Below are 214,503 nucleotides of genomic sequence, written 5' to 3' on the forward strand. Positions count from 1 at the left end.
CTTCCCCGGGGCGGGCGGCGGCAACGCCGTGGAGAAGGCCATGCTCGACGGGGTCGAGAAGGCCGGTGGCACCCCCGACCTGTTCACCCCCGACGGGTTCACCGCGGCGCAGATGATCGTGCGGGCCGTCGAGGAGGGAAGCGCCACGGACACCGCCGCCATGGTGAAGGCGCTGGAGGGCTGGAGCTTCGACGGGGTGAAGGGCCGGGAGCAGATCCGCGCCGGTGACCACGCGCTGGTGCAGCCCATGTTCGTGGCCAGGCTCAACGGTGTGGGCGCCGCCGCGAAGCCCGAGCTGGTGAGCACGCAGCCGAGCGGGACGGTGGCTCCGCCCGCGAAGCCCTCGGCGGGCTGACCGGTGACCGCATCCGGGACCGCCACCGCGCGGGACGAGGGAGCACGGGTGGCCGCGCCCGTGCTCCGGCTGGACGGGCTGGGCTGGCGCGTCGGCGGAGCGGCGATCGTCGAGGACGTCACGGTCGATGTCCGGGAGGGCGAGTTCCTCGCCTTCATCGGGCCCAACGGGGCGGGCAAGACCTCCCTCTTCAACCTGATCAGCGGGATCGTGCGGCCCACCGCGGGCTCGCTGGCGCTGGACGGCGCGGACCTCACGGACCTGCCCGTGCACACGCGTGCGCGGCGCGGGATCGGCAGGACGTTCCAGACCTCCAGCCTCTGGCCGCAGATGACCGTGGCCGAGCACGTGCGGCTGGCCGCCCAGGCCCGCCAGGGCGGCTCGCACCGGCTCTGGCGGCGGGCCTCCGCGTACGCCGCCGAGGTGACCGGCGTCCTGGAGCGCACCGGTCTCGGCCACCGCGCCGGGGCGAGTGCGGCCGAGCTCTCGCACGGCGAGAAGCGCAAGCTGGAGCTCGCGGTGCTGCTGGTCGGCGAGCCGCGGATCATGCTGCTGGACGAGCCGATGGCCGGGGTGAGCGCCGAGGAGGTCCCGGCCCTCACCGAGCTGATCCGCACCCTGCACGTCGACGAGGGCCGCACCGTCCTCATGGTCGAGCACCACATGGACGTCCTGCTGGGCCTCGCGGACCGGCTGGCCGTGATGCACCACGGCCGCCTCCTCGCCCTGGACACCCCGGGCGCGGTGACCGCCGACCCCGTCGTCCAGCAGGCCTACCTCGGGGAGGGACTGTGACCGCCCCCGCACTGCTCGCCGTACGGGACCTGCGCGTCCTGATCGGCGGCCGGCACATCCTGCACGGCGTGGACCTGGACGTGGCACGCCACGGTGTGACCGCGCTGCTCGGCCGCAACGGCGCCGGGAAGACGACGACCGTACGCGGTGTGCTCGGCCTGGTGCCGCGCGCCGGGAGCGTGCGCCTGGACGGCGAGGAGACCGTGGGCCTGCCCACGCACGCCCTGGTCCGCCGGGGCATCGGTTACGCCCCCGAGGACCGGGGCGTCTTCGCCGGTCTCACCGTCGCCGAGAACCTGCGCCTGGCCGAGCGCCGGGGCGCGGACGGGCCGGCGTACGGCCTCGTCCATGAACTCTTCCCCGAGCTGAAGCGCCGCGAGCGGCAGTTGGCGGGAACGCTGTCCGGCGGACAGCAGCAGATGGTGGCCATCGGGCGCACCCTGCTCAACGGCAACAGGCTGATCATCGCGGACGAGCCCACCAAGGGCCTGGCCCCCAAGGTGGTCACCGAGGTGGCCCGGGTGCTGGAGCGTGCCGCCGAGGCGGTGCCCGTGCTGCTCGTCGAGCAGAACCTCGCCGTCGTGCGCCGGCTCGCCGAGCACTGCGTGGTGCTCGCCGACGGACGGACGGCCCATCAGGGCGAGGCCGCCGCGTTGCTGGGCGACGCGGAGGCCACCCGCAGGCTGCTCGGCGTGGGCCGGGGCCCGCTCGCCCCTCACACCGCGGAGGCGGATTCCTGATGTCCACCATCGTGCTGCTCACCATGACCGGACTCGGTCTGGGGGCGCTCTACTTCCTCGTCGCGTCGGGGCTCTCGCTGATCTTCGGCCTGATGGACGTGCTCAACTTCGCCCACGGGGCGCTGCTCTCGATCGGCGCGTACGGCACCTGGTGGGCGGCCTCCGGCCATCTGCCCGGCGCGGGCCCGGGCGGCTGGGGCTTCGCGCTGGCGGTCCTCTTCGGTACGGCGGTGGGCACCCTGGCCGCCGTGGTGCTGGAACTGGCCGTCGTACGGCCCCTGTACACCCGGCCCCGCGAACAGGTGCTGGCGACGGTGGGGGTGGGGCTCGCCGTGCCCGCCCTGCTGTCGGGCATCTGGGGCTCGGACGCCCGGACCTTCCCGGGGCCTGAGGCGCTGTCCGGCACCTTCGGGCTGCTGGGCGCCGAGGTCCCGGTCAACCGGCTGGTGCTGGTCGCTGCGGCGGTCGTCGTCCTGGTCGCGCTGCGGCTCTTCCTCGGCCGGACCCGGCACGGCCTGGTCGTGCGGGCCGGTGTCGAGGACCGGGCCATGGTGACGGCGCTGGGCATCGACGTCCGCAAGGCGTTCACGCTGGTCTTCGCGATCGGCGGCTGCGCCGCCGCGCTCGGCGGGGCGCTGGGCGGGCTGTACTTCGGCTCGGTCGACCCCCGGCAGGGCACCTCGCTGCTGATCTTCGCGTTCGTGGTCGTGGTCACGGGCGGCATGGGCTCGGTGACCGGCGCCGCGGTGGCGGCCGTCGTCATCGGCCTGGTCCAGCAGTTCGCCAACTACTACACCGCAGCGGGCCTCGGCGACCTGGCCGTCGTCGTCCTGCTCGCCGCGCTGCTGCTCGTCCGGCCGCGCGGACTGACCGGGAGGCTCGCGTGAGCACCGCCACGACATCCGCACCCGCCGCCGCGAACACGGCTCCGGTCCGTGACAGACGCCGGCCGCTGCGCTGGTGGCCGGCCGCCGCCCTCGTGCTCCTGATCGTCGCGCCGTACAGCGCGCTGCCCCTGCCCGGCCTGCTGGACGGTCCGGTCGGCAGCCCGGGAAGCCTGCAACTGCTGGCCACCTGCCTGCTGTTCGGCGCCCTGGCCACCGGCTACGACCTGCTGCTGGGCCGGACCGGGCTGCTCTCCTTCGGTCACGCCCTGTACTTCGCGGCGGGCAGCTACGCCACGAACATGTTCCTGCTGGAGGCGGGGCTGCCGTTCGCCGTCGCCGCAGTCCTCGGACTGTGTTTCGGCACGGCCCTCGCCCTGGTGCTCGGTTCGGTGAGCCTGCGGGTCACCGGCATCGGGTTCTCCATGGTGACGCTGGCCTTCGCGCAGGCCGGGTCGATCCTGGTCTCCCGCAACCCGGGTGGTCTCACCGGCGGCGAGGAGGGCCGCGCGGCTCCGGCGGAACTCCTGCCGTCCTGGCTCGTCGGCATCGACCACACCGCGAACCTGTACTGGATCACGCTCGCCTATCTCGTCCTCACGCTGGGCGTCGTCCACTGGGCGGTGCGCTCCCCCAACGGCCGGGTCTGGGAGGGCATCAAGGAGAACGAGCGCCGGGTGGAGGTGCTGGGCCTGAAGCCGTACGGGTTCAAGCTGACGGCCTTCGTCCTCGCGGGGGCCCTGGCGGCGGCCGGCGGGCTCGTCCATCTGCTGCTGACCGGCGGCTCGACCCCTCAGACGACGACCTCCGACTTCACCCTGTCGCTGCTGGTGATGGTGGTGCTGGGCGGATCCGGCACCCGCTGGGGCCCGATGGTCGGCGGCATCCTCTACACCTGGGCCGACCACCGGCTCGGCGACCTCGCGGGCTCGGGGGCGGTCGCCGGTCTGCCCGCGGTCCTGCGGGTGCCGCTCTCCCAGCCGCTGTTCCTGCTGGGGGTGCTGTTCGTGGCCGTGGTACACCTGCTGCCCGGCGGCCTGGCCCGGCTGCCGTCCCGACTGCGCCGGACCCGTGAGGAGAAGCGATGACCCCGTACGAGGAGATACGCGTGCCGGTCGCCGGGGGTGAACTGGCCGCGCTGCGCTGGCCGGCCCGCGATCCCGGCGCCCCGGTGGCCGTCGCGCTGCACGGCATCACGGCGAACGCGCTCTCCTGGGGCGCGGTGGCCCGTCTGCTGGACGGCCGGGCCACCCTGGTCGCCCCGGACCTGCGGGGCCGGGGGGCCAGCGCCACGCTGCCCGGCCCGTACGGCATCGCCGCGCACGCGGACGACGCCGCGGCGCTCGCCGAGGCGCTCGGCGGGGAGCGGGTGGCGCTCGCGGGCCATTCGATGGGGGCCTTCGTGGCGGCGCTGGCGGCCGTACGGCATCCCGGGCGGTTCGGGCCGCCGGTGCTCGTCGACGGGGGGTTCGGCTTTCCCGCGCCCACCCATCTGTCGGCGGACGAACTGATCACGGCGGTGATCGGCCCGGCCATGGACCGGCTGTCGATGACCTTCCCCGACCGGGACGCCTACCGGTCGTTCTGGCGGGCCCATCCGGCGTTCGGGGGTGAGGCCTGGACACCCGAGGTCGACGCCTACATCCAGCGCGATCTGACGGGTGAGGAGCCGGCGCTGCGCTCCGGCTGCCTCCTGGAAGCGGTCCGTACGGACGGAGTGGGCCTGTTCCAGGAGGAGGTGCTCGCGGCGGTGCACGAACTCCCCGGACCCGCGACGCTGTTGTGGGCGCAGCGGGGCCTCATGAATGAGGAGCAGGGGCTGTACGACGAGGCCCGGCTGACGGCGGCGGGGCAGCCCGCCACCCGGGTGAGGGCGGTGCGCGTCGACGACGTCAACCACTACACGGTCCTGACGGGCGAGAAGGGTGCCGGCCAGGTCGCCGAGGCGCTGCTGGCGGCGGTCCCGGTCTGAGGGTGCGGGCGGGAGGGCTCAGCCCGCCCGCCCGCCGGACAGCAGGTGCAGGCGCAGGGCGAGTTGCAGTTCCAGGGCGCGGTCCGGCTCGTTCCAGTCGCGGCCGAGCAGCACCTGGATCCGGTCGAGGCGCTGCACGACCGTGTTCACGTGGACGTGCAGCTCGTCCTTGGCCCGGATCAGGCTGCCGCCCGCGCCGAAGTACGCCCGCAGGGTCCGCACCAGCTGGGTGCCGCGCCGCTCGTCGTAGCGCAGCAGCGGTCCCAGCACGTTCGTCACGAAGCCGTCCACGTCCTTGGCGTTGCCCAGGACGACGCCGAGGAAGCCGAGTTCGCCGACGCAGGCGCCCTCGCCCTCGCGTCCCAGCACCCGCATGGCGCGCAGGCAGCGCGCGGCCTCCGCGTAGGCGGCGGCGAGTTCGCGGGTTCCGGCCGCCGGGCCCGTGCCGGCGACCGTGACGGGCGCCTGGACGAGGTGCCCGAGCTGGGCTGCCGCCGCGCGTGCGGCAGCCCCCGCGGGCGTACCCTCGCCGTCGCAGTCGATCAGCAGCACGATCGTGCCCGCGTGTTCGGCGCTCACCCCGTGGATGTCCCCGCCGAACAGGTACCGCATGGCGGCGCCGCCGAGCTTCTCGCGGGCCGCGGCCTCCGCCACCAGCAGCAGGTGCGGCCGGTCCAGGTCGATGCCGAGTCTGCGGCCACGCTCGGCGAGCCCGGCCGGGTCGCGGTCCGGGTCGCCCAGCAGATCACTGATGAGCTCGCCGCGTATCCGGTTCTCCGTCTCGGCGACCGTGCGGCGCAGCAGCAGGAGCAGGCCGGTGACGACGGCAGCGCGTTCGAAGAGCCGGCGGTCGGAGTCGTCGAGCCGGTCCGGCCGGTGCAGGACCAGGCTGGCGAGGAGCTCCTGTCCGGCGAGCACGGCGCAGATCCACCGGCCGTCGCGGTGCACGGCGCGTGCGCCGAGCCGGGACTCGTCGGCGGTACCGGCGAGCCATCCGGCGTCCATGCTGTCGGCGGCGAAGGCGGAGCCGTCGGGCCGTACGGCCGCCAGCGGGCGTCCGCCCGGGTCGTGGATCGTCAGAGGGCTGTCGAGCAGCCCGGCGACGGACACGGCGACGTCCTTCACGTCGCCGCCACGCAGCACCAGGTCGGTGAGCCGGTCGTGCGCCTCCTCGGCACGCTGCATGGCGGCGGAGTGGGCGCGTACGGCGGCGTTCGCCTCGGCCAATTCCTCGTTCGCCCCGGCGAGTTCGGCGAGGGCGGTGCGGGTGTCGTCGAGCGCGCGGGCGGTGTCGATGGCGATCGCGGCGTGCGCGGCGAGCGAGCAGAGCAGGGCGACCTCGTCGGGGCTGAAGACCCGGGCGGCGCGGTCGGCGGCGAAGAGGACCCCGATGACCTTCCCCGTGCCGCCCCGGCTGGAGCCGAGCAGCAGGGGGACGCCCAGGATGGCGACGAGCCCTTCGTCCAGCACACCGGCGTTGATGTTGCGGGTGTGGTGGAAGCGTTCGTCGGTGCGGTAGTCGGGGGTGGCGTACGGGCTGGCGGTCTGCGCCACCAGTCCGCCGAGCCCTTCTCCCAGTTCGAGCCGGAGCCGCTGGAACAGCACGGACACCGATCCGTCGGTCACCCGCATGTAGGTGTCCCCGGCCTCCTCGTCGGGGAGCGTGAGATACGCGGTGTCGGTGCCCAGCAGCATCCTGGCCCGCCGCACGATCGCCTTCAGGACGTCGTCCAGGTCCCGGGAGGCCGCCAGGTCCCCCGCCGTGTCGAAGAGGGCGGTGAGCTGGAGTTCCCGGCGCCGGTGCTGGCGCAGGGCGCCCCGGATGCGCAGCGCGGTGGCGGCCGCCCGCTCCACCTCGGCCAGTTCGGCCGCGGGCACGCCCGCGGCCCTGGCCTGCGAGGTGACGGCGCCCAGGGCCTCGGCGGGGGCGTCGTCGGCCAGCAGGTCGAGGAGGCGTGCCAGGAGGGGCGCGGCAGAGGGGGAGGGAGCAGACATGGGCGGCCGGGTTCTCTTCGAGGGGGCGGACGGTCGGGCGGGTCAGTGGGCGGTCCAGCCGCCGTCCATCGCGACGGAACTGCCCGTGATGTGCGCGGCGCCGGGGCCGCACAGCCACAGGACGGCCCCGGCCACGTCGCCGGGCTCGATCAGCGACTTGATCGCGCTGCGCTCCAGGAAGACCTGGCCGACCACGTCCTGCTCCGAGATGCCGTGGCTGCGGGCCTGGTCGGCGATCTGGTTCTCCACCAGGGGCGTGCGGACGTAGCCGGGGCTGACGCAGTTGCTCGTCACCCCGTGCGGCGCGGCTTCGAGTGCGACCACTTTGCTGAGCCCTTCCAGTGCGTGCTTGGCGGAGACATAGGCCGACTTGTAGGGGCTGGCGCGCAGTCCGTGGACGGACGAGATGTTGACCACGCGGCCCCAGCCGCGTTCGTACATGCCGGGCAGGGTACGGCGCAAGATGCGGAACGGTGCTTCCACCATGACGCGGTGGATCAGCGCGAAGCGGTCCGGCGGGAACTCGTGCACCGGCGCCACGTGCTGGAGCCCCGCGTTGTTGACCACGATGTCCGCGTCGGCCGGCAGTCCGTCCACCGCCTCGGCCACGGAGAGGTCGGCCACCCAGGCCGTGCCGCCGATCCGTTCGGCCAGGCTCTTGGCCGCGTCACCCGCCTTGTCCACCACGTGCACGTGGGCGCCCGCGGCGGCGAGCGCCTCGGCGCAGGCCAGCCCGATGCCGCTGGCCGCGCCGGTGACCAGGGCGGTGAGTCCGGCGAGTGCGGAGGGGGCGAGAGGGTCGTGCTGGGGGGTCCTGGAAGTCTGCATGGGCGTCACCGTAAGGACGTCACCGCCCGCATCACACGGGGTCGGTGCACACACCCTGGGCCGGCCGCATGGTGGCGGCGTACATGGTGGGGACCGGCGGGCCGCGTGGACCGCCGGGGGCCCGGGCGGGGGCGCAAGAGGAGCGCCGCACACAGCGGTGCGCGGCGGGTGGCCTTCTGCCACATGGGCGGTCCGGGCCCCGGCTCATAGGTTCCGGCAGCACCCGCACATCCCTCGAAGGAGGCCCCCCTCGTGTGCCCACCGATCCTGCGCCGCCTGTTCCGGCGCCTCGCCCCCCTCGCCGCCGGGCTGCTCGCCCTGCTCGTCGCGCAGCCCGCCCCCGCCGTCGCCGCCCCGGCCGCCGCCGGTCTGGTGCAGGTCACCGGATTCGGCTCCAACCCCGGCAATCTGCAGATGTTCGCCTACACCCCGGACAATGTGGCGGCCGGTGCGCCGCTCGTCGTCGCCCTGCACGGCTGCACCCAGTCGGCGAACGCGTACTACAGCAGCTCGGGCTGGCCCAAGTACGCCGATCTGTGGGGCTTCGACGTCGTCTTCCCGCAGACCACGTCGGCCAACAACGCGCTCTCCTGCTTCGGCTGGTTCGACCAGGCCGAGAGCACCAGGGGCAGGGGCGAGGCGGCGTCCGTCGTGCAGATGGTCGAGTACGCCAAGCAGACGTACGGCTCCGACGGCCGCCGGGTCTACGTGACCGGGCTCTCCGCGGGCGGCGGGATGACGGCCGATCTGCTGGCCGCCTATCCGGACGTCTTCGCGGGCGGTTCCGTGGCCTCCGGGCTGCCCGCCCAGTGCGCCACCAGCCAGGCCGCCGCCTCGGGCTGCCAGACGGGCCCGCAGAAGCTGTCGCCCGCCCAGTGGGGCGACAAGGTGCGCGCGTCCTACCCGGGCTGGACCGGTCCCTGGCCCCGGGTCGCGATCTGGCAGGGCACCTCGGACTACACGGTGTACCCGGCCAACGCCACGGCGCTGCGCGACCAGTGGACCGACGTCTGGGGCATCGGCCAGACCCCGTCGAGCACCCAGAGCCTGCCCGGCAGCACCACCCGGAGCGTCTACACCGACGCGGCAGGGCGTCCCGCAGTGGAGACGTTCTCGGTGGCGGGCATGGGGCACGGCCTGCCGGTGAGCCCGGGTTCGGGCACCGAGCAGTGCGGGGCGGCGGCCGCGTACTTCCTGAACACCATCTGCTCGGCGTACCACACGGGCCTGTTCTGGGGGCTGGACCAGGACGGCCCGGGAGGTGAGCAGGGACTGCCCGCCCCCGCGGGACTGAAGGTCACCGAGGTCACCGGCAGCGGCGCCTCCCTGGCCTGGAACGCGGTCGGGGGCGCAACCTCCTACGCGGTGTACCGCGACGGCGCGAAGGTGGCCACGACGGCCTCGACGTCCTTCGCGGACACCGGGCTGGCACCCGGGGCCACCTACCGCTGGACGGTGGCGGCGGTCAGCTCCTCGGGCACCGTGGGGGCCACCTCGTCCCCGGTCACGGCGACCACCCCGGGCGGCACGGCTCCGGCGCGGTGCTTCACGGCGTCGAACTACGCCCATGTCACGGCCGGCCGGGCGCACACCTCGGGCGGGCACGCCTACGCGAACGGTTCCGGGCAGGACATGGGGCTGTACAACGTCTTCGTGACCCACACGCTCCGGGAGTCGCCGGCCGGACACTTCGTGATCGCCGACTCGGGCTGCCAGGCCTGAGCCGGGCCCTGTGGCCGCCCCTGACGCCGGGCCTGCCCTGATGAGCCCGCGCCCGGCGTCGGGGCGGGGCAGGGGCCCGCGCCCGGTGTCAGGGGCAGGGTCCCTCGGGCCGCGCCCCGCCCTCGCCCTCGCCGTCGCCCTCGCCCTCGCCCTCGCCGTCGCACCCGCCGTCGCCGTCGCCGTCGCCGTCGCCGTCGCCGTCAGGCAGGGTCCTCGTAGCCGCCCCTGATGTCCTCGGGCAGCTCGCACCCGTCCTCGACGGCGGTCAGCGACACGAGTTGCCCGGGGCCCGAGTCCTTCAGCGTGTAGTGCCGGGCGTACAGCTTCCAGTTCCGCTTGGCCAGGGTGCGGTAGGTGACGTCCTGCTCGGCGTGGCTGGAGACGATCTCCCAGTCCTGCTGGCGCAGCTTGCGCACCGCCGTCTCGAAGGCGCCCTCGGCGTCCGCCGCCGGTGCGTCACCCCACCAGGGCACGACGCACGTGTGCCAGGTGCCCTTCGGCAGTCCGGCCATGGAGGTGTCCCCCGCCGGCAGCCCGCCGTTGCGGGCCACTGCCTCTATTTCCGCCGCCACCGTCTCCTTGGTGAACGGCACGGTGGGCTCCGGGGAGGGCGTCGGAGCGCTCCCGCTCTCGTCCATGAGGCCGCAGCCCGCCGTCACCGTCATGAACCCGGCCACCACGGCGGTCGCCGCCGCCGTACCTCTTCTGCTCCCGCGCACTGGATGCTTCCCACCCGGTCGTTCTCCCCCACGGGCACGCGCCCGTGTGACCCCCGCCGGAGTCTCGCATGGGCTCTGACCTGCTGGGAAGGCCCTTTCGCCACGGGATGGCAGCACTCCGCCCGGAGGGGTTCGCGGGGCCCCCGGTAGAGTGGGCGGGTCGTCATCATGCCCGTACAGGGGGAAGCCGGTGCGAATCCGGCGCCGACCCTTCCCCGCGCGCTCGGCTCCGCTCGAGCCGGGGAAACCCCATTCGAGAGGCCCAGCCCGTCATGTCCGTACGCCGCCGCGCGGCAGCGCTCGCGATCACCGCCGTGCTCTGTGGAACGGCCGCCCCGGCGGCGTTCGCCGCGCCGAGTCCGTCCCCGTCCCCCTCGGCGAAGGCTCTGCCGGCCGGGCTGTACGGCACCGGGGACCCGACGTACGACGGGGTGTGGCGGCAGTCGCTGGCCTTCCTCGCGCAGAAGATCGAGCTGGTCACCCCCGCCACGAAGGCGGTGGACTGGCTGGTGGGCCAGCAGTGCGCGAGCGGGGCCTTCGCCTCCTACCGGGACGCGTCCCGGCCCTGCGACGCGAAGACGGTGGCCGACACCAACGCCACGGCCGCCGCGGTCCAGGCCATGGTCGAGCTGGCCGTGCACCGCGAGGTCGTGGACAACGGGGTCAGCTGGCTGAAGTCGGTGCAGAACGCGGACGGCGGCTGGGGCTACAACCCGGGCAGCCCGAGCGACGCCAACTCCACCGCCGTCGTGACCGGCGCGCTGGGCCGGGCCGGGGTGCCCCTGGCCGACGTCACCACGAAGGACGGGAAGACCCCGTACACCGCGCTGCAGAGCTTCGCGCTCCCCTGCGGGGACGGCGCGGACGCCGGGGCGTTCGCCTACCAGCCGGACAAGGACGGCAAGCTCACCGCCAACGCGGACGCCACCGCGGCCGCCGTGATCGGTGCGATGGGCAAGGGCATGGCCGCGGGCAACTCCAACGCGGTGAAGGCACCGGTGTGCCACACGGGCACCGGCCTCACCGCCGAGCAGTCCGCGCAGAACGGCGCCTACTACCTGGCGAAGACCCTCGCCGCCTCGGGGCACCTGGACCTGCCGCCGATGCCGGGTGCCGAGGAGTCGGACCCGCAGCCGGACTTCGGCAACACGGCGGACGCGGTCGTGGCCCTCGCGGCGTCCGGTCACAAGGACAAGGCGGCCGGTGCGGTCGCCTACCTGGAGAAGCACGCGCAGGGCTGGGCGAAGAAGGGTGGCCCCGCCGCGACCGCGCAGCTGGTGCTCGCCGCCCACGCGACCGGCGCCGACGCCCGCGACTTCGGCGGCACCGACCTGGTCAGGCAGCTGAACGCGACGGGTCCCGCGCCCGCCGCCACCGCCGTGCCCTCGCCGACCTCCTCCGTCCCGGGGAAGCCGGCGGACACGAGCAGCGACGACGGCGGGCTCGGCCTCTGGTGGGTCATCGGCATCGGTCTCGCCTTCGGCGCGGGCATCGGTTTCCTGCTGAGCGGACGCCGGAAGAACCAGCAGCTGTGAGGCGCGCGTCGGGCACGGCGGCGCTGCTGCTCCTCGTCGGCGCCGTCCTGGCCGTGCTCGGGGCGGGGAGCGCGCAGGCGGCCGGTTACCGCTACTGGTCGTTCTGGGAGGGCGACGGCGGGAAGAGCTGGACGTACGCCACCCAAGGGCCCTCCGTGGTCAGGCCGGACGACGGCGCCGTGCAGGGTTTCCGGTTCTCGGTGAGCGAGGACTCGCAGGACTCGGCCCAGCCGCGCCGCGCAGCGGACTTCGGGGCCGTCTGCGCGGACACTCCGGCGAAGGACGGCCGCAAGAGGATCGCGCTGGTCGTCGACCCGGGCACGGCCGCGGACGCCCCGGACGGCGAGAAGCCTCCGGCGCTGCGCACCGCCTGCGCCCAGGTGGCTCCGGACGCGAGCACGGCCGAGGCACTCGCCTCGGTGGCGAAACCGCTGCGGTACGACGACTCCGCGATGCTCTGCGCGATCTCGGGCTATCCGCGGTCGGGATGCGGCGAGCAGACGGACGGCTCGTCCGCCGCGGCCCCGGAGCAGTCGCAGGACCAGGCCGGGAGCGAGGACCAGGACCGGGCCGCCGACGACGGACAGGGCGGTGGCCCCTCGGCCGGTGTGCTCACCGGCGTCGGCGCGGTGCTCGTCCTGGGTGTCGCCGCGGTGCTGAGGGCCCGCCGCCGCCGATGACCCGCTCCGCCGGCCCGTCCCGGCTCCGCCATGCCCTGAGCGCCCCGGCGGCCACCCGCGCCAACGCGCTGCCGGCCGGGGCCTGGTGGGTGTGGGCGCTGGGTCTGGCCACCGCGGCCTCCCGTACGTCCAACCCCCTGCTGCTCGGGCTGCTGGTGGGAGTGGCGGGCTACGTGGTGGCGGCCCGCCGTACGGACGCGCCGTGGGCCCGTTCGTACGGGGCGTTCGTCCGGCTGGGGCTGTTCGTCGTGGCGGTGCGGCTGGTGTTCTCCGTCCTCCTCGGCTCGTCCGTCCCCGGTACGCACACCCTGTTCGCGCTGCCCGAACTGCCGTTGCCCGACTGGGCGCAGGGGATCCGGTTCGGCGGCCGGGTCACCGCCGAGCAGCTCGTGTTCGCGCTCTATCAGGGCGCGAAGCTGGCCGCCCTGCTGATCTGCATCGGCGCGGCGAACTCGCTGGCCAACCCGGCCCGGCTGCTGAAGTCGCTGCCCGGCGCCCTGTACGAGGTGGGGGTGGCCGTGGTCGTGGCGATGACGTTCGCGCCGAACATGGTCGCCGACGTGGCACGGCTGAGGACGGCCCGCCGGCTGCGCGGCCGTCCCACCGGCGGGATCGGTGCGGTGCTCCAGATCGGGCTGCCGGTGCTCGAAGGCGCCCTGGAGCGTTCGGTGGCGGTGGCGGCGTCCATGGACGCACGGGGGTACGGGCGCACGGCGCAGGTTCCGCCTGCCGTGCGCCGCACCACCCATCTCCTCACCCTCGGCGGGTTGCTGGGCGTGTGCGCGGGGACCTACGGGCTGCTGGCCGCGCAGGGCGCCGTGTTCGGACTGCCGCTGCTGCTGGCCGGGCTGCTCGCGGCGGTGGCGGGGCTCAGGCTCGGCGGGCGCCGCTCGGTCCGTACCCGCTACCGGCCGGACCGCTGGGGGGTCCGGGCCTGGCTCGTCGCGGCGTCGGGCGTGGCCGTCGCGGCGGCGATGATCTGGGCGGGAACCGCCGATCCGGAGGCCCTGAGCCCGGGAGTCGTACCGCTCACGGCTCCGGTACTGCCGCTGTGGCCGGCGGTGGCCGTGCTGGTCGGACTGCTGCCCGCCGCCGTGGCACCGCTGCCCCCGTCCCCCTCGCAACCCAAGGAGCGCGCATGATCCGGTTCGAACAGGTCTCGGTGCGCTACGAGGGCCTCGCGCGCCCCACGCTGTCCGGGGTCGACCTCACGGTGCCCGAGGGCGAGTTGGTACTCGTCGTGGGCCCGTCCGGCGTCGGGAAGTCGACCCTGCTGGGTGCCGTGTCCGGTCTCGTACCGCACTTCACCGGCGGGGTCCTCACCGGCCGGGTCACGGTCGGCGGCCGGGACACCCGCACCCACAAGCCTCGTGAATTCGCCGATCTGGTCGGCACGGTGGGCCAGGACCCGCTGGCCCACTTCGTGACGGACACCGTCGAGGACGAGCTCGCCTACGGCATGGAGTCGCTCGGCCTCGCACCCGACGTCATGCGGCGCCGGGTGGAGGAGACCCTCGACCTGCTCGGTCTCGCGGAGCTGCGCGACCGTCCGATCGCCACGCTCTCCGGAGGCCAGCGGCAGCGGGTCGCGATCGGCTCGGTCCTCACCCCGCACCCGAGGGTCCTGGTACTCGACGAACCGACCTCCGCGCTCGATCCCGCGGCGGCCGAGGACGTCCTCGCGGTGCTCCAGCGGCTGGTGCACGACCTGGGGACGACGGTCCTGATGGCCGAACACCGGCTGGAACGCGTGGTGCAGTACGCGGACCAGGTCCTCCTGCTGCCCGCGCCCGGAGCCCCGCCGGTGCTGGGCGCGCCCGCCGACGTCATGGCCCTCTCGCCGGTCCGGCCGCCCGTGGTGGCCCTGGGCCGGCTGATGGGCTGGGACCCGCTGCCGCTGTCGGTGCGCGATGCCCGCCGCAGGGCGGCGGGCCTGCGGGAACGGCTGGCGGATGTGGAGCCGCCGGCGCCCGGGCAGCCGCCGCACGGCACCCCGGCGGGCGGCCCGGGAGCCCCGCTGCCCGGGCCGGGCGGCCGGGAAGCCCCGCTGCCCGCGCCGCCCGCCGCCCGGCCCGGCTTCCTGGACCGCCTGCTCGGCCGGGGCCGTCCGGAGCGCACGGCCCCGGCCGGTCCGCCCACGCCCCTCGACCCGGACGCCCCGGTCGCCTCTGTCCAGGGGCTGGGGGTGCGGCACGGACGCATCGAGGCGCTGCGCGGGGTGACGCTGTCCGTCGCGCCGGGCGAGACCGTGGCGCTGATGGGCCGCAACGGCGCGGGCAAGTCGACCCTGCTGACCACCCTCGTCGGGATGACCGAACCGTCCACGGGCTCCGTCCTCGTCGGCGGGCTCCGCCCCTCCCGTACCCCTCCCCGCGACATGGTGCGCCGCGTCGGACTCGTACCCCAGGAGCCGCGCGATCTGCTGTACGCGGACACGGTCGCCGCCGAGTGCGCGGCCGCGGACTCCGACGCGGGCGCGCCCGGGGGCAGTTGCCGGGCGCTGGTGTCGGAGCTGCTGCCCGGGGTGCCGGACGACGCCCACCCGCGTGACCTGTCCGAGGGGCAGCGGCTCGCGCTGGCGCTGGCCCTGGTGCTCACCGCCCGGCCTCCGCTCCTGCTGCTGGACGAGCCGACGCGTGGCCTGGACTACGCGGCGAAGGCCCGGCTCGTCGGCGTACTGCGGCGGCTGGCCGGTGAGGGGCGTGCCATCGTCCTGGCCACGCACGACGTCGAGCTGGCCGCGGAACTGGCGCACCGGGTGGTGATCCTCGCGGACGGGGAGGTCGTCGCCGACGGCCCGACCCGGCAGGTCGTGGTCTCCTCCCCCGCCTTCGCCCCGCAGACCGCGAAGATCCTGGCGCCGGGGCAGTGGCTGACCGTCGCCCAGGTGCGTACCGCCCTGGAGACCCCCGCATGACGGACAGTGCCGCCCGTCCGGTCCGGCTCGGCCCCCGTGCCGTGGCCGCGCTCGTCCTGATCAGTGTGGTCGGGCTGGTCGGCTTCGGCTGGCCGCTGCTGGCGGGGCCGGACTCCGGCCTCGCCCACGCCGAGGACGCGCCGTGGCTGTTCGCCGTCCTGCTCGTGCTGCTCGTCGGCGTCGTCCTCGCGACGATCGCGGACTCCGGTCTGGACGCCAAGGCCGTGGCGATGCTGGGGGTCCTCGCGGCGGTCGGCGCGGCGTTGCGCCCGCTGGGTGCGGGGACCGCGGGCCTGGAGCCCATGTTCTTCCTGATGGTGCTGAGCGGCCGGGTGCTGGGCCCCGGCTTCGGATTCGTGCTCGGCTCGGTCACGATGTTCGCCTCGGCGCTGCTGACGGGCGGGGTCGGGCCGTGGATGCCGTTCCAGATGCTGTCGATGGGCTGGTTCACCATGGGCGCGGGCCTGCTGCCCGGCCCGGACCGCCTGCGCGGCAGGGGTGAGCTGCTGATGCTGGCCGTGTACGGCTTCGTGGCGGCGTTCGCCTACGGCACGGTGATGAATCTGTACGGCTGGACGATCCTGCGGGATCTCGCTCCCGGCATCTCCTTCGTGGCGGGCGACGCGCTGCACGAGAACCTGGTCCGCTTCCTCGCCTACTGCGCCGCCACCTCGCTCGGCTGGGATCTGGGCCGGGCCGCCCTGACCGTGGCCCTGACCCTGTCCATCGGCCCCACCCTGCTGCGGGCGCTGCGCCGCGCCACCCGCCGCGCGGCCTTCGACGCCAGGGCGGCCTTCGAGGCCCCGAAGGTGTGAGGGCCTGACCGCCGGACCGCCCGGGGCACGCGCGGGCCCGGCCCGTGCGGATCGGTCCGCCGGGCCGCCCGGGACTCCCGGCGGTCCGGCGGCCGGCGCCGGCCGGCGCGTGCGGGGCGGCGGGCCTGACCGCCGCGTCGGCCGATCGGTCATTCGGCCAGCGCGTGCTGGGCGGCGAGCCTGACCGCGGCGTTCCGGGCCCCGTATCCGTCGTACCCGCCGACGCGCTCGACGAGTTCGAAGAAGAGCCGGCCGGTCGTCACCGTGTAGCAGTGCCTGAACTCCCCCTTCTCGTCCCGGTCGTAGAGGATGCCGAGCTCCCGGTAGGTCTCCAGCTCGCCGGGGGCGAACGTGTGGTGTGCGGCGAGGTCGTCGTAGTAGTTGGCGGGTACGGGCAGCAGCCGGGCTCCCGCCGCGCGGGCCCGGCGGACGGTGTCCACGAGGTCCTCGGTGAGGAGCGCGACGTGCTGGGGCCGCCCCCCACGGGCGGGGTCGTCGGTGGGGGAGGCCCCCACGCCGAGCGCGATGCGCACGGTGCCGTCCTCGTTGCTGGCGGCCCGGCTGCGCAGCAGACCGTACGGGTCGGCCAGGTCGACGCTCGCGTGCGGACGCAGACCGAGCACGCCGCGGTGGAAGAGGGTCGCCTCGTCGAAGTGGTGCCAGGGCTGGGTCAGCGCGACATGGTCGACACGGGTGATCCCGACGGTCTCCGGGGCGTGCGCCGCGGGCGCGAAGTCGCCGATCCAGCCGGTCCGCCCCGAGCGGTCGGTGGCGCAGAAGAAGAATTCGGTGCCGTCCGGCGCGGCCACCGCGTCCAGCGGGGCGTCCTGGGGCGCCCGGCGCCTGGGCAGGACCGGGGCGAGCAGCGTCTCGGCGCGCGCGGAGGCCCTCGCGGGGTCCGGGCTCTCCAGGCCCACCGCCGTCAGCGAGGGCTCCGGCCGGTGGCTGCCGGTGTCGGTGTTGACCAGGATGCGGGCCTCGCCCTGCTCCCAGAGGTCCACCGGCTTCCCGGCGTGCCTGGCCGTACGCGAGAAACCGAGCGCGGTCAGCACGGGAGTGATCCTGGCCGTGTCGGCCGTGGCGATCTCGACGAAGGCGAAGCCCGTGGGGACGACCGGCTCCGGGGGCGCGGCCAGCCCGGCCGACTCCTGGAGCAGCGTCAGCGACCGGCAGGCGTCCACCGCGGTCCGGCCGGCGTCCGCCTGGCGGAAGACGTCGTTGAACACCTCCAGGGAGAGGGGGCCTTCGTATCCGGCGCGGACGGCGGCCCGGACCAGCCCGGCGACGTCGAGGTCCCCCTGACCAGGGAAGCAGCGGTGGTGGCGGCTCCACTGGAGGACGTCCAGGGCCATCTGCGGGGCGTCGGCGAGCTGGAGGAAGAAGATCTTCTCACCGGGGATGGCCTCGATCCCCGTCACGTCGGACCCCCGGGCCAGGATGTGGAAGCTGTCCAGGCAGACCCCGAGAGCGGGATGGTCCGCGGCCTCGACGATGCGCCAGGCGTGTTCGTACGTGCTGACATGGCGGCCCCACGCGAGCGCCTCGTAGGCGACCCGGATCCCGTACTCCCCGGCGAGGTCGGCGAGCTGCCGCAACTGCCCGGCGGCGAGGTCGTCGTCGTCGACCGCGTACGGCGACACGCTGGAGCAGACCAGGACGGTGTCGGCGCCGAGCCGTCGCATGAGCCGGAACTTGTGTGCGGCCCGCCGCAGATTGCGGGCGAACTCGTCGGCGGGGACTGCCTCGATGTCGCGCATCGGCTGGTACAGGTCGATCGTCAGGCCGAGGTCGGCCGCCTGGTCCCTGATCTCCTCCGGGGTGAGCGGGCTCCCGATCAGGTCGTTCTCGAAGATCTCGACGCCGTCGAAACCCGCGCGCGCTGCCGCGGTGAGCTTCTCGGTGAGCGTTCCGCTGAGCGAGACGGTGGCGATGGACGTACGCATGTCGGTCCTCCTGCGGGGCTGGGCTTCAGCGCGCGGACGTGAGATCGGCGATGTCCGCGAGCATGCGCGCGGTGTCGGGTTCGCGGCCGGTGAAGAGCCGGAAGGCGTCGGCCGCCTGGTAGGCGGCCATGCCCGCGCCGTCGAGGGTGGGGCAGCCGAGGGCCCGGGCGGTGCGCACGAGCGCGGTCTCCAGCGGCCGGTAGACGATCTCGGCGACCCACAGCGCGGGGTGCAGCAGGTCGGCGGGGAGCGGCAGTCCCGGGTGGGCGGCCATGCCGATGGGCGTGGCGTTGACCAGACCGTCGGCGTCGGCGAGCCGGTCCGCGATGTCCAGGAGGTCGGCGGCGGCGGCACGGCCGGGGCCGAAGTGGTGGTCGAGGGAGGCCACGAGCGCCTCCGCCCGCTCGGGCCGGGCGTCGAGCACGGTGAGCCGGCCGGCGCCCAGCGCGAGGAGGGCGTGGGCCACGGCGGCCCCGGCCCCGCCCGCGCCGAGTTGCACGACCCGGTCCAGTGGCGCGTCGGGCAGCCCTCGGGCGAAGGACGCGGCGAAGCCGGTGGTGTCGGTGTTGTGACCGATCGCCCGGTCCCCCTCGAAGACGACGGTGTTGACCGCGCCGAGGGCTTCGGCCTGCGGCGAGAGTGCGTCGAGGTGGGCGAGGACCTGCTGCTTGCAGGGGTGGGTGACGTTGAGCCCGTCGTAGCCCATGTTCCGTGCGGAGCGTACGAGTTCGCCGGTGTGCTCGGGCGCGATGCCGAGCGCGCCGATGTCGATGAGGCGGTAGAGGTAGCGCAGCCCCTGCCGGTCCGCCTCGCGTTCGTGGAGGGCGGGGGTGAGGGAGGGGCCGATGCCTGTGCCGATGAGGCCGACGAGATACGAGTCCGGGCTCAACGGTTCTCCTCCAGCAGACGGGCGAGATGGGTGAGCGCCATGGCGTAACCGTGGGCACCCGCGCCACAGATGACGGCCTCGGCGACGGACGAGACATAGCTGTGGTGCCGGAAGGCCTCGCGCCGGTGGATGTTCGACAGGTGCACCTCCACGACGGGCAGGTCCACGGCGGCGAGCGCGTCTCGCAGGGCGACCGAGGTGTGGCTGTACCCGGCGGGGTTGATCACGATGCCCCGGTGCGCGGTGCGGGCCTCGTGGACGGCGTCGATGAGCACACCCTCGTGGTTGCTCTGCCGGCAGTCGGCGCGCAGTCCGTGGGCCTGCGCGGTGGTCCGGCAGAGCTCGTCGAGGTCGGCGAGGGTGTCCTTGCCGTAGACCGCGGGCTCGCGCAGGCCGAGCAGATCGAGGTTGGGTCCGTTCAGGACGAGGACGGGGACGCCTGGGGGCGGGACTGGGGGGTTCGGCATCGGTCACTTCCCATGGATGCGCGGGCCGAGGGTCCGGCCGGCACATTCGACTCTAATGTACGGACTGGTTAGTTAGTCATACCGAAAGACAGGCGCACTGGGAAGACCCTGGACGGAATCGGCCGCCGAAGGCGCCGCTCTACAATCGCGTGCACGCACCGACTCCCGCGAAGGATCCGGATGACCAGCACCGAAGGACCCGCCCAGCCCGCTGTGCGCACCCGCGACGCGGCGCGCACCAAGGCCGAGATCCTGACCGTCGCGACGCGGGAGTTCGCCCGCCTCGGTTACGCGGGCGCCCGGGTCGACGAGATCGCCGCCAGCACCGCCACCACGAAGCGGATGATCTATTACTACTTCGGCGGCAAGGAACAGCTGTTCACCGCGGTGCTGGAGCGGGCGTACACCCGGATCAGGGAGGCCGAACAGCTCCTGGACGTCGAGCACCTGGACCCCGTTGCCGCGGTCCGCCGGCTGGCCGAGCTGACCTTCGACCACCACGAGGAACACCCGGACTTCATCCGCCTGGTGAGCATCGAGAACATCCACGAGGCGGAACACATCGCCGCCTCGGCCGAGTTGAGCCGGATCAGCTCACCGGCGATCGAGGTGCTGCGGCGCATCCTCGACACGGGGCGCGCGTCGGGGCTGTTCACGGCGGACGTCGACGCCGTGGACCTGCACGCGATGATCAGCTCGTTCTGCTTCTTCCGCATCGCCAACAGGCACACCTTCGGCGCCCTCTTCGGCCGCGACCTGGTGGAGACCGGCCGGCGCGAGCACTACCGGACCATGCTGGGCGACATGATCATCGCGTACCTCACGGCCGAGCGACACTAGGGCCTTCCGTTCGGGCCGGGCCGGATCGGGGGAACGGGGCCGGGGCACGCGCCCGGCACGGGCCGGACGAGAGGCTTCGGGCCTTTCGGGGAGAAAGGCCCGGATTCCGCACGGCCCGCCGATCGGTTTCCGTGCGGACTCTTGACAGGGGCGACAACTGCTCGCAACATCCGTAGCCATCCGCAACTAACTAACTGGTGCGTTAATTATCCGGGTCCGCTCGCCCCTCCCCCGCACGGACGTCCCCCGAAGGAGCCCGACGTGACCGCTCACGACCCCGCCGCCGGCCCCCCGTCCCCACCGCAGGCCCAGCCCCGCAAGGCCGCGCTGGCCGCCTGGATCGGCAGCGCGCTGGAGTACTACGACTTCTTCATCTACGGCAGCGCGGCGGCGCTGATCTTCCCGAAGGTCTTCTTCGACGAGTCCGACCCCGCGAATGCGACCCTGCTGTCGCTCGCCACCTTCGGCGTCGCGTACGCCGCCCGCCCGGTCGGCGCGCTCTTCCTCGGTCACGTCGGGGACCGGCTCGGCCGCAAGAAGATCATGGTCTTCACGCTGATGCTGATGGGCCTGTCGACGTTCCTCATCGGCTGCCTGCCCACCCGGGACCAGATCGGCGGGGCCGCGCCCGTCCTGCTCGTCGTGCTGCGCATCCTCCAGGGGATATCCGCGGCCGGTGAGCAGGCCAGCGCCAACTCCATGAGTCTGGAGCACTCGCCGCAGCACCGGCGCGGCTACTTCACCAGCTTCACCATCAACGGCACACAGGCGGGCCAGCTGATCGCGACCCTCGCCTTCATCCCCGTCGCCGCTCTCCCCGAGGAGCAGCTCCTGTCCTGGGGCTGGCGCATCCCGTTCTGGCTGAGCGTCGCCGTCGCGGTCACCGGCTGGGTCATCCGGCGCACGCTGGAGGAGACCCCGGTCTTCACCAGGCAGGCGGAGACCGAGGGCGTGGCGAAGATGCCGCTGGCCGTGCTGCTGCGCGACCACTGGGCCGATGTGCTGCGGGTCGTGGCCGCAGCCGTGATCGCCACGGTCAGCACGATCTTCACCGTCTGGGCGCTGTCGTACGCGACGAGCGACGCCGTGGGCCTGAGCCGGACCGGCATGCTGTGGGTCGGCGCGCTGGCGAATCTCGTCGCCCTGTTCACCATCCCGCTCTGGGCCCGGCTCTCCGACCGCATCGGGCGCCGCCCGGTCTTCCTCGTGGGTGCCGTCGGCAGCGCCGTGGTGATGCCGCTGTACCTGTGGGCGATCTCCACCGGCAGCTTCCCGCTGGTACTGATCCTCGGTGTGCTGGTCTTCGGCGTCGTCTACAGCGCGGCGAACGGCATCTGGCCCGCCTTCTACGCCGAGATGTTCCCCACCCGCGTCAGGCTCTCGGGCATGGCGATCGGCACGCAGACCGGTTTCGCCATCGCCGGCTTCGCGGTGGCCTTCGCCTCACAGATCGCCGGTCCCGACGGGGACAACTGGGCCGGTGTCGCGCTCTTCGCCGCCGCGCTCTGTGTGCCGCCCGCCGTCGCCGCTCTCACCGCCCGGGAGACGGCGCACGTGGCCACGGAGCTGCTCGGGGAGCGGCCCGGCACGGCCGAGCAGGCCGGAGTATCGGTCAGGGCCTGATCGCACGGTACGCCGCCGGGCTCGGCGCTGGGCTCGGCGCTGGGCCGTTCGGGTGGCGGAACACCCGCCGCGGGCGGATGCTGGAGGACGCGGCGATCCATGCCGAAGGGGTGCGGGGACGGCTCGGGAGAGCCGCCCCCGCACCCCTTCGGTCCGTACGCGGCGCCAGGTCCTACGCCTTGGTGCCCGCCGGTTCCGCGGACACGACGGGCTGCCCGGCGGCGCCCCTGATGTCGAGGCCCGTCTCCTCGGCCGTGTCGGTACCCGCCCCCGTCGCGGTACCCGCCCCCGTGCCGGCCTCGAGCCGCCGGGGCCCGGCGAGGACGTACGTCAGCCCGAAGCCCGCGGCCACCACGGCCGCACCGCCGACCGCGTCCAGCACCCAGTGGTTGCCGGTGGCGACGATGGCGGAGACCGTGAAGACCGGGTGCAGCAGGCCGAGTGCCTTCATCCAGGCCTTCGGTGCGAGCAGCAGGATCACCACACCGCACCACAGCGACCACCCGAAGTGGAGCGACGGCATCGCCGCGTACTGGTTGGTCACCGCCGTCAGCGCCCCGAAGTCGGGGCTGTCCAGGTCCTGCACACCGTGGACCGTGTCGATGAAGCCGAGCCCCGGCATGAGGCGCGGGGGCGCCAGCGGGTAGAGCCAGAAACCGAACAGGGCGAGAACGGTGGCGAACCCGATGGTGGTGCGGGCCCAGCGGTAGTCCGAGGGTCTGCGTACGTACAGCACGCCGAGGATCGCGAGCGGCACGATGAAGTGGAACGTCGAGTAGTAGTAGTCGAAGAAGTCGCGCAGCCAGGGGATGCCGACGACCGTGTGGTTCGCCCAGTGCTCGATGTCGATGTGCAGCCACTGTTCCGCCGAGTGGATCTGCCTGCCGTGCTCCTCGGCGGCGGAACGGCCCGCGGTCGCCGCCAGCCTGACCTTCGCGTAGGCGGAGTAGACGACCCGGATGAGCAGGAGTTCCAGCAGCAGGTTGGGGCGGCTGAGCACCCGCCGCCAGAAGGGCACCAGCGGCACCCATGTGAAGCGGGACGGCACCGGCCGGGCGTGGCCGGTGGGGATCGGCCGCTGCCAGTGCGGTGAGGTGCGGGACAGGAAGGGCGCCACGCAGGCCGCGCCGAGCGCCGTGACGAGCAGGATGTTGTCGCGTACGGGGATGATCAGCCCGACGTTCGGCAGCAGCATCTTCCCCGGCAGCGTGAGGACCAGCACCACGACCGCCGGCCAGACCAGCCGGTCGGAGGCGCGGGTGCCGACCCGGCCGACGACGGCGAGCAGCACCCAGAGCAACTGGTGCTGCCAGGCGGTGGGCGAGACGGCGACGGCCGCACAGCCGGTGACGGCGACGGCCAGGAGCGGCTGCCCGTCGCGCGCGTAGCGGACCGCGCGGCGCAGGGCGACGAGGACCACCGCGGCGGCCAGGACGAGGAACAGCGCGATCTCCAGCGGTCCCTGGAGCCCGAACCGCAGCAGCGCGCCGTGCAGCGACTGGTTGGCCAGGCTGTCCGGCCGGTCGCCGAGCCCCGATCCGGCCAGGTGGTGCACCCAGTACGCCCATGAGTCGCGCGGCATGGCCGCCCAGGCCAGCGCCGTGCAGGCGGCGAAGGCCGCGCCCCCGGTCACGGCTGCGCGGCGCCTGCCGGTGAGCCAGAACAGGACGGCGAAGAGCAGTACGACCGGCTGGAGGGCGGCGGCGATCCCGGTCAGCACTCCCGGGAGCCGCTCGCCGCGTGCCACGAACCAGGCGAGGAGCACCAGCAGGACCGGCAGGACGCTGGTCTGTCCGAGGAAGAGGGTGTTGCGCACGGGCAGCGACACCATCAGCAGGGTGATCGCGAACGGGGCCGCCAGGAACGCCGTACGCCGGCTCACCGGTGTGGGCAGTGCGCGTACGGCGACGTGGCCGAGCGCCACGACCAGCAACAGGGTGCCGAAGGTCCACACGACACCGAGGGCCTGTTCGGCCGAGGCCGTCAGCGGTTTCAGCACCAGCCCCGCGAACGGTGTGCCGGTGAACCGGCCGGGTTCGTACAGGGAGCCCGCCATGTGCAGCACCCCGGTCGCACCGGTCCAGGTCTCCAGGTCCGTGAGGCGCTCACCGGCCGGCCTGCCCAGCACCACCGCCATCTGCCGCACCGCCAGGACGGCGACGAGCAGCCAGAGGACAACCCTGGCCACCGCTGCCCTCGCCCCCGGGTCCGACGCCACGTTCCCCCGCACACTGCGCTCCGCATCTGCCACGCTGCGCCGACCCTCCCGTTTCACGCACTTGTCCCCTCGGCCCGGGTTTGTGCGGATGTAGCCTCGCATTGCCCTGTGAGGTAGACACAATCAACCCCTACTTCGCCTGAGTGTCACCACTCATTTGCAGAAAGAATGACCGAATCCCGACCTGCTCCTGGGCGGGCCGGCCTTCGTGCACCGTGACGGCCCGCGGCGTCGACGCCCGGGGAGGGCCGGCCTTCGTGCACGACCGTGACGGCCCGTGGCGTCCACGCAGCGCGGGCCGTCCCCCCTGGGCGCCGGAAAGGGTTCGTCACACGATCACACCCCGGACAGAATGACCCGATGACCTGGACCGTGACCCCCGAACACTTCGCGACCCCCGACGCCGCCCTGCTGCGCCGGGACTACTACGACGAGGTGGCGAGCCGCTACTGGGGCCGCCCGGCGACCACGGCCGAGATCGACGAAGGCCTGAGCGACGACGGCGCGGACCGTCTCGCCCCGCCCACCGGGCAGTTCCTGGTGGGACGGTACAACGGCGAGCCGGCGAGCTGCGCGGGCCTGGTGCTGGTCGGCGGGGCGACCGCGGAGCTGACCCGGGTGTTCGTGCGCCCCGGCTTCCGCGGCACGGGCGGCGGCGGTCTGCTGCTCGCGGGCATCGAGGAGTCGGCACGGTCGTACGGGGTGAGCCGGATCCGGCTCGACACCCGCGACGACCTGGTCGAGGCGCGCGGGCTGTACGCCAAGCACGGGTACGGGGCGGTCCCCGCGTTCAACCGGGGGCCGTACGCGGAGCACTGGCTGGCCAAGGAGCTGTGAGCCCCGGCCCCGCGTCAGCCCACCGAGTGGTCGCGGCGCGGGTCCGGCATGTGCGGCCGTTCCTTGCTCGACCCGCTCACCTCGGCCGACAGCTCCGTCACGAGGCGGACGAGGTCGGTGGGCCGGTCGGGGGTCCACCAGTCGCCCAGCAGCTCGGCCAGGGACTCCTCGCGGGCCTGCGACAGCCGCACCACGGCCTCCGCACCCCGCTCGGTGAGGACCAGCTGCATGCCCTCGCGCCGGGCCAGGCCGCGCTCCTCCACCTGACGGGCGGCCGAGGTGATCACCCGCAGCGGCACGGGGGCGACATCGGCGAGCCTGCCCGGCTCGACGGTGCCGTGCCGCTTGATGCGCAGCAGCAGCCAGCTGGCGGCGGGCAGCAGGTCGTAGCCCGCCCTGGCGGTGATCTTCTCGTAGATCTCGCGGCGCCCCTCGCGGGTGGCGAGCACCGAGAGCGCGCGGGCGCACTCGTCGTACGAGGACCGCTGGACCGGGTTGGAGGCCAGGGTCTCGCTGGGGTCGGGGGCCGTGACCGAGCCGCGCAGGGGCTCCTCCTTGAGGAACCAGGCGAGGACGAACGCGATCAGGACGACGGGGGCCGCGTAGAGGAAGACGTCGGTGATCGCCGTCGAGTAGGCGCTGAGGACCGAGGGGCGCAGGTCGGCCGGCAGCCGGCCGATGGCCCGGGGGTCGGCCGCCAGGGCCCCGGCGTCGACGCCGGCCGGCAGTGACCGGCCGCTGAGCGCGTCCTCGAGTTTGCCGGTCAGCCGGTTGGTGAAGATCGTGCCGAAGACGGCCACACCGAACGAGGCGCCGATGGACCGGAAGAAGGTCGCTCCGGAGGTGGCGACGCCGAGGTCCTCGTATCCGACGGAGTTCTGCACGATCAGCACGAGGACCTGCATCACGAGGCCGAGTCCGGCGCCGAAGACGAAGAAGCAGAGGCTCATCGTCCAGGTGGAGCTGTCCTCCGAGAGCAGGTGGAGGAGCAGCAGACCGACGACGGTGAGGGCGGTGCCGGCGATCGGGAAGACCTTCCAGCGGCCCGTACGGCTGACGATCTGGCCGGAGCCGGTCGAGGTGATGAGCAGGCCGAAGACCATCGGCAGCATGTGCACGCCGGACATGGTGGGGGTGATGCCGTGCACGACCTGGAGGAAGGTGGGCAGGTAGGTCATCGCGCCGAACATCGCGAAACCGATGACGAAGCTGATCACGGCGACGAGGCTGAAGGTCCGCATCCGGAACAGCTTCAGCGGCAGCACGGGTTCGGCCGCCCGCTGTTCGGCCGCGACGAAGGCGACGAGCAGCACCACGGCGAGGACCGCGAGCACGACGATCTGCGCGGAGCCCCAGGCCCAGGTGGTGCCCCCGAGGGAGGCGACGAGCACCAGGCAGGTGGCGACGGAGGCGATGAGGAAGGTGCCCAGGTAGTCGATGGTGTGCTTGGTGCGGCGCACGGGGATGTGCAGGGCCGCGGCGATGACGAGCAGCGCGACGACACCGACGGGCAGGTTGATGTAGAAGACCCAGCGCCAGCTGAGGTGCTCGGTGAAGAAGCCGCCGAGCAGGGGGCCCAGGACGCTGGTCACACCGAAGACCGCACCGAACAGGCCCTGGTACTTGCCTCGTTCGCGTGGACTGACGATGTCGCCGACGATCGCCATCGACAGCACCATCAGCCCGCCGCCGCCGAGCCCCTGGAGGGCGCGGAAGCCGATCAGCTGCGGCATGTCCTGGGCCATGCCGCAGAGCGCGGAGCCGATGAGGAAGATGACGATGGCCGTCTGGAAGAGCCTCTTGCGCCCGTACTGGTCACCGAGCTTGCCCCAGAGCGGGGTGGCCGCGGTCGCAGCCAGCATGTAGGCGGTGACCACCCATGACAGATGGTCCAGGCCGCCGAGTTCGCTGACGATCGTGGGCAGCGCGGTGGAGACGATGGTCTGATCGAGTGCGGCGAGCAGCATGCCGAGGAGCAGTGCGCCGATGGACACGAGGACGTTCCGCCTGGACCGCCCCTCCCCCGCTTCAAGGGGTGGCGGGCTCAACTGCTGGGCCATGTGCATCTCCTCGGTCCGCTTCACCCCCATCCTGGCCGGTATGGGCCGTTACGGCCTGCCGAGCAGTTCTGCGGGCGTTGGGCTTCCCCGTGGCGGCCTGCATAATCGCAGCAGTTCAAAGGGGAGGGGAACCCACGATGACCGGACATATGTGCCCGGAGTGCGGTGGCGAGCAGAGCGCGAGACCCGGGGCGGGGTGCGCCTGCGGGGCCGCCGCACCAGGAACACGGGACGGGCAGGGCCGCCCGTCCGGCCCCGGCCGTGAGCCCGGGCGGGCTGCGCGGGACGTGCGCGCGGCCGAGATCGCGGCGGCCGAGGACTTCGACCCGCTGCGCATCCGGCCGTACGTGACGCTGAACAGCGACGACGCCGCCGACACCTACGACGGCGACGGCACGCAGGACCGGGGCGCTCCCGCCGCCGCGACGACCATGCCGCTGTTCCTGGGCGGTGCGCCCGGACCCGTACCGGGCGACCTGCCGGGCCCGCTGCCCGAGGCCGTCGTCGCGGGGGGCCCGGCGCACCGGCGCACCCCCGCCGCCTACGCGGGTGACGGGCCCGACCCCGTGCAGCCACGCCGCCGGCGGCCCTTCGCCGTGGCGGCCGTGGGCGCGGCCGTGGTCGCGGTGGTGGGAACCGCCGCCTTCGCCGGGGGCCTGTTCGACAGCGAGGACAAGCGGGACACGGCGCTTCCCGAGGTCACGAGGACGAGCGTGCCGGATGCCACGGGAGGCCCCGCCGAGTCGGTGTCGGCCTCTCCGTCGCAGTCCGCGTCCGCGACGCCGTCCCGGTCCGCGTCCGCGTCGCCGTCGGCCTCCCCCTCGGCGTCGAGGAGCCCGTCGGCGTCCCGTTCCGCCACCCCCTCGGCGACCCCTTCGCCGACGGCGTCCGCGACGACCGCCCCCGCCACGACGGCGGCGGCGCCCCCGGCCGAGGTGTCCGGGCCCACCCTGCGCCGCGGGGACGAGGGCTCGGAGGTCGTCGAGCTCCAGCGCAGGCTCCAGGAGATCTGGGTCTACCGGGGGCCGGACGACGGCGACTACTCGTCACGCGTGGAGCAGGCGGTCGCAGAGTTCCAGCGGTGGGTGTCGGTCCAGGGCGACCCCTCGGGCGTGTACGGGCCGGAGACCCGCCGGGCCCTTGAGGAGCGGACGAGCGGCTCGGGGCGGCGCTCCTGACCGCTTCCGCGAGGGCTTCCCGACACACGCCGGCTTCCGGGACGTGTTCCGCGTTCCCGGCGCGCGCCCGAGGGCTCCGCGAGGGCCTCCCGGGGCTCACCGAAGGCCGACCGGAGCACACGAGGGCCTGCCGAGGTCTCGTCCGCCATCGGATTGGCGTTTCGGCGCAGCTTTTTGTACCGTGAGGGAACAAAGTAGCCTCCGCCCGTTCTCCCTGACCGGCGGGCGGGGCTGCTTGTCTTCTTCACCGCAGCTGTGAGCTGTCCCCCCGCGCTCTGGAGCATGCCGATGCAGGCCACCGTCCTCGAAGCCCGCGCCCTCCTGCTGGACATGGACGGCACCCTCGTCAACTCCGACGCGGTGGTCGAGCGCTGCTGGCGCCGCTGGGCGATCGCGCAGGGCCTGGACCCCGTGGCGGCGCTCAAGGTGGTCCACGGCCGCCAGGGATACGCCACGATGGCCGCCCTGCTGCCGGACCGGCCCATGGAGCAGAACTACGCCGAGAACCGGATCATGCTCGCCGAGGAGACCGCCGACACCGAGGGCGTCGTCCCCATCGGCGGCGCCCCCGCCTTCATGGCGTCGATCGCCGGCCTCCCGCACGCGCTCGTGACCTCGGCCGACGAGGCACTCGCGCAGGCCCGGATGACGGCGGCGGCCCTGCCGATGCCGGAGACCCGGGTGACCGCGGAGATGGTCGGCGCGAGCAAGCCGGACCCCGAGGGCTTCCTCAAGGGCGCGGCCGAGCTGGGCTTCGACCCCGCGGACTGCGTCGTGTTCGAGGACTCCGAGGCGGGCATCGCGGCCGGCCGGGCGGCAGGCATGCGCGTCGTCGGCGTCGGACCGCGCGCGGCGGCGCTCTCCCCCGACGCCCACGTCGAGGACCTGACGCGGCTCCGGGTCGAGGCGACCGCGGACGGCTCGATCCGCCTGCACATCGACGCCCGCTGACCGCCTGACCTCCGGCCGGCCCCCCACCCGTACGGCGACGCCCGGCACCGGGCCGGTCGACACCCGCGCGGCCGGTACCGGGCCGATCGGCGCCCGCACGGTGACCGCCCGACACCAGGACGGTCCGCACCCGCACGGCCGGCACCGGGCCGGTCCGCACCCGCACCCGCACGACACGGGCCGGCACCGGGCCGGTCCACACCCGCACGGCCGGTACCGCGCCGATCGGCGCCCGCACGGTGACCGCCTGACACCAAGCCGATCCGCACCCGCATCTGCACGGCGTCCGCCCGCCACCCGGGCCGGACCCCGGTCCCGGCCGGCCCACTGGCGCCGCCCCGCACCCGCGCCCGCTCATTCCCGGTGCAGCAGCCCCCGCGCGATCAGTTCGAGCACCAGCGCGACGGCCACGGCCTGCACGGCCAGCAGCGCCACCAGGACGAACAGCTGCACCGCTCCCGCCTCCACCGGTGAGGCGCCCCCCAGCAGCATGCCCACGAAGGCCCCCGGCAGGGTGACGAGCCCCACGGTCCTGGTCTGGTCCAGCCCCGGCAGCAGCGCGTCCGACGCCGCGGGGCGGGCGATCTCCAGCCGGGCGTCCCGGTCGAGCAGGCCGAGCGCCATTCCCGCCTCCACCTCACCCCGCCGGGTGGTGAGTTCGTCCAGCGCGCGCCGCCCGCCCAGCACGGTCGCGGTGAGCGCACCCCCGATGAGGATGCCCGTCACCGGGATCAGCGCGATGCCTCGCGCCGGGAGGAGCCCGGTGAGGAGCAGCGCGACGACCACCGGGACGACCCCGGCGGCGATCGGCAGCGCCGCCCACCACCAGGTCCGGTTACCCGTGATCCGTCGCCCCGCCGTGCGCACCGCGACCGCGAACATGAGCGCGAGGAAGCCGAGCAGGGGCCCCAGGGAGCGCACCACCCAGCCGATGAGCAGCGAGACGGCCGCCAGCTGGACCGCGGCCCGCAGCCCTGCCACGGCGATCTCGCGGGACCGGCCGAGCGAGGCCCATGCCGCTACGGCGGCGGCGAACACCAGCAGTACGGCGAGCACGACGCCGAGCGTCGGAGTGACCGGAAGCAGCACGCGGCCACCCTACGGGCGCACGCACAGAGGCCCCGCCGATCCGTGCGCCCGTCAGTTCGCCCTGTCGAACACCCTTCGGACGGGACGTCAGATCTACTGTCCTGCCTCTTGATGTGACGTGCGCATGTCGTCAGGCTGTTACCTGGTGACCACCCCACCGAAACCCGGCGCCGCAACGATGGCCTGGCTTCACAGGTCGCCAGCCCGACGTCCCCCCACCTCAAGGGAGTTCGAATGTCCGGTATCTACGCGCGTCGCATAGCCGTCGTCGCTGCCTCGGCCGCGCTCGCCGCCACCACCGGGCTGCTCACGGCCCCGACCGCCCAGGCCGCGATGCCCACCCCGGTCTCCGCGTCGACCGCCCGCACCTACCTGGGCCAGCTCGCCGTCTCCACCGAAGGTTCGTCGACCGGCTACAGCCGCGACAAGTTCCCGCACTGGATCACACAGTCGGGCGCCTGCAACACCCGCGAGGTGGTGCTGAAGCGCGACGGCACCGGCGTCGTCCAGGACTCCGCCTGCGCCGCGACCAGCGGGAGTTGGTACTCCCAGTACGACGGCGCGACCTGGACCGCGGCGTCCGACCTGGACATCGACCACATGGTCCCGCTCGCCGAGGCCTGGCGTTCGGGGGCCAGCGGCTGGACCACCGCCCAGCGCCAGTCCTTCGCCAACGACCTGACCCGCCCTCAGCTCATCGCGGTCACGGACAACGTCAACCAGTCCAAGAGCGACCAGGATCCGGGCGAGTGGCTGCCCTCGCGCACGGCCTACCGCTGCACCTACGCGCGCGCCTGGGTGCACGTGAAGCACTACTACGGCCTCAGCGTCGACTCCACCGAGAAGAGTGCCCTGCAGTCCGTCCTGAACGGCTGCTGATCCACCTCCGCCCCCGCCCCTGAGCCCGCGGGCCCGGGACGGAACCGACCCGCCCTCCTCCGTCGTTCCGTACCCTACGGAGCCATCGTGCACGGCGACGCGAGGAGGGCACACATGGCCGGGCTACGCCTGGGACCACTGCTGAGGTACGTCGACTGGGAGACCGGCTCCCGGGCGACGGTCTGGGTGGAGGCGAGCAGACCCTGCACCGCGGAGGTCCGCTGCGAGGACGGGGCGGCGGGCAGCTCACCCACGTTCGCGGTCCAGGGGCACCACTACGCCCTCGTGGTGGTGACCGGCCTGACCCCCGGCTCTACCACGCCCTACGAGGTCCTGCTCGACGGCCGCCGGGTCTGGCCGCCCGAGGACTCACGCTTCCCGCCGAGCACGATCACGACGCCCGCCCTGCCGCAGCCGGAGGAGGCGGGACCGGTCCGGATCGCCTTCGGCTCCTGCCGCTGGGCGGCCCCGCCGGCCCACGGTCACGACGCGATCGGTCCCGACGCGCTCGACGCGCTGGCCACCCGTCTCGCCGCCGACCCCGGTGCCGCACGCCCGGACGTCCTCCTGCTCCTGGGGGACCAGGTGTACGCGGACGAGACCTCCCAGGCCACCCAGCGACACCTGGCGGCCCGCCGGGACCTGAAGGAGGCGCCCGGCGCAGAGGTCGCGGACTACGAGGAGTACACCCACCTCTACGACGAGTCCTGGCGCGACCCGGACGTGCGCTGGCTGCTCTCCACGGTCCCCAGTTGCATGATCTTCGACGACCACGACGTGGTGGACGACTGGAACACCAGCGAGTCATGGGTCCGGGACATGCGCCGCACCCCCTGGTGGCACGAGCGGATCGTCAGCGGACTCATGTCGTACTGGGTCTACCAGCACATCGGGAACCTCTCCCCCGACGCCCTGGAGGCGGACCCGCTCTACGCGGCCGTCCGGGCCGTCCCGGACGGCACCGAGGCCCTGCGCACCCACGCCGCGGCGGCCGACGCCGATCCCACGCTCACCCGGTGGAGCTACCGGCGTGTTTTCGGCCGAGTACGGGTGATGATGGTCGACACCCGCGCGGCCCGTGTACTCGGCGAGCAGGAGCGCTCGATGCTCCGCGACAGCGAGGCGCGGTGGCTGCGCGAGGAGGTGCTCGACGACCCCGGCGCGTACGACCACCTGTTGATCGGCACCTCCCTGCCATGGCTCCTGCCGCCCCTCATACACGACGGGGAGTCGTGGAACGCCTCACTGTGCCGGGGGGAGCGGGGCGAGCGCTGGGCCCGTCTCGGGGAGAAGATCCGACGGGCCGGTGACCTGGAGCATTGGGCCGCGTTCCCGGATTCCTTCCGTCGGCTGACGGAGCTGCTGAGGGAGGCGGGAAGCGGTCCGGACGCACCGGCGACGATATGCGTACTCTCGGGCGATGTGCACCATGCGTACGTCGCCGAGCCCCAGTGGCCCGACGGTGCCACACAGGACGCTCCATCCTCACGCGTCCTGCAGCTGACCTGCTCCCCCGTCCACAACTCCGTCCCCGGATACATGCGTGCGGGCTTCCGGTTCGGCTGGAGCCGGGCAGGCCGGTGGGTAGGGCGCGCGCTGGCGCTCCACGGGCGGACGGAGGCGCCGCCGATGCGCTGGCACAGGACGGGCGGGCCCTGGTTCGGCAACCAGCTGATGACGCTCACACTGCGAGGCCGAAAAGCTTCGCTGACATTGGTTCAGGCCAGAGACAGGCCGGCAGGGGCGCAGTTGGAGACCGTCATGGAGCGCTCACTCACATCGAACGAATGATCGAGTTTCAGCCAATTGGAAGATGTTGAACTTGCAAGCATAAATGAGGTTTCCCTAACCTGAAGGGCCCCGATCGGTTTCACGTCCCCAGACCGAAGGAGCCCCACCCCCCATGTCCATACATCTGAACCGGGCCCAGCCCTACGCACTCGGCCTCTTCAGAGTCGTCATCGGCTTCCTGTTCGCCTGCCACGGCGCCGCCTCGCTCTTCGGAGTCCTCGGCGGCGCCATGGGCGGCGGCACCGTCCCCACCGGCACCTGGCCCGGCTGGTACGCGGCGGTGATCCAGCTCGTCGGCGGCACGCTCGTCGCCCTCGGACTCGGAACCCGCGCCGCCGCGTTCGTCTCCTCCGGCTCCATGGCCTACGCCTACTTCAAGGTGCACCAGCCTGAGTCGCTGTTCCCCCTGCAGAACGGCGGCGAGGCCTCGGCGGTCTTCTGCTGGGCCTTCCTGCTCCTGGTCTTCACCGGCCCCGGCGCCGTGGCCGTGGACCGGCTGTTCTCCTCGCGCTCAGGCTCCGTGGACAAGAAGGACGAGCCCGCCCGCGAACAGTCCCCGGCCGTCTCGGTCTGACCACCCGGTCCTCGTACGCCCCGGTCCCCCTCCCTACAAGGGGGGCCGGGGCGTACGTGACCTCCGCGACATCCCTGCCACGGCGGCGAACACCTGGTGAACCGCAGGCGTACGCTGTACAGCTGGCCCTGCCGCTCCTGCCGCTCCCCTGCGACGTCGCGGCGTTGACACGGAACACGGGAACGGGGAGTAGAAGTGCTGGAGAGTGTGGGTGCGCTGACCGGCAGCCCATGGATCTACGCGGTGGTCGCCCTCTCCGTGCTCCTGGACGTCTTCCTGCCCGTCCTCCCCAGCGGGGTGCTGGTGATCACCGCCGCCACCGCCGCGGCGGCGAGCACGACGACCGTCACCGCGGCGGCCGGAGAGGCCACCCGGCACGTGCCCTCGCTCCTCGTCCTGACGCTCTGCGCCGCCACCGCCTCGGTCCTCGGCGACCTGGTGGCCTACCGCCTCGCGTGGCGCGGCGGCGACCGTCTCGACCGGGCCATCGCCCGTTCCCGCCGCCTCACCTCGGCCCAGGAACGCCTCGGTGCGGCACTGAGCCGTGGCGGAGGCGCTCTCGTCGTCATCGCGCGCTTCGCACCGGCCGGCCGTTCCGTCGTCTCGCTGGGCGCGGGAGCCGCCCACCGCAAGGTGAAGGAGTTCCTTCCCTGGTCGGCCGTGGCAGGCGTGGCCTGGGCGGCGTACAGCGTGGGTCTCGGCTACTTCGGCGGACAGTGGCTGGGCGCGAGCTGGCTGGGCACGGCCGTCTCGGTCCTCGCCCTCTTCCTGGCGGGCGCCCTCGCCGCCTTCGTCGTCCGCCGCCCCGCCCGCCCGGCGGTGGCGGCCCCCGCCGGACACTGAGCGGCCGGCGGTCCGCTCACACCCGGGCCGCGGCGCCCCTCACCTCCAGGCCGTCGAGCAGCCGCTGCGTCGCCTCGGCGATCTCGGCCACGGCTCGGTCGAAGACCTCCTGGTTGTGCGCGGCGGGCGCACGGAAGCCGGACACCTTGCGCACGTACTGCAGGGCGGCGGCTCGCATCTCCTCCTCGGTGGCCTCTTCGGGGATGGCTGGCGGGCGAAGGGTCTTGATACTGCGGCACATGTCTCCAGTGTGCGCCGGGCCACTGACAACGCGCCCGGAGAACGACGCCCCCGTCCGCCGACGGCGCGCCCGCGGAGCGACGGCGGTAGGCCACCGGCAACGCACCGCGGAGCGACGGCGGTAGGCCACCGGCAACGCACCGCGGAGCGACAGCGGTAGGCCACCCGCAACGCACCCGCGGAGCGACGGCCGTCGGCCACCCGCAACGCACCTGCGGAGCGACGCCCGTAGGCCACCCGCAACGCACCCGCGGAGCGAGCCGCAGGCCACTGCCGAAGGCTCCGCGCTCTACGTCTCCAGCCGCTCGACCGGCGGGATGACGAAGCTCCCGTCGAGAACGGCCTGGCCAGGAAGGTGGAGCCGCATCACGGGCCGGTAGCGCCCGGCCGGCACCGGCACCCAGTTCGCTGCGGCGGCGGGGTCCCGGGGCCGCTCCTGGGACAGATGCAGCGTCAGCGAGCCGTCCGCGCCGTACACGAGCCCCGGCGTACGGTCCCCGACGGCGCAACGCTCCCCCGCGTGCGCGACGAGGTGCCCCCCGGGGAGGTCGTACACGGTCACGGACCAGAAGGCCGCGACCGGGGGCGGATGCGGGAGGTGCAGGACGTAGCGGTGGGCTCCGTCGAGCGGCCGTCCCCGGGAGTCGCGCGCCGTGTGGGCGTACACCGCCTCGTACCCGTGCGGGATCCAGCGCCCCCGCCGGGCCGCCACCGCCCTGAGCAGGTAGGACGCCTCCCTGTCCGGGACCCGCCATTCCGGCGAGTCGATCGTGCCGACTCCGGCGTGGTCCAGGTTGTAGTCGCGCAGGTGCGGATCGGTCTGCCAGGCGCCCGGCACCCCGCCGTCGGCCTGGCGGCGGGCCGCCTCCTCCACGCGCAGCCGGCCCAGCGCGAGCCCTCGTGTCAGCGCGCGCACGAGCCCCGGGGCGGCCTGCACGTACGGCGAGATCCCTTCCTCCAGCAGCCCCAGGGGCTGGAAGCGGTCCTGGTAGGCACGATCCGCCGCGGCGGGCGGGAAGTCGGCCATCCACACCCGCAGCTCCTCGAAGAACCGCAGCTCGCCGGGGACCCCGGGTTCGGTCGCGGGCAGCCCGGTCCGGTGGGCCCGGTCGCCCAGATGCGTCAGCGTCAGCTCCTGCTGGAGCGCCCTGACCCTCGGCATGTCCCCGGGCCCGTCGCAGGCGAGGCGGCCGAGGACGGAGATGACGGACGTGGGGGCGTCGATCACTCCCGACACCACGTCGGGCACGGTTCCGGCCCATCCGGGCGGCACGACCATCCAGTCGCCGGCGCATGTTCCGGCGCCCCGGACACCGAGGTCTCCGCCGCTTGTTCCCGCGCCCCGCATACCGAGGTCGCCGCCGCCGGTTCCCGCGCCCCGCATACCGAGATAGGCGAAGGGGTTGCTCCACGCGTCCACGAACTGGAGCACGTAGTAGGCCCCGCCGGTGTCCGGCACGTGCAGCCTGACCGGCCCTCCGGACAGGTCGAGCTGTGCCAGCGCGTCGACGAGGTCTGCCGGGGCGTACGGGACGTGCGTGCCGGGTGTGGCAGGCCCGTCCGCGTGGGCGAAGTCGTTGAAGGGCGCGGGGGCCAGGGTTCCGCAGCCCTCCTGGAGGCAGGCCTGCACGCCTGACAGCCGGCGGACGAGCGGTGACCCGTAGACGTACGCGTCGGCGGCCAGCGCCGTCAGCGCGTCGCGTTCCAGGCCGCCTCGCCCCACCGGCATGTCAGATGACCGGCTTCGCCCGGTGGGCGCAGAGGGCCCAGATCACGAAGGCGTCGAGCGCGATGGAGATGATCGCCCACACCGGCTGGTACGGCAGCCAGACGAAGTTGGCGATCAGGTTCAGCGCGGCGATCCCGACGCCCACACCCCAGGCCCATGCGGAGCCCTTGAGGATGCTCCACCCGACGATCACCAGGATCACTCCGAGGATCAGGTGGATCCATCCCCAGGAGGTGATGTCGAATTTGAACGTGTAGTTGTTGATGCGCGTGTACACGTCGTCGGAAGCGATGCCCGCGATGCCCTTGACGATGGCGAGGATGCCGTCGACGAGGAGCACGACCCCCGCGAACGTCACCCCGCCCGCCGCCCAGGGGTCGCCGCCGGGGGCGGAGGACCGGGGAGAGCCGGGTGCGGGTGCTGACTGAGCCATGGAATTCCTCCGCTCGTCGGACCGCCCGCACTTCTGCGGGCAGATCCGACCTTGTGCGACGACCTCACCGGCCACGACCCGGACGCAGCCGTTCGGGTGCCTGCCGTGTCCTCCTCAGCGCGCCCCCACGGTGACGACCTGCCCCTGGGCGTCGACGGTCAGCACGACCCGTTCGACCTTGTTGGTGAGGGCCAGGACCGCCCACACGGCCCCCCACACACAGCACGAGAAGACCGTGAGGAAGGCGTGCAGCACATGGTCGACCGGCCGGCCGCGCACCAGGACGGCCTGACTCCCCGACCGGGACTCCACGCGCCATCCGGCCGCCACGCGCTGGCTCACCACCCAGTCGAGGATCAGGCCCCGCTGCGTGGCGTCGGGCACCGCCCCGCTCGCCCCGTAGTAGCCGGGGGGAGGTTCGAGCGACGCCTCACGACGGTGTACTGGACGACGCCTCACGGGGGCTCACCTCCAGGTGTCGAGGTCTCCGCCCCGCCATTCGATCAACTCCGGCTGGTCGAGATCGATCTCCTCGGCCCCATCGGCGAGCCCTGCCCGCCGCAGGAAGGAGGCCACTTCCCCGCGCCCGTGCGCGAGCCCGACGATCTGCCCACGGACGGTCACCCGCCGCCCACCGTTCGGTGAGGGCGGATACACGATCACAGGCGGATGTCCGGACATGCCTCCACGGTGCCCCGTGCTCCGCCGCCTCGCATCCCGGAGCCCGCCCCGGCCGCGGCACGGAGCGGGATGGGCGGACGCGACGCCACGGTGATCGCCGCGACCCGTGCCCGACGTCCCTGCCGGCGCCACGGCCACGGCGCCCGCTGCCCGCTGCCCGCCGGGGCTCAGCGGCTCACAGCGGCAGCCCGCCGGTCCCAGCGCCTCACAGCGGCAGCCCGCGGTCCCAGCGCCTCACCGGGTCCGACGTCGCACTCGCTCGTGACCGGCACCCGCTGCCCGCTGCCCGTCGCTCGCCCCCCTGTCCACACGCGCATGACGCCGGTCGTCCCCTCTCCGTGACACCTCTCCCCCGTGGCGCACGTCACACCCTCGCGGCCGTTACACGGGCCGGTGGTCCGGCATCTCGTGTTCGTCAGACGCCACGCGAACGATCCGCGGGGCACACCGCACACGTGAGGACGAAGACATGGAACCCCGTTTCGATCTGATGGCCAACCGGATCGGCGCCCAGGTCGCCAAGCGTTTCTACAGCGCCGGGCTGCCGATCAGGGAGTCGTCGCTGCCCCGGACACTGCAGGAACTGGTGCAGCTCCGCGCCAGCCAGATCAACGGCTGCGGCTGGTGCCTCGACGTGCACACCAAGGAGGCCTCGGCCGCCGGCGAGACCCCGATCCGGATGAACCTGGTCGCCGCCTGGCGCGAGTCCACGGTCTTCACCGAGGCCGAGCGGGCCGCCCTGGCCCTGGCCGAGGAGGGCACCCGGCTCGCCGACGCCCACCAGGGGGTGTCCGACGAGACCTGGAGCCAGGTGCGCAAGCACTTCGACGACGACCGGATCGCCGCACTGGTCACCCTGGTCGCCATGATCAACGCCTCCAACCGGATGGCCATGATCACGCACACGCAGGGGGGTGCCTACGACCCCAGCATGCTCACGGCCCTGTCGAACTGACCGGCGCCGGCACCACGGCCCGGCCCGGGGGAACATCTCCGGGCCGGGCCCGGCGCGTGTGCCCGTGGCCGCAGAATGGGCGACGCGAGGGACATCGACGGCGGCGAGGGGTGGAGAACCATGGGTGCGGGCAGCCGCGGAGTACTGGGAGTCGTGGGTACGGCGGCCGACGGCGTCGAGAAGCTGCGCACCGGCCTGGTCGAACCGGCCGTCGCCCTGGGCTGGCAGGTGGCCGTGACACTCACACCGACCGCCGGCCGGTGGCTCAGGGCCGTGGGCGAGTTCGACCGCCTGGAGTCGCTGACCGGCCTCCCCGTACGCGACACCTCCCGGCTGCCTTCCGAGCCCCGCCCGCACCCTGTCGCCGACTGCTACGTGGTGGCCCCGGCCAGCGCGGACTTCGTCGCCAAGCTCGCGACGGGCATCGCCGACAACCAGGCGCTGACGCAGGTGAGCGAGGCGCTGGGGACGGTCGGCGTGCCGGTGGTGCTGTTCCCCGGGATCAACGCGGCACACGCGCGCCACCCGGCGTGGGAGGGGCACATCGGCGCCCTGCGCGGGGCGGGCGTGCGACTGGTCCACGGCCCCGGCGTGTGGCCCCTGCTCGAACCGCGTGAGGGACCGCCGGACCGTGAACTCCCCTGGCCTGCGGTCCTGGCCGAACTGGCCGCCGCGATGCCCGCCTAGGATGACCCGGCACACGCGGAACCGACGGGCGGGGTGGGGCATGACGGGCCGGATCACAGCGGTGAGCAGCAACGGGACGTACTCGTTCAGCAAACCCAATCGCGCATCCGTCACACTGCTCGCCGGCCTGGGCGTCGAGGGCGACGTCCATGCGGGCGAGACGATCCGCCACCAGTTCCACATGACGTACGAACCCGACCTGCCCAACCTGCGCCAGGTGCACCTGATGCACGAGGAGCTGTTCGACGAACTCGCCCTCAAGGGTTACTCCGTCACCGCGGGCCGGCTCGGCGAGAACATCACCACCCGGGGGGTCGACCTGCTCGGCCTGCCCACGGGCACCCTGCTCCACCTCGGCGAGCAGGCGGTGGTGGAGGTGACGGGCCTGCGCAATCCGTGCGCGAAGATCAACGACTTCCAGCAGGGCCTGCTCGGAGAGGTCTTCGCCCTCGACCCCGACTCGGGTGACTTCACGTTCAAGTCCGGCATCATGGCCGTGGTCCGCCACGGCGGGACGGTCCGCCCGCAGGATCCGGTCGAGATCGAGCTCCCGGCCCCGCCGCACCGCCCGCTGGAGCGCGTATGACGGCGACGGTGGAGGCGGAAGGACGTGACGCGCCTGCCGGCACTCCGGCTCACGGAACAGGAGTGACACCATGAGGCTCGACGACCGCCGCGTGGTCATCACGGCCGCGGGCCGCGACTTCGGGCGCACCCTGGCCATCCGGCTCGCGGACCTCGGCGCCGAGGTGTACCTCTCCGCTCGCCGGCTCGACGCGGCGGAGCGCGTACGCGACGAGATCCGCGGGCGCGGTCATGAGCGGGTGCACGCCTTCGCCTGCGACCTCACGGACGCAGCATCCATCCACGCGTTCGCGTCCGCGGTCGCGCGGCACACCGACCGCGTCGACCTCCTCGTCAACAACGGCTCGCGCTATCTGGACGGCCCGGACCTGCTGTCCGCGACGGACGAGGACATCGCGGACACGATCGCGTCCGGAGCCACCGGCACGGTCCTGACGGTGAAGAACTTCCTGCCGCTGCTGCTCACATCGGCGCAGCCGGACATCGTCACCATGGTCTCCGCCTGCGGAACGGCGGGCCATCAACGGTCGGACGCCCACGACTCGTTCTACGCCGCCAAGAGCGCCCAGGCGGGATTCGCCGAGATCCTCTCCAAGCGCCTGCGCCCACAGGGCGTCCGCGTAATCTCGCTCTACCCGCCCGACTTCGACAACCCAGACCCGCTCTCCGGCGAATGGGAGAGCACCCCGCGCGGCCCCGGGAGCACACTCACAGCGCATTCGCTCGTGGAGTGCGTCCTCTTCGCGGTCTCCCAGCCTCGCGACTGCTTCATCAAGTCGTTCCACTTCGAGCAGGCCTGAGCGAAGCGGGGACGTCATGTCGGCGGGAACCAGGCCTTGCCGACGAGGAGTCGTGCGCGGCCGCCCCCGACCCGGCCGGCCCACCGGTACGGGCCGGCGTGACGCAACCGTCGCGCATGACAAATCCCCCACCCCTGCGGTGCCTTCATCGATCCGCTAAGTTGAACACGTTCAAATTGAACACGTTCAAGATGGGGGCGTCTCATGAAGGAGACGGAAGCTGAATTGCGGGTGCCCCGGCGGCAGAAGGTGCTCGCCGTGGCAGCGGCGGTGGCCATGGTTCCGGGCCTCGGCGTCGGGCTCTCGACCCTCTTGGCCGCACACTTCATCATGACCGCCCTGCCGGCGTTGTACCCCCTCTGCTTGCTGCGCCGGCAGGACAGCTTCGTCCGCGCCTGCCTGGTGATCGGGAGCGGCATGCTGGCCTGGTCCCTGGCCGGTTTCCTCTTGGGCATGTTCCTGTTCATCCCGACCGCCGTACTGCTGCTGGTTGCTGCCTTCGCGGACCGGAGCGCCAGGCTGGGCTTGAGGGACAAGGCCGTGCCCGGCGCCCTCCTGGTGGCAGGTGCCATGTTCGTTCCCTTGCTGACGTACGACGCGGGCGAGCCCGAACCCGACAGTTACCAGGCGGAGCTCGACTCCGGCAGCCGCGTTCACCACCAGGACTTCGCCGCCTGGAGGAACCAGCTCCTGAAGTCCGGGGCGACGCATGTCATCGAGTACGAGAGCTGCGAGCACTTCTACCTCGACGTCGGTTTCGCCGAGGATCTTCCGGATGACCGACGCGCTGAGCTGGTGAATCGGATCATGGAAGTGCCGGGCGTGGTGGAAGTGGAACTGGGCCAGGACGAGGGGTGTTGACCGCGCCGGCCCCTCGGGCAGGTCGTCGTCCGATCGCCACGGAGCGCGGGCTCGGCACTCAGACGATCTGCCAGGGGCGGAGTTTCTCGGGGTTGCGCACCGCCCAGATCCGCTCGATCCGCTCCCCCACGACACTGAACGCGAACACGGTCGCGACGTCGCCGTCCTGCCGGGCCACCAACCCGGGCCGGCCGTTGACCGTGCACTCCGCGTACGTCGTACGGTGGCCCGCCAGGCGCGCGATCCTGACGTAGGCATGTGCGATCCGCTCGCCGCCCACGATCGGGTGCAGGTGGGTGACGGCCAGCCCGCCCCCGTCGGCGGTGGCGGTGGCGGCCGGGTCGAGCAGGCCGATCAGGGCGTCGACGTCCTGGGCCTCCCAGGCCGTCCTGAAGCGTCTGACGACCTCGGCCTGCCCGGCCCCCGGGCCCGCCGGCGTCCGCGCCGTACGGACGCGCCGGCGGGCGGACGAGGCCAGCTGGCGGCACGCCGCCGGAGTGCGGCCGACGATCTCGGCGACCTCGCCGAAGGGGTAGCGGAAGACGTCGTGCAGGACGAACGCGACGCGCTCGGCCGGGGTCATCGTGTCGAGGACGACGAGGAAGGCCATCGTCACCGACTCGTCGAGGGTGACCCGGTCGGCCGGGTCGATCCCGTCGGCGCCGGGGCGCCCGGTGATCCACTCCGTGGGCTCGGGCAGCGGTTCGGGGATCCACTCGCCCACGTACGTCTCCCTCCTGACCCTCGCCGAGCCGAGCAGGTTCAGACAGATGCGGCCGGCGACCGTCATGAGCCAGGCCCCCGGCACCTCGATGGCCCGCTGCTCCTGCGGGGACATGGCGTACCAGCGGGCGTAGGTCTCCTGCACGACGTCCTCGGCGTCCGAGAGGGACCCGAGAAGCCGATAACCGAGATTGATCAGCCGCCGCCGCTCGCCCATGATCGCGCTGAGGCCCGGATCGTTCTGTCCGTCGACGGGCTCGGCTCCGGTGGTCATGGTGTGGCCCTCTTTCCGTCTCGCTTCTGCGCCTCCGCCCCTTACGACAGGACAGCCCCCCGGAATGTGAGGCCGACGCGCCGCCTCACATTCCACAGGGCCGCATTGTCGTAACGGGTGAGAACGACGAGACGAAGGAGAGGGAACTCCGATGAACGACTTCCAGGCCGTCGCGGACCGCGTCGAGATCGAGGCGCTGCGCGGCGAGTTCACCGACTCGGCGATGATGCGCGACCGGCCCCGCCTGGCATCCCTGTTCACACCGGACGGTGTCCTGCGCATGCCCAACATCCCGGTCGAACTGGCCGGCCGCGAGGAGATACGCGCCGGGGGCGAACGGCTGCAGGCGCAGTGGGACTTCTTCGTGCAGACCACGCACCCCGGCACGATCCTGCTCGACGGCGACACCGCGACCGGCCGCGCCTACATCCAGGAACTCGCGCGCACCCTGGACGGGCGGCAGGGCCTGAACTACGCGGTGTACCACGACCGTTACCGGCGCACGGAGGAGGGCTGGAAGTTCGCCGAGCGGGTGTACGAGGTCAGATACCTCGACACCACCCCGCTCACGGGCTCCGCGCCCTCCCCGGACCACAGCGCCGAGACCGCGCCCCGGACTCCGGCCGCACCCTTCACCGCCCCTGCCACGCCCTTGGCAGGCCCTGCCACGCCGTTCACCGCCCCTGCCCCGGCCGAACGGCTGGAGCGGACGGCCGCCGCCCTGCGTGCCAACGGCTTCACGGTCGAGGTCCTCGACGACGCCGCAGCCGCCCGCGCCCGCGTCGAGGACCTGCTCCCCGCGGGCGCCCGCGTCTTCACCGGGGCCAGCGAGACCCTCCGGCTGTCGGGCATCGAGGAGGACATCAACGCGGGCGAACGGTACGACGCCGTCAGGCCGCGCGTCCTGGCCATCGACCGTGCCACGGGCGCCGACGAGATCCGGCGACTGACCGCGAACCCCGACTGGGTCGTCAACAGTGTCGCCGCGGTGACCGAGACCGGCTCGCTCGTTCTCGCCTCGGGCAGCGGCAGCCAGCTCCCGGCCAACGCGGGCGGCGCGGCCCACGCGGTCTGGGTCGTCGGCGCGCAGAAGGTGGTACCCGACCTGAGCACGGCACTGCGCCGCATCGAGGAGCACGCCCTCCCTCTGGAGAACATCCGCGCCCGGGCAGCGTACGGACGGCCCAGCGCCGTCAACCGCGTACTCATCCTCAACGCCGAACCCCACCCCGGGCGCGGCACGGTGCTGCTGCTCCGGGAGGCCATCGGATACTGACCGCTCCGGGGGCAGGGCCCTGCCTGGGGGCGGTACGAGGGACGGGGCCTGCCTCGGGGCGGTACGAGGGACGGGGCCTGCCTCGGGGCGGTACGAGGGACGGGGCCCTGACTCGGGGCGGTACGAGGGACGGGGCCCTGACTCGGGGCGGTACGAGGGACGGGGCCTGCCTCGGGGCGGTACGGGGGGCAAGCCGGCCCCAAGAGGCCGGACTCGGATGGCCGCACCCGTTCCGGCCCCCGCGCGGCGGGCTCGCGCCCGCCACCCCCTCCCCGGCCGAGCCGGCCCCTCGATTTGGTGTTCAATGGCCACACGTCGGACTTCACGCCCACTGGCTGCGTCTCCCCGCCGCGGGTTCGCTGCCACCGGGGCAGCGCGGAGGCACTCGGGCGCAGAAGTGCGGCTACGACACCGCCCGTCACTCGTGGACGAGGCCGACCGGAAGGCACGACGAACATGACCGGGCAACGCGACCGCTGGGCAGAACTGACCGGCGGACAGGCCGGCGAGGACTACGCCCAGCGCTTCGCGCGGCTCGCCGAATCCGGCCACGACGTCCACGGCGAGGCCGCCTTCTGCACCGCGCTGCTGGCGCCGTCCTCCAGGGTCCTCGACGCGGGCTGCGGCACCGGCCGGATCGCGATCCGGCTGACCGAGCTGGGCCACCGCTGCACCGGTGTGGACGTCGACCCCTCGATGCTCGCCGTCGCCCGACGCAGTGCCCCCACCCAGGAGTGGCTGCTCGGTGACCTGGTGCAGCTGGACGCCCTCGGCTTGGACCCCCGCTTCGACCTGGTGCTCGCGGCCGGAAACGTCATCCCCCTGCTGGCCTCCGGCACGGAACCGACGGTCGTACGCCAACTGGCCACCCCCCTGCGCCCCGGTGGCCTGCTGGTCACGGGCATGGGCCTGGACGCGGCACACCTCCCGCTGCCGGAACCGACGGTGACCCTGCCCGAGTTCGACGAGTGGTGCGCCGAGGCCGGACTGACCCTGCGGGAGCGCTACGCCACCTGGAGCGGCGAGCCCTACTACGACGGCTGCGGCTACGCCGTCAGCGTGCACAGCCTGCCCACCACCTGAGCCCGCCGGCCGCAGGACAACGCGGTGGCCCCGTGGACGCGGGCCGCCGTCTCCCGTACAGGTCCCCTGACGCGGCGATCGCAGGGCTGATGCGCGGCCGGGCCCGCCCGCCTCAGCCGTCCTCCCGGCTGAATTCGTGCGTGCACCCGCCGGAGGTCACGTCCCGGGTGAAGCAGGCGACGAAGGAACTCGGGGAGCCGTAGAAGGCCAGTTGCATGTCCTCGCAGTCCACACCGTCGAAGGTGACCTCGCCGTACGTACCGGAGGGTGTCCAGGTTCCGTGCTGCCGGCCGGCGAACCCGGAACAGCCCCAGCCGACGATGTCCTTCGTGTCGAACCCTTCGGCCACGAACGTGCCGTCGTCCTCGAACTCGACCGTCGCCCCGCTGAAGTCCGACCACACGCCCGTCATCTGCTCGGCGGAGTCGACCGCGACCGGGTAGTAGCCGGAACAGGAGGTCAGCAGGAGTGCCACCGCAGGTCCCGACGCGGCACCCACGAACGCACGTCGTATCCGCTGACGCCGGTCGGCACCCATACGGCTCGCCTCTCGTTTCGCGCACATCCCGGTAGCGACGCACAGGGAAGCGACAACATCATCTCGAACGGGTTCAAGTGCAGGCGCCAACGGTACCGGGCGCCCTGCGCGCACCTCTCGCGGAGCACTGCGAGCTACACGGAGAACTTGGATGCGCCTGCATCAGGCATCTGCGAGCATGCGTCGCTGTGGAGACCAACAACCTTGCTGTCCGCCGCGCGGTCGACTCCGATGCCGCTGCGGTCGCCGAAGTGTGGCTTCGCTCCTTCACAGCGGCGCTTCCGAGCGTGCGGCGGGCTCATACGGACGCTCAGGTCCGGGCCTGGATCCGGGAGATGGTCGTGCCCGCCCAGGAAACATGGGTGGCGACGGTCGAAGGCTCGGTCGTCGCGATGATGGTGCTGGACAGCGAGGACCTGGACCAGCTCTATCTCGACCCGGCCTGGCAGGGCCGGGGCATCGGCGGCCGCCTCGTGGACCTGGCGAAGCAGCGCAGCCCGTCCGGGCTGACGCTGTGGACGTTCCAGGTCAACAGGGCGGCACGTCGCTTCTACGAACGCCACGGCTTCGTCGCCGGCGAGTCCACCGACGGCCACCGCAACGAGGAACGCGAGCCGGACATCCAGTACGTGTGGCGCCCTTTCGGTGCGCGAGGGCTCTGAGAAAGTCCACGCCGCCCGAGCGAGCGGCTGCCCTCGGAGCGGGGCTGCTGTCCGAGGACACGCTCCGACCATCTCGCCCGGGACGTCTCCTGAAGGGGCTCATCCTTCTCCGACAGATGCCAAAGGCCCCCAACCATGATCGGCTGGGGGCCTGTGCACCGGTGGGCGCGGACGGTTTCGAACCGCCGACATCTGCTTTGTAAGAGCAGCGCTCTACCCCTGAGCTACGCACCCGTGGATGAAGCAACAGGTTACATGGCCCACGGCCCCTCGCCGCAATCCGGTTGCCCGCTCACCGCGTCCCCGGCCAGGGCGCGTGCCGGAGTAGGGGTACGGGGGATATCCCCACCCCGGAGACGGTAGCCGTCCGGATCGTTCCGGGGGTGGGGCCGTACATACGGTGGAGGCACACCGGCGGCGCTCTCAGGGGGACTCGACATCATGACCATCCGTACTCGACGCACCGACGGGCTCCTCGCCGTCGGCGGGACCGTGCTTCTCGTCGCGGCACTCAGTGGCTGTGGCGGTGCGAACGCGGAGGGTGCGCCCGTCGAGCACAAGTCGTTCGCCTTCGACGGGAAGGCGCTCACCATCGACGCCGACAACTCGTCCCTCGAACTCGTGCCCGCCGATGTCGACCGGATCGAGGTCACCCGCCGGGTCGACGGGTGGGTCGTGATGGGCAGTGGACCGGACCCCGTGTGGAAGCTCGAAGGGGACAAGCTGACGCTCCACGTGAAGTGCCAGGCCATGATCAGCAACTGCGAGGCGCACCACGAGGTCAAGGTGCCCAAAGGGCTGCCCCTGACCGTCCGGGGGGACAACGGGAAGGTGACCGCGGCCGGCTTCGCCGTTCCGCTCAAGATCTCCGCCGACAACGGCGGGGTCGAGGTCCGCGACGTGTCCGGGCCACTGGACCTGCAGAGCGACAACGGGGCGATCGAGGCCCAGCGCGTCTCGGGGACCTCCGTGATCGCGCGTGCGGACAACGGGTCGATCGCGCTCGGATTCACCACCGTGCCGGATCTCGTGGACACGGTCAGTGACAACGGGCGCATCTCTGTCACGCTGCCGGCCGGGAAGAACACGTACGCGGTGTCGGCCCAGGCCGACAACGGTGACGTGCGTGTCGATGTGCCCCGCAGCGCCGGGAGCGGGCACGTGGTGAAGGCGCGCAGCGACAACGGGGAAGTCACCGTCCGAAGTGCGAACTAACCGGCCCGTGTGTTCGTCCTAACTGGTGGGAGAATGAACCGGGCAGGGCGGATCGGCACGGGAGAGGGATGTGACGGCGACACACACGCGGCCGCAGGCGAAAGCGAGTGTTGGTTGTGCCGTCAGGGACGTCCTGGTGCTGATGCTGCTGCCGGTGCCGCTGGTCGCCGCCGTGCTTCCGGCCGCCTTCGCCGGCGGTGGTACGCGCCGTTGGTTCGGGGGCCGTGGGGAGGGTCAGCGGGCCGACGCGCAGGCGGCGAAGGACGCCGCCGCCGAGGCGTTCTACGAGCTGGACACGGCCCAGCGTGATCTTCAGATCTCGATCGAGACGATCACCGCTGTGGACAGTTCGCCCCGTGCCCGCAAGGCGGCGGAGGACTTCGCGGCGCTGGGACGGCGTATCGACGAGGTCAGCCACGCCTACATCACCGCTGTCGACGCGCACGACCTCGACCGGGACGATCTGGAGCCGTCGGCCGCGGCCGGAGCCCGGACCCAGCTGACCCGGGCCAAGGACGATCTCGTACGGGTGAAGGGCGAGCTCGACCGGTTCGCCCAGGGGCTCGGGACGCTGCTCAACAGCGCGGAGACCCAGCTCGCGCGGCTCGCGCCCGCCGTGGAGCGGGCCCGTCAGGCGTTGCTGGCGGCGAGCAATGCCCTGGATGCCGTACGCGCGTCCGGGCTGCGGGCGGACGACCTCGCGGCACGGCTGGCGGCGCTCGCCCCGGAGCTGACCAAGCTCAACCAGGGCGCGGGGCGGCACGGCGTCGCCGAGACGCTGCAGCGCGCCGATCGGGTGCTGCGGGACGCCGAGGCCGTGCGGACGGAAGCGGACCGGCTGCCCGAGCGGGCTTCCGAGATCGACCGCAGGCTGGTCTCGCTGCGCACCCGGGCCCAGGCGCTGACGACACGCGCGGGGCAGGTCGAGCCGGTCCTGAGTGAGCTGCGGAGGCGTTTCTCGGCCGCCTGCTGGCAGGATCTCCAGCCGGTGCCCGAACAGGCGGCCGTCAACATCCGGCAAGCCGAGGCGAAGCTGGCCGAGGCCGCCGAGGCGCGGACCGAGCAGCGCTGGGCCGACGCGACGTCCCGGCTGAGTACGGTCCGGGCGCTGCTCAACGCCACGGACGAGGCGGTGTCCGCCGCCGGAGACCGGCTGCGGCAGCTGGACGCGGTGGCCAGGAATCCACAGGCGGAGATCGACCGCACCCGCTTCGCGATCCGCGATGCCCAGCGCCTCGCCATGGCCGGGCGGAACACACCCGATCCGCGCCACGCCCGCCCCTTGGACGAATCGGTGGCGCGGCTGGACCGGGCGATCGCCGGACTCGAAGGGCGCCATCCCGACTACTGGCACTTCCTCACCGAGACCGAGGCGGTGCGACAGACCGCGACGCGGGTGGTCTCCGCCATCCGGGAAGAGCTCGGCGCCGGCGCCTGACCGCCGCGCCGGAGGCCACCCCCGCCACGCCCCACCGCCACGCCGGAGGCCACCCCCGCCACGCCTGAGGACACATCCCCGCTACGCCTCACCGCCGTGCCTGAGGACACCCCCGCCACGCCCCACCGCCACACCAGGGGACACCCTCGCCACGCCCCACCGCCAGGCTTGAGGACGCCTCCGGCCCCGCGCCTGACCGCCGCGTCGAGGCACCTCCGGGAAGCCTGACCGCCGTCGTACGGTCCCGCTCGGCCCGGTTCATGGCCCCGCCCCATGCGGGCTGATTTGTCCCCGGCCTCCCCCGGGCCGATCCTGGAAGTACGCAGTGGCTTCCCGCCGAGGCGACCCCGGGCCGCACGAGCAGTCCGACCCCCGGGCCGCGCAAGCAGTCCAACCCCGAGCCGCGCGAGCGGTCCGACCCCCGGGCCGCACGAGCAGTCCAGGCCCTGGCCGCGCGAGCAGTCCCACCCCCGGGCCGCACGAGCAGTCCCACCCCCGGGCCGCGCAAGCAGTCCGCCCCCGGGCCGTATCAGCGTCCCGCCCCGGGCCGCACCAGCGGTCCGTCCTGGCCGTACGCGGCCGAAGGAGGCCGTCATGGCCCTACATGTCCTGCATCCCACCGGCCGCCGCCGCAAGACGGGCGAGGCCAAGGTTCCCCGGCTCGACGAGCACCTGCCCGTCGACCACCGGCTCAGCAAGGTCTACCGGGTGGGGGCCGGCCTGATGGGCCTGCTGCTCCTCGCCTTCGGCTTCCTCGGGCTCGTCGACCGTATCGGCTTCTTCGACACCGGCGGCGACACCGTCGCGGGCCTCAACACCAACGGCGCCCTGAGCATCCTGTCCATCTGTGTCGGGTTGCTGCTCTTCGTCGGCATGGTCATCGGCGGGAACTTCGCCTCCACCCTGAACATGGTCCTGGGGGTCGCTTTCATCGTCAGTGGGTTCGTGAATCTGGCCCTGCTGGACAGCGACATGAACTTCCTGGCCTTCCAGATGCAGAACGTGCTGTTCAGCTTCGTGGTCGGGCTGCTGCTGATGATCTTCGGCATGTACGGGAGGGTCAGCGGCGGACTGCCGCACGACAATCCGTACTGGCGTGCCCGCCACCCGGAGCAGGTGGCGAGGGAGGAGCGCCGCCCGCACGCCCCCATGCCCGAGGTGGGGAGAGGTAAGACGCCCTATCCCGCCGAGAAGAGGCTCTAATCTGGGGCCATGCCTCGTTATGAGTACCGCTGCCGCTCCTGCGGCGAGACGTTCGAAGTCAGCCGCCCCATGGCCGAGTCCTCCGCTCCCGCATCCTGCCCCGCAGGGCACGAGGACACCGTGAAGCTGCTTTCCGCCGTGGCTGTGGGCGGTTCGGCCGCCTCCGGCGCTCCCGCCCCGTCGTCCGGCGGCGGAGGCGGCGGGTGCTGCGGAGGCGGCTGCTGCGGCTGACGGCCGCAGCACGGACTTCCGCAGCGCCGACGGGTCAGGTCGTCCGGCGGGAGAGCGTCAGTCCGTCCGCCACGGTCAGCAGGACGCTCTCCATCCGGGGGTCGGCGGCCACGTGTTCGTTGAACGCCTTGACGGCCGCCGGCGCCCCGGTGGCCGACGGGTCGACGACGCTCCCGTGGAAGAGGACGTTGTCGGTGACGACGAGCCCGCCGGGGCGCATGCGGGGAACCAGTTCTTCCCAGTACGGGATGTAGTTCTCCTTGTCCGCGTCCAGGTAGGCCATGTCGATGTGCGGTTCGGCCGGCATCGCGCGCAGGGTGTCCAGCGCGGGTGCGATCCGCAGGTCGATCCGGTCGGCGACCCCCGCCTTCTCCCATGCCTCACGGCCGTACGCCGTCCACTCCTCGGAGATGTCGCAGGCGATCAGCACCCCGTCCGCGGGCAGCGCCTGGGCCATGGAGAGTGCGGAGAAGCCGGTGAAGGTGCCGACCTCCACGATGTGCCGGGCCCCCGTCAGCCGGGCGAGGAAGGCCAGCAGCGGCCCCTGTTCCTCCGCGGACTGCATGCCCGCGCGGTCGGGGAGCCGCGCGTACGTGGTCTCGACGAGCTCGCGCTGCACGGGGTCCAGCGGCGGGTTGTGGGCGAGTACGTACGCGTACAGCTCTTCGGTGATCTTGGTGGTGTTGCCCTTGGTCACTGCGTCTCCTCCGGTCGCGGCGGCCCGCCCAGCCTCTCGAAGTTCGCCCGCCGGCGCTCAGTGACCCGCCGGACGCGCGTCGGCGGCGCGCAGGAAGCGGCGCAGGATCTCCTCGCCGGCGGCGACGCCCCGCTCCCTCAGGACCTCGGTGTTGGGCGCTCCCCAGCCGCTGTCGGCGAGCTCTCCGTGCCCCGGGCGCCAGGCGCGGTCGGCGGCCACCAGCAGGTCGGCGTCCAGGAGCGAGTCTCCGGCGGCGAGCGTCCTGGTGGCGCCCGTGCGGCGGGCCACCTCGGCCGTCGCCGCGCTCTTGGTGAGCGGCTTGGGCACGGCGTAGATCTTCCGGCCCTGGAGTGACACGGTCCAGCCCCTGGGGTCGGCCCAGGCCGCCAGTTCCTTCACCCAGCCCTCGGGCAGGGCGGCACGGTCGACGACGAGATAGGTGAAGAGGTCCTCGGCGACCCGTTCCTTCAGCAGCCAGGCGGGGTCGCCCGTGGCCAGGATGTGGGAACGGACCTGGTCGAGGGAGACGCACTCGTCGGCGATCCGGCGGACCACCCGCGCCTGCCAGTCCGGGTCGGAGACACCGTCGACGAGGATGTGCCCGCCGTTGGCGCAGATGGCGTACCGCGAGGGCGGGCCCGGCAGATGGATGCGGTTGTACTGCTCCCGTGTCCGGGTGGTGGTCGGTACGAACACCGTCGTGCGGGCCAGCTCGCCGAGCAGGGCGGCGGCCGTCTCCGTCATGTAGCAGAGGGGCGCCCGGCCGTAGACCTCGACGCAGAGCAGCCGTGGGGCCTGCTCGTCCGGCATGGTCAGCTGCATGGACGCGGCCGAGTAGATGAGGGTGCGGTCGAGGTCGCTGGCGACCAGGGTCAGGGGGGCGTCCACGGGTGTCGTGCTCGCTGCGTCGCTCACTTCGCCGTCACCGCCGTGCCGTCGGCGCCCGTGGCGCCGCGGGTGTACTTGGGGTGGATCAACCCGACGCAGGTGTACGGGAGTCCCTCGACCTCCTCGACCGGTACACCGCGCTGCTCGGCGAGCAGCCGTACGTGGTCGAGGTCCGCGCCCGCTCCCCGCTTCGCCAGGATCTTCCAGGGGACGCGGCGCAGCAGCACCCGGGTCGTCTCGCCGACGCCGGGCTTGACCAGGTTGACGTCGTGGATGCCGTACTCCTCGCTGATCCGCTCGACGGCGGCCCAGCCCTCCCAGGTGGGGGCGCGGTCCGCGGCGAGGAGTTCCTTGGCCTCGGCGTCCACGGCGTCGGCGACCTCGTCGAAGTGCGCGCCGACGGAGTCGATGAAGAGGCCCGAGACGTCCGATCCGGCCAGTTCGCGGTAGAACTTGGCCCCGTGGAAGTCCTGCGGGCCGACCAGGTCGGAGCGCAGGACCGTACGGGAGATCAGCCCCGACACCGTGGAGTTGAGGCAGGCGGACGGGATGAGGAAGTCCTCGCGCGTCCCGTAGGTCCGTACGCAGCCGCCCGGGTCGGCCAGCACGGCGATCTCCGGGCTGAAGCCTTCGAACTCCTCCAGCGCGGCGGCGAGTTCGCGGGTGATGGCGCCCTTTCCGGTCCAGCCGTCGACGAAGACGACGTCCGCCGGGTCGTGGTGGGCGGCCAGCCAGCGCAGGGCGTTGGCGTCGATGCCGCGGCCGCGGACGATGGAGACGGCGTAGTGCGGCAGGTCGAGTCCGTGCCGGTGCAGCGCCCAGCGGCGCATCAGGACACCCACGGGGGTGCCGGCCCGGGCCAGGGAGACCAGGACGGGCCGGGGTCCCCGCTCCGCGATGATCGTCTCGGTGACCGTGCCGACGGCGCGGGCGATCCGGGCGGCCGAGGTCTCCAGGGCCGCCTTGAAGAGCTCCTGGTACTGCGGGGTGGGCTGGTACTCGACGGGCAGCGACTCGGCGTAGTGCGCGCCGCCGCTCTGGATCGCTTCCTCGCGCTCCTCGGTGGGCGCCTCCAGGGCTGTGTCCGAGAGGTCCTGGAGCAGCCAGCCGACGTCGTCCGCGGTGTAGGAGGAGAAGGCGGGGCCCCGGAGGGGTTCGGGCAGCATGGCGGCTTCCTGCCTGTCGGAGATCGGCGACGGGGCCGTGCGGGTGGCTGATGACGGGGCCGTACGGATGGCCGATGACGGTGCCGTGCGGGTGGCTGATGACGGGGCCGTACGGGTCGCCGGCGGCGGGGCCGCGCCCTCGGCGGCCGGGGGCACGTACGAGGGGACGACCGCGAGCAGGACCCGGTCCGTGTGCCCGGCGAGCCGGGCCAGCAGGCCGTCGGGGGCGTGCAGGGCGGGGGTGTCCGCCGCAGAGTCGACCACGGCGACCACCGCGTCGAAGCCGCCGCCGGCGACGTTGTAGGCGTACCGGTCGCCCGGGCCGTCGGCGGGGTCGTCGTGGGCGGGGAAGACGAGGCGGCTGCGTATCGCGTAGCCGGGGTCGTCGACGGCGAGCACGGGAGAGCGCGTGGTGGTGGAGTAACGCACGTCGGCGGTGGTGGCGTCCTCCAGCGCGGTACCGAGCCGCAGCGGTGCGTACATCAGCTCCTCGAAGCCGAGGACGAGGACCCTGCGGGCGTCGCCCAGGGCCTCGGCGACGCGGGCGGCCATGCCGGGCAGTGCGGCTTCGAGGGCCGCGCGGTGGACGGGCGTGAAGCCGTGGCGTCCGCCGTCGGGCACGCCGGCCGGCCAGTCGAGGGCCACACGGACGGGGGCGCACCTCGGTGCCGGGGGCTCGGGCTCGGTGGCAGACGCCTCGTGGGCGGCCACCAGGCTCCGGCCCTTCTCCAGGACCCCGTCCGGCAGGAGCACGGTGCCCCGGGCACGGGCCACCAGGTCGACGCGGGCGCCGATCTCCTCGGCGAACGCGGCGAGCCGCCCCCGGTCGTCCTCGGACCGCATGTCCACGAGGGCCACGATGACGTACCGGTCCCTGGGATAGCGCGCGTGGAGGGCCCGGACGGTGTTGAGCACGGTGTTGCCGGTGGAGAACTCGTCGTCGACCAGGACCAGCGGCCCGCTCTCCTCGGTGGTCCTCAGCAGGTCCGGGTCCTCGGGCAGCAGCAGATGGGAGGTGGCGTGCGAGTGCGACTCCTCGAAACCTCCCGCCTGGGCCACGCCCTCGACGGGCCGGCGGGTCGAGTGGAGGTACGGGGCCACTCCGAGCCCGTCCGCCACCGCGTGGCCGAGCCCCGTGGCCGTCTCCGCGTATCCGAGGACCACCGCGCGGGCGGCGTCCGCCTCGCCCAGCAGGTGCCGTACCCGCTCGCCGAGCTCGCGGCCCGCCGCGTGGACGACGGAGGGCCGCTGGGGCACGTGCTTGCCCAGGACGTTCGACACGAGCAGATGAGCCCGCTTCGGGTTGCGGCGCAGGGCGAGGCCCAGCAGCTCCCGGATCTCCCCGTCACCGGCGAGCTCGACCCCGAGCCGCTCCGCGACCCAGTTACCCGACCACTCCACGTCCACTGCTTCTTCTTCCCGCTCGGCTTCCGGTATGTGCCCGGCCGGCTGCCCGGCCGTGTTCGCGCTCAGTCGGTCCCGCCCGCGGCCAGCAGCTCCACGAAGCCGACGTCCTCCCGTGCCACGCCGAAGACCTCGGCACGCTGGAGGGTCCGCTCGGCCCAGGCGCGGTGCGGCTTCACCTCGTTCATCTTGTTCGTGTACGCGGAGCGGAGCACCCCGCCGCCGCCCCGTTCCGGCCGCAGGATGTCCTGGGCGTCGCTGTACTCCTCGTGGCTGACGACCGACAGGGCGTGCACGGGAAGGACGTGGGACGGGTGGATGCACGTCTTGCCGAGGAGTCCGTTGGCCCGGTCGAGCTCGATCTCGCGCAGCAGTCCGTCGAGATCGTGCTCGATGAGGGTGGTGCGCAGTTCCTCGGCCTGGCCCATGAAGGGGCTGCGGCGCAGCTGGGGCTTGAACATCCGCTCCTGGAGGCGGAAGTACTCCCAGACGGGTCCGGTGATGGTGAAGCCGGTGCCGTCCGCCCGGCCCAGCACGTTGACGACGTCCCCGATGACCGCGCCGACGATCTGCACGTCGTACGCCGTCATGTCGGGTGCCCGGCGCAGACCGTAGGCGGAGCAGAAGTCGGTGACACCGAGGCGGAGCGCGAGGACCCGCTCGCGGTACTTGTCGACGGTCCGGCCGATCCCCCTGAGCGTCTCGCCCCGGGTCTCCAGGTGCAGCAGCTCGGGGGATTCCAGGACGGGCATCGCGAACAGCCGGTGCCCGCTGTCCGCTTCGGCCGCGGTGAGGGCCTCCAGGAACAGCTCCCCACGCTCTTCGGTGAATTTGGGAAGTACGAATCCGGACAACAATCGGACGGAGCTTCCGAGACGCCGGACGAGGTCGGAAATCTGCTCCGGTTCACGCACCCTGATGAAAAGCAGTGGCACGTCGGCGACCCGCGCCTCCAGTTCGGCGAACTGCCGGACCAGGTTGGCCTCGGCGCCGACCACTTCGGCGTCGTCGATCGAATCCTCCAGGCAGAGCACCATGGAGACGACTCCCCGCCCGGCCTGCTTGATCACGTCGTCCGCCAGCCTGGGCCGCGTCGCGGGGCTGTAGAGGGTGGCGCCGAGCGCCGCCGAAAGAGTCTGGGAGGAGGAGCCCGCGCTGAATTCGCACGGCTCCCTGAAGAACAAGCCGTCCCGGACAGCGGGCGAGATGTGCCCGAAATGACGCATGTGATTCCCCCGTACTGCCTGATGGACCGGACAACGTATGGCCGGTAATAGTACGTTCGGACAGGTGTCGTGAGTTCCCCAGCCACATGAACTTCGGGTAACCCCGGCGTATCTCACCTACCGCGCGGCGCGCCTGCGCACCCCGCGAGAACACGTCCTGGCCTACTGGTTCGTACCCCCGCGTTGTCCGGGTGCCCCACCAGCAGGCAGGATGACCGCCATGACGCACGCGATGCTGAAGGGCTCGAACGTCCCCCTCGACGCCATGGCCGTACGGGCCGTGCTGCGCTGGACCCCGGGCGCCGGGGTCCCGGATGTGGACGCCTCCGCCCTGCTGATCGGCACCTCCGGACGGGTGCGTTCGGACGAGGACTTCGTCTTCTACAACCAGCCCCGCCATCCCTCGGGTCTCGTGCGCCGACTGCCCAAGCGCAGCGCACCGGAGGGCCTCACGGACACGATCGAGGCGGATCTCGCCGCGCTCGACCCGTCCGTGGACCAGGTGGTCATCGCCGCGTCCTGCGACGAAGAGGCGTTCGAGCGGGTGCGGGACCTGCGGATATCGCTGTACGACGCCGCGTCGGCGGACGGTGAGCCGCTCGCGGTCTTCGACGTGCGGGCGGAGACCGGCGAGGAGACGGCGATCATCTGCGGCGAGCTGTACCGGCGCGGCGACGGCTGGAAGTTCCGCGCGGTCGGCCAGGGCTACCCGACGGGCCTCGTCGGCCTGGCCACCGCCTTCGGCATCTCGGTGGACGAGGCGGAGGCGGCCTCCGAGCCCGGCCCGCCGGCCGTGCCCGCGCCGGACCCCCAGCCGTCCTTCCCGCCCGCGCCCGACAGCCAGGCCACGGTCCAGCACCAGCAGCCCGCGTACGGCTACCCGCAGCCGTCTGCGGCTCCCGCACCCGCCTACGGCTACCCACAGCCCACCGGGGCCGCGCAGCCCGCCTACGGCTACCCACAGCCCGCCGCGGACCGGCCCGCCTACGGCTACCCGCAGCCCGCCGCCGCCGCGGCGCCGGCCGCAGACCCGAATTTCGTGCTCCCCCCGCAGGGCCCGCAGTTCCTCCGGCCCTGAACCGGAGGCACGGCGGGCCTTCACGGCACGCACTCAGGCCCGCGTCTTGTAGCCGCGTCCCCACTGCATGCCGAAGCCGTACATCCGGTCCAGCTCCGACTGGAAGCCGTACACGAACTTCACCTCGCGCCGTACGACCAGCTCGCCCTTGGTGTTGTCCACCGTGAACACCGCGCAGGAGCGGGCCTGCGGGGCTCGCTCGTCCAGCTCGATCTCGATGCGCGGGCCGTTGCCCGGATAGAGCGTCACCTTGGCGTGCGTACGGTCGAAGGCCGGGGTCTGGTCGTAGATGTAGACGAAGAAGAGCAGGCGCTTGATCTCGTCCCGGTGGTCGAGGTTCACGTAGACCGTCTCGCCGGACGGCGCCCCGAACCGGTCGTCGCCGCTCAGCCGGATGTACGGCGGCCCCTGGAGGTCGCCGATCAGGTTGCCCAGCGGCTGCACGACACCCTTGGTGCCGTCCTTCAGCTCGTACATGCAGCCCAGGTCGAGGTCGACGTTGACCATGCCCTGGGTGTGCGCCTGCACGACGTCGGGCTGGAAGAGCTTCAGCGGACGCAACAGCCTGCCGCTCTGCCGCGACCTGCCCCCGATGTCCGACGTGCGCATCCGCCACGACAGGTTGACGCGCAGGTTGCCCGACAGCGCGCCCTGTTTGTTCAGCGAGACCGTCGCGTTGCGGCGGGAGAGCACGATGGAGTTCGTCGCGGAGTTACCCGACTCGAACTGTGCCGCCCGCCCCGCGAACAGGCCGTCCCAGAAGGCCATCCCAACCCCCACATGTATCCGTTAGTACCGCCCGGCCCCACCTGCGGCTCACATGCCACGCACGTCACTGCGGGGCGGCCACCGGGCCGGGTCCGGGTGTTCCCGGAGAACCGCCGCCGTGGGCCGCCCCGCAGAGAGAGCGTTCCTCAATCCCTACCGGGTCACACCCCGGAGGAGACTTCCGCCTTGGAATCGGAGCCGCCGGCCGCCGCGATCGCCTTGTTGCGGCGGACCGAGGACCAGAAGGACCAGCCGATGAGGATGACCCCGACGGAACCGGTGATGAGCTCGTTGATCTCGTACTGGATGGTGACGAGCAGGATGACCGCGAGGGCGCCGATCGCGTAGTGGGCGCCGTGCTCCAGGTAGACGTAGTCGTCCAGGGTTCCCTGGCGGACCAGGTACACGGTGAGCGAACGGACGTACATGGCACCGATACCGAGACCGAGGGCCATCAGGACGATCTCGTTGGTGATGGCGAAGGCACCGATGACACCGTCGAACGAGAAGGACGCGTCGAGGACCTCGAGGTAGAGGAACATGAAGAACGCGGCCTTGCCCGCGAGGAGCACCCCGGAGACCGGCTTGCCGGCCTTCTTGGCCTCTTCCTCGGCCTCCTGCTCCCGCTCCTCCTCCTCCTCGAGCTTGTTCTCGAAGAAGCCGGAGAGACCGCCGACCACCAGGTAGGTGATCAGACCCGCGATGCCGGAGAGCATGACGGTCGACGCCTTGTCGGCGTGCCCGCCGCCGTGCTGGTGGGCGTGGGTCGCGAAGGTCATGGCCGAGATCAGCAGGACGATCAGGGCGACGCAGACCGACAGCATGTCGACCTTGCCGAGCTTGGCGAGCGGGCGCTCGATCCAGTGCAGCCACTGGATGTCCCGGTCCTCGAAGATGAAGTCGAGGAAGATCATGAGCAGGAACATGCCACCGAAGGCGGCGATCGACGGATGGGCGTCCGTCACGAGTTCCTTGTACCTGTCAGGGTCGTTGAACGAGAGGTCGATGGCCTCGATCGGCCCCAGTTGAGCACTCACGGCCACGATGACGACGGGGAACACCAGTCGCATACCGAAGACCGCGATGAGCACACCGACGGTGAGGAAGATCTTCTGCCAGAAGGCATTCATCTTCTTCAGGATTCCGGCGTTGATCACCGCGTTGTCGAAGGACAGCGAGATCTCGAGGACCGACAGGATCGCGACGATGCCGAATGCCTGCCACCCCCCGTAGAACACCGCTGCGACCAGGCCGATCGCGGTGACCGCGAACGACCAGCCGAAGGTTTTCAGAACCACTGGCTACCCCATCATGTAAGTAACGGGTCTCCCCCGTCGAGTACGGGGCTCCCCCGCGCCGTGCGCGGCTTTACGAAACGTTGACCCCGAAGTCTAGAGCGATGCCCCGGAGCCCTGACGCGTACCCCTGCCCCACTGCACGGAATTTCCACTCCCCGCCGTAGCGGTACAGCTCACCGAAGATCATCGCCGTCTCCGTCGACGCGTCCTCGCTGAGGTCGTAGCGCGCCAGCTCCTGGCCGTCCGCCTGGTTGACCACGCGGATGAAGGCATTGCTGACCTGACCGAATGTCTGCCCACGATTGTCGGCTTCATGGATCGAGACGGGGAAAAGAATCTTGTCGCAGTGCGCGGGCACCTGCGTGAGGTTCACGATGACGGACTCGTCGTCGCCGTCCCCCTCACCCGTGAGGTTGTCGCCGGTGTGCTCGACGGAACCGTCGGGGCTGGTGAGGTTGTTGTAGAACACGAACCACTCGTCGCCGAGGACCCGGCCCGACTGGCACAGCAGCGCGCTGGCGTCGAGGTCGAAATCGGCTCCCGTCGTGGATCGTGCGTCCCAGCCGAGCCCGACCAGCACCTGCGTGAGATTGGGTGCGGCCTTGGAGAGGGAGACATTGCCTCCCTTGGCGAGCGTGACGCCCATGGTGTGTCCTCCCCGAGTCTGTGGACGGTCTTTCCTGCCGGCACGGCGCCTTCCGGACGCGGTGGTACTGCGGTTGTCCGGAGGTTCCCCCCGAACCGGCTCAGACGTTGACGCCGAAGTCCTGCGCGATGCCGCGCAGACCCGAGGCGTACCCCTGGCCGATGGCACGGAACTTCCACTCCGCGCCGTTGCGGTACAGCTCGCCGAAGACCATGGCGGTCTCCGTCGAGGCGTCCTCGCTCAGGTCGTAGCGCGCGAGCTCGCTGTTGTCCGCCTGGTTGACCACGCGGATGTACGCGTTGCGCACCTGGCCGAAGCTCTGCTGACGGCTCTCGGCCTCGTAGATCGAGACCGGGAAGACGATCTTGTCGACGTCGGCCGGGACACCGGCGAGGTTCACCTTGATGACCTCGTCGTCGCCCTCGCCCTCACCGGTGAGGTTGTCACCGGTGTGCTCGACCGAGCCGTCGGGGCTCTTGAGGTTGTTGAAGAAGACGAAATTCCCGTCGCTTCCGACCTTGCCCTCGGCGTTCGTCAGCAGCGCGCTGGCGTCGAGGTCGAAGTCACCGCCGGTGGTCGTACGGGCATCCCAGCCCAGACCGACGATGACCGCCGTCAGGTTCGGCGCGGCCTTGGTCAGCGAGACGTTGCCGCCCTTGCTGAGGCTGACTCCCACGAGTCCTCCAAAAGTTTTGAGAGGGCCGGCAGACACCAGCGCCCCCGTCGTGCGATGGCATCGGATCAACGATTGGATCCTAGTGACCGGTTCCCTGCCAAAACAGGCTTTTGGCAGGCAACCGCCGGGGGGATCCCCGGATCCGGTGGCCCACAAACCCCGGAATCGCCGGTTCACCGGCCTGCGGGGCCCTGGACCGGTCCACGGTCCGCCGAGCCCGGGGCCCGGACCGGTCCGGGCCCCGTGGGCGGGCGGTGTCCGGATCAGATCGAGCTGAGCGCCTTGACGTAGTCGTTCAGGTCACGCGCGTCCGGCAGACCGTTGACGACGGTCCAGCGGACGACGCCCTCCTTGTCGATGATGAAGGTGCCGCGCACCGCGCAGCCCTTGTCCTCGTCGAAGACGCCGTACGCCCGCGAGGTCGCGCCGTGCGGCCAGAAGTCCGAGAGGAGCGGGTACTCGAGGCCCTCCTGCTCGGCGAAGACGCGCAGGCTGTGGATCGAGTCGTTGGACACCGCGAGCAGCTGCGTGTCGTCGTTCTCGAACTGCGGCAGCTCGTCGCGGAGCGCGCAGAGCTCCCCCGTGCAGACGCCGGTGAAGGCGAAGGGGTAGAAGAGCAGCACGACGTTCTTCTCGCCGCGGAAGTCGGACAGCTTCACGGTCCGCCCGTGGTTGTCCTTCAGCTCGAAATCCGGAGCCTTCGTGCCGGCCTCGATCGCCATGTGGAACGCGTCCCTTCGCAGACTTCATCACTTCCCGGCCTGGGCCGTCCGGGTGACACCCACCCTACGCAGCGCCCTGCGGAAAGCCCGGGCAGGCCCGTCCCGGCGCGCACGAAGGCCCCCGGACGGCGCGATGCCGTCCGGGGGCCCCGGTGGTGTCGGAAGTGCTCAGCGCTTGGACTTGGCTCCCTTGGGAGTGACCAGACGACTGCCCGTCCAGTCCTTGCCCGCGCTGATGCTCTTGGTCTGGGCAAGACCCGCTGTCTGGGCGGCCTCGTTGATGTCGCTCGGCTCGACGTATCCGTCCCGGCCGGTCTTGGGCGTCAGCAGCCAGACGGCGCCACCGTCCTCGATCAGACCAATGGCATCCACCAGCGCGTCCGTAAGGTCGCCGTCCTCGTCCCGGAACCAGAGCAGGACGACGTCAGCGACGTCGTCGTAGTCCTCGTCGACGAGATCCTGGCCGATTGTGGCCTCAATGCCCTCACGGAGCTCCTGCTCGACGTCGTCGTCGTAGCCGATCTCCTGGACCACCTGTCCGGGTTCGAACCCAAGCCTCGCGGCCGTGTTGGTCCGTTCCTCCGCGTGGTCCGCGGTCGCGCTCACGGGTTGCCTCCTGATCATGTTTCGGAAAATGCTTCAGCCACGCGCGTGCGCGGGGCATTGGCCGTAGTCCACACGGGCTCGGCGAATCGCGCAAGTACCCGGCGTGCGAGACCGCCTAAACGGTGACGTTCCCTGCCACGTCGCCGCAACTTCCGGCATGTCTCTTGCGGGGCCGGGAATGGTGTCCGGACCCTTTACGTCCTTCCTCAGCTTATGCCGTTTCGCTCCGCCATTCGGATTCGAACGGCCTTTGGGAATGCTTGGCCGGGTTGGGCGTATGGTTGCGGTTTGGGCAGGACCGCCCTCGCACCGTCGATACTCGTGCCCGGACACGTCGTCCGGGAACCTTGTGTTACCCCACAGTAGAGATGACGTTTAGGTCCTCGCGGTACACGATGGTGGCGGCGTACATGCGGCCACCCGGGGGTACGTTCCCCGCAACCAGGCCCCGAAGAGCACCACCGAACAGCGAAGGAACAGCGTGGCTTCCGGATCCGATCGCAACCCGATCATCATTGGCGGCCTTCCGAGCCAGGTCCCGGACTTCGATCCTGAAGAGACCCAGGAATGGCTCGACTCCCTCGACGCCGCCGTCGACGAGCGTGGCCGTGAGCGGGCCCGCTACCTGATGCTCCGGCTCATCGAGCGTGCGCGCGAGAAGCGCGTGGCCGTGCCCGAGATGCGCAGCACCGACTACGTGAACACGATCGCCACGAAGGACGAGCCGTTCTTCCCCGGCGACGAGGAGATCGAGCGCAAGGTCCTCAACGCGACCCGGTGGAACGCCGCGGTGATGGTCTCCCGCGCCCAGCGCCCCGGGATCGGGGTCGGCGGCCACATCGCCACCTTCGCCTCCTCCGCCTCGCTGTACGACGTGGGCTTCAACCACTTCTTCCGGGGCAAGGACGACGGCCGGGGCGGCGACCAGATCTTCTTCCAGGGACACGCCTCCCCGGGCATCTACGCCCGCGCCTTCCTGCTCGACCGGCTGAGCGAGGCCCAGCTGGACGGCTTCCGCCAGGAGAAGTCGAAGGCGGGGCACGCGCTGTCCAGCTACCCGCACCCGCGGTCGATGCCGGACTTCTGGGAGTTCCCGACGGTCTCGATGGGCCTCGGCCCGCTCGGCGCGATCTACCAGGCGCGGATGAACCGCTACATGGAGGCGCGCGGCATCGCGGACACCTCCGACTCGCACGTCTGGGCCTATCTCGGCGACGGCGAGATGGACGAGCCCGAGTCGCTCGGCCAGCTCTCCATCGCCGCCCGTGAGGGGCTGGACAACCTCACCTTCGTGGTCAACTGCAACCTCCAGCGCCTGGACGGGCCGGTCCGCGGCAACGGCAAGATCATCCAGGAGCTGGAGTCGCAGTTCCGGGGCGCCGGCTGGAACGTCATCAAGCTGGTCTGGGACCGCACCTGGGACCCGCTGCTCGCGCAGGACCGCACGGGCATCCTGGTGAACAAGCTGAACACCACCCCGGACGGCCAGTTCCAGACGTACGCCACCGAGACCGGTGCGTACATCCGCGAGCACTTCTTCGGTGACGACCCGCGGCTGCGCGACATGGTCAAGGACATGTCCGACGACCAGATCCTGCACCTGGGGCGCGGCGGCCACGACCACCGCAAGGTCTACGCGGCGTACGCGGCGGCCAAGGCCCACAAGGGCCAGCCGACGGTGATCCTGGCGCAGACGGTCAAGGGCTGGACGCTGGGGCCGAACTTCGAGGGCCGCAACGCGACCCACCAGATGAAGAAGCTCACGGCCGACGACCTGAAGCGCTTCCGGGACCGGCTGCACATCCCGATCGCGGACAAGGAGCTGGAGGACGGCAACCCGCCGTACTACCACCCGGGCCGCGACTCGGAGGAGATCCAGTACATGCACGACCGCCGCAAGGGTCTGGGCGGTTACGTCCCGACGCGTGTGGTGCGGGCGAAGGCGCTGCCCCTTCCTGACGACAAGGCCTACGCGACCGCGAAGAAGGGTTCGGGACAGCAGTCGATCGCCACGACCATGGCGTTCGTCCGCATCCTCAAGGACCTCATGCGGGACAAGGAGATCGGCAAGCGTTTCGTGCTGATCGCCCCCGACGAGTACCGCACCTTCGGCATGGATGCCTTCTTCCCGAGTGCGAAGATCTACAACCCGCTCGGCCAGCAGTACGAGTCGGTGGACCGCGAGCTCCTGCTCGCCTACAAGGAGTCGCCGACCGGTCAGATGCTGCACGACGGCATCTCCGAGGCCGGGTGCACGGCTTCACTGATCGCGGCGGGCTCGGCGTACGCCACGCACGGCGAGCCGCTGATCCCGGTCTACGTCTTCTACTCGATGTTCGGGTTCCAGCGCACCGGTGACCAGTTCTGGCAGATGGCCGACCAGCTCTCGCGCGGTTTCGTGCTGGGTGCGACCGCCGGTCGCACGACTCTGACCGGTGAGGGTCTCCAGCACGCGGACGGGCACTCGCAGCTGCTCGCGTCGACGAACCCGGCCTGCGTCTCCTACGACCCGGCGTTCGGGTACGAGATCGCGCACATCGTCAAGGACGGTCTGCGCCGGATGTACGGCGGCGGCCCCGAGGAGAACGAGGACGTCTTCTACTACCTCACCGTCTACAACGAGCCGATCCAGCATCCGGCCGAGCCGGCCGACGTGGACGTCGAGGGCATCCTCAAGGGCGTGCACCGCTACCGCGCGGGCGAGAAGGGCCAGATCCCGGCCCAGATCCTGGCCTCCGGCGTGGCGGTCCCGTGGGCGGTCGAGGCCCAGCAGATCCTCGCCGACGAGTGGAACGTGAAGGCGGACGTCTGGTCGGCGACCTCCTGGAACGAGCTGCGCCGTGAGGCCGTGGAGGTGGAGCGCCACAACCTGCTCCACCCGGAGGAGGAGCAGCGCGTCCCGTACGTGACGCAGAAGCTCTCCCATTCCGAGGGCCCGTTCGTGGCGGTCTCGGACTGGATGCGTTCCGTTCCGGACCAGATCGCGCGCTGGGTACCCGGTGCCTACCAGTCGCTGGGTGCGGACGGCTTCGGTTTCGCCGACACCCGGGGCGCGGCGCGCCGCTACTTCCACATCGACGCGCAGTCGATCGTGCTGGCGGTGCTGACCGAGCTGGCCAAGGAGGGCAGGATCGACCGGTCCGCGCTGAAGACGGCGCTCGACCGCTACGAGCTGCTGGACGTGACCGCGGCGGGCCCCGGCCCGGCCGGCGGTGACGCGTAAGGGACGCACGGTCCCGGAAGAAGGGCGGCGGGGCACCTGCCCCGCCGCCCTTCGGCGTGCAGCGCCCCGGCGGGACGGAAGCACGCCGGCGGGTGCCCCGGCTCAGCTCTCCCAGATCTTGAAGGCCCGCACCGTGTACGGCGAGCGGGGCACCCAGGTGCCGCCTCCCGGGTAGGTCTCGAACTCTCCGGTCTCCGCGCACTCGGCCGACTGGAAGGTGGTGACGGGCCGGCCGGTGCGGTTCACGAGCGCCTGGGCGTGCCGTCCCGCGGGCAGCGGAACGCAGCTCTCGATGTCGACGGTGGACAGCTCGTGGACCTGGGGTGCCCCGGCGAAGTCGGGCTTCGCCCAGAGGCAGAGCTGCCCCGCCCCGCACGGGGCCAGCCCCGCGGGTGCGGCTTGCGGGGCGCTGCGGGAGCGCTCGGTGACGGACACCTGGTGGGTGGCGGGTTCGGCACCTGAGGCCAGGGCCGCGGCCGGGACGAGTGCGGTGGCCGCCAGGGCGGCGGCGAGGACGGTCGTACGCATGGTGGATCAACCCCCGTGGTCGAGCGAGCCGGACGACTCGCATGTCGGCACTCTGACCTGCGCCGGAGCGCCTCGGGAAGGGGCCGGGGTGTGGACCACCCTGATAGGCGACAGCCCCGCCGGTAGCTTCCGGCAGGGCTGTCGGGTGTGCTGGGTTGACGCCCCGTACCCGGCGGGACGCCGGGACACCACGGGGGTCACCGAGGGGTCAGATGTGGCCTGCGCCCATGCCCGCCTCGGCGTTCGCCCCCCGCTTGGTGAGCGTGGCGACCAGGGCGGCGACCACGGCGACGATGCCCGCGACCATGAAGGCCGCGCTCATCCCCGACACGAACGTGTCATGGGCGACGTCCGTGATCTTGACCGCGAGTTCCGGCGGGGTGCCGGGGGCGACCGGCGGCATGCCGACCTTGACGGCGGCCGACGCCTGCTCGAACTGCGCCGGGTCGGGAGTCGGGATCTCCGCGGCCTTCCAGTTGTCGTCGAGCTTCGCGTCGACCCGCGCGGCCATGACGGCGCCCAGAACGGCCGTACCGAGGCTTCCACCGACCTGCATGGCGGCCTGCTGGAGCCCGCCCGCGACACCGGAGAGCTCCATCGGGGCGTTGCCGACGATGACCTCGGTGGCGCCGACCATGACCGGCGCGAGGCCGAACCCGAGCAGGGCGAACCAGAGCGACATGGTCAGCGTGCCGGTGCCGATGCTCAGCTGCGACATGCCGAACATGGCGATCGCGACGGACACCATGCCGCCGACCAGCGGCACACGCGGGCCGAACCTGGTGATCGCGGCACCGGCGAGCGGCGAGCCGACGATCATCATGCCGGTCAGCGGCAGCAGGTGCAGGCCGCTGTCGACGGGGCTCATGCCGTGGACGTTCTGCAGGTAGAAGGTGACGAAGAACAGACCGCCCATGAAGGCGAACGCCATCAGCACCATGAGGACCACGCCGGCCGACAGCGGCACGGAGCGGAACATGGCGAGCGGGATCAGCGGCTCGCGGACGTTCTTCTGGGAGAGCGCGAACACGAAGAACAGGGCGAGGGCGGCGCCCAGGAAGCCGAGCGTCTTCCAGTCTCCCCAGCCCCACTCCGAGCCCTTGATCAGCGCCCAGATCAGACAGAACATCGCCTGCGACAGCAGCACGATGCCGCCGATGTCGAAGGACTTCGGCGCGTTCTCGGCACGGTGGTCCCGGAGGATCACCAGGCCGAACAGGAGCGCGAGCACGCCGACGGGCACGTTGATGAAGAAGACCGACTGCCAGCTGACGTGCTCCACGAGCACACCGCCGAGGATGGGCCCGCCCGCGGTGGAGGCGCCGATCACCATGCCCCAGATACCGATCGCCATGTTCAGCTTCTCGGCGGGGAAGGTGGCGCGCAGCAGCCCGAGCGCCGCCGGCATCAGCAGGGCGCCGAAGAGGCCCTGCAGCACACGGAAGACGATCACCAGGGTCACGCTGTCGGAGAGGCCGATGGCCGCCGAGGAGGCGGCGAAGCCCGCGATGCCTATCAGGAAGGTCTGGCGGTGGCCGAAGCGGTCACCGAGCTTGCCGGCCGTGATCAGGGAGACCGCGAGGGCGAGCATGTAGCCGTTGGTGATCCACTGGACGTCGGCGAGCGAGGCGCCGAGGTCCTGCTGGATGGCGGGGTTGGCGATCGCGACGATCGTGCCGTCGAGCGCCACCATCATCACGCCGATGGCCACGGCGAAGAGCGTCAGCCAGGGGTGGCCGCGCAGTCCCTTCGCCGGTGCGGGAACGAGGGTGTCTTCAGGCTCCCGCGGCGCCTTTTCGACAGTGGTCTGACTAGTCATGCGCAGGACATTATGTCAGCGGCTGACAGTTGACAAACCATTTCACGAGACAGTAACTGACACGTAGCCCGCAGGTAGGCTGAGCAGGCAAAAACGGCGGAAAGAGGTCCGGCACGTGACACGCAGGCAGACATCGGGTGCTCTTGTCGCCGGAGCTCCGGCCGGATTGCGTGAGCGCAAGAAGCAGCGCACCCGCGAGGCCCTGCTGCACGCCGCCCTCGAACTCTTCACCACGCAGGGCTACGACCGGACCACGGTCGACGAGATCGTCGAGGCGGTCGACGTCTCCCAGCGCACGTTCTTCCGCTACTTCGCGAACAAGGAGGCCACCGCTTTCGCCGTCCAGGACGCGGTGGACGCGCGCTTCCTCACGGAGCTGCGCCGACGTCCCGCCGCGGAGGCCCCTTTCGAGGCAATGCGCAGGGCCGTCGGCAACGCCTGGGACAGCGTCGCGCAGGACACGGAGAACGACGCCATGCTCGAACTCCAGATCCGCACCTACCGGATGATCGAGTCCACCCCCGCACTGCTCGCCGCACACATCCGCCGCAACATCGGACTGGAGCAGCAGGCCGCCGCGCTGATCGCGGAGCGTGAGGGGATCGACGTCGAGTCGGACCCCCGCCCCCGGGTGGCCGTGGCCGCCTTCTCCGGGGTGATGCGGCTGAGCGGGCAACTGTGGGGCCGCCGCCAGGACGCGGGCGTGGAAGCCCTGCGGGAGATGACCGAACGCCACCTGGACCACCTCGGACCTGCGCTCTCCGCCAACTGGCGCGCCGCGTAGGCACGCCCTTACGCGAACCGCACAGGTGTGCCGCACTCCTCACGCCTCCCCCATGGGCGAAGTCACAAGGCCCGCGCCCATACGGGCATTTCGGGCCCGCGCCGGACCTTCCGCGCGCCGGAGCGTGAATCCGGCGCGCACGGAGCGTGAGGGAATCGCGGTCAATTCCCTGCGGTCGAGTGATCCGTGTCACCCCTACGACGACGGCAAGTGCGCGTCTCCTAGGGTGGGGCGCAGTGACTTCCTTCGACTCCTCCCCCACGCTCACCGCATGGCGCGCGCTGCTCGCCGTGGCGGTCGTGTTCGTGATGCTGGCGACCACCGGGTGGACCGCCGTGCGCAACCAGCACTCCGTCGCGCCGCGCGAGATCGCGCTGGCCTCCTGGGCGAAGGACCGGATAGCCGGTCACTCACTCCCGGACGTGAGCTCGCCGGCCTTCCGGCTGGCCCACTTCTTCGCGACGCTCACGGCGGGCCAGCAGGTCGCGCTCGCCGACAAGTACCCGCTGGTGGTGGGGAATCTGAACGGGGCGCCGGTCGGCCTGCGGTACCGGGCGAACCGGCACGCGCTCGCGCAGGCCGAGGCGTCCGAGGAGCAGCGGACCCTGGACACCCGTCTGTCACCGGACGGGCGCCATCAGGCGGCTCTCCGTCTCGCACGCTTCCGCTCCCTGCTCGCCGGTGACCGGCAGATCCTCACGTTCGATCCGTCGGGCCGCGGCCGGGCGGCCGAGGTCTTCGGCGATCTCGACCGGGCGGACCGGATCTCGGTGGTCGTGCCGGGGGTCGACACGAATCTGCTGACCCTGGAGCGCACCGGCGTCAAGGAGAACGCGGCGCCGGTCGGGATGGCCCGGTCGCTGTACGCCGCGGAGCGCTCGGCGCGCCCCGGTTCGCACACGGCGGTCATCGCGTGGGCCGACTACACCGCGCCCGTGGGCATCGGAATGGACGCCGCGCTGGGCGGTCTGGCCTCGGAGGGCGCGGTACGGCTGAACGCGCTGGTCAAGGCGCTGCCCGGCACCTCGGACGTCTCCCTGTTCTGCCACAGCTACGGCTCCGTGCTGTGCGGTGTGGCCGCGCACACCCTGCCGTCCCGGGTGTCCGACATCGCGGTGGCGGGCAGTCCCGGCATGCGTGTGGACAACGCGGGTGCCCTGCACACCGGGGCCCGGGTGTGGGCCATGCGGGACGGCGACGACTGGATCGCGGAGGTGCCGAACATGGCGGTAGGAGGGCTCGGCCACGGCGCCGATCCGGTCGATCCGTCGTTCGGGGCCCGGATCGTGTCGGCGAGCGGCGCGATCGGGCACAGCGGTTATTTCGAGCCGGGCACCGAAAGCCTCGACAACTTCGCCGCGATCGGTGTGGGCGCCTACGACTCGGTCACGTGCGCGAGCAGCGACCACGCGTGCCGACGTGAGATCTCCGGCGAGCCGGAGACCTGACGCGCGTAGAAGGACGCCCGACGCGCGTAGAGAGTGGCGAACGGCCTGCCTGCCTGGCAGCGATTCTGCCTGTACCGGAGGGGGACGTGTGGGCCCGTGCCGCATACGATGAGGCACATGGGTGATGTGCTGGCCGGAATTCATGCCACCTGGGAGTTCGACACCGACTCCGTGCTCATCCGCTTCGAACGGGGGATCCGCGCGCCGAGGCTCTTCCAGAGCCTGCGTGAACGCCGCATTCCGTATGCGGCGTTGTCGTCGGTGACGTTGACCCCGGGCAAGCGGGGCACGGTGGTCCTGCACGCGGTGCCGAGACCGGGGGCCGATCCGCTGCTGGAGGCCGCGGCCGGGCAGCTGAAGGAGAGCGGCGACCCCTACCGCCTGGTGCTGCCCGCCGAGAGCGAGAAGCTCGCCGAGTACTACGCCGACGAGATGCGCGCCGTCCTCGGGGACGAGGCCTCGCTGCCCGCCGACCGCTTCATGGTCACGGCCCCCGAGCCTCCGATGCACTTCAAGGCGTACGACGGCCGGGCCGCCTTCGACGGGAAGCTGGTCTCCTTCCGGTGGTTCTGGACGGGTGCTTCCAGCGCCAAGTGGAAGGCGGGCGACCAGTCCTTCCCCGTCGCGGAACTGGCCGGAATCGAGTGGCGTTCGCCGGAGGCCTTCGAGGGATATCTCAGACTGCTGCCCCGCGGCGCAGGGGCTGAGTCCGGCGAGGACGGCCCGGAACCCGACCCGCAGGTCGTCGCCGCCCGGGTCCAGCCGGACCAGGACCCGGCAGCGGTGACGTTCGGCCTGGGGTACGGGCCGGTGCACGAGTCGCTGCCGTTCGCCGCGGCCGTCCTGGAGTCCGTCCGCCGGACCCAGTCCGTGCCCGTCGCGACCGTTCCCGGCCCGGTGGGCGGCGCGCGGCGCGATCCCGCGGACATCGCGGAGCGCATACGGCACCTCGGGGACCTGCATCAGGCCGGGCTGGTCACCGACGCGGAGTACAGCGCGAAGAAGGCGGAACTCCTGGCCGAGCTGTAGGGGTCGGGGGCTCGGGAGCTCCGCCCTCGATGGCGCTCGGCCGGGGCTCGGGAGCTCCGCCCTCGATGGCGCTCGGCGGGGGCTCGTGCCCGACGCCGTGGTGCTGCCCGCCGGTGAGCCGGGCCGGCGAGGCCGTCCCCTACCCAGGTACGGGGCCGGCGCTCCGTGTTCCACCCCCCGGTATGACGCCGTCCGGCGTGCTCGCTGCCTACCCTGACCCGATCATGACCACATCCTCCTCCGGGCCTCCGCCGCCCGCCGACGGCCTGCTGAGCGCCGCCCGCCGCAATCTGCGCGAGCTCGCCCAGGGGCTGTCCCACCCGTCCCATCCGCCGACCCCGCTGCTCGCCGGGTCCCCGAGGCTGTGGCTGCGGTTGCTGCCGTACGCGGTCGTGCTGGCCCTCGTCGCCGTCTTCGTCCCCGTGACGATCCAGGTGCTCACCGGCGACTACGGCGTGCCCGGCGGGATCGCCGGGGCCCTGGCCGTCGGGCAGGCCGCGCCGCTGCTGATGCTGGCGCACCGGCCGCTGCAGGCCTGGTGGATCGTCTTCACCGCCGACCTCGTGGGCGCCCTGGTGCTGCTGGGGCAGGGGGTGCCCCAGGGTGCCCTCTGGCCGTGGCCCGCGCCGGTCGTCATCGGCGGTCTCTTCGTGCTGCTGGCTCTCGGGCTGCGGGAGAGCCGGCGGACCGTGACCGGCGTCTGGCTGGCGACGGGCGCGGCCGGGCTCGCGTTCCACCTGGTCGCGCCCTCGCGGAGCACCGACAGCGCGCTGCTGCTGTTCGTCCTCGGCGGGGTGGTGCTGGTGATCGGGGCCGCCGTACGGGAACGGAGCGAGGCCCAGCGCCGGCTCGTCGAGCAGGAGACGATCAGCGAGGCCGAGCGGGCGCAGCGGACGCTGTTGGAGGAACGCACCCGGATCGCGCGTGAACTCCACGACGTGGTCGCGCACCACATGTCGGTGATCACGGTGCAGGCCGACTCGGCCCCGTACCGGATCGGCGGGCTGTCCGACGAGGCGCGGGCGGAGTTCGCGTCGATCGCGGCGGGGGCCCGGGAGTCGCTGACCGAGATGCGGCGGCTGCTGTCGGTGCTGCGCAGTGACGGCAGCCGGGGTGAGCTCGCCCCGCAGCCCGGACTCGACCGGGTGCAGCAGTTGGTGGAGGCGACGGTCCGGGCGGGGCTCCCGGCCGAGCTCTCGCTGGCGTCGGAGGTGCGGGAGGCGGTGGAGCGGGGTGACGTACCGCAGGCGGTGGACCTGTCGGCGTACCGCATCGTGCAGGAGGCGCTGGCCAACGTGGTGCGGCACGCACCGGGCGCGCGGACCCAGGTGTCGGTCACGGCGCGCGACGGTCATCTGACGGTACTGGTCGTCAACGCCCCGCCCCGGGAGCCCGGTTCGCCCCTGGAGGTGTCGGGAACGGGACACGGGCTGGTGGGCATGCGCGAGCGCGTACGGTTGACCGGCGGCACGCTCGACACCGGCCCGCTGCCGGACGGGGGCTTCCGGGTGGCGGCCCGGCTGCCGTTGCCGCCGTCCGAGCCGCCCCCGGCACCCCTGACCCCGGAGGAACCGTGACCATCCGCGTGATCATCGTCGACGACCAGGCCATGGTGCGTGCCGGGTTCGCCGCGCTGCTGGCCGCGCAGAGCGACATCGACGTGGTGGGAGAGGCACCGGACGGACGCCGGGGTGTCGAGGTCAGCAGGACCGTCCATCCGGACGTGGTCCTGATGGACGTCCGGATGCCGGAGATGGACGGACTGGCCGCCGCCCGCGAGCTGTTGAGCCCGCCGGTGGGGGTGGTGCACCGGCCGAAGGTCCTGATGCTCACGACCTTCGACGTCGACGACTACGTCTACGAGGCCCTGCGCGCGGGGGCGTCCGGATTCCTGCTCAAGGACGCCCCTCCGGCGGATCTGATCTCCGCGGTGCGGATCGTGGCGGCGGGCGACGCGCTGCTGGCGCCGTCCGTGACCCGGCGCCTCATCGCGGACTTCGCCCGTCAGCGGCCGACGGCGCCCACCGGCGGCCCGGCGCTGCGCCTGAACGCGCTGACGCCCCGTGAGACGGAGGTGCTGGAGCTCATCGCCCGCGGCCTGTCGAACCAGGAGATCGCGGCACGGCTGGTCCTGGCGGAGCAGACCGTGAAGACGCACATCGGCCGGGTACTGGCCAAGCTCGGCCTGCGGGACCGGGCCCAGGCGGTGATCTTCGCGTACGAGTCGGGCCTGGTGGCACCCGGCGAGGCGTAGCCCCGTACAGGGGTGGCGGGACCACACGCTTCGGGCGTAGGCCCGTACGGGGGGACGCGGGATCGCACCTCACGTGCACCCCGCCTCGGGCGCGAGCCCGTACGAGATCGCGGGACCACACCTCACGTGCACCCCGCCTCGGGCGTAGGCCCGTACGGGAGGCGCGAAACCACATCTCGCCTCGGGCGCGGGCTCGTGAACGTCCCGCAGGCCCTCGGCGCGGCGTAGGGCTGTCCCCCCGTACACCCCCTACCCCGGTACCACCCGGCAGTTGGCTCCGCGGGGTGACGCCCGGTCACCGGCCGTCCTCCTACCTTCCTCCCCGGCACACCGACCGGTGTGCGCACGCCGTACGGGGAGGACACGATGCGCCGATACGCGAGGACGCTGGCCGCGGTCGCACTGGCGACCGCAGTGGTGACGGGAACCGCCGGCTGGGCGTCGGGAAACACACAGCGGGCCGTGACGGGGCCCCCGCCCGGCAGCGCCGCCTGGCGCGCCGACGGCGTCCTGGGGCGGGAGCTGCCCGACCCGGCCCGTGCGACCCCGCAGCAAGTGGCGTCCTTCTTCGCGAGGTTGAGCGCGGAAGAGCAGCAGGAGCTGCTGGAGCGCCACCCGTCGGTCGTCGGCAATCTGGACGGGGCGCCGCTGGAACTCCGCTACCGGGCCAACTCCCGTGCGCTGCGCTCATCGTCCGCCCCCCGGTACGTCCGGCTGGCCGCACCCGGCCGGCAGATCCTCGCGTTCGACCCCCGGGGGCGCGGACAGGTCGCCGAGGTGTTCGGGGATCTGCGCTCCGCCCGTCACGTGTCCGTCGTCGTGCCCGGGTCGGACATCGACGCCGGGACCTTCGACCGGCGTGGCGATGTGTACGGCACCCCCTCGGGCATGGCGAAGTCGCTGTACGCCGAGACGGGCGGGGGCAGCGCGGTCATCGCGTGGGCCGGTTACACCACACCCGTCGGACTGGGCCTGGACGCGGCGACGGGAACGCTGGCCGAGGCGGGCGCGGAGCGGCTGACCCGCTTCACGGCGGGGCTCGCGGCCGACGGCCTGCCCGCGCCCGTCGTGTTCTGCCACAGCTACGGCTCGGTGGTGTGCGGGCTCGCGGCGTCCCGGCTCGGTGCCACGGATCTGGTGGTGCTCGGCTCCCCCGGGATGCGCGCCGACGACGTGGCCGGCCTGCGCACCGGTGCCCGGGTCTGGGCGGCCAAGGACGACACCGACTGGATCGACGACGTGCCGCATGTGGAGGTGGCCGGGCTGGGGCACGGCCCCGACCCGGCCGGCGCGGAGTTCGGGGCGAGGCGGGTGCCCGCCGAGGACGCGGAGGGCCACACCGGCTACTTCGCTCCCGGCACGGATTCGCTGCGCGCCTTCGCCGCGATCGCCGAAGGGGCCTCCCGATGAGCGTGCGGCAGCTGGTCTCCCGGATCGACGAACGGACTCCGGACCGTCGCGACCGCGCGGTCGACGGGCTGCGCGCCCTCGCCCTGCTGGCCGTGCCCACCGGTCACTGGCTGCTGGGCGGCTTCACCCTGGACGGCGAGGGCGCGCTGCACAACGCCAGCCCGCTCTCCACCTTCGCGGTGTTCGCCCCGGTGAGCTGGGTGCTCCAGATGCTGGGCGTCTTCTTCCTGGTCGGCGGCTACGCCTCGGTGCTCTCCTACGGGCGCAGGCCGTCCACCACCCGCGCCTGGCTGCGCGGCCGGATGGTCAGGCTGGGCCGGCCGGTGCTCGGGGTGACCGCCGTCTGGGCGCTGATGATCCCGGTGCTGTACGCGGCCGGAGTGCCCGAGGCCACGCTGCGTACGGGCGCGAAACTGGTCATCCAGCCGCTCTGGTTCGTCGGGGTCTACGCCGTCGTCACGGCGCTCACGCCGTACTGCGTGCGCCTGGCCGGAAGGCTCGGCGGCTGGGCGGCGGCTCCGCTGATCGGCTCGGTCGCGGCGGTCGACCTCCTGCGCTACGGGCCGTACGCGGACGCCGTGCCGTCCTGGCTGAGCGTGCTGAACATCCTGCCGGGGTGGCTCTTCGCCTATCAGCTCGGCGTCTCGTGGGGGCTGGGCCGCCTCACCCGGCGCGGGGCCCGGGTGCTGCTCCTGGGCGGCGCGGTGCTGTTCGCCGTGCTGCTCGTCGTCTTCCACTACCCGGCCTCGATGGTCGGCGTACCGGGCGAGGCGCGGACCAATTCGCATCCGCCGTCGCTGCTGGTCCTCGCGCTGGCCTCGGCCCAGAGCGGGGCGGCCCTCCTGCTGCACGGCCGCATCGGCAGGGCGCTGCGCCGTCCCGTGCTGTGGGCTCCGGTCGTGGTGATCAACCTGTCCGCGATGACGATCCTGTGCTGGCACCAGACCGCGATGCTGGCCGCGGCCGTCCCCGCGTCGTTCGCCGGCGCGGTGCCGGGGCTGACGACGAGCCCGGACTCGGCCGGCTGGCTCCTCGCCCGCCCGGCCTGGATGCCGCTGTTCGCCGCCCTCCTCGTCCTGATCGCCCGCTACGCCCGCCGGTTCGAGGAGCCCTGGGAGGCGGGTACGCACGGCGGGAGAGCCCGAGGGGCCGCGGCGGGGCTGCTCGCGGCGGGCTTCGCGGTCTTCGCGCTCCGGCTGGCCTGACGAAGCCGAACCGCCCCGGCCGGACTGACGGATCGGGGCCGCCCCGGCCGGACTGGCGGCCCGGCCGCTCCCGCCGGCCTCACGGTCGCCGCCGCGCGTGAGGCGGGACGCGTGGACTCGGCTTGCCCCCACGCGGCGGGATGCGTGGACTCGGCTTGCCTCCCACGCGGCGGGACGCGTGGACGACACGGCTTGACCCTCACGCGGCGTGAGGCCGGAGGGTGGAGCGCATGAGCGACTACTACAACGCCTTCGAGATCAGCCCCGTGCCCACTCCCGGCCCCGACGCGGTTCCGCCCGAGCCGTTCCACGGCATCTACGGCATGCCCGCGTTCGTGACGATCCCCACGAGCGATCTGGCGGCGTCGGTGGACTTCTGGGTGCGCGGACTCGGGTTCTTCGAGCTGTTCAGCAGCCCGGGCGCGATCGTGCATCTGCGCCGGTGGGCCTTCCAGGACGTCCTGCTCGTCCCGGCGCCGGTCGTCCCGGAGCAGGCACCCGCGATCAGCTTCAGTTTCGCGTGCGTGCTGAGCGAGGTCGACTCGCTGGTCGACGCGTGCCGTGCACTGCGTCCGGACTCGGTCGACGGCCCGCGGGATACTTTCTGGAACACCCGCGACGTCACGGTCATCACCCCTGAGAACGCACGGATCGTCTTCACCGCGGCGAAACCGTACGACCCCGCGAGCCAGGAGGCCCGGAACCTTGAATCCATCGGGATCACCGCACCGGACGTCGGCGGGGACACCCAGGGCGAGCAGCTCCGGCCCCTCTGACGCCGACGGCCTGACCGTCGGTCAGGTCGCGGCGCGTCTGGGCGTGACGGTCCGCGCGCTGCACCACTGGGACGAGATCGGTCTGGCGCGGCCGTCGCTGCGCACGGTGTCCGGTTACCGGCTCTACACCGCCGATGACCTGGAACGGCTGCACCGCATCGTCGTCTACCGCGAGACCGGTCTCGGCCTGGACAGGATCCGGGCCGTCCTGGACGACTCGGCCGTGGACGTGCCCGGCGCGCTGCGCGCGCAGCGCGTCCAGGTCGCCGAACGGATCGAACGCCTCCAGCGGCTCAGTGCCGGACTGGACCGGATGATCGAGGCGCACGAGCGCGGTCTGCTGCTGACGGCAGAGCAGCAGACCGCGGTCTTCGGCCCCGAGTGGGACCCGGACTGGTCCGCGCGTGCCAGGGAGGCTTACGGGGACACGACGCAGTGGCAGCAGTACGCCGAACGCTCGGCCTCCCGCGATGTGGAGGACTGGCAGACCGTCGCCGACGCCGTCACCGAGCTCGACCGCGCCCTCGCCAACGCGATGGACGCCGGCGTCGCGCCCGGTGACCCGGAAGCGGACCGGCTCGTCGAGCGGCACCGCGAGGTCTTCTCCTCGTTCTTTCCGCTCACCCGGCAGATGCAGGTCTGCCTCGCCCGGAAGTACGAGGCCGATCCGGCGTTCGCCGCCCACTACGACGGCATCCGGACCGGCCTCGCCACGTGGTTCCGCCGCGTCGTCGACGCCGCCGCACGCGCCCACGGCATCGACCCCGAGACCGCGACCTGGGAGTAGCGCGCGGGCAGCCGGATCGCTCGACCGCTACTCGCGCACGGTGGCCGTGCTGCTCATGTCCGGGTAGCGGTCGCCCGCGACCTGGCCCGCGATGGGCTCCAGCAGCTCCAGCTCCTGCTCGGACAGGACCAGCCGGGTCGCCCCGAGGTTCTCCAGGAGCCGGCTGCGCTTGCGGGTGCCCGGGATCGGCACCACAGGCAGACCGTGCACCTGCGCCCGCTGGTGCACCCAGGCCAGCGCGACCTGCGCGGCCGTCGCCCCATGGGCCGCCGCGATCTTGTGCACGGGTTCGAGCAGGGCGGCGTTCGTCTTCGCGTTCTCGCCGGTGAAGCGCGGCTGGTGCTTGCGGAAGTCGTCGGACGCCAGGTCCTTGGCGGCGTCCGCGAACGCCCCGGTCAGGAATCCCCGGCCGAGCGGCGAGTACGGCACTACGGTCACCCCGAGCTCGACGGCCGCGGGCACGGCGCTGAGCTCCACGTCCCGGCTGAAGAGCGACCACTCGGACTGGAGAGCGGCGATCGGGTGCACGGCGTGCGCCTCGCGGAGCTCCGCCCCGGTCACCTCGCTCAGCCCCAGCTGCCTGACCTTGCCCTCGCGCACCAGCTCGGCCATGGCGCCCACCGACTCGGCGAACGGCACGAGCGGGTCGCGGCGGTGCATGTAGTACAGGTCGATGACGTCGGTGTTCAGCCGGCGCAGGCTGCCTTCGACGGCCTCGCGGATGTACGCGGGGTCGTTGCGCACGCCCCGGTAGTGCGGGTCGTCGGTCCGCTCGATGGCGAACTTCGTGGCCAGCGTGATCTCGTCACGGTGCGCCCCGACGAACGGCGCGAGGAACGTCTCGTTCGCCCCGCGCCCGTAGATGTCCGCCGTGTCGAAGAGGGTGACGCCCGCTTCGAGCGCCGCCTCCAGGGTGTCCCGGGCCGCCGCCTCGTCGGTGTCGCCGTAGAACTCGCTGATGCCCATGCAGCCGAGGCCCTGCACACCGACCTGCGGGCCTCCGCCGCCGAGCTGTGCGGTCGCGATCTTGGCTGTGTCGCTCATGTGGTCAGACCCTTTCCGATTCCGGCGCCGTGCGGGCGCCGCCATAGAAATCGATCTTGAAGTCGAGTACGGCGAGGGTCCCCTGGAGTTCCGCGATCCGGGTCTTCACGTCGCGCCGCGTCGACTCCAGCAGCCCCTGCCGTTCGGCGAAGGTGTGGTCGCCCTCGCGGACCAGCTCCGCGTAGCGGACCATGTCGGCGACCGGCATCCCGGTCAGCCTGAGCTTGCCGATGAAGGCCAGCCAGTCCAGGTCCCGGTTGCTGAAACGGCGCTGCCCGGTGTGCGAGCGGTCGATGTGGGGCATGAGCCCGATCCGTTCGTACCACCGCAGCGTGTGGGCGGTGAGCCCGCTGAAGGCGACGACCTCGCTGATGGTGTAGCGGTCCTGGCCCTCGGGGCGCGGGTGCGCCTCCGGGGCCGAAGCGCAGGTGTCCGTGCGTGCGGAAATGCTCTCCATCACCGTCATGTCCTCCACGCTAGAACGTTGGAGTGCACTCCAAGCAAGCAATATGAGGGGCGATCTCGCTTTCGGGTTCCCGTTAGGCTCGTACGCATGCAGAGCCTGGCGATGATAGAGAACTGGCCCGTCCCCACCGCGGCAGCCGCCGTCGTCACCTCGGACGGCACGCTCCTGGCTACCCATGGTCCCACCGCGCACCGCTTCCCGCTGGCCTCCGTCACCAAGCCGCTCGCGGCCTACGCGGCGCTGGTGGCCTACGAGGAGGGCGCCGTCGAGCTGGACGAACCGGCAGGCCCCGAGGGCTCGACCGTCCGCCACCTCCTCGCCCACACCAGCGGACTGGCCTTCGACGAGCACCGGGTGACCGCACCCCCCGGCACCCGCAGGCTGTACTCGAACGCGGGCTTCGAGGTGCTCGGGCACCACATCGCGAAGGCCACGGAGATCCCCTTCCCCGAGTACGTGCGCCAGGCGGTCCTGGAGCCCCTGGGCATGACCTCGACGACGCTGGAGGGCTCCCCGGCCAAGGACGGCGTCTCGACCGTGGACGACCTGGTCCGCTTCGCCGCCGAGGTGCAGGCCCCCCGCCTCCTGGACCCGCGTACGGTGCTGGAGGCGCAGACCGTCGTGCACCCCGGCCTCAAGGGCGTGCTCCCCGGCTACGGCCATCAGAACCCCAACGACTGGGGACTCGGTTTCGAGATCCGCGACTCCAAGTCACCGCACTGGACGGGGCTCTCCTCCTCCCCGGCCACCTTCGGCCACTTCGGCCAGTCCGGCACGTTCCTGTGGATCGACCCCGTGGCGGGCGCGGCCTGCGTCGCGCTGACGGACCGGGCGTTCGGCCCGTGGGCCGCCGAGGTCTGGACGCCCTTCACCGACGCCGTCCTCTCGGAGCTCGGCGCCTCCCGCTGAGCCGCCCTGGGTCCGAAGCATTCGAACCACACGGTTTTCCCGCACCCGTCGCGCCGCTCCTCGACGCCCCAGGCGTCGGTGACGGCGTCGACCAGCAGCAGCCCCCGCCCGCCCTCGTCCAGCGGGGCCCCGGCGACGGCGCGGGGCAGCAGGGGCGACGCGTCCGCGACCTCCACCCGCACGCCTCCTTCTTCCTGAAGGTGATGGATCAGGGTCTGGCAGCGACGCCCCGGGACGTGCCGCACGACGTTGGCGATGAGCTCGGTGAGCGCGAGCTCCGCCGCGTCCGCCACCTCGGCCAGGCGCCAGACGGTGAGGTACAGCCGCAGGATGCGGCGGAGATGACGAGCGGAGTGCTCGCCCATCGCGAGGTCGGCACGGTAGACCGCGGACTCCGGGTCACCGGTCCGGGTATCGGATACGTGATTCATGTCACCAGCGTGCAGCGGGTTGATTACTCTCGGCTACGACCTGAAACGAACGCCGTCAGGCGTTGAAGCGAGAGGCATCCCGCCGTGGCCAACGTGCAGTCGCTCGACCCGAGCGCGTCCCCTCTGGACTACTACGGCTGGGAGCTGCGCCGTCAGCGCGAAGCCCACGGGCTGCGACAGGGCCAGCTCGGCGAGATCATCTTCTGTACGGGCTCGCTGATCGGCCAGATCGAGACGACGAGGAAGGTCCCGACCCGCGACTTCTCCGAACGCCTTGACGCCGCGCTCGGCACGGACGGGGTGTTCTCGCGCCTGGTCGGCCTGGTCCTGCGAAGCCAACTGCCGACCTGGTTCCAGCCGTACGCGGAGATGGAGGCGCGGGCGACGTACATCTCCACGTATCAGGCGCAGTTGGTGTACGGGCTGTTGCAGACGGAGGAGTACGCGCGGGCGGTGCTGGCCACGGGCATGCCGGACGACTTGAGCGGGCAGGTAGCCGCCCGGATGGAGCGTCAGCGCATCCTGGAGCGTGAACAGCCACCTCTGGCCTGGACGGTTCTGGACGAGGCCGTGCTGCACCGGCCGATCGGTGGCCGCGAGGTCATGCGGAACCAACTGGCCCGCTTGTTGGAGTTCACCGGGCACCGGTGGATGAGGATTCAGGTGCTGCCCTTCGCGGCGGGGGAACACTCAAGTCTGGCAGGTTCGTTCACAGCGATGCGCTTCGACGACGACCCGGACATTATCTACACGGAGGACCTCATCTCCGGCCACATGACCGCCAGCCCCGAGGCCGTGAGAGAGGCCGCGCGCCGTTACGCTCACTTGCAGGCCGCAGCCCTCTCCATCGAGGACTCAGCGGCACTGATCAAGCGTGTGATGGAGGAGCGTTATGGCAACCGGCCCGAACCCGAAGAGCGCGCCGTGGCGTAAGTCCAGCTACAGCGGAAACACGGGCGGCGAATGCGTCGAGTGCACCGTCACCGGCGGCGCCGCCTGGCGGAAGTCCTCGTACAGCGGCACCAACGGCGGCGACTGCGTCGAGGTGGCCGACGGTTGCGCCGCCTCCGTCCCCGTCCGGGACAGCAAGAACCCGGCCGGCCCCGTCCTCGTCATGGGCGCCGAAGCCTGGCAGGCCTTCGTGGACGGGCTCCGCTGAACCGACGGTCCATTGAGGACAGGAACAGACCTGTATCGGCGGCACTCTCTTCTCGACGGCACCGATCGACACGAGGAGAACCGATGCTGCGAGGTCTCACCACCGCCAGGTTTCACGCCACGGACTTTGCGGCGGCCAAGCGGTGGTACAGCGAACTGCTGCGCGTAGAGCCGTACTTCGAGCGGCCCGGCTATGCGGAGTTCCGCATCGGGGACTACCAGCACGAGCTGGGGCTGGTGGACAGCGCCTACGTCCACGGGCTCGGGAAGCACGGCGACTCGGCCGCCGGTCCCGCCGGCGCCGTCGTCTACTGGCACGTCGACGACGTGCACGCCGCACTCGCCCGGGTGCTGGAGCTGGGGGGCGAAGTACACGAACCGGTGAGGCAGTTCGGTGACGGCTTCGTCGGGGGCTCGGTCGTCGACCCCTTCGGCAACGTCCTCGGCCTCATGCAGAACCAGCACTACCTGGAAATCCTCGAAGGCCACGGGATGGCCGCCTGACCCCACAGCGCTTCGCCCGGCGGGCAGGACTGAGCACCGCTACCGTGCAGGCGTGACCCGCACCAGGCTGCCTCTCCTCTTCCTCGACGTCGACGGCCCGCTCATCCCGTTCGGAGCGACCCGGGCTCAGCTCCCGGACGGCTATCCAATCTTCGACGCGGGGCGCGGCCTCGGGGAAGCCGCCGCGAATCCGCTGGTCAACAGGGTCGATCCGGGCCAGGGCTCCCGGCTGCTGGCCCTGCCCTGCGAGCTGGTGTGGGCCACGACATGGATGTCGGACGCGAACACCTACCTCACGCCGTGGCTCGGGCTGCCGGAACTGCCCGTGGTGAACTGGCCGGACCCACCCCTCGACGAAGGGCTGGACGGGCTGCACTGGAAGACTCCGGGGCTCGTGGGGTGGGCATGCGGGCGCCCCTTCGTCTGGGTGGACGACGAGATCACGGACGTCGACCGGTCCTGGGTGAAGGCGCACCACCCGGGCCAGGCACTCCTGCACCGGGTCGAGGCATGGCGGGGCCTGACCGACGCGGACTTCGCGACCCTGGACGAATGGCTGCGGAACCGCGCGAGCTGATGGCTTTCCCGCCATGGACGACTGGCTGCGGAGCCGCGCGAGCCGATCGCTTTCCCGTCATGCCCGCGAGCCGCTCGTGGACGGGCTCCGCTAGATTCGGCCGCTATGCGATCACGTGAGTTCGACCTCGACTTCCGCGACCGGGCCGGAAGGATACGCACGTGGGGACTGGTCCTGCTGTCCCTGGCCGCGGTCCTGTGGGTCTGGGTGGGCGTCCTGCTGCTGACGCCGTACACGGCGGACCGGAAGCCCGACGACAAGTATCCCGATGAGTGCGAGTCCCGGCTCTTCACCGAGTGGGGCACTGCCAACGAGGGCAAGGGGCACGGGGACTACTGCCAGCAGGAGCGCGACTGGCCGGAGGTCCTGGGCGTGCTCGGGCTGTCCGTACCGGTCTCGGTGGCCGGCGGGTCCCTGTTCACCATCGGCACCGTGAGCCGCCGGATGAGCGCGCACGCCCAGGCGATGCGCGAGCTGGACAAGCTCGCGGACACCGCGCGGGGCTGAGACAGGAGAGCTGGACGCCCGTGCGCTCCAGTTCGCCACGCTCCGCGCATCCCCGGGTTGAGCGGGGGAAGGAGGTGCGAACTCCGGCTCCCTCAGAGCTTGCCTCCCATGAGAACCATGCGATGCCCCCCGAGCGCGCGGGAGAGACCTTCGAGGAACCCGGGGCTGAAGTCGGGCCAGTCCCAGAACTCGAAACCGAGATACCCGAAGGCGAAGTAGCCATCCGACCAGGTCCACGCAGTCAGGTCACCGGAGCGTCGGCAATGCGGGCAGGCGACTGCCGCGCTGCCTGTGTCGCTCCAGGCTTCGATGGCCTCACCGAAGGGTTCCCACGCACCCTCGATCTCCTCCAGCCGGTCGGTGCAGAAATCCGCCCGCCCGGCACAATGGGGGCACACCGCGAACCTGGGTTCGCCCTGACCGCAGTTGAACACGGTGCGGCCGGTCTCGATCCTGAGTCCGTCGCTGGGCTCCCAGTCCTCCTGACCGACCGCCTTGGCCCAGGAGGGACCGGGCGGATGCCCCGACGGCGCCCCGAGAACACAGTCGGTGAGCTCGGCCCGGACTATCCCCTCCCTGACCAGCCAGTCGAGTCCGCTGTCTGCCAGGGTGCGGGCGTCCGCATGTGTGGCGTCGAGGTCGACGACGGTCTGAAAGTAGTTCCCCATGAGGCAACAGTAGAAGCAGCCACCGACAACACGTCGCTGAACCCGAACCGCCTTCGGGAAGCTGCTGGTCAGCGCCGGGTGATGGGCGTCTGACACATCCTGACCATGCCGTTCTTGACGGCGGTCGAGGGTGAGGGCGTCCTTGAGGGCGCCGATGACGCCATGGGCGCCGGCGCCCTTGATGTCGTGGACCACGCCCGGCAAGGCCGGCAAAACCGACCGTGATCAATGACGGGCACCGCTCAGTGCGCCGCGAGCCGCTCCACCAGCCCGATGGCCCGCGCCAGCAACTCCCGTTCCTCTTCGGTCAGTTCCGCGTCGATCGCCCGCGCGAGCCAGTCCGCCCTGCGCCCCCGCTCCTCCTCCAGGAGCGCGTGCCCCGCGGAGGAGAGCTCGACCAGGCTCTTGCGGCCGTCGGTCGGATGCGCACGGCGCGTGATCAGGCCCTGATCCATGAGCAGCCCGACGGCTCGGGCCATCGACTGGGGGCGCACCCGCTGGTCGGCCGCCAGATCGCTGGTCGTCATCGCACCACTGCGGTCCAGCGCACCGAGGACGGCCACCTGCCCCAGCGGCATCTGGTCCTCGAGCTTCACGCGCCGCGTGAGCTTTCCCATCGCGGTACGCAGCTCGGCCGCGACGGCGGTGGATTCCGGAAGGGGCATACCGAACTTTAACGCAGCGCAGTTACCCAGCAGAACTGCGCAGCATGACTGAACAGCACAACTGAACAGCCAAACTGAACAGCATTGCTGTAGAGTTTTGGGTGCCGGGTTCAGCGCCACCGTCGTCGCAGCCGGACCCCGGCACGCATGCGAACGGGAAGGTCTCCCATGACCGCCATCACTTCCGTCACCGGCCGCCGCATCCTCGACAGCAGGGGCAACCCCACCGTCGAAGTGGACGTGGAGCTCGCGGACGGATCCATCGGCCGGGCCGCAGTCCCCTCCGGCGCTTCGACCGGCGCCCGCGAGGCCGTCGAACTCCGCGACGGCGACCCGGCCCGCTGGCACGGCAAGGGCGTCGACCAGGCGGTACGCCACGTCGGCACGGAGCTCGCGGCAGCCGTCGTCGGCCGCGAGGCCGAGGACCAGGCCGGCCTCGACGCCGCCCTCGTCACGACGGACGGCACCCCCACCAAGTCCAGGCTCGGCGCCAACGCGATCCTCGGGGTCTCCCTGGCCTCCGCCAAGGCCGCGGCGGCCGCCCACCGCCTGCCGCTCTACCGCTACCTCGGCGGCTCCGGCGCGCGGCTGCTGCCCGTGCCGATGATGAACATCGTCAACGGGGGTGCGCACGCCGACAATCCCCTGGACTTCCAGGAGTTCATGATCGCTCCGATCGGCGCGGAGACCTTCGCCGAGGCCGTGCGCATGGGCTCCGAGATCTTCCACACCCTGCGCCGCGACCTCCTGGCCGCCGGGCACTCCACGGGCGTGGGTGACGAGGGCGGCTTCGCGCCCGCCCTCCGCACCGCCGAGGAGGCCCTCGACTTCGTCATGGCCGCCGTCGAACGTACGGGGTACCGGCCGGGCACGGACATCGGCCTGGTCATGGACCCGGCCACGTCCGAGTTCTTCCGCGACGGCGTCTACGACTACACCGGAGAGGGCGTCCGGCGTACGTCCGCCGAACAGGCCGACTACCTGGTCAAGTTGATCGACGCCTACCCGATCGTGTCGATCGAGGACCCGATGGCCGAGGACGATCTCGACGGGTGGCGGGACCTGACCGCGCGGGTCGGTCCGCGCTGCCAGCTCACCGGCGACGACGTGTTCTGCACGAACGAGACCATCCTGCGCGAGGGCATCCGCTCGGACGTCGCCAACTCGGTCCTGGTGAAGGTCAATCAGATCGGCACCCTGACGGAGGCGCTGGCCACCGTGGACGCTGCCCACCGTGCGGGCTGGACCGTGGTCATGTCGCACCGCTCGGGAGAGACCGAGGACACGACGATCGCGGACCTGGCCGTGGCCACGGGCTGCGGCCAGATCAAGACCGGATCGCTGTCGCGCTCCGACCGCACCGCGAAGTACAACCAGCTCATCCGCATCGAGGAGGAACTGGGCGACAGCGCCCGGTACGCGGGTTCGGAGGCGCTGCGCCGCCGGCCCTGACACCACGCTCCTGCCCCCCGTCACCTCCGCCGCTCCCCGCCCCGGATGACGGCACGTCACCGGAATCCGACCCGTGCTCGTACGTCAGCCGCCGGGTCCTGGGCGGCGGCCCGCAGTCCCCTCATGTGCGGTGTCCGGCCGGGAAGGCCGTCGCCGGGCGGCCTTCCCGGCAGGGGCAGCCCGGCCCCCGTTGTCCACCGGTCGGTGGACAAGAGGTTCAACCGGCCGGGCGTGCCGCCCAAGTGCCCTCTCCGGCCAGGCTTTCGGGCATGAGACAACTCCACGTACGGATGGCCCGATGGAGCGCCCGGCACGCCGGGCGCGCGATAGCCGGATGGTTCGCGTTCGTCGTCCTGTGCCTCGCGGCCGGCATCACGGTCGGCACCCGGGAAGCCACCACCGGGGACTTCTGGGTCGGTGAGGCGGGACGCGCCGAGGCGATGGCGACCGAAGGAGGCCTGCAACGGGAACCCACCGAAAGGATCCTGATACGCGCCCGATCGGGTCAGCTGGACGTGGCCGAGGCCGAGAAGGCGGCCCAGGACGTGACCGGACGGATGCGCGCCCTGCCCGAGGTGAAGAGCGTCGCGGCTCCCGTCCGCTCCAAGGACGGCAAGGTCCTCCTGGTGTCGGTGGTGATGAACGGCCCGGAGCTGAAGGGCAAGCAGAACGTCGTACCGCTCCTGGAACAGACCGCCGAGGTGGGCAGGAGTCACCCGGGCGTGATCGTGGAGGAGACCGGCTCCCCGGCGATCAGCAAGGGTGTCAACGACCAGCGGGGGGAGGACCTGGCACTCTCCGAACGCATCAGTCTGCCCGTCACCGTGATCACACTGCTGGTCGTCTTCGGTTCGGTGATCATGGCGGGTGTTCCGCTGCTCCTGGCGCTCTCCTCGATCGCCGCGGCGATGGGGCTGTCCATGGTCGCCTCGCACGTGATGCCCGACTCCGGGGTCGGGATGAACCTCATCCTGCTGATCGGTCTGGCGGTGGGCGTCGACTACACGCTCTTCTACCTGAAGCGTGAACGCGAGGAGCGGGCCCGGGCGGGAGGCCGGCTCAGCCCGGAGGCCCTCGTCGAGCTGGCGGCGGCGACCGCGGGCCGGGCCATCGTCGTCTCCGGTCTCGCCGTCATCGTGTCCACGGCCACGCTGTACCTGGCCACCGACGTCATCTTCTCCTCGCTGGCGACCGGCACCATACTCGTCGTGGCCGTCGCCGTGGCCAGCTCGCTCACCGTGCTCCCCGCACTGCTGGTGAAGATCGGACGCCGGAGCGAGCGGCTGGCACCCCGCAGGGCCGCACGCCGGGCCGCGCGCGGCAAGCCGGTACGGGCCCCGAAGCCGGAGACCGGACGCGTGTTCACCGCCCTCCTGAAGCCCGCGCGGACCCGGCCCGTCCTCACCCTGTGCCTGTCGGTCCTCGTCATGCTCGGACTGGCCGCGCCCGCCCTCGGCCTGAAGCTCATCGACCCGGGCAAGGACACCTTCTCCCGCGACATCCCCGCCATGCGGGTCTACGACCGGCTGACCGGCAGCTTCCCCGAACTGCTCGTCAAGCACGAGGTCGTGACCCGCTCCGGCCCGGAGCACGCCGCCCGGGTGAGGCAGGCTCTGGAGGACCTCGGACATCGTGCCCAGGCCGATCCGCTGTTCGCCGAGGGGCCGGAACCTGCGGTGCGCACGTCGGCCGACGGCCGGATCAGTGTGCTGGAGCTCGCGGTCCCGCACCCCGCACCCTCCGCCGAGGCGATCGAGTCGCTGGCCCACCTCCGCCAGGACCACATCCCCGCGACGGTCGGCCGTCTGGGCGGCGTGGAGACGGGGGTGAGCGGAGACGTGGCGCGGGGCCGCGACTACGTGGCCCACGAGAGCGACAAACTGCCGCTGGTCATCGGGTTCCTGCTGCTGATGACCTTCCTGATGACCGTGTGGGCGTTCCGCTCGGTGGTCCTGGGTGTCATCGGCGTCGTACTCAACCTGCTGTCCGCCGGCGCCTCGCTCGGCCTGCTCGTCCTGGTCTTCCAGGGGACGTGGGCACAGGACCTGCTGGCCTTCGACAGCCTGGGCGCGATCGCGTCCCGGGTGCCTCTGTTCCTCGTGGTGATCCTGTTCGGGCTGTCCATGGACTACCAGGTGTTCGTCGTCAGCCGCATCCAGGAGGCCAGGCAGAACGGGATGTCCTCCAGGGAGGCGGTGCTGGAGGGTCTCAACCGGTCGGCCAAGGTGGTGACCAGCGCGGCGATCGTGATGGTGACGGTGTTCGGCGGGTTCGTGGCACTGCACCTCACCGAGATGAAGCAGATGGGCTTCTGCCTGGCGGCGGCCGTCCTGCTCGACGCCGTGATCATCCGGCTCATGGTCCTGCCGTCGGTCCTGCTGCTCCTCGGCGAGCGGGCGTGGTGGCCGCTCCGCCCCGCGCGGGGCAATCCGGGGCGGAGCGAGAGGCCTGCCACGGGGACCCTGACGGAAGTAGGCTGACGCGGTGTATCAACGGCCGCAGCCCGACATCGAGTTGACCGTACCCTCGCTGCACCGGTGGAACGCCGTCTTCTGGGTGCTGCTGGGCGTCGTACCGCCGGCCATCGCGGTCGCGGACGCACCGGGCGCGACCCGGTATCCGGTGCTGGCGCTGCTGGCCGTGCTCGCCCTGTCCTACGGCGCGGTGGGGCTGTTCCCCGGCAATCCCGTCCTGCGGCCCCGCCCGTACCTGTACGTCCTGGTCGCGGGCCTCGGCGCGATGTCGTACCTGCTCGACGGCAGCGCGGCCCTGTTCGTGGTGACGTTGCCCCACTTCTGGATCTACACCCCGAGCGCGCGTGCCGCGATCGCCCTCAGCGGCCTCGCCGCCGGTGCGGTGGTGGCCGGGAACCTCGTACGGCAGGGCTGGAGCGGTGAGTTCCTCACCGGCAACGTCGTCTTCACCCTGGTCGGTTACGCGGTGGGGCTGCTGGCCGGTCTGCTGATGCGCCGCATCGCGGGGGACGGCGAGGAGCGCGCCCGCCGGCTGCGGGCCGAACTGGAGGACGCCCGCGTCCGGTTGGCCGAGGCGCACCACCGTCAGGGGGTGGCGGACGAGCGGGAACGGCTCGCCCGGGAGATCCACGACACGCTCGCCCAGGGCTTCGCCTCCATCGTGGCGCTGGCGGAGGCGGCTCGGTCCGGCCTGGCCACCGAGCCCGCCAGGAGCGCGAAGCACCTGCTGGCGATCGAGAACACCGCCCGCGAGAACCTCGCGGAGGCACGTGTCCTCGTCGGTGCCGCCTCGGCCGGCGGCGTCACCCCCGGCTCGGTGGCGGCGGCCCTGCGCCGGACCCTGGACCGCTTCACCGAGGACACCGGGATCGACGTCACGGCCGAACTGCCGGACGTCACCTGCGACCAGCAGACCCGGATCGCCCTCCTGCGCTGCACCCAGGAGTCGCTCGCCAACGTACGCAAACACGCGGCGGCCTCCACCGTGGAGGTGGTCCTCACCGAGCGTCCGTACGCGGTGGAACTGGAGATCACCGATGACGGCCGCGGTTTCGTGACCGAGGACTCGCACGGCTTCGGGCTGAACGGCATGCGCAAGCGCCTCGCCGAGCTCGGCGGCGAGCTCGACGTCACCAGTTCGGTCGGCGACGGCACCCGCGTCCTGGCCATGATTCCCACCGGCGGACAGGTCTGACATGACGAACGGCAGCACGGCACGGAACAGACTGCGCGTCGTCGTGGCGGACGACCACACGGTGATGCGCGCCGGGGTCGTCGCCCTGCTGGCCGACGAACCCACCATCGAGATCGTCGGCGAGGCGGAGGACGGCCGGGCGGCGGTCGGGCTCGTCGAACGGCTGGAGCCCGACGTGGCACTGATGGACCTGCGGATGCCCGTCCTCGACGGGACGAGTGCCACCGCGGAGATCGTCGGCGGGCCCGCACGGACCCGGGTGCTGATCCTGACCACGTACGAGACCGACGCGGAGATCGAGCGTGCCGTCGAGGCCGGGGCCATCGGCTACCTGCTCAAGGACGCCACCCGCGAGCAGCTGGTGGACGCCGTCCACTCCGCGTCCCGCGGCGAGACCGTCCTGGCCCCGCGTGTCGCGGCCCGGCTGGTGGCCCGGATGCGCAGGCCCGCCCCGGTGGCCCTGACGAGGCGGGAGGTGGACGTGCTGGGCGCGGTCGCGGACGGGCTGTCGAACGTGGAGATCGGCCGGCGGCTGGTCATCACCGAGGCCACGGTGAAGACGCACCTGCTGCGCGTGTTCGCCAAGCTCGACGTCAGCGACCGCACGCACGCCGTGGTCAAGGCGCTCGAACTGGGTCTGCTGGAGAGGCGGCGGTGAACCGTGCCACCGGCCGCCGCCTCACATCGCGCCCAGCTCCCACATCAGCACCTCGGTGTCCCGCAGCGCCATCAGCTCCAGGCCGCCGGCCTCCGTGATCCGCGCCGAGTCCCCCGCCCCCAGCACTTCCCCCTCGAGGCGCACCTCGCCCCGCACGACGTGGACGTAGACGCCCGCCGCGTCCGGCACGCCGATGCGCTCGCCCCCGGTCCCCCGGCGCACGTGCAGCATCGCGGCGGCCTCGGGCAGGGCGTAAGGGGCGGAGCCGGCTGTCCCGGCGACGTGGGTGTACGAGGGTTCCCCGCCGGGCTCCAGCGGGGCCAGCCACATCTGGACGAAGGTGAGCGGCCGGTCCCCGTCGTTGCGCTCGGCGTGCCGCACCCCGGCCGCCGAACTGAGGTGCTGGAGGTCACCTGCGCGTACGACGGTGGCGTGGCCGGCCGAGTCGCGGTGGGTGAGCTCGCCCTCCACCACCCAGGTGACGATCTCCGTGTGGCTGTGTGGATGCTCGTCGAAGCCGGCGCCGGGGGCGAGGCGCTCCTCGTTGCAGGCGAGGATCGGCCCGAAGCGCAGATTGTCCGGGTCGTAGAACCGCCCGAAGGAGAATGCGTGCAGCGTCTCGATGCCCGCGGAGTCACCCGTGGCCGGGTCCCCGCCGCGGAAGCGGTCGCCGGAGCGGCGTACGTCCATCACGCCCACACGGTATCTCCGTCGGGCGACCTGCCGCCCCACCCCTCCGGGCACCTGCCCGGATAAGGCAGTCTTGTGTCCGTGCCCCGACCCGATCCTGAGCAGCCCGCCACGCATGCCGCCCACCTCCACGCCGCGACCCTGAAACGGCTGGAGCAGTCCTCCGGCCGGCTGGCCGCCAACGCCATCGCACGTATGGACGAGACGCTGCCGTGGTACCGGGCCATGCCACCGGAGAACCGGTCCTGGATCGGCCTGGTCGCCCAGGCCGGTATCGCCGCGTTCACCGAGTGGTTCCGCTACCCGGAGACACCGCAGGCGATCTCCACCGACGTGTTCGGCACGGCTCCGCGCGAGCTGACGAGGGCGATCACCCTGCGGCAGACCGTCGAGATGGTGCGTACGACGATCGAGGTCATGGAAGCCGCGATCGAGGAGGTCGCGGCGCCGGGCGACGAGTCGGTGCTGCGCGAGGCGCTGCTCGTCTACGCGCGCGAGATCGCCTTCGCGACCGCGCAGGTCTACGCGCAGGCCGCCGAGGCCCGGGGCGCGTGGGACGCCCGCCTGGAGTCGCTCGTGGTGAACGCGGTGCTCTCGGGCGAGGCCGACGAGGGCGCCGTCTCCCGGGCCGCCGCGCTCGGCTGGAACTCCCCCGAACATGTGTGCGTCGTGCTCGGCACGGCTCCCGACGGGGACAGCGAGCTCACCGTGGAGGCCATCCGGCGGGCAGCCAGACACGCAAAACTCCAGGTGCTGACCGGGGTCCTCGGCCACCGTCTGGTGGTGATCGCAGGGGGCAGCGACAACCCCCTGAACGTCGCGAAGTCGCTGATCGGACCGTATGCGGCCGGCCCCGTCGTCGCCGGCCCCGTGGTCCCGGACCTGCTGGCTGCCACCCGGTCCGCGCAGGCCGCCGCGGCCGGTCTCAGAGCTTGCTCGGCGTGGCAGGACGCTCCGCGCCCCGTACTGTCGGACGATCTCCTTCCTGAGCGCGCGATGGCCGGCGACCCTGCCGCGCGCGATCAGCTGGTGGAGGAGATCTACAGACCGCTCGAAGAAGCGGGTTCGGCACTTCTGGAGACGCTGAGTGTGTATCTGGAGCAGGCGAGCAGCCTCGAGGGCGCGGCCCGGATGCTTTTCGTGCACCCCAATACCGTGCGCTACCGGCTGCGACGTGTGACCGACGTCACCGGATGGTCACCTTCCGACGTCCGTTCCGCGTTCACGCTGCGGATCGCCCTCATCCTGGGGCGCTTGGCCGCGGGTGACACCCAGTCCTAGACTTTTGTCGAACTTCAACAATTCCCCTGACGGTTCTTCGTCCCTGTCCCCACGGGCGTTCAGGGCCGTCCACAAGAGAGAGTGTGAGGGTGCTCGTACTCGTCGCTCCCGGCCAAGGCGCTCAGACGCCCGGCTTCCTGACTCCCTGGCTCGAACTCCCCGGTGCCGCAGACCGCGTCGCGGGATGGTCCGACGCCATCGGGCTCGACCTTGCCCACTACGGCACGAAGGCCGACGCGGACGAGATCCGCGACACGGCGGTGGCGCAGCCGCTGCTGGTCGCCGCGGGTCTCCTCTCGGCCACCGCCCTGGACGCCTCACCCGCCGTCGTCGCGGGCCACAGCGTCGGTGAGATCACCGCTGCCGCCCTCGCCGGCGTCATCGGTCACGAGGCCGCGCTGCGCTTCGTCCGTACCCGGGGGCTCGGCATGGCCGAGGCCGCCGCGGTCACGGAGACGGGCATGGCCGCGCTCCTCGGCGGGGACCCCGAGGTCACCGTCCCGCACCTGGAGAAACTGGGGCTCACCCCGGCCAACGTCAACGGGGGCGGCCAGATCGTCGCCGCCGGCACCGCGGCACAGATCGCCGCGCTGACCGAGGACATGCCGGAGGGCGTGCGCCGCGTGGTGGCGCTCAAGGTCGCAGGCGCCTTCCACACGCACCACATGGCCCCGGCCGTGGAGAAGCTGCGTGCCGCCGCCACCGAGCTGACCGTCACCGACCCGAAGGTGACGTACGTGTCGAACGCCGACGGCAGAACGGTCGCCGACGGCGACGAGGTCATCTCGCGGCTCGTCGGCCAGGTCGCCAACCCGGTCCGCTGGGACCTGTGCATGGAGACCTTCAAGGAGCTCGGCGTCACGGCCCTCATCGAGGCCGCGCCCGGTGGCACCCTCGTCGGGCTCGCCAAGCGCGCGCTGCCCGGTGTGCGGACCCTCGCGCTCAAGACCCCCGACGACCTAGACGCGGCCCGCGCGCTCATCTCCGAGCACGCAGGCGCCTGAGGAGCCCGAGAGCATGTCGAAGATCAAGCCCAGCAAGGGCGCCCCGTACGCACGGATCATCGGTGTCGGCGGTTACCGCCCGACCCGTATCGTGCCCAACGAGGTGATCCTCGAGACGATCGACTCGTCCGACGAGTGGATCCGCTCCCGTTCCGGCATCGCCACCCGCCACTGGGCCTCCGACGAGGAGACCGTGTCGATGATGTCGGTGGAGGCCTCCGGCAAGGCGATCGCGGACGCCGGGATCACCCCTGAGCAGATCGGCGGAGTCATCGTCTCCACCGTCTCGCACTTCAAGCAGACCCCCGCCGTCGCGACGGACATCGCGCACCGGATCGGCGCGGGCAAGCCCGCCGCCTTCGACATCTCCGCCGGCTGCGCGGGCTTCGGCTACGGCCTCACGCTCGCCAAGGGCATGATCGTCGAGGGCTCGGCGGAGTACGTACTTGTCATCGGTGTCGAGCGGCTCAGCGACCTCACCGACCTGGAGGACCGCGCGACGGCCTTCCTGTTCGGTGACGGCGCGGGCGCCGTCGTCGTCGGCCCGTCGCAGGAGCCGAACATCGGCCCCACGGTCTGGGGCTCCGAGGGCGACAAGTCGGAGACGATCAAGCAGACCGTCGCGTGGAACGACTTCCACATCGGCGACGTCGCGAATCTGCCGCTCAACGAGCGGGGCGAGGTCAAGTTCCCGGCCATCACGCAGGAGGGCCAGGCGGTCTTCCGCTGGGCCGTCTTCGAGATGGCGAAGGTCGCCCAGCAGGCGCTGGAAGCGGCCGGGATCGCCCCGGAAGACCTGGATGTCTTCATTCCGCACCAGGCCAACATGCGGATCATCGACTCGATGGTGAAGACGCTCAAGCTGCCGGAGCACGTCACGGTCGCGCGTGACGTGGAAACCACCGGCAACACGTCGGCCGCCTCGATTCCGCTCGCGATGGAGCGGCTCCTGGCGACCGGCCAGGCCAAGAGCGGCGACACGGCGCTCATCATCGGCTTCGGGGCGGGTCTCGTCTACGCCGCGACGGTCGTTACCCTCCCCTAGGCACACCGGACCTTTCGGTCCGGACGCCCGAACCCCTGCAGAAACACATCGAAGGAGCGCCAACATGGCCGCCACTCAGGAAGAGATCGTCACCGGTCTCGCCGAGATCGTCAACGAGATCGCCGGTATCCCGGTCGAGGACGTCCAGCTGGACAAGTCCTTCACCGACGACCTGGACGTCGACTCGCTGTCCATGGTCGAGGTCGTCGTCGCCGCCGAGGAGCGCTTCGACGTCAAGATCCCCGACGAGGACGTCAAGAACCTCAAGACGGTCGGCGACGCCGCCGACTACATCCTGAAGCACCAGGGCTGATCCCAGCCCGTCCCGTGTGTCGCCACCCGGCGGTGGCGCCGCTGATTCACGACCCTCTACACGTGGAGAAGATTTTCCAGTGAGCCCGACCAATCGCACCGTGGTCGTCACCGGTATCGGCGCAACCACTCCGCTGGGTGGCGACTCCGCATCGACCTGGGAAGGTCTGATGGCCGGCCGTTCCGGCGTCAAGCCTCTCGAGGGCGAACGTTTCGCCGAACTGCCCGTCCGGATCGCCGCCCTCGCGGCCGTCGACCCCGGCGAGGTTCTCCCCCGTCCGCTCGCCCGCAAGCTGGACCGCTCGGCGCAGTTCGCGCTGATCGCCGCTCGCGAGGCGTGGGCCGACGCGGGCTTCACCGGCAAGGCCGGTGAGGACGACAAGATCCAGCCCGAGCGTCTGGGTTCGGTCATCGCCTCCGGCATCGGCGGCGTGATCACCCTGCTCGACCAGTACGACGTGCTCAAGGAGAAGGGCGTACGCCGCGTCTCCCCGCACACCGTTCCCATGCTCATGCCCAACGGCCCGGCGGCCAACGTCGGCCTGGAGGTCAACGCCCAGGCCGGTGTCCACACCCCGGTCTCCGCCTGCGCGTCGGGTGCCGAGGCCATCGGTTACGCCGTCGAGATGATCCGCACCGGCCGTGCCGACGTGGTCGTCGCCGGTGGCACCGAGGCGGCCATCCACCCGCTCCCGATCGCCGCCTTCGCCAACATGATGGCGATGTCCAAGAGCAACGACGAGCCCGAGAAGGCCTCGCGTCCGTACGACACGGGCCGCGACGGCTTCGTCCTCGGTGAGGGCGCGGGCGTCGTCATCCTGGAGTCGGCCGAGCACGCCGCCGCCCGGGGCGCCAGGGTCTACTGCGAGGTGCTGGGCCAGGGTCTGTCCGCCGACGCCCACCACATCGCGCAGCCCGAGCCCACGGGGCGCGGCATCGCCGCCGCGATGCAGAACCTGCTGGACTCCACGGATCTCAAGCCGTCGGAGGTCGTGCACCTGAACGCGCACGCCACGTCCACCCCGCAGGGTGACATCGCCGAGATCAAGGCGCTGCGTGCCGTGCTCGGCGACGACCTGGACCACGTCGCGATCTCTGCCACGAAGTCCATGACGGGTCACCTCCTCGGTGGCGCGGGCGGTATCGAGACCGTGGCGACCGTGCTGGCCCTGCACCACCGGACGGCCCCGCCGACCATCAACGTCGACGACCTCGACGAGGCGATCGAGGCCGACGTCGTGCGCGGTGAGCCGCGTGCGCTGCCGGAGGGTTCGATCGCCGCGATCAACAACTCGTTCGGCTTCGGCGGTCACAACGTCGTGCTGGCGTTCCGTTCGGTCTGACCCGAGCCCTTCGCAGAGGCCCGCTTCCCGTACCGGGAGGCGGGCCTCCCGCATGCGGGCGTACCGCTCCCGGGGGGCGACGGCACGACGGCGCCGCCGCGTAGGGGAAGCTGACGGGCGGTCACCCGGGGCGCGCCTGGCGGCCTCGCCGCCTCCGCGCCCCTCGGCCCGTTCGTCCGACGAGGGAGAGAGATGCACACGACGATCAGCCCGTTCACGCTCACCTACGTGAAGGCCGGACGGCAGGCCGCGCCCGAGCAGTCGGGCTGGCAGGGGACCTCCCCCGAGTTCGGCGAGATCCGGGTGGTGCACCCCGCCGACCGGGAGACGCACGCGTTGGTCGCGGAGGTGCGCGGGGGCCTGATACCCACGGCCGTGTACGAGACGCGCGGGCTGCACACGGACGTCGTCTCGCTGCCGACCGTGAACGGTTCGACGCTCCGTGTCGGTGACGGGCTCGTGCGGATGAGCCGGAACCGGTGGGCGCTCACCCACCGGGGCCGGTCCCTTCGCCTGACGTATCTGGGTGACCGTTACAGGCTGAAGGCGATCAACCGCCGGGCGTACGAGTTGTCGCGGCGGGCGGATTCCGAGGACCCCGGGGCCGTCGTCACGGTGCGGCGGTCGGGCATCGGGAGCGGCCGGAAGGTCACCGTGCGAGCGGCGGGCCGGGTCCTGCCGGCCGACATCACCCTCGCGGTCCTCTTCACCGCGGTCGACCGATCCGTGCTGACGCGGCGTGGAGCCGTGCGGGCAGGGTTCGCGAGGCTCTTCGGCTTCTGGGCCGAGGTCCAGGCCTGACGTCCGCGAGGCTCTTCGGCTTCCGGGCCGAGGTCCAGGCCTGACGTCCGCGAGGCTCTTCGGCTTCCGGGCCGAGGTCCAGGCCTGACCTCCCCGCCGCGGGGGCGGGGGCAGTGTCTCGTGTGGCGCTCACGGCTCCGGGTGGGCGGTGCGGCGGCCGGAGACGCAGAGCCGTCACCCGGCAGCACGTCCCGCCACCCAGGGAGGGGAACGTTTCTGCTCAAGCGGGGCAGGCGGTCGAGCCGTACCGTGCCTCTCAGACCACCTGGTGCAGCCACCGCACGGGCGCACCCTCGCCGGCGTGGCGGAAGGACTCCAGCTCGTCGTCCCACGGCTTGCCCAGGAGCTTGGCCACCTCGGCCTCCAGGTCCGTCTCGCCGCGCAGCGACCGTGCCAGCGCCGCCCTCAGCCGGTCCTCCGGCACGAGGATGTCGCCGTGCATGCCGGTCACGGCGTGGAAGATACCCAGGCCGGGCGTCGAGCTGTACCGCTCGCCCTCCGCCGTGGGGCACGGCTCGGCGGTCACCTCGAAGCGCAGCAGGTCCCAGCCGCGGAGGGCCGAGGCCAGCTCCGAGGCCGTGCCTGCCCGGCCTTTCCAGGAGAATTCGGACCGCCAGGTGCTGGGCGCGGCCGGCTGTCTGATCCAGTCGAGCTGGACCCGCACACCGAGTACACCCGCCACCGCCCATTCGACATGCGGGCAGAGCGCGCGCGGTGCGGAGTGAACGTACAGAACTCCACGTGTCGTCACCGGGACCTCCAGTGTGGGACGAGGTTCGCCTTCCCCAGCGGCCTCGCGCCCGTACCGTCTCTTCCCGGACGGCTCCCGAGGTCGTCATCAGTAAACAGCATCGGGAGTGAATCTCCTGAAAAGGGACAGTATGTGACGTGAGAGAACTTACCGGACCCGCTGTTTCGTCGCGGACCGGCCGGGCGCCACTGGTTCGACGGGGAAAAGCTACCGTGCGCCGGGGCCGGTTGTGTGACGTACGGTCGGTCCTGGGCCCATGATTCGCACACCATTCACCCGCGAGGGCGCCAAGGCCCGCCACCTGGGGCTGTCCGGTTGTGCCAGAGGCACAATCACCCGTGTGACCGGAGGGGAATCAGGGATGCCTGAGAGTTCGTCACGCCGTCGCGCCCGGGGCGCGGCAACCACTCTGACGGCGGTCGTGTCCGTCGCCGCCGTCGCACTCACGGGCTGCGGCGCGGGCCAGGACGGGACCGCGCGGAGCACCGCGTCCCCCCGGAGCCCTTCCCCGTCCCCGACACCCTCGTGGGATGCGAGCCCGGCCTCGCTGGCCGCCGTCGGGGACTCCATCACCCGGGGCTTCGACGCCTGCTCGATCCTGGCGGACTGTCCCGAGGTGTCCTGGGCGACGGGCTCCGACGCGAGCGTGCGGAGCCTCGCCGTGCGCCTCCTCGGGGCGTCGAAAGCCGCCACGCACAGCTCGAACCACGCCGTGTCGGGCGCCAGGATGGCCCAGCTGCCCGAGCAGATGGCCCTGGCGGCGAAGGAGAAGCCGGAACTGGTCACGGTGATGATCGGCGCGAACGACGCCTGCCGGGACTCGGTGGACCTGATGACTCCGGTGTCCGGCTTCCGGTCCTCCTTCGAGGCGTCGATGCGGCAGCTGCGCGCCGGTGCCCCGAAGGCGCAGGTGTACGTGTCGAGCGTGCCGGACCTCAAGCGGCTCTGGTCGACGGGGCGCGAGAACCCGCTGGGCAAGCAGATCTGGAAGCTGGGCATCTGCCGGTCGATGCTGGGGGACGCGGACGACATGGGAGCGGCGGCCGTCGCCCGGCGCGAGGCGGTGCGGGAGCGTGTCGTCGCGTACAACGAGGTGCTGCGGGACGTCTGCGCGGAGGACGAGCGCTGCCGCTACGACGGCGGGGCGGTCTTCGACTACCGCTTCACCGGGGCGCAGCTCAGCGAGTGGGACTGGTTCCATCCGGGGCGCGACGGCCAGGCCAGGCTGGCGGAGATCGCTCACCGCAATGTCACCGCGGCCGGCCCACCGGCGTAAAGTCCTTGATCGTGACGACGGGTACAGCGGTACGCAGCGAAGACTTCTCCACCCTCACGGACGGCACTCCGGTCCGCCGCTGGACCCTGGAGCGCGGGGGCACGCGGGTGCGGGTGCTGACGTACGGCGCCGTGGTGCAGTCGGTGGAGGTGCCCGGCAGGGACGGTTCCCGCGCCGAGGTGGCCCTGGGGCTGCCGGACGTGAAGGGCTACGAGACGCACACGGGCCCCTACTTCGGCGCCGTGGTCGGCCGGTACGCCAACCGGATCGGGGGCGGCTCCTTCGTCCTGGACGGCCGCAGGCACGAGGTGACGCGCAACGAGGGCCGCAACACGCTGCACGGCGGGGAGCGCGGCTTCGACAAGCGCGTGTGGGACGCCGAGGAGCTGCCGGACGGCGTACTGCTCTCCCTGGTCGCTGAGGACGGCGAGGAGGGCTTCCCGGGGCGGCTGGAGGTCTCGGTGGCGTACACCCTGGACGAGGACGGGGCGCTGCGCATCGGCTACCGGGCCACCACGGACGCGCCGACCGTGGTGAACCTGACGAACCACACGTACTGGAACCTGGCCGGGGCGGACAGCGGGAGCGCGCTCGGGCACGAACTGCGGCTCGCGGCCGGGCGGATCACCCCGTCGGACGAGGAGGCGATCCCGACGGGCGTGTTCGCACCCGTGGAGGGGACCCGGTTCGACTTCCGGGAGGCGAAGCCGGTGGGCCCGGGCTACGACGCCAACTACGTCCTGGACGAGACGGGCGGCGAGCCGGTGGCCGAGCTCCACGACCCGGCATCGGGGCGGGTACTGACGGTCCGTACGACGGAGCCGGGTCTGCAGCTGTACACCGCGGACCATCTCGGCGGGGGCCCGTTCGAGCCGTGCGCGGGGATCGCGCTGGAGACGCAGCACTTCCCGGACTCCCCGAACCGTCCGGAGTTCCCGAACACGGCGCTGCGTCCGGGCGAGGAGTTCACCTCGACGACGGTGTACGGCTTCTCCGTGCGCTGAGGCCCTGCCAGGGGCGGCGTCAACAGGGGTGGACCAAGGTCGCCACCGGGTGAGTCAGGGTGGTGGGAGCACGTCCCCGAGGGGCGGGACCGGCGCCTGACGGGCCCGCCGTTCAGCGGGCGAGGCCCAGGGTGACACCGAGGCCCACGAGGACCGAGCCGATCCCCCGGTTCAGCGCCTTCTGCCGGCGGAGCAGCGCGGTGCGCAGCGTCGCGTGGGAGAAGAACAGCGCCACCAGGCCGAACCATCCGAGGTGGGCCAGGGACATGAAGAGCCCGTAACCGGCCTGCTGCCACAGGGCCGTGTCCGGCCCGACGACCTGGGTGAACGTGGACACGACGAACAGGGTGGTCTTGGGGTTCAGCACATTGGTGAGGAAGCCGGTGCGCAGGGCCCCGAGGCCGCTCAGGCCGCTCTTCGCGCCCAGGTCGACGGTGAGGTCACCGCGGTCGAGGAAGGTCCGGACGCCGATGTACACGAGGTAGGCGGCGCCCGCCAGCTTGATCACGGTGAACAGCGTCGTGGACGAGGCGATCAGCAGCCCGACGCCGAGCATGGTGTACGTGACATGGACCAGGACGCCCGCGGCGACGCCCACGGCTCCCAGCAGGCCGGTCCTGCGCCCGTACAGACAGCTGTTGCGGACGACCATGGCGAAGTCGGCACCGGGGCTGATCACGGCGAGCACGGTGATCAGGGCGACGGCGAGTATCTCGGTCACGCACTTCCCTCTCGGTCTGCCGCGGCCCTCTCGGCCTGCGGCGGTTCGGGTCGTGAGGCCCACACGGCCTGCCGCGGCGCACTCGGTCTGCTGCGGCCCTCCATGCCTGCCGCGGTTCGGGGCGCGGGCCCGGCGCCCTGTCCTGGGCGTCGTACGGACAGGGGCTCCGCCCGGGCGCTTCCGGCTCAGTCCTTGTGCAGGGTGTACGGCGACGCAGGCTCCGGCTCGGGGGCCTCCGGGGCCGCCGTGAGGTCGCGCACCAGGAGCGTGGCCCCGGCGACGGCGCCCGGCATCAGCAGGACGGCGACGAAGGGCACGAGGAACGCGAGCGTGAGCGGGACGCCGAAGCCGAGCACCATCGCGCGCCGTCCGCGCAGCAGCGCGAGCCGGTCCTTGAGGACCACGCCCCGGCGCTGGAGTGCCACTGAGGTCAGCTCCTCGGCCAGGAAGTAGCCGGAGACGCAGAAGCCGAGGACGGGGATCACGGTCTGCCCGACCACGGGGATGAACCCGAGGGCGAAGAGCAGCACCCCGTACACCGCGACGCGCAGCAGGATGCGGACGGAGTCCCGGGCGGAGATCCACAGTTCACGCCAGAGCGGCAGGTCCGACTCGGGGACCTCACCGCCCTCGCTGCGGTCGACCTCCTCGGACAGCGACTCGTAGAAGGGCTGGCCGATCAGCAGGGTGACCGCGGTGAAGGTGATGACCGCGAGGAATATCCCGATGATGAAGACCAGGACGACGAGGGTGTTGCGCAGGAGCCCCAGCCAGGGCGAGGACCAGTCGTCGGCGAACGGGGTGGCCCAGGCGACGAAGTCGTCCGCGCCGTAACCGAGTCCGGTCAGCGCGCCCGCGTAGACGACGAGGGTGATCAAAGCCGGCAGCAGGCCGAATCCGAACCAGCGCCCGTGCCCGAAGGCCCAGCGCTGGCCCTTGATCAAGTAACCGAGACCCGCCCCGAGATCGCTCATGACGTCAGCGTACCTAGACCGGTCTTACGCGAACCATTGACACCTGCCCTGGCCCGTCATTACCGTCACGCCAGCATTTCGAACGAGCGACGAAATACCGAACACGTTGAGAGGCAACACACGTGCGCATCACCGGAATCAGCACGCATGTCGTCGGCACGCCGTGGCGCAACCTCACCTACGTCCAGGTCCACACCGACGAGGGCCTCACCGGGGTCGGCGAGACCCGCATGCTGGGCCGTACGGACGCGCTGCTCGGCTATCTGCGCGAGGCGTCGGCCAACCACATCGTCGGGAGCGACCCGTTCGCGGTCGAGGACCTCGTCAAGCGCATGAAGTACGGCGACTACGGGCGGGCCGGGGAGATCGTGATGTCCGGCATCGCGGTCGTCGAGATGGCCTGTTGGGACATCAAGGGCAAGGCGCTCGGCGTCCCCGTCTGGCAGCTGCTCGGTGGAAAGGTCACCGACCGGGTCAAGGCGTACGCCAACGGCTGGTACACCACCGAGCGCACCCCTGAGGCCTACCACAAGGCGGCGCAGGGAGTCGTCGAGCGGGGTTACCGGGCGCTCAAGATCGACCCCTTCGGCACGGGCCACTTCGAACTGGGCCAGGAGGAGACCCGCTACGCCGTCTCCCTCATCGAGGCCGTGCGGGACGCCATCGGCCCCGACACCGAGCTGATGCTGGAGATGCACGGCCGCTTCAGCCCGTCGACGGCGGTGCGGATCGCCCGCGAGATGGCGCCGTTCAGGCCCGCGTGGCTGGAGGAGCCGGTGCCGCCGGAGAACCTCAAGGCGCTGAGCAAGGTCGCGGACAAGGTCGACATGCCGATCGCGACGGGTGAGCGCATCCACGACCGGATCGAGTTCCGCGAGCTCTTCGAGTCGCAGGCCGTCGACATCATCCAGCCGGACGTCGGCCACATCGGCGGCATCCTGGAGACGCGCAAGCTCGCGGCGACCGCGGAGACGCACTACACGCTGATCGCCCCGCACAACGTGGGTGGTTCGGTACTGACCGCGGCCAGCCTCCAGGTCGCCGGCTGCACCCCCAACTTCAAGATCCTGGAACACTTCAACGACTTCGCGGACGCCGACATCAAGAAGGTCGTCAAGGGCGCCCCGACCGTCGACCCCGAGACCGGCTGCTTCGAGCTCTCCGACGCTCCCGGACTCGGCGTGGAGCTGGACGTGGACGCGGCGGCCGAATTCCCGCAGCAGCAAGCCAGGTTCGACCTCTGGGCCGACGGCTGGGAGAAGAGGCAGCCCAAGTGACGTCCCTCTCGCGCTCGTTGCTCGTCGAGCGGCCCGGCAGCCACGTGCTGGCCGAAGGGCCGCTCCCCCAGCCGGGCCCCGGCGAGGTCAGGGTGCGCGTCGCCGCCGCGGGGATCTGCATGAGCGACCGCGAGGTGTACGACGGCCACCGTGACGCGGCCTACGTGCGCTACCCCGTGGTCCCCGGCCACGAGTGGTCCGGGACCGTCGACGCCGTCGGCGAGGGGGTCGATCCGGCCCTCGTCGGCCGGCGCACGGTCGCGGAGGGCTTCCGGGCGTGCGGGCGGTGCGAGCGGTGCCGGGACGGGGAGACCTCCCTGTGCACGACGGGCTACGACGAGACCGGCTTCACCCGGCCCGGCGCGTTCGCCGACCACGTGGTGGTCCCCGCGCGGCTGCTGCACCCGCTGGCCGACGACGCCGACCTGCGTGCCGCGGCCCTGCTGGAACCGGCGGCGGTGATCGCGGCAGCGGTACGGGCCGGGGCGCCCGAGCCGGGTGAGCGCATCGCCGTACTGGGAGCGGGCACGCTCGGGCTGCTCGCGGTGCAACTGCTGGCAGCGGTGTCGCCCGCGGAACTCACCGTGATCGACCCGAGGCGGGAACGGGCCTCCCTGGCACTGGACTTCGGGGCGGGCCAGGCGCTGACCCCCGAGGAGGCCGAGGAGGTGCGCGGCCGCTACGACCTGGTCGTGGAGACGGCCGGAGCGCCGTCCACCGCGGCCGACGCGTGCCTGCTGGCGCGGCGCGGCGGGCGCGTCGTGCTCACCGGGATGTTCACGCCGGGCGCCGTGGGGATCGACCCGGTCCATCTGTCACTGAGCCAGCTCACCGTGCGCAGCGTGTTCGGGGCACCTTCCTCGGCCTGGTCGTACGCGGTGCGGGCGTTCACGGCCGGACTGCTCGACCCGGCGCCCCTGATCACCCACGAATTCCCGCTGGAGCGGTTCGCCGAGGCCGTCGCACTGGTGGGATCCGGGGACCCGGAGACCGGGAAGGTGCTGCTGCGGCCGTGACGGGCCCGCCCTGATCCGTACGCCGGTACGGGGGCGTCCTGACCGCCTCCGGACCGGCGTACACCCAAAGATCCGAATGTCGTCCGAAATACCGAACGTGAAGGACCTGTCGTGAAAGACGCCCCTGTCTCTTCCCCCGGTGCGCCCGGCCCCCGCCGCCCCGGCGATGCCGCGCTCACCGCGCTCGGCCTCGGCCCGGCCCCCCTGTCACCGGCCGACGCCTCCCCGCACTCCTTCCCGGGGGGCGGGAGCTGGCGCACCGAGGTGCCGTCCGTGGAAGGTCCGGAGGCCCTCGGCGTCGTACTGAAGGAGTCCGCCAGGCTCGACGTCCCCGTCCACCGCATCAGCCAGGGCAGCGGCATCTGGATGCTGACCGACGCGGAGATCACCGAGATGGTGGAGGGCTGCGCCGAACGCGACATCGAGCTCTGCCTGTTCACCGGCCCGCGCGGCACCTGGGACACCGGCGCGTCGGTCCGTACGGACTCCGGTGGCGCGGGCCTGCGCTCCCGGGGCCACGACGCGCTGGCCGGCTGCGTCGAGGACGCGCTGCGGGCCACGGAGCTGGGCGTGAAGTGCCTGCTCGTGGCCGACGAGGGCGTGCTGTGGACGCTGCACCGGCTGCGCGAGCAGGGCGTCCTGCCCGCGGACACCACCTTCAAGGTGTCGGCGCTCATCGGGCCGGTCAACCCGGCTTCCTTCGCCGTGTTCGAGCAGCTCGGCGCCGACTCGATCAACATCCCGTCGGACCTGACGCTCGCCCAGTTCACGGAGATCCGACGGGTGTCGAGGGCCCCGATGGACCTCTACATCGAGGCTCCGGACGACCTCGGCGGCTACGTACGGATGTACGAGGTCGCCGAGCTGATCCGGCGGGGCGCACCGCTCTACCTGAAGTTCGGCCTCTCCAAGTCCCCCGGTATCTACCCCTACGGCCAGCACCTGCGAGAGCTCGCGCTGGCCACCGCCAAGGAGCGGGTGCGGCGCGGCCGGCTCGCACTGGACCTGCTCGCCCGGCACGGGGCGGACGGGGACATGGCGGCCCTGGGGAGCCGACTGCCGGGCCCGCTCAACCGGTTCGCGATCCCGTCATAACGTTCCGGAAACTTTCCTCCCCAAAAGAAGACAGAGCCGCGCACAATCCCACACACCTGTTTCTCGGTCGATCAGTTACCGGCGTTTCGCAGCACCCGACCGAGCCCTGACTCACATCAAGGATGATGATGATGCGCAACCGCAGAGCCGCATGTGCCGCCATAGCCACCGCCGCCTCCCTCGCCCTGACGCTGACCGCCTGCGGCCAGAGCGGCGAGGGTGGCAGCGAGGAGAAGAAGGGCGGTTCCGACAGCGCCACCATCGGCGTCGCGATGCCGACCAAGTCCTCGGAGCGCTGGATCTCCGACGGCGCCAACGTCGTGAAGGAACTGAAGGCCAAGGGCTACGAGACCAAGCTCGTCTACGGTGAGGACGACCCGGACCAGCAGGTCTCGCAGATCGAGAACATGATCACGCAGGGTGTGGACGCCCTGATCGTGGCCGCGATCGACAACAAGTCCCTCGACAACGTGCTGCAGCAGGCCAAGGACGCCGACATCCCGGTGATCTCCTACGACCGGCTGATCCTCGGCACGGAGAACGTCGACTACTACGCCTCGTTCGACAACGAGAAGGTCGGCGAGCTGCAGGGCACGTACATCGTGGACAAGCTCGGCCTGGAGGACGGCAAGAAGGGCCCCTTCAGCATCGAGCTGTTCGCCGGCTCCAACGACGACAACAACACGAAGTACTTCTTCCAGGGCGCGATGAACGTCCTGCAGCCCTACGTGGACAAGGGCGACCTGGTCGTCAGGTCCAAGCAGACCGCCCTCAACCAGGTCACCACCCTGCGCTGGGACGGCGGCACCGCGCAGAAGCGCATGGACGACCTGCTGACCTCCAGCTACCGCAGCACCCGGGTCGACGCCGTGCTCTCCCCGTACGACGGCATCTCCATCGGCATCCTCTCCGCCCTGAAGTCGGACGGCTACGGCACCAAGGCCAAGCCACTGCCCGTCGTCACGGGCCAGGACGCCGAGGTGGCGTCCGTGAAGTCGATCATCGCGGGCGAGCAGACGCAGACCGTCTACAAGGACCTCCGTCAGCTGGCCAAGGTCGCCTCCAACATGGTCGACGCGGTCCTGAACGACAAGAAGCCCGAGACCAACGACACCAAGTCCTACGACAACGGCGCGAAGGTCGTCCCCGCGTACCTGCTGCAGCCGGTCAGCGTCGACAAGGACAACTACGAGAAGGTCCTCGTGGACGGCGGCTACTACACCGCGAACGACCTCAAGTAACCGGGCTCCCTCAAGGATTGGAAGGCAAGACCATGGCGGGACCCGTCCTGGAAATGCGCTCGATCGTCAAGACCTTTCCCGGTGTCAAAGCGCTGTCGGACGTCACTCTGACCGTCCGTCAGGGCGAGGTCCACGCCATCTGCGGTGAGAACGGCGCCGGCAAGTCCACCCTGATGAAGGTGCTCTCCGGCGTCCATCCGCACGGCAGCTACGAAGGGGACGTCCTCTTCGAGAGCGAGACCTGCCGGTTCAAGGACATCCGGGCGAGCGAGCAGCACGGCATCGTGATCATCCACCAGGAGCTGGCGCTGGTGCCGTACCTCTCCATCGCGGAGAACATCTTCCTCGGCAACGAGCACGCGAGGCGCGGGCTCATCAACTGGGACGACACCCTCAGGCACGCCGGTGAACTGATGCGCCGGGTCGGCCTCGACGAGCACCCGGAGACCCGGGTCGCGGACATCGGCGTCGGCAAGCAGCAGCTGGTGGAGATCGCCAAGGCCCTCTCGAAGAAGGTCAAGCTGCTCATCCTCGACGAGCCGACGGCTGCGCTCAACGACGAGGACAGCGGCAAACTCCTCGACCTGATCCTTTCGCTGAAGGACCAGGGCATGACCTCGATCATCATCTCGCACAAGCTGAACGAGATCCGCCGCGTCGCCGACTCGGTCACGATCATCCGCGACGGGCGCTCCATCGAGACGCTCGACGTGAAGGCGGCCGGGACGACCGAGGACCGGATCATCAGCGGAATGGTCGGCCGCGACCTGGAGCACCGCTTCCCGGAGCGGACCCCGCACCACCCGGAGGAGGGGACCGCTCCCGCCCTCGAGATCCGCAACTGGACCGTGCACCACCCCATCGACCAGCAGCGCAAGGTCGTCGACGACGTCTCGATCGAGGTACGGCGCGGTGAGATCGTCGGCATCGCCGGGCTGATGGGCGCGGGCCGCACCGAGCTGGCGATGAGTGTCTTCGGCCGGTCGTACGGCCGGTACGCGGGCGGCACCGTCCTGCGGGACGGCGCCGAGGTCCGTACGAAGACCGTCCCGGAGGCGGTCGGGCACGGCATCGCCTACGCCACCGAGGACCGCAAGCACTACGGACTCAACCTCATCGACACCATCAACCGGAACATCTCGCTGACGGCGCTGGGCAAGGTCGCCAGGCGGGGTGTGGTCGACGAGCACGGGGAGCGGCAGGTCGCCGAGGACTTCCGCAAGTCCATGAACATCAAGGCGCCCACGGTCTTCGAGCCGGTGGGCAAGCTGTCCGGCGGCAACCAGCAGAAGGTCGTCCTCAGCAAGTGGATCTTCGCGGGTCCCGAGGTGCTGATCCTGGACGAGCCCACGCGCGGCATCGACGTGGGTGCCAAGTACGAGATCTACACGGTCATCGACCAACTGGCCGCCCAGGGCAAGGCGGTCGTCTTCATTTCCTCGGAACTGCCGGAGCTGCTCGGCATGTGCGACCGCATCTACACGATGGCCGCGGGACGGCTGACGGGCGAGTTCACCCGGGCCGAGGCCTCGCAGGAAGCGCTGATGCGTCAGATGACGAAGGACAAAGAGGTAACCCGATGAGCACGGACGTGACTGCCAAGACTCCGGCCCCCGCGCCGCCCGGCAAGGGCGGGTCCGCCTCCGGCGAGAGCCTGCTGCAGCTGATGCTCGGCGGCATGCGCCGCAACATGCGCCAGTACGGCATGCTGATGGCGCTCGGCCTGATCGTGGTGCTGTTCGCGGTGTGGTCGGACGGCGACCTGCTGCTGCCGCGCAACGTCTCCAACCTGGTACTGCAGAACAGCTACATCCTGATCCTCGCGATCGGCATGATGCTCGTCATCATCGCGGGCCACATCGACCTCTCGGTCGGCTCGCTGACCGCCTTCATCGGCGCAATGGCCGCCGTACTGATGGTCGAGCACTCTCTCTCCTGGCCGCTCGCCGTGGTGCTCTGCCTGGCCATCGGCGCGGTCGCCGGCGCGGTGCAGGGCTTCTTCATCGCCTACCTCGGCATACCCTCCTTCATCGTGACCCTCGCGGGGATGCTGCTCTTCCGCGGTCTGACGGAGATCTTCCTGAAGGGCCAGACCCTCGGCCCCTTCCCGAAGGACCTGCAGAAGATCGCCAACGGCTTCCTGCCCGAGGTGGGCCCGGAGACCAACTATCACAACCTCACCCTGCTGCTGGGCTTCGCCCTGATCGCCTTCGTGGTGTTCCAGGAGGTCCGCGACCGCAAGCGGCAGCAGGAGTTCGCCCTGGACGTGGTGCCGGCCAAGCTCTTCCTGCTGAAGCTGGTCGCACTGGTCTCGGCCGTCCTCGTCGTCACGCTGCTGCTCGCCAGCTACAAGGGCGCCCCGGTCGTGCTGCTCATCCTCGGTGTGCTCGTCGTCGGCTTCGGCTACCTGATGCGCAACGCGATCATCGGCCGCCACATCTACGCCATCGGCGGCAACCTGCCGGCGGCCAAGCTGTCCGGCGTGAAGGACAAGAAGGTCACCTTCCTGGTCTTCCTGAACATGGGCATGCTCGCGGCCCTGGCGGGTCTGGTCTTCGCCGCCCGCTTCAACGCGGCCTCGCCCAAGGCGGGCCTCAACTTCGAGCTGGAGGCCATCGCCGCCTCGTTCATCGGCGGCGCGTCGATGAGCGGCGGCGTCGGCACGGTCCTCGGCGCGATCATCGGTGGCCTGGTCCTGGGCGTGCTGAACAACGGTATGAACCTCGTCGGCATCGGCACCGACTGGCAGCAGGTCATCAAGGGTGCGGTGCTGCTGGCCGCCGTCGGCTTCGACGTCTGGAACAAGCGCAAGGTCGGTTCGTAACACCCCCTCTCGCGACAGGAGTTGTTTCATGACCTTCAGCACGAAAACCAGCAGACGCACCGTCCTGGCGGCCACGGCCGCCGCCGGGCTGGCCGCGGCGGCGGGCGCCCCGGCCGCGCACGCCACGGCCACCGGGCGCACCCCGTCCAAGGAGCTCTTCGGCACACTCGCCGACGGGACGAAGGTGCACCGCTGGACCATCGCCAACGGCGGGACCCGGCTGAAGGTCCTCTCCTGGGGCGGGGTCATCCAGTCCCTGGAGGTCCCGGACCGCAGGGGCCGGACGGCGAACGTCGCGCTCGGCTTCGGGAATCTCGCCGACTACGTGGCCAAGTCCCCGTACTTCGGCGGGCTGATCGGGCGGTACGGCAACCGCATAGCCGAGGGGCGCTTCACCCTCGACGGGGTCACGCACCAACTGCCCCTCAACGACGGCCCGAACAGCCTGCACGGTGGCGACCAGGGCTTCGACAAGCGGGTCTGGGACGTCGAGCCGTTCACGTCGCGTGGCGAGGCCGGGCTGGTCCTCACCCGGACCAGCCCGGACGGCGAGGCCGGCTACCCGGGCACGCTCGCCGTCCGGGTCGTCTACACCCTCACCTCCCGGGGTGAGTGGCGCATCGACTACTCGGCGACCACCGACCGTGCCACGGTCATCAACCTGACCAGCCACGCCTACTTCAACCTGGCGGGCGAGGGCAGCGGCAGCGTCGACGGGCACCTGCTGGAGCTGGCCGCCGCGCGCTACACCCCGGTCGGCGCGACACTCATCCCCACGGGTGAGCTCGCCCCGGTCGCGCGGACGCCCTTCGACTTCCGGCGCCCGCGGGCCATCGGCGAGGCGGTGCGCACCCCGCACGAACAGATCGGCTACGGCCAGGGGATCGACCACAACTACGCGCTGGACAAGGGGAGCACGGCCCGTCCCGAGTACGCGCTGACCGTGACGGAGCCCGGCTCGGGCCGGGTGATGAAGATGTACACGACGGAGCCCGGCATGCAGGTCTACACCGGGAACTTCCTCGACGGCACGCTGACGGGCACGTCCGGGCGGGTCTACCGCCAGGGCGACGCGTTCTGCCTGGAGTCCCAGCACTTCCCGGACTCCCCCAACCAGCCGTCGTTCCCCTCCACGGTGCTGCGCTCCGGCGAGACCTACCGCTCGACGACGGTGCACGCCTTCTCGGCACGCTGACCACGCCTTCACACGTACGGCGCCCTCCCCCCGGCCGGGGGGAGGGCGCCGTACGTGTCCGCGACGGGCTTCAGGTCCGCTCCGGTGGCCGGCCGACGGCTTCAGTCCTGCTCCGGGCGGCCGCACGGCGGCGTCAGCCTGCTCCGGCGGCCGCACGGCGTGCGTGCGCCGCTCCTCCCGTCCGGCGTCGCTCGCCATGTCGCCCCCTCGGGTCCGGGTCGCGGGCCGGGCGCCGCGTCGTCTGCAAGGCGGGGCGAGCCTGTCCGCGGCGCGCCCCCGGTCCGTGCCGGGGGCGCGGCGGGGCAGGGCGCTCAGACCAGCCGGATCATGTTCCAGGACAGCGGTTCCAGCACGGCCTTGAGCGCTCCGCCGGCCAGTTCGGTGCCCTCGGCGGCGTGCGGCACGACCCGCTCGGGCTCGGCCAGGGTGTTGCGGGCCTCCGGATCGGCGTCCGCGACGACCTGGTGTTCGGCGACCTCGGTCAGCTCCAGTCCGGCCAGGGCGACTTCGAGCGGCAGCGCCGTGTCCTGGCTGCGGTTGACGGCGAAGACCGTCACCGCCCCCGTCTCCGGGTCCCGTACGGCGGTGGCGTGCAGCAGGTCCGTCTCGCCGTACTTCGCCGTCCCGTACGTGGGCGAGTCCACCCGTACGTCGAGGACCTGGCCCCGGCCGTGGCGCGCGGTCTGCGCGAAGGGGAAGAAGGTGGTCTGCCGCCAGGCCGGGCCACCGGGCTCGGTCATGATGGGCGCGATCACGTTGACCAGCTGGGCGAGGCAGGCGACCGTGACGCGGTCGGCGTGGCGCAGCAGGGCGATGAGCAGGCTGCCGAAGACGACGGCGTCGGTGACGCTGTAGTTGTCCTCCAGCAGCCGGGGCGCCTCGGGCCAGTCGAGCGGGTTCTCCTCCGCGTCCTTCTGGTAGCGGCTCATGTACCAGACGTTCCACTCGTCGAAGGAGAGGTTGATCTTCTTCGTCGACTTGAGGCGGGCGCCCACGTGGTCGCAGGTCGCGACGACGCTCTCGATGAAGGACTCCATGTCCACGGCCGAGGCGAGGAAGGAGTCCCGGTCGCCGTCGGTCTCCTCGTAGTAGGCGTGCAGCGAGACGTAGTCGACGAGGTCGTAGGTCTCGGCGAGCACCGTCGCCTCCCACTCGGCGAACGTCGGCATGGCGCGGCTGGAGGAGCCGCAGGCCACGAGCTCGACGGACGGGTCGATCTGACGCATCGCGCGCGCGGTCTCGGCGGCGAGCCGGCCGTACTCCTCGGCGGTCTTGTGGCCGGTCTGCCAGGGCCCGTCCATCTCGTTGCCCAGACACCACAGCTTGATGCCGAAGGGGTCCTTGTCACCGTGGGATGCACGGCGGTCGGAGAGTTCGGTGCCCGAGGGGTGGTTCGCGTACTCCTGGAGCTGGATGGCCTCCTGAACACCGCGGGTGCCGAGGTTGACCGCGAGCATGGGCTCGGCCTGCGGGCCGACCTTCCTGAGGAAGTCGATGTACTCGGAGAGGCCGAAACGATTCGTCTCGGTGGAGCGCCAGGCGAGGTCGAGTCGGCGGGGGCGCTCGTCGGCGGGGCCGACGCTGTCCTCCCAGCGGTAGCCGGAGACGAAGTTGCCGCCGGGATAGCGGATGGCGGTGACACCGAGCTCGCGGACGAGGTCCAGGACGTCGGTACGCAGTCCGGCCTCGTCCGCCGACGGGTGGCCGGGCTCGAATATGCCGTCGTAGACACAGCGGCCGAGGTGCTCGACGAAGGAGCCGAAGAGCCGGGGGTCGACGTCGCCGACGGTGAAGGCCGGGTCGAGGGTGAAGCGCGCGGTGCGGGTCATGGCTTCCTTACTCGTTCGATATTTCGAATGCTGCTCGTAACCTCGAACGGACCGTAAAGTTCAACCTCGTCGGCAGTCAATGCCCTTGCGCGGGCTCCTGACGACGGGACGCCCGGCACACGGCCGAGGGCCGCACCCCTGTGACGGGATGCGGCCCTCGGTCGTACGCGAGGAGCTGCGGCTCAGCCTGCCGAGAGCTCGACCTTGATGTTGCCCCGGGTGGCGTTCGAGTACGGGCACACCTGGTGCGCCTTCTCGACGAGCGCCTGGGCGGTGGCCTTGTCGACGTTCGGGATGGAGGCGCTGATCGCCACCTCCAGACCGAAGCCGCCGGCCTCGGTCTTGCCGATGGACACCGAGGCGGTCACGAGCGACCCGCTGATGTCGGCCTTCTCCTGACGGGCGACCACACCGAGGGCCCCCTGGAAGCAGGCGCTGTAGCCCGCCGCGAAGAGCTGCTCGGGGTTGGTGCCCGCACCGCTGCCGCCCATCTCCTTCGGCGGGTTGACGACGACGTCGAGTCGGCCGTCGTCGGTGGCGACGCGCCCGTCACGGCCGTTCTCGGCGGTGGCGACGGCGGTGTAGGCCACGTCTATGTGCTGGATGGTCATACGGGTGTTTCCTCCTGCTGATGCGCCGCGACTCGCGCCCACGACCGCGACGGCCTGCGCCGAGCCTAGCGGGTGACCGCCGAGGGCACTCCGGCGCGGACGCGGTACGCATGAATCATGCAGACTTTCCTGCCCTACGCCGATTTCTCCCGAAGTGCCCTCACGCTGGACCAGCGACGGCTGGGCAAGCAGCGGGTCGAGGCGATCCAGGTCCTGCGCGGGCTCGTCGTCCCCGGTTACGGCTGGCGGCACCACCCCGCGGTCCGCATGTGGACCGGCTACGAGGAGGCACTCGTGCGCTACGGCCTCGACATGTGCGCGGCGTGGACAGCCGAGGGGAGGGCGGACACCTGCGCGGCGACCCTGCGCAAGGACCTCGCGGGGGCGCTCCGGCGCACCACCGTGCGGCAGAGCGCCGAACTCGCGGCCGCGGGGGAACTGCCGCCGTGGCTGGGTGACGAGGCGTTCCACCGGAGCCACCGCTCCGCCCTCGTGCAGAAGGACCCGGCGTACTACCGGCCGCTCTTCCCCGGCGTACCGGCCGACCTGCCGTACGTGTGGCCGTCCTCGGACCGCGACGGGCGGTGACGGCAGGCCCCGGGACGGACACCGGCGGCGGGCCCGTGGCCGGGGGACCGCCGCCGCGCCCCGGACGATCAGGCGTCCAGCGAGACGATCATCTTGCCGGTGTTCTCGCCGCGCAGCAGACCGAGGAAGGCCTCGAAGCCGTTCTCGATGCCCTGGACCGCGGTCTCGTTGTACTTGAGCTGCCCGGAGGCGATCCAGCCGGCCACGTCCTCGACGAACTTCGGCTGGAGTGCGGAGTGGTCGCCGACGAGCATGCCCTGGAGGCGGAGGCGCTTGCCGATGACGAGCGCCAGGTTGCGCGGGCCCGGGGTGGGCTCCGTGGCGTTGTACTGGGCGATCATGCCGCAGATGGTGGCGCGGCCGTGGACGTTGAGCGAGGAGATCGCCGCCTCCAGGTGCTCACCGCCGACGTTGTCGAAGTAGACGTCGATGCCATCGGGAGCGGCCTCGGCGAGCTGCTCCCTGACCGGGCCGTTCTTGTAGTTGAAGGCCGCGTCGAAGCCGTACTCCTCGACGAGGAGCTTGACCTTCTCGTCGGAGCCGGCGGAGCCGATGACCCGCGAGGCGCCGTTGATCTTCGCCAGCTGGCCGACCTGGCTGCCGACCGCACCGGCCGCGCCGGAGACGAAGACGGCGTCGCCCTCCTTGAAGGAGGCGACCTCGAACAGACCCGCGTAGGCGGTGAGGCCCGGCATGCCGAGCACGCCGAGGTAGGCGGAGAGCGGGGCCAGGGAGGCGTCGACCTTGACCGCGTGCTTGGCCGGGACGTCGGCGTACTCGCGCCAGCCGAGCCCGTGCAGGACGTGGTCGCCCACCGCGAAGCCCTCGGCGTTCGACGCGACGACCTCGCCGACCGCCCCGCCGTCCATGGGGTGGTCGAGCTTGAAGGGCGGGGTGTACGACTTCACGTCGTTCATCCGGCCCCGCATGTAGGGGTCGACCGAGAAGTGGAGGTTGCGGACGAGGACGCGGCCCTCGCCGGGAGCGGTCACCGGCGCCTCACGCAGCGCGAAGTCCGTGGCCTCGGGCCAGCCGTGCGGGCGTGCGACGAGGTGCCATTCGCGGCTGGTCGTGGGAAGTGCAGCAGACATGGGCTCGGGTTCTCCTCGATGTCGTGGAGGAAGCGAAAAGCTTCAGGACGTGAAACAACCATGCGGGCAGATATTTCACCTTGTCAAGTAATCCACTATCCTGGGTGTCATGGCCACCTCGCGCACCGACCCGCTCACCCTCGACGTCATCCAGCTCATCGGCGGCGTCGTGGCGCGCTACCACGAGGAGTACGACCGGGCAGCCGCCACACACGCGCTCACCGGCGCTCAGGCCCGCGTACTCGGTCTCCTGTCCCTGGAGCCGATGCCCATGCGGAAGGTAGCCCAGAAGCTGAAGTGCGAGCCGTCCAACATCACCGGCATAGTCGACCGGCTGGAGCTCCGCGGCCTGGTGGAACGGCGCCCGGACCCGGCCGACCGGCGGGTGAAGCTGGCGGCGCCGACCGAGGAGGGCATCCGGACGGCCCGGCAGCTGAGGGACGCCCTGGACTTCGCCCGGGAGCCGCTGGCCGAGCTGTCGGACGCGGAGCGGACGGTGCTGCGCGACCTGCTGCGCAGGATGCTCGGCGAGGACGCCGGCCGCAGCCCGTCCTGACGGCCTCACGGCCGCCCTGAGCCCAGCTCGACCGCCTCACGTCCCGCCTGAGCCCGGCTGGGCAGCCTCAGGTCCGGGCCGAGTCGCGTGATCCGGCGGACGCGGCACACGGGCGGCCGGGACGGCGTCCGCCACGTCCCGCGTCAGCAGAAGATCCACCACCGGCAGGTCTCGGTGGGGGACGGTGTGGGCTCGGGTTCCTGCGAGGGCTCCGGCGGCGTCGGCTCCGCCGAGGGCGTGCCCGGCTCCGACGGCTCGGCCGGCGACCCGGTCGCGTCCGGGTCCGGCGAGGCCGGCGCCGACGCCGTCACCGGGGCCTGGGCCGACGTGGGTGCGGGCGGGGCCGCCCCGGTCGTCCTCCCGCCGCCTGGACCGTCCGTCGCCGTCGCCTTGGCGGAGTGGGAATCGGTGACCGGCACCACCGTGGGGGCGTCCACCGGACCGGGCTCGCCGGTCTCCGCGCTCGACGAGGCCGAGGGCAGGGCCTCCGTGGCGGAGGACGTCGCCTCGCTCACGTACTCCGACGCGCCGCTGTCACCCCCGGGCTCCATGGCCAGCTCGGCCAGGCTGAGCGCCCCCAGCGCCAGCACCACGCCCGCCACGGTCAGGAGCAGCGCGCGCCCGCGCCTGCGGTGCGTGCGGCGGCCTCGCCGCCGGGAGGCGCCCCGGGCGCGGCGCCGGTGACCGGTGGCGTCGGAGGCCTCCGGGGGCTCGGCGGCGGGTTCCACGTCACGGCCGGGGCGGTCGGCGAGAGCGGCGAAGGGGCTCAGCGCGTCGGCGGGGGTCCCGCAACCGGCGCAGGCCAGCGCCCCGTTGAGGTGCCGTCGGCACGGGTGGCAATAATCCATGGCGCCCGAAGAGTAGACGCGCGCGGAACAACACAGGAAGCCGCGCAGGTGAGGATCCTGTGTGGAATCCGGGACTCCGCCTCGCGGCGCCCGATACGCGCGATGCGCGGCAGGATGGGCCTCATGACCTCTCCCGCCCCGTTCGGTCCGCTCCAGTTCCAGCTCGTCCTGCTGCGCCGGATGGCCGACCACCAGCCGGACCTCGTCGAGGACGCCCGCCACGAACTGAGCGCGTCCCTGGCCGAGATGCGCGAGGCCAACCGGCGCTGGCAGGCCATGCTGCGCGCCCCGCGCGGCCGGGGCGCGCTGCGCCGCTACCGCTCGGTGCTGGGCGAGCCCGAGGCTTCCGTACGCCGCACGGTCGGGGACCTGGAGTGCGACGCCCTGCTGTGGCGGCTCCCGCTCTGGCCGGATCTGCGGTTCGAGGTGATGGCGGGCCCCGGTGGCGCCGTGTGGAACGAATGGCTGGTCCGCGCCCCGGGGGCGGCGGGCCCCGGGCTGCGCACCGCCGCGGACCTCCTGCCCTGGTCCTGCACCGTGGACGAGGTCGCCAGGGCCTTCGAGCCGGCCCGGCCCATGGAGGGCAGTGCGCCGACCCGCTGGGCGCTGGCCTTCACCGACCCGGCGAGCGGGGAGCCGCACGTCGCGGAGTTCACCTGGGGGCTGTTCCAGCGGCTGCTGCCCGGCCGCGCCTGAGATCTGTCGCGCCGTCAGCTACGGGTCCCCCCTACGGCTCACCCAGCGCGCGCCGCTCCCGGCCCGGCGCGACGATGCCAGGAGAGCCGGCTGCCGCCGGTGCCCCCCGTCAGCGCTCTCGGGAGAACCTGCCGTGACCGTCAGTCTCGATCAGTTGCGCCGTTGCCATGTCGCCGTCGATCTCGGGGCCGCGAGGACCCGTGTGTACATCAAGGGAGTGGGACTCGTCGTCGACGAGCCCAGCGTCGCCGCCGTGAACACGCGTACCGGCTCGCTCATCGCCGTCGGCGCGCTCGCCGAGCAGATGACCGGCCGGACACCGGGGTACATCCGGGTGGCCCGCCCGGTCTCCGGCGGAACCGTCGTCGACATCGACATGGCGCAGCGCATGCTGCGCCATCTGCTCGGCGAGAAGCTCAGGCGCCAGCTGCGCCGCAAGCCCCGGCTGCGGGCCGCCGCCTGCGTCCCGCACGAGGCCGATCCGCTGGCCCAGCGGGCGGCCGTGGAGACCCTCGTGGGGCTCGGCGCCCGGCGCGTGGAGCTGGTCGACACGCTGATCGCCGCGGCCGTCGGCTGCGGGCTGCCGGTCGAGCAGCCGACCGCCTCCATGATCATGGTGTGCGGGGCCGCCACCACCCAGATCGCGGTGCTCTCGCTCGGCTCGATCGTGACCGCCGTACGCATCCCGGTCGGCGGCGAGGCCATCGACCACGCGGTGATCCAGCACCTGCGCCAGCACCACGAGCTGATGCTGCCCAGCCAGTCGGTGCGCCCGCTCCAGCTGGCCCTGCGCGGCAACGGCCTGACGCTCAACGGCCCGGCGATGACGGAGATCCACGGCCGCGACGTGGCCACCGGTCTCGCCCGTTCCGTGCAGGTCGACACCGCCGCCGTACGCCAGGCCATCCACACCCCGCTCACGGCGGTGCTCGACGGGCTCGGCAAGGTGCTGCGCGACTGCCCGCCCGACCTGGTGGCCGACATCGCGGACTCCGGGATCATGATGGTCGGCGGCAGCGCCCTGCTGCCCGGACTGGACCAGATGCTGCGGGACGCGACGGGCGTGCCCGTGCACATCGCCGAGCGTCCGGACGTGTGCGCGGTGCTGGGGCTCGGCGCGATGCTGGACGGCACGGTCCAGCCGCTGGTCCTCGCCCCGCTCGCCGGCTGAGGGCCACGGCTCACAGGTGCCCGGGACGGGTCCCGACCTGCGGACCACCCTCCAGCACATCGTGGACACCGCGACGGCGCTGGCCGGGGCGCACCACGGCGCCCTGGCCCTCCTGGACAGCGGGGACCGCCACGTCACCGACCTGTTCACCTCCGGCATGAGCGAAGCGGAACACCGTGACGCGGCCCCGCTCCTGCACGGACGTACGGGAATCCTGGGCGCCCTGGTGGACGACGCGCAGGCGGTGCGCGTCGACGACCTGACGGCCCGCCCGCACCCCGGCGCCCGGCCGTCCGGGGAGCTCCGGCCGCGCTCCTTCATCGGGGCGCCCGTACGGGTGCACACCGAGGTGCTCGGCAGTCTCTGCCTGACCGCGCCGGAGCCCGGCAGCTTCGACGACACGGATCTGGCGCTGCTGCGACTCCTCGCGTCCCAGGCCGCCGCCGCGATCGGCGGCGCGCACCTGTACGAGGCGGCGCGGCAGCGGGAGCACTGGATCGAGGGTGCCGCGGCCGTCACCCGGGCGCTGCTGACGGGGGCGGGCACGACGGACGCCCTGATGACCGTCGCCGAGCGGGCGCGGGTGCTGGCCGGCGCCGCGGCCGGGGTGATCCTCCAGCCGACCGCCGACGGCGGGATGGAGATCGTCGCCGCATCCACCCTCGAGGACCCCGCGGGCCTGATCGGCACCGCCATCGAACCGGGGTCCCCCGTCCTCGTGCAGCTGCTGGGCGGCGAGGAGGTGTTCATCGAGGACTCCGCGACCGACCCCCGGATGACGACCCCCGTGCGCTCCCGCTTCGGTCCGAGCATGATGCTGCCCCTGGAGAGCGGAGGGCGGCTCATCGGCACGCTCGCCCTGCCCAGGGGGCGCGGCGGTGAGCCGTACACGGAGATGGACCGGCAGCTGGCCTCGCAGTTCGCCTCCCAGGCCTCGCTGGCACTGGTGATGGCCGACGCGCAGCACTACCGGGAACAGCTCGCCGTCTACGAGGACCGCGACCGTATCGCCCGCGATCTGCACGACCTGGTGGTCCAGCGGCTGTTCGCGACGGAGATGATGCTGGAGTCGACCCGCCGCAAGGACCTCGCCGGGGACACCGGCACCGCCGAGCTGCTGGCGAAGGCGGTCGACGAGCTGGACTCCACGATCCAGGAGGTCAGGACGGCGATCTTCGCGCTCCAGCAGCCGCCCGCCGAGGCTCCCGCGACCTTCCGCGGCAGGGTGCTGCGGGAGACGGGAGGCGCGGCGGGGGTGCTCGGCTTCCCGCCGTCGGTGCACTTCGCGGGGGCGGTGGACGCCCTGGTCACGGAGCCGGTCGACGGGCAGCTGCTCGAAGCGCTGCGCGGGGCGCTGGCCGCCGTGCGGCGCAGGGCCGGTGTGTCGGCGGTCGAGGTGGAGGTGGACGCGACCGCGCGGCTGCCCGACGGGCGTGCGGCGGTGCGGCTGGTGGTCGCGGACGACGGGCGGGCCGAGGACGGCGGCCGGTCGCCGACGGTCATCTGGCAGGCGCCGCTCTGAGCGCGATCCGCGTGGTGGAGTGCGCGACGCCCGCGTCCTTCTTCAGCCGGCGCAGCAGCGCGTCCAGCGAGGCGGGGTCGGCGGCGGTGGCCCGTACGAGGTAGTCGTGAGCGCCGGTCACGTGCACCACCTCGGTGACGCCGGGCAGGGTGAGCACCGCGCGCTCGAACTGCTCGGTCGTCGTGTCGAGGCGCAGGGACACGTCGATGAAGACGACCAGGCCCGAGCGGGTGTCGGCTGCCGGGTCGATGATGACCGTGAAGCCACGGATCACCCCGTCGCGGCGCATGCGGCGTACGCGGTCGCCCGCCGCGTTGGCGCTGAGTCCCACGCGCACGCCCAGATCGCGGTACGAGATCCGGGCGTCCTCCTGGAGGATGCCGAGGATCTCTCTGTCCAGCCGGTCCATACCGGCGATTGTCGCAGCCCGGGGCCGGAAACGGCGGGTGAGCGGCGCCGGCGCGAGCCGTGGAGGGGGCCTGGGCCCATGGGGCGTCTGCCGTGCGGGGGCCTCCCCGGATGGCTCAGTCCGCCGTGCCCCGTCGGGCTGTCGAGCCTTGACTTGCGGTGTGGAAGCAACTGCCGAGCAGACACCCGCCCCGCACCGGAACCAGTCGGCCGCCTACCGGAATCTGATCATGGCCACGATCGGGTTCACCCTCACCTTCTGGGCCTGGAACCTGATCAGCCCGCTGTCGGGGGACTTCAAGGACCAGCTGGACCTGAGCTCGTTCCAGCAGTCCCTCCTGGTGGCGGTGCCCGTGCTGGTGGGGTCTCTCGGCCGCATCCCGGCGGGCGCGCTGACCGACAAGTACGGCGCGAAGCTGATGTTCCCCGTCGTCTCGGCGCTCACGATCCTCCCCGTGCTCCTGCTCATCCCGGCGAGGGACTCCTACGGGGCGATGCTCGCCGTCGGCTTCCTGCTCGGCCTCGGCGGCACGACCTTCGCGATCGGCATCCCCCTGGTCAACTCGTGGTTCCCGCCCGCGAAGCGCGGCCTCGCGCTCGGGGTCTTCGGGATGGGCATGGGGGGTGTCGCGCTCTCCGGCTACTTCACGCCGCGCATCGCCGAGCACCACGAGAACCTGCCGTTCTTGATCGTCGCCGGAGCGCTCCTGGTGTACTCCCTGCTCGCGGCGGTGCTGATCAGCAACCATCCGGACCGCAAGGTCCCCGCACAGTCGCTGGGCCGTCGGCTAGGTGAGGCCGGCCGACTGCGGGTCACCTGGGAACTCGCCGCGCTGTACGCGATCGGCTTCGGCGGCATCGTGGCGTTCGGGGTGTATCTGCCGACGTATCTGAAGACCTGGTACGAGATGTCGCCGACCGAGGCGGGCACCAAGGCGGCGGGGTTCGCGCTGGTCACCGTCATCTTCCGGCCGATCGGCGGCTGGCTCTCGGACCGGATCCACCCCGCCCTGGTCACGGCCGGGGCGCTGCTGCTGGCCGCGCTGATGGCCATCGTCCAGGCCTTCGACCCGCCGCTGTACCCGCTCGGCACGATCGCGCTGCTCTGCATGGCCGCCGGACTGGGCACCGCGAGCGGCAGTGTCTTCGCGCTGGTGTCCCAGGTGACGCCGCAGGCCAAGGTGGGCAGTGTGACCGGCATCGTCGGCGCGACGGGCGGGCTCGGCGGCTTCGTACCGCCTCTGGTGATGGGCGCGATCTACAGCGCGAAGGATTCGTACTCGATCGGCTTCATGCTGCTCTCCGACCTGGCACTGGCGGGCTCCGTCTACGCGTACGGCCGGATGCGGAACGTCCGGCGGGACGGCTGACCGGGCACGGGGTCACGGCCTAGGGTTCACGGGGTGACCCCTCTTCTGCCCGCGCTGAGCGGAGCGTCGCGCCGGACGGACTCCCCGGAGGCCGTCCGGTTCGGCGAACACGTCCTGACCTATGCCCAGCTGGACGAGGCGTCCGCCTCGCTCGCGGCCCGGATCACGGGAGCGGGACGCGTCGCCGTCTGGGCGACGTCCACCGCCGGGACGGTCGTCGCCGTCGTGGCGGCGCTGCGGGCCGGGGTGCCTGCCGTGCCCCTCAATCCGAGGACCGGCGGGCGCGAGCTCGCGCACATCGTGGCCGACAGCGCGCCCTCGGTGGTGCTGGCCGGCGCGGGTGACGCCCTGCCGTCCGCGCTCGACGGCCTGGAGCGGCTCGACGTCTCCACGGCCACCACGGGCCGGGCCCCGGAATCCGCCTTCTCCGAGCCCTCCGGCGAGTCCCCCGCCCTGGTCGTCTACACCTCCGGCACCACGGGACCGCCGAAGGGCGCCGTCCTCCCCCGCCGGGCGGTCGCCGCGTCACTGGACGCACTGGAGGACGCCTGGGGGTGGACCGGTGACGACGTCCTCGTCCACGCCCTGCCGCTGTTCCATGTGCACGGGCTGATCCTGGGCATCCTGGGCCCGCTGCGCAGGGGCGGCTCCGTGCGTCATCTCGGGAAGTTCTCCGTCGAAGGGGTGGCCCGGGAGCTGCTGTCCGGGGGGACGATGCTGTTCGGCGTGCCGACGATGTACCACCGGCTGGCGGGCGCGCTGGCCGATGCGGCCACCTCCGGGAGCCTCACGAAGGCCCTGGCCGGTGCCCGCCTCCTGGTCTCCGGCTCGGCGGCGCTGCCGGTCCACGACCACGAGCGGATCGCGACGGCCACCGGCCGCCGGGTCATCGAGCGGTACGGGATGACGGAGACCCTGATGAACACGGGTGTACGGGCCGACGGCGCCCCGCGCGCCGGGACGGTCGGGCCGCCGCTGTCCGGCGTCGAGCTGCGGCTCGTGGAGGAGGACGGCAGCGTGCTCCAGGACACCGCGTCGATCGGCGAGATCCAGGTGCGCGGCCCGAACCTCTTCACCGGCTATCTGAACCGGCCGGACGCCACGGCTGCGGCCTTCACCGACGACGGCTTCTTCCGTACGGGCGACATGGCCACGATCGACCCGGACGGTTACGTCCGGATCGTCGGGCGCAAGGCCACCGACCTGATCAAGAGCGGTGGCTACAAGATCGGCGCGGGTGAGATCGAGAACGCGCTGCTGGAGCATCCCGGAGTGCGTGAGGCTGCCGTCACGGGTGAACCCGACGCGGACCTCGGCGAGCGGATCGTCGCCTGGGTCGTGCCTGCCGATCCCGCGTCACCGCCCTCCGACCGGGAGCTGGCGGACCATGTGGCGGAGCAGCTGGCCCCGCACAAGCGCCCGCGCGTGGTGCGTCACCTCGACGCGCTGCCCCGCAACGAGCTGGGCAAGATCATGAAGAGGTCGCTCGGTGGCTGAGGCTCACGGCGAGGGCCGTATGTCGGCACGGGAGGCCGTCGCCGCCGTCACCGGGAGCTTCACGGAACACCGCCCCGCCGCGCGTCCGGCTCCCCCGGACGGGCCGCTCGGCTGGAGCGGTTACGCGCAGTCGAGGGCGCGCGCCTCGGCGCGTACCGGCGAGGAGGAGTCCGTCCTGTACGGGACGGCTGTCGTCGGGGACCGGGAGTGCGTGCTGGTCTCCTTCGAGTTCGGCTTCCTGGGCGGTTCGCTGGGCGGGCACACCGGGGACCTGCTGGAAGCCGCGTACACCCTGGCGCGTGAGCGGCGGCTGCCGCTCGTCTCACTGGTCGCCACCGGGGGCAGCCGGATGCAGGAGGGCATGATCGCGCTGATACAGCTCCAGCGGGTGGCCCGCGCGTCCGCGCTGCTGAGGGCGGCCGGGCTGCCGCAGATCGCGGTGGTGCGGGATCCGACGACCGGGGGTGGCTGGGCCACCCTCGGTGCGGGTGCCGATGTGGTGCTCGCGCTGCCCGGTGCGCAGATCGGGTTCGCGGGCTCCCGCGTGCGGCCCCCCGACGCCGATCCGTACGCCTACACCGCCGAGGGGCAGTGGGCGGCGGGGCAGGTCGACGCGGTCGTGACCCCGGACGAGCTGCCCCGGACGCTGGGCCGCTGGCTGAGCGTGCTGACGGTCGCCGGCCCCGCTGCCGCCGCGCCGGTTCCGGAAGCCCTCTCGGACGCGGAGCTGCCCGCGACCGGCTGGGACGCCGTGGAGCAGGCCCGCTCCCCTGCGCGGCCCCGGGCCGGCGCGTATCTGGACGCCTACTTCGCGTACCGGCTGCCGCTGCACGGTGACCGCTGCGGGGGCTCGGACCCCGGGATGCTCTGCGGGATGGGGATGCGGGACGGCCGGCCGGTGGCGTACGCCGCCCAGTGCGGTACCGCGACCCGGCCGGCCGGCTACCGCACGGCGGCCCGCGTCATCCGGCTCGCCGGCCGGCTCGGCATCCCCGTACTGACGCTGGTCGACACCCCTGGCGCGGCCAACGACGCGGAGGCGGAGCGGGCGGGGGCGGGCGCGGCCATCGCCGAGGCGTTCGCCGCGGTCGCGGCGGCCGGGGTCCCGGTGACCACCCTGGTGATCGGCGAGGGCGGGTCGGGCGGGGCACTGGCCCTCGCGGCTCCGGGCAACACCCATGTGACGGCGGACAGTTACTTCTCGGTGATCGCACCGGAACTGGCGGCGGCGATCCTCAAGCGCGGCCCCGAGGAGGTGCGGGCCACCGCCGGCCAGCTGCGGCTGCGCCCCCAGGACCTCGTGGACCTCGGCGTGGCGCGCTCGGTCGTCGGACACGCCGGGCCCCGGTGAGGCAGTTCGACGCGCCGGGGCGGTGACCTTTGGCTAGCGTGGCGGGAAGCCTCCGACACAGGAAGAGGGGTCCGCACCATGGCCGCACCGTCCGAGGGAACTCCGTGCTGGGCCGACGGGACGTTCGGCGACCTGGAGGGGGCGAAACGCTTCTACGGCGAGCTCCTGGGCTGGACGTTCGGCGAGTCGATGCCCGAGTACGGCGGATACACGCAGGCGCATGTGGACGGCAAGGCGGTCGCCGCGCTCTCGCCTCCCCCTCCGGGCCAGGACGCCCCCTCCGCCTGGTGCCTGTATCTCGCGTCGCCGGACGCCGCCGCCACGGCCGGAAAGATCCGCGAGCAGGGGGGCGAGGTGCTCGTCGAGCCCATGCAGGTCGGCGGTTTCGGCACGATGGTGCTGGCACGCGACCCCGGTGGGACGGCCTTCGGGGTGTGGCAGGCAGGCAGCCACGAGGGCTTCCAGGCGCAGACGGTGCCCGGCGCCTACAACTGGGCCGAGATCTACACCCGGGACCCGGAGAAGGCGGACGCCTTCTTCCCGGCCGTGTTCGGTTACGGGGTGAAGCACCTTGAGGACGACGCGATCGACTTCTCCCTCTACGACCTGGGCGCGGACCCCGTGCTCGGCCGCATGAGGATGACCGACTTCCCGCCCGAGGTGCCGGCCCACATGAACGTCTACTTCACCGTCCCGGACTGCGACGCCGCGGTGGAGAAGGCCAAGTCCCTCGGGGGGACCCTCGGTTTCGGCCCCTTGACCATCCCCTTCGGGCGGTTCGCCTACCTGAGGGACCCGCAGGGCGCGGTGTTCTCGGTGATCGACGTCCACACGACCGGCGGCGAGATGCCGGAGTTCACCGAACAGCCCTGACCCTCGCCTACGGCTGCGGATCGCGCGCGTCGTAGCGTGTGAACCCGCGCCCGCGCAGCCCGAGCAGACACACCACCAGGAGGCAGGCGAGCCCGCCCCCGGTCACCGCCACGGTGGGGGACGTGAGGTCGGCGACGGATCCGGCCACCAGATCGCCGAGCCGGGGGCCGCCCGCCACGACGACGATGAACACCCCCTGGAGCCGGCCGCGCATCTCGTCGGGCACCGCCGCCTGGAGCATGGTGTTGCGGAAGACCATCGACACGGAGTCCGCGCACCCGGCGAGCGCGAGCATGACCAGGCCGAGCCACAGCTGCCGGGTGAGCCCGAACACGGCGATGGCGCCGCCCCAGCAGGCGACGGCGACCAGCACCGCGAGCCCGTGCCGGTGGATCCGGCCGAGCCACCCGGAGAACACGCTGCCGAGCAGCGCGCCCAGCGCAGGGGCGGCGACCAGCAGCCCGGTGGTCTTGGCGTCGCCGCCGAACCAGACCACGGCGACCACGGGGAACAGCGCGCGCGGGTGGGCCAGCACCATGGCGCTCAGGTCGCTGACGAAGGTCATCCGCAGGTTGGGCCTGGTGCCGAGGAAGCGCAGCCCGTCCAGGACGGAAGCCCTCTTGGCGGCCTTCTCCCCCTCCCCCCGGACCGGCAGCATCGAAGGGAGCCGCCACATCGCGTACAGCGAGGCGGTGAAGGTGACGGCGTCGACGGTGTACGCCGCCTTGTAGCCCCACCACCCGACGATCAGCCCTCCGAGCATGGGCCCGGCCAGGCCGCCCGTGGTGGAGGTCATGGCGTTGAGCGCGTTCGCGGCGGGCAGCTGTTCGGGAGGCAGCAGCCGGGCGATCATCGAACTGCGGGCCGGTGAGTTGAGCGCGAAGCACACGGCCTGGAGGGCGACGACGACGTAGAGCAGCGCCACGTTCTCGACCCCGGCGAAGGTCACGGCGGCCAGCAGAACGGAGAGCAGGAACGAGCCGCCCGCGCTGAAGAGGCCCAGCTTGCGCCGGTCGACGGTGTCGGCGACCGCTCCGCTGTACAGCCCGAGGAGCACCAGCGGCACGAGGGAACAGAGGCCGATCAGCCCGACGGAGAAGGCGGACCGGGTGATGTCGTAGACCTGGAGCGACACGGCCAGCGCCGTCATGCCCTGACCGACCCAGGTCACCGTGTTCCCGAACCAGAGCCGCCGGTAGTCGGGCGAGGCACGCAGCGGCGTCAGGTCGGCGAGTATGCGCGTGCGGGGTACACGTGGTTCGGCTGTTTCGGTCACAGGGGATGGTAACGACCGGGCCCGGGAGCCGGTCGGGCAGCCGCCGTGAGGGCTGGGACATCCGTGGGCCGCCTGGGTCCCGGCCGTCCTCGCCGCGCCGGACCGGGCGCGAGGTCCGGGCCGGACCGGGCGGTGGCCGGATCTCGAACAGGCGCCCGGACGGCGTCTCCCGGCCCGCCTTCGGTGAGACCCCCAGGTCATCGACCCGGAGAGAGAGAAAGGGTCACTCCAAGCTCCAGAGCCCGGTCGGCCGCACCTTCCGGCAACGGCACGCGAGCGACTCCGATCGCCTGTCGACGAGTGACGGGGGGATCTCGGACTTGAGGGGTGGGGGGCAAGAGGCCGACCTGCGGCGGACGACGCCGTGGGGCGCCGCGTCGGGCCGTACGTCCTGGAGCGAGACGCGTTCCGAGGCACTCGGGCGCCGGGGAACCGGAGCTCTGCGTCCCGGGCAGCCCCGCAGAGACAGCGACGGCCGTCCTGAGGTCACTCGACGCCGCTCGGCTCACGCAACTCACTTACGGCCACGGCAGTTTCGACCCCGTCGGGGTGCAGCAGATGACGCATACGGGAGGTGTCGGCGTAGGCGGCGTCCAAGGGGTACGTGAGGAGACGCGAGAGCGCAGTGCCGTGCTTGGCCATCGAGCTCTTGCCCGGCATGAAGATCACCAGCTCGTCCCGGGGCTCGAACGTTCCCACCTCGATGTCGGCAGGCAGAGACGCCAACGTCTTTTCGTCCGCCGCAACGGGGACTCCGACCAGCCAGTACGGTCCCTCGTCCGCGAGGCTTCGGCTCTTCTGCTCCGGGGCCTCGGCGGCCAGGGTTCGCCAGGGTGTCCCGGCGACCACGGCTCCGTACGACTCCACGGTCCTCACCACATCCTGAACAGCGGAAGTGACCGCGGCGTCGGCCGCATTCCAGTCGTACCGGTTGCGCCCGGCCGGGTGCGGCACCAGCTTCGACGCCACGGTCATCCCGCCCGCGTGGCGCAGAACGACCTCGGGAGGCGACGCGAGCAACTCACCCGCGTCTCTGATGTCCTCGTCCTGGGTCCGGCGCTGCTCTCGCACCTCCGTCACGTGCTGCCGCAGGAGGGTCAGTGCCTCGGCAGGTTGGTCGAGAGCGCGTCGGACGAGCGTCACGCTCATGCCTGTGCCGCGCAGCACGGTGATCAGCATGGCCCGTTCGACCTGCCCGAACGAGTAGGAGCGGTAACCGGTCCGCCCGTCGACATCAGCCGGAACGAGCAGGCCTTCGGCGTGGTAGTACCGAAGTGTCTGCGGCGGCAGGTCACACATCTCGCTGAAATCACCGATCGACAACATGCTGCCATCCTCGGCCTTGCAGTGGCTGCAAGGTCCAGTGTCGGGCCCGAGCCCTGTTTCTTCGCGGTGACCGCTGTGGCGCCCTGCACGCGGCCGGTGCTGTCACCGGCGAGACGCCCGCCCAGCGGTGTGGGCGGGCGTCTCGTGTCGGAGGGCCGGGCCGGACAACGCCCCTGGCCGGCCGCCCGGTTGTGCCGCTGTCATGATGCGCGTCGGTCACTGTCGTCGGCTCGACGGCATGCTTCGCGCGGTTCACGGTCCTGCCGTGCCGCAGTGGGAGTACGGCTCGGCTTCCCGTGCAGGGCGTAACCGGCCGCGTGCCGCCTCGCGGCCGGTGAGGCACCGGCCGCCGGTCACTTGGCGAGGAACGCGAGGAGGGCGTCGGTGACTTCCTGGGCGTGGGTCCACAGCAGGCCGTGGGGGGCGCCGTCGATGACGACGTAGTCGGCCTGCGGGAGTGCCTGGTGGAAACGTTCTCCGGTGGCCTCGATGGGCAGGATGCGGTCGGCGGTGCCGTGCAGGATGAGAGTCGGTACGTCGATCTTGGGCAGGTCGGCACGGAAGTCGGTGGACCAGGTGGCCACGCAGGCCAGGGAGGCGTACGAGGAGGCGCCGGCGGCGACGTTCCAGCTGTTGCGGACGGCTTCCTCGCTGATGCGGGTGCCGAGGTTCTCGTCGAGGTTGTAGAAGTTCTCGTAGAACTCGGTGAAGTAGGCGTAGCGGTCGGCGGTGACGGCACCTTCGATGTCCTTGAAGATCGTGCCGTCGACGCCGCCGGGGTTGTCGTCGGTCTTCAGGAGGAACGGTTCCAGCGAGGCGAGGAACGCGGCCTTGGCGACCCGGTCGGAGCCGTAGGTGCCCAGGTAACGGCCGACCTCGCCGGTGCCCATGGAGAAGCCCACCAGAACGACGTCGTCGAGGTCGAGGGTCTCCAGGACGACGTTCAGGTCGGCGGCGAAGGTGTCGTAGTCGTAGCCGGTGGTGGGCTGGCTGGAGCGGCCGAAACCGCGCCGGTCGTAGGTGATCACGCGGTAGCCGGCCGACAGGAGCGCGGCGGACTGCTTCTCCCAGGAGTGGCCGTCGAGCGGGTAGCCGTGGATCAGCACGACCGGCTGCCCCGTGCCGTGGTCCTCGTAGTACAGCTCGATCGGGGTGGAGTTTTCCTGGTCGACGGTGATGAACGCCATGGTGGTCACTGCCCTTCGGTGTGGATGCGTCTGCGGGTGAAGTGCCCTGTCGGGCACGGCTGTGCGGTGAGGTGCGCGATGAGCGGCAGGGAGGAGCCGTCGGTCATCGGACCGTGCGGGCCGCCTGCTCGACGATGCGGGTGACGGCTTCGGGGCGGGATACGGATACCGCGTGCGACGCGTCGATGGTCGTCGTGCGGGCCTTGGCGCGGGCCGACATGAAGCGCTGCGCGGCCACAGGGATGTTGTGGTCCTCCGTGGTGACCAGCGACCAGGAGGGGATCGTCTTCCATGCGGCCTCGGTGGACTTCTCCTCCAGCGCGGCGGCGGCGACCGGACGCTGGCCGGCAGCCATGAGCCCGGCCTTGTCCGCCGGCACGTCCGCGGCGAACTGGCTACGGAACTTCTCGGGCTTGATGTACACGTCCGCGCCGTGGCCGCCGTCGGGCAGGGAGTAGTCGACGGACTCGACGGCCTCGCCGAGGGTGCTGCCGGGGAACTTGTTCGTCAGTCCGATCGAGCTCTCGCCCGCGTCGGGAAGGAAGGCCGCGATGTAGACCAGAGCCTTCACCTTGTCCTCGAGGCCCGCGGCGGCCTGACTGATGACGGTACCGCCGTAGGAGTGGCCGACGAGGACCACCGGCCCGTCGATGTGGTCGAGGACGCTGCGCAGGTAGGCGGCATCGGTCGTCGGACCGCGCAGGGGGTTGGCGGCGGCCACAACCGGGTAGCCGGCGCGCTGGAGCCGGGCGACGACACCGTCCCAGCTCGCGGCGTCGGCGAACGCTCCGTGCTCCAGCACGATCGTCGGACGTGGCGCGTGGTGGGGCGTCGCGCCGGCTGTACCCGGCAGGGTGACTGCGGCGACGGACAGGCCTACGGCCGCGGTGACACCGAGCAGCGTGGATCTGCGGCTCGGACGGGCCGGGCGGGTGATGCGCATCGTGGAGTCCCTCTTGGTCGGTTGCTGTTGACGGCCCTCGACGGACCGTGCGGGCGAAGTGAACCGGTGTGTCCGGGGAAGGAGGCACCGCACTGCTTCGCCGGTGCGTGAGTTGACCTGCGTCCGTCTGCGCCAGGTGATCGGCGCGGCGCGGACCGCTGGTGGGCAGGCGACAGCGGCACGAGAGCGGCTGTCGGGCTGCGGACCGATGTGGTCCTGAAGCATCGCCCTCGTCCACCAGGAGCGGGGCGTCCTTCGTCCTGTTCTACGAGGGGAGGACCGGACCGGTTCACCCGATGACGGGCTGTTCGTCCGCAATCAACCGGGCGCTTCCGAGGGATCCATGGCACCACCCGGAATCGGCACAGCGACCCACCGGTCGACAGGACCGCAGACCCGGCCTCCGGCCGACCCGGGGTCGGTGTCGGGGGTCCACTGCGCCTCAGTCGGTGGATTCGAGGACTTCGTAGACACGCTTGATGTAACTGTGGGTGCGCTCCGAACCAAGGATCCCGTCGCCCACCCGGTTCATCATGTACGCGAACGTGACCCGCCGGTCGAGGTCCATCATGACGACGGAACCACCCCGGCCGACCCAGAAGCACACTCTTCCGGTGGGCATGTGCGGCATCGTCCTCGGGTCTGCGAGCGCGAAGCCGACGCCCCAGCGGACGGGGACGCCCAGGAACAGGTCGACTCCGTCGGCCTGTACGTCGAACACCTTGTCCACCGTCTCCGCGGAGAGAAGCCGGAGGCCGTTCACCTGGCCGCGCCGTGAGATGACGGACAGGGCACGGGCCATGCCTCGTGCGTTTCCGTGTCCGTTCACGGCTCCGAGTTCGGCGGCCCGCCACTGCGGGGTGTCGACGTGCTCGTCACGGGCGGGGCTTCCGAGCAGCGTCCTGGTGAAGATCCCATCGGGGTCGAGGCCGGTGGGTATACCGGAGAGCTGCGAGGGGGCCACCAGGCCGGCGATACGCGGCCAGTCGGCCCGGCGGGCCCCGATCTGGACATCGGCTCGTGCCGGCTCGGCGATCTCGGTGTCGACGAACTCCCTCAGGGTGCGGCCGCTGACCCGCCGGACCAGCTCTCCGACCAGCTGTCCCTGGGTCTGCACGTGGTAGCCCGAAGCGGAGCCCGGCTCCCACCAGGGCGCCTGCGCGGCGAGCCGGGCACTAGCGGTGGGCCAGTCGTACAGGTCCTCCACGGTGAAGGGCTGCTGCCAGCCCGAAAGTCCCGAGGTGTGGGCCAGGACGTGCCGCACCTCGATGTGCTCCTTGCCCTGGGCAGCGAACTCGGGCCAGTAGTGCGCGACCGGGCGGTGCAGGTCCAGTGCGCCCCGGTCGACGAGAACCAGGGCCGCGAGACTGGTGAGAGTCTTCGTGGTCGACCACATGCTGACCAACGTGTCCCGGTGCCACGGCAGGGTCCGCGCCGCGTCCGCGTGGCCACCCCACAGATCGACTTCCATGACTCCGTCCACGTCGACGGCGATCGACGCCCCCAGCTCCTCGCCGGCTTCGAGGTTCTCCGCCAGCGCCGCTCGGACCGGTTCGAACCGGTCGGTGCTCGTTCCCTCGACGATGCCCATGCTCTTCTCCACTCCGGATGACAACCGTTCGACCTCTCAACGGAATGAAGGTCACACCGGTTCACGCATCGTTGCAGTTCACGACATCTCTCGACTTGTCAGGCCGACACATCCCCCAGGTGACGCATCCTGTCGCCGGAAGACGTCCTGCTAATGTCCTGTCCGAATGTGCGGGAAGCGGACAACGGAGTCCTCGTCGCTCCCGTCCTCAGCGCCACCGCCACAACAGTCCTGCAGGCGTTCGGTGGGGTCGCGTGCGTCTTCCGTCATCGCGCGAACAGGGCACCCATGTGCCGGGCTCCGGTCAGGTACGTGCCCCAGAGGTGACGCCGTCAAGTGAGGTTCTGGTGGGTACGGTGACAGCTGTGGGGCAAGGCCTTGACTTCGGACTGCTGGGTCCGCTGGAGGTGCGGCGGGCGGGGGCCGTACTGGACCCGGGCCGACGCAGGCAGCGGCTGCTGCTGATTCGGCTGCTGCTCGCCGACGGCCGGGCGGTCTCGCCGCAGACGCTGTGCGAGGAACTGTGGCCACAGCAGCCGGGACGGGCACCGGACGCAGCGCTGGGTTCCCTGCACGCCCACATCAGCAAGATACGCGCGGTCCTGGAACCCCAGCATCTTCGCCGCCAGGGCGCCTTCGAGGTGCTGGTCACCGAACCCCTGGGCTATGCCCTGCGTGTGGCGCCCGAGAACCTTGACACCGTGCGCTTCGAGCGCTCCGTCGCCCGAGCACACCGGTTCATGGACCAAGGCAGTCCTGATCGCGTCGTGGACGAGGCCCGTAAGGCCCTGGACATGTGGCGCGGCACTGCGTTCGCCGACGCCGCGCACCACCTGTTCGCCGCCCAGGAGACAGCACGCCTGGAAGAGCTTCGGCAGACCACGCGCGAAGTCCGTGCCACTGGCCTGCTTCTGCGAGGCCGGATCACCGAAGCCCTGCACGCGGCGCAGGAGATGACCGCACAGCACCCCCTACGGGAAACCGGCTGGGCCCTGCTGCTGCGAGCCCTGTACCTGGCCGGACGGCACCCCGAAGCGCTGCAGCGCTACACCGACCTGCGCAGGCACCTGGCCGACGAGCTCGGCCTCGAACCCGGTCCCGCACTGCGCGCCTTGCACCAGGGCATCCTCCACCATGACCTGCCGCCCCTGATCCCGGGCGACCGGACGTATGACACGGTGCCCCAGGGCGGCCGCCACCCGAGCCGGACCATCACGACAGAGACGCCGGGCGGGGGCGAGCCAACCTCGCCGACCGCACCGGCCGCCGACCGGTCCGACCACGCGGAAGCCGAGTCCGGGGCACGTGGTGCAGCGGTCGCGGACGGCGGGAGAGCAGCTGATCTCCCTCTGCCCTCGGCACGTCCGGCGCAGCTACCGCGTAGCCTGCCGGTGTTCGCGGGACGAGCGGCCGAAGGTGCGTGGCTGTCCGCCGTCGGCGGTGCACCGGACCGCCCCGGGCCCGTCATCGCCCCCGCCGTGGTCATCAGCGGTACACCCGGTGTCGGCAAAACGACCTTCGCCGTGCACCACGCACACCGCGTCGCCTCCTCGTTCCCCGACGGGCAGCTCTTCGTCAATCTGCGAGGGTTCCACCCGCACGCGTCCGCCGTCGAACCCGGTACCGCCCTGCACGGCTTCCTCACCGCCCTGGGCGTCCCCGCCCCGCGCATCCCCGAGGACACCGCCGACCGCAGCTCGCTCTTCCGCAGCCTCCTCGCCGACAGGAAGATCCTCCTCGTCCTGGACAACGCCCGCGACGAGCAGCAGGTACGCCCTCTGCTTCCCGCAGGAGCGGGCTGCCTCACCCTGATCACCAGCCGCAACCAGCTTCCCGGTCTCATCACCACCGACGGTGCCAAGCCCCTACGGCTCGCGCTGCCCTCACCTACCGAGGCGCACGAGGCCCTCGAACGACGTCTGGGAACCGAACGGCTCGCGGCCGAGCCCACCGCCGCGGCCGACATCATCCGTCTGTGCGGACGGCTTCCCCTGGCCATGGCCGTGGTCGCGGCCCGCGCGGAACTCGACCCCTCGCTCCCCCTCCACGCCGTGGTCGACGACCTCCGCCACACCCACGGCGGACTCGAAGCATTCACCGGCTCCGACACCACCACCGACGTGCGCACCGTCTTCTCCTGGTCCTACCAGTCACTGGATGAGCACGCCGCCCGGCTCTTCCGCCTGCTGGCCCTGCACCCCGGCCCCCACATCACCGCCCCCGCCGCAGCCAGCCTCGCCGGCCTTTCCCTCTCCCGGACGCGCCGTGCACTCGCCGAACTGCTCAGCTCGTGCCTCGTGGAACAGCCGCTGCCCGGTCGCTACAGCCTGCACGACCTCCTGCGCGGCTACGCCACCGAGCTCACTCACACCCACGACACCGACCAGGGGCGCCATCAGGCCACTCTCCGGGGCCTGGACCACTACATGTTCACCGCCTGCGAGGGGAACCGGTTCCTCAAGCAGGACATATCGCACGACCTCGAACTCGGTGAACCCCACTCGGGTGTCAGGCCGGAAGAACTCACCACCGCCACGCAGGCGGCCCGATGGTTCACCGCCGAACAGGCCGTACTGACCGGAATGCTCCACACCGCCGTCAGTCAGAAGCTCGACGATCACATCACCGGGCTCGCCTGGTCGCTCAAGGAGTACCTCAACCGTCAGGAGTTCTGGCCCGAGGCCATCGCCGCACTGGCTCCCGCCCTCGAAGTGGCCCGGCGTCGCAACGACTCCCTCGAAGAGGGCCGTTGCCTACGGCACCTGGGTGGCATCCACGGCTACCTCGGCCATCAGGAACAAGCTCTGCACCAACTGCACCATGCGACAGCGATCTTCGAAGAGCTCGACGACATCGGTGAACAGGCACGGGCCCACTACGTCACGGCCTGTGCGCTGTTCCTGTTCGGGCGGACAGCGGAAGCCGTGGCAGCCTCCGAGCGGGGGCTGGAACTCTCTCGGGAGACAGGCGAAGAGCTGTGGCTGGCCGAGTGCCTCCTCGAGCTCGCCTGGTTCCACTCCAACCTGGGGAACCTCGAGAAGAGCCTTCTGTACAGCGAGGAGGGCATCGCCTTGTTCCACCGTCTCGACGCCCGCTGGCAGCTTGCCCAGGCGTGGGACATCCTGGGCCACAACCTCCGCCTGCTCGGCCGCTACGAGGACTCGGTAACGACCTACCAGCGGGCGTCGAAGGCGTTCGGGGAACTGGGAGACCACAGGAACGCCATCGGCACGCTGATGCGGCTCGGCGACACCCGGCTCTCCATGGGCGACCGGGAAGGCGCGCGGACGGACTGGGTACAGGCCCTCGAAGACGCTGAGGCGCGGGAGATGGCACTCAGCGCTCAGCAGGTCCGTGACCGGCTCACCGCCCTCGACATGGACGAGGACCCCCCGCCCACCGTCTCGGAGAGAGCGGTCGGGAAGCACAAGCTCCCCCGTTCCGAGAGGTGAGGGTCCTGCGCTCTGAGCCCTGGCATTGATCACGGACGCTCCTCATTCATTTCGTGACGGGGCACACTCGCCGGGAACCAGACCTGGGCCCGCTCATGACCCGCGGACGACCGAAGCGGTCCTCGCCCGACACCGGGTGCGCAAGGAGAGGGGCGTCTCGCAGAACCATCCCGCGGGCCGCGTGCGGATGCCACGCCGGGCAGGCCCGGCTCACGGACGGTACCGGGGCGGTCAGCCGCAGGACTTGTCAGGCTCGGTTCTCCGCCTGGAACATCCAGCTCTGCTTCTCCAGATCGCCCGTGAGTCCGATGAGGAGGTCCTCGGTGACGACGTCCACCGGACCGATCTCGACGAGGCGCTTACGCAGTCTCCCGGTCACTGCCGAGAGCGCGTGCGCCAGGGCCTCGACGGCGTCGCTGTCCTTGGTCCAGCCTGACGGAAAGGCGGGCACCCCGCTGGTTCCCGCTATGGTCGCGGCCCGTCCGTCCGGGCTGACCCCCAAGGCGGCCGCACGCTCGGCCACCGTGTCGGCGTGGTTCCTGGCGAGGGTGGCGACCTCGTCGAGCTGGACGTGAACCGAGCGGAAGCGCGGGCCGTAGAGGTTCCAGTGCGCCTGCTTGGCCACCAGGGACAGGTCGAGAAGGTCGGCCAAAGTCGCCTGCAGCGCCGCACCCGCGGCCTCGCGGTCGCGTTTCGGCAGAGAGTTGCTGATGACCGGCATGGCGATGCGGTCCTTTCATGAGAGTGGCACCGGCATCCTGAGGGGACGTCGGCGACCGGCGTTCGCAGGAACGTGCCCGCAGCTCATTCCTGTGGGGCGTGATGATCCCGAGGCTAGGAACGGCGGGAGCCCGCCGTGGGTTCAGTTCTCCGACACGTGATTGCGGATCGAGCGTGCGGGGTTCTGCCGGGGGACGCGGAGCCCCGGCTCGGGCTGGGGGGAGTGGGCGATGGCAGCGCCATCGAGGAGAGTGCTCGGCGCGAGGGTGTCGCAGCAGGCAGTGACGGGAGCAGACCCCGACACGTCCCGCCTACGCGCGTCAGGCCCGTCGTGCTTCCCGGCCTGGATCGCAGGCCCCTTTGACGACCGTGCGACCGGGGCCGCGGCATGGTCACACTCCCAGGATTCCCTGCTTCTCCAGCGCTCTGCGCAACGCCCGCACGGCGTAGAAGGCACGGCTCTTCACAGTGCCGGCCGGTATGCCGAGGTGCTCGGCCGCTTGGGCAACGCTGCATTCCAGGTAGTACATGAGGCGGATGACGGATCGCTGCTGCTCGTTCAGCTCCGCCAGGGCCTGCGACACCGCATGGGAATCGATCGTGGCTGCCGTGTTGTCGCTGAAGGCGTCCAGTTCCTCGACGGCCATATGCTCCACCGGCCGCACCTGGCGCGCCCGGTGATGGTCGATGACGAGGTTCCTCGCCACGGTGAACAACCACGGGCGAAGGCTCTCGTGGCGGGTGCCCAGGAACCGGGCGTGTTTCCAGGCGCGGGCCGCGGTCTCCTGGAAGATGTCCTCCCCCTTGTGCCAGTCACCGTCCAGCAGGCGCGCGGCGTACCGGATGAGCAGAGGACCGTACTGGTCGTAGATGTCTCTGACGAAGGCCTCGCAGTCGACGTCGGGTGCGAGGTTCCGGTCGTGCGACCAAGTCGGAGCGGAGGCAGTGGTCCGCTTTTCCATGATCCCGTTCATGCGTGGCGCTCGATCCTGTCCAAGTGTTCCGTGGCGTGCTCAGCCACATCCGCGGCCGAACGGCTCACACACTCGCCGGAACCCCTTGGCCAGACCTTGTCGCTTCCTTGCCGCTCCGTAAGGGCCGGGTGTGTCTCGCACTGGGGCGGCACTCAGGAATCCCGTGGCCGCCGACAGCGGCCGAGGAGCCACGTCGCTCGGCAGGCCGGTCCCGCCGAGCAGGGGGTGGTGGGTCCGGTCCCGCCGAGCAGGGTGGTGGGTCCGCCTGGATGCAGCCGCCCTCACGCCGCCGGAGCACGCCACCCAGCGTGCGCTGGGGCCGATCCTGCCTGCCTGAATCGGGCGCGTGAACGGTTGAGGGAGATCGCGACCGCGCCCGAAGCAAGGGCGCTCAAGTGGTGAACGGGAGCGCCTGTTTCCCCGTTGCGCTGATTGGACGCGCATGCGTCCCTGCGATGCCGCCGTGCGCTGCGGCCCTCGGCGGCACCACACCACCACGGAAGGAACAACTCACCAGTGAACCGCTTCATCACACGTCTCGCGGTAGTCGCGGCGGCCGGGGCTATGGCCGTCGTGCTGCCTGCTTCGTCGGCGTCCGCCATCAACCGCACCGAATGCAATGGACTGGGTCTCCTGTCGCTTCACAACGCGGGCGGCTCCCTCTGCTTCGCCAACGCGGGCGTGCAGAGCGTGGCGATCTACGGCGTGGACCGGATCTGGACCGGAGACAACAAGGTCACGTTGGAGTACGTGCCGAGGCTTGGCGCGCCGGCGACCAGCGCGACCGTGGACAAGTGGCATTTCGGCAACGTCCCCGGCGAGCCCATCCACAAGATCACGAAGATCAGGATCTGGTAACGCCCGCCGGCACGACCGAGGTGGCAGCGGAGGCTCGTCAGCGATGATGTCGCCGCGATGGGCCCGTTGAACCTTTTCGGCGTCGCCTCTCCAGGCGGGCACTGTCGTGCTCACGCAGATTCGAGCAGGCCGGCGTCCGATCGGCGGGGAGCCTCACGACGGACGGCGGTGGCATATCCGTGGACGGCGTCCACGGATATGCCGAAGCCTGCGGCGCTCCGTGCGACAGCACCGGGCGTGCGTGGGTAGGCGAGAGCGTGGGCGCTCGCTTGTACGGAGGGAGCTCGCCTCGGCGATCACCCTCGCAGGTGGCGACAAGCAACGTCACCCGCTCGACCAGCGCATGAGGCAGGTCGAGTGCGGCAGGACAGGGAACCGACAAAGCTTCTGGGCCGGCTCGAGACGTCGACGACCTCACCCGACGGCACGGGAGCCCTGCCACTGCGGGCGCCAGGATGATCATCGGACCGGGCCGCACTGCAAAGGCTCACTGACTTCTGCGAACGTGCTCGTGCCCGGCTGGAAGTGCCGCCATCGACCAGCCCTGTCACGATCCGTCGACGCGCGCCCACAGCGTCAGGGCCGATCCGTTGCCACTGGGAAAGGCTGCGCGGTCAGCGCCGGCCGCCGCCGACGCGGCGGTCGTCGGCCAGTCCGGTGAGCGGGCCGAATTCGCAGGCAAGCTCGTTCCACGTCAGAACCTCGCCGCAGCGGGCCGGGAACTCCTTCGGGTTGAACTCGGGCATGGTCCAGGTGCCGGCGCCCCGATCCCGCAGCCAAAGGTCCCCGTCACCGTCGACCACAGTCGGCGGGACCGGTACGGGCTCGGCCTGCTCGGTGGGCTCCCAGGTGACCCGGCCCGGGTGGGAAGCGCGGCGCAGCTCGGTGGTGGCCAGCCGCGCGGCCAAGTCACGGGTGGACTCTTCGGCGTCCTTGACCGACGCGAGTCGGAATGCGTCGTCGAGTACGGGCAGGGCTGGATTCTTGCTGCGCTTTGAACTCATACGCTGACTACCTCCGGTGGGGGGCGTCACATCCGTTATGGCACCCCGTGGAGGAACACGGTATCCGAGGCGCAAGCCCGGCCGGCTACGACCACTGTCCAGGAACTCGGCGCCATGCTCGACCGGCATCGGTCGGCGCCCACCCGCCTGGGCGGGTATCACGGGAGCCCCTGAAGTGACGGCTTCGCCGAAGACGGCTTCCAGCCGCTCGCTCGTATCCGGGCCGGTATTCCCTCACGGGGCTTCTACGAACGCCCAGGGCAAGGGACAACGGGTACTGACCACCATCAGTTCTTCAGGTCCTGGACGGGTGGAATACGTCCCACCAGGATCCCACCCCACCACCCTGCCGCCCGAGCCCCGTGGGACAGGACAGGTCCGGGGGCAGGACATCGGCGTCGAGCGCAGGACAGCGGTGTCGCGAGCAGCCGTTCAGTCCGCCGTGGCCGGTTTGGCGGTGCGGTGGTATTCGGCGTTGATGCGCTGTGCTTCCTCGAGCTGGTCCTCGAGAATGACAATGCGGCAGGCCGCCTCGATCGGCGTCCCGTTGTCCACGAGTTCCCGGGCCCGGGCCGCGATGCGCAGCTGGTAGCGGGAGTAGCGGCGGTGGCCGCCCGGTGAGCGTAGAGGGGTGATGAGGCGGGCTTCGCCGATTGCGCGAAGGAAGCCCTGGGTGGTGTGGAGCATGTCGGCGGCGCGGCCCATGGTGTAGGCGGGGTAGTCGTCATCGTCGAGACGGCTGAAGGAATCGTCTGCTGTCATTGCACCTCTTCTTGTCGAACGCGTGGAGGGGCCCCGGTGCCATATCGCACCGGGGCCCCGAAGGAACTGCTACACCATCTGCCGGCCCTTAAGACTGCGCCGGCCTTCTGTTTCCGCCTACCCGAGCTGAGCTTCGCCGGGGATGCGGGGATCGCGGTTGCTTGACCGGAGACCACCTCACTGACGATGTCCTGCGGTACCCAGGCTCAGACTTCCACCCGGGCGATCCTGATGGCGCTCAACTCCTCCGTTCTTCCCTCTGGGATCAACTGCGAACTGCGGGTACTGCTCATTCGGTACTGCTGGTGATGCGAACTGCTCGTGGCTTGATCAAGCGCCACGTTCCGGCAGCCAGCCCCGTCGCCCGTCCTGCATCTGCTCTGGCTTGGAACCCCACCGCCGAACTTCCCGGTACGCGCGCCCGCAGCCTGACGCCTTTACCGAGGGACCACTGGTACTACCGACTGCAGCGTGTACTGCTCGTGGCGACCCCTGATCACTGCGGGCCACCCGGTCCGGTCGCCAGCCCCGTCGCCGTCCTGCAACAAACCTGGCTTCGAAGCTCCGCCACCGCACCGCCCTGCGAACTGCACCTACCTGTACTGCGGGTACTGCTGCCGGGCAGTTCATCCCTGCCCGGCCTTGCTGTCCTTCTGGCTACGACAGAAACCATAGCTACACCACGACCCAATGTCTACCTCGGTCAGCACAGATTTTCAGGGTGCGTGTCAGAGAGGTATTCGACTGCGAACCACGCAGAGACGCGCATGGCCAGCAGCCGGTCACGACGTCCAGGTGGCCGACGCCCGCGGTCGCGAGGCCGTCCGGGCGGAGGTGCTGGAGTCCGGGGCCCGGCGCGGCGGACCTCGCCGAGGCCGTCCAGGGCCGGGACGTCATCGTCCTGTCGATCCCGTTCGGGGTGGCGGGGAAGCCGGCAGAGCTGTTCGCGTTCGGTGCCCGACGAGACGGTGGTCATCGACGCCTCGGACTACTACCCCGGCATGCTCCAGCGAGCCGATCGAGGCGGTGGACAACAGCCAGGTGGAGAGCGTCTACACCGCCGAGCTGCTCGGCCGCCCCGTGATCAAGGCGTGGAACGCCGCCCTGGCCGAGACCCAGCGGGCCAAAGGTGTTCCGGCCGGAACACCGGGCCGTATCGCCATCCCCGTCGCCGGTGACTCCGAGGAGGCGCGGAAGGTGGCAAGGGCCTGGTGGACGACACCGGCTTCGGCCCCTACGACGCCGGCGTGCTGGCCGGCTCGTGGCGCCGGCAGCCCAACCTCCCGCCTACTGAACCGAGCTGACCCTCGACAAGTTGCCGGCGGCCCTGGCCGCGGCCGACGGAGTCAAGGACGTGGCCGTCCGCGACACCCTCCCGGAACGCTTCGCCGCCCTTCCGGCCAACCCCACCGCCCGGCATACCGGGCGCGGCAGGGGCAGCGGGGACGTCATGCGAAGTGGCGGGTGTTGGACGGAGCGCGAAGCCTCCTTCGACGGCCGTGGGGCCACACCACGACGCTCGCTCAGGCAACCGGCACAAAAGCCAGGTCAGACGCATCTGAAGTGCGCTTACACGCTGCACCAGCGGGCCAGTACGGCACGGCGCGCGGCTGGTACCGCCCGGAAACCGCCGCGCGATACACGTTTCCCCAGGTCAGAACGATTCTGCCTGGGGATACTCGGTGGGGCGGGTGGGACTCGAACCCACGGCCGACGGATTATGAGTCCGCTGCTCTAACCGGCTGAGCTACCGCCCCGTCTCGGCGTGGCGCGTACATGTGTGCGCGCCGTCTGCCGCAGCATAGCCGGTCATACGATCTCCTGCTTCGGATGGCCGCCTTCGCGTGACCATGAAGACCTCGCAGCGTGCTGCCCGGTTCCAGGCGCCGCGCAATCGCCCCGAAAGAGTCACGAAGGACACCTCCCGGGCACACGAAAAAGGACCCCGAAGGGTCCTCTCCCGTCTGCTCCCCCGACTGGACTCGAACCAGTAACCCTCCGGTTAACAGCCGAATGCTCTGCCAATTGAGCTACAGGGGATCGCGCTCCCCCGACTGGACTCGAACCAGTAACCTGCCGGTTAACAGCCGGCTGCTCTGCCAATTGAGCTACAGGGGATTGCTGCGGTGCCTCGAATCGTACCTGCCTGGCGGCTGCCGAGCGGCGCGCTTTCGCTGCGACACATACATTAGCGCAAGCAGGGGGGTGCTCCGCCAATCGGTATCCCCCGGGGTGATCTCGGGTGTCTGCGGGTAGGCGGTGCAGCACACGTCGCACGGAGCGAAGGAAGGGTGGCAGCCATGCGGTACCGGCTCACGTTCATCGCCGGAGTGGCCCTCGGTTACGTGCTCGGCACGCGAGCGGGGCGCGAGCGTTACGAGCAGCTGAAGAAGTCCGCGCAGCGGCTGGCCGAGAACCCGGCCGTGCGGAACGCGGCGGAGTCCGCCGCGCACGGCGGCCGGGATTTCGCCGGCAAGGCGTACCACTCGGTGAGCGAGAAGGTCGGGGACAAGGTCCCCGTGTCCGTCTCCGACCGGGTGCGCTCGCTGCGGGAGCGCAGCGGCCACAACGGCAGTGACGACTGGGGCACGACCAACACCTGAGGGCCCTTCTCGCACCGGACACCGCATCGGGCATCATCCGGTGCGGCAGAGGTCCGGTGCGGGAAAGGTTCGCCGGTGCGGCAGAATCTGAGACATGGGCATAGTCGCCGGCTTGGACAGTTCATCCGCCTTCACGCACATCGTCGTCTGTGACGCGGACACCGGTGAGGTGCTGCGGCAGGGGTACGCCGCGCACCCCGTCGAGGCCAAGGCCTCCGACGTGGATCCGCAGGCGTGGCTGCTCTCACTCGGTGAGGCGGCCTCCGGAGGGCTGCTCGAAGGCGTACAGGCCATCGGCGTGTCCGCGCAGCAGCACGGGCTGGTGCCGCTGGACCACCAGGGCAATCTCGTACGGCCGGCGATGGTCGGCAACGACCGGCGCGCGCAGGCCTCCGCCGCGGACCTGATCGACGGGCTCGGCGGGCGCCGGCCCTGGGCCGAGGCCGTCGGGGCGGTGCCGCAGGCCGCGCAGCCGGTGACGAAGCTGCGCTGGCTGGTGCGGACCGAGCCGGAGAACGCCCAGCGGGTCGCCGCCGTCCTCCAGCCGCACGACTGGCTGGTGTGGCAGTTGCTCGGCAGGCCGGCCCGCCGGACGACGGACCGCGGTGCCGCCTCGGGCACCGGTTACTGGTCGGCGGGCTCCGGGTCCTACCGGCCCGATCTCGTGGAGCTGGCGCTCGGCCACCAGGCCGCCCTGCCCGAGGTCCTCGGCCCCGCCGACTCCGCGGGGACGACTCCGGAGGGGCTGCTGATCTCGGCGGGCACGGGCGAGACGATGGCCGCCGCCTTCGGCCTGGGGGTGGCCGTCGGGGACGCCGTGGTGTCGCTGGGAGCCTCGGGCTCGGTGATGGCCGTGCACCACGAGGCGCTGGCCGACCCCACGGGGATGATCACCTCCTTCGCCGACGCGACCGGGATGCACCTGCCCGTGGTCCACACCTCGAACGCGGTGCGCGCCCTGCGTGGTACGGCCGAGATGCTGGGCCTCGACGGTCTGGACGAGCTGTCCGCGCTGGCCCTGAAGTCCACGCCGGGCGCCTCCGGACTCGTCCTGCTGCCGTATCTGGAGGGGGAGCGCACCCCGCGTCTGCCGCACACCGCGGGCACGCTGAGCGGGTTGCGGCGCGAGTCGATGAAGCCCGAGCACCTGGCGCGGGCCGCCTTCGAGGGGATGCTGTGCTCGCTGGCCGACGCGCTGGACGTGCTGCGCGGCAGGGGCGTCGAGGTGCGGCGGGTGTTCCTGCTGGGCGCGGCGGCCGAGCTGCCCGCCGTACAGGCGCTGGCGCCCGCGGTGTTCGGCACCCAGGTCGTCGTGCCGCAGCCCGCCCAGTACGCGGCGCTGGGCGCGGCCCGGCAGGCGGCGTGGGCGCTCGGCGTCTCGCAGGGGACGCTCGACGTCCGTACTCCCCCGGCGTGGCGGGGCGCCGCCGCGCAGGTTCTGGAGCCGGGCGAGGAGCTCGCGGTCGGCCGTGCGGTGCGCCAGCAGTACGGGGCGACGCGCGATCAGATCCATCCCGGCGCGTTCGCCACGACGGAGTGAGGGCGCCCCGGGATTTGACCCGGGCTTGAGCAAAAGCGTTGGCCGCCACGGTGCGGTGTACCGGAGTATGGACCGGCCTCTGCCGTTCGCCGACTCCGAGAGACGCGTGTGCTCATAAAACTCCTGCGGACCTTTCTGGGTCCGTACAGACAGCCCATCATCCTGCTGGTGGTGCTCCAGTTCCTGCAGACCTGCGCCAGCCTCTATCTGCCCAGCCTCAACGCGGACATCATCGACAAGGGTGTCGTGCGTGGGGACACGGGTTACATCCTGGAGTTCGGCGGCGTGATGATCGCCGTCAGCGTCATCCAGATCGTCTGCAACATCGGGGCCGTGTACTACGGCGCCCGGACCGCTTCCGCGCTGGGGCGCGACGTGCGGGCGTCCGTCTTCGGCCGGGTGCAGTCCTTCTCCGCGCGCGAGGTCGGACGGTTCGGTGCTCCTTCGCTGATCACCCGTACGACCAACGACGTGCAGCAGGTCCAGATGCTCGTCCTGATGGCGTTCACGCTGATGGTGTCGGCGCCCATCATGTGCGTCGGCGGCGTGATCATGGCGCTCGGGCAGGACGTGCCGCTCTCCGCGGTGCTGCTCGCCGTACTGCCGGTCCTCGGGGTCTCCGTGGGGCTCATCGTGAGGCGGATGCGCCCGCTGTTCCGCACGATGCAGGTGCGGCTGGACACGGTGAACCGGGTGCTGCGCGAGCAGATCACGGGCAACCGGGTCATCCGCGCCTTCATCCGTGACGACTACGAGGAGAAGCGCTTCCGCGGCGCCAACACCGAACTGACGGACGTCGCGCTGTCGACGGGCCGTCTGATGGCGCTCATGTTCCCGACGGTGATGACGGTGGTGAGCGTGTCGTCCGTCGCCGTCGTCTGGTTCGGCGCGCACCGCATCGACAGCGGCGGGATGGAGATCGGCGCGCTGACCGCCTTCCTGGCGTATCTGATGCAGATCGTCATGTCGGTGATGATGGCCACCTTCATGTTCATCATGGTTCCGCGTGCCGAGGTCTGCGCCGAGCGCATCCAGGAGGTCCTGGAGACCGATTCGAGCGTCGTCCCGCCCGTCGCTCCGGTGACGAAGCTGCTCAAGCACGGTCATCTGGAGATACGGGGCGCGGAGTTCCGCTACCCGGGCGCCGAGGAGCCGGTGCTGCGCGCGGTGGATCTCGTGGCACGGCCCGGGGAGACGACCGCGGTCATCGGGTCGACGGGCAGCGGGAAGTCGACGCTGCTGGGGCTGGTGCCCCGGCTGTTCGACGCGACGGGCGGCGAGGTGCTCGTCGACGGCACGGACGTGACGAGGCTGGACCCGGTGCTGCTGGCCCGGACGGTGAGTCTCGTCCCGCAGAAGCCGTACCTGTTCTCGGGGACGGTCGCGACGAACCTGCGGTACGGAAACCCGGACGCGACGGACGAGGAGCTGTGGCACGCGCTGGAGGTGGCGCAGGCCAAGGACTTCGTGGAGCGGCTGGAGCACGGCCTGGACGCACCGATCTCGCAGGGCGGCACCAACGTCTCCGGCGGTCAGCGCCAGCGCCTCGCGATCGCCCGGACGCTGGTGTGCAGGCCGGAGATCTACCTCTTCGACGACTCGTTCTCCGCCCTGGACTACGCGACGGACGCCGCGCTGCGCGCGGCCCTGTCCCACGAGACCGCGGGAGCGACGGTGGTGATCGTGGCGCAGCGGGTGTCCACGATCCGTGACGCGGACCGGATCGTGGTGCTGGACGAAGGCCGGGTCGTCGGGACGGGCAGCCACCACGAGTTGATGGACGGCAACGAAACCTACCGGGAGATCGTGCTCTCCCAGCTGACGGAAGCGGAGGCCGCCTGATGGCCGGGCCGGGCGGACGAATGATGGCCGGGGGCCCCACCGAGCGGTCCATGGACTTCAAGGGGTCCGGGAAGCGACTGCTGCGCAGGTTCAGCCAGGAGAAGTCCTCGCTGTACCTGATGCTGGGCGCCGGGACGCTGAGCGTGGCGCTCTCGGTGGTGGGGCCGAAGATCCTCGGCGCGGCCACGGACCTGATCTTCGCCGGTGTCGTGGGCAGGCAGCTGCCTGACGGCACGACGAAGCAGCAGGCCGTCGACAACCTGCGGGAGCAGGGCGACGACGGACTCGCCGACATGCTGTCCGGGGTGGACTTCACCCCGGGCAGCGGCATCGACTTCGGCGCGGTGGGCGATGTCCTGCTCGTGGCGCTGGCGGTGTACGTGGGCGCGGGGCTGCTGATGCTCGTGTCGAGCCGGCTGTCGATCCGGGTGATCAACAGGGTCGTCTTCCAGTTGCGCGAGGATCTGCAGACGAAGCTGTCGAGGCTGCCGCTGTCCTACTTCGACCGGCAGCAGCGCGGTGAGGTGCTGAGCCGGGCGACGAACGACATCGACAACATCTCCCAGACGATGCAGCAGACGATGGGTCAGCTCATCAACTCCCTGCTCACCATCGTCGGCGTCCTGATCATGATGTTCTGGGTCTCGCCGCTGCTGGCTCTCGTGGCGCTGGTGACGATCCCGCTGTCGGTGTTCGTCGCGGCGCGGGTCGGCAAGCGCTCACAGCCGCACTTCGTGGCGCAGTGGAAGGTGACGGGCAAGCTCAACGCCCACATCGAGGAGATGTACACCGGCCACACACTGGTGAAGGTCTTCGGGCGGCAGGACGAGTCCGCGAGGGACTTCGCCGAGCAGAACGACGCGCTCTACGAGGCGGGGTTCAGGGCGCAGTTCAACAGCGGGATCATGCAGCCGCTGATGATGTTCGTGTCGAATCTGAACTACGTGCTGGTCGCGGTCGTGGGAGGGCTGCGGGTGGCGTCCGGTTCGCTGTCGATCGGCGACGTGCAGGCGTTCATCCAGTACTCGCGGCAGTTCTCGATGCCGCTGACGCAGGTCGCCTCGATGGCGAACCTGGTGCAGTCGGGCATCGCGTCGGCCGAGCGGATCTTCGCTCTGCTGGACGCGGAGGAGCAGGCGCCCGACCCCGACCCCGCGGAGCGGCCGAAGGAGCTGCGCGGCAGTGTGGCGCTGGAGCACGTGTCCTTCCGGTACGACCCGGAGAAGCCGCTCATCGAGGACCTCTCGCTGAGTGTGGAGCCCGGGCACACGGTCGCGATCGTCGGCCCGACCGGCGCGGGCAAGACGACGCTGGTCAATCTGCTGATGCGGTTCTACGAGGTCACGGGCGGCCGGATCACCCTCGACGGCGTCGACGCGGCGAAGATGACGCGCGACGGACTCCGTTCGGGCATAGGCATGGTGCTCCAGGACACCTGGCTGTTCGGCGGCACGATCGCGGAGAACATCGCCTACGGCGCCTCGCGCGAGGTGACCCGTGAGGAGATCGAGGAGGCGGCGCGCGCGGCCCACGCCGACCGCTTCGTCCGCACGCTGCCCGACGGCTACGACACGGTGATCGACGACGAGGGCTCCGGGGTCAGCGCGGGTGAGAAGCAGCTGATCACCATCGCGCGGGCGTTCCTGTCCGACCCGGTCATCCTGGTCCTCGACGAGGCCACCAGTTCGGTGGACACCCGGACCGAGGTGCTGATCCAGAAGGCGATGGCGCGGCTGGCCCACGGGCGTACGAGCTTCGTGATCGCGCACCGGCTCTCCACCATCAGGGACGCGGACGTGATCCTGGTGATGGAGAACGGCTCGATCGTCGAACAGGGCACGCACGACGAGCTGCTGGCGGCCGAGGGGGCCTACGCCCGGCTGTACGCGGCGCAGTTCGCGCAGGCGTTGTCGGAGGTCGACTGACTCAGTCGAGGTAGCCGCGCAGCTGGTCGGCGAAGGCGTGGTCCCGCAGCCTGGCGAGGGTCTTGGACTCGATCTGGCGGATGCGTTCGCGTGTCACGCCGAAGATCCTTCCGATCTCCTCCAGGGTGCGGGGCCGGCCGTCGTCCAGCCCGTAGCGCAGCTGGACGACCTTCCTCTCGCGCTCCCCGAGCGTGGACAGGACGGTCTCCAGGTGTTCGCGCAGCAGCAGGAAGGCCGCGGACTCGACGGGGGAGGTGGCGTCGCCGTCCTCGATGAGGTCTCCGAAGGCGACGTCGTCCTCCTCGCCGACGGGGGCGTGCAGGGAGACGGGTTCCTGGGCGAGGCGCAGGACCTCGCCGACGCGTTCGGGTGTGAGGTCGAGCTGGGCCGCCAGCTCCTCGGCGGTGGGCTCGTAGCCGCGTTCCTGGAGCATGCGGCGCTGCACGCGGACGACCCGGTTGATCAGCTCGACGACGTGCACCGGAACCCTTATGGTCCTGGCCTGGTCGGCCAGGGCCCGGGACATCGCCTGGCGGATCCACCAGGTGGCGTACGTGGAGAACTTGTACCCCCGGGCGTAGTCGAACTTCTCGACCGCCCTGATCAGTCCGAGGTTGCCCTCCTGGACGAGGTCGAGCATGGTCAGGCCGCGGCCGACATAGCGCTTGGCGACGGAGACCACGAGGCGGAGGTTGGCCTCGATGAGTCTGCGTTTCGCCATCCGTCCCATGACGACCAGCCGGTCGAGGTCGAAGGCGAGCCGCGAGTCCGGGTCGGGGGTGCGGGCGAGCCGTTCCTCCGCGAAGAGGCCCGCCTCGACCCGGCGGGCGAGCTCCACCTCCTCCGCCGCGCTCAGCAGCGGGATCCGCCCGATCTCCCTGAGGTACTGGCGGAAGAGGTCCGAGGACGGGCCGCCCGCCTCCGGGCGGCTCCGCGGCCCGGAGGGCTCCGGGGGCTCCACCGGTTCCTCCAGCACGGGTTCCGGCGCGCCCGCCGACTCCGGGTGACGTGTGACCCGGTTCTGGGCGGGAACGGCCGGGACCTGCTCGCTCGTGATCGTCACGGTCCGGGTCTGCACGGGGGCGACCTCCAGGTGATCGCTGCCGGATCGCGGGGGATGGAGGTCCGCCCCGGGCGGACCGTCCGCGCTCCGATGACTCAGGCACCGCCATCCAGTGTGGCGTACGACACATCACCGCCACGAGGGGCGTGCGGTGACTTTTTGCGTCCGGAGCGTGACGGGGTGCTGATCCGGCTCAGAGGGCGTCGGCGCCGTGGTTCCGCAGCGACTGGGCGTACTGCTGGAGGACCCAGACCTCGTTCTGTGCCGCGGCCAGATGCTCCGGGGCGACGTTGCTGCCGAGGCGGGCGAGGCTGCTCTGCACGTCCTCGATCCTGCGGTCGACCGCCCGCAGGCGGACCTTGACCAGGTGCTGGCCCGCGTACGACTCGTCGATGGTCTTGCCGTGGAAGACCTCGACCGCGAGTTCCGTGACGAGCTTGCGCACCGTGTCGTCGGGGGTCGCGTCGAGCACCTGGACCAGATACTCACGGGTCTCGGCGACGCCCATCTCCGCGCCGCCCGCCTCCGCGATGCACTGGCGTACGGCGGCGTACGGCGGGGCGGTGAACTCGTCGACGCCGTACGCGTCGAAGGCCGGGGAGACCAGGGCCGGCTTCTGCAGGGCGAGCTTGAGCAGCTCGCGTTCCGTGCGGTGGGCGGGGCTGCGGAGGTTGAGCGCGGGGCCGGAGGGGGCCGCGGGGGCCCTGACCTGCGCGGGCCGCGCACCGGTGCGGGAGGCGGGGGCGGGTCCTCGCTGGTCGCCGCCCCGGCCGCGGGCCCACTGGGCGAGCTGGTGGACCCGGTGGACGACGAACTCCTGGTCGAGGATGCCGACGAAGCCGGCGAGCTGGACGGCCACCTCACGCTGCACACTGCTCGTCTTGATCTTCGCCACGACGGCGGCGGCCTCGTCGAGAGCGGCGGCGCGCCCGGCGGGGGTCTCCAGGTCGTAGCGGCCGACGATCTGGCGGAGCGCGAACTCGAAGAGCGGCGTACGGGGTTCGACCAGGTCACGGACGGCGTCGTCGCCCTTGGCCAGCCGCAGGTCGCACGGGTCCATGTTGTCGGGGGCGATCGCGATGTACGTCTCGGCCGCGAACTTCTGGTCGTCCTCGAAGGCGCGCAGAGCGGCCTTCTGGCCTGCGGCGTCGCCGTCGAAGGTGAAGATCACGCGGGCGCTGCCGTTGTCCATCAGGAGCCGGCGGAGGATCTTGATGTGGTCGTTGCCGAACGCGGTGCCGCAGGTGGCGATGGCGGTGGTGACCCCGGCGAGGTGGCAGGCCATGACGTCGGTGTAGCCCTCGACGACGACGGCCCGGCTCGCCTTGGCGATGTCCTTCTTGGCCAGGTCGATGCCGTAGAGCACCTGGGACTTCTTGTAGATCGAGGTCTCGGGGGTGTTGAGGTACTTCGGGCCGTTGTCGTCGTCCCGCAGTTTGCGGGCGCCGAAGCCGACGATCTCACCCGAGGTGTCGCTGATGGGCCACATCAGCCGGCCGCGGAAGCGGTCGATGGGGCCTCGGCGGCCGTCCTGGGAGAGGCCGGAGCTGATGAGCTCCTTGTCGCTGAAGCCCTTGCCGCGCAGGTAACGCGTGAGGTGGTCCCACCCCGCCGGGCTGTAGCCGACGCCGAAGTGGGCCGCCGCGTCCTGGTCGAAGCCGCGCTCCGCGAGGAACTTCCGGCCGATCTCGGCCTCGGGGCCGTTCAGCTGCTCGCGGTAGAAGTCCGCGGCGATCTTGTGGGCCTCGACCAGCCGGATGCGTTCGCCGCGCTGGTGGGAGGGGTTGTAGCCGCCCTCCTCGTACCGCAGGGTGATGCCCGCCTTGGCGGCGAGCCGCTCGACCGTCTCGGAGAAGGTGAGATGGTCGATCTTCATCACGAAGGCGATCGTGTCGCCGCCCTCCTGGCACCCGAAGCAGTGGAACAGGCCCTTGCCGGGGCTCACCTGGAAGGAGGGGGACTTCTCGTCGTGGAACGGGCACAGACCCTTGAGGTTGCCGCCGCCCGCGTTGCGCAGTTGGAGGTACTCGGACACGACGGCGTCGATCGGGACCGCGTCCCGTACCGCCTTCACGTCGTCGTCATTGATCCTGCCTGCCACGAGTGAAGTCTACGGGTGGGGCCGGTCGTCCGGGACCGGGCGGCAGCGGTGCGCGCCGCCGGGTGCCTGCCGGTGCCGGACGGCCGGCCCCACCGCTCAGACCAGGGAATCCAGCGGCACGGAGGGGTCGCCCAGGGCGTCCGCTTCGACCGGCCGGGCGGCCTTGATCAGCTTCTGGATGCTCTCGGTGACGTCCCACACATTGACGTTCATCCCGGCGAGGACCCGCCCGTCCTTCAGCCAGAACGCGATGAACTCCCGCTTCCCGGCGTCGCCCCGGATGACGACCTGGTCGTACGAGCCGGGCGGCGCCCAGCCGGAGTACTCCAGGCCGAGGTCGTACTGGTCGGAGAAGAAGTACGGCACCCGGTCGTACGTCACGTCCTGGCCGAGCATGGCCTTCGCGGCGGCCGGGCCGCTGTTCAGGGCGTTGGCCCAGTGCTCCACGCGGAGCCGGCCGCCGAAGAGCGGGTGCTCCACGGACGCGATGTCGCCCGCGGCGAAGATGTGCGGGTCGGAGGTGCGCAGGGAGGCGTCGACGGCGACGCCGCCGCCCTGGGCACGGTCCGCCATGTCGAGCCCCGCCGCCTCCGCGAGCGAGGTGCGCGGCGCGGCGCCGATCGCGGCGAGCACGTCGTGGGCGGGGTGTTCCTCGCCGTCGTCGGTGCGGGCCGCGAGCACCAGGCCGTCCTGGCCGGTGATCTCGGTGAGCCGGGCACCGAAGTGGAAGCGGACACCGTGCTCGGAGTGCAGATCGGTGAAGATCTGGCCGAGCTCCGGGCCGATGACGTGGTGCAGCGGGGTCGCGGAGGGTTCGACCACCGTGACCTCCGCGCCGTAACCGCGGGCGGCGGCGGCGACCTCCAGGCCGATCCAGCCGCCTCCGGCGATCACCAGATGGCCGTTGTCACGGCCGAGGGCGGCCAGGACGTTGCGCAGCCGGTCGGCGTGGGCGAGCCGGCGCAGGTGGTGGACACCCACCAGGTCGGTGCCCGGGATGTCGAGGCGGCGCGGTTCGGCGCCGGTGGCGAGCAGCAGCTTGTCGTAGTGGACGACGGTGTTGTCGCCGAGCTGCACGGAGCGGCCGGCCCGGTCGATGGAGGTCACCACCTGGCCGAGGTGGAGCTCGATGTCGGCGCCGGCGTACCAGGCGGTCTTGTGGACGAAGACGGTCTCCCGCTCGTCCTTGCCCGCGAGGTACCCCTTGGACAGGGGAGGCCGTTCGTACGGATGGTCGCGCTCGTCGCCGATGAGGATGACCCGGCCGCTGAAGCCTTCCGCCCGGAGTGTCTCGGCCGCCTTCGCTCCGGCCAGTCCCCCGCCGATGATGACGAACGTCCGATGTGCGTCGACCACTTGATGCCTCCTCGGTACTGTGCTGCGCGGCGCCGCCAGCTGCGAGCGTCCCGCACGCAGCGTGATGGCGAAAGAGGGTGTGCCTCGATCAGGTCACAGCCGCTGGCATGTGGCCCGGTCATGGTCCAGTCTGCCGAACCCCCGTGAGAGTCCTGTGGAGGGACCGGGCGGAGGCGTCGGTGAGCGCGGAGATCTGGTCGACGAGCACCCGCTTGCGGGCCCGGTCGTCGGGGGCCGCCTCGTGGAGCGCGCGGAACTGCGGTTCCAGGCCTTCGGGGGCACGGGCGGTGAGCGCGGCGGCGAGTTCGGCGATGACGATCCGCTGGTCGGCGCGGATGGCCTCCTGCTCGGCGCGCTGCATGACGTAACGGTCGGCGACGGCCTTGAGGACGGCGCACTCGTGCCGGACCTCGCGCGGGACGATGAGCTCGGCGCCGTACCTGCCGAGCCGTCCGGGACCGTACGCGGCGCGGGTCGCGGCCTCCGCCGCGAGGCAGAACCTGCCGATGAGCTGGCTCGTCGCGTCCTTCAGCCGGGCCTGGGCGACGGCGCTGCCGTCGTAGCCGCGCGGCCACCACTCCTGGGCCGTGAGCCGGTCCAGGGCGTCGGAGAGCTCCTGAGGATCGGTGCCGGCCGGGACGTAACGCCCGATGGCGACCTGCCAGATCTGCGCGCGCTCCGGCGCGGAGAAGAGGCAGTCCGGGTCGATGTGCCCGGCGTGCAGTCCGTCCTCGAAGTCGTGCACGGAGTAGGCGACGTCGTCGGACCAGTCCATGACCTGGGCCTCGAAGCAGGTGCCGTCCTGCGGTGCGCCCTTGCGGATCCACGCGAAGACCGGCAGGTCGTCCTCGTACACCCCGAATTTCGGTGAGGCGGGGTCCGTGGGGTGCGCGCCCCTGGGCCAGGGGTACTTGGTGGCGGCGTCCAGGGCGGCACGGGTCAGGTTGAGGCCCACGCTGACGAGTTCACCGCTGCGCGGGTCGCGGACGAATCGCTTGGGTTCGATGCGGGTGAGCAGGCGCAGCGACTGGGCGTTGCCCTCGAAACCGCCGCAGTCCGACGCGAAGTCGTTGAGCGCCTGTTCGCCGTTGTGCCCGAAGGGCGGGTGGCCCATGTCGTGGGAGAGGCAGGCCGTCTCCACCAGGTCGGGGTCGCAGCCGAGGGCCGCGCCGAGCTCCCGGCCCACCTGGGCGCACTCCAGGGAGTGGGTGAGCCGGGTGCGGGGGCTGGCGTCCCAGGCCCGTCCGCGGGTGCCCGGTGTGACGACCTGGGTCTTTCCCGCGAGCCTGCGCAGGGCGGCGGAGTGCAGCACACGGGCGCGGTCGCGCTGGAACGCGGTGCGCCCGGGCCGTTTGTCGGGCTCGGTGTCCCAGCGCTCGGTGTCAGCGGTGCCGTACGGCGTGTCCCGGGGGTCGTGCGTACCGTCCATGCCCTCGACAGTAATCGTCCGGGCTGACAGGAAGGGTCAGGCGGAGGCGAGGAGGCGGGTGTGCGTCAGGGCGCCGTGGACGGACGCGGGGCCGGTCAGCGCCCGGTCGTAGCGGTGCAGCACGAGGCGTGCCATGCCCGGGTGGGCGCCGAGCGGTGCGGCGGCGATCCCCGGAGCCGCGGCGGCGGAGACGGTCGCGAAGCGGCCGGGCGCCGTGAAGTAGGAGGCGAGGGCGATCCGGTGGCGGCCCCGGGCGGTGAGGGCACGCACGGCGGCCGGCACGGTGGGGGTGGCGGCCGAGGCGTAGGCCGGTACGACGGGCACACCGCCGAGGCGGTCGCTGAGCATGGCGGCCGTGCGGCGGGCGTCGGCGTCCGAGTCCGGGTCGCGCGATCCGGCGGCGGCGAGCACGACGCCGGCGCTGCGGCTCGCGCCGTCCTCGTCGCGCCAGCCGGCCTCGACGAGCCGCTCGTACAGGACCTCGGCGAGCAGGGGGTGCGGTCCGAGCGGTGCCGCGACACGGGTCCGCAGGTGGCTCGCGGCGGACGCGGCGACGGGCAGGTCGTGGCGGACGTGGTGGCCCCGGCCGAGCAGCAGCGGGACGAGGACGGCTTCGCCGCGCCCGATGCCGTCCAGGGTGTCCGGCAGCAGGGGTTCGTTGAGCTCGATGTGGCCGAGGCGGACGTCGAGACCGGGCCGCAGCTCCCGCACCAGGTCCAGGAGCTCCAGGACGGTGCGCAGGGCCTGCGGGTCCCGGCTGCCGTGGGCGACGGCGACCAGGGTGGGGGCTGAGCTGCGGGTGAGGTGCATGGGCCTGCGGGTTCCGTTCGGGGAGACGAGGCTGAGCTGGCTTCCGAGCTGGGCGGTGATGCGGGTCAGGAGTTGCGCCGTGCTGTCGAGGGGCAGGGGCTCACTGAGGTGTTCCGGTGCCGTCTCCGTCATGAACCGATGGTGAAGGCCGGACGTTGCCGGGCCGTTTCGCACCGGTGACGGGTGTTTGCCGCTGTCTCACGGGAGGGGGCCTTTCGCTGTCAGTACCTGTTCACACCGGTGCGAACCTTTCGGGTCCGTCGTTCGTCCCCTCTTTCGAGGATCGTGGACGAGCGCGGGGGGCGCCGCATGGGGCTGCTGGGGAAACCGGGGAGACTCGCGGCCGCGCGGCCGCGGGCACGGGCGAGGCTCGCGGCCCTGCGGGCACGGGGGTGGCCGGCGGCCCTGCGGGTACGGCTGCCGCGGAGCCGGCGGGGGCAGCGGCGGCTGGCGCAGGCGCTGATGGTCGCCTGCGCGGTGGCGCTGGCGCCCGCGACCTGGCTGTACACCACGGCCGACGCACGGGTGCGCACGACGGCGGGCGCCCCGGCGCAGCAGGTCGCCGTGGTGTTCGGGGCCGGGCTGTGGCAGGGCAGGCCGTCGCCGTATCTCGCGCACCGGCTCGACGCCGCCGCCGAGCTGTACAGGACAGGGAAGGTGCGGGTCGTTCTCGTCACCGGCGACAACAGCCGCGTGGAGTACGACGAGCCGGACGCCATGCGCGCGTACCTCACCGGGCGCGGGGTGCCGGACGCGCGGATCGTCAGCGACTACGCCGGGTTCGACACCTGGGACTCGTGTGTCCGGGCCAAGAAGATCTTCGGCGTCGACCGGGCCGTGCTGGTGAGCCAGGGCTTCCACATACGCCGGGCCATCGCCCTGTGCCGGTCCGCGGGGATCGACGCGTACGGCGTGGGGGTCGACGCCGTACACGATGTGACCTGGTACTACGGCGGGACGAGGGAGGTCCTGGCGGCCGGGAAGGCGCTGCTGGACGTGGTCTTCGAGCCTGATCCGCACTTCCTGGGCCCACGGGAGACGGGCGTGTCCGAGGCGCTCGCCGCCGACCTCACCGCGCCGGGCGGGGCGGGCTGAGGTGCGCGTACCCGGTGCGTAACCGGGCGCAGCGGTCCCCGTAATACCGGGCTCGCACGCTGGGCGTATGGCCAGCACCGAGACCTCCACCCACTGCCCGTACTGCGCCCTCCAGTGCGGGATGAAGCTGCGACCGGTCACCGACGGCGGGGTGGCCGAGGTCGTGGAGCGCACCGAGTTCCCCGTCAACCGGGGCGCGCTCTGCGGCAAGGGGCGCACCGCTCCCGCCGTGCTCGCCGCCGGGGTACGGCTCACCGGGCCCCTGGTGCGCGACACCCACGGTGAGCTGGTGCCGGCCGGCTGGGACGAGGCGCTGGAGCGGATCGCCGACGGGCTGCGCGGGACGCGGGCGGAGCACGGCGCGGACGCCGTGGGGGTGTTCGGCGGCGGCGGGCTCACCAACGAGAAGGCGTACGCCCTCGGGAAGTTCGCCCGGGTGGTGCTCGGCACCTCGCAGATCGACTACAACGGCCGCTTCTGCATGTCCTCGGCCGCCGCGGCGCACCAGCGGGCGTTCGGGCTCGACCGGGGGCTGCCCTTCCCGCTGGAGGACATCCCGAGGACCGGGTGCGTGATCCTGGTCGGCTCCAATCTCGCGGAGACGATGCCGCCCGCGCTGCGCTATCTGACGGAGCTGAGGGAGAACGGCGGCCGGCTGATCGTCATCGACCCGCGCCGCACCAGGACGGCGGAGCAGGCGGATCTGCATCTGGCGCCCCGGCCGGGCACGGATCTGGCGCTCGCCCTCGGCATGCTGCATCTGGTCGTGGCGGACGGGCGGGTGGACGAGGAGTTCGTCGCCACGCGTACGAGTGGCTGGGACGAGGCCAGGGCGGGCGCGATGGCGCACTGGCCGGAGCTGGTGGAGCGCCTCACCGGGGTGCCCGTGCCGCAGCTGCGCGAAGCCGTGGAGATGTTCTGCGGCGCGGAGACCGGGATGGTGCTCACCGCCCGCGGTCCCGAGCAGCAGGCGAAGGGCACGGACACGGTGGGGGCCTGGATCAACTTCTGCCTGGCCACCGGCCGCGCGGGCCGTCCGCTGTCCGGCTACGGCTGCCTGACCGGCCAGGGCAACGGCCAGGGCGGCCGGGAGCACGGTCAGAAGGCCGACCAGCTGCCGGGCTACCGCAAGCTCACGGACCCTGCGGCTCGCCGGCACGTGGCCGGGGTGTGGGGGGTCGACCCCGACTCGCTGCCGGGGCCGGGACGCAGTGCGTACGAGCTGCTGGACGCGCTGGGGCGGGATGTGCGGTCGCTGCTGGTCATGGGGTCCAACCCGGTCGTCTCGGCGCCGCACGCGGGGCACGTCGAGGAGCGTCTGCGGTCGCTGGACTTCCTGGCGGTCGCCGACGTGGTGCTGTCGGAGACGGCGGCGCTGGCCGATGTGGTGCTGCCGGTGACGCAGTGGGCGGAGGAGACGGGGACGACGACCAACCTGGAGGGCCGTGTGCTGCTGCGGCAGCGGGCGGTCATGCCGCCGGAGGGCGTACGGAGCGACCTGGAGGTGCTGAACGCGCTGGCCGCTCTCCTGGGGCACGGGAAGGGTTTCCCGGCCGTCCCCGAGGAGGTCTTCGACGAGCTGCGCCGGGCCTCGGCGGGCGGCGCAGCGGACTACGCGGGCATCACCTACGCCCGGATCGCGGCGGAGGACGGGGTGTTCTGGCCCTGCCCCGACGAGGGGCACGCCGGTACGCCGCGGCTCTTCCTGGAGCGGTTCGCGACGGACGACGGGCGGGCCAGGTTCGTCCCGGTCACGCACCGGCCGGCCGCGGAGGAGACGGACGCCGAATTCCCGGTGGTGCTGACGACCGGGCGGGTCGTGTCCCAGTACCAGTCGGGAGCGCAGACCCGGCGGGTCGCCGAGCTGAACGCCGCCGCGCCGGGGCCCTTCGTGGAGCTGCACCCGCGGCTGGCCGAGCGGATCGGGGTGGCCGAGGGAGAAACCGTGGCGGTCACCTCGCGACGGGGACGGGCGGTGGCGCCGGCGAGGATCACGTCGGCGATCCGGCAGGACACCGTGTTCATGCCGTTCCACTGGCCGGGCGAGGGGCGGGCCAACTCCCTGACCAACCCCGCGCTCGACCCGGTGTCGCGGATGCCGGAGTTCAAGGTGTGCGCGGTGCGGGTGGAGGCCGCCGGGTGAGCCAGTTCCCGCCGGGCACGGGCGTCCCGCCGGTGCGCAGCGAGCGGGCCACGGCTCCGGCAGCGAGATAGACCCAGGCCCGGACGGGCCCGGCGGTGCCGGGCGCGCCCGGGTCCGGGACCGGGAGGGCGGGGCGGGCCACCCGTTCGTACAGATTGCGCGGGTGGGCGGGGCCCAGGTACTGCTCCAGGTCGTCCAGCAGGGAGAGCAGTTCGGCGTACGTCGCGGGGTCGGCCGTGACCAGTGCGCCGTGGACCGTGCCGTGGCCCTCGACCGCGTACGGATAGCCGGGGCCCTCGTAGAGGAGGGCGCCCGGCAGCACCGCGGGCCGTTCCGCGCGTGTGCGGCCGCGCAGGAACCGGTCGTGGTTCGGCTCGCCGGGGAGCAGCGTGCCGTAGACGAAGAACGGCAGGCGGGGGCCGGTCACCGGGCGGCTCCGAGGGCCGGTCACGAGCCGCTGCGGGGGCCGGTCACAGAGCCGCTGCGGGGGCCGTCTCCGCCGCCACCCAGGCCAGATAGCGCCGGCTGCCGCGGACCACCGGGGTCGCGATGATCTCCGGCGTCTCGTAGTCGTGCGCCGCCAGCAGGTGCGCCTCCAGCTCGTCGTAGCGGTGCGCCGTCGTCTTGAACAGCACCTGCCACTCCTCGCCTGTCTCGACGGCGCCCTCCCACCGGTAGACCGAGGTGACCGGCCCCGAGATCTGGGCGCAGGCGGCCAGTCGCGCGTCCACCGCGTCCCGGGCCAGGGCGCGGGCCTTCTCCTCGCTGTCCGTCGTGGTCAGTACGGTCAGCGCTGCGGACTCGGTCATCTCGGTCTCCTCGTGCTCCCGGCGGGCGGCCCCTCGATTGTCGGCCCCCTCGATGTCAGCTGCCGTACGGGTGCCGGATCCTGGCCTCGCGCAGGGCCCGGCCCCACCAGACCAGCTGGTCGAGCATCCTCTTGGCCGCCCCGTCGGCCTGCGCGGGGTCCCGGTGCCGGCCCCGGTCGTCGAAGAGGGCGCCCGCGTTGTGGAAGGAGACGGTGTCGCGCACCGAGACGGCGTGCAGCTCCGCGAAGACCTGGCGCAGGTGCTCGACCGCCCGCAGGCCCCCGGAGACTCCGCCGTACGACACGAACGCGACGGGCTTGGCCTGCCATTCGGCGAAGTGCCGGTCGATCAGGCTCTTCAGCGGCGCCGGGTACGAGTGGTTGTACTCGGGTGTCAGCACGACGAAGGCGTCCGCGCGTGCCAGGTGCGGGACGGCACCGGCGGCGGGGCCGGCCGGATGTTCGGTCTCGGCGACGTCGACGAGTTCGGTCTCGATGTCCGGGTGGCCGGCGGCCCGGCTCAGGAACCAGTCGGCGACGACGGGCCCGAAGCGCCCCTCGCGGTTGCTGCCGAGGATGACGGCCACCTTCAGCGGGGCGGCGGACGGGGTGGGTGACGTGGTGAGGTCCATGCACGGAAGCCTCACACCTCAACCATGATTGAGGTCAAGCGCCGTTCGCTCGTGGTGCCGTGACACCGCGTTCTACCGTGGTGCCATGACGCATTCCGTGCCCGCCCCATACGTCGAGTTCGACGGCCGCCCCGCCACCGGGGACGATCTTCGGATCCCGGCCTTCGCCGGTTACGGCCACTTCACCGCGATGCAGGTCAGGGACGGCACGGTGCGCGGCCTGACCCTGCATCTGGACCGCCTGGACTCGGCGAACCGTGAGCTGTTCGGGCTTCCCCTGCACGGGGCGAGGGTGCGTGAACTGATCGGGCACGCGCTCGACGGCGCCGGCAGGCGGGACGCGTCGGTGCGGGTGCACGGCTTCCTGCCGCCGGGCAGCGAGGACACCGTGTCGATGGTGACCGTACGGGAGCCGGCACACATGACCACTGCGCCCCGGAGCCTGATGTCGGTGCCGTACGCGCGCTCGGTGCCGCACATCAAGCGCCCCGGCGAGTTCGGCCAGATGTACTACGGGCGGCTGGCCGAGCGCTCGGGCTTCGACGAGGCGCTGCTCACCTCGCCCGGCGGCCTGGTCACCGAAGGGGCGATCACCAACGTGGGTTTCTGGGACGGATCCCGCGTGGTCTGGCCGGACGCCCCCGCCCTGACGGGCATCACCATGGCGCTGCTGGAGACCGGACTCGCGCGGGCGGGCCGGCCCTCCGTCCGGCGCCCGGTGACACTGGAGGCGGTGGGCTCCTTCCGCGCGGCGTTCGTCACCAACTCGCAGGGCATCGCACCGGTACGCCGCATCGACGACACCCCCTTCGCCGTCGACGAGGAGCTGATGGATCTGCTGGAACAGGCCTACGCGGCCACTCCCGGGGAGACCGTCCGGCCGCCCCGGACACGTACGGGACGATGAGGCCCATGCAGATCCACATCGAGGCCTCCGCACTTCCGGGCCGCACCTGCGGCCCGGGCACCGACTTCGCCGGGTTCGAGAACATCCACGTCGGTGTCCAGCGGAAGGACCGGCCCGGCGAACTGCTCGGCCTGCACCCGGGCGACGCGCCACGCGCCGCCTGGACCCTGGACTGCGTCGCGACCCGGACCCCGGAGGGCGTCGAGGTCTCGGGCCCGTACATCCAGAACCGGTTCGGGGGGCGCTTCGTCCATTTGTCCTGGGGCACCGTGGACGCGGCGGGGACCTTCACCATGTTCCGGCGCGCCAAGCTGATGCTGATCGATGCCGGACCCGAGGTCCTGGAGGAAGCCGCGCGGTCGGGGCACCTCACCGCCCGACTGCGCCTGACCGACGACAGAGGGCTGCCCCGGTGCGCCCGTGTGCGGCCACCGGACATCACCTGGTCGGCCACGGACGGCAGGGTACGGGCCGGAGCCTGAGGCGCGGGCGCACACGACACCGCCCTCACGGGTCCCGGGGGGGGTGGACCGGTGAGGGCGGTTGCCGGGGGACCGGCGGGGGGGCTGCCGTCCCGTGGGGGGGGTATGGACCGTGTGCCCGGCCTTTCACGGTCCATACGTGTGGCCTGCGTCACACTCATGCGGCGGAGGTGTCACCCGATCGGCATCGAGCGGCCCCAGCGGGCGTACGCACCGCCTCGACCTGCACGGGACGCGGGAGGCGGGGGCGCCCCCCAGGGCCGGACGGGTGAAAGCTGACCAGGCGTCAGCATGCAGCGGACGGGCGGGGCCCGTTACCTCGGAGGCAGGACACATCCGTCTGCCCGGAGGATTCCCATGCGCAGCCCTGCCCGCCTCGTGACCGGTACCGCCGCCGCGGCCCTCACCGCCGCCGCGCTCGGACTCGCCGCCGCCCCGCCCGCCCACGCGGAGACGGACGTTTTCGGCAGAACCGGACAGGTCGCGGCGACAGCCGCCCCCGCCCCGGCGGAGTGCGGTCCCGGGGCCGTGGACGGCGGGACGGCGCTCCCCTGCGACACCGGCGGCGCGGAGACGGACCTGGAGGCGCCCACGGATCCGCAGGCGCCGGACGATCCGGAAGCTCCCGGGGACGCGGGCACCCTCGACGACCTGACAGCCCCTGAGGACCCCGCCGCCGCCCCCGAGGACCTCGGTGAGGCCGCCGGCACCCTGCAGGCCGGCGATCCGGAGGCGGCGGAAGGCCTCTCCGCGCTTCCGGGCTCCCCCTGGCCCGACACCGGCGAGGAGGGGGCCGGGGACGCCCCGGCGGAGACGGACGCCGGGGACGAGGCCGGCGCGACGGTACCCGGCACCCGGCCCGCCCCCGTGAGCCCTCCTGGGGCCGACCCCACCGGCCCCGGTTCCGCGAAGCCGCCCGTCCCCCCGCACGGCAGGCCGACGGCCTCGCCCAGCCGCCCCTCCGGGCACGTCGACACGGGTGTGGGCGGCAGTGCCGCCCCCGACACCGCGCAGCTCGCCGCGGGCGCGGGCCTCGTCGCGGCGGCGGGCGCCGGCGGCGCCCTGCTCCTGCGGAGGCGGCGCGCGGACGGCACCCGACGCTGAGGCGGCGACGAAGGACGGCGACGTGGACAGGACGGCTGTGAAGGCCAGGGCCTGGCTGGCGGGCATCGTCGCGCTGTGCGGCCTGTGGCTGGTGCAGAGCGGCGCGGCGATCCGGCTGATGGCACCCCAGCCCTCCACGACCGAGGCCTTCGCCGCGGGGCCCGAGCTCCGGCCGGGCTCGCCGGTCGCCGAGCCGCTGCGCCCTGCCGCACCGGTGCGGATCCGTATCCCCCGTATCGATGTGGACGCGCCCATGACGGGCCTCGGCCTGGGCGCCGACGGCAGACTCGACGCGCCGCCCGCCGACGACCGCAACCTCGCCGGCTGGTTCGAGGACGGCACTCCCCCGGGCGCCGAGGGCACGGCGATCGTCGCCGGGCACGTCGACAGCGCCGACGGTCCGTCGGTCTTCTACGGTCTCGGGTCCCTGAAGAAGGGCTCGCGGGTCGAGATCGACCGCCGCGACGGCCGTACCGCCGTCTTCTCCGTCGACGCGGTGGAGGTGTACGAGAACGACGACTTCCCCGACAAGCGCGTCTACGGCAGCACGCCCCACGCCTCGTTGCGGCTGATCACCTGCGGCGGCGGCTACACCCGTGAGACGGGCTACCAGGGCAACGTCGTGGCGTACGCGCACCTCACCGAGGTGCGGTGAGCGCTCCGGCGCACAACCCGGCCGAGGCCGAGACCATGCCGCGCCCGGGCCGCCCGGCAGCGGTGCTCCGCCGCGGTGAGCAGATCGCCCCCGTACCGGCGTTCAGGCCGTCCACTGGTCGAAGCCGAGCTTGGCCACGAGCGAGAACACCACGACCAGCAGGACGCCCCGGACGAAGTCGCTGCCCTTCCTGAGGGCCATCCGCGCCCCGAACATCCCGCCCGCCAGATTGAATACGGCCATCAGCGCGGCAAGCTGCCACAGGACGGTGCCCTGGTAGGCGAACATCGCCAGTGCGCCGCCGTTGGTGCAGACGTTCACGATCTTGGCGGTGGCGGACGCGGTGACCAGGTCGAGGTGGAGCACGGCGGTGAGCGCCAGCACCAGGAAGGTGCCCGTGCCCGGCCCGAACAGCCCGTCGTAGAAGCCGATACCGCCACCGACCAGCACGATCGCGGTGACGGTGCGGGCACGGGTGACCTTCCGCCCCGTGCCGTCACCCGCCGCCGCGGTGCCGAAGGACGGCCGCAGCAGTACGAAGGCCGCGACGCCGAGCAGCACCACCATGATCACCGGGCGCAGCACGTCGCTGCTGATGCCCGCCGCGAAGAAGGCACCGGTCATCGACCCGGCGAGCGCCATGAGCCCGATGCGTACGGCGGTGCCGACCTGGACCGGCGCCTTGCGTACGTAGGTGACGGCGGCCCCGGACGTGCCGACGATCGCCACCGCCTTGTTGGTGCCCAGGATGTGCGCGGCCGGGACGTGCGGGAGGCCGAGCAGCAGGGCGGGCAGGAGGAGCAGCCCTCCGCCGCCCACCACCGCGTCGATCCAGCCGGCCGCCGCGGCGGCCAGGCAGAGGAGGATCAGGGTGGTGAGGGTGATCTCAGGCATGCCCGGACCTTAAACAGATGGTGGGTACACCGTCCAACCGGCCGTGCCCGGCCCTCACAGAGGGCGTCCGGACGCGCTGAGCGCAAGGTTCCTCCCGGGAAACAGGAGGGATGCGGTCGGGTAACACCCACCGCGCACTCTCGTCGGTATGAGGACACAGACGGAGAACGCGGCGCGGGTGGTGGTGATCGGCGCCGGGATGGCGGGCGCACGCCTCGCCGCCCGGGTCCCCGGGGTCACCGTCATCGGCGAGGAGGCCCACGCACCGTACAACAGGGTGCTGCTGGCCGAGGTGCTCGCCGGCCGGTACGAGCCGGACGTCATCGCCCTGCCGCCCGCCGAGGTGCGGCGCGGGGTGCGGGTCGTGCGGATCGACCGGGCGGAGCGGCAGGTGCTCTGCGACGACGGCAGCGTCATCGGCTACGGGCGCCTGGTGCTGGCCACCGGCTCCAACCCGGTGCTGCCGCCGCTGCGGGGCCTGGGTCACGTACTGCCCGACGGGGTGCACCCCTTCCGCACCCTCGACGACTGCCTGACCCTGCGGGCCGCCGTACGTCCCGGAGTGCGCGCCGTCGTGATCGGCGGCGGGCTCCTCGGGGTGTCGGCCGCGCGCGCACTGGCGGAGTGCGGTGCCCAGGTGGTGCTGGCCCAGCAGGGCGAGCACCTCATGGAGCGGCAGCTGGACGCCGAGGCGGCCGGGATGCTGCGCCGGCACCTGGAGGCCCTCGGGGTCGAGGTGCACACCGAGTGCCGGGTGCGCGGACTGCGCTGCACCGACGGGGACACCCCGGCGGTGCGGGCCGTGGAACTCGCCGACGGCTACGAGCTGGAGGCCGAGATCACGGTGCTGGCCTGCGGCGTCCGTCCCCGGACGGGTCTCGCGCAGGCCGCCGGACTCGAGGTCCGCAAGGGCGTCGTCGTGGACGACGAGCTGCGCACCTCGGACCCGTACATCCACGCGGTCGGCGACTGCGCCGAACACGACGGGACGGTCTACGGGCTGGCGGGCGCCGCGCTCGAACAGGCCGACGTGCTGGCCGAGGTGCTGGCAGGACGTCCCGCCCGCTACGGGGGAACCCGGGCCCTGACCCGGCTCACCCTGCGCTCCCCCTCCGTCGCGCCCGTCCCTGCGGGAACCGTCGGAACCACCGGAGCCGCCGTCGTCTCCGGGTCCTCCGGCGGACTCGACCTGGCCGCCTTCGGCGACTCCCGTCCGATGCCCGGGGACGACGTGATCCGGCTGGCGGACGCCACCCGGGGCGCGTACCGCACGGTCGTCGTCCGGGGTGACCGGCTGGCGGGCGGGGTGCTGTTCGGCGATCTCGCCGCGGTCGGCACCCTCGCCCGGACCTGGCAGGACGACGAACCCCTCCCCGCCGACATGCCCTTGCTCCACCTGCTCACCAACGACGGAGGCTTCTGATGCCGGTGTCCACTCCCCCGACCGCCCCCACCGCAGGCGTGCCGACGATCGTGGTCGTCGGGCACGGCATGGTCGGACAGCGGTTCCTGGAAGCGCTCGCCGACCGCGGCCTGACCCCCGCCGCGGGCACCGCGAGGGTCGTGGTGCTGTGCGAGGAGCCCCGCCCCGCGTACGACCGGGTACAGCTGACCTCGTACTTCTCCGGGAAGACCCCGGAGGACCTCTCGCTCGTCGAGGCCGGCTTCATGGAGCGCCACGGCATCGAGCTGCGCGTCGGTGACCCGGCTCAGAGCGTCGACCGTGAGGCGCGCACCGTCACCGCGCGTTCCGGGGAGACCTTCTCCTACGACACGCTGGTGCTGGCGACCGGCTCGTACCCCTTCGTGCCGCCCGTCCCCGGCAAGGACGCCGAGGGCTGTTTCGTCTACCGCACCATCGAGGACCTCCTCGCGATCGAGGAGTACGCGAAGACCGCGAAGACCGGCGCGGTCGTCGGCGGCGGGCTGCTCGGCCTGGAGGCCGCGGGCGCCCTGAAGGGCCTCGGACTCGACACGCACGTCGTGGAGTTCGCGCCCCGGCTGATGCCGGTCCAGGTCGACGAGGGCGGTGGCGCCGCGCTGCTGCGCACCATCGAGAACATGGGCCTGACCGTCCACACGGGCGTCGGCACCCAGGAGGTCACCGCGGGCGAGGACGGCCGGGTCGACGGCATGTCCCTGTCGGACGGCTCCTCGCTGGAGACCGATCTCGTCGTCTTCTCCGCCGGTGTGCGCCCCCGGGACCAGCTGGCCCGCGACTGCGGTCTGGCGGTCGGCCCGCGCGGCGGCATCATCGTCGACGAGGAGTGCCGCACCTCCGACAGCGACGTCTTCGCGATCGGCGAGTGCGCGCTGGCCTCGGACGGCCGGGTCTACGGGCTGGTGGCGCCGGGTTACGAGATGGCGCTGGCCGTCGCCGAGGTGATCGCGGGCAACGCGGCCTCCTTCACCGGGGCAGACCTCTCCACCAAGCTGAAGCTGCTCGGCGTGGACGTCGCCTCCTTCGGGGACGCGCACGGCGCCGCCGAGGGCTGCCTCGACGTGGTGTACTCCGACTCCCGCTCCGGGGTCTACAAGAAGCTGGTGATCGGCCAGGACGGCACACTGCTCGGCGGTGTCCTGGTCGGTGACGCGGACCAGTACGGCACGCTGCGGCCCATGACCGGCACGGTCCTCCCGGTCGCCCCCGAGCAGCTGGTGCTGCCGGCCGGTGCGGGCGGCCCGGTCACCCTGGGCCCGTCCTCGCTGCCCGACGAGGCCGTGATCTGCTCCTGCCACAACGTCACCAAGGGCGCGATCTGCGAGCACACCACGCTGCCCGAAGTGAAGAAGTGCACCAAGGCCGGTACGGGCTGCGGCAGTTGCGTGAAGGTCATCGGGCAGCTGCTGCCCCAGCCCGAGGACCAGGGGCTGTGCGGCTGCTTCGAGTACACCCGCAGCGAGCTGTACGAGATCGTCCGCACCCTCGGCGTCACGACGTACGCCTCCCTCCTCGACTCGCACGGCCGTGAGGCGGCCCGCGGCGGTGACGGCTGCGAGGTCTGCAAGCCGACCGTCGGTTCGATCATCGCCTCTCTGGCCCCGACTGTCGGCGCGAGCGGTTACGTCCTGGACGGCGAGCAGGCGGCCCTCCAGGACACCAACGACCACTTCCTGGCCAACCTCCAGCGCAACGGCTCGTACTCGATCGTGCCGCGCATCCCGGGCGGTGAGATCACCCCGGAGAAGCTGATCGTGATCGGTGAGGTGGCCCGCGACTTCGGCCTCTACACGAAGATCACCGGCGGTCAGCGCATCGACCTCTTCGGCGCCCGGGTGGACCAGCTGCCCCTGATCTGGACCCGGCTGGTCGACGCCGGCTTCGAGTCCGGGCACGCGTACGGGAAGTCGCTGCGCACGGTCAAGTCCTGCGTGGGGCAGACCTGGTGCCGCTACGGAGTGCAGGACTCGGTCAAGATGGCCATCGACCTGGAGCTGCGCTACCGCGGTCTGCGATCCCCGCACAAGCTGAAGTCCGCGGTCTCGGGCTGCGCCCGGGAGTGCGCGGAGGCCCGCGGCAAGGACTTCGGGATCATCGCCACGGCGCAGGGCTGGAACCTCTACGTAGGCGGCAACGGCGGCGCCACACCGCGCCACGCCGACCTGCTCGCCCAGGATCTCTCCGACGCCGAACTGGTCCGCCTCATCGACCGGTTCCTGATGTTCTACATCCGCACGGCGGACCGTCTGGAGCGCACCTCGACCTGGCTGGACCGCATCGAGGGCGGCCTGGACCACGTGCGGGACGTCGTCGTGCACGACTCGCTCGGTCTCTGCGACGAACTGGAGCGGCTGATGGCCGACCACGTCGCCGGTTACCGGGACGAGTGGGCCGAGACCATCAACGACCCGGAGCGGCTGCGGCGCTTCGTGACCTTCGTCAACGCCCCCGACGCCCCCGACCCCTCGGTCAAGTTCGTCCCGGAGCGCGACCAGGTCAAGCCCGACCTGGACATCCTCGCGGGCCCGGTGCTCGCCATCCGTACCCTTGAAGGGACCCCTTCCTGATGACGACCCAGATGATGGAAACGGCGCAGGACACCCGGACGATCCAGCTCGCGGACGGGGACGGCTGGCTCACGGTCTGCGACCGTGCGCTGCTCACCCCGGGGCGCGGAGTGGCGGCGCTCCTCCCGGACGGCCGGCAGGTGGCGCTGTTCGTGGACCGGGCGGGGCGCGCCTACGCGATCGACAACCGGGATCCGTTCACCGGGGCGTACGTCCTCTCCCGGGGCCTGATCGGCTCCGCGGAGGGCCGGCCGTTCGTCGCGTCGCCTCTGCTGAAGCAGCGCTTCGACCTGGAGACGGGCGCCTGCCTGGACGACGACGAGGTCACGGTGCCCGTGTTCGCGGTCCGCGCGGACTGACTGCGGTCCGTTCATCTCGATTCGACGCTCCGTCAACCGCGTGCCTCTACTGTCCTGACGTTCGACCCGCCGGGCCGACCGGACCGGCGGGCCCGCACGTCACCCGTGGAGTGATCGTGGAACGTCGGACCTTCTTGCGCACGGCCGTGATCGGCAGCTCGGCAGCGGCATTCGGCGGCACCCTGTGGCGGGGTGCCGCCTTCGCCGATCCCGCCCAGCCGGCCACCGGCCCCTACGGTGCGCTGCAGGCGGCCAACAGCAACGGCATCCTGCTGCCGAGCGGCTTCACCAGCAGGATCATCGCCCGTTCGGGACAGACCGTCCCCGGCACCTCGTACACCTGGCACAGCGCACCGGACGGCGGCGCCACCTTCACCGACGGCAGCGGCTGGATCTACGTCTCCAACGCCGAGGTCTCCGCGAGCAGCGGCGGCGGAGCGAGCGCGGTGCGCTTCGACTCCTCGGGGACGGTGACCTCCGCGTACCGCATCCTGTCCGGCACGAACACGAACTGCGCGGGTGGCAGGACCCCCTGGAACACCTGGCTCTCCTGCGAGGAGGTCACCCGCGGCTTCGTGTACGAGACCGACCCGTGGGGGGTGAACGCCGCGGTGCAGCGCCCCGCGATGGGCCGCTTCAAGCACGAGGCGGCGGCCGCGGACCCCGACCACGGCTACGTCTACCTGACCGAGGACGAGACGGACGGCCGTTTCTACCGCTTCCGTCCCACCACCTGGGGCAGCCTCGCGAGCGGCACCCTCCAGGTGCTGGTGGCCGGGACGGCCACCAGCGGCCCGGTGACCTGGACGACGGTCCCCGACCCGGACGGCTCCCCCACCCAGACCCGCTACCAGGTCTCCGGTGCCAAGGTCTTCAACGGCGGCGAGGGCTGCTTCTACGCGGCGGGCACCTGCTGGTTCACCACCAAGGGCGACAACAGGGTGTGGGCGTACGACGCGAACGCCTCGTCCCTCTCCCTCGTCTACGACGACTCGCTCGTCACGGGCGGCAGCGCCCCGCTGACGGGTGTCGACAACGTCACCCGCGCCGCGTCCGGCGACCTGTACGTCGCGGAGGACGGCGGGAACATGGAGATCTGCCTGATCACCCCCGACGACACGGTCGCCCCGTTCCTGCGGATCAGCGGCCAGTCCTCGTCGGAGATCACCGGCCCCGCCTTCTCCCCGGACGGCAGGCGCCTGTACTTCTCCTCGCAGCGCGGGACGAGCGGCAGCTCGTCGGGCGGCATCACCTACGAGGTCACGGGGCCGTTCCGGTCCTGACGGGTAGCGGGAGGCTGCCGCGGGCACCCGCCCTGCGGCAGCCTCCCGGCGCGGGCGTCAGGACTGCCGCGCGGGCGCCCGCGCTGCGACAGCCTCCCCGGCCGGGCGTCAGGACTGCCGCGGGCACGCCCTGCGGCAGCTGCCCTCACCGGCGTCAGGACTGTCCCTCGACGGCGGCCGGGTCCATCCACACGACCTCCCAGATGTGGCCGTCCGGGTCCTGGAAGGACCGGCCGTACATGAAGCCCTCGTCCATGGGGTCGTTGGCGGGCGAGCCGCCGTTGGCCAGAGCGGCGTCGGCCATCTCGTCGACCTTCTCGCGGCTCTCGGCGCTCAGGGCGAGGAGGACCTCGGTCGTCCTGCCCGCGTCGGCGATCTCCTTCTTGGTGAACTCCTTGAAGCGCGGCTCGGTGATGAGCATCGAGAAGATCGTGTCGCTGATGACCAGACACGCGGTCGTCTCGTCGCTGAACTGCGGGTTGAAGCCGAAGCCGAGCTTCGAGAAGAAGTTCTTCGACGTCTCCAGGTCCTTGACCGGCAGGTTCACGAAGATCATCTGAGGCTGGGTCATGATGGTTCCACTCTTCCGTCCGGCACCCTGCGGTGCTCCCCCGCGCTCCGTACGAGCGCTTACGAGGGGTAGACGGCGGTGGCGGGCAGAACTCATCGTTCGGGGCGGGGCCGGTTCGCCCGGGACGTCCGCGGTCAGGACACAGGGAGCGGCGCCCCGCCCCTGAGCAGTGCCGCCCCCAGCGGCGTGAGCGTGTGCAGGACCGAGCTGCCGTGGCGCAGGGTGCGGACCAGGCCCGCCTGGCGCAGCACACAGGCGTGCTGGCTCGCCGACGCGAGCGACACCCCGGTCCTGCGGGCCAGTTCGCTGGTGGTACAGCCCTGGCCTATGGAGCGCAGCACCGTGGAACGGGTGTGGCCCACGAGCCTGCCGAGCCAGGGTCCGGGCTCGGCGAAGACCGGGGCGCCCGGATGGGTGACGGGATAGACGAGCACCGGCGGCAGGCCCGGGTCGCGGTAGACGACGGGGGTGCCGCGGCAGAAGAACGACGGCTGGAGCAGCAGGCCCCGTCCGTCCAGGCGCAGCTCCCGGTCGACGGGGTAGTCGGCCTCCAGCACGGGGGCGCGCCAGCGGATCATGGAGGGCAGGCCGGCGAGGAGCTCGTCCGCACCGCCGTCCAGCAGCGCGCGCCCCCGGACGGCCCGGTCGGCCTCGACACAGGCACGGATGTGCGGCCAGTAGGGCTCGACCGCGGCGCGGTGGTAGTCCCGCAGCGTGGTGATGAGACGGCCCAGGGGCTCCGTACGCCCCTCGGCGAGCGCCTCCAGCAGCGCGGCACCGGACGGGGCTCCCGAGGACGCCCGCCGCATCCGGGGGGCCTGCTGCGCGAGGAGTCCGGTCTCCTCGCGGATCCGGTCCGCCGCGGTGTCGCGCAGCGCCTCCATTCCGGCGTCGAGCCCGAATGGTTCGGCGCCTTCTTGAGAAGGCGTCAGGAAGTCGGGGAAATAGCCGCGGGGTGGAACGACCGTGGCCAGCAGACGTGCTTCACCATTCAACCGTGCGCGGGATTCCGCGCGCCATTTACCGAACACCGTGGAACCCCGGCGGTCCCTCAGCCGGTGGAAACTGAGAATGGTTTCCCACATCGCGTCCGGCCTCGTGGCCATCCGCACACGCGAAAGGTCCACTCCGGACACATGGATACGCAGCACCGAACCCCCTGTTGCAACCGCAATTCCCCCTGCCGAAGCGTATGCGGGGCGTCACAGGAGGTCACCACGGGGTTTCGGCCACAGTTGAAATGCCTCGCCCGCATCGACGCCACCCGAAAAGCTGTACGACGTCGGGTACGCATCCGGCGTCACCGAAAGAGCGGGTGGGGGCCGTGGGGGGCTTCGCCCGTTCGGCGGCGGTGCGCGACGGTGCGGCTCCGTACCCGGCGGCGGTAAACGGGTGCGGCCCGGGGATGGGGATCCCCGGGCCGCATCCCGGCGTGACGCCCGGGATTTGCGCACCGAACGCCGAAAAGAAACGAACGTGAACGGTTCGCCATTCAATTGACGAAGCGGCGGCACCCCCGCACAGGGTGCCGCCGCTTCCTGGTAATCCGGCTCCGCCGTCGGACCGATGAGGGTCGATGTCATCCGATGGCGGCGCCGGAGTCGTGCCGGGGGCCGTGCGCCGGCCTCAGCGGCTGTCGCTGCCCCTGGATTCGGCGGCGGCCCTGCCCGCCTCCAGCCGCGCCACGGGAATGCGGAACGGCGAGCAGGAGACGTAGTCGAGGCCCACCTCGTGGAAGAAGTGCACCGACTCGGGGTCCCCGCCGTGCTCACCGCAGATGCCGAGCTTGAGGTCCGGGCGGGTGGCCCGGCCGGCCTCCACGGCGCTGCGTACGAGGGAGCCCACGCCGTCCTTGTCGATGGTCTCGAACGGCGACACCCCGAAGATGCCCTTCTCCAGGTACGCCGTGAAGAACGAGGCCTCCACGTCGTCGCGGGAGAAGCCCCACACCGTCTGGGTGAGGTCGTTCGTGCCGAAGGAGAAGAACTGTGCGGCCTCCGCGATCTGACCGGCGGTCAGCGCGGCGCGGGGCAGCTCGATCATCGTGCCGATCTTCAGCTTCAGTTCCGTGCCGGTCGCCTCCTCGACCTCCGCGATGACCTGGTCGGCCTCCTCGCGGACGATCTCCAGCTCCTGCACCGTGCCGACGAGCGGGATCATGATCTCGGCGCGCGGGTCGCCCTTGGCGTTCTTGCGGTGCGCCGCCGCTTCCGCGATCGCCCGCACCTGCATCGCGAACAGACCGGGGATGACCAGGCCGAGGCGCACTCCGCGCAGGCCCAGCATGGGGTTCTGCTCGTGGAGCTTGTGCACGGCCTGGAGCAGCCGCAGATCGTTCTCGTTGGCGTCCTTGCGGGACTCCGCGAGCGCGACCCGCACCGAGAGCTCGGTGATGTCGGGCAGGAACTCGTGCAGCGGCGGGTCGAGCAGCCGGACGGTGACGGGGAGCCCGTCCATCGACTCGAACAGCTCGATGAAGTCGGCCTTCTGGAGGGGCAGCAGTGCGGCCAGCGCGGCCTCACGCTCGTCGTCGGTGTCCGCGAGGATCAGCTTCTCGACCATCTCGCGGCGCTCACCGAGGAACATGTGCTCGGTGCGGCACAGGCCGATGCCCTGGGCGCCGAAGCGCCGGGCCCTCGACGCGTCCTCGGCGTTGTCCGCGTTCGCCCGCACGCGCAGCCTGCGCACCCGGTCCGCGTACGCCATGATCCGGTGCACGGCGGCGACGAGCTCGTCGGCGTCGTCGGCGCCCGCGTGCATGCGGCCCTCGAAGTACTCGACGACCGGGGACGGTACGACCGGTACCTCGCCGAGGTAGACCTTGCCGGTGGAACCGTCGACGGAGACGAGGTCGCCCTCCTCCACGACGGTGTCCCCGACGGTCAGCCGGCGGCGCTTGGTGTCGACCTCGATCTCCTCGGCGCCGCAGACACAGGTCTTGCCCATGCCGCGGGCGACGACGGCGGCGTGCGAGGTCTTGCCGCCGCGCGAGGTCAGGATGCCCTCGGCGGCGATCATGCCGTCGAGGTCGTCGGGGTTGGTCTCCCGGCGGATGAGGATGACCTTCTCGCCCGACCGCGACCACTTGACGGCGGTGTACGAGTCGAAGACGGCCTTGCCCACGGCCGCGCCGGGTGACGCGGCGATGCCACGCCCCAGCAGCACGCTGGCGGCGCCGTGGTCGAAGCGGGGGAACATCAGCTGCGCGAGCTGTGCGCCGTTGACCCGCTGCAGCGCCTCGGCCTCGTCGATGAGGCCCTGGTCGACGAGCTGGGTGGCGATGCGGAAGGCGGCACCGGCGGTGCGCTTGCCGACCCGGGTCTGGAGCATCCAGAGCTGGCCGCGCTCGATGGTGAACTCGATGTCGCAGAGATCCTTGTAGTGGGTCTCCAGCGTCTCCATGATCTTCATCAGCTGGTCGTACGACGCCTTGTCGATCGACTCCAGCTCGGCGAGCGCCACCGTGTTGCGGATACCCGCGACGACGTCCTCGCCCTGCGCGTTCTGCAGGTAGTCCCCGTAGACGCCCTGGTGGCCGCTGGCCGGGTCACGGGTGAAGGCGACGCCCGTGCCGGAGTCGGGGCCGAGGTTGCCGAAGACCATGGAGCAGATGTTGACGGCCGTGCCGAGGTCGCCGGGGATGCGCTCCTGGCGGCGGTAGAGCTTGGCCCGGTCGGTGTTCCACGAGTCGAAGACCGCCTTCACGGCCAGGTCCATCTGCTCGCGCGGGTCCTGCGGGAACTCCCGCCCGGCGTCCCGGGTGACGATCTCCTTGAAGCGCTTGACCAGCTTCTTCAGGTCGGCCGCGTCCAGGTCCACGTCCACCGTGACGCCCTTGGCCTCCTTGGCGGCCTCCAGCGCCTCCTCGAAGAGGTCGCCGTCGACGCCGAGCACGGTCTTGCCGAACATCTGGATGAGGCGCCGGTAGGAGTCCCAGGCGAAACGCTCGTCGCCGGCCTGGGCGGCGAGGCCCACGACCGAGGCGTCGGAGAGGCCGATGTTGAGGACCGTGTCCATCATGCCGGGCATGGAGAACTTCGCACCGGACCGGACGGAGACCAGCAGCGGGTCGTCGGCCTGGCCGAGCGTCTTGCCCATCCGCCGCTCCAGCGCCGCGAGGTGTGCACCGACCTCGTCACGCAGCTCAGCCGGCTCCTCGCCACTGTCGAGGTAGACCTTGCATGCCTCGGTCGTGATGGTGAAGCCGGGAGGAACCGGCAGCCCGAGATTGGTCATCTCGGCGAGGTTGGCACCCTTGCCGCCCAGAAGATCTTTCAGATCCTTGTTGCCCTCGGTGAAGTCGTAGACGAACTTCTGGGGGTCTTTGTTTTCCGACACGGGTCTCGACTCCTCGAGGACGCGGTGGCTGCCCTGACGGCGAGGAACATACCCAGATCGAAGGTGTCTGGGTACGGCCACTTGCGCGTCATGAGGTCTCAACCACCCGTCCGCCAGCAGATCGAAAGTGATGCCCGGACCCCGCGCGAGGCGGGTGTTCATTCACTTCTTGAATGAATCACTACGCTGCGTCACGTCATCTCGCACTCTTCGGACCCACGGTCACGGATGGCTTGATCGATCAAAGTAAAGTCGACTGGCACCCAGTGCCATCATTTGAGAAGTACAGCTAGCCTTTGAGCGCTCATCTGAGCCAAACACCCCTCAGGGGTGGCGAGAATCACGCCCCCACCTCCGCTCAGATGTCACCATCCGGACGCCCTCGGGGCGGCAGCCGGACACCTGTCCGCCACCCACTGACCACTGCGAGTGACAGCGGGTCACGAGCGGAGAGAAAACACGCCCGCCGCCCGGTCGATCCGCCGGGGAACGCGCCACCCGGACCGACAAAAGCCCGCTCATGTGAGCGGGCTCCTGTTCGGGGGCACTCGGTGCCCCACAGACGGGCGGGCGCTCAGCCGCCCGAGGTGTCCAGCTCCGCGTCGGCGCTCACGCCCGCGCAGTCGTACGGGTCCTTGAGCCAGCCGTCGGGCAGCGCCACGCGGTTGTTGCCGGACGTACGCCCCCGGGGGCCGTCCGCGCTCTCCGGCCAGGGCTGGTCCAGGTCGAGTTCCTGGAGCTGGCCGCCGAGCTCCTCCAGCGAGGAGGTGACCGCGAGCTTCCTGCGCATGTCCGAGCCGACCGCGAAGCCCTTGAGGTACCAGGCCACGTGCTTGCGGAAGTCGATCACGCCCCGGCTCTCGTCACCGATCCACTCCCCCAGGAGCGTCGCGTGGCGCAGCATGACGTCCGCGACCTCGCGCAGGGTGGGCGCCTGCCTCGTCCCGGTGCCTTCGAAGGCGCTGACCAGGTCGCCGAAGAGCCAGGGGCGTCCCAGGCAGCCACGGCCGACGACCACCCCGTCGCAGCCGGTCTCGCGCATCATCCGCAGGGCGTCGTCGGCGCACCAGATGTCGCCGTTGCCGAGGACGGGGATCTCCGGGACGTGCTCCTTGAGCCGCGCGATGGCGTCCCAGTCCGCGGTGCCGCCGTAGTGCTGCGCGGTGGTCCTGCCGTGCAGGGCGACGGCGGTGATGCCCTCCTCGACGGCGATACGGCCGGCGTCGAGGAAGGTGATGTGGTCGTCGTCGATGCCCTTGCGCATCTTGATGGTGACCGGGAGCTCGCCCGCCTGCGCCACGGCCTCACGGAGGATCGCCCGGAGCAGGGGCCGCTTGTACGGGAGCGCGGAGCCTCCGCCCTTGCGGGTGACCTTGGGGACGGGGCAGCCGAAGTTCAGGTCGATGTGATCGGCGAGGTCCTCGTCGACGATCATGCGGACCGCCTTGCCGACGGTGACCGGGTCCACTCCGTACAGCTGGATGGAGCGCGGGGTCTCGCTCGCGTCGAAGTGGATGAGCTGCATGGTCTTCTCGTTGCGCTCGACCAGCGCCCGCGTGGTGATCATCTCGCTGACGAACAGCCCCTTGCCGCCGGAGAACTCTCGGCACAGGGTGCGGAAGGGCGCGTTGGTGATGCCGGCCATGGGGGCGAGCACGACCGGCGGCTGCACCGTGTGCGGGCCGATCCGGAGCAGCGGGAGGGCGGGGGCGAGCGTGGTCATTGCCCCATTGTCCCGCACCCCGGCGGCGGCCGGGACAGCCGTTCAGCCCCCGGCGACGGCCGAGGCCAGCAGCCGCTCCAGCCCCCGCCGGGATTCCTCGTCCGACGGGACGTAGGTCACCAGGCGCGGACCGGCCGAGGGGCCCAGCCACAGGTCGGTGTGGTCGAGGCTGAGCAGCCCCACCCGGGCGTTGCGGAAGATCTTGGTCCGGTTGGAGGCTCCCACCACCTCGTGCCGGGCCCAGATCTCGGAGAACTCAGGCGAGGCCGCCTCCAGCCGCCCCAGCAGTGCCTTCCAGGCAGGCTCGGCCAGGTGCTCCGCCATCGCGGCCCGGAACTTGGCGGCCATCACCCGGCGCATGGCGGTCAGATCGACGACGGAGGACCGCCAGCCCTCGTCGGTGTAGGCGAGGAGCATGCAGTTGCGGTCCTCCGGGGCGACGGCGTCCAGGTCGCACAGCAGCCGCCCGTAGGTGCGGTTGTAGGCGAGGATGTCGTACCGGCTGTTCTGGATGCAGGCGGGGAAGGGCTCCAGGCGCGTGAGCATCTCCTGCAGCGCCGGTGTGACGCCCGCGCAGTCCGAGCCCGGCGCGGGGTCGACCGCCCCCGCGAGGGAGAAGAGATGGGTGCGCTCGCTGCGGTCGAGCAGCAGCGCGCGGGCCAGCGAGTCGAGGACCTGGGGCGAGACCCGGATGTCGCGCGCCTGCTCCAGCCACGTGTACCACGTGACGCCCACGGCCGAGAGGTGCGCGACCTCCTCGCGGCGCAGCCCGGGGGTGCGCCTGCGGCGGCCCCGGGGCAGACCGGCCTGCTCGGGGGTGATCCGTTCGCGGCGGCTGCGCAGGAAGTCCGCGAGCTCCTGCCGCCTGATGTCCGTCCCGGTCGCCCCGGGAGCCACGGTCGTCATCCACCCAGCGTGCCGGAGACCCCAGCGCATTGCCAGGTGCTCCTGGTACCAGGATGAAGAGACTCTGGTACCAGTCTGAGCGCGGGTCCAGTCTCGATGCCGTGAGTGATTCCTCCGTACTGACGAACGCACCCGCCACCGGCACGCCCGTGGCGCGGTTCGACCACCCGGCGCCCGCGCTCGGGGGGCTCGGTCTGTTCACCGTGCTCCTCGGCGGGGCGCTGCCGCTCATCGACTTCTTCATCGTGAACGTCGCCCTGCCCACCATCGACCACGACCTGGCCGCGGGCCCCGCCCTGCTGGAGCTGGTGGTCGCGGGTTACGGCCTCTCGTACGCCGTGCTGCTCGTCCTCGGCGGGCGTCTGGGCGACATGGCCGGGCGGCGCAGGCTCTTCCTCGTCGGCATGGCCGCCTTCGGTCTCACCTCCCTCGCCTGCGGGCTGGCCCCGGACGCCTGGACCCTCGTGGGGGCCCGGGTCGCGCAGGGCGCCGCCGCGGCCCTGATGCTGCCGCAGGTGCTCGCCACCATCCAGGCGTCCACGGCCGGGCACCGCCGCGCCCGCGCCATGAGCCTGTACGGGGCGACCGCGGGGCTCTCCATGGTCGCCGGGCAGATCCTCGGCGGTGTCCTGGTGTCCGCGGCCCCGCTGTCCTCGGTGTTCGGCGAGAGCGCGGGCTGGCGCTCGGTGTTCCTGGTGAACGTCCCGGTGGTGCTCGTGGGGCTGTTCCTGGCCGCCCGGTCGATGCCCGAGACGCGCTCGGAGCGGCCCGCGCCCGTCGACGTACCGGGCACGCTGCTGCTGGCCGTCTCGCTGGTGACGCTGCTGGCCCCGCTGACCGAGGGGCGCGCGGCGGGCTGGCCGTTGTGGACCTGGGTGTCCCTGGGGCTGTTCCCGTTCGCCGCGGCGGCCTTCTACCGGGTCGAGCGGCGGGCCGACGCCCAGGGGCGGACCCCGCTGGTGCCGCCGAGCCTGCTGCGGCTCGACTCGCTGCGGCGCGGCCTGATGCTCGTGGTGCCCTTCTCCATCGGCTTCGGCGGCTTCATGTTCGTGATCGCCGTGGCCCTCCAGCAGGGTCTGGAGATGGGCCCGGCGGCGGCCGGCCTGTCGCTGGCACCGATGGCCACCGCCTTCTTCGCGGCTTCCCTGGCCGGGCCCCGGCTGGTACGCCGCTTCGGCAGCCGGGTCGTGACGGCCGGCGGGCTGATCCAGGGCGTGGGTGTCACGGCGCTGGCCCTGACCGTGTGGCGCGGCTGGCCGGACCTCGGCCTCCTGGGGCTGCTGCCGGGCGTCGCGATCGCGGGGCTCGGGCAGGGGCTGCAACTGCCCGTCCTGATCCGCATCGTGCTCTCCGACGTGCCGTCCGAGCGGGCCGGGGTCGGCGGCGGCGTGATGACGACGACGCAGCAGGCCGCGCTGGCCCTCGGCGTCGCCACGCTCGGCACGCTGTTCCTCGCGCTGGCGCCCGGGCAGGGGATGCGCGACGCCCTGCTCGTGACGCTGCTCGTGCAGCTGGGCACCGTCGTCCTGACGACGCTGCTGAGCCTGCGGCTGCCCCGCACGGTGGGGTGAGGGGAGAAGGCAGGGCCCCGGATCACCGAGGTGGTCCGGGGCCCTGCCTTACGGGTGGTGCGAGGAGGTCAGCTCCCGGCCGGTGCGTCCTGCTCCGGCTCGGCCTCGGCGGCGGCTGCAGCGCGCTCACGCATCTTGCGCACCAGCTCCTGCTTCTTGTCCTCGGCGGCCTTGCGGTCGTTGTCGCGCGCGGGGCCCGCGCCCTGCTGTTCGGCGCGGGACAGCTTCTTGCGCTGCCCGCCCACGCCGAGGAGGTTGTTGCGGCTCTTGGCCACGGGGTTCTCCCGTTCGTAGTGAGGAGGTGAGGATGACGTGTCGTGTATCGATCCGATGAGCGACGGGCGGTCGGGCCCGTCGCGCGCTCACTCGTAGATCTGGAAGAACGAAGACATGACGGAAAGGTACCCCGGCGAAGGGGGTGCCTCATCCGGTTATTTTCGGCCGACGGCCTGTTGCCGCCTCAGGCCGTCGGGTCGACCGTGGCCTGGTGCGCCTCGGTCAGGTGCTCCTCGGCCTTCAGCCAGGGCAGGAACTGCGCCCCCTTGCGCCAGCCGCAGGTGGCGCAGGTCAGCTGCCGCCTGGGCCCCGACTTCCGTACGTGGACGACGTGTTCACGGCCGTGCTGGTCCCATCTGCTGACCTTGCTCGTGGTCATGGACGGCATCCTGGCCTCCCCTGTGGACGAGTGCGCCCAGTGTGCCCGAAGCCCCCGGCTCCGTATGCCGGAACCGGGGGCTTCGTCGTGAGGACGGGCGGTCAGCAGCCCAGCAGACGGGAGCCGAGGTAGCTCTGGATCTGGTCCAGGGAGACGCGCTCCTGCTTCATCGTGTCGCGCTCGCGCACGGTCACCGCGTTGTCGTCGAGGGTGTCGAAGTCGACGGTGACGCAGAACGGCGTGCCGATCTCGTCCTGGCGGCGGTAGCGGCGGCCGATGGCACCCGCGTCGTCGAACTCGATGTTCCAGTTCTGCCGCAGGTCGGCGGCGAGGCCCTTGGCCTTCGGCGAGAGCTGCGGGTTGCGGGACAGCGGCAGGACCGCGACCTTGACCGGCGCCAGGCGCGGGTCGAGGCGCATCACGGCGCGCTTCTCCATGACGCCCTTGGCGTTGGGAGCCTCGTCCTCGCTGTACGCGTCGAGGAGGAACGCCAGCAGCGAGCGTCCGACACCGGCCGCCGGCTCGATGACGTACGGCGTGTAGCGCTCGCCCTTCTCCTGGTCGAAGTAGAAGAGGTCGGTGCCCGAAGCCTTGGAGTGCGCCTTGAGGTCGTAGTCCGTGCGGTTGGCGACGCCCTCCAGCTCGCCCCACTCGCTGCCGCCGAAGCGGAAGCGGTACTCGATGTCAGCGGTGCGCTTGGAGTAGTGGGAGAGCTTCTCCTGCGGGTGCTCGAACCACCGCATGTTCTCCTCGCGCAGGCCCAGGCCGGTGTACCAGTTCCAGCGCTGCTCCATCCAGTACTCCTGCCACTGCTCGTCCTCGCCCGGCTTGACGAAGAACTCCATCTCCATCTGCTCGAACTCACGGGTGCGGAAGATGAAGTTGCCCGGAGTGATCTCGTTCCGGAAGGACTTGCCCATCTGCGCGATGCCGAACGGCGGCTTCTTGCGCGAGGTCTGCAGGACCTGGCCGAAGTTGGTGAAGATGCCCTGGGCCGTCTCGGGACGCAGGTAGGCGACGGAGCCGGAGTCCTGGGTCGGGCCGAGGTGGGTGGAGAGCAGACCCGAGAACTGCTTGGGCTCGGTGAAGGTGCCCTTGTTGCCGCAGTTGGGGCAGTTGAGGTCGGCGAGGCCGTTCACGGGCGGCTTGCCGTGCTTCTCCTCGTACGCCTCCTCCAGGTGGTCGGCGCGGTAGCGCTTGTGACAGGAGGTGCACTCGGTGAGCGGGTCCGAGAACGTGGCGACGTGGCCGGAGGCGACCCAGACCTCGGGGGCAAGGATGACCGACGAGTCGATACCGACCACGTCCTCGCGCGAGGTGACCATGTAGCGCCACCACTGGCGCTTGAGGTTCTCCTTCAGCTCGACGCCCAGGGGCCCGTAGTCCCAGGCGGCCTTCTGGCCACCGTAGATCTCACTGCAGGGGTAGACGAAGCCACGGCGCTTGCTCAGGCTGACGATGGTGTCGATCTTGTCGGCGGCCACGGTGCTCTCTTCATTACGACGGCGAAATTGGACAGGGACGGCGCGCGGCGCCTCGGTGGTGGGGGTGGTCCGGGAGACGGGCGGGCGAATGCCCCAGATTACCGGCGGGCGCACCCCCCGGATCAAATCGGTGGGGCGCATCGCGGTCACGAAGTCCGGATCCGGGCATCTGATCAGCCTTGTTGACAATCGTTTCCACATTTGTTGAAAATGACTGTCATGAACGTACGCCGCCTCATACCCACCACCGCCGTCGCGGGAGCAGTCGCCCTCGGCCTCACCGCGCTCTCCGCCTGCTCCTCGTCCGACGCGGCCGAGGGCAGCGGCGACGGCAAGCTGAACGTGGTGGCGTCCTTCTACCCGATGCAGTTCCTCGCCGAGGAGATCGGCGGGAGCCATGTGTCGGTCACCTCGCTGACGAAGCCCGGTGTGGAACCGCACGACCTGGAGCTCTCCCCCCAGCAGATCGGCGGCCTGAGCGACGCCGACTACATCCTGTTCCTCAAGAACGTCCAGCCCGCCGTCGACGACGCCGTCGCACAGGCAGGTGTCGAGAACACCGTGGACGCCGCGGAGCTCACCACGCTGGAGAGCCACGGTTCGGCGGTCGACGGCCACGACCACGGCGCCGACGAGCACGAGGGCGAGGAGCACGAGGAGGACGGCGCGGCCCTCGACCCGCACATCTGGCTCGATCCCGTGAAGTACGCCGAGGTCGCCGAAGGCGTCGGGAAGTCCCTGGAGAAGGCCGACCCCGACAACGCCGCGGACTACCGCAAGAACACCGAGAGCCTCGTCGCCGAGCTGGACAAGCTGGACAAGGCCTTCGAGGCCGGGCTGAAGAACACCGCCACGAAGACGTTCATCACCACGCACTCCGCCTTCGGGTACCTCGCCGAGCGCTACGGCCTCACCCAGGAGGGCATCGCCGGTCTCGACCCCGAGACCGAGCCCAGCCCCGCCCGGATCGACGAGATCCACCACGTCGCGGAGGAGAACAAGGCCACCACGGTGTTCTTCGAGACGCTCGCCAGCGACAAGACCGCCAAGACGCTGGCGAAGGACCTCGGTCTGAGCACGGCCGTCCTGGACCCGCTGGAGGGAATTACCGACAAGTCCGCGGGCGCTGACTACATCGAGGTCATGGAGTCCAACCTGGCCGCGCTGGAGAAGGCCCTCGGCGCGAAGTGACCCGAGCAACACCCGAACCAGCCGCAGCACCGGAGGCGATCGTGCCCGAGCCCAGTAGGCCAGAAGCCGTGATCAGCATGCGCGGAGCCACGGCGACGCTCGGCGCGCGCCCGGTGCTGCGCGGTGTCGACCTCACCGTCCACCGCGGCGAGGTCGTGGCCCTGCTGGGGGCCAACGGCTCCGGCAAGTCCACCGCCGTACGCTCGGTCATCGGCCAGGTGCCGCTGACCGGCGGGACCGTGGAGCTGTTCGGTACGCCGCTGCCCCGCTTCCGGCAGTGGGCCCGCGTCGGTTACGTACCGCAGCGCACCACGGCGGCCGGCGGTGTCCCCGCCACGATCCGCGAGGTCGTAGCCTCCGGGCGGCTGTCGCGCACGAGGTTCCTGCCGCTCGGCAGGCAGGACCGGGCGGCCGTGGACCGGGCCATCGAGCTCGTCGGCCTCACCGAGCGCGCCAAGGACTCGGTGAACGCCCTCTCGGGCGGCCAGCACCAGCGGGTGCTGATCGCCCGCGCGCTCGTCGCCGAGCCCGAGGTCCTGATCATGGACGAGCCCATGGCGGGCGTCGACCTGGCCAGCCAGGAGATCCTCGCCGCCACGCTGCGCGAGCAGGTCGCCGGCGGCGCGACGGTGCTGCTCGTCCTGCACGAGCTCGGGGCGCTGGAACCGCTGATCGACCGGGCGATCGTCCTGCGCGACGGCTGCGTCATGCACGACGGGCCGCCCCCCGAGGCCGTGGGCCAGCACGCGCTGCCCGGCCACGACCACGTACACCCCCACGCGGCCACCGAGCCCGTACGGACGGGACTGCTGACCTGATCATGCTGGAATTCCTGAACCCCCCCTTCATGCAGCGGGCCCTGATCGCGGCCGTCCTGGTCGGCATCACCGCCCCCGCCATCGGCATCTACCTCGTCCAGCGCCGCCAGGCCCTGATGGGCGACGGCATCGGCCACGTCGCGATGACCGGTGTGGGCCTCGGCTTCCTGCTCTCCACCAACCCGGTCTGGATGGCGACGCTCGTCGCCGTGGCCGGTTCGGTCGTGATGGAGCTCATCCGGTGGTACGGCCGCACGCGCGGCGACATCGCCCTGGCCATGCTCTTCTACGGCGGCATGGCGGGCGGCGTGATGCTGATCAACCTCTCGGACACCGGCTCCAACGCCAACCTGACCTCGTTCCTCTTCGGCTCCCTGTCGACGGTCTCCGAGGAGGACGTCACCGCGATCGTCGTGCTGGCCGCCTTCGTGGTGCTGGTCACCGTGGGACTGCGGCGGCAGTTGTTCGCCGTCAGCCAGGACGAGGAGTTCGCCCGGGTCACCGGGCTGCCGGTGCGCGTGCTCAACCTGCTGGTCGCCGTGACGGCCGCCGTCACGGTCACCGTGGCGATGCGGGTCGTCGGCCTGCTGCTCGTCAGCGCGCTGATGGTGGTGCCGGTCGCCGCCGCCCAGCAGATCTCGAAGTCCTTCAAGGTGACGTTCGTCCTGGCCGTGGTCATCGGTACGGCGGTCACCCTGGCCGGCACCGTGACCTCGTACTACCAGGACGTGCCCCCGGGCGCGACGATCGTGCTGCTGGCCATCGCCGCGTTCGTCCTGCTCACCGCGCTCGCCACGCCGCTGGCCCGCCGGCGCGCCAAGGTACGCGGGAGCGAGGCGGACCGGTGCACCCTTGAGGTACCGGCGGCCCGCCCGGCGTCGGACGACGTACGGGTGTGACCGTGGCGCCGGGCCGGGCTGGCACAATGGCCCGACGTACGTACGGGCGACACGAGGAGGCAGCTGTGGCGACGGCGCCGATCAGTGGCACGAACGCGGCACCGGTACGCGGCCGGTCCACCCGGCAGCGGGCGGCGGTCGCGGCGGCGCTCGACGAGGTCGACGAGTTCCGCAGCGCCCAGGACCTGCACGACGTGCTCAAGCACCGGGGCGACTCGGTCGGCCTGACCACGGTCTACCGCACGCTCCAGTCCCTCGCCGACGCGGGCGAGGTCGACGTGCTGCGCACGACGGACGGCGAGGCCGTCTACCGGCGCTGCTCGACCGGTGACCACCACCATCACCTGGTCTGCCGCGTCTGCGGCAAGGCCGTCGAGGTGGAGGGCCCGGCAGTGGAGCAGTGGGCCGAGACCGTGGCCGCGCAGCACGGCTATGTGAACGTGGCCCACACGGTGGAGATCTTCGGCACCTGCGCGGAGTGCGCGGCCGAGCGGAGCTGACCGCCGGTGGGGGTCCCGGGCCCCGGGGCCCCCACCGTCCGGCTCACGCCTGCGTGACCTCCTCGGCCCCGCCGAACCGCCGGTCGCGCCGGGCGAACTCCAGGCAGGCACGCCACAGGTCCCGGCGGTCGAAGTCCGGCCACAGGACGTCCTGGAAGACCATCTCGGCGTACGCGCTCTGCCAGATCAGGTAGTTGGACGTGCGCTGCTCTCCGCTCGGGCGCACGAAGAGGTCCACGTCCGGCATGTCCGGGTAGTAGATGTACTTCGCGAACGTCTTCTCGTTGACCTTCGACGGGTCGAGCTTCCCCGCCGCGACGTCCTGGGCGATGCGCTGCGCCGCGTCGGCGATCTCGGCCCGGCCGCCGTAGTTGACGCAGAAGTACAACGTCATCTTGTCGTTGTCCTTGGTCTGCTCCTGGGCGACCTGGAGCTCCTGGACGACGGATTTCCACAGCTTCGGCATGCGGCCGACCCAGCGGATGCGGATGCCGAGCTCGTCCATCTCGTCGCGCCGGCGGCGGATGACGTCCCGGTTGAAGTTCATGAGGAACTTCACCTCGTCCGGCGAGCGCTTCCAGTTCTCCGTGGAGAAGGCGTACAGCGAGAGGTTCTTGACGCCCATCTCGATACAGCCCTTGAGGACGTCCATGACGACGCCCTCACCGACCTTGTGGCCCTCGGTGCGCGGAAGACCCCGCTCCTTGGCCCAGCGGCCGTTGCCGTCCATCACGACGGCGACGTGCTTGGGCACGAGCTCGCCGGGGATCTTCGGCGGGGTGGCGCCGGAGGGGTGCGGCTCGGGGGTCTTGTACTCACGCCGGTTACGGCCGCCGAGCATCCCGCGTACTGCCATGGGCTTCTCTCGTCTCCCTGTGTCACTTCTCTACGTACCGCAGTGAGCGCAGACCGCGCTCCAGGTGCCAGTGCAGGTAGGCGGACACGAGCCCGCTCCCCTCCCTGACGTGACGCGCCTCGGACGCGTCCGCCGTCTCCCAGTCACCGGTGAGCAACGCGCTCAGCAGTTCGACGGCCTCCGCCGAGGGTACGACGCTGCCGGGCACCCGGCAGTCGCCGCATATGACGCCGCCCGCCGCGACGGAGAAGAAACGGTTCGGTCCGGGCATTCCGCACTTGGCGCAGTCGTCGAAACTCGGGGCGTAGCCGTTGACGGCCAGCGAACGCAGCAGGAAGGCGTCCAGGATGAGGTTCGGCGCGTGCTCGGCGCGCGCGAGGGTGCGCAGTCCGCCGACGAGCAGCAGGTACTGCTGGACCGCGGGTTCGCCCTCGTGGTCGGTGAAGCGCTCGGCCGTCTCCAGCATCGCGGTGCCCGCGGTGTAGCGGGCGTAGTCGGAGACGATCCCGCCACCGTACGGAGCGATCGTCTCGCTCTGGGTGCACAGGGGAAGGCCCCGGCCGACGAGCTCGCTGCCGCGCGCGAAGAACTGCACGTCGACGTGCGAGAAGGGTTCGAGCCGCGCCCCGAACTTCGACTTGGTGCGGCGCACCCCGCGGGCCACGGCACGCACCCGCCCGTGGCCGCGGGTCAGGATCGTGATGATCCGGTCGGCCTCGCCCAGCTTCTGCGTACGCAGCACGACGCCGTCGTCCCGGAACAAGCTCATGCGCCCATTGTCGCCCACCGCGGCACCGGCCCACGAAGCGGTTCCCGAAGCCGTGCGGGCCCGGACGGCCCCCGTTCCCCTCAGGGAACCTCCGGGAGCCGTGTGGGGTGCAGCAGCGGCCTACGAGGGCGTACGGGCGGCCGCGGCGAGCAGCTCCGCGGTGTCTGCGGGGCAGAGCTGGAGCGCGCCGCCGACCATGGTCAGCACCTCGCGCTCCGCCTGGCTGTACGGTCCGTCGGCGAGCGCGATCCTGGCGCCCCGCAGCAGGACGCCCTCGCGGCCGGCGACGGCCAGGTGGGGTGCGAGGGGTTCGAGGACCTCGTGCAGCTCTATGGCGAGGGCCGCGCCGCAGGCTTCGGCCGCGGGATCGGACGTGCCGCCGGGGCCGGTGTCGGCGGCGAGCACCTCGACGATGGTGAAGAGCTGCTCCTGGGTGCAGTCGTCGAGCCCGGCGTCGCGCACGACGGCAGCCGCGGTCTCCAGGACCGTACGGGAGGTGGTGCCGCCGGCCGCGAGCACGGCGAGCGTGACCGTGTGCACGGCCTCGCGGAGCATCGCGGAGAAACGGGTGGTGGTGGGGCGGTCCAGGGTGTCGGTCGCGAAGTGCGCCCGGCACGCGGCGCATTCGACGACGGGTCCCGCGCTCCCCCGGCTCAGCAGGGGCAGACCGAGGACCGTGAGGCGGTGGCGGCCGGTGAGACGCCGGTAGTTGCGATCGCCTCCGCAGCCCGGGCAGAAGAACTCGCCGTCACCGACGGTGTCCCAGACGGTGCGAATGCCGCAGATGCGCAGCTTCGTGGCGCTTTGTCCTTTGGCTGTCCGCACGTCGCACACCTCCGTAACTCCCCCGTAGCCCTTCGGGCACGGGAGGTACCCCCAGGCAACATTGCCGGGTTGGACGTGATGTTAGCCACATGCGTGATGTGGCGTCAGTATCCCGGACGTCACAACACCGGGAGATGGCCGAACCCCGCCCACCCTCGGAGGGTGAACGGGGTTCCCGGGCCGGTCGGTTCGGCGTCATGTAGGACGTTTGTCCGTCATGCCGCCCGCCGGTGTCAGCGGGTCGCGCGGTTGACCGCGGAGACCACGGCCTTGAGCGAGGCGCGCGTGGTGTTGGCGTCGATTCCGATGCCCCACAGCACCTTGCCGTCGATGGCGCACTCGATGTAGGAGGCCGCCTGCGCGCTCGCGCCCTCGCTCATCGTGTGCTCGGTGTAGTCCAGCAGACGGGCGTCGATGCCGATGGCCTGCAGCGCTTCGAAGAACGCGGAGATCGGTCCGTTGCCGGTGCCGGTCAGCACCGTGTCCGTGCCGTCCACCGTGGCCTCGACGGTGATCGTGTCCTGCCCGTCGGAGCCGGTGGTGGTCTGGCCGGAACGGATCTGCACGCGTCCCCAGGCGTTCTCGGGGTTCGGCAGGTACTCGTCCCGGAAGGTCGACCAGATCTGGGCCGGCGTGACCTCGCCGCCCTCGGCGTCGGTCTTGGCCTGAATGATCCGGGAGAACTCGATCTGCATGCGGCGCGGCAGGTCCAGCTTGTGGTCGTTCTTCAGGACGTAGGCGATCCCGCCCTTGCCGGACTGCGAGTTGACCCGGATGACGGCCTCGTAGGACCGGCCGACGTCCTTCGGGTCGATCGGCAGGTACGGCACCGCCCACTCGATGTCGTCGACCGTCTTCCCCTGGGAGGCGGCGTCGGCCTCCATGGCGTCGAAGCCCTTCTTGATGGCGTCCTGGTGGGAGCCGGAGAAGGCGGTGTAGACCAGGTCGCCCGCGTAGGGGTGGCGCGGGTGGACCTCCATCTGGTTGCAGTACTCGCTGGTGCGGCGGATCTCGTCGATCTGCGAGAAGTCGATCTGCGGGTCGACGCCCTGGGAGAAGAGGTTCATGCCCAGGGTGACCAGGTCGACGTTGCCGGTGCGCTCGCCCTGGCCGAACAGGCAGCCCTCGATGCGGTCCGCGCCGGCCATGATGGCCAGCTCGGCGGCGGCCACGGCCGTGCCCCGGTCGTTGTGCGGGTGGACCGACAGGCAGACGTACTCACGGCGGGACAGGTTGCGCGACATCCACTCGAAGCGGTCCGCGTGGGTGGAGGGAGTGGAACGCTCCACGGTGGCGGGCAGGTTGAGGATGATCTCGCGGCCCTCCTCCGGCTGCCAGACGTCACAGACGGCCTCGCAGACCTCCAGGGCGAAGTCCAGCTCGGTGTCGGTGAAGATCTCCGGGCTGTACTGGTAACCGAAGATCGTCTCGTCCCCCAGGATCTTGTCCGCGTACTCCATGACCAGCCGTGTGCCGTCCACGGCGATCTGCTTGACCTCCTCCTTCGAGCCGCGGAAGACCACGCGGCGGAAGGTGGGGGCGGTGGCGTTGTACAGGTGGACGGTGGCGCGGCGGGCACCGACCAGCGACTCGACGGTGCGCTCGATCAGCTCTTCGCGGGCCTGCGTCAGGACGGAGATCGTCACGTCCTCGGGGATCGCGCCCTCTTCGATGATGGAGCGCACGAACGCGAAGTCGGTCTCACCGGAGGACGGGAAGCCGACCTCGATCTCCTTGTAGCCCATGCGTACGAGCAGATCGAACATCTCGCGCTTGCGGGCCGGGGACATCGGGTCGATCAGGGCCTGGTTGCCGTCACGCAGGTCGGTGGACAGCCAGCGGGGCGCCCGCGTGATGCGGTTGTCCGGCCAGGTGCGGCCGGAGATGTCCACGGCCTCGTACCCGCGGTACTTGTGCACCGGCATCCCGGAGGGCTTCTGCAGCTGCGTCGCGTTGGTGACCGGGGTGGGGCCACCCACGGGGGTGGCGGCATCGGCGTTCGCGGAAGGGTTCACTGCGGTCATGGCGTAGGGCTCCTCTGAGGTCCAGCAGGGGCGGCCGACTGTGTCGCTGCAACAGCGAACTCCGCGGGGAGGGAGCCGGCCTACGACTACAGGCCCTCGCCGCGGCAGCTAAGAAGGAGCAGCCCGAAACGCATGATGCGGCAACACTAACCGAGGGGCGCCTGGTGCGTCGGTCCGTATCAGTATGCGGGATCACGCCCTCGTGAAGGCAGAACGGTGATACATCACTCTATTTCGTCAATCGCAATCGCAATTAGTGACAGCGAGGTGACGGAGTGCCACAGTCGTTTGCATGCAGCCTCGACCGAACAACGGGCTCCGGCCCGTCTTCTGCACGATCGTGCCGCCCCACGTCCTCGACAAGCTGTCCCAGGCCGACGACCCGCTCCTGGCCGACCCCGCACGGCGCACCCTGGAGGCCGACGCGGCCCGGCGCCACCACCGGCGGGTGACCGCGCTGGCCTGGACCCCCCAGGCGGCCCGCACCTCCGCCGCGGTCCCCAGCAAGCCCCACCGCACCCTGTACGACTGCCGGCACGGCACGGACCTGCCGGGCCACAGGGTCCGCGACGAAGGGGACGAACCGACCCGGGACGCCAGCGTCAACCGCGCGTACGCGGGACTGGGCGCCACCTTCGACCTGCTGCTCACGGAGTACGGCCGCAGCTCGATCGACGGCAAGGGGCTGCCCCTCATCGGCTCCGTGCACTACGACGAGAGGTACAACAACGCGTTCTTCGACGGCGAGCAGATGGTCTTCGGGGACGGCGACGGCGAGATCTTCCTCGACTTCACCCTCGCGATCGACGTGATCGCCCACGAGCTGGCGCACGGACTCACCCAGTACACCGCCAACCTGGCGTACGAGGGCCAGTCGGGCGCCCTCAACGAATCGGTGTCGGACGTCTTCGGCTCCCTGGTCAAGCAGTACTCGCTGGGCCAGAGCGCGGACCAGGGCGACTGGCTGATCGGCGAGGGACTGCTCGCCCCCCGGGTCAGCGGCGTCGCGCTGCGCTCGATGAAGGCCCCGGGCACGGCGTACGACGACGACGTGCTCGGCAAGGACCCGCAGCCCGCTTCGATGGACGACTACGTCGAGACGGAGGACGACAACGGCGGGGTCCACATCAACTCCGGCATCCCCAACCGCGCCTTCCACCTGCTGGCCACGGCGCTGGGCGGCAACGCCTGGGAGCGGGCCGGCCGGATCTGGTTCGACGTCCTGACCGGCGGCGAACTCGCCCAGGACGCGTCGTTCACGGACTTCGCCAAGCTGACCGTCGCGGCGGCGCGGCACAGGTTCGGCGAGGGCGACGAGGCCGAGGCGGTGCTGAAGGCATGGTCGGAGGTGGGCGTGCCGACACGCTGACCGGGTAGATACGAGCCGGCCCCGTCCGGACGGGGCCAGGCAGGAGCAGGACGCATGCGCATTCAGGTGAGCCGTACCGGCGGTTTCGCCGGCATCGCACGCCGCGGCGAGGTCGACACGGCAGGGCGGCCCGACGCGGCCGAGTGGGAGACCCTGGCCGAGGCGGCGCTCGCCTCCGGGCGGGACGGCCCGACGGCGGGGGTGCCGGACGGCTTCCGCTATCGGATCACGGTGGGCGACCGGGCGGTCGACTGCGCGGACCCACGGCTGACCGAGGCCCAGCGGACGCTGATCTCCCGGGTCCTGAAGGAAGGCGCGTAGGCCCGGGAGGAGTTCTCCCGGGCCTGCGCCCGGGAGGTGTCCGCCCGGAGCCCGGGCCGCGCGGTCTGCCGCGCCCACCCGGGTCTTCCGCTCTCACCGGGGCGGCTCGCGCTCTCCGGACCGCTCGGCCTCAGAAGCCCAGCTTGCGCAGCTGCTTGGGGTCGCGCTGCCAGTCCTTGGCGACCTTCACGTGCAGGTCCAGGAAGACCGGAGTGCCCAGCAGCGCCTCGATGTGCTTGCGCGACTTCGTACCCACGTCCTTGAGCCGCTTGCCCTTCGGGCCGATGATGATGCCCTTCTGGCTGGGCCGCTCGATGTAGACGTTCGCGTGGATGTCGAGCAGCGGCTTGTCCGCCGGACGGTCCTCGCGGGGCAGCATCTCCTCGACGACGACCGCGATGGAGTGCGGCAGCTCGTCGCGTACGCCTTCCAGCGCGGCCTCGCGGATCAGCTCCGCGACCATGACCATCTCGGGCTCGTCGGTGAGGTCGCCCTCCGGGTAGAGCGGGGGGCTCTCGGGCAGGAGCGGGGCGATCAGGTCGGCGAGGAGACCGACCTGCTGGTCCTTGACCGCGGAGACCGGGATGATCTCGGCCCACTCGAAGCCGAGCTCGTCGGCGAGGGCGGAGACGGCGAGCAGCTGCTCGGCGAGCGCCTTGGACTCGACCAGGTCGGTCTTGGTGATGATCGCGATCTTCGGGGTCTTCTTGATCCCGGCGAGTTCCTTGACGATGTACTTGTCGCCGGGGCCGAGCTTCTGGTCGGCGGGCAGGCAGAAGCCGATGACGTCGACCTCGGCCCAGGTGGTCCGTACGACGTCGTTCAGCCGCTCGCCGAGCAGGGTGCGCGGCTTGTGGAGACCGGGCGTGTCCACCAGGATCAGCTGGGCGTCGTCACGGTGCACGATGCCCCGCACCGTGTGCCTGGTGGTCTGGGGGCGGTTGGAGGTGATCGCCACCTTCTGACCGACCAGAGCGTTCGTGAGGGTGGACTTGCCCGCGTTGGGGCGGCCCACGAAGCAGGCGAAGCCGGCCCGGTGGGGGGCGGTGTTCTCAGCCTGCTGCGCAGCGGCTTCGGTGTTCGGTCGAGCGCTCATGGCGCCCATTCTCCCCGATCCCGGCGGCGGCGATGCACAGCAGGGCGAGCCCGCCCCCGATTCAGCCCGCGGTGATCGTGGATCGCAGGGTGCCGTCGGGGCCCGCGAGCAGCACGGGCGTGTCCGGGCCGCCCAGGTCACGGACGGCGGCGCGGTCGGCGTCGGAGGCGGCGTCGGCCTGGGAGACGACGGCCGCGGCCTCCAGCGAAGTGGCACCGCTGGCCACGGCCATCGCGACGGCGGTCTGGAGCGCGCTGAGCTTCAGCGACTCCAGGGCGACGGTGCCGGCGGCGTACGTCCGTCCGGTCTCGTCCCTCACGGCGGCGCCCTCCGGCACCGCGTTCCTGGCGCGGACACTGCGGGCCAGCGTGACGATCTTGCGGTCCTCGGCGCCCAGGGCGTTGTCTTCGGTCATGTGCTGAGCATACGAAGCGGCCCGGCGCGCCCACCGCGACGGGGTCCGCTCACCCCGGGACGGGGTACATCGAGCCTCGCCGTCCTTCGGGCGACGCCAGCCACTGGAGCTTGGCCTCGGTCCCGGTGTCCGGGAGCGGGGTGTGCAGGACGATCACGAGGTCAGGGCGTGCGGGCACCCGCAGCTGGGTGGACTCCACGCGCAGGGTGCCGACGAGCGGGTGGGTGAGCTCCTTGCGGACCTGGCCGCCCGGGGTGACGTCCCGCCGGTCCCAGAGCGCCGCGAACTCGGCGCTGAGTTCCCTCGCCTCGTCGACCACGGCCCGGAACCCCTCGTCCTCGGGGTGGTCGGAGCAGGCTGCCCGGTACTGGGCGACGACCTGGCCCGCGATGGTCTCCCAGTGCTTCGATCTGGCCCGGTACACCGGGTCGGTGAAGAACGCGATCATGCAGTTCTGCACGATCCCGGGGCGCATGCCGAGCACCGCCGACGCCGCGTCGTTGTAGAGCACGGTGTTCCAGTACCGGTCCATGATGTGGGCCGGGAAGGGCATCCAGGCGTCGATGAGCCTGGTCAGTCCCTCGCACATGTCGCGATGGGCCGGATCGACCTCCGGGGCGGGCGGGTTGAGCCCGGCCAGGGCGTAGAGGTGGCGGCGCTCCGCGCTGCTGAGGCGCAGCACCCTGGCGACGGAGTCCAGGACCTGCGGCGAGACGGTGATGTCGCGGCCCTGTTCGAGCCACTGGTACCAGGAGACGCCGACGCCCGCGAGGACGGCGACCTCCTCCCGGCGCAGTCCGGGCGTACGCCGGCGGGCCCCGCCGTCCGGCAGTCCGGCGTCGGCCGGGCTGACCCTGGCCCGGCGGCTCCGCAGGAACTCTCGCAGTTCCGCGAGGCGATGGGCCTTGTCGCCGGTGGCGGCCCGGGCCGTACTGTCACGAACCGCGTTGCTGTGCTGGGCCGGTGAGGCCACGTACTCCCCCTGGTGTCCGTGTGCTCCTGGCTGGTGGTGCGGCCGATGCGCTCCTGGCTGGTGGTGCGGCCAACAGGATAAGTTGCCGCTCCCCACGGATATTCCGGCCCGCCCACGCTGTGGGACATGGCAATCGAATCCCCGACTTCCGCTCCCCCGGGCACCGTTGGCCCGGCGGCCGAGGCCGCGCCCTCGCTCTCCGGCCGGGCCCGCCTGGTGCTCTTCGTGCTGTGCGCCGCCCAGTTCATGGTGGCGCTCGACTTCTCCGTCCTGAACGTGGCGCTGCCCGTCCTCGGCGAGGACCTCGGTCTGAGCCGGTCCGGACTCCAGTGGGCCGTCACGGCCTTCGCCCTGCCGTCCGGCGGGTTCCTGCTGCTCTTCGGCCGGATCGCTGACCTCTACGGCAGGCGCCGGCTGTTCCTCACCGGCCTGGCCGTCTTCGGGGCCGCCTCGCTGCTGGCCACGCTGGCGTGGGACCCCGCGTCGTTCCTGGCCGGCCGGGCGCTCCAGGGGCTCGGGGCGGCCGTGATCGTGCCGACCGGGATGTCCCTGCTGACCACGACCTTCCCGGAGGGCCCGCTGCGGGACCGGGCGCTGGGCATCAGCGGAACCCTGCTCTCGCTGGGCTTCACCATCGGCATGGTCTCGGGCGGTGTGCTCACCGACACGCTGGGCTGGCGTTCCACGATGGCCCTGCTGGCCGGCGCGGCGGTCGTCGTGCTGCTGCTGGCGCCGAAGCTGCTCACCGAGTCGCGTACGCCGCAACGGCCGAAGCTCGACGTGCCCGGGGCCGTCACGGTCACCGGTGGGCTGCTCTCCCTGATCTACGCCCTGTCGACGGCCGCCGAGCGCGGCTTCGGCGGTGCGGACGTCCGGGTCACCCTGGTGCTGGGGGTCGCCCTGCTGGTCGCGTTCGTGGTCTTCGAGTCGCGCTCGGCGGCCCCGCTGGTCTCCCTGCCGATGCTGCGGCGCAGGACGGTCGCCTTCGGGAACCTGGGCGGTCTGGCGACCTTCTCGATGATGAGCACCATCGTCTTCGTCCTGACGCTCTACCTCCAGGATCTGCTGCACCTGTCGGCGCTCGGCACCGGGCTCGTCTTCGGGATCCAGGGCCTGGCGTCGGTGGCCGCCGGGATGTACGCCGCGCGGATCGTGGGCCGGTTCGGGGCTCGCCGGACGCTGGTGCTGTCGCTGCTGGGCCAGGGTGCGTTCATCGCCGCCCTGCTGGGTCTGGGCGAGGACTCGGGTGTCCTGCTCGCCACGGTGGCGGTGTCGCTGGCGAGCGCCTGCCACCTGGGCGCGATCATCTCGTACGGGCTGACCGTGACCTCCGGCGTCCCGGACGAGGAGCAGGGACTGGCGACCGGGCTGGTCACCACGACCCAGCAGGTGGGTATCACGGTGGGCATCCCGCTGCTGGGTGTGCTGTCGACCACGCAGGGCTCGCTGTTCGGCGGCGTCCGGCTGGTGGTGGCCGCGGCGGCGGCGATCCTGGTCGCGACGGGACTGCTGGTGGCGGCCGGTCTGCGCAGGACCGCCTGAGTCCGCCGGAGGTCCGGGTGGGGCTACGGCCGGTCCAGGCGCAGCCGTTGCGCCTTGGGGAGGCCGGCCACCACCAGGTCGTAACTGTCCTCCACGAGCTCCCGGACCATCCGGTCCGGGAGCTCGGAGACGGTCACGGTGTTCCAGTGCCGCTTGTTCAGGTGGTAGCCGGGGACGATCGCGGTGTACTTCTCACGGAGGCGCAGCGCCTCGTCCGGATCGCATTTGAGGCTGACCTTCAGGGGCCGCGCGTCCAGCACGCTGAGCGCGAACATCTTCCCCAGGACCTTGAAGACCGAGGCCTCGGGTCCGAAGGGGAACTCCTCGACGCCCGCGTTGAACTCCAGGCACAGGGCGCGCAGCTCCTGGGGGGTCATGCCGGCTCCGTCCCCTCCGGTTCCACCAGTACCGTGACGATCTTGTTCCTGCGGCCCGCCGGGGACTCCGCGGTCAGCCGGAGCTTGCGTCCGTCGGGGAGGTCGACGATCGAGGTGGCGCCGGAGATCGGTACCCTCCCGAGCGCCTTGGCCAGCAGGCCGCCGACCGTCTCCACGTCCTCGTCGTCGTACGAGTCGAGGCCGAACAGCTCGCCGAGGTCGCCGATGTCGAGCCGGGCGGTGACCCGGAAGCAGCCGTTCTCCAGCTCCTGGACCGGGGGGAGTTCCCGGTCGTACTCGTCGGTGATCTCACCGACGATCTCCTCCAGGATGTCCTCGATGGTGACGATGCCCGCCGTGCCGCCGTACTCGTCGATCACGACGGCGACGTGACTGCGGTCCTGCTGCATCTCGCGCAGCAGGTCACCGGCGTTCTTCGTGTCGGGGACGAAGGCGGCGGGCCGCATCGCGGTGGAGACCAGGTCCGCCTCCGCGTCCCTGTTGACGTGCGTCTTGCGGACGAGGTCCTTGAGGTAGACGATCCCGACCATGTCGTCCTCGTTCTCGCCGGTGACCGGGATCCGGGAGAAGCCCGAGCGCAGCGCGAGGGTCAGCGCCTGACGGACCGTCTTGTAGCGCTCGATGCAGACCAGGTCGGTGCGCGGCACCATCACCTCGCGTACGAGGGTGTCGCCGAGCTCGAAGACCGAGTGCACCATGCGGCGCTCCTCGTCCTCGATGAGCGACTCCTGCTCGGCGAGGTCGACCATGGCGCGCAGTTCGGCCTCACTGGCGAAGGGGCCCTTGCGGAAGCCCTTGCCGGGGGTCAGCGCGTTGCCGAGGAGGATCAGGAGCTGGGGAACCGGCCCCATGATCCTGGCCAGCGGCAGCAGGACGTACGCCGCGGCCGTGGCGGTGTTCAGCGGGTGCTGACGGCCGATGGTGCGCGGCGAGACCCCGATGGCGACGTAACTGACGAGGACCATGACGCCCATGGCGACGGCCAGCGCCTGCCACGTCTCGGTGAACTCCTGGAGGCAGGCGTATGTGACGAGCACACCGGCCGACATCTCGCAGGCCACCCGGACGAGCAGCGCGACGTTGAGATAGCGGGTGGGGTCGGCGGCGACCTGTTCCAGCTTGGCGCTGCCGCGGCGCCCGGCCCGGACGGCCTCGGCGGCGCGGAAGCTCGACGTGCGCGCGATCCCGGCCTCGGCACAGGCGGCGAGCCAGCCCACGACGATCAGCAGGACGGCTCCGGAGACGAGGGGGACGCTCACGAGACGGTGGGGGCCGGGGACGGACCGGTCAGCCCGCGCTCGCCGCGCCAGCCGTCCACGATCGCCGCCTGGAGGCCGAACATCTCGGCCTTCTCGTCCGGCTCCTCGTGGTCGTAGCCGAGGAGGTGCAGCACCCCGTGGACGGTCAGGAGCTGGAGCTCCTCGTCCATGGAGTGCTGCGTCTCGGCGTCCTCGCCCTGCTTCTTGGCGACCTCCGGGCAGAGCACGATGTCACCGAGGAGCCCCTGCGGGGGCTCCTCGTCGTCCTTGGCCGGGGGACGGAGCTCGTCCATCGGGAAGGACATGACATCCGTCGGGCCCGGCAGGTCCATCCACTGGATGTGGAGCTGCTCCATGGCGGCGGTGTCCACCACGATCACCGACAGTTCGGACAGCGGATGGATCCGCATCCGTGCGAGGGCGTAGCGGGCGATGTCGAGGATCGCCTGCTCGTCGACCTCGGTTCCGGACTCGTTGTTGACGTCGATCGACATGGTGCGCTGCGACTACTTCCCTCTGCGGCCGTTGCGGCCGTCCGCGTTGTCGTACTTCTCGTACGCGTCGACGATACGGCCGACGAGCTTGTGCCGGACGACATCCTGCGAGGTGAGCCGGGAGAAGTGCACGTCCTCGACGTCGTCCAGGATCTCCTGGACCTGCCGCAGACCGCTCTTGGTGCCGCCCGGAAGGTCCACCTGGGTGACGTCACCGGTGACGACGATCTTCGAGTCGAAGCCGAGGCGGGTGAGGAACATCTTCATCTGCTCGGCGCTGGTGTTCTGCGCCTCGTCGAGAATGATGAAGGCGTCGTTCAGGGTCCTGCCTCGCATGTACGCCAGCGGCGCGACCTCGATCGTTCCCGCGGCCATGAGCCGGGGGATCGAGTCGGGGTCGAGCATGTCGTGCAGGGCGTCGTAGAGCGGGCGCAGATACGGGTCGATCTTGTCGAAGAGCGTGCCGGGCAGGAAGCCGAGCCGCTCCCCCGCCTCGACGGCGGGCCTGGTCAGGATGATCCGGCTGACCTGCTTGGACTGCAGGGCCTGGACCGCCTTGGCCATCGCCAGGTAGGTCTTTCCGGTACCCGCGGGACCGATGCCGAACACGATGGTGTGCTTGTCGATCGCGTCGACGTACCGCTTCTGGTTGAGCGTCTTGGGGCGGATCGTGCGGCCCCGGCTGGAGAGGATGTTCTGGGTGAGCACCTCCGCCGGGGTCTCGGCGCCGTCCCCGTTGCCGTTCCCGCTCGCCCTGAGCATGGCGATCGAGCGTTCCACCGCGTCCTCCGTCATCGGCAGCCCGGTGCGGAGCACCAGCACCATCTCGTCGAAAAGGCGCTGGATGAGTGCGACGTCGGCCGCGCTTCCAGTCGCGCTTATCTCGTTTCCCCGGACATGGATGTCGACGGCCGGGAACGCCGTTTCGATCACGCGCAGCAACGAATCGCCGGACCCCAGGAGCATCACCATGGGATGCGCGGCCGGGATGCTGATCTTGGCGCGAGCCTGCGGCTGTGTAGGTGACTGAGTCATGGGCCGGCCCTCGGGCCTGCGCATACCTCCCGTTGCAGGGCCGTCGCTGCTCGACCGCCTCTGGACTACCAGCGTACGACTCCCCGCCGACAACGCCGAGAGGTTTTACCCGGTGATCATCAGCGCCTCACTGCCGGAAGCCGATGGTCGGGACGGCGCGGCGCAGCGGCCAGGCCCGGCAGGTGCCGGGCAGCAGCTCCTCCAGGAAGGCGTAGCGCTCCAGCGCCGCGGGGTCCTGGTCCGCGCAGGTGCGCACCTGCTGCCACCATCCGGCGACCTCGGCCCAGCCGGGCGCGGACAGGGACCCGCCGAACTCCTGCACCGAGAGGGCCGCCGTCAGCCCGGCGAACGCGAGGCGGTCGGCGAGCGGCCAGCCGGCCAGGGTCCCGGTCAGGAAGCCGGCGACGAAGACGTCGCCCGCGCCGGTGGGGTCCAGGGCCTCCACCTCGATGGCGGGCACCTCGGCGGCGGTCCCGGCCTCCCGGTCGACCGCGTAGGCGCCCTCGGCACCCAGGGTGACCACGGCCAGCGGAACCCGCTCGGCCAGCGCGTGTGCGGCGGCGCGCGGGCAGTCGGTCCGGGTGTAGCGCATGGCCTCCTCCGCGTTGGGCAAAAAGGCCAGGCAGTGGTCGAGGTCGGGCAGGGCGTCCAGGTCCCAGCGGCCGGTCTCGTCCCAGCCGACGTCGGCGAAGACCATCGCGCCGTCGCGGGCCGCACGGGCCACCCAGGGCTCGCTGCGGCCGGGGACCAGCGAGGCGACGGCGGCGCGGGCGCGGGGCAGGCGGTGGGGGAGCGTACGGCCGGGCACGGCGGGTCCCGCGGGGGCGGGGGCCTCGTGGCCGTGCGAGACCATGGTGCGCTCGCCCTCGTACGCCATGGAGACGGTGACGGGCGAGTGCCAGCCGGGGACGGTGCGCGAGAGGGAGAGGTCGATGCCCTCACCCTGTTCGAGGGCGTCCCAGCAATACTCTCCGTAGTGGTCGTCCCCGAAGGCGGCGGCCAGTGAGGTGTGCAGGCCGAGGCGGGCGAGGGCGGTGGCCATGTTGGCGACGCCGCCGGGACTGGAGCCCATCCCCCGCGCCCAGGACTCGGTTCCGCGCACCGGCGCGGAGTCCAGGCCGGTGAAGATGATGTCGAGGAAGACCGTGCCGGTCAGGAAGACGTCGCAGGCGGGGTCCTGCGGGGCGCGCAGCCCGTACAGCGGGTCGATGCCTGGATCAAGTGTGCTCACCGTGCGCTCCCCGGGCGAGGATGTTCTGAACAGTGCGGGATCCGGCCAGTGTGCCCGATTCGCCCGACCGTCCGGAGGGTCCGCGCCGGACCGCGTACAGCCACTCCGACCTGCATAAACATGCGCTAGTACCCGGACGGGTCATGCATAAACATAAACGTGATCCAGATCACATCAGTCCGGCTTTCCGCTGCCTGTGCGCGCTTGATACAAATTGGCCCGCGCGCACCGTTCGGGACAGTTGACGACGAGTGCCGCTTCTCCGGCATTCCCCCGCTTCTCCTCGCATCACCCTCCCCTGCTCCACCTCGCCGTACCCTCCCCTGCTCCACCTCGCCGTACCCTCCCCTCTTCTTCTGCCTCCTCTGGCATGTCTTCAGGAACGCCCATGTCCTCGCGCCCTCGCGCCGCGTGGCCCCTGGTCGCCGTGTTCACCGCCGGTTACCTCGCCGCCTATCTCCTCCCCACCATCGTCGGCCGCCTCAGCACCTATCTCGGGCTGAGTTCGGCACAGGCCGGTCTGGTCGGCAGCGCCCTGCTGCTGAGCTCGGCATCGGCCGGTTTCACCCTGGCGGGCCGCGTCGAGAGATTCGGGGCGCGCGGACCCGCTCGGGCAGGTCTGGTGCTGGCGGTGCTCGGCTACGGCTGCGCCGCGCTGACCACCTCGGTGCCGCTGGTCGTCGCGGGTGTGGTCGTCGGCGGTTTCGGCTCGGGCACGGCGACCGCCGTCGCCGCGTCGGGCATCGCGGCGCAGCGCGACCCGCACCGAACCTCGTCGCTCGGGCTCCTCAGCGTCTCGGCGACGGCGGGGGCCCTCTATCTGACGGTCCCCCACCTCGGCGGCGGGCACCGGCTGCCCTTCGCCTCCATCGCGCTGGTCGCCCTGCTCGTCTGGCCCGCCACCTCCCGGCTGGGCGGCCCGGCCGCCGTGGGCGAGACGTCCACGGTGCAGGGCCGCCTCCCGCACCGGCGATCGGGCCTGGTGCTGGCGGGCGGGATGCTCGTCTGGTCCATGGCCCAGAACGCCCTGTGGGGCGTGAGCAGCCGCATCGGAGCCGTCCAGGTCGGGCTCTCCGAGGTGACCATCGGCGCCGTGTTCGCCGCGGCGCTGGGCGCCGGGCTGCTCGGTGTCATGGGAGCGGGAATGCTCGGGTCCCGTCTCGGGCGTGCCGTGCCGATCGGCCTCGGGACGATGATCATCGCGGGGAGCATCGTGCTCAGCTCCTCGGCCGAGGACCTCGGGGCGTTCGCGACCGGCGAGATCGCCTGGAACACCTTCTACCCGGTGGTCCTGTCGTACCTGATCGGCCTGGCGGCCTCCCTGGACGTCCGCGGCCGGTGGGCGGTCCTCGCCGGCTCGGCCTCGTCCGTCGGCACGGCCTGCGGCCCCCTGCTCGGCAGTGTGCTCTCCGAGCAGGCGGGCTACGCGGTGATGGGCCTGATCCTGGGGGCCGCCACGCTGCTCGTCGCGGCTCCGGTCACCGCGGTGGCACTGCACACCGGCGGACGCCCGCTGGTGCCGGGTTCCGTCCGGCGCAGGGGCGGCGCCCCGGCCGCACTGCTCGCCGCGACGACCAACAGCCTGTCCGGCGCGGTGCCCAAGCTGGGCGCGCCGGAGCAGGCGGTCGCGGAGATCAGCGTGCCGGCGCTGCGGCGCAGGCGGCTGGTGCGGAGCGCGTTCCGGACGGCCGGACCGGCCGGAGGTGCGGGTCAGTCGAACGCGTACGCCTCGACCTCGGAGAGGTAACGCGCCCTGCGCTCCTCGTCGTGGTCGAGGAAGGCCGCCTCGAAGGAGTTCCGGGCCAGCGTGCGCAGCTGTTCACGGTCCAGGCCGAGCGCCTCGTGGACGGCGTGGAAGGTGTCTCCGACGTATCCGCCGAAGTAGGCCGGGTCGTCGGAGTTCACCGTGCAGAGCAGCCCGGCGTCCATCATGGCCCGCAGCGGGTGCTGCTCCAGGACGTCGATGGCGCGCAGCCGCACGTTGGACAGCGGGCAGAGCGTGAGCGGGATCCGCTCGGAGACCAGCCGGTCCACCAGCTCCGGGTCCTCCATGCAGCGCAGGCCGTGGTCGATGCGCTCGACGCCGAGGACGTCGAGGGCCTCCCGGATGTACTCCGGCGGACCCTCCTCGCCCGCGTGGGCGACCTTGCGCAGCCCGAGGGCCGTGGCGGCGGCGTACACCTCGCGGAACTTGGCGGGCGGGTGGCCCACCTCCGCCGAGTCCAGGCCGACCGCGCTGATGCGGTGCAGGAACGGCTTCGACGCCTCCAGCGTCTCCAGCGCCGACTCCGCGGACTTGTCGCGCAGGAAGCACATGATCAGCTGGGTGGAGATGCCGTGCTTCTCCTCGCTGCGGTCCAGCGCCCTGCCGAGCCCTTCGACGACGGTGCCGATCGGGACGCCCCGGTCGGTGTGGGCCTGCGGGTCGAAGAAGATCTCGGCGTGCCGGACGCCCTGGGCGGCGGCGCGGGTGAGGTAGGCGTCGGCGAGTGCGGCGAAGTCGTCCTCGGTGCGCAGTACCGCCATGAGGGCGTAGTAGAGGTCGAGGAAGCTCTGCAGGTCGTCGAAGAGATAGGCGGTGCGCAGCTCTTCGGTGTCCGCGTAGGGCAGTTCCACGCCGTTGCGGGCGGCGAGCTCGAAGGCCAGCTCGGGTTCGAGGGTCCCTTCGATGTGGAGGTGGAGTTCGGCTTTGGGGAGGTGCACGGGGTTCTCGTTACGTGTGGCGGGTGGGTACGGGGACCCGGATCAGGTCCTGGGCGATGGTCAGTTCGCCTTCGAAGCCGGCCGCCCTGGCCTGGTGCTCGAAGGCATCGGGGTCGCTGTAGCGCTGGGAGAAGTGCGTCAGCACGAGGTGCCGCACGCCCGACTCCTTCGCCACCCGGGCGGCCTGGCCCGCGGTGAGGTGACCGTGGTCCGCGGCGAGCCGGCCGTCCTCGTCGAGGAACGTCGACTCGATGACCAGCATGTCGCATCCTTCGGCGAGTGCGAACGCGCCGTCGCAGAGCCGGGTGTCCATGACGAACGCGAACCGCTGTCCGCGGCGGGTCTCGGAGACCTCGTCCAGCGTGACGCCGCGCAGCGCGCCGTCCCGCTGGATCCGTCCGACGTCGGGTCCCGCGATGCCGTGCCCGGCCAGCTTCGCGGGCAGCATCCGCACCCGGTCGGGCTCGGTGAGGCGATAGCCGAAGGACTCGACGGGATGCGAGAGCTTCCGGCTGTCGAGGGTGTACGCGGCAGTCGTGGCGAGGACCCCGTCGGCCGCGACCGGCGCCTCGTTCAGCTCCACGGACTCGCGGTAGGCGGTGGCGTACCGCAGCCGGTCGAAGAAGCGCTGTCCGCTCGCCGGGAAGTGGGCGGTGACGGGGTGCGGCACCTGGTCGAGATTGATCCGCTGGATCACTCCCGCGAGGCCCAGCGAGTGGTCGCCGTGGAAGTGCGTGACGCAGATCCGGTCGATGTCGTGGGCGGCGACGCCCGCCCGCAGCATCTGGCGCTGGGTGCCCTCGCCCGGGTCGAAGAGGATCCCCTCACCGTCCCAGCGCAGCAGGTAGCCGTTGTGGTTGCGGTGGCGGGTCGGGACCTGGCTGGCGGTGCCGAGGACCACGAGTTCTCGTACGGACACGACGTCAGCCGGGGGGCCACTGCATTCCGCGCCCGCCCAGGACGTGCGCGTGCGCGTGGAAGACGGTCTGTCCCGCGCCCGCGCCCGTGTTGAGGACGATGCGGTAGCCGGTGTCGGTGATCTTCTCGTCGGCGGCGACCAGGCCGGCCTCGCGCATGACGTCGGCGGCGATCCCCGGTTCGGCCGCGGCGAGCGAGGCGGCGTCGGGGTAGTGCGCCTTCGGGATGACCAGGACGTGGGTGGGAGCCTGGGGGTTTATGTCGCGGAAGGCGACGGTCGTCTCGCTCTCACGGACGATGGTCGCCGGGATGTCCCCCGTGACGATCTTGCAGAACAGGCAGTCGGTCTGCGGCTCTCCCGCCATGGCCCGGCCTCCTCGCTCGTAGGGTCCTCGTGATCGGTACACCGCATGCTATCGGGCCGGGGTCCGCGCACCGCGCCCGCGGCGGCAGCGGCACGCGGAGACACCGGCGGCGGGCGGACGCCTCCTGCGTGCCCGCTACGGCGGCCGGCCCGGCGGCGCGACGCGGGCCCGGCCCGCCTCTCAGCTCCAGCGCCCGGTGCGTCCCATCAGCAGTGCCGCCGCGGCCGTCCCCGCGGTCGAGGTGCGCAGCACGCTGGGGCCGAGCCGGTACGGAGGTGCTCCCGCGTCGGCGAAGGCGGCGAGCTCCTGGGGCGAGACCCCGCCCTCGGGGCCCACCACCAGCACGATCGTGCCGGTGGCGGGGAGTTCGGCGGTGGCCAGCGGCTCGCTTCCGCTCTCCCGGTCCTCGTGCAGGACGCCCGCGAAGTCCGCGCCCGCCAGCAGAGCGGCGACCTGCTTGGTGGTCATGGCGTCCGCGACCTCGGGGAAGCGCACCCGGCGCGACTGCTTTCCGGCCTCGCGGGCGGTGCTGCGCCACTTGGCCAGCGACTTGAGCCCCCGGTCACCCTTCCACTGCGTGATGCAGCGCGCGGCCTGCCACGGCACGATCGCGTCGACACCTGTCTCGGTCATCGTCTCCACGGCGAGTTCGCCCCGGTCCCCCTTGGGCAACGCCTGGACGACGGTGACGAACGGGGTGGGCGCGGGCTCCTCGTGCACCGTCTCCAGGCCCGTGACCACGAGCCGGTCCTTGCCCTCGGCCGTCCGTACGACGCCTTCGGCCCAGCGCCCTCGTCCGTCGGTGAGGACGACGTCCTCCCCGGGGTTCAGCCGCTTCACGGACACGGCGTGGCGCCCCTCGGGCCCCTCCAGGACGAACTCGGGCCCGCCGGGCAGGTGTTCGACGACGAAGACCGGTGCCGTCACTGGGCACTCCTCACACTCACTGCCGCTCGCGCGGCTTCCGTTTCTGCCGCGAGCAGGCCCACGAGTTCCCCGGCGGGCAGCTCGCGTGCCAGCCTGTGCCCCTGGCCGGCCCACAGGGCCATGCCCTGGGCGTCCCCGGCCTGGGCCGCAGCCTTGCGCAGCCCGCTGGTCAGCTGGTGCACCTGCGGGTAGGCGGCGGGGGCGTACGGACCGTGTTCCCGTACGAACCTGTTGACCAGCCCGCGCGCGGGGCGCCCGGAGAAGGCCCGGGTCAGGGCCGTGGTCACGAACAGCGGGTTGGTCAGGGCCTCTTTGTGCAGCGGGTGCGCCCCCGACTCGGGGCAGGGCAGGAAGGCCGTGCCGAGCTGCGCGGCGTCGGCCCCGGCGGCCAGGACCGCCGCGATCTGGGCACCGCGCATCAGACCACCGGTGGCGACGACCGGCAGACGTACGGACTCGCGGATCTCAGCGATCAGGGCGAGCAGTCCGGTGCCGGAGAGGCCGCCCTGGGGGTCGTCCCGGTGCGTGGACTGGTGACCGCCCGCCTCCGTGCCCTGGACGCAGAGGACGTCGGCGCCCGCCCACTGGGCGTTGCGTGCCTCCTGGGCCGAGGTGACCGTGACGACGGTGCACGTGCCGGCGGCTGCGAACGCGTCGAGGACCTCGCGGGAGGGGCAGCCGAAGGTGAAGGAGACCACGGGTACGGGGGCGTCCAGCAGGATCGCGACCTTGGCGTCGTAGCCGTCGTCCCCGCCGGCGTCCGGGTCGCCGAGAGGGGTCCCGTACCAGGAGGCCTCACCGGCCAGCTGATTGCGGTAGACCTCGACGGCGCTGGGGTCGGCGACCGGTGGCTGCGGCATGAAGAGGTTCACGCCGAAGGGCCGGCGGGTCATCCTCCGGAGCTGCTCGATCTCGTTGTACATCCCGTCCGCCGTCTTGTAGCCGGCGGCGAGGAACCCCATCCCTCCGGCCTCCGAGACCACGGCGGCCAGCTCCGGCCGGGAGACGCCCCCCGCCATCGGGGCCTGCACGATCGGGTACCGGCAGAGATCGGTGAGGGGCGAGGACATGACCACATCGTGCCATGTCCGGCGGATCGTTCCGAATCGGCCCTTGCCCGCGGCGGGAGCGCCGCGGCGGACACCGCGACGCCCGCCGGTCCCCGTACCTGCGGACACGGCGACGCCCGCCGGTCTCCGTACCTGCGGACACCGCGACGCCCGCCGGTACGGGGGCCGGCGGGCGTCGTGGTGGCAGGGCTCAGCGGCCGTTGAACGCGTCCTTCAGGCGGGAGAACAGCCCCTGCTGCCCCGGCTGGAACTGGCCCGTGGGCCGCTCCTCGCCGCGCAGCTTGGCCAGCTCCCGCAGGAGGCGCTCCTGCTCGGGGTCCATCTTCGTCGGGGTCATGACCTCGACGTGCACGATGAGGTCGCCGCGCCCGCCACCGCGCAGGTGCGTGATGCCGCGCCCGTGCAGCGGTACCGACTGGCCGGACTGGGTGCCCGGCCTGATGTCGATCTCCTCCAGGCCGTCCAGCGTCTCCAGCGGCACCTGGGTGCCGAGGGCCGCCGCCGTCATGGGGATGGTGACCGTGCAGTGCAGGTCGTCGCCGCGCCGCTGGAACACCGGGTGCGAGAGCTCGTGGATCTCGACGTACAGATCACCGGCGGGGCCGCCGCCGGGGCCGACCTCGCCCTCGCCCGCGAGCTGGATCCGGGTGCCGTTGTCGACACCGGCGGGGATCTTCACGGTGAGGGTGCGCCGCGAGCGGATACGGCCGTCGCCGGCGCACTCGGGGCACGGGGTCGGCACGACGGTGCCGAAGCCCTGGCACTGCGGGCAGGGACGCGAGGTCATGACCTGGCCGAGGAAGGACCTCGTGACCTGGGAGACCTCGCCACGGCCGCGGCACATGTCACAGGTCTGCGCGGAGGTGCCGGGTGCGGCCCCCTCACCGCTGCAGGTCGTACAGACGACCGCGGTGTCGACCTGGATGTCCTTGGTCGTGCCGAAAGCCGCCTCGTTGAGGTCGATCTCCAGCCGGATCATGGCGTCCTGGCCGCGCCGGGTCCGCGAACGGGGCCCACGCTGGGCCGCGTTGCCGAAGAACGCGTCCATGATGTCGCTGAAGTTGCCGAAGCCGCCGGCACCGAAGCCACCGGCCCCGCCACCGCCGCCCGAGGCCGACAGCGGGTCGCCGCCGAGGTCGTAGACCTGCTTCTTCTGCGGGTCCGACAACACCTCGTAAGCGGCGTTGATCTCCTTGAACCGCTCCTGGGTCTTGGGATCCGGGTTGACATCCGGGTGCAGCTCGCGGGCGAGCCTGCGGAATGCCTTCTTGATCTCGTCCTGAGATGCGTCGCGGCGCACGCCGAGTACGGCGTAGTAGTCCGTGGCCACTTACGACTCCGCCAGGATCTGTCCGACGTAACGTGCCACTGCGCGTACCGCTCCCATCGTTCCGGGGTAGTCCATGCGGGTCGGTCCGACCACGCCGAGTTTGGCGACTGCCTCGTCGCCCGAACCGTAGCCGACCGCGACGACGGACGTGGCGTTGAGGCCCTCGTGGGCGTTCTCGTGCCCGATCCGTACGGTCATGCCCGAATCCGTTGCCTCACCGAGCAGCTTCAGCAGGACGACCTGCTCCTCCAATGCCTCCAGCACCGGCCGGATCATCACAGGGAAGTCGTGCCCGAAGCGGGTGAGGTTGGAGGTGCCGCCGATGATCAGCCGCTCCTCCGTTTCTTCGACCAGGGTCTCCAGGAGGACGGAGAGCACCGTGGATACGGTTCCACGGTCCTCGGTCTCGAAGGACTCCGGCAGATCCTGCACCAGCCGCGGGACGTCCGCGAAGCGCCGTCCGACGACCCGGCTGTTGAGCCGGGCCCGCAGATCCGCCAGAGACGTGTCACCGAACGGTGCAGGGCAGTCGATCATACGCTGTTCGACCCGGCCCGTGTCCGTGATCAGCACGAGCATCAGCCGCGCGGGAGCCAGGGACAGCAGCTCCACGTGCCGCACCGTGGACCGGGTCAGCGAGGGGTACTGCACGACGGCGACCTGCCGGGTCAGCTGCGCGAGCAGCCGGACCGTGCGGCCCACGACGTCGTCGAGATCGACGGCGCCGTCGAGGAAATTCTGGATCGCCCGGCGCTCGGGCGACGACAGGGGCTTGACGCCCGCGAGCTTGTCGACGAAGAGCCGGTAGCCCTTGTCCGTCGGGATGCGCCCGGCGCTGGTGTGCGGCTGGGCGATGAAGCCCTCGTCCTCCAGCACCGCCATGTCGTTGCGGACGGTGGCCGGGGAGACCCCGAGGCTGTGCCGCTCCGTGAGCGCCTTGGAGCCGACGGGCTCCTCGGTGCCGACATAGTCCTGAACAATGGCGCGCAGCACTTCGAGTCTGCGTTCGCTGAGCACCGCGCACACCTCCAGCTGTGGTTCTCCGGCGTCTGCCTGGCACTCTGTGCGTTCGAGTGCCAGCGATCCCCCCGCTCAGTGTACGGGGGCAGGGTGGGCCGGGGGCAAGGGCGACCGGCCACGCTGTCACGCGACGGTGCAGGTCGTTGCCGATAGCGTCGTCGTATGGACGTCGCTTGGGAAGAGTTCGGCTGGGAGCGGTTGGGCAACGGTACGGGGCGGCGGCGCCTTCCCGTCTGGGACGCGACCGCCGCGCTGGTCGCCGGAGAGGACGGTGTGCTGCTCTACGACACCGGTTCGACGCTCCGGGAGGGGGTCGAACTGCGGAGTCAGGCGGAGGCGATGCTGGGCCGGAGGGTGACGCATATCGCACTCAGCCATCCGCACTTCGACCACGTGCTGGGCACCGCCGCCTTCGCCGGGGCGGAGGTCTACGGGGCGGTCGGCACTGCCGCGCTCCTGGAGCGGGGCGCCGGGGAGCTGCGGGCGGACGCGGTGCGGCACGGGATGAGCGAGGCGGACGCCACGGCGGCCACGGACGCCCTGGTGGCGCCGCGGCACCAGGTGAGCGGCGAGTGGACGCTCGATCTCGGCGGCGGTATCCAGGTGCTGCTGGCCAATGTGGGCCCCGGCCACAGCGGGCACGACCTCGCGGTGCTGGTACCGGGCTCCCCCGTCGTGGTGCTCTGCGGCGATCTGGTCGAGGAGTCGGGCGAGCCGCAGGCGGGCCCGGACGCGGTCCCCTCGCACTGGCCGGCCGCGCTGGACCGGCTGCTGGAGCTGGGCGGCGAGCAGGCTCTGTACGTCCCGGGGCACGGGGCCGTGGTGGACGCGGCGTTCGTGCGGGCACAACGCGATCAACTGGCCGCGCGCTTCGGCGTGTCGTGAAAGCGGCCCCGATTATCGTGCTGCCATGCGCAGCTACCAGCCGGACCTGACTCCGCCGTGGAAGAAGTCGGCCCCCGCCCCCGAGGTGCCCGCCGAGCCCGACCTGGTCGTCGAGGAGGCCGTCACCGGCTTCTGCGGGGCGGTCGTCCGGTGCGAGAAGACCGCCGAGGGCCCGACGGTGACGCTGGAGGACCGCTTCGGCAAGCACCGGGTGTTCCCGATGCCGCCGCGCGGCTTCCTGCTGGAGGGCAAGGTGGTCACCCTCGTACGCCCGTCGGCCGGCGGTCCCGCGCGCCCCTCCCGTACGGCGTCGGGCTCGGTGGCCGTCCCCGGGGCGCGGGCACGGGTGGCGCGGGCGGGCCGGATCTACGTGGAGGGCAGGCACGACGCCGAGCTCGTCGAGCGGGTCTGGGGCGACGACCTGCGTATCGAGGGCGTGGTCGTGGAGTACCTGGAGGGGATCGACGACCTTCCGGCGATCGTGCGGGAGTTCGCCCCGGGTCCGGACGCCCGGCTCGGCGTCCTGGTCGACCATCTGGTGCCGGGGTCCAAGGAGTCCCGGATCGCCGCCCAGGTCACGGACGCGCACGTGCTGGTGGTGGGGCATCCGTACATCGACGTCTGGGAGGCCGTGAAGCCCTCCTCGGTGGGCATCCCTGGGTGGCCGGTCGTACCGCGCGGCCAGGACTGGAAGACGGGCGTCTGCCGGGCGCTGGGCTGGCCGGAGAACACGGGCGCGGCCTGGCAGCACATCCTGTCCGGGGTCCGCTCGTACAAGGACCTCGAACCGCAGCTGCTCGGCCGGGTCGAGGAGCTGATCGACTTCGTCACGCTGCCGGACTGACAGCCCCGCCCGAGGCCCTCTGGGGGGTCGTGCGGGGGCCGAACCGTCGGGGATGCGTGGGCCGGCCGCCGGGGATGGGCCTGCCGTCGAGGATGCGTGCGCGGCCCGTAGCCGCGCGCTCAGTCCACCAGGTCCCGGACCACGGCGTCGGCCAGCAGGCGGCCCCTCAGGGTGAGGACCGCGCGGCCCTCCGCGTACGGCCCGGGCTCCAGCAGGCCGTCCGCCACCGCGCGTCCGGCCGCCGCGAGCCCGGCGGGGGCCAGCAGGGAGAGCGGGCAGCCCTCGACGAGCCGCAGTTCCAGCAGGATGCGCTCGACCCGCCTGTCCTCGTCGGCGAGGATCTCGCGGCCCGCTCCGGGGGAGCGCCCCTCGGACAGGGCTTGGGCGTACGCCCCGGGGTGCTTCACGTTCCACCAGCGCACGCCACCGACGTGGCTGTGCGCCCCCGGTCCGGCGCCCCACCAGTCCGCCCCGCGCCAGTACAGCTCGTTGTGCAGGCAGCGACCCTCGGGCGTACGGGACCAGTTCGACACCTCGTACCAGGAGAAGCCTGCTGCCGCCATGGCCTCGTCGGCGATCAGATAGCGGTCGGCGTGGACGTCGTCGTCCGTCATCGGGACCTCGCCGCGCCTGATGCGGCGGGCGAGCTGGGTGCCTTCCTCGACGATCAGCGCGTACGCCGACACATGGTCGGGTCCCGCACCGATCGCCGCGTCGAGGGAGGCACGCCAGTCGTCGTCGGACTCACCCGGTGTGCCGTAGATCAGGTCGAGGTTGACGTGCTCGAAACCCGCGTCGCGGGCCTCGGCGACACAGGCCTCCGGCCTGCCCGGGGTGTGGGTGCGGTCGAGGACCTTCAGGACGTGCTGCCGGGCGCTCTGCATCCCGAAGGAGACCCGGTTGAAGCCGCCCTCCCGCAGGGTGGCCAGATACGCCGGGTCCACCGATTCCGGATTGGCCTCGGTGGTGATCTCCGCGTCCGGCGCCAGCCCGAACTCCTCACGGATCGCGGCGAGCATCCCGACGAGGTCGGCGGCGGGCAGCAGGGTCGGCGTACCGCCTCCGACGAAGACCGTACGGACCGGCCGGGGGTCGTCGCCGAGCACCTTTCGGGCCTGGCGGACCTCCTGGATCAGGTGGGCCGCGTAGTTGTCGCGGGACGCCAGGGCGCCGCCCGAGCCGCGCAGCTCGGTCGCGGTGTAGGTGTTGAAGTCGCAGTACCCGCAACGGGTGGCGCAGTAGGGCACATGCAGGTAGAAGCCGAGCGGTCGGTCTGCGGCGCCTTCCAGGGCATGGCGGGGCAGCGCCCCGTCGTCGGGCACGGCTTCACCATCGGGCAGTACGGAAGGCATACCGTCCATTGTCACTCGCCGCCGGAGCTGCCCCGGACCGACGCATGGCGGGCACGGTCCAGGGGCCGCGTGGGGGCACGGTCCCGGGGCCGCGTGGGGGCACGGTCCCGGGGCCGCGTGGCGGGCACGGTCCCGGGGCTCGGTCACCCGGCCAGGGGCCGCGTGGCAGGCACGGTCCAGGGGCTCGGTCATCCGGCCAGGGGGCCTCGCTCCGAGCCGCGGGCCGCGGGCCCTCCGTCGCCCGTCCGCCGGCCCTTCGCGCCCGGGTTCTCCTGCCTCTTTGCCCGGCCGCCGGCGCCCCGTGCCGGGCTTTCCTGCCTCTTGCCCGTCCGCCGGCGCCTCGTGACGTGCTCCCCGTCTCAGTCGACCTGGAGCACGAGCATGGCCAGGTCGTCGTCGGGCGGGCGCTCGGCGAAGGCGTGGACGGCCCGCTTGATCCGGTCGGCTATCCCGGCGGCCGGCAGGCCCGCGCAGTCGGCGAGGGCCCGTGCGAGGCCGTCGCCGTCGTCGAACATCAGCCGCCCCGAGCGCCGCTCCGTCACGCCGTCGGTGACACAGAGGAGGCTGTCCCCCGGTGCCAGCTCGAAGCTCTGGCTCTCGTACGCCACATCGTCGACGACCCCCAGCAGCACCTGCGGCTCGGCGGCGGGCCGCACGGTCCCGTCGGGGCGCAGCAGCAGCGGGAGCGGGTGGCCCGCGCTCGCCACGGTGCAGCGCACCCCGCCGCCCGGGAGTGGCACGAGGTCGCCGTACAGCAGCGAGAGGAAACGGGACTGGGAGCCGTCCGGGTTCTGCCCGTCCCCCTGGATCTGCTGGCCGCCCGCCGCCGCGACCATGAGTGCGGCGGCTTCCGCCGCCTCCATGGCGTCGTCCAGGAGGAGCCGGTTGAGCCGGTCGAGGACCTCTCCGACCCGGAAGCCCTCCCGGGACAGCAGACGCAGCCACGGGCGGGCCAGACCGGTGACGACGGCGGCTTCGGGGCCGCTGCCCTGTACGTCGCCGAGCACGAAGCACCAGCGTCCGCCGGGGCAGGGGAAGAGGTCGTAGAAGTCACCGCCGACGACACCGTCGTCCCCCGGCTCGTACACCAGGGCGCTCGTGACGCCGGGTATGTCGGCGACCTTGCTGGGCAGCAGACCGCGCTGGAGGATGCGGCTGATGGTGGCCTGCCGGGTGTAGGCGCGCGCGGCGCCCACGGCGAGGCCGACCCGGCGTACGAAGTCCGCCAGAAGGGCGGCCACCTCGTCGGGGATGTGGTCGGCGCCCTCGCGGCCCACCAGGACCGCTCCGAGCGTGCGCCCGCCCGACACGATGCGGTGGGCCAGCGCGGCACCTGAGCCCTTGCCGCGTTCCGCCGCCTCGGGCCACGGCAGGGGCACGGGCCCCGTCCCGACGCTGCCGGGTAAGCGGAGCGGTTCTTTCTCCAGCGCAGGGCGCAGCAGCTCGGCCCGCTCCTCGTCACGGTGCCAGACACCGGCGAGCTTGGGGACGGCGGCCGGGCCGCCCGCCTCGCTCTCCAGCCATATCGCGCACCAGTCGGCGAGCCGGGGCACGAGGAGCGGGCCCGCCGTCGATGCGACGAGGTCCTCGTCGAGCTGCCCGGCGAGCAGGCCGGACGCCTCGGCCAGGAAGGAGAGCCCGCCGCCCCCGGCCCATCCGGCGTCGTCGCGCTCGGCGGACCCGGCGGCGGGGGCGGGTGCCCGGCCGGCGGGCAGGCCGCGCCTGCGCGCGGACTCCTCGGTCCGCGTCGCGTCGGGCAGTCCGTACCGGTCGTCGCCCGGGAGCCGGGCCCAGACGGTCTTGAGGCCGGTGCGGTAGGTGATGCCCCAGGACTCGGCGAGGGTGGCGACGAGCTGCAGCCCCCGGCCGTACTCCGCGGGATCGGGCCGTTCCGCCCGGCTGTCGCGCACCGACCGGGCCGGGTGGTGGTCGGTGATCTCCAGCACCAGCGCGGCCGGCTCGGGTCCGGCCGAGTCCTCCAGCCTGAGGAGCAGCTCGACCGTCGTACCGGCGTGCACGACCGCGTTGGTCACCAGCTCGCTGGCCACGGTCAGCGCGTCGTCGGTGAGCCGCTCGCCGAACTCACCGGCGCTGGGCAGACCGAGACCGGTCCAGTCGGCGAGGGCGGCCCGGACGAATCTGCGGGCCGCGGACGAGGCCTGCGGGATCCCCGGCAGGCTCGTGCGGGCGACCGGACGCGTGCCGTCGCCCTGACCGGCGACGACGGTGCCGGGACGGTGAACGATGTCCCGCTGCAAGGGAATGGGCCCCACGGTGCGGCTCCTGACGGTCTCGCGAAACACCGCTGACGTTCTACGACAGAGTGACAGACCGGGCGCGCTCATAAGCACCGAGTGACGGAAGTGGCCGGAGTCGAACGGAAACGAACGGGGCCGGCAGGCGCTCCCGCGCCCACCGGCCCCGTCCGCGCTCCGGGCTGTCATGCCTCCCGGGAGCCCGCGTACATGTCCTCGATCAGGTCCTTGTACTCCCGCTCGACGACCGGCCGCTTCAGCTTGAGGCTCGGGGTGAGCTCTCCGTGCTCGATGTCGAGGTCGCGCGGCAGCAGCCGGAACTTCTTGATGGTCTGCCAGCGCTGCAGGCCCTCGTTGAGCCGCTGCACGTAGCCCTCGATGAGCTCCACGGCCTGCGGGGAGGCCACCACGTCGGCGTAGGGCTTGCCGCCGAGGCCGTTCTCCTCGGCCCAGCCGAGGATGGTCGCCTCGTCGAGCGCGATGAGGGCCGTGCAGAAGTTCCGGTCGGCGCCGTGCACCAGGATGTTCGAGACGAAGGGGCACACCGCCTTGAACTGGCCTTCGACCTCGGCCGGGGCGATGTACTTGCCGCCGGACGTCTTGATCAGGTCCTTCTTGCGGTCGGTGATCCGCAGGTAGCCGTCCTGGGACAGCTCGCCGATGTCACCGGTGTGGAACCAGCCGTCGGACTCCAGCACCTCGGCGGTCTTCTCGGGCAGCCGGTGGTAGCCCTCCATCAGGCCGGGGCCGCGCAGCAGGATCTCGCCGTCGTCCGCGATCCGGACCTCGGTGCCGGGGAGCGGCTTGCCGACGGTGCCGGTGCGGTACGCCTCGCCGGGGTTGACGAAGGAGGCGGCGCTGGACTCCGTGAGGCCGTAGCCCTCCAGGATGTGGATGCCGGCGCCGGCGAAGAAGAGGCCGATGTCGGGTGCCAGGGCGGCGGATCCGGAGATGCAGGCGCGGAGCCGGCCGCCGAAGGCCTCGCGGATCTTGGCGTAGACGAGGGTGTCGGCGACCTTGTGCTTGGCGCCCAGGGCGAAGGGGACGGATGCCTTGCCGGTGCGGCGGAAGTTGTCCTGCGAGACCTTCGCGTGCTCGCGGGCGACGCCCGCGGCCCACTGGAAGATCTTGTACTTGGCTCCGCCGCCGGCCCGCGCCTTGGCGGCGACCCCGTTGTAGACCTTCTCGAAGATGCGGGGGACGGCCGCCATGTAGGTCGGCTGGACCACCGGGAGGTTCTCGATGATCTTGTCGACACGTCCGTCGACGGCCGTGACGTGACCGACCTCGATCTGGCCGGAGGTGAGTACCTTGCCGAAGACGTGGGCGAGCGGCAGCCAGAGGTACTGGACGTCGTCCGGGTTGATCATCCCCGTGGACACGGTCGCCTTGGCCATGTACGACCAGTTGTCGTGCGGCAGACGTACGCCCTTGGGACGGCCGGTCGTGCCCGAGGTGTAGATCAGCGTCGCCAGCTGGTCCGCGGTGATGGCGGAGACCCGGTCGGTGATCGCGTCCGGGTTCTTCACCAGGTACTCGGCGCCCCTGGTCTCCAGCTCGGCCAGGGTGAGGAGCCAGCCCTCGGGGTCGTCGTCGGCGGGCTCGACGCCGGCCGGGTCGATGACGACGACGTGCGCCAGCTCGGGCAGCTGCGCCCTGTTCTCGCGGGCCTTCGCCAGCTGGGCGGCGTCCTCGGCGACCAGTACACGGCTCTCGGAGTCGGCCAGGATGAAGGCGGACTCCTCGGTGTTCGTCGAGGGGTAGATCGTCGTGGTGGCGGCACCCGCGCACATCACACCGAGGTCGACGAGGATCCATTCGACACGGGTGGAGGAGGCGAGCGCGACCCGCTCCTCCGGCCGGACGCCGAGCGCGATCAGACCGGCCGCGACGGCGTGGACCCGCTCGGCGGCCTGCGCCCAGGTCAGCGACTTCCATTCGTCCGGGCCCTGGCCCGAGGCGGCCGGCACCGGGTAGCGGTAGGCCTCACCGTCCGGGGTGGCCGCCACGCGGTCGATGAAGAGAGTCGCCACGGAGGGCGGTCGGCTATCGATCAAGGTCTGTGTGTCGCTCACGACGTCCTCCGGGCCTGCGGCATTGCTACGACCGGCTTCTTGGTGCTGCTTGTCTTCCTGCTTCTCGTTCCCGCTCGGCCTGTCTTGTTTAACTGGCGAGTAACTAACGGGGTGGTGATCAGACTAAAGGGCCCGGGACCGTCTGGTAAGAGGCAACAGGCCGCCGCTTCATAACGAACCGGGCCCCCGCGTCACGGACATCCGCGACGCAGGGGCCAGTTGGGCTACTCCCGGGTACTCCCAGGTCGTACAGCCGGGTACGCACCGACGGCGGCAGGGCGTACGCCCGGGTACGCACCGACGGCGGCAGGGCGTACGCCCGGGTACGCACCGACGACGGCGGGGCGTACCACCGCGAGGGCTACTTCTTGGCCTTGCCCTCACCCGCCGACTCGTCCGTCGACAGCACGGAGATGAACGCGTCCTGCGGCACCTCCACGTTGCCGACCATCTTCATCCGCTTCTTGCCTTCCTTCTGCTTCTCCAGCAGCTTCCGCTTACGGGAGATGTCACCGCCATAGCACTTGGCGAGGACGTCCTTGCGGATGGCGCGGACGGTCTCACGGGCGATGACCCGGGAGCCGATGGCCGCCTGGATCGGCACCTCGAAGTTCTGCCGGGGGATGAGCTTCTGCAGCTTGGCCACGAGCCGGACACCGTAGGCGTACGCCTTGTCCTTGTGCGTGACGGCGGAGAAGGCGTCGACCTTGTCGCCGTGCAGCAGGATGTCGACCTTGACGAGCTGGGCGGACTGCTCACCCGTGGGCTCGTAGTCGAGCGAGGCGTAGCCGCGCGTCTTGGACTTCAGCTGGTCGAAGAAGTCGAAGACGATCTCGGCGAGCGGAAGGGTGTAGCGGATCTCGACCCGGTCCTCGGAGAGGTAGTCCATGCCGATCAGGGTGCCGCGCCGGTTCTGGCACAGCTCCATGATCGCGCCGATGAACTCGCTGGGCGCCAGGACCGTGGCCCTGACGACCGGCTCGTGCACCTTGTCGATCTTGCCCTCGGGGAACTCGCTCGGGTTGGTGACGATGTGCTCCGAGCCGTCCTCCATCTCCACGCGGTAGACCACGTTGGGCGCGGTGGCGATGAGCTCCAGGCCGAACTCGCGCTCCAGGCGCTCACGGATCACGTCGAGGTGCAGCAGACCGAGGAAGCCGACACGGAAGCCGAAGCCGAGCGCGGCCGAGGTCTCCGGCTCGTACACCAGGGCGGCGTCGTTGAGCTGGAGCTTGTCCAGGGCCTCACGCAGGTCCGGGTAGTCGGATCCGTCCAGGGGGTAGAGCCCCGAGAACACCATCGGCTTGGGGTCCTTGTAGCCGCCCAGCGCCTCGGTCGCCCCCTTGTTCAGGGAGGTGATGGTGTCACCGACCTTGGACTGCCGGACGTCCTTCACACCGGTGATGATGTAGCCGACCTCACCCACGCCGATGCCGTCGGCCGGGGTCATCTCCGGGGAGGAGACACCGATCTCCAGCAGCTCGTGGGTGGCGCCCGTCGACATCATCTTGATGCGTTCACGCTTGTTGAGCTGACCGTCGACGACCCTGACATAGGTGACGACACCGCGGTAGGCGTCGTAGACCGAGTCGAAGATCATCGCGCGGGCGGGTGCGTTCGCCTGACCGACCGGAGCCGGGACGTCCCGGACGACCCGGTCGAGCAGCGCGTCGACCCCGACACCGGTCTTCGCCGAGACCTTGAGCACGTCCTCGGGCTGGCAGCCGATGAGGTTGGCGAGCTCCTCGGAGAACTTCTCGGGCTGGGCGGCCGGCAGGTCGATCTTGTTGAGCACCGGGACGATGGTGAGGTCGTTCTCCATCGCCAGGTAGAGGTTGGCCAGCGTCTGCGCCTCGATGCCCTGAGCGGCGTCGACCAGGAGGACGGTGCCCTCGCACGCGGCCAGCGAGCGGGAGACCTCGTAGGTGAAGTCCACGTGGCCCGGGGTGTCGATCATGTTGAGGATGTGGGTCGCGCCCTTGTCCTCACCCTCGGTGGGCGCCCACGGCAGACGGACCGCCTGGGACTTGATGGTGATGCCGCGCTCGCGCTCGATGTCCATCCGGTCGAGATACTGGGCGCGCATCTGCCGCTGGTCGACCACTCCCGTCAGCTGGAGCATCCGGTCGGCAAGGGTCGACTTGCCGTGGTCGATGTGCGCGATGATGCAGAAGTTGCGGATCAGCGCCGGGTCGGTACGGCTCGGCTCGGGCACGTTGGTAGGAGTCGCGGGCACGCAGGGTCCTGATTCTTGAGACGCCGGACGCCGTGTCTCGGGTCGATGTCGGGTCGGACGGATCGATACGTAGCCTCCATGGTCCCACGCCTGCGGGACCGGGACCGGTTTGGGCCGGTCCGAGGGTGACTGCTACCGTGGGCAGCTGTGCCTCGTGGCCCTCAGAAGCGGCGTGGCGCACATAGAAGATCCAACGAACCTGAAAAGGCTCTTTCGTGGCGAACATCAAGTCCCAGATCAAGCGGAACAAGACGAACGAGAAGGCGCGCCTGCGCAACAAGGCCGTCAAGTCCTCGCTCAAGACCTCGATCCGCAAGGCCCGTGAGGCTGCCGCTGCCGGTGACGTCGAGAAGGCCACTGTGGCCGTCCGTGACGCGTCGCGCCAGCTCGACAAGGCTGTCTCGAAGGGTGTCATCCACAAGAACGCCGCCGCCAACAAGAAGTCGGCGCTGGCGCTCAAGGTTGCCGCCCTCCAGGGCTGAGCTACTGATGTGATCGCCGGGACGGATTCAGCGGGCCCTCTCTCCCGCTCCTGACCGGCACCCCGCGCCGCACACCGAACCTGCGTTCGCCACGCGGGTGCGGCGCACAAAGCGTGAACCGAAGGCCCCGGCCGACGTCCTCCCCAGGATGTCGCCGGGGCCTTCGGCGTGTGGCGGCGCGGCGCGTGCGGGCGGTGCATGCGTGCGGCGGTGCGGTGCGGGCGGGCGGTGTATGCCTGGGGCGGTGCGGGTGGTTCGTGCGGTGCTGGCGGTGCTGGCAGTGCTGGCGGTGCTGGCGGTGCTGCAAGGGATACGCCGGACGCACGCCCGGACGGCCCGCTGCGCCTCGCGCCCCAGCAGGCGAGCCACCAGAGCAGCCGCACGGACGACGGGGGGCGCTGTCAGCGCCACCGGAGCGAGCCGCACGGGCGACAGCGGGGACGCCGACCAACGGCCACCAGAGCGAGCCGGCCGAGCGACAGCGGG

197 protein-coding genes, 4 tRNA genes and 2 pseudogenes (1 of these 203 running past the window's edge) are annotated in these 214,503 nt (G+C 71.5%); 107 read left to right on the forward strand and 96 right to left on the reverse strand.

The window, feature by feature from the left end:
• The 6 genes in view from ACFYQ6_RS02615 to ACFYQ6_RS02640 are tightly spaced (at most 3 nt apart) and all read left to right on the forward strand, a layout consistent with a single transcriptional unit that may run on beyond the window.
• Positions 1-355 carry the 3' end of a substrate-binding domain-containing protein gene (locus ACFYQ6_RS02615; RefSeq protein ID WP_388759963.1) on the forward strand. The gene continues 881 nt to the left of window position 1, outside the view, so only the last 355 of its 1,236 coding nucleotides appear in the window; the start codon falls outside the window, past its left edge; the stop codon is at positions 353-355.
• A gap of 3 nt (positions 356-358) precedes the next feature.
• On the forward strand, positions 359-1,150 hold the full coding sequence (locus ACFYQ6_RS02620; protein ID WP_361570771.1) for an ABC transporter ATP-binding protein: 792 nt from the start codon (positions 359-361) through the stop codon (positions 1,148-1,150).
• The gene (locus ACFYQ6_RS02625; RefSeq protein WP_356735583.1) at positions 1,147-1,890 is read left to right on the forward strand and encodes an ABC transporter ATP-binding protein; all 744 of its coding nucleotides are present in this window, start codon (positions 1,147-1,149) and stop codon (positions 1,888-1,890) included. Before ACFYQ6_RS02620 ends, ACFYQ6_RS02625 begins: the two co-directional genes overlap by 4 nt.
• On the forward strand, positions 1,890-2,777 hold the full coding sequence (locus tag ACFYQ6_RS02630) for a branched-chain amino acid ABC transporter permease (RefSeq protein WP_361570774.1): 888 nt from the start codon (positions 1,890-1,892) through the stop codon (positions 2,775-2,777). The genes ACFYQ6_RS02625 and ACFYQ6_RS02630 overlap by 1 nt, the downstream gene beginning before the upstream one ends.
• Entirely contained in the window at positions 2,774-3,862 is a 1,089-nt protein-coding gene (locus ACFYQ6_RS02635; protein ID WP_388759967.1) for a branched-chain amino acid ABC transporter permease, read from the forward strand. Before ACFYQ6_RS02630 ends, ACFYQ6_RS02635 begins: the two co-directional genes overlap by 4 nt.
• Entirely contained in the window at positions 3,859-4,746 is an 888-nt protein-coding gene (locus tag ACFYQ6_RS02640; RefSeq protein ID WP_361570780.1) for an alpha/beta hydrolase, read from the forward strand. Before ACFYQ6_RS02635 ends, ACFYQ6_RS02640 begins: the two co-directional genes overlap by 4 nt.
• 18 nt (positions 4,747-4,764) lie before the next feature.
• Here ACFYQ6_RS02640 and ACFYQ6_RS02645 read toward each other — a convergent pair whose 3' ends face one another.
• Positions 4,765-6,741 (reverse strand): helix-turn-helix domain-containing protein, encoded by a 1,977-nt coding sequence (locus ACFYQ6_RS02645; RefSeq protein WP_388759970.1) that lies wholly within the window; start codon positions 6,739-6,741, stop codon positions 4,765-4,767.
• A 42-nt stretch (positions 6,742-6,783) separates the two neighbouring features.
• Positions 6,784-7,569: a 3-hydroxybutyrate dehydrogenase gene (locus ACFYQ6_RS02650; RefSeq protein WP_361570785.1), complete on the reverse strand. Its 786-nt coding sequence runs from the start codon at positions 7,567-7,569 to the stop codon at positions 6,784-6,786.
• A 252-nt stretch (positions 7,570-7,821) separates the two neighbouring features.
• Between ACFYQ6_RS02650 and ACFYQ6_RS02655 the strand changes: the two genes are divergently transcribed.
• Both ACFYQ6_RS02655 and ACFYQ6_RS02660 read left to right on the forward strand, forming a co-directional pair.
• Complete coding sequence (locus tag ACFYQ6_RS02655) at positions 7,822-9,291, forward strand: PHB depolymerase family esterase (protein WP_388759973.1); 1,470 nt, start codon at positions 7,822-7,824, stop codon at positions 9,289-9,291.
• A gap of 85 nt (positions 9,292-9,376) precedes the next feature.
• Positions 9,377-9,520, forward strand: coding sequence for a hypothetical protein (locus ACFYQ6_RS02660; protein WP_388759976.1), 144 nt, complete (start codon positions 9,377-9,379; stop codon positions 9,518-9,520).
• Here ACFYQ6_RS02660 and ACFYQ6_RS02665 read toward each other — a convergent pair.
• Positions 9,492-9,956 carry a hypothetical protein gene (locus ACFYQ6_RS02665; protein ID WP_388759979.1) on the reverse strand — a complete coding sequence of 155 codons (465 nt, stop codon included), beginning with the start codon at positions 9,954-9,956 and terminating at the stop codon, positions 9,492-9,494. The two genes, ACFYQ6_RS02660 and ACFYQ6_RS02665, sit on opposite strands and share 29 nt — an antisense overlap.
• Positions 9,957-10,282: 326 nt before the next feature.
• Here ACFYQ6_RS02665 and ACFYQ6_RS02670 point away from each other — a divergent pair, with 326 nt between their 5' ends.
• Genes ACFYQ6_RS02670 through ACFYQ6_RS02690 form a run of 5 tightly spaced genes read left to right on the forward strand, consistent with a single transcriptional unit; the run spans position 10,283 to position 15,957 of the window.
• The gene (locus ACFYQ6_RS02670) at positions 10,283-11,545 is read left to right on the forward strand and encodes a prenyltransferase/squalene oxidase repeat-containing protein (RefSeq protein ID WP_361570795.1); all 1,263 of its coding nucleotides are present in this window, start codon (positions 10,283-10,285) and stop codon (positions 11,543-11,545) included.
• Entirely contained in the window at positions 11,542-12,225 is a 684-nt protein-coding gene (locus ACFYQ6_RS02675; RefSeq protein WP_388759982.1) for an SCO2322 family protein, read from the forward strand. The genes ACFYQ6_RS02670 and ACFYQ6_RS02675 overlap by 4 nt, the downstream gene beginning before the upstream one ends.
• On the forward strand, positions 12,222-13,367 hold the full coding sequence (locus ACFYQ6_RS02680) for an energy-coupling factor transporter transmembrane protein EcfT (RefSeq protein WP_388759985.1): 1,146 nt from the start codon (positions 12,222-12,224) through the stop codon (positions 13,365-13,367). The genes ACFYQ6_RS02675 and ACFYQ6_RS02680 overlap by 4 nt, the downstream gene beginning before the upstream one ends.
• Positions 13,364-15,142: an ABC transporter ATP-binding protein gene (locus ACFYQ6_RS02685; RefSeq protein ID WP_388759988.1), complete on the forward strand. Its 1,779-nt coding sequence runs from the start codon at positions 13,364-13,366 to the stop codon at positions 15,140-15,142. Before ACFYQ6_RS02680 ends, ACFYQ6_RS02685 begins: the two co-directional genes overlap by 4 nt.
• Positions 15,139-15,957 carry an ECF transporter S component gene (locus ACFYQ6_RS02690; protein ID WP_361570803.1) on the forward strand — a complete coding sequence of 273 codons (819 nt, stop codon included), beginning with the start codon at positions 15,139-15,141 and terminating at the stop codon, positions 15,955-15,957. Before ACFYQ6_RS02685 ends, ACFYQ6_RS02690 begins: the two co-directional genes overlap by 4 nt.
• A gap of 149 nt (positions 15,958-16,106) precedes the next feature.
• Here the strand turns inward: ACFYQ6_RS02690 and ACFYQ6_RS02695 are convergent, their stop codons facing one another.
• The 3 genes from ACFYQ6_RS02695 to aroQ are packed head-to-tail and all read right to left on the reverse strand — an operon-like array spanning position 16,107 to position 19,256.
• A complete protein-coding gene (locus ACFYQ6_RS02695; RefSeq protein ID WP_388759991.1) occupies positions 16,107-17,900 on the reverse strand; it encodes a bifunctional sugar phosphate isomerase/epimerase/4-hydroxyphenylpyruvate dioxygenase family protein in 1,794 nt (597 codons plus the stop codon).
• A gap of 25 nt (positions 17,901-17,925) precedes the next feature.
• Positions 17,926-18,789: a shikimate dehydrogenase gene (locus ACFYQ6_RS02700; RefSeq protein ID WP_361570808.1), complete on the reverse strand. Its 864-nt coding sequence runs from the start codon at positions 18,787-18,789 to the stop codon at positions 17,926-17,928.
• Positions 18,786-19,256, reverse strand: a complete 471-nt coding sequence (gene aroQ / locus ACFYQ6_RS02705; RefSeq protein WP_361570811.1) for a type II 3-dehydroquinate dehydratase — start codon at positions 19,254-19,256, stop codon at positions 18,786-18,788. Before aroQ ends, ACFYQ6_RS02700 begins: the two co-directional genes overlap by 4 nt.
• A 180-nt stretch (positions 19,257-19,436) precedes the next feature.
• Here aroQ and ACFYQ6_RS02710 point away from each other — a divergent pair, with 180 nt between their 5' ends.
• Together ACFYQ6_RS02710 and ACFYQ6_RS02715 are read left to right on the forward strand one after the other, a co-directional pair.
• On the forward strand, positions 19,437-20,096 hold the full coding sequence (locus tag ACFYQ6_RS02710) for a TetR family transcriptional regulator (RefSeq protein ID WP_361570814.1): 660 nt from the start codon (positions 19,437-19,439) through the stop codon (positions 20,094-20,096).
• A 261-nt stretch (positions 20,097-20,357) separates the two neighbouring features.
• Positions 20,358-21,719: an MFS transporter gene (locus ACFYQ6_RS02715; protein ID WP_388759995.1), complete on the forward strand. Its 1,362-nt coding sequence runs from the start codon at positions 20,358-20,360 to the stop codon at positions 21,717-21,719.
• A gap of 172 nt (positions 21,720-21,891) precedes the next feature.
• Here ACFYQ6_RS02715 and ACFYQ6_RS02720 read toward each other — a convergent pair whose 3' ends face one another.
• On the reverse strand, positions 21,892-23,970 hold the full coding sequence (locus ACFYQ6_RS02720) for a bifunctional glycosyltransferase 87/phosphatase PAP2 family protein (RefSeq protein WP_388759998.1): 2,079 nt from the start codon (positions 23,968-23,970) through the stop codon (positions 21,892-21,894).
• A gap of 327 nt (positions 23,971-24,297) precedes the next feature.
• On the opposite strand from ACFYQ6_RS02720, the gene ACFYQ6_RS02725 reads away from it, so the two are divergent.
• Complete coding sequence (locus ACFYQ6_RS02725) at positions 24,298-24,774, forward strand: GNAT family N-acetyltransferase (RefSeq protein ID WP_361570823.1); 477 nt, start codon at positions 24,298-24,300, stop codon at positions 24,772-24,774.
• A 14-nt stretch (positions 24,775-24,788) separates the two neighbouring features.
• Here the strand turns inward: ACFYQ6_RS02725 and ACFYQ6_RS02730 are convergent, their stop codons facing one another.
• Complete coding sequence (locus tag ACFYQ6_RS02730; RefSeq protein ID WP_361570826.1) at positions 24,789-26,834, reverse strand: MDR family MFS transporter; 2,046 nt, start codon at positions 26,832-26,834, stop codon at positions 24,789-24,791.
• 137 nt (positions 26,835-26,971) lie between these two features.
• Here ACFYQ6_RS02730 and ACFYQ6_RS02735 point away from each other — a divergent pair, with 137 nt between their 5' ends.
• Both ACFYQ6_RS02735 and ACFYQ6_RS02740 read left to right on the forward strand, forming a co-directional pair.
• Positions 26,972-28,012 (forward strand): peptidoglycan-binding protein, encoded by a 1,041-nt coding sequence (locus tag ACFYQ6_RS02735; RefSeq protein WP_388760002.1) that lies wholly within the window; start codon positions 26,972-26,974, stop codon positions 28,010-28,012.
• 288 nt (positions 28,013-28,300) lie between these two features.
• Positions 28,301-28,963, forward strand: a complete 663-nt coding sequence (locus ACFYQ6_RS02740) for an HAD-IA family hydrolase (protein ID WP_361570832.1) — start codon at positions 28,301-28,303, stop codon at positions 28,961-28,963.
• Between the two features lie 354 nt (positions 28,964-29,317).
• On the opposite strand, the gene ACFYQ6_RS02745 is transcribed toward ACFYQ6_RS02740, so the two are convergent.
• Positions 29,318-30,052: an ABC transporter permease gene (locus ACFYQ6_RS02745; protein WP_361570835.1), complete on the reverse strand. Its 735-nt coding sequence runs from the start codon at positions 30,050-30,052 to the stop codon at positions 29,318-29,320.
• 234 nt (positions 30,053-30,286) lie between these two features.
• Here ACFYQ6_RS02745 and ACFYQ6_RS02750 point away from each other — a divergent pair, with 234 nt between their 5' ends.
• The 4 genes from ACFYQ6_RS02750 (at position 30,287) to ACFYQ6_RS02765 (ending at position 34,139) form a co-directional block, all read left to right on the forward strand.
• Positions 30,287-30,931, forward strand: coding sequence for an HNH endonuclease family protein (locus ACFYQ6_RS02750; RefSeq protein ID WP_388760006.1), 645 nt, complete (start codon positions 30,287-30,289; stop codon positions 30,929-30,931).
• Positions 30,932-31,045: 114 nt separating this feature from the next.
• Positions 31,046-32,722, forward strand: coding sequence for an alkaline phosphatase D family protein (locus tag ACFYQ6_RS02755; protein WP_361570840.1), 1,677 nt, complete (start codon positions 31,046-31,048; stop codon positions 32,720-32,722).
• 112 nt (positions 32,723-32,834) lie between these two features.
• The gene (locus ACFYQ6_RS02760) at positions 32,835-33,296 is read left to right on the forward strand and encodes a DoxX family protein (RefSeq protein ID WP_361570843.1); all 462 of its coding nucleotides are present in this window, start codon (positions 32,835-32,837) and stop codon (positions 33,294-33,296) included.
• Positions 33,297-33,491: 195 nt separating this feature from the next.
• On the forward strand, positions 33,492-34,139 hold the full coding sequence (locus ACFYQ6_RS02765; RefSeq protein ID WP_361570846.1) for a VTT domain-containing protein: 648 nt from the start codon (positions 33,492-33,494) through the stop codon (positions 34,137-34,139).
• Between the two features lie 16 nt (positions 34,140-34,155).
• Here ACFYQ6_RS02765 and ACFYQ6_RS02770 read toward each other — a convergent pair whose 3' ends face one another.
• From ACFYQ6_RS02770 to ACFYQ6_RS02790, 5 genes are all read right to left on the reverse strand, one after another.
• Positions 34,156-34,380, reverse strand: a complete 225-nt coding sequence (locus ACFYQ6_RS02770) for a DUF2277 domain-containing protein (RefSeq protein WP_361570849.1) — start codon at positions 34,378-34,380, stop codon at positions 34,156-34,158.
• A 288-nt stretch (positions 34,381-34,668) separates the two neighbouring features.
• Positions 34,669-36,108, reverse strand: coding sequence for a DUF1254 domain-containing protein (locus tag ACFYQ6_RS02775; protein ID WP_388760012.1), 1,440 nt, complete (start codon positions 36,106-36,108; stop codon positions 34,669-34,671).
• Between the two features lies 1 nt (position 36,109).
• Positions 36,110-36,541 (reverse strand): hypothetical protein, encoded by a 432-nt coding sequence (locus ACFYQ6_RS02780; RefSeq protein WP_361570855.1) that lies wholly within the window; start codon positions 36,539-36,541, stop codon positions 36,110-36,112.
• A 114-nt stretch (positions 36,542-36,655) separates the two neighbouring features.
• Positions 36,656-37,000, reverse strand: coding sequence for a hypothetical protein (locus ACFYQ6_RS02785; protein ID WP_361570858.1), 345 nt, complete (start codon positions 36,998-37,000; stop codon positions 36,656-36,658).
• A gap of 6 nt (positions 37,001-37,006) precedes the next feature.
• Entirely contained in the window at positions 37,007-37,222 is a 216-nt protein-coding gene (locus tag ACFYQ6_RS02790) for a hypothetical protein (RefSeq protein WP_361570861.1), read from the reverse strand.
• A gap of 469 nt (positions 37,223-37,691) precedes the next feature.
• Between ACFYQ6_RS02790 and ACFYQ6_RS02795 the strand changes: the two genes are divergently transcribed.
• The 5 genes from ACFYQ6_RS02795 to ACFYQ6_RS02815 all read left to right on the forward strand — a co-directional run bounded on the left by ACFYQ6_RS02795 (position 37,692) and on the right by ACFYQ6_RS02815 (position 41,110).
• Complete coding sequence (locus ACFYQ6_RS02795) at positions 37,692-38,177, forward strand: carboxymuconolactone decarboxylase family protein (protein ID WP_388760016.1); 486 nt, start codon at positions 37,692-37,694, stop codon at positions 38,175-38,177.
• A gap of 120 nt (positions 38,178-38,297) precedes the next feature.
• Positions 38,298-38,864, forward strand: coding sequence for a flavoprotein (locus ACFYQ6_RS02800; RefSeq protein ID WP_361570867.1), 567 nt, complete (start codon positions 38,298-38,300; stop codon positions 38,862-38,864).
• A gap of 40 nt (positions 38,865-38,904) precedes the next feature.
• Complete coding sequence (locus ACFYQ6_RS02805) at positions 38,905-39,450, forward strand: MOSC domain-containing protein (RefSeq protein WP_388760019.1); 546 nt, start codon at positions 38,905-38,907, stop codon at positions 39,448-39,450.
• Positions 39,451-39,520: 70 nt separating this feature from the next.
• A complete protein-coding gene (locus tag ACFYQ6_RS02810; protein WP_361570873.1) occupies positions 39,521-40,249 on the forward strand; it encodes an SDR family oxidoreductase in 729 nt (242 codons plus the stop codon).
• 204 nt (positions 40,250-40,453) lie between these two features.
• On the forward strand, positions 40,454-41,110 hold the full coding sequence (locus ACFYQ6_RS02815; protein ID WP_388760023.1) for a hypothetical protein: 657 nt from the start codon (positions 40,454-40,456) through the stop codon (positions 41,108-41,110).
• Between the two features lie 58 nt (positions 41,111-41,168).
• Here ACFYQ6_RS02815 and sigJ read toward each other — a convergent pair whose 3' ends face one another.
• The gene (gene sigJ / locus ACFYQ6_RS02820) at positions 41,169-42,107 is read right to left on the reverse strand and encodes an RNA polymerase sigma factor SigJ (RefSeq protein ID WP_361570879.1); all 939 of its coding nucleotides are present in this window, start codon (positions 42,105-42,107) and stop codon (positions 41,169-41,171) included.
• Between the two features lie 151 nt (positions 42,108-42,258).
• Between sigJ and ACFYQ6_RS02825 the strand changes: the two genes are divergently transcribed.
• Together ACFYQ6_RS02825 and ACFYQ6_RS02830 are read left to right on the forward strand one after the other, a co-directional pair.
• Positions 42,259-43,383 (forward strand): nuclear transport factor 2 family protein, encoded by a 1,125-nt coding sequence (locus ACFYQ6_RS02825; RefSeq protein WP_361570882.1) that lies wholly within the window; start codon positions 42,259-42,261, stop codon positions 43,381-43,383.
• 456 nt (positions 43,384-43,839) lie between these two features.
• Complete coding sequence (locus ACFYQ6_RS02830; protein WP_388760026.1) at positions 43,840-44,466, forward strand: class I SAM-dependent methyltransferase; 627 nt, start codon at positions 43,840-43,842, stop codon at positions 44,464-44,466.
• Between the two features lie 112 nt (positions 44,467-44,578).
• Here the strand turns inward: ACFYQ6_RS02830 and ACFYQ6_RS02835 are convergent, their stop codons facing one another.
• Positions 44,579-44,941 (reverse strand): hypothetical protein, encoded by a 363-nt coding sequence (locus ACFYQ6_RS02835; protein ID WP_388760029.1) that lies wholly within the window; start codon positions 44,939-44,941, stop codon positions 44,579-44,581.
• Between the two features lie 251 nt (positions 44,942-45,192).
• Between ACFYQ6_RS02835 and ACFYQ6_RS02840 the strand changes: the two genes are divergently transcribed.
• Positions 45,193-45,666 (forward strand): GNAT family N-acetyltransferase, encoded by a 474-nt coding sequence (locus ACFYQ6_RS02840; protein WP_388760032.1) that lies wholly within the window; start codon positions 45,193-45,195, stop codon positions 45,664-45,666.
• A gap of 162 nt (positions 45,667-45,828) precedes the next feature.
• On the opposite strand, the gene ACFYQ6_RS02845 is transcribed toward ACFYQ6_RS02840, so the two are convergent.
• Positions 45,829-45,900, reverse strand: a tRNA-Val gene (locus ACFYQ6_RS02845).
• Between the two features lie 207 nt (positions 45,901-46,107).
• On the opposite strand from ACFYQ6_RS02845, the gene ACFYQ6_RS02850 reads away from it, so the two are divergent.
• From ACFYQ6_RS02850 to ACFYQ6_RS02865, 4 genes are all read left to right on the forward strand, one after another.
• On the forward strand, positions 46,108-46,881 hold the full coding sequence (locus tag ACFYQ6_RS02850) for a DUF4097 family beta strand repeat-containing protein (RefSeq protein WP_388760035.1): 774 nt from the start codon (positions 46,108-46,110) through the stop codon (positions 46,879-46,881).
• Between the two features lie 70 nt (positions 46,882-46,951).
• Complete coding sequence (locus ACFYQ6_RS02855) at positions 46,952-48,319, forward strand: hypothetical protein (RefSeq protein WP_388760038.1); 1,368 nt, start codon at positions 46,952-46,954, stop codon at positions 48,317-48,319.
• A 594-nt stretch (positions 48,320-48,913) separates the two neighbouring features.
• A complete protein-coding gene (locus ACFYQ6_RS02860; RefSeq protein WP_388760041.1) occupies positions 48,914-49,522 on the forward strand; it encodes a DUF4383 domain-containing protein in 609 nt (202 codons plus the stop codon).
• Between the two features lie 9 nt (positions 49,523-49,531).
• A complete protein-coding gene (locus ACFYQ6_RS02865; RefSeq protein WP_356735485.1) occupies positions 49,532-49,753 on the forward strand; it encodes a zinc ribbon domain-containing protein in 222 nt (73 codons plus the stop codon).
• Between the two features lie 34 nt (positions 49,754-49,787).
• On the opposite strand, the gene ACFYQ6_RS02870 is transcribed toward ACFYQ6_RS02865, so the two are convergent.
• The 4 genes from ACFYQ6_RS02870 to ACFYQ6_RS02885 all read right to left on the reverse strand — a co-directional run bounded on the left by ACFYQ6_RS02870 (position 49,788) and on the right by ACFYQ6_RS02885 (position 55,134).
• Positions 49,788-50,450, reverse strand: a complete 663-nt coding sequence (locus ACFYQ6_RS02870) for an O-methyltransferase (protein WP_388760044.1) — start codon at positions 50,448-50,450, stop codon at positions 49,788-49,790.
• A 57-nt stretch (positions 50,451-50,507) separates the two neighbouring features.
• A complete protein-coding gene (locus ACFYQ6_RS02875; RefSeq protein WP_361572357.1) occupies positions 50,508-51,272 on the reverse strand; it encodes an HAD family hydrolase in 765 nt (254 codons plus the stop codon).
• An 89-nt stretch (positions 51,273-51,361) separates the two neighbouring features.
• Complete coding sequence (locus tag ACFYQ6_RS02880) at positions 51,362-53,911, reverse strand: phosphoribosyltransferase (RefSeq protein WP_388760047.1); 2,550 nt, start codon at positions 53,909-53,911, stop codon at positions 51,362-51,364.
• A 62-nt stretch (positions 53,912-53,973) separates the two neighbouring features.
• Positions 53,974-55,134: an HpcH/HpaI aldolase/citrate lyase family protein gene (locus ACFYQ6_RS02885; RefSeq protein ID WP_361570906.1), complete on the reverse strand. Its 1,161-nt coding sequence runs from the start codon at positions 55,132-55,134 to the stop codon at positions 53,974-53,976.
• Between the two features lie 220 nt (positions 55,135-55,354).
• Between ACFYQ6_RS02885 and ACFYQ6_RS02890 the strand changes: the two genes are divergently transcribed.
• Positions 55,355-56,212 (forward strand): TerD family protein, encoded by an 858-nt coding sequence (locus tag ACFYQ6_RS02890; protein ID WP_361570909.1) that lies wholly within the window; start codon positions 55,355-55,357, stop codon positions 56,210-56,212.
• 33 nt (positions 56,213-56,245) lie between these two features.
• Here the strand turns inward: ACFYQ6_RS02890 and ACFYQ6_RS02895 are convergent, their stop codons facing one another.
• The 6 genes from ACFYQ6_RS02895 to ACFYQ6_RS02920 form a co-directional block, all read right to left on the reverse strand.
• The gene (locus ACFYQ6_RS02895; RefSeq protein WP_361570911.1) at positions 56,246-56,980 is read right to left on the reverse strand and encodes a Tellurium resistance; all 735 of its coding nucleotides are present in this window, start codon (positions 56,978-56,980) and stop codon (positions 56,246-56,248) included.
• 161 nt (positions 56,981-57,141) lie between these two features.
• Positions 57,142-58,278 (reverse strand): DUF475 domain-containing protein, encoded by a 1,137-nt coding sequence (locus ACFYQ6_RS02900; RefSeq protein ID WP_361570914.1) that lies wholly within the window; start codon positions 58,276-58,278, stop codon positions 57,142-57,144.
• A 70-nt stretch (positions 58,279-58,348) separates the two neighbouring features.
• A complete protein-coding gene (locus ACFYQ6_RS02905; RefSeq protein ID WP_073747245.1) occupies positions 58,349-58,924 on the reverse strand; it encodes a TerD family protein in 576 nt (191 codons plus the stop codon).
• A 100-nt stretch (positions 58,925-59,024) separates the two neighbouring features.
• The gene (locus ACFYQ6_RS02910) at positions 59,025-59,600 is read right to left on the reverse strand and encodes a TerD family protein (protein ID WP_124276684.1); all 576 of its coding nucleotides are present in this window, start codon (positions 59,598-59,600) and stop codon (positions 59,025-59,027) included.
• 263 nt (positions 59,601-59,863) lie between these two features.
• On the reverse strand, positions 59,864-60,322 hold the full coding sequence (locus ACFYQ6_RS02915) for a peroxiredoxin (protein ID WP_361570917.1): 459 nt from the start codon (positions 60,320-60,322) through the stop codon (positions 59,864-59,866).
• A 168-nt stretch (positions 60,323-60,490) separates the two neighbouring features.
• Positions 60,491-60,928: a DUF3052 domain-containing protein gene (locus ACFYQ6_RS02920; RefSeq protein WP_145801731.1), complete on the reverse strand. Its 438-nt coding sequence runs from the start codon at positions 60,926-60,928 to the stop codon at positions 60,491-60,493.
• A 481-nt stretch (positions 60,929-61,409) separates the two neighbouring features.
• Here ACFYQ6_RS02920 and aceE point away from each other — a divergent pair, with 481 nt between their 5' ends.
• Positions 61,410-64,151 carry a pyruvate dehydrogenase (acetyl-transferring), homodimeric type gene (gene aceE / locus ACFYQ6_RS02925; protein ID WP_361570921.1) on the forward strand — a complete coding sequence of 914 codons (2,742 nt, stop codon included), beginning with the start codon at positions 61,410-61,412 and terminating at the stop codon, positions 64,149-64,151.
• 102 nt (positions 64,152-64,253) lie between these two features.
• On the opposite strand, the gene ACFYQ6_RS02930 is transcribed toward aceE, so the two are convergent.
• Both ACFYQ6_RS02930 and ACFYQ6_RS02935 read right to left on the reverse strand, forming a co-directional pair.
• The gene (locus ACFYQ6_RS02930) at positions 64,254-64,679 is read right to left on the reverse strand and encodes a peptidase inhibitor family I36 protein (RefSeq protein ID WP_361570924.1); all 426 of its coding nucleotides are present in this window, start codon (positions 64,677-64,679) and stop codon (positions 64,254-64,256) included.
• A 208-nt stretch (positions 64,680-64,887) separates the two neighbouring features.
• Positions 64,888-66,375 (reverse strand): MFS transporter, encoded by a 1,488-nt coding sequence (locus ACFYQ6_RS02935; RefSeq protein ID WP_388760914.1) that lies wholly within the window; start codon positions 66,373-66,375, stop codon positions 64,888-64,890.
• A 238-nt stretch (positions 66,376-66,613) separates the two neighbouring features.
• On the opposite strand from ACFYQ6_RS02935, the gene ACFYQ6_RS02940 reads away from it, so the two are divergent.
• The 9 genes from ACFYQ6_RS02940 (at position 66,614) to ACFYQ6_RS02980 (ending at position 76,191) form a co-directional block, all read left to right on the forward strand.
• Positions 66,614-67,282 carry a TetR family transcriptional regulator gene (locus ACFYQ6_RS02940; protein ID WP_361570930.1) on the forward strand — a complete coding sequence of 223 codons (669 nt, stop codon included), beginning with the start codon at positions 66,614-66,616 and terminating at the stop codon, positions 67,280-67,282.
• 236 nt (positions 67,283-67,518) lie between these two features.
• Positions 67,519-68,730 carry an alpha/beta hydrolase gene (locus ACFYQ6_RS02945; RefSeq protein WP_388760056.1) on the forward strand — a complete coding sequence of 404 codons (1,212 nt, stop codon included), beginning with the start codon at positions 67,519-67,521 and terminating at the stop codon, positions 68,728-68,730.
• A 117-nt stretch (positions 68,731-68,847) separates the two neighbouring features.
• Positions 68,848-69,759: a DUF4429 domain-containing protein gene (locus ACFYQ6_RS02950; RefSeq protein WP_388760059.1), complete on the forward strand. Its 912-nt coding sequence runs from the start codon at positions 68,848-68,850 to the stop codon at positions 69,757-69,759.
• A gap of 224 nt (positions 69,760-69,983) precedes the next feature.
• Positions 69,984-71,336, forward strand: a complete 1,353-nt coding sequence (locus ACFYQ6_RS02955) for a sensor histidine kinase (RefSeq protein WP_388760062.1) — start codon at positions 69,984-69,986, stop codon at positions 71,334-71,336.
• Positions 71,333-72,013 (forward strand): response regulator, encoded by a 681-nt coding sequence (locus ACFYQ6_RS02960; protein ID WP_388760065.1) that lies wholly within the window; start codon positions 71,333-71,335, stop codon positions 72,011-72,013. Before ACFYQ6_RS02955 ends, ACFYQ6_RS02960 begins: the two co-directional genes overlap by 4 nt.
• A gap of 366 nt (positions 72,014-72,379) precedes the next feature.
• Positions 72,380-73,423, forward strand: coding sequence for an alpha/beta hydrolase (locus ACFYQ6_RS02965; protein ID WP_388760068.1), 1,044 nt, complete (start codon positions 72,380-72,382; stop codon positions 73,421-73,423).
• Positions 73,420-74,628: an acyltransferase gene (locus tag ACFYQ6_RS02970; protein WP_388760071.1), complete on the forward strand. Its 1,209-nt coding sequence runs from the start codon at positions 73,420-73,422 to the stop codon at positions 74,626-74,628. The genes ACFYQ6_RS02965 and ACFYQ6_RS02970 overlap by 4 nt, the downstream gene beginning before the upstream one ends.
• A gap of 230 nt (positions 74,629-74,858) precedes the next feature.
• Complete coding sequence (locus ACFYQ6_RS02975; protein WP_361570950.1) at positions 74,859-75,404, forward strand: VOC family protein; 546 nt, start codon at positions 74,859-74,861, stop codon at positions 75,402-75,404.
• 10 nt (positions 75,405-75,414) lie between these two features.
• A complete protein-coding gene (locus tag ACFYQ6_RS02980) occupies positions 75,415-76,191 on the forward strand; it encodes a MerR family transcriptional regulator (RefSeq protein ID WP_388760917.1) in 777 nt (258 codons plus the stop codon).
• 27 nt (positions 76,192-76,218) lie between these two features.
• Here the strand turns inward: ACFYQ6_RS02980 and ACFYQ6_RS02985 are convergent, their stop codons facing one another.
• Positions 76,219-77,235 (reverse strand): aldo/keto reductase, encoded by a 1,017-nt coding sequence (locus tag ACFYQ6_RS02985; protein ID WP_361570953.1) that lies wholly within the window; start codon positions 77,233-77,235, stop codon positions 76,219-76,221.
• A 4-nt stretch (positions 77,236-77,239) separates the two neighbouring features.
• A complete protein-coding gene (locus ACFYQ6_RS02990; protein WP_361570956.1) occupies positions 77,240-77,701 on the reverse strand; it encodes a MerR family transcriptional regulator in 462 nt (153 codons plus the stop codon).
• Between the two features lie 87 nt (positions 77,702-77,788).
• Here ACFYQ6_RS02990 and ACFYQ6_RS02995 point away from each other — a divergent pair, with 87 nt between their 5' ends.
• Positions 77,789-78,610: a serine hydrolase domain-containing protein gene (locus ACFYQ6_RS02995; protein WP_388760076.1), complete on the forward strand. Its 822-nt coding sequence runs from the start codon at positions 77,789-77,791 to the stop codon at positions 78,608-78,610.
• A gap of 17 nt (positions 78,611-78,627) precedes the next feature.
• Here the strand turns inward: ACFYQ6_RS02995 and ACFYQ6_RS03000 are convergent.
• Positions 78,628-79,041: pseudogene (locus ACFYQ6_RS03000) on the reverse strand (ATP-binding protein); the annotation flags it as partial.
• 84 nt (positions 79,042-79,125) lie between these two features.
• Between ACFYQ6_RS03000 and ACFYQ6_RS03005 the strand changes: the two are divergent.
• From ACFYQ6_RS03005 to ACFYQ6_RS03025, 5 genes are all read left to right on the forward strand, one after another.
• Positions 79,126-79,974: a helix-turn-helix transcriptional regulator gene (locus ACFYQ6_RS03005; RefSeq protein ID WP_361570962.1), complete on the forward strand. Its 849-nt coding sequence runs from the start codon at positions 79,126-79,128 to the stop codon at positions 79,972-79,974.
• Positions 79,934-80,200: a DUF397 domain-containing protein gene (locus tag ACFYQ6_RS03010; protein WP_361570965.1), complete on the forward strand. Its 267-nt coding sequence runs from the start codon at positions 79,934-79,936 to the stop codon at positions 80,198-80,200. Before ACFYQ6_RS03005 ends, ACFYQ6_RS03010 begins: the two co-directional genes overlap by 41 nt.
• Before the next feature lie 83 nt (positions 80,201-80,283).
• Positions 80,284-80,703 (forward strand): VOC family protein, encoded by a 420-nt coding sequence (locus ACFYQ6_RS03015; protein WP_388760080.1) that lies wholly within the window; start codon positions 80,284-80,286, stop codon positions 80,701-80,703.
• 52 nt (positions 80,704-80,755) lie between these two features.
• On the forward strand, positions 80,756-81,280 hold the full coding sequence (locus ACFYQ6_RS03020) for a hypothetical protein (RefSeq protein ID WP_361570971.1): 525 nt from the start codon (positions 80,756-80,758) through the stop codon (positions 81,278-81,280).
• 105 nt (positions 81,281-81,385) lie between these two features.
• Entirely contained in the window at positions 81,386-81,787 is a 402-nt protein-coding gene (locus tag ACFYQ6_RS03025; protein WP_361570974.1) for a hypothetical protein, read from the forward strand.
• Positions 81,788-81,879: 92 nt separating this feature from the next.
• Here the strand turns inward: ACFYQ6_RS03025 and ACFYQ6_RS03030 are convergent, their stop codons facing one another.
• Together ACFYQ6_RS03030 and ACFYQ6_RS03035 are read right to left on the reverse strand one after the other, a co-directional pair.
• Positions 81,880-82,650, reverse strand: coding sequence for a hypothetical protein (locus tag ACFYQ6_RS03030; RefSeq protein ID WP_388760084.1), 771 nt, complete (start codon positions 82,648-82,650; stop codon positions 81,880-81,882).
• A gap of 47 nt (positions 82,651-82,697) precedes the next feature.
• Complete coding sequence (locus tag ACFYQ6_RS03035) at positions 82,698-83,120, reverse strand: MarR family transcriptional regulator (protein WP_361570980.1); 423 nt, start codon at positions 83,118-83,120, stop codon at positions 82,698-82,700.
• Between the two features lie 168 nt (positions 83,121-83,288).
• On the opposite strand from ACFYQ6_RS03035, the gene eno reads away from it, so the two are divergent.
• The 4 genes from eno to ACFYQ6_RS03055 all read left to right on the forward strand — a co-directional run bounded on the left by eno (position 83,289) and on the right by ACFYQ6_RS03055 (position 88,899).
• A complete protein-coding gene (gene eno / locus ACFYQ6_RS03040) occupies positions 83,289-84,572 on the forward strand; it encodes a phosphopyruvate hydratase (RefSeq protein WP_361570983.1) in 1,284 nt (427 codons plus the stop codon).
• Positions 84,573-84,841: 269 nt separating this feature from the next.
• Positions 84,842-87,052 carry an MMPL family transporter gene (locus tag ACFYQ6_RS03045; RefSeq protein ID WP_388760089.1) on the forward strand — a complete coding sequence of 737 codons (2,211 nt, stop codon included), beginning with the start codon at positions 84,842-84,844 and terminating at the stop codon, positions 87,050-87,052.
• A 4-nt stretch (positions 87,053-87,056) separates the two neighbouring features.
• On the forward strand, positions 87,057-88,241 hold the full coding sequence (locus ACFYQ6_RS03050) for a sensor histidine kinase (RefSeq protein ID WP_388760092.1): 1,185 nt from the start codon (positions 87,057-87,059) through the stop codon (positions 88,239-88,241).
• Between the two features lies 1 nt (position 88,242).
• Positions 88,243-88,899 carry a response regulator transcription factor gene (locus tag ACFYQ6_RS03055; RefSeq protein ID WP_361570992.1) on the forward strand — a complete coding sequence of 219 codons (657 nt, stop codon included), beginning with the start codon at positions 88,243-88,245 and terminating at the stop codon, positions 88,897-88,899.
• A gap of 21 nt (positions 88,900-88,920) precedes the next feature.
• On the opposite strand, the gene ACFYQ6_RS03060 is transcribed toward ACFYQ6_RS03055, so the two are convergent.
• Complete coding sequence (locus ACFYQ6_RS03060) at positions 88,921-89,589, reverse strand: pirin family protein (RefSeq protein ID WP_388760920.1); 669 nt, start codon at positions 89,587-89,589, stop codon at positions 88,921-88,923.
• Between the two features lie 81 nt (positions 89,590-89,670).
• Between ACFYQ6_RS03060 and ACFYQ6_RS03065 the strand changes: the two genes are divergently transcribed.
• The 6 genes from ACFYQ6_RS03065 to ACFYQ6_RS03090 all read left to right on the forward strand — a co-directional run bounded on the left by ACFYQ6_RS03065 (position 89,671) and on the right by ACFYQ6_RS03090 (position 95,375).
• Positions 89,671-90,870, forward strand: a complete 1,200-nt coding sequence (locus ACFYQ6_RS03065) for a helix-turn-helix domain-containing protein (protein WP_361570998.1) — start codon at positions 89,671-89,673, stop codon at positions 90,868-90,870.
• Positions 90,871-90,959: 89 nt separating this feature from the next.
• The gene (locus ACFYQ6_RS03070; RefSeq protein ID WP_361572361.1) at positions 90,960-91,874 is read left to right on the forward strand and encodes an ACP S-malonyltransferase; all 915 of its coding nucleotides are present in this window, start codon (positions 90,960-90,962) and stop codon (positions 91,872-91,874) included.
• Between the two features lie 13 nt (positions 91,875-91,887).
• A complete protein-coding gene (locus tag ACFYQ6_RS03075; protein ID WP_361571001.1) occupies positions 91,888-92,919 on the forward strand; it encodes a ketoacyl-ACP synthase III in 1,032 nt (343 codons plus the stop codon).
• A gap of 64 nt (positions 92,920-92,983) precedes the next feature.
• Entirely contained in the window at positions 92,984-93,232 is a 249-nt protein-coding gene (locus ACFYQ6_RS03080; protein WP_014045780.1) for an acyl carrier protein, read from the forward strand.
• A gap of 79 nt (positions 93,233-93,311) precedes the next feature.
• Entirely contained in the window at positions 93,312-94,574 is a 1,263-nt protein-coding gene (fabF, locus tag ACFYQ6_RS03085; protein ID WP_361571004.1) for a beta-ketoacyl-ACP synthase II, read from the forward strand.
• A gap of 192 nt (positions 94,575-94,766) precedes the next feature.
• Positions 94,767-95,375: a hypothetical protein gene (locus ACFYQ6_RS03090; protein WP_388760098.1), complete on the forward strand. Its 609-nt coding sequence runs from the start codon at positions 94,767-94,769 to the stop codon at positions 95,373-95,375.
• 256 nt (positions 95,376-95,631) lie between these two features.
• On the opposite strand, the gene ACFYQ6_RS03095 is transcribed toward ACFYQ6_RS03090, so the two are convergent.
• Positions 95,632-96,126, reverse strand: a complete 495-nt coding sequence (locus tag ACFYQ6_RS03095) for a DUF3145 domain-containing protein (protein ID WP_361571010.1) — start codon at positions 96,124-96,126, stop codon at positions 95,632-95,634.
• Between the two features lie 361 nt (positions 96,127-96,487).
• Here ACFYQ6_RS03095 and ACFYQ6_RS03100 point away from each other — a divergent pair, with 361 nt between their 5' ends.
• Entirely contained in the window at positions 96,488-97,402 is a 915-nt protein-coding gene (locus ACFYQ6_RS03100; protein ID WP_361571013.1) for a GDSL-type esterase/lipase family protein, read from the forward strand.
• A 5-nt stretch (positions 97,403-97,407) separates the two neighbouring features.
• Positions 97,408-98,406 (forward strand): aldose epimerase family protein, encoded by a 999-nt coding sequence (locus ACFYQ6_RS03105; RefSeq protein WP_388760103.1) that lies wholly within the window; start codon positions 97,408-97,410, stop codon positions 98,404-98,406.
• Positions 98,407-98,518: 112 nt separating this feature from the next.
• Here the strand turns inward: ACFYQ6_RS03105 and ACFYQ6_RS03110 are convergent, their stop codons facing one another.
• Together ACFYQ6_RS03110 and ACFYQ6_RS03115 are read right to left on the reverse strand one after the other, a co-directional pair.
• Complete coding sequence (locus ACFYQ6_RS03110; protein ID WP_361571019.1) at positions 98,519-99,127, reverse strand: LysE family transporter; 609 nt, start codon at positions 99,125-99,127, stop codon at positions 98,519-98,521.
• 185 nt (positions 99,128-99,312) lie between these two features.
• Positions 99,313-100,101, reverse strand: a complete 789-nt coding sequence (locus ACFYQ6_RS03115; protein WP_361571022.1) for an EI24 domain-containing protein — start codon at positions 100,099-100,101, stop codon at positions 99,313-99,315.
• A 122-nt stretch (positions 100,102-100,223) separates the two neighbouring features.
• On the opposite strand from ACFYQ6_RS03115, the gene ACFYQ6_RS03120 reads away from it, so the two are divergent.
• From ACFYQ6_RS03120 to ACFYQ6_RS03150, 7 genes are all read left to right on the forward strand, one after another.
• On the forward strand, positions 100,224-101,378 hold the full coding sequence (locus ACFYQ6_RS03120; RefSeq protein WP_361571025.1) for a mandelate racemase/muconate lactonizing enzyme family protein: 1,155 nt from the start codon (positions 100,224-100,226) through the stop codon (positions 101,376-101,378).
• Complete coding sequence (locus ACFYQ6_RS03125) at positions 101,375-102,394, forward strand: zinc-binding dehydrogenase (RefSeq protein ID WP_388760108.1); 1,020 nt, start codon at positions 101,375-101,377, stop codon at positions 102,392-102,394. Before ACFYQ6_RS03120 ends, ACFYQ6_RS03125 begins: the two co-directional genes overlap by 4 nt.
• A 111-nt stretch (positions 102,395-102,505) precedes the next feature.
• The gene (locus ACFYQ6_RS03130) at positions 102,506-103,489 is read left to right on the forward strand and encodes a hypothetical protein (RefSeq protein ID WP_388760111.1); all 984 of its coding nucleotides are present in this window, start codon (positions 102,506-102,508) and stop codon (positions 103,487-103,489) included.
• Between the two features lie 131 nt (positions 103,490-103,620).
• Positions 103,621-104,730: a multiple monosaccharide ABC transporter substrate-binding protein gene (gene chvE / locus ACFYQ6_RS03135; RefSeq protein WP_361571033.1), complete on the forward strand. Its 1,110-nt coding sequence runs from the start codon at positions 103,621-103,623 to the stop codon at positions 104,728-104,730.
• 32 nt (positions 104,731-104,762) lie between these two features.
• Entirely contained in the window at positions 104,763-106,313 is a 1,551-nt protein-coding gene (gene mmsA / locus ACFYQ6_RS03140; RefSeq protein WP_361571036.1) for a multiple monosaccharide ABC transporter ATP-binding protein, read from the forward strand.
• On the forward strand, positions 106,310-107,554 hold the full coding sequence (gene mmsB, locus ACFYQ6_RS03145) for a multiple monosaccharide ABC transporter permease (RefSeq protein WP_361571039.1): 1,245 nt from the start codon (positions 106,310-106,312) through the stop codon (positions 107,552-107,554). The genes mmsA and mmsB overlap by 4 nt, the downstream gene beginning before the upstream one ends.
• A gap of 28 nt (positions 107,555-107,582) precedes the next feature.
• Positions 107,583-108,749, forward strand: coding sequence for an aldose epimerase family protein (locus tag ACFYQ6_RS03150; protein ID WP_388760116.1), 1,167 nt, complete (start codon positions 107,583-107,585; stop codon positions 108,747-108,749).
• A 311-nt stretch (positions 108,750-109,060) separates the two neighbouring features.
• On the opposite strand, the gene ACFYQ6_RS03155 is transcribed toward ACFYQ6_RS03150, so the two are convergent.
• Positions 109,061-110,578 (reverse strand): alpha-N-arabinofuranosidase, encoded by a 1,518-nt coding sequence (locus tag ACFYQ6_RS03155; protein ID WP_388760119.1) that lies wholly within the window; start codon positions 110,576-110,578, stop codon positions 109,061-109,063.
• 182 nt (positions 110,579-110,760) lie between these two features.
• Positions 110,761-111,189, reverse strand: coding sequence for an organic hydroperoxide resistance protein (locus ACFYQ6_RS03160; protein WP_356735384.1), 429 nt, complete (start codon positions 111,187-111,189; stop codon positions 110,761-110,763).
• Positions 111,190-111,306: 117 nt separating this feature from the next.
• Between ACFYQ6_RS03160 and ACFYQ6_RS03165 the strand changes: the two genes are divergently transcribed.
• The gene (locus tag ACFYQ6_RS03165) at positions 111,307-111,777 is read left to right on the forward strand and encodes an MSMEG_6728 family protein (protein WP_361571050.1); all 471 of its coding nucleotides are present in this window, start codon (positions 111,307-111,309) and stop codon (positions 111,775-111,777) included.
• Positions 111,778-111,845: 68 nt separating this feature from the next.
• Here the strand turns inward: ACFYQ6_RS03165 and ACFYQ6_RS03170 are convergent, their stop codons facing one another.
• The gene (locus tag ACFYQ6_RS03170) at positions 111,846-112,868 is read right to left on the reverse strand and encodes an NADP-dependent oxidoreductase (protein ID WP_361571053.1); all 1,023 of its coding nucleotides are present in this window, start codon (positions 112,866-112,868) and stop codon (positions 111,846-111,848) included.
• A 109-nt stretch (positions 112,869-112,977) separates the two neighbouring features.
• On the opposite strand from ACFYQ6_RS03170, the gene ACFYQ6_RS03175 reads away from it, so the two are divergent.
• Positions 112,978-113,424, forward strand: coding sequence for a MarR family transcriptional regulator (locus ACFYQ6_RS03175; RefSeq protein ID WP_361571056.1), 447 nt, complete (start codon positions 112,978-112,980; stop codon positions 113,422-113,424).
• A 143-nt stretch (positions 113,425-113,567) separates the two neighbouring features.
• On the opposite strand, the gene ACFYQ6_RS03180 is transcribed toward ACFYQ6_RS03175, so the two are convergent.
• Positions 113,568-114,272, reverse strand: a complete 705-nt coding sequence (locus ACFYQ6_RS03180) for a hypothetical protein (protein WP_388760124.1) — start codon at positions 114,270-114,272, stop codon at positions 113,568-113,570.
• A 123-nt stretch (positions 114,273-114,395) separates the two neighbouring features.
• Here ACFYQ6_RS03180 and ACFYQ6_RS03185 point away from each other — a divergent pair, with 123 nt between their 5' ends.
• From ACFYQ6_RS03185 to ACFYQ6_RS03195, 3 genes are all read left to right on the forward strand, one after another.
• A complete protein-coding gene (locus tag ACFYQ6_RS03185) occupies positions 114,396-114,968 on the forward strand; it encodes a hypothetical protein (protein WP_361571062.1) in 573 nt (190 codons plus the stop codon).
• 133 nt (positions 114,969-115,101) lie between these two features.
• The gene (locus ACFYQ6_RS03190) at positions 115,102-116,139 is read left to right on the forward strand and encodes a rod shape-determining protein (protein WP_361571065.1); all 1,038 of its coding nucleotides are present in this window, start codon (positions 115,102-115,104) and stop codon (positions 116,137-116,139) included.
• A gap of 16 nt (positions 116,140-116,155) precedes the next feature.
• Positions 116,156-117,661, forward strand: a complete 1,506-nt coding sequence (locus tag ACFYQ6_RS03195) for a GAF domain-containing protein (protein WP_361571068.1) — start codon at positions 116,156-116,158, stop codon at positions 117,659-117,661.
• On the opposite strand, the gene ACFYQ6_RS03200 is transcribed toward ACFYQ6_RS03195, so the two are convergent.
• On the reverse strand, positions 117,639-118,070 hold the full coding sequence (locus ACFYQ6_RS03200; protein ID WP_361571071.1) for an Lrp/AsnC family transcriptional regulator: 432 nt from the start codon (positions 118,068-118,070) through the stop codon (positions 117,639-117,641). The genes ACFYQ6_RS03195 and ACFYQ6_RS03200 overlap by 23 nt on opposite strands.
• A gap of 229 nt (positions 118,071-118,299) precedes the next feature.
• Between ACFYQ6_RS03200 and ACFYQ6_RS03205 the strand changes: the two genes are divergently transcribed.
• The 4 genes from ACFYQ6_RS03205 (at position 118,300) to ACFYQ6_RS03220 (ending at position 123,160) form a co-directional block, all read left to right on the forward strand.
• Positions 118,300-119,439: an MFS transporter gene (locus ACFYQ6_RS03205; protein WP_388760923.1), complete on the forward strand. Its 1,140-nt coding sequence runs from the start codon at positions 118,300-118,302 to the stop codon at positions 119,437-119,439.
• Between the two features lie 33 nt (positions 119,440-119,472).
• Positions 119,473-120,936: an acyl-CoA synthetase gene (locus tag ACFYQ6_RS03210; protein ID WP_361571074.1), complete on the forward strand. Its 1,464-nt coding sequence runs from the start codon at positions 119,473-119,475 to the stop codon at positions 120,934-120,936.
• Between the two features lie 19 nt (positions 120,937-120,955).
• Positions 120,956-122,287, forward strand: coding sequence for a carboxyl transferase domain-containing protein (locus tag ACFYQ6_RS03215; protein WP_361572366.1), 1,332 nt, complete (start codon positions 120,956-120,958; stop codon positions 122,285-122,287).
• 78 nt (positions 122,288-122,365) lie between these two features.
• Positions 122,366-123,160 (forward strand): VOC family protein, encoded by a 795-nt coding sequence (locus ACFYQ6_RS03220; protein ID WP_388760130.1) that lies wholly within the window; start codon positions 122,366-122,368, stop codon positions 123,158-123,160.
• 7 nt (positions 123,161-123,167) lie between these two features.
• Here the strand turns inward: ACFYQ6_RS03220 and ACFYQ6_RS03225 are convergent, their stop codons facing one another.
• The 5 genes from ACFYQ6_RS03225 to ACFYQ6_RS03245 all read right to left on the reverse strand — a co-directional run bounded on the left by ACFYQ6_RS03225 (position 123,168) and on the right by ACFYQ6_RS03245 (position 129,483).
• Entirely contained in the window at positions 123,168-124,436 is a 1,269-nt protein-coding gene (locus ACFYQ6_RS03225; protein WP_361571080.1) for an MFS transporter, read from the reverse strand.
• Positions 124,437-124,922: 486 nt separating this feature from the next.
• On the reverse strand, positions 124,923-125,762 hold the full coding sequence (locus ACFYQ6_RS03230) for a MerR family transcriptional regulator (protein WP_361571083.1): 840 nt from the start codon (positions 125,760-125,762) through the stop codon (positions 124,923-124,925).
• Positions 125,763-126,115: 353 nt separating this feature from the next.
• Positions 126,116-126,949, reverse strand: coding sequence for an alpha/beta fold hydrolase (locus ACFYQ6_RS03235; RefSeq protein WP_388760926.1), 834 nt, complete (start codon positions 126,947-126,949; stop codon positions 126,116-126,118).
• 103 nt (positions 126,950-127,052) lie between these two features.
• Positions 127,053-127,892, reverse strand: a complete 840-nt coding sequence (locus tag ACFYQ6_RS03240) for an alpha/beta hydrolase (protein ID WP_361571086.1) — start codon at positions 127,890-127,892, stop codon at positions 127,053-127,055.
• A gap of 442 nt (positions 127,893-128,334) precedes the next feature.
• A complete protein-coding gene (locus tag ACFYQ6_RS03245) occupies positions 128,335-129,483 on the reverse strand; it encodes a serine hydrolase domain-containing protein (protein WP_361571089.1) in 1,149 nt (382 codons plus the stop codon).
• A 365-nt stretch (positions 129,484-129,848) separates the two neighbouring features.
• On the opposite strand from ACFYQ6_RS03245, the gene ACFYQ6_RS03250 reads away from it, so the two are divergent.
• Positions 129,849-132,935 carry a BTAD domain-containing putative transcriptional regulator gene (locus ACFYQ6_RS03250; RefSeq protein ID WP_388760135.1) on the forward strand — a complete coding sequence of 1,029 codons (3,087 nt, stop codon included), beginning with the start codon at positions 129,849-129,851 and terminating at the stop codon, positions 132,933-132,935.
• A 247-nt stretch (positions 132,936-133,182) separates the two neighbouring features.
• Here the strand turns inward: ACFYQ6_RS03250 and ACFYQ6_RS03255 are convergent, their stop codons facing one another.
• Positions 133,183-133,656: a DNA starvation/stationary phase protection protein gene (locus ACFYQ6_RS03255; RefSeq protein WP_361571095.1), complete on the reverse strand. Its 474-nt coding sequence runs from the start codon at positions 133,654-133,656 to the stop codon at positions 133,183-133,185.
• A gap of 391 nt (positions 133,657-134,047) precedes the next feature.
• Positions 134,048-134,617 (reverse strand): sigma-70 family RNA polymerase sigma factor, encoded by a 570-nt coding sequence (locus ACFYQ6_RS03260; RefSeq protein ID WP_361571098.1) that lies wholly within the window; start codon positions 134,615-134,617, stop codon positions 134,048-134,050.
• Positions 134,618-135,145: 528 nt separating this feature from the next.
• Between ACFYQ6_RS03260 and ACFYQ6_RS03265 the strand changes: the two genes are divergently transcribed.
• A complete protein-coding gene (locus ACFYQ6_RS03265) occupies positions 135,146-135,487 on the forward strand; it encodes a beta/gamma crystallin domain-containing protein (RefSeq protein WP_361571101.1) in 342 nt (113 codons plus the stop codon).
• Positions 135,488-135,648: 161 nt separating this feature from the next.
• Here ACFYQ6_RS03265 and ACFYQ6_RS03270 read toward each other — a convergent pair.
• The 6 genes and pseudogenes from ACFYQ6_RS03270 to ACFYQ6_RS03295 form a co-directional block, all read right to left on the reverse strand.
• Positions 135,649-135,869: pseudogene (locus ACFYQ6_RS03270) on the reverse strand (IS5/IS1182 family transposase); the annotation flags it as partial.
• 232 nt (positions 135,870-136,101) lie between these two features.
• On the reverse strand, positions 136,102-136,491 hold the full coding sequence (locus ACFYQ6_RS03275; RefSeq protein ID WP_361571104.1) for a hypothetical protein: 390 nt from the start codon (positions 136,489-136,491) through the stop codon (positions 136,102-136,104).
• Between the two features lie 432 nt (positions 136,492-136,923).
• On the reverse strand, positions 136,924-137,253 hold the full coding sequence (locus ACFYQ6_RS03280) for a MerR family transcriptional regulator (RefSeq protein WP_361571106.1): 330 nt from the start codon (positions 137,251-137,253) through the stop codon (positions 136,924-136,926).
• Positions 137,254-138,936: 1,683 nt separating this feature from the next.
• Positions 138,937-139,010 (reverse strand) — tRNA-Ile (locus ACFYQ6_RS03285).
• Between the two features lie 210 nt (positions 139,011-139,220).
• Positions 139,221-139,293, reverse strand: a tRNA-Asn gene (locus ACFYQ6_RS03290).
• 5 nt (positions 139,294-139,298) lie between these two features.
• Positions 139,299-139,371 (reverse strand) — tRNA-Asn (locus ACFYQ6_RS03295).
• 182 nt (positions 139,372-139,553) lie between these two features.
• Here ACFYQ6_RS03295 and ACFYQ6_RS03300 point away from each other — a divergent pair.
• The 4 genes from ACFYQ6_RS03300 to ACFYQ6_RS03315 all read left to right on the forward strand — a co-directional run bounded on the left by ACFYQ6_RS03300 (position 139,554) and on the right by ACFYQ6_RS03315 (position 145,163).
• Positions 139,554-139,856 carry a YtxH domain-containing protein gene (locus ACFYQ6_RS03300; RefSeq protein WP_356736554.1) on the forward strand — a complete coding sequence of 101 codons (303 nt, stop codon included), beginning with the start codon at positions 139,554-139,556 and terminating at the stop codon, positions 139,854-139,856.
• A 94-nt stretch (positions 139,857-139,950) separates the two neighbouring features.
• Entirely contained in the window at positions 139,951-141,396 is a 1,446-nt protein-coding gene (locus ACFYQ6_RS03305) for an FGGY family carbohydrate kinase (protein ID WP_361571109.1), read from the forward strand.
• Between the two features lie 108 nt (positions 141,397-141,504).
• Positions 141,505-143,238 (forward strand): ABC transporter ATP-binding protein, encoded by a 1,734-nt coding sequence (locus ACFYQ6_RS03310; protein WP_361571112.1) that lies wholly within the window; start codon positions 141,505-141,507, stop codon positions 143,236-143,238.
• Complete coding sequence (locus tag ACFYQ6_RS03315; protein WP_361571115.1) at positions 143,238-145,163, forward strand: ABC transporter ATP-binding protein; 1,926 nt, start codon at positions 143,238-143,240, stop codon at positions 145,161-145,163. Before ACFYQ6_RS03310 ends, ACFYQ6_RS03315 begins: the two co-directional genes overlap by 1 nt.
• 1 nt (position 145,164) lies before the next feature.
• Here the strand turns inward: ACFYQ6_RS03315 and ACFYQ6_RS03320 are convergent, their stop codons facing one another.
• The 5 genes from ACFYQ6_RS03320 to ACFYQ6_RS03340 form a co-directional block, all read right to left on the reverse strand.
• Positions 145,165-146,241 (reverse strand): RNA polymerase sigma factor, encoded by a 1,077-nt coding sequence (locus ACFYQ6_RS03320; RefSeq protein WP_361571118.1) that lies wholly within the window; start codon positions 146,239-146,241, stop codon positions 145,165-145,167.
• A gap of 178 nt (positions 146,242-146,419) precedes the next feature.
• Positions 146,420-148,327 (reverse strand): DNA primase, encoded by a 1,908-nt coding sequence (gene dnaG / locus ACFYQ6_RS03325; protein WP_388760143.1) that lies wholly within the window; start codon positions 148,325-148,327, stop codon positions 146,420-146,422.
• A gap of 96 nt (positions 148,328-148,423) precedes the next feature.
• Complete coding sequence (locus tag ACFYQ6_RS03330) at positions 148,424-149,683, reverse strand: FAD-dependent oxidoreductase (protein ID WP_361571123.1); 1,260 nt, start codon at positions 149,681-149,683, stop codon at positions 148,424-148,426.
• Between the two features lie 118 nt (positions 149,684-149,801).
• On the reverse strand, positions 149,802-151,112 hold the full coding sequence (locus ACFYQ6_RS03335; RefSeq protein WP_361571125.1) for a deoxyguanosinetriphosphate triphosphohydrolase: 1,311 nt from the start codon (positions 151,110-151,112) through the stop codon (positions 149,802-149,804).
• Positions 151,113-151,148: 36 nt separating this feature from the next.
• Entirely contained in the window at positions 151,149-152,054 is a 906-nt protein-coding gene (locus ACFYQ6_RS03340; RefSeq protein WP_361571127.1) for a sirohydrochlorin chelatase, read from the reverse strand.
• Between the two features lie 177 nt (positions 152,055-152,231).
• Here ACFYQ6_RS03340 and ACFYQ6_RS03345 point away from each other — a divergent pair, with 177 nt between their 5' ends.
• Positions 152,232-153,017, forward strand: a complete 786-nt coding sequence (locus ACFYQ6_RS03345) for a vancomycin high temperature exclusion protein (RefSeq protein ID WP_388760929.1) — start codon at positions 152,232-152,234, stop codon at positions 153,015-153,017.
• 67 nt (positions 153,018-153,084) lie between these two features.
• Positions 153,085-155,160 carry a molybdopterin oxidoreductase family protein gene (locus ACFYQ6_RS03350; protein ID WP_388760147.1) on the forward strand — a complete coding sequence of 692 codons (2,076 nt, stop codon included), beginning with the start codon at positions 153,085-153,087 and terminating at the stop codon, positions 155,158-155,160.
• On the opposite strand, the gene ACFYQ6_RS03355 is transcribed toward ACFYQ6_RS03350, so the two are convergent.
• Genes ACFYQ6_RS03355 through ACFYQ6_RS03365 form a run of 3 tightly spaced genes read right to left on the reverse strand, consistent with a single transcriptional unit; the run spans position 155,123 to position 156,600 of the window.
• Positions 155,123-155,587 (reverse strand): gamma-glutamylcyclotransferase family protein, encoded by a 465-nt coding sequence (locus tag ACFYQ6_RS03355; protein WP_388760150.1) that lies wholly within the window; start codon positions 155,585-155,587, stop codon positions 155,123-155,125. The genes ACFYQ6_RS03350 and ACFYQ6_RS03355 overlap by 38 nt on opposite strands.
• Positions 155,588-155,630: 43 nt before the next feature.
• Entirely contained in the window at positions 155,631-155,969 is a 339-nt protein-coding gene (cutA, locus tag ACFYQ6_RS03360) for a divalent-cation tolerance protein CutA (protein ID WP_361571136.1), read from the reverse strand.
• A gap of 55 nt (positions 155,970-156,024) precedes the next feature.
• Positions 156,025-156,600 (reverse strand): NADPH-dependent FMN reductase, encoded by a 576-nt coding sequence (locus ACFYQ6_RS03365; protein ID WP_388760153.1) that lies wholly within the window; start codon positions 156,598-156,600, stop codon positions 156,025-156,027.
• A gap of 85 nt (positions 156,601-156,685) precedes the next feature.
• Between ACFYQ6_RS03365 and ACFYQ6_RS03370 the strand changes: the two genes are divergently transcribed.
• The 4 genes from ACFYQ6_RS03370 to ACFYQ6_RS03385 all read left to right on the forward strand — a co-directional run bounded on the left by ACFYQ6_RS03370 (position 156,686) and on the right by ACFYQ6_RS03385 (position 159,748).
• Positions 156,686-157,507 carry an aminotransferase class IV family protein gene (locus tag ACFYQ6_RS03370; protein WP_388760156.1) on the forward strand — a complete coding sequence of 274 codons (822 nt, stop codon included), beginning with the start codon at positions 156,686-156,688 and terminating at the stop codon, positions 157,505-157,507.
• A 5-nt stretch (positions 157,508-157,512) separates the two neighbouring features.
• Entirely contained in the window at positions 157,513-157,989 is a 477-nt protein-coding gene (locus tag ACFYQ6_RS03375) for a DUF5990 family protein (RefSeq protein WP_361571145.1), read from the forward strand.
• A 357-nt stretch (positions 157,990-158,346) separates the two neighbouring features.
• The gene (locus ACFYQ6_RS03380; protein ID WP_388760159.1) at positions 158,347-159,093 is read left to right on the forward strand and encodes a hypothetical protein; all 747 of its coding nucleotides are present in this window, start codon (positions 158,347-158,349) and stop codon (positions 159,091-159,093) included.
• Positions 159,094-159,115: 22 nt separating this feature from the next.
• The gene (locus ACFYQ6_RS03385; protein WP_361571151.1) at positions 159,116-159,748 is read left to right on the forward strand and encodes a class F sortase; all 633 of its coding nucleotides are present in this window, start codon (positions 159,116-159,118) and stop codon (positions 159,746-159,748) included.
• A gap of 102 nt (positions 159,749-159,850) precedes the next feature.
• Here the strand turns inward: ACFYQ6_RS03385 and ACFYQ6_RS03390 are convergent, their stop codons facing one another.
• Positions 159,851-160,642: a TSUP family transporter gene (locus tag ACFYQ6_RS03390; protein WP_145801644.1), complete on the reverse strand. Its 792-nt coding sequence runs from the start codon at positions 160,640-160,642 to the stop codon at positions 159,851-159,853.
• A 148-nt stretch (positions 160,643-160,790) separates the two neighbouring features.
• Between ACFYQ6_RS03390 and ACFYQ6_RS03395 the strand changes: the two genes are divergently transcribed.
• The 4 genes from ACFYQ6_RS03395 to ACFYQ6_RS03410 all read left to right on the forward strand — a co-directional run bounded on the left by ACFYQ6_RS03395 (position 160,791) and on the right by ACFYQ6_RS03410 (position 166,292).
• Complete coding sequence (locus ACFYQ6_RS03395) at positions 160,791-162,065, forward strand: NAD(P)/FAD-dependent oxidoreductase (RefSeq protein WP_388760162.1); 1,275 nt, start codon at positions 160,791-160,793, stop codon at positions 162,063-162,065.
• Positions 162,065-164,650 carry a nitrite reductase large subunit NirB gene (nirB, locus tag ACFYQ6_RS03400; protein ID WP_361571157.1) on the forward strand — a complete coding sequence of 862 codons (2,586 nt, stop codon included), beginning with the start codon at positions 162,065-162,067 and terminating at the stop codon, positions 164,648-164,650. Before ACFYQ6_RS03395 ends, nirB begins: the two co-directional genes overlap by 1 nt.
• Entirely contained in the window at positions 164,650-165,009 is a 360-nt protein-coding gene (gene nirD, locus ACFYQ6_RS03405; protein ID WP_356735282.1) for a nitrite reductase small subunit NirD, read from the forward strand. The genes nirB and nirD overlap by 1 nt, the downstream gene beginning before the upstream one ends.
• A gap of 116 nt (positions 165,010-165,125) precedes the next feature.
• Complete coding sequence (locus ACFYQ6_RS03410; protein WP_388760165.1) at positions 165,126-166,292, forward strand: alkaline phosphatase PhoX; 1,167 nt, start codon at positions 165,126-165,128, stop codon at positions 166,290-166,292.
• A 154-nt stretch (positions 166,293-166,446) separates the two neighbouring features.
• Here the strand turns inward: ACFYQ6_RS03410 and ACFYQ6_RS03415 are convergent, their stop codons facing one another.
• The 5 genes from ACFYQ6_RS03415 to ACFYQ6_RS03435 all read right to left on the reverse strand — a co-directional run bounded on the left by ACFYQ6_RS03415 (position 166,447) and on the right by ACFYQ6_RS03435 (position 173,830).
• A complete protein-coding gene (locus ACFYQ6_RS03415) occupies positions 166,447-166,863 on the reverse strand; it encodes a VOC family protein (protein WP_361571163.1) in 417 nt (138 codons plus the stop codon).
• A gap of 134 nt (positions 166,864-166,997) precedes the next feature.
• Positions 166,998-168,014, reverse strand: a complete 1,017-nt coding sequence (locus ACFYQ6_RS03420) for an ArsR/SmtB family transcription factor (protein WP_388760168.1) — start codon at positions 168,012-168,014, stop codon at positions 166,998-167,000.
• Positions 168,015-168,489: 475 nt separating this feature from the next.
• Positions 168,490-171,201, reverse strand: coding sequence for a pyruvate, phosphate dikinase (ppdK, locus tag ACFYQ6_RS03425; RefSeq protein WP_361571168.1), 2,712 nt, complete (start codon positions 171,199-171,201; stop codon positions 168,490-168,492).
• Positions 171,202-171,775: 574 nt separating this feature from the next.
• Entirely contained in the window at positions 171,776-172,924 is a 1,149-nt protein-coding gene (gene dusB / locus ACFYQ6_RS03430; RefSeq protein ID WP_361571171.1) for a tRNA dihydrouridine synthase DusB, read from the reverse strand.
• A 42-nt stretch (positions 172,925-172,966) separates the two neighbouring features.
• Positions 172,967-173,830, reverse strand: a complete 864-nt coding sequence (locus ACFYQ6_RS03435; protein ID WP_388760173.1) for a helix-turn-helix transcriptional regulator — start codon at positions 173,828-173,830, stop codon at positions 172,967-172,969.
• Positions 173,831-173,931: 101 nt separating this feature from the next.
• Between ACFYQ6_RS03435 and ACFYQ6_RS03440 the strand changes: the two genes are divergently transcribed.
• Entirely contained in the window at positions 173,932-175,401 is a 1,470-nt protein-coding gene (locus tag ACFYQ6_RS03440) for an MFS transporter (protein ID WP_388760176.1), read from the forward strand.
• Between the two features lie 68 nt (positions 175,402-175,469).
• Here the strand turns inward: ACFYQ6_RS03440 and ACFYQ6_RS03445 are convergent, their stop codons facing one another.
• The 3 genes from ACFYQ6_RS03445 to ACFYQ6_RS03455 form a co-directional block, all read right to left on the reverse strand.
• A complete protein-coding gene (locus ACFYQ6_RS03445; RefSeq protein WP_361571180.1) occupies positions 175,470-175,676 on the reverse strand; it encodes a DUF6243 family protein in 207 nt (68 codons plus the stop codon).
• Positions 175,677-175,861: 185 nt separating this feature from the next.
• The gene (locus tag ACFYQ6_RS03450; RefSeq protein ID WP_356735268.1) at positions 175,862-176,065 is read right to left on the reverse strand and encodes a hypothetical protein; all 204 of its coding nucleotides are present in this window, start codon (positions 176,063-176,065) and stop codon (positions 175,862-175,864) included.
• Between the two features lie 92 nt (positions 176,066-176,157).
• The gene (locus ACFYQ6_RS03455) at positions 176,158-177,540 is read right to left on the reverse strand and encodes a glycine--tRNA ligase (RefSeq protein WP_145801629.1); all 1,383 of its coding nucleotides are present in this window, start codon (positions 177,538-177,540) and stop codon (positions 176,158-176,160) included.
• 219 nt (positions 177,541-177,759) lie between these two features.
• Between ACFYQ6_RS03455 and ACFYQ6_RS03460 the strand changes: the two genes are divergently transcribed.
• The 4 genes from ACFYQ6_RS03460 (at position 177,760) to ACFYQ6_RS03475 (ending at position 180,948) form a co-directional block, all read left to right on the forward strand.
• Positions 177,760-178,731: a metal ABC transporter substrate-binding protein gene (locus ACFYQ6_RS03460; RefSeq protein WP_388760180.1), complete on the forward strand. Its 972-nt coding sequence runs from the start codon at positions 177,760-177,762 to the stop codon at positions 178,729-178,731.
• Between the two features lie 41 nt (positions 178,732-178,772).
• Positions 178,773-179,549, forward strand: coding sequence for a metal ABC transporter ATP-binding protein (locus ACFYQ6_RS03465; RefSeq protein ID WP_388760183.1), 777 nt, complete (start codon positions 178,773-178,775; stop codon positions 179,547-179,549).
• Positions 179,549-180,448 (forward strand): metal ABC transporter permease, encoded by a 900-nt coding sequence (locus ACFYQ6_RS03470; protein WP_388760932.1) that lies wholly within the window; start codon positions 179,549-179,551, stop codon positions 180,446-180,448. Before ACFYQ6_RS03465 ends, ACFYQ6_RS03470 begins: the two co-directional genes overlap by 1 nt.
• Positions 180,449-180,513: 65 nt before the next feature.
• Positions 180,514-180,948, forward strand: a complete 435-nt coding sequence (locus ACFYQ6_RS03475; RefSeq protein WP_145801625.1) for a transcriptional repressor — start codon at positions 180,514-180,516, stop codon at positions 180,946-180,948.
• Between the two features lie 43 nt (positions 180,949-180,991).
• Here the strand turns inward: ACFYQ6_RS03475 and ACFYQ6_RS03480 are convergent, their stop codons facing one another.
• The 4 genes from ACFYQ6_RS03480 to leuA all read right to left on the reverse strand — a co-directional run bounded on the left by ACFYQ6_RS03480 (position 180,992) and on the right by leuA (position 185,422).
• Positions 180,992-181,804 (reverse strand): isoprenyl transferase, encoded by an 813-nt coding sequence (locus ACFYQ6_RS03480; protein WP_361571189.1) that lies wholly within the window; start codon positions 181,802-181,804, stop codon positions 180,992-180,994.
• A 22-nt stretch (positions 181,805-181,826) separates the two neighbouring features.
• Positions 181,827-182,573 (reverse strand): DNA repair protein RecO, encoded by a 747-nt coding sequence (gene recO, locus ACFYQ6_RS03485; RefSeq protein WP_145801622.1) that lies wholly within the window; start codon positions 182,571-182,573, stop codon positions 181,827-181,829.
• 120 nt (positions 182,574-182,693) lie between these two features.
• Positions 182,694-183,398 carry a TerB family tellurite resistance protein gene (locus ACFYQ6_RS03490; RefSeq protein ID WP_388760189.1) on the reverse strand — a complete coding sequence of 235 codons (705 nt, stop codon included), beginning with the start codon at positions 183,396-183,398 and terminating at the stop codon, positions 182,694-182,696.
• A gap of 233 nt (positions 183,399-183,631) precedes the next feature.
• The gene (gene leuA / locus ACFYQ6_RS03495; RefSeq protein ID WP_356735253.1) at positions 183,632-185,422 is read right to left on the reverse strand and encodes a 2-isopropylmalate synthase; all 1,791 of its coding nucleotides are present in this window, start codon (positions 185,420-185,422) and stop codon (positions 183,632-183,634) included.
• 292 nt (positions 185,423-185,714) lie between these two features.
• On the opposite strand from leuA, the gene ACFYQ6_RS03500 reads away from it, so the two are divergent.
• Together ACFYQ6_RS03500 and ACFYQ6_RS03505 are read left to right on the forward strand one after the other, a co-directional pair.
• Entirely contained in the window at positions 185,715-186,791 is a 1,077-nt protein-coding gene (locus tag ACFYQ6_RS03500; RefSeq protein ID WP_361571196.1) for a M4 family metallopeptidase, read from the forward strand.
• Between the two features lie 54 nt (positions 186,792-186,845).
• Entirely contained in the window at positions 186,846-187,112 is a 267-nt protein-coding gene (locus ACFYQ6_RS03505) for a protealysin inhibitor emfourin (protein ID WP_361571199.1), read from the forward strand.
• Between the two features lie 130 nt (positions 187,113-187,242).
• On the opposite strand, the gene era is transcribed toward ACFYQ6_RS03505, so the two are convergent.
• From era to ACFYQ6_RS03520, 3 genes are read right to left on the reverse strand one after another with little or no spacing between them, the layout of a single operon-like run.
• Positions 187,243-188,217, reverse strand: coding sequence for a GTPase Era (gene era / locus ACFYQ6_RS03510; RefSeq protein WP_356735247.1), 975 nt, complete (start codon positions 188,215-188,217; stop codon positions 187,243-187,245).
• A 52-nt stretch (positions 188,218-188,269) separates the two neighbouring features.
• Positions 188,270-188,623: a cytidine deaminase gene (locus tag ACFYQ6_RS03515; protein ID WP_361571202.1), complete on the reverse strand. Its 354-nt coding sequence runs from the start codon at positions 188,621-188,623 to the stop codon at positions 188,270-188,272.
• Positions 188,624-188,672: 49 nt separating this feature from the next.
• The gene (locus tag ACFYQ6_RS03520; RefSeq protein WP_388760195.1) at positions 188,673-189,596 is read right to left on the reverse strand and encodes a helix-turn-helix transcriptional regulator; all 924 of its coding nucleotides are present in this window, start codon (positions 189,594-189,596) and stop codon (positions 188,673-188,675) included.
• A 126-nt stretch (positions 189,597-189,722) separates the two neighbouring features.
• Between ACFYQ6_RS03520 and ACFYQ6_RS03525 the strand changes: the two genes are divergently transcribed.
• Entirely contained in the window at positions 189,723-191,138 is a 1,416-nt protein-coding gene (locus ACFYQ6_RS03525) for an MFS transporter (protein ID WP_361571207.1), read from the forward strand.
• Between the two features lie 23 nt (positions 191,139-191,161).
• Here the strand turns inward: ACFYQ6_RS03525 and ACFYQ6_RS03530 are convergent, their stop codons facing one another.
• The 5 genes from ACFYQ6_RS03530 to ACFYQ6_RS03550 all read right to left on the reverse strand — a co-directional run bounded on the left by ACFYQ6_RS03530 (position 191,162) and on the right by ACFYQ6_RS03550 (position 195,555).
• Positions 191,162-191,515 (reverse strand): MmcQ/YjbR family DNA-binding protein, encoded by a 354-nt coding sequence (locus ACFYQ6_RS03530; RefSeq protein WP_361571210.1) that lies wholly within the window; start codon positions 191,513-191,515, stop codon positions 191,162-191,164.
• A complete protein-coding gene (locus ACFYQ6_RS03535) occupies positions 191,512-192,795 on the reverse strand; it encodes a hemolysin family protein (protein ID WP_361571212.1) in 1,284 nt (427 codons plus the stop codon). Before ACFYQ6_RS03535 ends, ACFYQ6_RS03530 begins: the two co-directional genes overlap by 4 nt.
• Positions 192,792-193,289 carry an rRNA maturation RNase YbeY gene (gene ybeY / locus ACFYQ6_RS03540; protein ID WP_277334053.1) on the reverse strand — a complete coding sequence of 166 codons (498 nt, stop codon included), beginning with the start codon at positions 193,287-193,289 and terminating at the stop codon, positions 192,792-192,794. The genes ACFYQ6_RS03535 and ybeY overlap by 4 nt, the downstream gene beginning before the upstream one ends.
• Before the next feature lie 12 nt (positions 193,290-193,301).
• On the reverse strand, positions 193,302-194,324 hold the full coding sequence (locus tag ACFYQ6_RS03545) for a PhoH family protein (protein WP_361571214.1): 1,023 nt from the start codon (positions 194,322-194,324) through the stop codon (positions 193,302-193,304).
• Between the two features lie 127 nt (positions 194,325-194,451).
• Positions 194,452-195,555: a PfkB family carbohydrate kinase gene (locus tag ACFYQ6_RS03550; RefSeq protein WP_361571217.1), complete on the reverse strand. Its 1,104-nt coding sequence runs from the start codon at positions 195,553-195,555 to the stop codon at positions 194,452-194,454.
• A gap of 388 nt (positions 195,556-195,943) precedes the next feature.
• Here ACFYQ6_RS03550 and ACFYQ6_RS03555 point away from each other — a divergent pair, with 388 nt between their 5' ends.
• Positions 195,944-197,302, forward strand: a complete 1,359-nt coding sequence (locus ACFYQ6_RS03555) for an MFS transporter (RefSeq protein ID WP_388760200.1) — start codon at positions 195,944-195,946, stop codon at positions 197,300-197,302.
• On the opposite strand, the gene ACFYQ6_RS03560 is transcribed toward ACFYQ6_RS03555, so the two are convergent.
• From ACFYQ6_RS03560 to hrcA, 7 genes are all read right to left on the reverse strand, one after another.
• Positions 197,266-198,258 (reverse strand): adenosine deaminase, encoded by a 993-nt coding sequence (locus tag ACFYQ6_RS03560; RefSeq protein ID WP_361571222.1) that lies wholly within the window; start codon positions 198,256-198,258, stop codon positions 197,266-197,268. The genes ACFYQ6_RS03555 and ACFYQ6_RS03560 overlap by 37 nt on opposite strands.
• A 10-nt stretch (positions 198,259-198,268) precedes the next feature.
• Positions 198,269-199,177, reverse strand: coding sequence for a ribonuclease Z (locus ACFYQ6_RS03565; protein ID WP_388760203.1), 909 nt, complete (start codon positions 199,175-199,177; stop codon positions 198,269-198,271).
• Positions 199,178-199,181: 4 nt separating this feature from the next.
• Positions 199,182-199,541 carry a histidine triad nucleotide-binding protein gene (locus ACFYQ6_RS03570; RefSeq protein ID WP_361571225.1) on the reverse strand — a complete coding sequence of 120 codons (360 nt, stop codon included), beginning with the start codon at positions 199,539-199,541 and terminating at the stop codon, positions 199,182-199,184.
• Positions 199,542-199,721: 180 nt separating this feature from the next.
• Positions 199,722-200,468 carry a 16S rRNA (uracil(1498)-N(3))-methyltransferase gene (locus tag ACFYQ6_RS03575; protein WP_361571227.1) on the reverse strand — a complete coding sequence of 249 codons (747 nt, stop codon included), beginning with the start codon at positions 200,466-200,468 and terminating at the stop codon, positions 199,722-199,724.
• Complete coding sequence (locus ACFYQ6_RS03580) at positions 200,465-201,538, reverse strand: nitronate monooxygenase (RefSeq protein ID WP_388760207.1); 1,074 nt, start codon at positions 201,536-201,538, stop codon at positions 200,465-200,467. The genes ACFYQ6_RS03575 and ACFYQ6_RS03580 overlap by 4 nt, the downstream gene beginning before the upstream one ends.
• 190 nt (positions 201,539-201,728) lie before the next feature.
• Entirely contained in the window at positions 201,729-202,868 is a 1,140-nt protein-coding gene (gene dnaJ / locus ACFYQ6_RS03585; RefSeq protein ID WP_356735219.1) for a molecular chaperone DnaJ, read from the reverse strand.
• Positions 202,869-203,885, reverse strand: coding sequence for a heat-inducible transcriptional repressor HrcA (gene hrcA / locus ACFYQ6_RS03590; RefSeq protein WP_014156352.1), 1,017 nt, complete (start codon positions 203,883-203,885; stop codon positions 202,869-202,871).
• A 165-nt stretch (positions 203,886-204,050) separates the two neighbouring features.
• Between hrcA and ACFYQ6_RS03595 the strand changes: the two genes are divergently transcribed.
• Both ACFYQ6_RS03595 and ACFYQ6_RS03600 read left to right on the forward strand, forming a co-directional pair.
• The gene (locus ACFYQ6_RS03595) at positions 204,051-204,773 is read left to right on the forward strand and encodes an MBL fold metallo-hydrolase (RefSeq protein WP_388760211.1); all 723 of its coding nucleotides are present in this window, start codon (positions 204,051-204,053) and stop codon (positions 204,771-204,773) included.
• A 25-nt stretch (positions 204,774-204,798) separates the two neighbouring features.
• Positions 204,799-205,617: a DUF3097 domain-containing protein gene (locus ACFYQ6_RS03600; RefSeq protein WP_361571232.1), complete on the forward strand. Its 819-nt coding sequence runs from the start codon at positions 204,799-204,801 to the stop codon at positions 205,615-205,617.
• 119 nt (positions 205,618-205,736) lie between these two features.
• Here ACFYQ6_RS03600 and hemW read toward each other — a convergent pair whose 3' ends face one another.
• The 4 genes from hemW to lepA form a co-directional block, all read right to left on the reverse strand.
• Positions 205,737-206,969, reverse strand: coding sequence for a radical SAM family heme chaperone HemW (hemW, locus tag ACFYQ6_RS03605; protein ID WP_361571233.1), 1,233 nt, complete (start codon positions 206,967-206,969; stop codon positions 205,737-205,739).
• Between the two features lie 359 nt (positions 206,970-207,328).
• A complete protein-coding gene (locus tag ACFYQ6_RS03610; RefSeq protein ID WP_388760215.1) occupies positions 207,329-209,242 on the reverse strand; it encodes a SpoIIE family protein phosphatase in 1,914 nt (637 codons plus the stop codon).
• A gap of 167 nt (positions 209,243-209,409) precedes the next feature.
• Entirely contained in the window at positions 209,410-211,299 is a 1,890-nt protein-coding gene (locus ACFYQ6_RS03615) for an AMP-binding protein (RefSeq protein WP_361571236.1), read from the reverse strand.
• Between the two features lie 361 nt (positions 211,300-211,660).
• The gene (gene lepA, locus ACFYQ6_RS03620; protein WP_361571238.1) at positions 211,661-213,535 is read right to left on the reverse strand and encodes a translation elongation factor 4; all 1,875 of its coding nucleotides are present in this window, start codon (positions 213,533-213,535) and stop codon (positions 211,661-211,663) included.
• A gap of 215 nt (positions 213,536-213,750) precedes the next feature.
• Between lepA and rpsT the strand changes: the two genes are divergently transcribed.
• Positions 213,751-214,017: a 30S ribosomal protein S20 gene (rpsT, locus tag ACFYQ6_RS03625; RefSeq protein ID WP_014156344.1), complete on the forward strand. Its 267-nt coding sequence runs from the start codon at positions 213,751-213,753 to the stop codon at positions 214,015-214,017.
• Positions 214,018-214,503 lie beyond the last annotated feature (486 nt).

Source organism: Streptomyces sp. NPDC005494 (genome assembly GCF_042872025.1).
Taxonomy (GTDB): Bacteria; Actinomycetota; Actinomycetes; order Streptomycetales; family Streptomycetaceae; genus Streptomyces.

Excerpts from the sequence above, each read along its gene's own strand:
- ACFYQ6_RS03180 (WP_388760124.1), bottom strand. The coding sequence starts at position 114,272 with ATGGATTATTGCCACCCGTGCCGACGGCACCTCAACGGGGCGCTGGCC.
- ACFYQ6_RS03600 (WP_361571232.1), top strand. The coding sequence starts at position 204,799 with ATGCGCAGCTACCAGCCGGACCTGACTCCGCCGTGGAAGAAGTCGGCC.
- ACFYQ6_RS03215 (WP_361572366.1), top strand. The coding sequence starts at position 120,956 with ATGTCGGCACGGGAGGCCGTCGCCGCCGTCACCGGGAGCTTCACGGAA.
- ACFYQ6_RS03335 (WP_361571125.1), bottom strand. The coding sequence starts at position 151,112 with ATGGACGGTACGCACGACCCCCGGGACACGCCGTACGGCACCGCTGAC.
- ACFYQ6_RS02905 (WP_073747245.1), bottom strand. The coding sequence starts at position 58,924 with ATGGGCGTCACGCTCGCCAAGGGAGGCAATGTCTCCCTCTCCAAGGCC.
- ACFYQ6_RS02640 (WP_361570780.1), top strand. The coding sequence starts at position 3,859 with ATGACCCCGTACGAGGAGATACGCGTGCCGGTCGCCGGGGGTGAACTG.
- ACFYQ6_RS03305 (WP_361571109.1), top strand. The coding sequence starts at position 139,951 with ATGGGCATAGTCGCCGGCTTGGACAGTTCATCCGCCTTCACGCACATC.
- ACFYQ6_RS02965 (WP_388760068.1), top strand. The coding sequence starts at position 72,380 with ATGCGCCGATACGCGAGGACGCTGGCCGCGGTCGCACTGGCGACCGCA.
- ACFYQ6_RS02730 (WP_361570826.1), bottom strand. The coding sequence starts at position 26,834 with ATGGCCCAGCAGTTGAGCCCGCCACCCCTTGAAGCGGGGGAGGGGCGG.
- ybeY (WP_277334053.1), bottom strand. The coding sequence starts at position 193,289 with ATGTCGATCGACGTCAACAACGAGTCCGGAACCGAGGTCGACGAGCAG.
- mmsA (WP_361571036.1), top strand. The coding sequence starts at position 104,763 with ATGGCGGGACCCGTCCTGGAAATGCGCTCGATCGTCAAGACCTTTCCC.
- mmsB (WP_361571039.1), top strand. The coding sequence starts at position 106,310 with ATGAGCACGGACGTGACTGCCAAGACTCCGGCCCCCGCGCCGCCCGGC.
- ACFYQ6_RS02735 (WP_388760002.1), top strand. The coding sequence starts at position 26,972 with ATGACCGGACATATGTGCCCGGAGTGCGGTGGCGAGCAGAGCGCGAGA.
- ACFYQ6_RS03055 (WP_361570992.1), top strand. The coding sequence starts at position 88,243 with ATGACGAACGGCAGCACGGCACGGAACAGACTGCGCGTCGTCGTGGCG.
- ACFYQ6_RS03160 (WP_356735384.1), bottom strand. The coding sequence starts at position 111,189 with ATGACCATCCAGCACATAGACGTGGCCTACACCGCCGTCGCCACCGCC.
- nirB (WP_361571157.1), top strand. The coding sequence starts at position 162,065 with ATGCCGGTGTCCACTCCCCCGACCGCCCCCACCGCAGGCGTGCCGACG.
- ACFYQ6_RS02770 (WP_361570849.1), bottom strand. The coding sequence starts at position 34,380 with ATGTGCCGCAGTATCAAGACCCTTCGCCCGCCAGCCATCCCCGAAGAG.
- ACFYQ6_RS03555 (WP_388760200.1), top strand. The coding sequence starts at position 195,944 with ATGTCCTCGCGCCCTCGCGCCGCGTGGCCCCTGGTCGCCGTGTTCACC.
- era (WP_356735247.1), bottom strand. The coding sequence starts at position 188,217 with ATGGGCGCCATGAGCGCTCGACCGAACACCGAAGCCGCTGCGCAGCAG.
- ACFYQ6_RS03075 (WP_361571001.1), top strand. The coding sequence starts at position 91,888 with ATGTCGAAGATCAAGCCCAGCAAGGGCGCCCCGTACGCACGGATCATC.
- ACFYQ6_RS03275 (WP_361571104.1), bottom strand. The coding sequence starts at position 136,491 with ATGAGTTCAAAGCGCAGCAAGAATCCAGCCCTGCCCGTACTCGACGAC.
- ACFYQ6_RS03450 (WP_356735268.1), bottom strand. The coding sequence starts at position 176,065 with ATGCCGTCCATGACCACGAGCAAGGTCAGCAGATGGGACCAGCACGGC.
- ACFYQ6_RS03015 (WP_388760080.1), top strand. The coding sequence starts at position 80,284 with ATGCTGCGAGGTCTCACCACCGCCAGGTTTCACGCCACGGACTTTGCG.
- sigJ (WP_361570879.1), bottom strand. The coding sequence starts at position 42,107 with ATGACCACCGGAGCCGAGCCCGTCGACGGACAGAACGATCCGGGCCTC.
- ACFYQ6_RS03390 (WP_145801644.1), bottom strand. The coding sequence starts at position 160,642 with ATGCCTGAGATCACCCTCACCACCCTGATCCTCCTCTGCCTGGCCGCC.
- ACFYQ6_RS02695 (WP_388759991.1), bottom strand. The coding sequence starts at position 17,900 with ATGCGTACGTCCATCGCCACCGTCTCGCTCAGCGGAACGCTCACCGAG.
- ACFYQ6_RS02875 (WP_361572357.1), bottom strand. The coding sequence starts at position 51,272 with ATGCAGCTGACCATGCCGGACGAGCAGGCCCCACGGCTGCTCTGCGTC.
- ACFYQ6_RS03280 (WP_361571106.1), bottom strand. The coding sequence starts at position 137,253 with ATGACAGCAGACGATTCCTTCAGCCGTCTCGACGATGACGACTACCCC.
- ACFYQ6_RS02950 (WP_388760059.1), top strand. The coding sequence starts at position 68,848 with ATGGGTGATGTGCTGGCCGGAATTCATGCCACCTGGGAGTTCGACACC.
- recO (WP_145801622.1), bottom strand. The coding sequence starts at position 182,573 with ATGAGCTTGTTCCGGGACGACGGCGTCGTGCTGCGTACGCAGAAGCTG.
- ACFYQ6_RS02895 (WP_361570911.1), bottom strand. The coding sequence starts at position 56,980 with ATGGCCTTCTGGGACGGCCTGTTCGCGGGGCGGGCGGCACAGTTCGAG.
- ACFYQ6_RS03300 (WP_356736554.1), top strand. The coding sequence starts at position 139,554 with ATGCGGTACCGGCTCACGTTCATCGCCGGAGTGGCCCTCGGTTACGTG.
- ACFYQ6_RS03200 (WP_361571071.1), bottom strand. The coding sequence starts at position 118,070 with ATGGACCGGCTGGACAGAGAGATCCTCGGCATCCTCCAGGAGGACGCC.
- ACFYQ6_RS03580 (WP_388760207.1), bottom strand. The coding sequence starts at position 201,538 with ATGTCCTCGCCCCTCACCGATCTCTGCCGGTACCCGATCGTGCAGGCC.
- ACFYQ6_RS03375 (WP_361571145.1), top strand. The coding sequence starts at position 157,513 with ATGCAGATCCACATCGAGGCCTCCGCACTTCCGGGCCGCACCTGCGGC.
- ACFYQ6_RS03370 (WP_388760156.1), top strand. The coding sequence starts at position 156,686 with ATGACGCATTCCGTGCCCGCCCCATACGTCGAGTTCGACGGCCGCCCC.
- ACFYQ6_RS03155 (WP_388760119.1), bottom strand. The coding sequence starts at position 110,578 with ATGACCCGCACCGCGCGCTTCACCCTCGACCCGGCCTTCACCGTCGGC.
- ACFYQ6_RS02755 (WP_361570840.1), top strand. The coding sequence starts at position 31,046 with ATGGCCGGGCTACGCCTGGGACCACTGCTGAGGTACGTCGACTGGGAG.
- cutA (WP_361571136.1), bottom strand. The coding sequence starts at position 155,969 with ATGACCGAGTCCGCAGCGCTGACCGTACTGACCACGACGGACAGCGAG.
- ACFYQ6_RS03365 (WP_388760153.1), bottom strand. The coding sequence starts at position 156,600 with ATGGACCTCACCACGTCACCCACCCCGTCCGCCGCCCCGCTGAAGGTG.
- ACFYQ6_RS03340 (WP_361571127.1), bottom strand. The coding sequence starts at position 152,054 with ATGACGGAGACGGCACCGGAACACCTCAGTGAGCCCCTGCCCCTCGAC.
- ACFYQ6_RS03500 (WP_361571196.1), top strand. The coding sequence starts at position 185,715 with ATGCAGCCTCGACCGAACAACGGGCTCCGGCCCGTCTTCTGCACGATC.
- ACFYQ6_RS03205 (WP_388760923.1), top strand. The coding sequence starts at position 118,300 with ATGGCCACGATCGGGTTCACCCTCACCTTCTGGGCCTGGAACCTGATC.
- ACFYQ6_RS03045 (WP_388760089.1), top strand. The coding sequence starts at position 84,842 with ATGAGACAACTCCACGTACGGATGGCCCGATGGAGCGCCCGGCACGCC.
- ACFYQ6_RS02690 (WP_361570803.1), top strand. The coding sequence starts at position 15,139 with ATGACGGACAGTGCCGCCCGTCCGGTCCGGCTCGGCCCCCGTGCCGTG.
- ACFYQ6_RS03100 (WP_361571013.1), top strand. The coding sequence starts at position 96,488 with ATGCCTGAGAGTTCGTCACGCCGTCGCGCCCGGGGCGCGGCAACCACT.
- ACFYQ6_RS03170 (WP_361571053.1), bottom strand. The coding sequence starts at position 112,868 with ATGTCTGCTGCACTTCCCACGACCAGCCGCGAATGGCACCTCGTCGCA.
- eno (WP_361570983.1), top strand. The coding sequence starts at position 83,289 with ATGACCGCCATCACTTCCGTCACCGGCCGCCGCATCCTCGACAGCAGG.
- ACFYQ6_RS03345 (WP_388760929.1), top strand. The coding sequence starts at position 152,232 with ATGGGGCTGCTGGGGAAACCGGGGAGACTCGCGGCCGCGCGGCCGCGG.
- ACFYQ6_RS02645 (WP_388759970.1), bottom strand. The coding sequence starts at position 6,741 with ATGTCTGCTCCCTCCCCCTCTGCCGCGCCCCTCCTGGCACGCCTCCTC.
- ACFYQ6_RS03090 (WP_388760098.1), top strand. The coding sequence starts at position 94,767 with ATGCACACGACGATCAGCCCGTTCACGCTCACCTACGTGAAGGCCGGA.
- ACFYQ6_RS02850 (WP_388760035.1), top strand. The coding sequence starts at position 46,108 with ATGACCATCCGTACTCGACGCACCGACGGGCTCCTCGCCGTCGGCGGG.
- ACFYQ6_RS02750 (WP_388760006.1), top strand. The coding sequence starts at position 30,287 with ATGTCCGGTATCTACGCGCGTCGCATAGCCGTCGTCGCTGCCTCGGCC.
- ACFYQ6_RS03525 (WP_361571207.1), top strand. The coding sequence starts at position 189,723 with ATGGCAATCGAATCCCCGACTTCCGCTCCCCCGGGCACCGTTGGCCCG.
- ACFYQ6_RS02790 (WP_361570861.1), bottom strand. The coding sequence starts at position 37,222 with ATGTCCGGACATCCGCCTGTGATCGTGTATCCGCCCTCACCGAACGGT.
- ACFYQ6_RS03175 (WP_361571056.1), top strand. The coding sequence starts at position 112,978 with ATGGCCACCTCGCGCACCGACCCGCTCACCCTCGACGTCATCCAGCTC.
- ACFYQ6_RS02955 (WP_388760062.1), top strand. The coding sequence starts at position 69,984 with ATGACCACATCCTCCTCCGGGCCTCCGCCGCCCGCCGACGGCCTGCTG.
- ACFYQ6_RS02710 (WP_361570814.1), top strand. The coding sequence starts at position 19,437 with ATGACCAGCACCGAAGGACCCGCCCAGCCCGCTGTGCGCACCCGCGAC.
- hemW (WP_361571233.1), bottom strand. The coding sequence starts at position 206,969 with ATGCCTTCCGTACTGCCCGATGGTGAAGCCGTGCCCGACGACGGGGCG.
- ACFYQ6_RS03010 (WP_361570965.1), top strand. The coding sequence starts at position 79,934 with ATGGCAACCGGCCCGAACCCGAAGAGCGCGCCGTGGCGTAAGTCCAGC.
- ACFYQ6_RS02975 (WP_361570950.1), top strand. The coding sequence starts at position 74,859 with ATGAGCGACTACTACAACGCCTTCGAGATCAGCCCCGTGCCCACTCCC.
- ACFYQ6_RS03395 (WP_388760162.1), top strand. The coding sequence starts at position 160,791 with ATGAGGACACAGACGGAGAACGCGGCGCGGGTGGTGGTGATCGGCGCC.
- nirD (WP_356735282.1), top strand. The coding sequence starts at position 164,650 with ATGACGACCCAGATGATGGAAACGGCGCAGGACACCCGGACGATCCAG.
- ACFYQ6_RS02865 (WP_356735485.1), top strand. The coding sequence starts at position 49,532 with ATGCCTCGTTATGAGTACCGCTGCCGCTCCTGCGGCGAGACGTTCGAA.
- ACFYQ6_RS03315 (WP_361571115.1), top strand. The coding sequence starts at position 143,238 with ATGGCCGGGCCGGGCGGACGAATGATGGCCGGGGGCCCCACCGAGCGG.
- ACFYQ6_RS02795 (WP_388760016.1), top strand. The coding sequence starts at position 37,692 with ATGGAACCCCGTTTCGATCTGATGGCCAACCGGATCGGCGCCCAGGTC.
- chvE (WP_361571033.1), top strand. The coding sequence starts at position 103,621 with ATGCGCAACCGCAGAGCCGCATGTGCCGCCATAGCCACCGCCGCCTCC.
- ACFYQ6_RS03595 (WP_388760211.1), top strand. The coding sequence starts at position 204,051 with ATGGACGTCGCTTGGGAAGAGTTCGGCTGGGAGCGGTTGGGCAACGGT.
- ACFYQ6_RS03220 (WP_388760130.1), top strand. The coding sequence starts at position 122,366 with ATGGCCGCACCGTCCGAGGGAACTCCGTGCTGGGCCGACGGGACGTTC.
- ACFYQ6_RS03415 (WP_361571163.1), bottom strand. The coding sequence starts at position 166,863 with ATGACCCAGCCTCAGATGATCTTCGTGAACCTGCCGGTCAAGGACCTG.
- ACFYQ6_RS02995 (WP_388760076.1), top strand. The coding sequence starts at position 77,789 with ATGCAGAGCCTGGCGATGATAGAGAACTGGCCCGTCCCCACCGCGGCA.
- ACFYQ6_RS03480 (WP_361571189.1), bottom strand. The coding sequence starts at position 181,804 with ATGGCAGTACGCGGGATGCTCGGCGGCCGTAACCGGCGTGAGTACAAG.
- ACFYQ6_RS03505 (WP_361571199.1), top strand. The coding sequence starts at position 186,846 with ATGCGCATTCAGGTGAGCCGTACCGGCGGTTTCGCCGGCATCGCACGC.
- ACFYQ6_RS02930 (WP_361570924.1), bottom strand. The coding sequence starts at position 64,679 with ATGCGTACGACCGTCCTCGCCGCCGCCCTGGCGGCCACCGCACTCGTC.
- ACFYQ6_RS02725 (WP_361570823.1), top strand. The coding sequence starts at position 24,298 with ATGACCTGGACCGTGACCCCCGAACACTTCGCGACCCCCGACGCCGCC.
- aroQ (WP_361570811.1), bottom strand. The coding sequence starts at position 19,256 with ATGCCGAACCCCCCAGTCCCGCCCCCAGGCGTCCCCGTCCTCGTCCTG.
- ACFYQ6_RS02800 (WP_361570867.1), top strand. The coding sequence starts at position 38,298 with ATGGGTGCGGGCAGCCGCGGAGTACTGGGAGTCGTGGGTACGGCGGCC.
- ACFYQ6_RS02990 (WP_361570956.1), bottom strand. The coding sequence starts at position 77,701 with ATGACGGTGATGGAGAGCATTTCCGCACGCACGGACACCTGCGCTTCG.
- ACFYQ6_RS03185 (WP_361571062.1), top strand. The coding sequence starts at position 114,396 with ATGACCTCTCCCGCCCCGTTCGGTCCGCTCCAGTTCCAGCTCGTCCTG.
- dusB (WP_361571171.1), bottom strand. The coding sequence starts at position 172,924 with ATGACCACGCTCGCCCCCGCCCTCCCGCTGCTCCGGATCGGCCCGCAC.
- ACFYQ6_RS03150 (WP_388760116.1), top strand. The coding sequence starts at position 107,583 with ATGACCTTCAGCACGAAAACCAGCAGACGCACCGTCCTGGCGGCCACG.
- ACFYQ6_RS03350 (WP_388760147.1), top strand. The coding sequence starts at position 153,085 with ATGGCCAGCACCGAGACCTCCACCCACTGCCCGTACTGCGCCCTCCAG.
- ACFYQ6_RS02805 (WP_388760019.1), top strand. The coding sequence starts at position 38,905 with ATGACGGGCCGGATCACAGCGGTGAGCAGCAACGGGACGTACTCGTTC.
- ACFYQ6_RS02810 (WP_361570873.1), top strand. The coding sequence starts at position 39,521 with ATGAGGCTCGACGACCGCCGCGTGGTCATCACGGCCGCGGGCCGCGAC.
- ACFYQ6_RS02915 (WP_361570917.1), bottom strand. The coding sequence starts at position 60,322 with ATGGCGATCGAGGCCGGCACGAAGGCTCCGGATTTCGAGCTGAAGGAC.
- ACFYQ6_RS03570 (WP_361571225.1), bottom strand. The coding sequence starts at position 199,541 with ATGGCGGGAGAGCCGCAGACCGACTGCCTGTTCTGCAAGATCGTCACG.
- leuA (WP_356735253.1), bottom strand. The coding sequence starts at position 185,422 with ATGACCGCAGTGAACCCTTCCGCGAACGCCGATGCCGCCACCCCCGTG.
- ACFYQ6_RS03245 (WP_361571089.1), bottom strand. The coding sequence starts at position 129,483 with ATGGGCATCGTCGAGGGAACGAGCACCGACCGGTTCGAACCGGTCCGA.
- ACFYQ6_RS03460 (WP_388760180.1), top strand. The coding sequence starts at position 177,760 with ATGAACGTACGCCGCCTCATACCCACCACCGCCGTCGCGGGAGCAGTC.
- ACFYQ6_RS02815 (WP_388760023.1), top strand. The coding sequence starts at position 40,454 with ATGAAGGAGACGGAAGCTGAATTGCGGGTGCCCCGGCGGCAGAAGGTG.
- ACFYQ6_RS02670 (WP_361570795.1), top strand. The coding sequence starts at position 10,283 with ATGTCCGTACGCCGCCGCGCGGCAGCGCTCGCGATCACCGCCGTGCTC.
- ACFYQ6_RS02830 (WP_388760026.1), top strand. The coding sequence starts at position 43,840 with ATGACCGGGCAACGCGACCGCTGGGCAGAACTGACCGGCGGACAGGCC.
- ACFYQ6_RS02935 (WP_388760914.1), bottom strand. The coding sequence starts at position 66,375 with ATGATGGTGGCGCTCGACGGCACGATCGTCGCGATCGCCAACCCCGCC.
- ACFYQ6_RS02680 (WP_388759985.1), top strand. The coding sequence starts at position 12,222 with ATGACCCGCTCCGCCGGCCCGTCCCGGCTCCGCCATGCCCTGAGCGCC.
- ACFYQ6_RS02825 (WP_361570882.1), top strand. The coding sequence starts at position 42,259 with ATGAACGACTTCCAGGCCGTCGCGGACCGCGTCGAGATCGAGGCGCTG.
- ACFYQ6_RS02775 (WP_388760012.1), bottom strand. The coding sequence starts at position 36,108 with ATGCCGGTGGGGCGAGGCGGCCTGGAACGCGACGCGCTGACGGCGCTG.
- ACFYQ6_RS03435 (WP_388760173.1), bottom strand. The coding sequence starts at position 173,830 with ATGACGACCGTGGCTCCCGGGGCGACCGGGACGGACATCAGGCGGCAG.
- ACFYQ6_RS02740 (WP_361570832.1), top strand. The coding sequence starts at position 28,301 with ATGCAGGCCACCGTCCTCGAAGCCCGCGCCCTCCTGCTGGACATGGAC.
- ACFYQ6_RS03115 (WP_361571022.1), bottom strand. The coding sequence starts at position 100,101 with ATGAGCGATCTCGGGGCGGGTCTCGGTTACTTGATCAAGGGCCAGCGC.
- ACFYQ6_RS02885 (WP_361570906.1), bottom strand. The coding sequence starts at position 55,134 with ATGCGTCATTTCGGGCACATCTCGCCCGCTGTCCGGGACGGCTTGTTC.
- ACFYQ6_RS02665 (WP_388759979.1), bottom strand. The coding sequence starts at position 9,956 with ATGACGGTGACGGCGGGCTGCGGCCTCATGGACGAGAGCGGGAGCGCT.
- ACFYQ6_RS03080 (WP_014045780.1), top strand. The coding sequence starts at position 92,984 with ATGGCCGCCACTCAGGAAGAGATCGTCACCGGTCTCGCCGAGATCGTC.
- ACFYQ6_RS03255 (WP_361571095.1), bottom strand. The coding sequence starts at position 133,656 with ATGCCGGTCATCAGCAACTCTCTGCCGAAACGCGACCGCGAGGCCGCG.
- ACFYQ6_RS03530 (WP_361571210.1), bottom strand. The coding sequence starts at position 191,515 with ATGACCCCCCAGGAGCTGCGCGCCCTGTGCCTGGAGTTCAACGCGGGC.
- ACFYQ6_RS02650 (WP_361570785.1), bottom strand. The coding sequence starts at position 7,569 with ATGCAGACTTCCAGGACCCCCCAGCACGACCCTCTCGCCCCCTCCGCA.
- ACFYQ6_RS03515 (WP_361571202.1), bottom strand. The coding sequence starts at position 188,623 with ATGACCGAAGACAACGCCCTGGGCGCCGAGGACCGCAAGATCGTCACG.
- ACFYQ6_RS03240 (WP_361571086.1), bottom strand. The coding sequence starts at position 127,892 with ATGCGCATCACCCGCCCGGCCCGTCCGAGCCGCAGATCCACGCTGCTC.
- ACFYQ6_RS03230 (WP_361571083.1), bottom strand. The coding sequence starts at position 125,762 with ATGTTGTCGATCGGTGATTTCAGCGAGATGTGTGACCTGCCGCCGCAG.
- ACFYQ6_RS03380 (WP_388760159.1), top strand. The coding sequence starts at position 158,347 with ATGCGCAGCCCTGCCCGCCTCGTGACCGGTACCGCCGCCGCGGCCCTC.
- ACFYQ6_RS02760 (WP_361570843.1), top strand. The coding sequence starts at position 32,835 with ATGTCCATACATCTGAACCGGGCCCAGCCCTACGCACTCGGCCTCTTC.
- ACFYQ6_RS02630 (WP_361570774.1), top strand. The coding sequence starts at position 1,890 with ATGTCCACCATCGTGCTGCTCACCATGACCGGACTCGGTCTGGGGGCG.
- ACFYQ6_RS02780 (WP_361570855.1), bottom strand. The coding sequence starts at position 36,541 with ATGGCTCAGTCAGCACCCGCACCCGGCTCTCCCCGGTCCTCCGCCCCC.
- ACFYQ6_RS03545 (WP_361571214.1), bottom strand. The coding sequence starts at position 194,324 with ATGACTCAGTCACCTACACAGCCGCAGGCTCGCGCCAAGATCAGCATC.
- ACFYQ6_RS02685 (WP_388759988.1), top strand. The coding sequence starts at position 13,364 with ATGATCCGGTTCGAACAGGTCTCGGTGCGCTACGAGGGCCTCGCGCGC.
- ACFYQ6_RS03260 (WP_361571098.1), bottom strand. The coding sequence starts at position 134,617 with ATGGAAAAGCGGACCACTGCCTCCGCTCCGACTTGGTCGCACGACCGG.
- ACFYQ6_RS02970 (WP_388760071.1), top strand. The coding sequence starts at position 73,420 with ATGAGCGTGCGGCAGCTGGTCTCCCGGATCGACGAACGGACTCCGGAC.
- ACFYQ6_RS03025 (WP_361570974.1), top strand. The coding sequence starts at position 81,386 with ATGCGATCACGTGAGTTCGACCTCGACTTCCGCGACCGGGCCGGAAGG.
- ACFYQ6_RS03165 (WP_361571050.1), top strand. The coding sequence starts at position 111,307 with ATGCAGACTTTCCTGCCCTACGCCGATTTCTCCCGAAGTGCCCTCACG.
- ACFYQ6_RS03060 (WP_388760920.1), bottom strand. The coding sequence starts at position 89,589 with ATGGACGTACGCCGCTCCGGCGACCGCTTCCGCGGCGGGGACCCGGCC.
- ACFYQ6_RS02860 (WP_388760041.1), top strand. The coding sequence starts at position 48,914 with ATGGCCCTACATGTCCTGCATCCCACCGGCCGCCGCCGCAAGACGGGC.
- ACFYQ6_RS02985 (WP_361570953.1), bottom strand. The coding sequence starts at position 77,235 with ATGAGCGACACAGCCAAGATCGCGACCGCACAGCTCGGCGGCGGAGGC.
- ACFYQ6_RS02890 (WP_361570909.1), top strand. The coding sequence starts at position 55,355 with ATGACGCACGCGATGCTGAAGGGCTCGAACGTCCCCCTCGACGCCATG.
- ACFYQ6_RS03235 (WP_388760926.1), bottom strand. The coding sequence starts at position 126,949 with ATGGCGTTCATCACCGTCGACCAGGAAAACTCCACCCCGATCGAGCTG.
- ACFYQ6_RS03035 (WP_361570980.1), bottom strand. The coding sequence starts at position 83,120 with ATGCCCCTTCCGGAATCCACCGCCGTCGCGGCCGAGCTGCGTACCGCG.